Here is a 230686-nt window from a genome sequence, read left to right as displayed (position 1 = left end):
TTTTAGTTATTTAAACACTTTAGATTTAGAGAATTTTATCATACCCAAAGCAGCAAAACTAAAGTTTGAGTTGGCATATCAACCAGTAACACCAAGAGATTATCGATTTGAAATGATTTTTAGTGATAACATTGATTGGGAAGAAATTGTTGATGAAGAAAATAATACAGAATTAGGCGAACTGTATGATGATTTATGTAAGGATCAAGGACATAAAATTGGTGGTTATCCATTTTTCACACAGACAGATCCAAGGGAATGGGAAGAAAAATACCAGCAACATGACATATTATTGCTGCAAATCGATACAGACGATTCATTAAATATTATGTGGGGCGATTCTGGGGTTGCTAATTTCTTTATACGTAAGGAAGATTTGTTAAATCTAGATTTTTCCAATGTCATTTACAATTGGGATTGTTACTAGAAGATATAAATAAAATAATAGCAAACAAAAAATCTTCCTGAAGGTGAGGAGGATTTTTTTATGTTAAAAATAAGCGTTATGTTAACTAGAATAAAAAACAATGAGTGTAATGAAAGTCAAGTCTAAATAACAGAAATAACAACAAATAATGTAAAGTTGTAAAACATGTGCAAATAGCAATAAATTCATTAAGTAAAACATAAAATAAAATTACTAATTTATATTTTGTATAGAAATAATTTTTCTGTATGAAAATTTCTTGCCAATCAAAAATGTTTTTAATTCGTTAAATCTTAAGCGATTATTGATTAAGATTTGCTGTGATGAATTTATAACAAATAAAAACGATAAAAACTGAAGAAATTTGTTTAGATAAGATTTCATGTGAATCTCACTAAAAATCTCTGTTTCGTCTCATTAAGTATAGTTTACTTGGTTTTTGATACCTGATATTACTTTGTTTCTACAACTGCCTATAATATATATTATGTTAACTGGATAAAAGTAATAAACTTATTATATGTTAGTGTAGATTGTTACGCTTCCCTTTTCATCGGATTCATTCTGTGTAATCGATTGTGTGCTTATTTGTTATTGTTGTTTTATGAGTTGTTGATGATAATGTCTCCAGATATAAATTATATTTAAGACAATAAAAAATGCAATTCGTTTTAAATGAACGCATTAAACGAATTGCATGGATATGATTCATAATAAGTTTTTAAAATTAGTTTGCTACAGCAATTGCTTCAATTTCAATTAATAAGTTATCGTTAATTAACTTTCTAACTTCGACAGCTGAACTTGCTGGTGGATTTTTAGTATCGATGTATTGATCTCGAATCTCTCTAACAATGGCCATCTGAGAAATATCTGTTAAGAAAAATGTTAATTTGACTACATCATTAAATTTTAATTCCGAAGTTTCCAATGCACTATTAATATTTTCGAATACTTGTCGCGTTTGTGTAGCTAAATCGTCAATTCCAACTATTTGACCATCAGTGTTAATCGCTACTTGTCCAGATATGTAAATTGTTCGTTTAGCGTTACTAACTTCAACTACATGTGAATATCCAAAAGTTGGTGGCATTGTTTCTGGATTGATAAATTTCTTTTGCACAGCTCTTCTCCCCTTTAAATATTTCATTTTCTTCATATGTTAGATTTTAATTTCAGATTATCCTCTATTTACTAATAATTATTTATCCGTTTAGCTGCTACATTTGTAGCTGCTCACAAAGTATTCTTTTAAAGGTTTATCGTTTTCTTTAAACAATAAGACTAAATCTTTACTGATTGTGTTTGCAAATTCGTTAAGTATAGATAAGTCTGTTGATTTAAATACAGGGATAAAAGGTTTTGAATTTTGATATAAACCTAATTTTTCGTAAACTATATTTAAATGTAGATCTATTTGTCTATCTGTTGCTACGTAACCTTTTACTAATTGCTTTTTCTTATAATTAATATCAGTATTAGTGTTTTGAAAATATTCTTCAAATGTTTCGTTACCTGCTGTTATTAAATTTAATGTTGAATATCGAGCATTTCCATAAAGACCAATTTGAACTTCTCCTAAATCTAAATACGTATTACCATACATCACGAAAGCCTCTTTATCTGTTAGTTCTTGTTCTTGAATAGCATAATAATATCTTTTCTTATTTCTTAAAGGTCGTTTCTTTTTTTAATAGTTTTCTTCAATATAATTTATTTGTCCAAAATCTAATAACACACTACTATACAGTAACAGACTATACGATTCTTTAGATAAATGATTAAACGTGTCGTTTCTTTTTGAAATAGATTCAATTTGATTTGAATGATCTTCAATGATCTTAAGTGTTGGTTTAATTAGAGGTTCACAAAGGTTATAAAGCCTTTTTCCTTCATAAGCTGTATGTAATATATTCTCCGGACTATTATTAGTGAGCATTTCATATTCCCTCCCTTACTAATAAATTCATTGTAAAATCTATGTATTTATTAAGTTCTATAAACGAAAATGAGTGTCCTCTAATAATCGCAAATTTAATCCCGAATTAAAAACCTTAGCATAGATATACTAAGGTTTCTTGCATTTTTATAATGAATGAATTCTTTCATAGTCTTTTTTAAATTGATTATCATTTTTTAACCAACTTTTAAAAGTTGGTTCCTTTATTTCTAAAATGGAACAAGTTTTAGCGATACATTTATTTTTCATATATTCCTTAAGGAAATTTTGTTTTCTCTGCTTAACAGCAGCTTGAGTTCTTTTTAGCTTTCGATCTTTTAATTGATCTAGACTTAGACTTTCTTTCTGAAATTCTTCATATTTTCTATGCAGATAAATATCTTTGTCTTTATAAATCCACTTTGAAAATAGTTGTATTGGTTTTCTTCCGGTTAAAATGACGCGATAATGTTTATTTTGATTTAGTAAATCGGCTGGTAAATTATGATTTTGTAGTACCTGATTTAAAGAATTCATAAAGTTATATGATCCTCCTACAAAGCTTACTGTATAAGTTTCATACTTGACGTAACCATCCCCATCAAAATATCCACGAACAAAATGATGCAAATATTCTTCTGGTACAAAAGGAAATTCGATGTTAAATGATTTACATGGCATAATTCCGTGTATGTTCATAAGGTCGTCTTTTATTGTTTTGCTATTAATATTTAGCATGTATACGCCTGTTTTTTTGTTTTGATAAAGTGGCTGGTTTGTTTTTAGTTCTTTTTTTATATTTTCTAAAATATAACTTTCTTTTTGAGATATACTGACACATTGATTTTCTTTCTGTATAACACCATCTGCTGCTATAAACCCTAAAATATAAGCCATGTTATTTGACCACGTTTTAAAATAATTTTCAGTTATGTCATACTTTCTCTTCCAACTCCCTATAGCGCGCCTTGGAACGTTGCTGTCTGATAAAACCATACGAATATACCTTGCAGATACATTAGCAAGTGTAGCTATTTCTGAAGTACTCTTCCCTTCTGCATATTGCTGCGTTATTTCCGATTTTGATAGTTTACATTTTGAGTTCTTTTTTCTTTCTATTTGCACTTACATCCTCTCCTTCCTTTTAATAATTTGAGACTTATCTTCTTCTATAACATACAACGAAACATATGTTCTTTGTTACGTATAAGAAGGAATTTACTAAATAAAAACAATTTACATGTACTTAATATTTGTCTTAGCTGCTGTGCGATTTGTACTTTATAGATACAAATAATGAATTTGACGGATTTATGAAATACAAGGCATTTTAGATGAAAGGTAAAATAATATAGTTTAAACTACAAATAGCTACAATAACAACATACGTAAATTGTTAATCGTAAAAAGGAGAACGAATGAATAAGAAATATACAAATCAAATTCATACTGATATGAGTTTTAAACCGAAAGATATTATAAGTTTAATGACGGATTACTTTAAAATAAAATCAAAGCTGCGTCCTATAAAGGATTTGCCTATCGTTTTATCAAATAAAGATAATGAATCGTTAGAGAGTGTTACATGGTTTGGCCATTCTGCTTCTCTTTTGAAAATAGAAGGTAAAAAACTATTATTAGACCCTATGTTTGGAGATGCCTCTTCCCCATTTCCTTTGTTTAATAGTAAACGCTATAGTGGTACTTTTTCTTTAGAACGTGATGACCTTCAAGAAATTGATGCGATTATCATTTCTCATAATCACTATGATCATTTGAATTACAAAAGTATTATGCAGTTAAAAGATCGCGCAAAGCACTTTTATGTTCCAACTGGAGTTGCACAATATCTTATTAAATGGGGTGTTTCACCTAGTAAAATTAGTGAGCATAATTGGTGGGACGAAATTACGTTTGATAATATTAAGTTAGTATGTGCGCCTGCAAGGCATTTCTCGGGACGTGGTATGACAGATAGAGATCGTTCATTATGGTGTTCATGGCTTATTCTTGGTCAAGAGACTAAAATTTTCTTTAGTGGTGATAGCGGTTATGCCCCTCACTTTAAGGAAATTGGTGATAAATACGGTCCATTCGATCTTACATTAATGGAATGCGGGCAATATGATTCGAGGTGGTCTGCTATTCATATGTTGCCTGAAGAAACTGTACAAGCTCATATTGATGTTAAAGGAGGATTACTTCTTCCAATTCACTGGGGTGCTTTTACGTTAGCATTACACGAATGGAGTGACCCGATAGAACGTGTTACGAAAGAAGCCAACCGTTTAGGTGTTAAAATTACAACGCCTCAAATTGGCGAATCTATTACGTTGAAATCTACAAATTATCCTTCATTCGCTTGGTGGAAGGAAATTTAATTTTAAAATATAAAAAGAGCGAATTCTCTTATAAAGAATTCGCTCTTTTTTCTGTATTTAAACTTATTTCACAATATTGGATTTCCCACTATCTAAAACTCTATTTGCTGGTACACTGGACATTTCAACCACTGTATTCATACTCTTATCAGTTAGTTCAATGAGTTCGTTTTCATGTTTTATTTTATTTAAATCCCACACCATTCCATGAAATTCATTATGCTGACCACTTACCTGTATAATGCTTTTTGTTTTATTTGAAGGCTGTATTTGAAGATTTGTAAATTGATTCCCACTAATTTCATTTGGCGTAGTTACTTGACTATCCATATAAATCATTTTTACACAGTCTTCTAAAGAAAAGTTCATAAAACGATTGGCATTTATCCAAGCTTGTCCGGTGCTCGGTTTTTTTGCTACTAATTTTAGTCCGGTTTCCATTCCTACAATTTTAATGTTTTCGAAGTTAACAAACGAAATTTCATTTTCTTTTCCAGCAGAGTATAAAGAAATTCCGGTACCTTTATTCGTTTCCGTCCAATTAATAATATTTATATCTTTTATTTGCGTTTTGTTCCAAGTGTTATAATATTTATTTTTACCGTCTAAATAAATAACTTCAGAGTTAAATTTAGGATCGTCAATAGCTATATACGCTCCTTCAATGGATGCGTTTTTCTCTAGTTCTAGAACTCTAAAGTTTCCCTCAACCACAAATTGTGATCCATAACCAAATAATAATTTCACACCTTTTTTAACAGTGATTGGTGACGTGATTTTATACTTTTTATCATCAAGCAATACGGTTTTTATTTTACTAGACGCTGCTTTATTAATAGCAGATTGTATTTTTATTGAATCATTTGCCCCTTTAAAGTCTTCTACATACAAGTTAGTACTTTTAGCTGCATAGTCTTTTTTGTTGTATTGATAAAAAGCAAAAATAATTAAAACTATACCAATGAGTAAAACAATTACTTTCTTCATCGTACTCACCCCATATCGATTAATCTATGCTTTTATATTTAGGTTATTATTATTTTGCTTTGTATTTCAGATTACCATTGCTGCTTTGTCTATGATTGAATTATATTATGTAGGATTTAGTAAACTGTTTGCTATACTAATACATCATTCTTATAATGTATTAATTTATGATTTCATAAAACAAAAGTCTGCTTGTACATAATGTAATCCCTTCCTCTATCCCTAATAAGCTCTTACTGGTGATATAAGATGTACTGCTGCAGATTGCTCTCCTGCTTCAATCAATATCGGTCTCATAGAACCGCCAAAGCTTAAAGTAATCGTTTCTTCTTTTATTGCTCTTAAAGCATCAACCATAAAACGCCCATCGAAAGATATATTTAATTGTTTTTCACCTTGAATCGCATCTATTTGTTGCGTTTCGGATATTTGCCCAATTTGAGAAGCGTTTGAAGAAATTTTAATTGTAGATTCGTTTATGATTTCTAAGTTAACATTGTTATTGGCCCATTCACTTGCTAATAAACTTGATCGGTCTACACCTTGTAATATCTTTTTTCTATCTATGTTAATAATCGTTTTAAAGTCGTTCGGAATAAGATTAGAAATATTAGGATATTTACCTTCGATTAGTCTTGAATATAATGTAGTTGTTCCGAGCGTAAATATAATATGACTCTCTGAAAGATAGATATATACGAATTCTGAATTGCTGTTCATTAATTTTAGAAGTTCACTAATGGTTGCGCTTGGTACAATACAATTTGCTTTTACATCTGAGGAAAGCAATGTTTCACGTATCGCTAGTCTATGTGAGTCAGTTGCAGCACAAATTAACTTATTATTAGATAACTCTATATGCACCCCAGTAAGAACAGGTCTAGATTCATTTTTCGCTACCGCAAAGACTGTTTGTTTAAATACTTCAATCAATTGCTCTGTCTCTACTTTGATTTCTGCATGATTGTCTATAAGCGGTACATTCGGAAACTCATCTGCAGGAAATCCATTTAAACTTAATGTGATTTCTTCTGATTGTATCGTAATTAATTGCTCATTCTTACTTTTTATTGCTATATCACTTGGCATTTTCTTTATTATTTCAATGAAATACTTTGCAGGTACAACAATAGTTCCTGCCTTTAAAATAGTTGCAATCTTTTCGTCTTCAATTGAAACAGGAATGAATTTTTCGATAAAAATATTCGAGTTACTTGCGATTAAAGTAATTCCAGATTGATCTGCAGTTATTTTTATACCAGATAATATAGGAATTAAAGATTTTGTTGATATTGCTTTACTTACTTCTGAAAGTGCTTGAGTGAATTGTTTGTGATTAACGATAAACTCCATGTTTTCCCCGCCTTACATGAGATAATATTTTTATGAAGATTGATGAACGATTGTTCCGTTAAAAAAATAAGGTACTGTTTCTTTCTTTTGTAATAAATCTAGTAAATGTTCTGGTATGCGTAAATACGGTGCTGCTATATGTAATTCCATCCAAGTAATCTCTTCAATTTCTTTTGGCCTTGATATATATGTCTCTCCGCCAATTATTTCACCTAGAAAATTAAAGAAAATTGCATGATGATCTCTTTCCTCAAAAAAGGCTTCGCTGATAGAACAAATCCCGTTTACATTTATATGTAACCCTGTTTCTTCTTTTACTTCTCGAATTACTGCTTCTTCTAACGTTTCTCCTAATTTAACTGCGCCACCTGGTAATGTATAATAAGAACCATTTTCCCCTTTGTTTTTTACCATTAAGATCTTTTCGTTTGTTTTATCGTATAAAAGTGCATATGTAACATTTACTTTTTTCATATGTACCTCCTCTATTTTTAATAAAAGGAATTTTCTGTCTTCTATTCATTTTACCATTAACTCCTTTTAATATATATAAGTTAGTTAAGTCTTGCCTTTACCAGTATTGGTGGAATTAATAAGAATAGGCTACTGATATAAAAAAAGAACGTACCTTAGGAAGATTATCCAAAGTACGTTCTTGCAGTTTTAGAATAAAAATTGATTCAATTAATACTGAAATTAATAATAACCTCGCCCTTATTGCATGTTTATTCCAAATACTAATGTTAACAAATTCTATATACTTTTTAGCCGTTTTTCTAAATAATAATGATTATGTCCTTTCGGATGATCTTCACTTACTCCGATTACTTTATATCCATGCTTCTTATAAAAATCAGGTGCCTGAAAACTAAAAGTATCTAAATTGATTAACCTGCACTCTTTTTCAATTGCAAACTCTTCAATAAGCTTTATTAACTTGCTTCCGTAACCTTCATGCCTATATTCTTCAGAAACCCATAGAAAGTCAACGTGTATATGGTGCCAAAAAGTTATTGCTGTTACCCCACCTACTATTTCTTCTTTTTCATTTCTTACTATGAAACTAACCTTTTCTGAAGGTGTTTTTTCTTCACCTGCAAGATATTTTTGATTGTATTCAATTACTTTCTCTCTTATGTAATCACTATCTTCTTGTACCCACTGCTGTACTATTTTCATTTTAAGTGTCACGCTCCTTTTTACTTATCTATTCAATTTTAAAATGATATTGTCCTGTCTTTAATGAGTTAGTAAAGAAGCAAAGTTAATGGAATAAAAAAGAGCCCTAGTATGAGGACTCTTTTTAAAATTAAGCTACTTTCCGATGTAAATGTTTTAGTTCCTTTTTCTTTTCTACATTTGGTGGACGGATTAATATTGAAATAATGAAGGAAATAACACTTAAAACACCGATTATAATGAAAGTTGGTTGAAATCCCCCGAGTATCGCTCCAATAAATGATCCTGCAAGCGCACCAAATCCAAAACCTTGGTAGACAATCCCGTAATTTGTACTATGGTTTTTTAATCCAAAGAAATCTCCGACAATAGCTGGGAATATAGTTATATTACCACCGAAGCAAAAGGCGACACTTGCTACACAAGCAAAATAGATTTCGTAATTTAGCGGAATAAAACTTAAAGTAAAGACTGACAAACCTATAATAATAAAAGTTGCAGAGACAATTTTCATTCGGCCGATTTTATCTGATAACGTCCCAAGAATGATTCTACCTACTGTATTAAAGATCGCAATCATAGCAACGGCGTTTGCAGCGGTTGCTGCGCTAAGTCCAACAAGTTGTACGCCGATATCTTTTACCATACTGATTAAATACAAACCACCCATACACGAGGTGAATAACATAAAAAATAGCAGATATACTTGTTTCGTTCGCATCATTTCACGCGGAGTATAGTCATTGTGTAATGTTTCAGTTACAGCATTACTTACAATTGCCTCACGTAAGAAGAACGATCCGATTAACACTAAAAGTAACACGATAATACCCCAATATAAAAATGCTTGTGATACACCAAGCTTATCGATAAGATTTCCGTTTATATATCTAAAGATTAAGCTGCCCATTCCATACGCTGATACAGATATACCTGAAATAAGCCCTTTCCGATTTGGAAACCATTTAATTAAATTAGATAGTGATGTAATATAAGCTGTTCCATCCGCATAACCAACAACGACACCAGCTAATAAATATAATAGTGGTAAAGAAGAAACTTGTGAACTAAGTATTAAGCCGAGTCCTAAAACAATTCCTGCAGTAGCAATAAGTTTTCGAAGTCCTAATTTTTTCTGCAACTTGGCTGCAAATAAAGTTGAGAATGATAAAGAAAAACTAGTTATGGAGAAAGTTATCGCTACTGAATTAAGATTCCATCCAAACTTACTTACAAGGGGTTGATTAAATAAACTCCATGTATAAATTGTTCCAAGGCCAATTTGAACAATGATTGTACCTAGAACAATTAGTAACGGATTTATAGAAGTTTGTTTCATACTAACTGTCCCCTTCTTTTATCTTGACATGAATTTTCACAGTTAGTATATCCATCATAAATTGCAAGATACTGTACGGAAAATGGTAATTAAGTTCATATACACAAAAAGACACTTCATAAAGAAGTGCCTTTTGCAGGTTATATCAGATATTTCTAAAGAAAACTTTGTTAAGATAAGACATTTTCAAATGCTTATGTATATATGTTATCAAATAATTTCTTAAATGTTATGAGACTTAAGACGTATTTTTCATTCATCATATAGTCGGATGAAAAATTAATATTCGATTTCATCAAAATCTTTCGGCTGCGGTACAGTTTGCATATTAGCTGCATCTTTAGGATCGCTATAAATTGCATTTTGCTCTGTATTTACATCTTTTATATTTTGCTTTTTATTTTTGTTCACTTTATCTTTCATTTTCAATCACTCCTTTTTGTTATAGGAGTAATTATGCCCTATTACCGTTACTAAATGTATCAGCGACTAAATTACTAAATTCACGTAAATAATATAAGTAATTATCACCACCGTAGTTATATCTTTTATTATACATTTTTGCAACAACTACATTATATTCAGGTATTACTAAAATGGTCGGTCCAGTAATCCCTAATATTTGATACGACCCTTTTGGAACACGTTCACCAAGTTCGCTTAATTGCGCAGGCTCATTTTGGATGAACCAAAACAATCCATTTTGTGGTAGCTCTTTGTTTATATATGTTGGACTCTGCAAACTCGTAGCGATTTTTATAACTTCTTTTGGAACAATTTGTTTACCATCTATCCCACCTTGATTTAAATGAAGATTGCCCCACTGCGCAAATTCTCTAGCTGAGACAAACAAATTTTTTTCAGTACCGTCATCTACCGTACCAATTTCACTAATTGCGTCTTCATTTGGATTATTAACAACGTCAACTAAATTTTCATCTCGCTGAACTCTCCAACCTGTTTCTTGAAAATTAGCAGGTTTAAACACACGCTCCTTTAACAATTCAGGAAAACTTTTGTTATATAGCTGATAAATAAGACGTGTCATCATTCTTACATTAATATCTCTATACGCCCATGATTGTCCCGGTGCAAATTCACGAAAAATTGTCCTGTCATTCGTTTCTTCTAATCCGTGCGAATGTGTTACTAAATGTCTTATCGTCGTTTTACTAAGCAATGCAGGATCAAAGTCTTTAAAATATTTTATCGCTTCATCATCAATAGAGTTTATTTTCCCCTCATAAAGCGCATACGCTATCATTAATCCTAAATAACTTTTTCTAGCAGAAGCAACGTTAAATTGTGAAGATGCTGTTAATCTCTTGGTTGTAGATGGATTTGAGTGATAACCACTATAATGCTCTAGTACGATTTTATTATCTTTTATAATACAAAGTGCTGTAGCAGAACTATGATTTTTTTCTTTTATATCCTCTACCCAAGAAATCAACTTATCATATGTATACAAATAAATCCCCCTTAATACACATCAAAATTACAGCATGAAAGAAAAGTGCAAAATAGTTTTTACACCTTTCTTTCATATAAAATAACTTGGATTTTCTATACTTAAATAATCCACCAGTTCCAGCAATTAAAGCAACTGAAACATCCTGCGCATCCTATACATCCGCCGCAACGACCTGCACAACCACCACATCTACCGCCACATCCACCGCAACGTCCACCACAACCGCCACATCCGCCGCAACGACGTGCATCGTCTTGAATGTAATAGTATGGATATTGACTTTGTTGTTGATCCCAATACACAACATTGCCAGTTTGATAATCATTAAGGTTTAATGATTGTAGTTCTTGTTGAAACTGATTCATTATGAAACCCTCCATTTATAAATGTAAATTCCGTCCAAATATTAAAGTTAATAAATTCTTTTAAACAAAGTAGAAACAAGACTATAGACTAAATGCGTACATCAACAAAATATGAACTTACACTAGGTGATGTACCTTGTTTTTCAGCCTATTTTCTTTATATTCATTCGATGGACGTATTTACTATAAATAAAGTGATTTAAAAATTACTAATCCAACAATTTAGGAGTTCATCATTTAACTTACTTTCTAGTAATTCCTTTACTAAAGGCATTGGCATGATTTCATAATGATTTAAGGCTTCTTTATTATAAGCTATCCAGTGAAATGCTAAATGAGACTCGCTAGATTTCGGTGTTAAGTCCGTATGTAAATCTTGTGACTCTACTTCAAAAATGTGGTTAATTTCATGATGAAGAACTTCTTTATCTTGCCATTGATTTTCTATGACGCCTAAAAATTGTTGTATACTACAGTTTACTCCAAGTTCTTCTCTTAACTCTCTTTTTAATGCATTCTCTGCTGATTCTCCAATTTCAACATGGCCACCAGGTAAAAAATAATGATGGCCGATATATTCAGCAACTAATAATTTTTCATCTTTTATCATGACTGCTCGTACAATATGATGAAATTTACTTTTCAATTGATATTCCTCCTAGTTATTTAATGTATAGTTTCTCAAAATAGTCATTTAGTATTGGTATAATATAAATCATAGGTGTTTCATACGGATGAATATCATTAATAACTTCAAGAACATCTTTTACAAGTTCTCGTTTACACTTTATTTCAACTTTACATTCTTGTCCTTCGCATATTTGACCAATTTCTCCATTAAAAGGAGATGCCTCTTCTAAAGGTCTCCAATATCCTTTCACTGAACTATAGGAAAGACAATGGTCATATTCGCCCGTTTTACATGCTCCAATTTTATTTAATTCATCCCTTAATGTTTCAATATATTCTTCAGGAATGAACACTTCAATTTTCACTTCAGTAAATTGCATATTTCATTTCACACCTTTACTTCCTAATAGTTAAACAAATAAACGATATACTTGCTCACCATCATACTCCTGTCCTAATGATATGAAACCATATCGTTCATATAATTTCTTTGCAGAGATATTATCTTTATGTACGGTTAATCTAATTTCTTTACACGCCTTAAACGTATTTTTTATTATATTAATACTTTCTTGTAATGCTGCTTTTCCATAACCATTACCTTGTTGCGATTGATCAATAATAAATCCGTTAATCCAATACATATCCGATGTCTCTATTACAACAGCATGCATAACAAAACCAACCATAAGGTCACCATCGTATATAGCGAATGGTATGTACTCTACATTGTCACCATCTGGTTTTATATATACTTTAGCAAGTGAAACTGCTACAGCGGGGACAAATTTTCTTTGATCTTCTTTAACTTGTAACTTTAATGCATCTTCCCAATTGTCTCTCGTAACAACCTTTAACTGGACATTCAATATTGTAAGCTCCTTTATCTAGAGGATGTATTTTTATATTCAACGCATTGAAATAATTCCCTTTTTCGACAGCAACTTATAACATAATTTTTATAAAATCTTGAATGAATTTTTGTTCATCTATTTCTAGTGCTATACGGGCTCCTTCAGATATAGAGCTATGGCGAAAATCAGCAAATGTTTGTCCTTTCGTATCTCCGTATGTATCTACATTTACTGTACGATGCACAAATTCAAAAAAACTTGGATTTACTAATCCACTTATTGCAACCACATCATGTAGCAAAGGTCCTTCCATAGATGGATTAAGTTTTTGGTATGCGGATAGATAGTAGTCATACATTGGTTTCATTATCATATGAAATGGATTCTTTGCATTAGCTTGAATATAGTTAAATACATTTGGTGTTAACACAGCTTTGTTTGTTACATTTAAAGGGAATATGAATAAATTTTTTGCTTGATGGAAAACAATTTTACTTGCTATAGGATCTCCATACACGTTTGCCTCCGCTAATGGTGTTACATTTCCTACTTCTAAAAAGACGCCACCCATGAAATAGATTCCTTTTACATTTAGCATTAAGTCACTCCATAAATTAAAAGCAATTGCTAACGAGGTAGATCTTCCTACATCAACAATCGTTAAATCTTTTCCGTACTTTACAAGAATCGCAGCGATACTACCAAAATTGTATATTGGAATAGATAATACGCTTTCTGGAACATGGATGGGCCCTAATCCTTCTGCTCCGTGAATTTCAGGATAGTACGTAGTGATTTCTTCTGTAAGTGGTTTTGTTGCACCACTAATGACAGGAATGTTTTGTCTATTTGCTAACTGTAAAATATACGCTGCATTATGTGCAGCATGTATATGCTCAACATTTCCGTATCCGGTTACAATACCGACAATTTCAATTTCGGGATGCAGTAAACCATACATAATGGCAAATGAGTCATCAATACCTGGGTCTCCGAAAAATAATACTTTTTCCAAGAAATACTCTCCCTTCATAAAAACATAGAGTCATCAATAACTATGTATATGAAAAAAGCAAGTATATCTATGCGAATTTTAGAATGGATAATGTTTTACAAAACATTAAAAAGGAACTAGCGAATGCTAATTCCTTTCTTCAGTAACCATTCTCAAATTTAATTAATTATCGTATCCTTCATAAATTGCATCATTTATTAGATTTTGTGTTTTTTTATCATCAGGTGCAGGCTTCCACCAATTTCCTGTAATAAATAACATAGTTAATAAATTATAACTATCACTAAAATAACTTTCTCTCTTATTCTTCATCCAATCCCAACCACTATTTACCCACTTTTGATTATTGCTACTCGTTATACTTGCAGCAATAAACGGTGAAACAAATACAGCAGTTGGATAACTACCAATATTGGATCCATTTAATTGATAACCATCCACAATTTTAGAAGGATTTCCATTCGTTTTATTTTGAATCCATGAAGAGACTTTATCAGAAATGACTTTACTTCGCTTCTCGCCGTACATCGCATAGTCCATTACAATTCTTAAAGGTACTCGACTAGCATTATAATAATATGCATTTGTATATTCTGACTCATCTAAGAAGTCTTTAGGTGCGGGTTGTGGTGGGTTTTTTACAACGAAATCTGAAATAAGTCCTGTATTTGGAGAGTACTTATTACTAAATTGCGTATAAACATCGTACAAATTATTAATAACAGTAAGCCAAGTTTTATCACCTGTAAATTCATAAAATGCTCTAAGGTGTGACATCATCCAATCAGATGGTCTCGTATCAAGTGAACTTTTAGAATCCCAATCTCCTAAATTTAGTCGGTTATTATTTGTAACATTACTAGCTTTAATACCTTTTGTAATCATGTCTTGTGCTTCTTTCAAATAATTAACTGTTCCATTAGATCCCCACTGCTTATGAGCAAGAAGAAGAGAATACGCAATATCTAAATCCCCATCAGTAGCAGAATCAAAATGACCTTGTGCTTTTTTACTATCTGCGACAACCCATCCCATTAAATTAGGATTTTGAGAGCTTTTAAAAGTTCTTGCTGTTTTAAATAAACCGTCATAGATTTTTTGAGCATTCGAATCATAACCAGCCATTAATACTGTAATTATCATCCCATACCCTTGACCTTCTGAAGTTCCAAGTGGCTTAAACCCATCCGCATCACCTGTAATCTCTCCTTTTACGTAATAACCACCAGGTAAAGAAGATAAATCATTTTTCAAATATTTCTTTTTCCAATTATCGTAGTAACTTCTTACAGAAGCATTTAAACTTTCCTGTGTAACATGATTCGGTTTTATAACACCTGCATAATTAACTTGCTGGGGAAATGGTTTCATTTCCTTTGCAGCAGCTACTTGTTGATTAACTACGGGAATAGAATTTTGTATTGAATTGTCCGTTACACTTGCTGCGAAACTAGAATTAGAAAAACTAGCTAGTCCGATTCCTACAATAGAAATACATGTGAAAATTTTTCTTTTTCCATTCATTATGTTGTCAGCTCCTTTTAAATTGCTTACTACATAAAATGTAACATACAATATTTAACTGAAATACAAAATATTATATTTATCAACATAAGAAAGAAACTATATAAAAAAGTATCATAAAATCATTATTGAATTACATTATACGGATTGATTATTTGCTAAATTCCTATGTTTTTCTTTTCTTAATATTGGTATATGAGCAATCACAATTCCAAGTATAGTAATTCCTCCGCCAATTATCGAAACTAAAGTTGGCACTTCTCCTAACCATATCCAAGCAATGAAACACGCAGTTATTGGCGTTAAATATAGAGAACTTGTTGCTTCAGAAGCACCAGCACGAGATATAATATAGGCCAATGCAATATACGGGAGTACTGTTGGAAAGACACCTAAATATATAACGCTCAAGTTAACTTCAAGAGGAGCTGCTAGTATTTTTTGATAAACTCCGGGTAAGAAAATAAGCATACATACAGTACTAGACAAAATTGTATATATGGTAAATGGTAAGAAGCCGTATTTTTTTAAGTAAGATGTTTGGAAAACGAAAAATAGACTTTCTGAAATCGCCGCTAATAATATAAATAATCCCCCGCTATTCAATTGAATAGCGTCGCCTTGGCTAAATGAAATTAAGGCAATTCCTGCAAAACTCATTACACCACCGATCCAGCCATTTAATTTCATTTTTTCATTCAAAAAAACAGAAGCAAGAATTGCCGTTACTATTGGAGTGACTGAAATTATTAAACTTGCAGATCCAGCATTTACTGTTTTTTCGCCGTAGTTTAATGCGATGTGATAAATAGTAAATCCTAGAGCACCAAATATAAAAATTGCTGGGATATCCTTTAAATCCGGTAGTCGTAGTTTGTATATAAATGAAAATAACAAAAGTATAAATGAGGCGATTAATAAGCGTAGTAAAGTAAGGTGTTCAGGCGTATAAGATTCAAGCCCCATACGAATTGCTGGAAAAGCAGTTCCCCATATAAGAATTGTAAAAGCATGAGCACATATAATGCGTAAATCCCATTTTTTATTATGCATGTTTTCTCTCCCTCCTTAATAGACCAACCATTTTTAAATTACCAATTATTTCTTTTCATCATATTTAATAGTTGATACAATGTCTTCAACCAGTTATTTATCGGAAAAACCAACCACTTTGAATCTTTTAAATTAACGAAGGAGTTTTTTATATGACAACCGATAAAAAAGTGCCCAAATATCGGCAGATAATAGACTATATGAAAGAAAAAATTGAAAACGGAGAATGGCCAATTGGAAGTAAAATCCCTAGTCAGCGGCAGTTAGCACAATTATTTCATGTAAATCGAAGTACTGTAATAAATGCGCTAGATGAACTTATGGCAGATGGTTTAATTCAAGGACAAATCGGAGCAGGAACAATTGTAACAAATAATACATGGTCATTATTAGCAACTAATCCCCCGCCCGATTGGAGTGAATATGTAAAGGCCGGTATTCATAAACCAAGTAAGTTAATGGTGCGAGAAATAAATGAAGCAGAAGCAAATAAAACGCTTATCCATCTTAGTAAAGGTGAACTTGCACCTCACCTTTTCCCGCTCGAAACTATGCAATCTATAATTAAAAACGTCAGTGAGGAATTAGATTATTTCGGATACGAAGAACAAAAAGGTTTTTATCCGTTACGTGAAGCAATAAGCAAATACGTAAAATCATTTGGAATACATGCATCACCGGGTTCTATATTAATAGTCTCTGGTGCACTCCAAGCATTACAATTAATATCAATTGGTCTTTTACATAGAAAATCAACTGTTTTACTTGAACAACCTTCTTACTTATATTCACTTCATGTTTTTCAATCAGCAAATATAAATTTATCCGGTATATCAATGGATCATCACGGTATTTTACCTAACGACTTATTAAAACGAATTAAATATAGTCAAAAGAATAATATTTTATATTCAATCCCTTGTTTTCAAAATCCAACGGGGATATTGATGTCCAAAGAGCGAAGAAAAGAAATATTAAAAATATGTGAAAAAGAGCAATTGTCTATCATCGAGGATGATATTTACCGAGAGTTATGGCTTGATGAATCACCTCCAGCTCCTTTAAAATCGATGGATAAACATGGACATGTATTATATATTGGTAGTCTCTCTAAAACACTTAGCCCAGGACTTAGAATTGGATGGATAATCGGACCAGAACCTGTTATTGATAGATTGTCAGATATAAAAATGCAAACAGACTATGGATCCAGCTCTTTATCTCAAAGAGTAGCTGCTGAATGGATAAATGAAGGTTTTTATGAAGAACATGTAGCAAACGTAAGAAAGCACCTGAAAGAACGAAGACAAATAATGATACGAGCTTTAAATAAATATTGTGCAGATATTGCATCATGGGATATTCCTAGTGGTGGATTTTTTATATGGCTAAAGGTTGTACATAACATTCCGATGAAAAAACTATTTTCAGAGGCACTATCAAAAGGAATTCTTTTAAATCCGGGACGTATTTATGAAGAAGAATCAGATCAGTACATTCGTTTATCATATGGATATGCTACTCCAGAACAAATGACTAACGGAATTAAATTGCTCAGTGAATTAATTCGGAAGTTAACGGCATAAAAAAAATCCTCTTTTGTTTTTGGAGGATTTTTTTATGTATCTTATTTACCACAATTTCATTTCCTGCCCTAATAAAATAAGTTCTTCATAAGGATCTCCGTCAATATTTAATACTTGAGCAAAAGCAGGTTCTGTTTTTAAACCTTGTTCCTTTAAGCGAATAACTTCTTCCCTTATATGGGGATGCTGCATTAATAGCATGTGTTCCACTATCATGTGTCTATATGCATTTTGATTACGCACTGGCTTCGGTTGAGCAAATAATTCAAATTCAAAACCTTCGAATTCAAAATTCACCTTTATCGATTCAGTACCTTTAATTTTTTTCTTTTTTATGTTGAACCCTCCATAAGAACCATATAAAGATCTCATTTCCTGCTCAAAAACATCAAAGTTATATACTTCCATTACAATATCTAAGTCAGATTGAGGAGTATCAATTCTTATAGGGATTGTCCCGCAAAGAACGGGATTATATAAAGCTAAATCCTCCATTATGTTTAGGCTATTCAAAACATCATATATTTTTTGTTGTTTCTCATTGCCCGATTGTAAATATGTAATAGATGTAAACATAGAAGTCTCTCCTTCATTTAACATAATAATCATCTCACTAAATATTTAAATCATTGGGTTTTGTTCTAGGAGTACCTTTATTTCAATATATTAAGCCGAACTAACTATATTTTTCAACTTTTCTCCTATACTACAATACTATAAAAATAAAAAAGGAGGAATTATTATGAGCATTTTTAACATTCTTTTAACCATACACATCCTATTTGGAACAATATGCTTAATCACTGGTATTGTAGCGATGGTTGCCCAAAAGAAGAAAGGAAAACATACCGAATGGGGCGAAATATATCATGCATCCTATGTTGTCATTACCCTTACGGCAATAATATTATCCATTATCAACTGGGATAAAATCGCATATTTATTTTATGTAGCAATCTTCTCTTATTCATTTGCGATTTATGGATACCTTGCACGAAAAAAACGTTGGAAAAATTGGCTCCATCACCACATTAGAGGTATGCTAGGTTCTTATATTGGTGCAGTCACCGCACTTTTAGTAAATATCGGCATCCATATTCCCATTTTAAATTTACTTCCGCCAATATGGTTTTGGTTTTTACCCACCTTAATTGGTATCCCCCTCGTAGCCAGTGTATCAAAAAAATATAAAAAGCGTAGTTGAAATTAATTACATTTTGATTACTTTCTGATTATTAGAATGAAAAATTATACTCTATGTATTACAAATAATATTATGAATGCTCGTCCTATGAATATTTAAAATAAAATGCCGCCCAACAGGACGGCTCTTATTTTTACTTTACAAACGTAACATATTCACCAGAAACCCATTGATTTCCACCAACATTATACCAACCATCTTTATATCCAAACGATTGATATTTTTCACCTTGATACACGTTTTTCACAATGCCGTAATTTGTTCCAGGGCCGGTACGAACACGCAATACATCAGCGATTATAGTAACTACACCTACACCATCGTTTGATGATTGTGAAGTTGCTGGTACATTTCCTCCCGTATAACGGATGTATGATGGATCGTTATAAACCCACTGATCGCCACCTAGATTTAACCAACCATTTGTTTGTCCAAATACTTTGTAGGACTCTCCTTTCCCTAATTGACGAATAACGCCATATCCAGTACCAGGTCCTTTTCGTAAATTTACATTACTACCGTTAATATAAGCAACCCCTACACTATCATTCGACGTGGGAGGAGTCACTACGTTTTGAGCACCTTTTCCAAAAGTATCCGTTCCATATCCTTTGTAGTTATATTGCAAATGCGGGCTATCCACAAATCCTTTCCAGTCACCGCCCCATTCAAAGCCAATTTGTTTAGCATAACGAATTGCTGATGCCCACGGTTCTTTATTATAGCCATTCCAATCTTCTGTACCATTCGACTGAATTGGAACAAAATCTAATGCCTGTCCTACTAAGTGATATGAGCGCATCGTTTGTGATGCTCCTTTACGAACATATTCACGTTGTTGCTCGACCGTACGGATTGTTTCATAAATTAATACTTCAATTCCATTGTCGATACAGTACTGATACCACTTAAAAGCTGCAGCTTTCGTATTATCCGCTAATTTATTCAGATTACTTACATTTCTATTGTGGTATTTCAATATGCAACATCTCCTTTTCTATTATCCTATGCAAAACTCGTCTCACGGGTTGTACATATACCTAGAACGATACGAAGTACAAATACATAGGAAGCCAATTCAGCTAAAAAGGTTTTCACTTCTAGCTTCAAACTTTGTAAGTTGAAATCGAAGTAATAAAAAAACCACAACCTAAGTCTTCCAGTTGCGGTTTTTGGTATTTTCTTTTTATATGCTACATGCCTTCTTTACAGGTTGTGTAAATTTTTCCTTTATGAATAACACTTCTTATTCATGACTTTTCAAATCCAATAATATTGAATGTAAACAATCCGGATAATTAGTAAACATCCCATCGACTCCCCATGAAAGTAACTTTTTCATATCTTTTTCATTATCTACTGTAAATGGATGAACTTCTAATCCGTTTTTCTTTATTTTATTTACATAATCTGAATCAATATATTTGTAATTCATACCAAGACCTATGCAGTACATTTTATACTTTTCTATCTCTAATTTTGTTAATTGAACTGCTTTTTTATAAGGTAATAATTGTACTATGGATATATTACTATTTAAGCTATGAATCTTTTGTAGACTTTCTTCACTAAACGATTGAATAATAACTTTATCCTGTATTTCGTAGTGATTAATAATTTCTAATAATTTTTCTTCCATTCCTGGATATTCATCAGGTGTTTTTGTTTCGATATAATAGTTCGCGTTATGCCCAAACGTTTCAATAATTTCTGTTAATGCTGGGACTTTTGCATTTTCAAATTCTTTCTTTGCTAAGTTCGGATATTTTTCATTAAAAAAAGAACCTGCATTTAGTTGCTTTATTTCTTCTAATGTATGCTCTTTCACTAGCCCTGTACCATTTGTTGTACGGTTTAAGGTTTCATCATGCATAGCCACTATATGTCCATCTTTTGTCATTTGAAGATCGATTTCTATATAATCTCCATTCATTTGTTGGCCTAATTGATATGCTGCTATTGTATGTTCAGGCGCATATGCAGAAGCACCTCTATGTGCGATATTTTTTATATGATTTGATTGATTAATAGCTTTAGTATACTTATGTTCATTTATTTTCTGAAAAACAAAGATACTTATTACTATAAAGGTACAAATTATTGTAACGAGATATATCTTTTTCATAACGATTTATAAGCTCCTATATAAAGACGATTTAACTTGAATGATTTACTCAATTAAATGTCGATTTTCCAATACAGTCATTTTGCCGATAGCTTGAAATCCCGATTTTTTATAAATATTGATTCCATCGGGTGAAGCTTGTAATACACAATACGTATTTTTAAATTTATGTGCTTCTTGCAGCAGGAAATTGAACATAGCAGATCCGAACCCTCGTCCTCTCATTCCTTCTTTAGTTGCTATGTCATAAATACCAATACTATCTTTTGAACATATCAATGAACCAACAGTTACGACTTCACCTTCATATAACCCTAAAAATAATTTCAGATTCTCACTGTTACATATATCAAGATTAGAAATTTGATTATAGAATGCTTGTACATGTATACCTTCTTCTGATGTGCCGAATAGATCAGCTAACGTTTCTCCAAATTTATTTATTTGTCCAGGTGAAGATGCTTGTTGAATAGTAAAACTTACTGGCATGTTTATTGTTGGGGAAATTGTTTTTAAGTCTGCTACCATCGCAATATTCTGTTCCACTTCTTTTAAACCGATTTTAATTAACTCACTTTTTATATCCCGCTCTTGCTCCTCATCCCATAACCAAACACTCATTGGAAAATTTCTTTGATAATAGTATTCTACCTCTTTATATAATTTCTCAATCCCTTCCGTTAAATTATTGTTTAGTAGAGTGATGATATTAAATGTATCGGCAGGTAATCCACAATCAACAGCAATATAATCTTTCGTTTTTTTTATACTCATTCCGGGCACAAATTGTGCAATATATGAAGTTTTAAATGCAAAGTTATCTAGTAGTTGTTGTTTATAATTCATCAATAGTTCTCCTTTTCATAAAAAGTAACACTCGAATTTTTCTATATTAAATATAACATATTAGAAATTTACCATTTTCTATAAAAAGTACCTCTTTAAATTGTGCTCTATAGTTTAAAATAATTAAAAATGATATAACGTTGTCGGAATGAAAAAAGTGGTATATAATAAATATTAACATTACTAGTAATTATTTTAGGTATTCCTAGAATAAAGGAGCGATACATATGAAAATTACTATTTATTTCGGAAGTCATGAAGATCAAGATGTTCGTACTATGGACTGTCATTTAGATGTAGAAGATACAGAAGAGATTGTTTCTGTATCATAATATAAATAGTTAGGGTAAACCCTATTCCTTACAGCGTTTAAGGCACCTTTTATAAGGTGTCTTTTTTGTTATATTTTCATCAAAAACCCTTTACTTTATAGCGTTTTAATAGTAAAATATAAATATACGAACAAACGTTCTTTTTATTTTAAACGTACATGAAGGGATGATTTTAACAATGGCTCCATTAAAGCGCAGAGGAAGAAAAAAGCAAGCACCTATTATTTCAAATACAGGCTTTATCGGCTCTGTCTTTATTGATACATTGGAGTTACAAAAGAAATCCTATTATTTCGCTCGTAAAAAACTTCAAATTGTTCATCACGTACTAGATGGTCTCTCTGGAGCAACAAGTGCTTTATTTAAAGAACATAACATTTCAGCATACATGTCATGTGTGTATTTACATAAACAAAAGAAAATTGGTTTTGTTCTTTCAACGAAACCATTTGAACAAAGTGATGGCGTTGCTTATTTTGTAAATTATTTAATCGAAAAGAATTTTTATGGCGGCCATGATGAAGATGTAGAATATCAAGAAGTATTTAATACAGGTTTTATCGGTGTAGTATTCGCTGATTTATCTAGTATAGATCGCTTTAATTTCGAGTTTGAAATGGGTATGCTAACGAAATTAATGAAAGATATGATTATTCCAGTTAAAGAACTCTTTTTACGCCATAATGTACCGGCTTACATCTCCACTTCCCATTTAGAAGAACAAAACAAATTAGGTTTCGTTCTCTCTGTAAAGCCATATGACGAACGCGCTGAAGCAGATTTATATTTTGAAGCGTATTTAAAAGAACGCGGATTATTTATTGGTGATGAAGAAGATGATATTGATAAGATTGTCATTAGAAAAACCGCTGAATTACGATAAAAAAGCGCAGGATCAGCATCCTGCGCTTTTTAAGTTACGTTAAACACTATAATCTTTTGAATGAATTTCTAAATTTAACTTATTTGCTAAAATTTTATTCAAAGTAAAAAATACAATCCCCCCTGCAATGGGAAGCGTGTAGGCTGGAATGAAATTTAATAATAGTCCTGATATTGCAAGTGCTATTGGCTGCATTATTTTACCTAAGCTTAATCCAATACTAAGAACTCTTCCTCTATATTCTTCAGGAATCTCATTTTGCATGAAATACATTAAAGGAATATCAATTTGTGCTATCATAAATCCTAAAAAGAACATAATCATGCAATACGTAGTAACATATACCAAATTATTTACTACAATAGGTTTAAATAAAACAGGTATTCCTGAAACTATCATAAAAATCGCCAACATAAAACTTATTTTTTTCAATAGATAAGAATAAGAAAAACAATCAGTTATCTTTTTTACTAGTATTGCACCAACTATCATACCTATCGGGAAAGTCCCTTGAATCATACCAAATTGCTTAGAACTAAGATTAAGAACTGTGTTAATAATGTATGGCAACGGAACAGTTACAGCAAAGCCTAAAAAGAAATTCAGAGAAATTAAAGTACTAAAAGTATTTTTTAAGCGTTTCCGCTCCAATAAATAAGAGTATCCCTCCTTTATATCTTCAATAAAATTAATTTCTCTAATTGAACATTCCTCATTTATGTTTTGCTCAAACAATTTAAAGTTAATAAACAATATGGAAATAGCCGAAAGGATAAATGAAATACCATTTATAATTATAAAAATTTTAATATCAAAGACTGCAAAAACAATCCCCCCTAACATAGGGCCTAGAATTAAAGATATAGAATCGATAATTTTACTTATAGAATTAATACTCATTAACCGCTCTTTAGTGACCATATTCGGTTTTACGGCCTCTAAACCTATTCCAAAAAAAGTTGTAAATACTGTCATAAGAAAGGTAGTAGTATAAATGATAAATAAGTTTAATCCATAATAGCTGCTTAATATATAAACAGTTATTAATAAGCATCCGCTTAGTAAATCCATACAAATAACCAGTTTCTTTTTATCAACCTTATCAGCAATGACACCGGCAAATGGATTCATAACAATCATTGGAATCGTTCCTAATATGAGCGAAATTGCAAAATTTAACGCAGATCCGGTTATTTGTAAAACATACAATCCTAATGCAAAACTATAAATAGAGCTACCAAATAGTGATACTGTTTTTGCAATTGAATATAAACAAATATTTCTTAGTTCTTGGTTTCTTTTTTTATTTTCTATATGTAATCGTAAACTTCCCATCACTTTTCCCCCTGCCTAACTTTGTGTTACGTACATTGTAAGTTCTTGGGTCAACCCAATAGCAATATGTACTATTTGAAAAGTTTTAAGGGAAAATAAATAAAAGATGGAGTTAACCCCATCTTTTTCCGAAAAATGAATATGTATAAATTTCTTCTCCTTGAACAAAGAAATCCTCGTACTTTCCGCCTCGTTTTAAATAATTTGAAGTACTTTCATCAATCGATTGAAACTGTAAATTTTGGATTTCTTTCGTTACTTTTGCAGATGTAAAATTCTCTCGGAGTCTAGGTGCAATTTGGCTATTTATGCTGAATTTATTAAATAAAATAAATGAACTTAATAAATAACAATTAGGTTTAAAAAGGTAATTTAATTCGCGTAATAAAAACTCCTCATGTTCAAAACTATAATTACTTGTACCTGATTGATCAATTACAATATCAGCAGAATAATTCTGAATAGGAATGTTTAGAAAGTCAGCACAGATAAATACAATATTTCTTTTCAAATTTCTTCTCTCAATTACATCTTTTAAAAGTAAAAGTTTATTCAAATCACGATCAACAGCAATATATAAACACTCTTCCGGTAGTTCTTCATAAATATTTCGTAAAAAGAACCCAATACCAGACCCTAAATCAAGTAGTATTTTTTCATTTAAATCTAATTGCATTAGTTTCTTTTTCGCCCATTCTCCTCCTCTTTGAACATTTTCCAAAAAAGCAGTATCCGTTTCATGGATATAATCTGAAATAGAATCTTCAAGTGATTTCCTCTTATACACCTCAAATAATTTTCCAGCTGTTAAAACTCCGGAAGTAATCGCGTATTCTTCACCACAATTACAAATTAATTTCCCCTCAACAATTTGATTTTTATTAATAATGCCATCTTCAAGAATTAAATTTCCGTTACACTTAACACATTTAAATAAATGAAGTACTTTTAAATCTACCCCTAAAATTGAACTCGAAATTTCAGTTTCTATAGATAAATTATTTAACGTTTTCTTTAATTTATCTTTTCGTTCCTTTAAGGTTTTTATCTCTTGTTCAATCTTTTCATATTTTACTTTAAATATAGATTGATAAAAAATATCCTTTTCATAGTCTAAGGATTTCCCTAAATTTTTATAAAGAAACAGTTCTTTAATTTCATTCAAGCTAAACCCTATCCATTTGTACTCTAATATAAGTTCTATATCCTTTTGACAATACTCGTCAAAAAAATAGTGACTTCCTTTTTTCTCAGGAATAACGAGTCCGAGATCCATATAATGTCTAATCGTATCTACACTTACATTATTTACTTCTGCAAACTTACTGATTTTCATCCTAATCACTACCATTTATATATTTGTTTATACATACTTCTTTATTATTTTAAAAAATCCTTTCATCTCCCTATATAAAATTGTTTATATTATGAAAAAGATGTAATTAATTTTAGAGTTCCGCCACATATCCATCAAGCTAAGCTTATATAAGTTTAGCTACTCTTTTTAATCTTGAATTTAAAAAAAGGGTAGCAGGTAGTACGGTTATGTCTATATATCTAAAAAACTTAAAATTAAACTATGAGTTCATGGATAAATTAAAAACTGTGGCGTAAGTACTACAGTTTCTTCCTTCTTCATTGAGTTGAAATATGTAAAGTTACGTACTTTAACTGTAGCGGACTTGTACTACGCGTTCATATTAATTTTATAGACGTTTAAGGATTTTGTTTTATGGTAAGTATTTTTGCTGTGAAATCAGGATTGTAAATATAGATGAACGTGATTCAAATCAAAAAAAGGTACTCCTAGAAGTACCTTTTTTACTATTCTATATGTGCGAACGCTTTCAAAATTATTGGATATAAATTGATGTACGCATTGTATTAAATGGTGAATTTATAGATGTCTTTTGGTACTCAAACGTTCCTTGTTGGTGTCCAGAAGCATCCCATTTATAATACCAGCCAACGATTGGTCTTCCGCCAATTATAGTGGAATCAATACTTTTTACATTAGAACCATTCATTTTAGCAAATGGGTTTTGGCCATAGCCCATTTCTTTCGTTGTAATATATAAATATTTTCCCCCGTGGTTACGCGATGTGCTGAAGCTGTTCTGATTAATTGTTTCTACCCCGCCTAGCTCAGACTCTACTTGTACGACGTTTAGTGAAGTAAGTGGTGCTGCTGGTCCAGCTGAAGCTTCTGTTGCCATTCCTAATCCGACGAACGCTGTGATTGCTAACGATGAAATCCCTAGTGCTGCTTTTTTAAACATAAAAAACATCCCCTTCCATCTATTGTTTTCTCTTTCATTTTCAATATAATCCCAATAACCTTATATGTAAATAGATTGTAGCTGTATAAATATTAGTGCGAATATTCTATTATATATTTCTACAATTCTATTACTTAATATGAATGATTTACAGTGCAAAACGAAATACACACATGTCAAGTTTGTAGTGTTGACATAAAAATTGTAAACTGGCTTATGCCTCGTATTTATCATATTTTATATCCAATATTCCTAAGCTTCTGTATTCTAGAATGTTTTTACTACAACTATTCATTTTTTCTTTGCAGGAACAACTGTGATAACATCTCCTTTATCATTTAAAGTCAGAGAATGTAGAAATTATAGCTAGTTATTGATATGCTACCTACTACGTACTGGAGCGCAACCTATCTGATAGGTGAATGATTCATGTGAAAAAGGAAACGCTACCAGTTCTATAGCACCTCCTTTTTATTTAATAAGTTAGACAGAAAGAATAGAAATAATGTTTTTCCTGTTTCACTATCCTTTTGTTTGTAAATGAACTGAGTTTTGAAAAACTATCCTATATAGTATGAATCGGGTATAGACATTAAATAATAGAATAGGGCACCTATTACTCCACAAGTAAAAATAGTAAATCCCATATTTCTTATGCGTTTAATTTTTGACCACAATCCAATAAATCCTGCTATTAACCCACTTAAAGAGAATAGTGAAAAGTTGGAAACGGGTGTAAGAAGAAATTCCGCATTAATCCCTGTCCCCCAACAAACAATAGGTAACACGACAAGGGTAAGACAAAGTAATCCCATTACACTTACAAGTAATTTAAGATATTTGATACCTGCAATAATTAAATAGATTCCACCTATAAATCCACATAACCAGTAAATTGGCATAAAGTAAATCCAAAGAAAATGCAAGATGATCATATGTAATTTCCTCCTATTTATTTTCGCTCATTGTAGTTCTGGTTATTTGATGTTCTGAATTCGTTGCTAATTTATTAAGTTGATTTAGCGTTTCTTCTAAATCAAACGAATTAAACCAACGGTAATCCTGTCTGTCTAGAATACGATAATGCTGACTAATTAGATTTTGTTGTAAGCGAAAGTTCCCTTTTTCTTGAATCTGCTTCCACCAGACTTTTCCTCCCAATGTTTTTTCTTTGAAGTTGTTAGTGCTATTGTGGGCCATTGTTTCGATTACTACTAATGGATCATCCCCAAGAGTATTCTGTAAAACTTCACTATCTCTAAACAATGCACAAATAGCAACAGTGTTGGTCCAACCTGCATTCGTTCTCCCTTTCTCAATTTGAACAAGCGTTTTTTTTGATATGCCGAGAACTTCAGCCATTTTATCTTGTGTATATCTTTTTTCAGTGCGTATTAACTTTATTTTCATTGAAATAAGTTCAATTGCATGCTCCTTATTCACTTTACTTCCCCCTCAAAAGTAACTAATGTGTTATTTAGTGTAATTTTACACTTTAATCAATTCATTTTCAACTCAATCCTCCTTAAATCTTGTAAGAAATAATTGGATAAGTCATAAAAAAGGCATTCCACAGTTATCTATGAGAAGGTAGCTCGACCATCGATTTCTAACCTCGATGGAGATATGTCGAGATCACATTTCATTTTAATTAAATAAAAAACCCGTAAATAATTCACGGGTTTTACTTTAATAACTAATTGCTATTGTACCTTCACCTGCATGAACCGCAAATGAAATTGGTAATGGATATAATTTGAAATCCATTTCAGGGAATGCTTGTCTAATATCTGCAATCCATTCCTCGGCTCCATCTTTATCATTAGCATGGAACATGTGAAGTACTTTTGGTAATTCTTTTTCAAGTTCATTTTTAATATATTCTCGACATTTTTGGATTTTACGAACTTTCTTTTCAAGTAAAAGCTCTCCACCTTTTACTTCTAATATTAAGTTAACACTTAATAAACTTCCAAGTAAAAATTGAATGCCCTTTACACGACCACTTGCATAAAGGCCTTTTAAACTTTTCGGGAATACGTGGAAAGGTCTTCTTTTTTCATCTACTAATGTTTTGTGTATATCTTGTAAAGTCATACCATCATTGTATAACGATTTCGCTTTTCTAATTAGTTCATCCATTGGATAACTTGTTGTTTCACTGTCTAATACCGTTAATGGAAAACCTGCCATTTCTGCAGCTAGCTTCATATTTTGATAGGTTCCACTTACTTTTCCGCTAATAGCAACTGCAAATCCTTCTTCATATTCTTCTTTGCATTTCGTAAATAACTCTACCATTTCCCCAATATTAGGTTGTGAAGTAGTGACTGTTTTACCTTCGTTTAACGCATTATAAACACGTTCACGTACACCTTCTTCACAATCTTTGTACGACATTCCATCAATAATAACTTCGATTGGGATAACAAAGTTATCTCCTTCTGTTTTAAAATTCGCAGTTGTACTATCAGTAATCCAAGCAACACGCTTCATGTTGTTCCTCCCTTAATTCAATTCCTCTTTTCTAATTTTTCTATATATTTATGTTATAAAAAGAGAATATCCCTGTAATAGTAACAGGACTTTATTGTTTTGGCTATAGTAGATGTATATTAAATGTGACTATTTCTTGTCTATTTCACAAATAAAAAAGAAAATCAAGGAATTTGCTCGATTTTCTTCTTATCATATACTATTTAAAAGTTTCATTATCTAAAATTACAACATAATCATTCGTTAATCTTCCAGCTTCTTTTGTATAACTAACAAGTCTTTGTATATTATCACAGCAAATTTTTGCTCCCCATACGAGTAACGGTACGCCAATAAAATCGATATGGAACCTTCTAGAAAACAGCCCACCGAAAGTCATTGGTAAAGGCACTGTTGGTGATGTGTTAGAAAATATAATCTTTTCATGGCTTTGATAATGTTTTTGCAAGATTTCTCCTAAATGCTTCATCGCTGGTACAACAACTTTTGATGCGCCACATCCAATCGTATATACAGGATGACCATGTTCATCGATTCCATGAAAAATAATTTTTCCCATATCTTCTGTTTTCAATTTATTAAAGTAATCTACATTCAAAATTTCTTCTTTCGTTAACTTACGATCCGTTGGTAATTTATTTAAATGATACGCTGCAGCAAGTGAAGTTGTATGAGTACCGCCGAAGTCTGTGTAAATGTATATCATATTATCATCCCTTGTTGTAAAAGTTCAATGTTAATTAGTATTACCGTTCTTAGCAATGTTAAACAAGGGGTGAATGCATTTACGTTTTTTGTGTTAATTCATTATATTTTTTCCAAATATAATAACGTCTACTAATCACAGTGCCTAATGTAATACATAAAAAGGCATTTGTTACAACCATTAATGTCTGGTGCGTACTACCAGAAAACATACTTTGTTTAATCATAATTTTTGCTCCTAAAATAACAAGAAGGATTATTGTACTTACCCAATTTCCTTTTCGGAGTACATGACCTGTTTTACTATCAAATCGAAATGTTAAAGCTCTTCCCCGTATAATCCCTAGACCTAAGCCAATTCCAAGCATTACAACAAACAGTAGTCCTTGCAGCAAAGTTATTTGTCCCATATGAATAATGGACTGGATTGTTACAAAGCACAACAAAGCCGGAATGAGCCAAATACGGTTTATTTTCACTTTTCGTTCTTTACTTTGCATCAAAACAATAATAAGAACAACAAGTAAAATATCCATTTAGAATCCTCCTATAAACTTGTTTATCTTTAAAAAATATATTCTCCTCTTTTCATTCCATACTTGAAATACGATAGCTACTTTTAAGTGTAAGTTGGAAAATGTGATTTCTCATCAGTCTTAAGCATTATTTATAAAAATAAAAAGACGTACTTTTTACTCGTACGCCTTTAATAACTCGTTTAAACTCCTATTTATCAACTAATTCCACACCTTTAGAATTAGTTTTACCCAACACTCGAATGTTAAATTTATTAATGGCTTTTAAAAAGATAATATAAATACAATATCCAATAATAGAACCTATAACATTACAGATCACATCATCAATATCAGTAATTCGTCCTACTCCACTAAATAAAGACTCAATTAATTGTAGTAATTCGATACTAACTGATATAGTAAATCCTAATAAAATAGTATTTTTGAACTTTTTATATTTATCCCATAAAATTGGTGCTAAAAATCCTAAAGGCATTAATAATAAAATATTCCCGCCTACATTTCTTACAATAAGACCAATCATAAATAGGGCATCCCCATCATAAGCACTACCAATTTGATTGATGTCTTTAATAATTGATGCAAATGGTATTATATTGACCGAGCGATTCAGATTTTCAATATTAGAAGGAAAACCGATTGGTAAAGGGAATAAAGTTACTGTAACAACCATACAAATGTAGACCACGAATAAAAAACTTATTATTTCTTTCCACCAAATCATATGTTTTTTATTTTTGGTACCAATTAATATTCCGCGTACAATTAAATAACAAATAACCCCTAAAATAATAAACAAACTACCGTTGATCATATACAAATTGTTAACACATCCTTTCATATGAATTAATAATTTAAATTTACAATTATATAGTAATTTTTTTAATTTAAAAATCCGTATAAACATATGTAATTGTGCAGAATTACAAAAACCCCTTATTTAATAAATAAAGGGTTCCTAGTTAACTAAAATATTTTCCAGAACAGAAACAATCATAAACCCGTTTAAATTATTTTCGTATCTCTTCTTTTATATCCATATAATTAAAAAGCTCTTTCTATTTCTGTCATTAATTTTTCAGGTCCTGCCCCTTTATTCGATGGAATAACTAAAGTGATTCCTAATTCTGGATATATGGCCGAGCGAAAACTGACGCCTGGATCATATCCCATTACATGATATTTGAATACCTTGTTTTCTCGTGTTTCAATCCATATTCCATATCCGTAAGACTGTTTATCATTTACATGAATGTGGGGAGTTAAAAGTAACTTTGTATATTCCTTTCCTAAAATTTCATTATTAAATAGTGCCGCCCAAAATTTCAACATGTCTGGTGCAGTAACATATGCACCTCCATCAGCCCCTCCTTTTATTGGTATAGAGTAAGCGTTTGTTCTCCAATTTTGGTTGGTTTCGTCCTTTATATATCCTAGAGCTGTATGTCTTGGTAATTTATCTAACGAAAAATAGCCAGAATCATTCATGCCAATCGAATTAAAAATGTTTGTTTCTATATACTCCGTAAATGTAAGTCCCGTCTGTTCTTCTATTATTAATCCAAGTATGATAAAACCTGCGTTGTTGTAGTGAAACTTACTCCCAGGTGCAAACATCATATTACTGTTTTGGAATAATGGTAAAAAGTCTTTTAAGCTCTTTAATAGATACATAGGTGTTTGTTTCCAAAGATCCTCGAAGTTATCCATAATACTTTCATCAAAATAATCTGGTATACCAGAGCTATGCGTTAGTAGTTGATGTATTGTAATATCTTCATCGAAGTTTGGAAGTTTTATCTCTAGACAATCCTTTAATTTTGTATGAAAAGAAATAACACCTTTTTCAACAAGTTGACAAATTCCAATTGCAGTGAAAATTTTACATCCTGAGGCAATGCCGAATCTTGTTTGTATCGTATTGTTTATACATTCACTTTTGTTTGCGTAACCCATTGCTTTTTCATAGATTAAGTCTTTTTCTTTTTTTACTAAAACTACCCCAGAGAAATCTATTTTCTTTTGTATTTCTTTTACAATTTTATTAATTTCATCTTTTGTTTTTATCACGACAACCACCCTTGTCTTTCGGTATTGTTCTTTCCCCTTATTAATTTTTCCATATAAAGGGGAAAGAACCCTTTTATAAATACGATAAATTGTTAATGAGAACACAAAGTTCATTTCGAATGTATTCCGCTATTTGTGGGCAGTAGGACCCCCATCTCAAAATTCAGCGAAAGCAAAGAAGTTAAGTGGGGACCCTGCTGCCCGTAAAAGCCCGATTGGTGAGGGCTGATAATCAGTGGGGGATGCCCCCCTGATTAAAGTTTCACTTTATTGATTCAGTAGAATACAACTTAGATTGTGATGGGAATAAAGTAAACACACACAAGACGATAGTAATAAATAACATGATCAATGAACCTACAATAACTACAAGTTGTATAGAAATGAACTGAGTCGCAACACCAGATAATATTGTAATAAAGATTGTTACTAACGCAATAACAAGTCCATATATACTTCCCATCCGTCCCATTATATGAACGGGAACGTTATTTTGGTAAAACGTATAAAAGCCTGTATTTGCATATGCCATAGAGAAAGATAAAATAAAGAATCCAATAGCAGCTATTAAAAATATATTTGAAAAAGCATAAATTAAATAACCAATTGCGATGAATAATGATCCTATTCCAATTAGAAATGAAGGTGCTAATTTCTTTGACAAAATTGTATTTGTTATGGCACCTAAAATAAATCCTGCACCAGCTATACTAACTAGAAAACCATATTCACTATCTGTTAGTAGTAATACCTCTTTCGCAAACGATAGTTCAAGTGAATCAGTAGCGGTTGCTAATACGAACATACTTTGAAATAAGAAATACACACATACGACATACACATGTTTTCTACTAAAATTTATAACAGTGTTCCAATCTTTTTTTAATACTGTAAGAGATAATGTATTACTTGTTGTATCCGAAGCTTCTTTCTTATCAAGATTAGGTAAAAGTAATGTAATTAATCCTGATAAGAGAAATGCTATAGCATTCATATATATAGCAAACTCTGGTGTACCTGCAATTAATAATCCCCCCGCTACTGCTGGTCCAATTAGTGATGCACCAGATCCTATTAAACTGCGTAGTGAGTTGAAACGTTGTCTTCGCTCTACTGGAATTAATTTCGTCATATACGTCATAGCAGTTGGCTCATAAATTGCATTGGCCATACTTATAAAGAATACGAATACATAAACAATCCAAAGTGACGGAAGAAAAGGTAAAATAGCGATCAATAACGCACGATATATATCGAGGTGAATCATTAACTTCCGTTTATTTAAACGATCAATCATACTCCCAGACCAAGCGTTTGTAAATAAAGTGGCTAATGGTTTTATTACATATAAAGTAGCAACAGCTAAGGCTGAGCCACCCATATTATAAACTAGTACATTAAGCGCTATTAAGTAAATCCATGCACCTAAATTCGCAATACCAACTCCGGACAGTAGTAATAAAGGATATTTCCAATCTTTAAGTAAGTTCTTCATTTTTGGCCCCCGCTTTCCAAATTGTTTTAAAACAATAAAAAAATCCCACCCCAAAGACTTTTAGTCTTAGGGACGAGATTTATCATCGCGGTGCCACCCTAGTTTATTAATATGTCGCCATATTAACCTTATCAGGTACTGCATTATTTTCATGCTTATACCTTAGCTCTATAACGGGAGCTCCCGTCACACCATCCCCTAATAATAGGTTCCGATGTGCTGCTCAGAGGCTTGGTTCAATAAAGAATTTTTACTCCTTTTCAGCTAAATGGAGCTCTCTGTGAAAAATTCATTTTATTTACTCTTCTCTTCACTGCATTTATTTTTTCCATATTATCACATATACATTTAACTGTAAATAAACAATAATCAGATATTTAATAACGTGTCACTGTTAGTTCTCTTATTTATTATTTTTTCTAAAAATTACGGTGCGTGAAATTACTTACAACTCTAAAGAAAGAGCTATTTGCATATAGCTCCTTCCAAATGCCCGAATTAATTCGTATTTGCCTCAGCTAACGGTTGTAACGGTGGTTCTAATTCTAGTTCTAGTGTATCTCCTTCTCGTAAATCTTGTCCTTTTTCAATACTTTGGCTCGTTACATAACCCGTGCCAGAAGTTTTCAAATCTAATTTCAAAAGCTTGGAGAAATACATAATATCACGCATGGACCAACCTTTTACATTTGGCATTTGTGCGTTATTCCCTAATAAAAATATACGATCACCTTCACTCATTACCTCGCCAGACTGTGGATATTGTTTTATTATTTTTCCTTCTCCTAAAATTACTGGCTGTAGCTTCTCTTTTTCTATACTTTTCTCTACTGTACCCATCGATTGATTTACATAATTTTGTACTTTTAATTGAGATTGTTTCGTTGCATCAGCTATTTGTTTTTCTGTATACGGTTTCACCTTTAAATATTCAAGGCTGTTTTTTATAACAGGTTTAAATATTTCAGCAAGAGGCTGAGCTCCATACTCATTTCCTTTTAACTTTGGTTGCTTAATAGCTAAGTATACGATTAACTCCGGATCATCAATTGGAGCCATTCCTAAAAAGGAGAAAATATAATTATCTTTCCCTTCCATATATCGGCCGTTTTCAGGATTCGGGATTTGTGCTGTTCCTGTCTTCCCCCCAATTGGATAACCATCCACTTTATACATTGTACCAGTTCCTTTTGAAGATGTTATAACACGCTCCATTAAGCTTCTAACCTTGTCCGCTGTTTCTTTTTTTATCGGATTCCCAATTTCTTTCGGTTGATTTTCCATAATAACTTGTTTGTTTGTTGGATTTACAACTTTATCAACGATATATGGTTGCATCATTTTCCCGTCATTTGCTATAGCAGTAGCCGCTTGGATTAATTGAATCGGAGTTACTGTAGAACCTTGACCGAAAGAAGTTGTAACCTGTTGAATTTGTGTATTTAATAATAAAGTATTTTTCCTTTCTCCAGGTAAATCTATCCCTGTTTTTTGATTGAATCCAAATTTATTCATATATTGCTTAAATTTATTTGGTTTCAGTAACTGATCTTCTAAAATAGAAAAAGCTACGTTTGATGACCTTTCAAATCCTTCATCAAATGTAATTGATCCCCATCCAAATCCACCATTATGGTCTTTTATATCAGATGAACCAACGGAATATTTTCCAGATTGAAAATATTCTTTTCCGTTATATACCCCTTCATTAATGGCAGCTGCTAACGTAAAAACTTTCATTGTTGAACCTGGTTCATATGCATTTGCAATCGGGTCATTTAAAAAGTATTCGATATCACCTACATTAGGATTGTAACTAGGTTTACTAGACATTGCTAAAACTTTACCGGTTTTTGGATCAGCAATAATTCCAATTAACATAGAAGGATCATAATGCTCTTGTGCTTTGTTCATCGCTTCTTCTAAAAAGCTATTAATTTGTTTATCAAGCGTTAGATATACGTTATTCCCATTTTTAGCAGGCTCTACTTTACCTATATCATTCGTAAGCGGAATTCCCCTTCGTGTACCCACATATTCTATATTCCCGTTTGTAGAGCGCAAATATTTATCCAAACTCTTTTCCAGTCCAAACTTTCCTTCCGTATTCCCTTTATCATCTGGTCTAGCAAAACCAAGTATATAGGATGCGAAGTCTTCATTCGGATACACTCTTGCTTTTTCCGACATAAAAGATACACCTGGTATTTTTAAATTATTAATTTTTTCTTTCGTTTCCCTAGATAAATTCCGACCAATTTTTCCAATTTCAACTTGTGTACGCCCTTCATGAAAGTTTTTTAATACTTCTTCTTTATCAATTCCAAGCGCATCGGCTAATTGTTGTGCGGTTTCATCTTTATTTTTCACTTTATCTTTTCCTTTTAAATTCACCACAACTCGATACGTTGTAGAATCTTGTACTAACACCTTTCCGGTTTGATCATAGATAGTGCCACGATTCGCTTCTAAAACACCTTTTTTATTATGTTGTTCATTCGCGAGATCCTTTACATTCACATTATGCACCACTCCTACTGCCTGAATATAGAATATACGCAAAATCATAATAAGAAACAAAACAATAAAAGCAATCATCATATATCGAGCGCCTTTATTCGTTTGGAGTTTTTGCATACTTATCTCCTCTCTTTTGGAATGGATTCGTACGAAGATCCGTTTTAAAATTTGTAGTTTTTGTTTGCGATACTATATGTTTCGAAGTTTTTTTTTTAATTCCTTTAAAACAATGCAAAACTAACTTTTGTTATTTTGTGTCATTATTTTATATATTTAAAATACGGTGCGTGAAATTTCAGAATATTAATTAGTACAACTTGATTACAGAGCACTCTAAACTCTTTTCGTATTTCCTATAAAAAAAATTCCCCTCTGGATGTCCAAAGGGAAACTTTTTATAGTGAAATTATGCGATATGGTTATATTTCGCTAAGAAAGGAATTCGTCTCGCTATTAATGCATACATTTTGAATACAAGTTTCGCTATTGGTTCAAACATACGTGTACTTTGCATTACTAAAGCGCTCGTAATAAGTGTTAAGAATGCTGCACCAATTATATCTAAAGGATAATGAACACCTACGTACATACGTGATATACCGACTAGTACTGCCCATAATAGCGCGATATATTTCAGTTTTTCTCCTCTAAGAATAAATACGAAGGCGATTGAAAATACAAGTACAGAATGATCACTAACGAATGATGAATCTGCTGCATGTGGTACTAATTGATGTACATCATGTGATACGAACGGACGCGGATGGTAATATACCGCGTGTATAAGAACATTTACTAATAATGCAATAATAACCGAAAGCGTCGTATATAAAACTGTATATTGTTTTCTAATTGCCTTTTCTTTCTTTCCATTATTAAACCATAAGATAAACATAAATAGAACGGCTACGTATGCAGCGCTATTTGTAATAGTAATCATTAACGTATCTAATAGTTTGGATGAATCAGCAAAATTATTAAACCACTGAAATACTGTGTAATTCATTAAACTCTCTCCTTACATACAAGTGTTCTTGATTTACACAGTATACAATACCATTATGAAAATAGGCTTAAACTTTTTTCATCTAATTCTCATTTTACTATTACTCATGTGACAATTATAAAACAAATTTTATACGCTATTTATGTAAAAAGCCGGTAAGCCTTTATAATAAGGCGGTTCGTATTTTTTTCATGTTTGAAATACATAACATGTTCATTTAAATATACTAATTGCAAAATCATATTTTTTAATTCATTTGAAGTACAATATTTCCGAATTGTTCCCCATGTTCCATACGGCTTAGTGCACTAATTGCTTCTTCTAACGAGTAAACCTTATCAATAATTGGTTTAATTTGATATTTTTCAATAAACTTTATCATCTCATTAAATTCCTCACGGCTACCCATGGATGTTCCCATAATATCAATTTGATTATAAAATAATGCGCGTAATGGTAATTCAATTTTATCTCCTGAGCTTGCACCAAAATTCACGATTCTTCCATTTGGTTTTAATACATCAAAATATTTCAAGAAAGTTGCCGGGCCTATACTATCTATTATTAAATCTACTTTTTCACCTTGTAAGCTCTCTTCCCAATTTCCGGTACTATTAAAAGAAATATCTGCACCATATTTTTCAGCAAGTTCCCTTTTATTCTCTACCCTTGAAGTAACACTCACTTTTGCGCCGATTGCTTTCGCGAATAACATGGCAAATGTAGCTACACCACCGCCTATTCCCGGAATTAAAACATGTTCACCGCACTTCAATCTACCCTTTGTAAAAAGTGCTCTATATGCTGTTAATGCGGATAAAGATAAAACACCTGATTCTTCCCAAGTAAGATATGCCGGCTTTTCTACTACATTTTCAGCCGGTACAATTACATATTCAGCAAACGTCCCATCTTTCGGTCCGCCTAGCACTTCCGGTAACTCCGGTACTTCAGTAGCATGTTCCCATCCAATACTAGGATTAATAATAACTTCTGTATGTAGTGTAATACTTGAAACTCCTTCTCCTATTTCTGTAACAATTCCTGAGCCATCTGACCCTATTACTAATGGTAGATCCATTTCTTTTCTATTGTTTATAATAAATAAATCTCTATGATTTAATCCTGCAGCTTTTAACTTTACTTTTACTTCACCTGCATTAGGACTTATCTCAGGTGAAAATTTATATTCTAATCCCTCTAATCCTTTTTTATATTGATGTACAATAGCTTTCATTGCTTAATTCCCCCTTAATATTTCCAATGTACTAGAAATATCAAAATAAATAAAATAGTTTGCCTCCAATAATTAGAAATTATATATTTTTCCCAAAAAAATCCCCTCTCTATAAAAAGTATAGGAAGAGGTTTCAAAACTAATTAGATAAGAATCTATAAATTTATTGAGTTCTAGCCAATTCTAATATTTTTCGAATAAACGGCGCTTTCGCCTTTGTATATGAAACACGATCAAAAGCATATGTAATAGCAAGCATCTCTTTTAATTCTCTATATTCTTTACGTGCCCATTCATGGCTTATTAGAAAGTCCCGAAATAAAATATTGTTTCTCCATTCGTCACTATTATAAATATAAATATGCAAATGATGAGTACCCGCTCTCCATTTTCCCTTTCTAAAAAAACGCCAATTGGTTGCATCTTTTGGAACAAACTCATATCCAATTTCCGATAGAATTTCAATCCAGTTTTCAGTAATTTGTAAGTCTGTTACGCCAATCATCATATCAATAAGAGGTTTAGCTCCTAATCCTTCTACTGCTGTGCTTCCTATATGTTCAACAGCAATTATTTCTTGTCCTAACAAGGAACAGAATTTCTCTTTTTCTTTTATATACTCTTCAACCCAGTCTTTTTGATATGCTTTAATAACAATTTGTTGATCCATTGTATTCACCTCTTTATAAGTGTTTATCATTATATTTATAAAATTTTATATTATTAGCATAGGATTTCCATAAAATATGTCGAATAGTGGAATATACAACATAATTATATTAAATGTGAGGTAATCTATGAAAGATAATTCCGTGGAAATTCAGTTAAATAACGTAACATTCCAATTAAAAGAATATCATAATTTTGATTGGCTTATTAAATTAGGGACCGTATTTGCAGTTTTTGACCAGCAAGACTCAGGTAATATAAGTTTTGGTATAGAAAAAGATGGGCATAAGAAATTTATCAAATACGCAGGAGCACAAACAATTGCATTTGAAGGAACAACGGGTCACGCTATTAAAAGGCTAAAAAATTCAGTTACTATCTATGAAGATTTAAAGCATGAATCGCTCATAAGACTAATTGATCATTTTCCAGTCCAATCTGGATATGTATTAATTTTCGATTGGTTTGATGGTGAATGTCTTCATTCGCATTGGAGTTTCCCACCTCCTGAAAAATATAAAAATCCAAACTCACCATTTTATAAATTTAGACATTTATCTGCTATAGAACGAATTCATTCCTTACATTCCCTTTTTTCTTTCCATACTTATGTAGAAAAGAAAAACTATGTAGCAATAGATTTTTATGACGGTAGTATTCTATATAATTTTAATACAAACGAGACAAAAATTTGTGATATAGATTTATACAGTAAGAAACCTTACATAAATAAAATGGGCCGGCTATGGGGTTCCTCCCGTTTTATGTCACCAGAGGAATTTGAACTAAACGCAACAATTGATGAAAGAACAAATGTATTTAATATGGGAGCAATGGCTTTCTCACTTTTAGGCGGTGAAAAAGATCGTTCTTTTATAAAATGGGAAGCAAGTAAGGAATTATATGAGGTAGCGTATCGTGCTGTAAATAACAATCGAGCAGAACGGTATGCATCAGTTACAGAATTCTACGAAGCGTGGTTAAAAGCGGCTAATGCAGAAAATATATAACCTTAAATTATTAAAAGAAATATAGAGTTTATACTATTATCATGTATATTAAAAATGGTTTTATGAACGTTTCGTACTAATTACAACTCGAGTTAATGACTATAACATGAATAGAGTTAATAATGATGTGAGAACTCGAAATGTAAATACGACAAATGATTTAAATGATAATCAGAATAAAAATAATAATTGGGCTTGGTTTATTGGGACTACTAGGATTATTTGGTCTTAGAAAAAAAGACAAAGATCCAGAAACATGTTAATGTAGAACATTGTATTTAATTTTAAAAGATATTTATTTATCAAAAGAATGCAAAATGAATCGCCTTTAATAAGGCGATTTTTTATTTTTTAAAATCAATAACAATCACAAAAAACGGATGCAATTAATCGGAAACAATGAATTTCTTAACTTAATAGTAATAGAGCATTACATCTATTGGACAAACTACGCTCCTTTTTTATACCTTTTCTTCACTTACCCATATCTTATATTTTGTGTAACTAATTTAAATGCTACAGCCCTTGATATTCATAGCTTCATAACACTTCCTCTTTTGAGTTACACAACACATTAAAAATGAGTAACTGTATAGAATGGGGTAGAATAACATAGTCATCAAGTTAAAAGTTTAATGTACCAACAATTAGGAAGCTTTATATGTTAGAGAATTTCAACCTAAAAAAGTCGGATTCCTATACGTTAAGTAAAGTGAATAAAGTCTGTTACACTCTCTTCTTTAGGAACGTTTCCATAATATCCTTCTTGAACCATTCATAATCAAACTGAAAAGCTACATTATGCGTTTTATAGCCTGGATTAGTAACAAAACGAAAGTCTGCAATGCTTTGACCAAATCCTTCCCCTTGATCAGGAATTACTTTAATGGGTACCCTTGAAAGACTAACAGCCTCTTGATTCAGCAAATACCACACCGTTACAAAATCATGCATAGGACTTCCACTTATACCAGGATTAGACTTGGAGTAGAAATTATAATAATAATCTAACATAGGTTTGATGATGAGTCCTGCAAGATCCTGTGTATTCCGATGAAATGCATCAATTTGTTGGACCATTTCGGGTGTAACAATCGCATGTTGAGTCACATTTAAAGGAATAATCGTCAAGTTCTTTGCATGCTGTAAAATTAAGTTTGCTGCATAAGGATCTGCGTAAAAATTAGCTTCAGCCACAGCAGTTACGTTACCTGGATAGAAAAAAGCTCCCCCCATGCAAATGCATTCTCTTACATTTCGCATTGTTTCTAAATTTAATACAAAAGTCGTAGCTAGCGAAGAAAGTCTTCCTAAATTGATAATAGTAAGATCTTCTAAATTTGATTCTATAATTTGATAAATATCATTTAAAGGATAAACTGGATATGAAATTTCAGGTGGAATAATAGGTCCTAATCCAACTTTTCCATGTACCTCAGGGAAATACTGAATTAATATACCTGTCAACGGTACAGAAGCACCAAGGAATACAGGTATTTCTTTTCTTCCCGCAATGTACTTTAAATAGTTTATATTTCTTATTACATTTTCTCTTGATACATTTCCATAATCGGCCACAATTCCTACAAGTTGAATGTCTTTACGAAAAAAGATGTACAGTATAGCAAAGGCATCATCAATCCCTAAATCTGTAAACAGGAGAACCTTTTTTTGCATATCTCTTCCTCCAAAAAATTTATAGAATTCTACTTTCACCAATGATGTAGTGATTAGACTACGCTTGTATATATATTTTTTATGTATTCTTAAAGAAGGGATTCTATTCACTTGAAATAGCTTTGCTCATCTAAATTTGATTTTATGTTCTTAAGTCGTTTGGTCTATTGGGAAGTATTTTAAATCCAAAGTCTCAATACCATCTACAGTAAGTTCTCCACCAATTGGCTTACATTGAAAACAATGAGTGATAGTCTGAGCTTTATCTCCGTTCGGAAACTCACCAGAATATTTAGAATAGACACCTATAAGATGTTCAACTTCAACATTTAATCCTGTCTCCTCAAATATTTCTCGTTTAGCGGTTTCTTCAAGAGATTCTCCAAGTTCCATAGCACCACCTGGAAGACCCCATTCATTTCTATCTCGCCGTTTTTGTAAAAGAATTTCATTTCGTTCGTTATAAACAATACCTCCAGCAAAATTAAGAAATATTAAATCATGCCCTACTTTTCCCCGGATATAACGAATGTAGTCCTTATTTGTAGTCATAAATTCCCTCCTAATTTATATATAAAGATAGAAGAAAATAGTAACAAAAATGATAATATTCCTTATTCTCATAAGGGATTTGCCCTTTACTTTTTATCAATCTATGCGTTTATTAACCATTTCTATTCTAATACCTTCATTTCCTAAATCCCCTTTCAAAATAAAGAGACCACCATTTCTTAAAACAATTTTATCGCAGTTCTAAAAATTGGTGTCCTCTAGTTTTCTAGCCGGACTATATTCTATTTTCAAGCCCATTTCTATCTCCCCATGAATAAAACTCAATGTTCTGTTTATACTACAACTACATCTAGAGACACATCACTGTTTAGAGCGGCTAGGTTTTGTTAGCTGCTCTTTTGTGTTTTACACAAATAAAATCAATAACTCAGCATATAATATCTATGTAGCTAGACTATTACCTCTGTATCGAGCAGTTAGGCTGGGCTAAATGCTCTTTTATTTATGACAAAATAAAACTTTTAAACAGAATTACTTTCGTATAACATTTTCAATCTCGCTTACACTATAACTGTAAATTTAAGTTACACATCTATTACTTATAGGGCCTAATTTTCTTTTGTGTAACAATTGGTTAGCTCATAAAGTTAACCAATTTGTTGCCTTAAATATTTTTTATTTCTCAATACTTAATACCTAGAATTAATTCTAATTTATTGGCATTAAACTATTGACATTGATTTTCCTCATATGCAATTTTTGAAAAGGCCTTTTCTCTCACATTAGGCTCTTTTATTTATTAAAAAAAGATTATTTTATATAGATTACTATAAGCATCCATAAAGCCAAAGCACCAATGATAGCGAGTACTATACGTGTAGATAGTATCCTTACTTCAAAGTCTGTTTTCTTGGAGGGTTCAGGATATGCAATTATGTAAATTCCCTTTAATAATGCAAGCCATGCAATAACCGTTAGGAATCCCTGCCAGTTGAATCCCCATACATTATGTAGAATTACAGTACCTAATCCTAGGAAAATCGATAGAAAACCATACATAATACCAAACCCTCTGTCTTCAACCACTAATTTTTTTAAGTCACGTAACACCGATGGACGGACGAATAGTATTCCCGATACGATAACCGTCATCCATCCCCAGAACAGCCCTAAAAAAGTACTAGTTTCCATTATTATTTCACTCCCCTCAATTATATTTATATTTCAGATATTCCTTCCTTTAGAACAATTCCAGCACTTTTCACATTTACAATAACTAAATATTCCCATCTTACCAGTTTTAAAATCTTCATTGTCATGACTATTAATAAGTTTATATCTTTGTATACATTTAGGTTATTTTAATTTACCCAACCAATTTCCTAGCATAAATTAATTCCTTTCCTCTAGAAGATACTCTTTCTATTCCCACCCTCTTAAGGATATATCGGAAAATATCTCCAATCATTGTAACGTGGTAGCTTGTTTTTCTTTAAACAAAAGAATTATTTTGTTTAAAAATTCATTCCAATTTATAACCACTATATTTTTCTTATATTTTCCATTAAAATTTAATAGCAATATTTTGATAACAAAGGAGCAACCTATGAAGCATAATATAAATCTATGGTCTTTTTTTTTCATTCGTTTGCATTGCTTTTTTTCTTTTATATCTTGAAGTATGAACACCTGAAATGAATGCGTCGTTTATAAATATCGTTTATTTTCACCATTTATTTTTTGTACTCATTTTTTCAATAGGAACTTTTTTTGCTGGTATTAAAGGATTCTCTAAAGCAGGTAATTGGATAGCAATGCTTAGAAGCATAGTAACAGTTCTGCTAACATTGTTATTATCAGTGTTTTTAACACTAACTTTAATCGTTGGTTATGCATTAAGTTAAACGTAATTCTTCACGAATAAAACTAAATATTACGTCAATACTATATATGACATTAGATTTTCTCCTTGTTCCCCCTTGGAGAAGAGCAGTTGGCTTTTGCTAACTGCTCTTATTTTCTACAATTGGTTTCATTTACCTGATGTATTTAACGTAATATTAAGTTACAATATAAACGAATAAAATATATTTGGCTGTTATACCATTACCCTAGGAAACTAGGGTTTTTATTTCTATAAAATGAAATTTTTATTGTAATTACTCACCCATAGTTTTATATTTTTCAAATATTCCATTCTTCCGGAGAGTATTTACTAGCTGCCTTATCGTTAATTCCGTTCTTCCTAATGCTAAAGCAATTCCCTTCATCTTTCCGAATCCATAATACTTACATATGTAGGCTAATTCTTTCGTTGTATACGGCTTCTTATGATTCGGATGGTAATCGGTTGGTACTTCATTCGGCCCTGCGCATCATATTGAACTTCCACCCTGATCACTTTCCTTTCAAATGAATTTTTTATTAAGCTACTTGATAAGCTTTACAAACCCATGATTCATCTTCGTCTGCATCAATCCGCAAAGAATATTTCTACCTTCAATTTCAAACCATTCTCCATTACGGCCGTCGCCTCAAATACTCCGCTTATATGATCAAATTTCTTGATATCCTCGTCCTCTAACATTCCGAATTCTTCTGGAAGACTATCGTAGAATTTTTCTACTGCATTTTCTAAATCATACTGACTTTTATATGTTTGTTCGTGAATTAACTGGACCTCCATTTTCATTCTCCTTTTCTAATAAAATAGCGTTTTTGTTTAGTTTCACTCCAAAAGTAAAATTTTCATTTTTTCATTCAACCAAGTTCATAACATATTCTTTTCCCCCGATAAAATAATGATTAGGTGTCCCATGCGCATTTTATTCATTGGAAATCATACCTTTCACGTACTTACGTATTAGAAACTTCATTTCTGCTTCTTCTCCACTAGCAATTTTGTTCACTTTTTTGATACATTTATGAAACATTCACATGTTATCTTCAATATGTTCTATTCTTTTTGAAAAACCATGTGAGAATACCAAAATAAGAAGCCCTAGAACCCTAACTCTAGGGCTTCTTGTTTTCAAATAAGGATTTTGCTAAAAAACTACACATTTATTAAGAACATGCATAAAATATAATGTGGTATTCTTTTTCAATATTAATGTTTATCCGAGAGCGCCTTGAATGGCGCTCTTTAATTTCCAAATAACATTTTTAGATAATTACGAGAGCGGATTTTATTATGTTGTACAAGCACTACTTCACTTTATTAAATAGACTATATAGATATTTAAAAGAAGGGAGCTTTAAATTCACATGGCTGATTACTTTTATAAAGATGGTAAAAAATATTATAAAAACTAATCACATTCCAACAATCAAAAAAATAACTGTTTTATTGAAACTCATACGATAGCTGGTTCTGCAGAAAATGAAAATGGAAATATACCTGTGTCAGTTTTCCTTGAAACCACCGCTCCACAAACTGTATTTGAGGATTTTACAAACAATCATAACAAAACATTAATTCAGTTATTCGTTGTTGGTATGAGTGCACCCGTTCAAGTAACTATTCTAACAAGAAGATCTAGCGTACCAATTACTACTACATTACAACCTGTTCAAACAAAAATATTTCAAGTTGAAGATTTTCAAAGTCTTACTCTTACAAAGCAGGAAGGTTCTACTAGTGTAGTTAGTTTATTTGTTCAAAAAACATTTTGTATATGTTGTAACGATAATAACGATTCATGTGATGAATATTACCAAGAATGTAATTGATAGATTAAATCACCAGAAAAACCCTTTATATAAAGGGTTCTTTTCCTTTTACTCCCCTCATTTTCCCGTTTTTTATTAAAATAACTATTTTATTATGTTTCCTAACTTACAGTAATGTCCTTAAAAAAACATTCATATATATTTATCAGATGCACTTTGAAATCCCAGAGTATCGAATACTTTTATGAGTCGACTGACCAACAATATTCGATTTATCTTTAAAAATTTATTAAAAATAACTTAGATACAAAAAAGCTACGTTTTATATAGGATAAAAATTTTTTTACGCAAAGGAGCTTGATTATTTGTGAATTTCCAAAATGATAACAACTCTAACATTCACAAACCTTGCACTTGTCCATCCCCCACGGCTAACAGTTTAAATGTTGTTCAAACTACCCCATCAATAGTCTCGGTAAATTCTGCGATTCCACTAGATACCGTGGTAAATTCTAATGGTACGGCAATCTCATTCACACCACCAACAACTGTTTTACTTGAAGGTGGAAGAACCTATTTGGCAATCTATGAAGTGCAAGTTATCATTCAACCAGGAGGTAATTCGGCAGGTATCACTATGTATCTTAATAATAATCCAATCATTGGCTCTGGTACTTCTCTGGGATATACTGCAGGATTCACTTCTGTATCAGCACCCGCTATTTTCACTACACCTTTAGGTATAACAAGTACTCTTACTGTTAATGTAGGACCATATTCTAATACATTAAATACATTGGGCTTAACTCTTGCTGTTGTAGCATTAACATAATAAAATGTAAAACTCTCTAAAATGATTTTATTTGTCCCTTAACTGTCTATTGGGCTAGCCTCTAAGAACTCCCCATAACTACATATAGAAAAAGTACATTATTTGGTTCGATAGTACTAGGTGACTCGGCTAGCACAATTGTTGTGTCACCTATTTTTTTATAATAAAATAACGCTTTTAATTTTATTTCCATGAATACAGCAAAAAAAGAGGCCCTATGGCTCTTTTTTTATTCCTTAATAACAATCTAAATATGATAAAATATATCCATCACTCATATGTCCAAATATGTAATTTTCATAGCACCAAAATTACAACTAGACTTATATATAAATAAAAAAAGCACTCATTATGAGTGCTTTTTAAAGGTTATAACCTATCCATTTTTGTCCTAACGATGTATTAATTAAATACCATGCTTGTTTTACTTTGACAGATTGATAAGCAACATAACCTACTACATTTGGGTTACCAGGGCCATTATATAAAGGTTGTTTAGATCCTATTTCTAGTTGAGCAGCATTTGAATTTAATCTATCTTTAAGAAAAAGTGCATCTCCATTATAGCCAACCCATTTTTCTCCTAAAGATGTATCAATTAAATACCATGCTTGTTCTACTGTAACAGTTTGCCAGGCAACATAACCTACTACATTTGGATTACCAGGACCATTATATAAAGGTTGTTTAGATCCAACATAATTCAATAATTGAGATCCGCCGCTTGTATAAAGATCCGCTTTATGATTTCCGTAAGCCATAACTTTTGAAGAATTGATAGACATAAATGCGAATGCTAGTACAAAAAACACTACAAAAACCTTTTTCATTTTCTTTCCCCCTTGCATTATTTTATATTTCCATTTTTTATATCACTTAATTTTCAGTATATTGTAAATATAAAATTAGCAGTAACTTACATATCATATCCTATAACTGAATTTGTTCATATATGGTAAAATATATCCATCGCTCATATGTCCAACTATGCAATTTTCAAAATAGCAACATTACAACTAGACTTATACAACATAATTCAAAACAAAATGAAGGAGTGTTTTAAGTGAAAGGACATATTCGAAAAAGAGGAAATAAGTACTTAGTGTGTTTCTGGTTATAAGACAAAAAAGAAGCAGTAAAAAATGTGACGAAAAAGATTACGGATTTAAATGAAGGGACTTTTGTGGAGCCGTCTAAGCTTACTTTAAAAGACTATCTCGTTCAGTGGCTAGAAATTAAAAGGATGAGTTTAGAAAAGAATACCTACGTTTCTTATAGTAGCAACATAACCCACCATGTTTTACCGAACATGCAGAAAGAAGTAGTAAAAAGTTTTGGTAAAAGTATCTTTGAATAGCTAATGTTTGCATTTTATAAAAAAAGCTAAATAAATCTTGTATGAACAAGGTTTATACATCCTAACACATGTTATCATGTATAATACATATGTTAAGTAAATTCAGAATAACGAGGCAAATATTATGGACTTTGTTTATATTAATCAAAACGTATTAAATAATCTTCTATACATTTTATGTAGTATATTTGTTTTTTATTTCATATATGATAGCAAGCATTATTTGAAAAAATACAAAATATTACTGATTACCCTTTGTTCTAGTATCCCGCTTATTTTATGTATGCGATACCCTATCTATATGGATGAAAGTTGTATTCATGATTTAAGACAAATTCCGGTCATAATAGGTACGCTTTATGGTGGATTCCCTGTCGGTATCATATTGTTTACAATTTTATTAATTACAAGATTTTTATTTTATGGCTTTAACATGCTGACAGTCGTTGTTTACGGAATAATGTTCATCGTTACAGCACTCGCATCTTCAAAATTTAATACATATAATAGAAAGCTTAAAGTAGCTTTTTCCATGTTTTTAACCTTTTTCCTAGCAATATTTACAACTGTAATTGTATTAACTTTATCAGATTTTGAAGTGAATAATTTGTATATTATTTATTTCATGGTATTACCGACTACTTTAATGTTATTTATTGTTTATATAAATGAAGTTATAAAAGATGCTGTATTAATGCGCTCTAAATTAATTAAAATGGAAAAAATGGAGATTGTTAGCCAACTCGCTGCAAGTATATCGCACGAAGTAAGGAATCCCTTAACGGTTGTAAAAGGATTTACACAGCTTTTAAAAACACCAAATTTAACTGCTGAATCAAGAGACGAATATATTAAACATATACTTGAAGAGTTAAATCGTGCCCAAGAAATTATCGATGATTACTTAACGTTTGCCAAACCTTCTCCAGAAAAATTAGATCAAATTTCAGTAAAACAAGAGTTAAATCGAGTTATTAATATGATATTGCCATTGTGTAATATGAATACGATACATATTACACAGGATTTTTCTGAGGCAACCATTGTTGGTAATAAACAACACTTTCAACAATGTTTTTTAAACTTAATAAAAAACAGTATTGAAGCAATGCCTAATGGTGGTACCTTAAATATTTCCTCATCTATCAATAATAGTAAAGTTGAAATACGAATTGAAGATAGCGGAGTTGGAATGTCACAGGAGCAAATACATCGATTCGGTGAACCGTATTTTAGTACAAAAACAAAAGGCACCGGTTTAGGTACGATGGTTGCTGTTAAGATTATTGAGACGATGCATGGAAGTTTAAAAATCCGAAGTATCGTTAGTAAAGGAACGACTTTAACGATTACGTTCCCGAAATATAGTGAGAATACGCATTTAAACAAATAAAAAAGGAGCATAGTTGCTCCTTTTTTATTTGTTTCGATACATATCTTCAATGTTTTTTTAGTTTACATTTGTGAAGACTAATTAAAAATTAGTATCCTCCGCCCCAGCAGCTGCATCCTACAATTATTAATAGAATGAATAACACAACTAGTAAAGCGAAACCTCCACCAAAACCACAAGAACCACCGTAACTCATATTTTCTCCTCCTTTTGGTTTGAAAACTAATAGGTAGTTGATCATTTTAACTGGTTCGTATTATACATTATGTATATATCCCTTTTTTGAGCATGTCTACATAAAAATAAGTAAAAGCACTCGTTTAAAGAGTGCTTTAAAATGGATACCAAAAGTTTTGAAATACGTTTAATTTTAAATATACCGCAGCAATGAATATGAAAACACCGGCAAATAAAACGATGAAATCTTCACGTTTCGCCTTACTTGTATAAAACCATGTACGTTTATCCTTCTTTCCAAATCCTCTTAAATCCATTGCATTTGAAATCGTATCTATTCTTTCTAGAGAATGAATGATTAGCGGCCAGAAAATTAAAAAACGGTTCTTCATACGAACCCATATATTTGCTTCTCCTTTTTCAAAAGCCACGCCTCTCGCTTCTTGCGCGTGTTTAATAATTTTATACTCAGACTGGATGTCAGGAATATAACGTAGTGCAATATTTACTGCATATGTAATCTTATAATGAATACCAAGTTTACTTAAGCTACTTACAAATTCGCTTGGATCTGTCGTGTAAATAAAAAGAAGTGTAAATGGTAATAACGTAAAATACTTTAATGAAAGTGTAGCTGCATAAAATAATGTTTCATATGTAATCGTTGCATATCCAATATGTAAAAACGCGGTATATGATTCAGTTAATTCAGATCCATAAGTTGGTGTAATAAATAAAATCATGACAGAGTTTAATAAACTAAATGTAAATATGACACTAAAAACAATTAAAATTTTACGAAATGGAATTTTAGCAATGCTGAGTCCGATACATCCAATAATAAATAGTATTAGCAACACCCGAAAATCAAAAAACAAAAAAGTAAGCATCATACAAAAAATAAATAAAAACAATTTCACTACCCCATCCATACGATGAAAATATGTACTATGCACCTTCCTCCCTCCTATTACTATCTAAATAAAGTTCCATAAATTTTTCCGGACATGCAATCCCACTAAATTTAACAAGCTTGGTTAAAGAACTCTCTCTTAAGTTAGCTATTTGTAACGTTTCTTGATCACCAAATACATTAGACACTGTATTATCCGCAATAATTTTCCCTTCATGTAGAACTACTGCACGGTCTGCATATTCTAGTGCGAGATTCATATCGTGAGTGATAAAAACAAATGAAATTCCCTTTTTAGCTAGTTTTTTAATAAAAGACATAAATTGTTTATAGTGATAATAATCTTGTCCCGCTGTCGGTTCATCTAATATGATAAGCTTAGGATTTGTTGTTAATACAGATGCGATTGTTAATCTCTTTTTTTGCCCATAGCTTAGTGCTTGAATTGGCCAATTACGAAATGGATATAAACCACAAATTTTTAAAGTTCCTTCTACTCTATTCTTAATTTCTTCCTTAGAAAAATTATGTAATGTTAATGTAAATGAAACTTCTTCAAAAACAGTAGACTGTGTAATCATATGATTTGGATTTTGCATCACGTAAGATATGATTTTCCCACGTTTACGAATAGACCAAGAACTAATATTTTCACCTTCTAACAAGATTTTCCCATTTTTTATTTTGTTTATGCCTATAAGACTATGAGCTAATGTGGATTTCCCTGCTCCATTATGTCCCAACAGTGCTACAATTTCTCCTTCATATATTGAAAGGTTTACATTTTCTAATACTTTTTGTTTATTAGGGTATGAAAATGATAAATTCTCCACTTTAAGTAATTCCTTGTTTTTAGTATTACCTTTTAATATGACTTGTTTCTCCATCCACTCTTTTAGAACGTTGCCTACCTTTTCTTTTTGAAGGTTTTCCATTGGATATATTACGTCATTATTACGATCAAAATGTAATCTCTTTAATGCTTCGATGTAAATAGGCTCTCTTAAGCCAATACATGGTAATATATTTGACGCTAAGATTTCTTTTGGTGTTCCTATTGCAAAGACTTTACCTTCATCAATTAATATAACTTTGTCTAAATCCAGCTTTAAAATTTCTTCTATCCTATGTTCGATAATAACAATCGTTTTATTATATTGCTCATGTATATCTTTCATAAGTTCTATCGTATGTACGGCGCTTAGTGGATCTAAGTTCGCTAACGGTTCATCGAACAATAATATATCCGCATTTGTTGTTAATAAACCAGCAAGAGAAACTGTTTGCTTTTGACCTCCTGATAATTCATGTGGACTTTGTTTATGAAACGTATGCATCTTCACCTTTCTTAATGAGTCGGAAACAATCTTTTTCATGTCATCTTGATTTACACATTCATTTTCTAAATAAAAAGCTACATCTTCTTCTACTGTCAGACCAATAAATTGAGCATCTTGATCTTGCAAAATTGTTCCTACCTGCTTACTTTGTTCAAAAATACTTCCTTCCCTCGGATCTTTACCGGCAATTAAAACGTTACCTGTACTAGTCCCTTCGTAAGAAAATGGGATTAGCCCATTTATACAATGAGCTAATGTCGACTTTCCTGAACCACTTCGTCCAGCAATTAGTACTTTTTCCCCAGGGTATATATGAAAGGTAATATCACTTAAAGTAGGCTGCGCAGCATGCCCATATTGAAAGGTAAATTGTTCAAACGAAATAATTGGTTGCATGTTAACATCCCTACTTTTCAATTTTTAAATGTGTATGTTTCTTATTAGATTTTGCCAAGCCAATTGTAAGTGGCAATCCAAGTACTAAGAAAACGATAACATCGGAAATTGTTGCTCCTAATACTTGGATAACAATTTTGTCAAATGGTTCTCCCATCACAATAATATCGAATGCCCCAGCAAATATAATAGCAATGACAATACCAACTAGCCCAGTAATTGCTAAATAAGAAATATCCCCCTTGTTAAACGACCCGTTTTTCACACTAAAACCAACTCTTTTTTGAATAAGACCCATCGAAAAACCAATAATCCCTGAACTAATAACCCAGCCCCACCAAATCCCCCATCCAGCAATCGTATCTGTTACGGTATGACCGATAAGTCCGATTAACAGTCCTGCCACTGGACCAAATAATGCTCCAAAAACAGTTAATATAGCTAATGCTGGTTTAATAAATGTATTCGGTGCAATAGAAAATCCCCAAAGTCCTAATATCCCGTATAATGCTGCTCCAATACCGATTGCTACTACTAACTTTGTTGATAATTTGTTCATTACAATTCCCCTCTCATATTAGTCAACTTTTATTACTCTATATTTAATTTAAAAATGAATTATGCATCTACACTCCCTTTCTATACAACAAAAAATGACCTCTTATATAAGAGGTCATTTTCTTTCACGTTCAAGAATCCTCTTATCTTTCAAAAAACACAACGTGTCCTCTGCGGAATTAGCACCTTCCTATAAAATTGCATAGGGGTTGCTGAGGTTTCTTAGGGCCGTTCCCTCCACCTCTCTGGATAAGTATTAATTTGTAATTCGTATTATGGCACTAAAGAATATAAATTTCAACACTTTTCTTACTATTTTTATTTTTTGTTAAATGGATCATTTAAATCATTGTATTCTTATCGGAATTATGAAATAATAAATTCAAAATCGTTTCGGGAGGAATGCATTATGAAAGTTATTGGTTTGATTGGAGGATTAAGTTGGGAATCTACATCATTATACTATAAACATATTAATACACTTACACTCTCTCAATACGATCAAAATGCAAAGTTAGTTTTATATAGTATGGATTTTGGTGAAGTAACTACTTTATTACAAAACCATCAATATGAAGAAGTGAAAAATGAACTAGTTACAGTTGCAAAGAAAGTTGAAAAATCTGGGGCTGAATGTTTATTAATGTGTTCAAATACTGTACATCTATTTGCCGAGGAGGTAGAACAAGCAATATCTATCCCGCTTCTTCACATTGGTGATGTAAGTGCTAAAGAAATGGTAGAACAGAATATAAAACGTATCGGACTATTAGGAACAAAACAAACGATGGAGCAAGATTTCTATAAATCACGATTAGCGAAATATAACATTGAGACAATTATCCCAAATGAAGAGGAAAGAACCTTTATCCACCATGTCATATTAGATGAATTAAGTAGAGGGATCATTTCAGAAACATCTAAAGAAAAGTTATTACAAATTACAAAATCATTAATTCAAAACGGCGCTGAAGGTATATTATTAGGCTGTACTGAAATACCTTTACTCATCTCCCAAAATGATCTTACTGTTCCCGTTTTTGATACTGCTTTTTTACATGCAAATACTGCTGTGCAATTTGCTGGATAAGAATATACAAGCATAAAGGTGAGAACCTCTATGCTTGTATACAGTTACGACTATTTATCCCGCTATTTATGGGTAGTAAAATCCCTACCGATTAAAGTTTTACTTTATTTAAAAGAGATTCAATAACTGCAATTGCTTCTTTTGAACCACCACATTCTAAAAAGCTATCATTAAGTTTTCTTATACCATGTTTATACTTTTCATTTGAAAGAACATCTATTACAGCCTCTTTTAAAGTGTGCACATTAACATGTTCTTTCAATAGTCTATGTGCCGCTTCAAGCTCAGTTAATCTTTGCGCTATCATAGGCTGATCTTTATCATGCGGTATTATTACAAATGGGACATTATAATGAATGGCATCGTGTACGCTATTCATACCACCATGTGTAATAAAAACATCTGCTTCATTTAATATTTCTGATTGAGGTACGTATGGAGCAATTATAAAATTATCTGGCGCTTGCTTTATTTTTGAAATATCATTTCTATCACCAATTGCCATTACAACTATCCCATCAAAATCTGAAAAAGTATCAATACAAGTATTAAAGAATGATTCGAGTCCTTCAAGCAGTGTTCCCATTGAAATGTAAATAACTTTCTTCTCTTTAAGTGATTCCAGTGGAAACTTTATATTTGTTTTACGCTTTGAAATGCTCGGTCCAATAAAAATGTTATTTTCTCCGAACGATTCGCTATTAGGTTGGAAATAACGACTTGTGTATACAAAACAAACATCACCCTTATTATTCATAAATTGAAGATTATTCTTTGGTTTTACTCCAAATTTATGTTCCATCTGATTTAGTAATTTTTCAGAGATCTCCTCTGGTTGGAATGGTATATCTGCATTTGGATGAAAAGGTAATGTCTTCAAAAACTCTGAAGGAATTAAAAATATAGGTGAGGAAACTACACCTGGAACTTGTAAATACTCCTTTACTAACTCTCCCGCGCCAAATATATCATAAATTACGAAATCAAAATTTATACTTTCACATAATTGTTTCGTAATTTCTAATATATATAAAGCAGTTTGAACATGCACATGAAAGAAAGCATTTAACCCAGATGAGGTTTCAGCATCAATAGAAATCTCCTTTAATAGATCCGGGTGAGTATGTACAGTAGCTCCTAAATCTTCAATTCTATCCTTAAAGTTTGCCGTTGTAATATAATGTACGTGATCCCCTCGTTCAGTAAAGGCTTTTACTAAATTTAATGTAGGGTTTACATGTCCCTCTGCTGGAAAATTAACCACTAAAATATTTAGCACTTATTCCTCACTCCTTATATTTCACTGTTTTAATTAAGCATACTGTTATTTGTACAAGTAATCTTCCCCTAATAGTCCTAATATGCTTGCTACATTATATTGATAAATAATTTTCAGTCATCAACATAAAAAAAGCATCTACCTATGTAGATGCCTAACCGTGATAAGGAGTGTTCTGTGAGGTTAGAACAAGCTTTTCTGCTTGTCCTATGCTATTAATATATGATTGATTTTATAAAACGTGAATAGTTAATAGAATTATTTTATCCATTTTATATGATCAAATGGATAAAATACCATTTCTACTTTACCTATTATATTTGACTCATCAATAAGTCCAAGTGTATTCCTACTATCTTTACTATGATTACGATTATCACCTAACACAAATAATTTATGCGTAGGAACTTTTATTTCTCTAAAATTTGAAAAACGATTGGATACTTGTGACATATCTAAATTTATATACGACTCATCACGCTTTTTACCGTTAATAAATACCTCATCCTTTTTTAGTTGTATATTATCCCCCGATAATCCAATAATTCGTTTCACATAGTAAGTAGGCTCGTCTTCTTTTTTTATAATGACAACATCTCCATGATGAAAAGACGATAAACAGACGTTTACCTTATTAACAAGTATATAATCTTTTTCATTCAAAGTAGGTTGCATCGAAATTCCTTCTACCATACAAAATAAAAAGGACTTATTAATAAAAATAACCCCTATTATAATTAATATGTAGCTACATATGTTCCTCCAATATTTTAGAATAAACAGCTTCATATATACCTCATTTCTAATCTATCCCCAGATAAAAACGCCTCTAGTTCACATGAATGCTAGAGACGTTTCGTCCATTTTAATTCTCTTTAGAGGCATCTGTTTTTGGCGCTTCATCAGTTAATCGCTTATTTTTCAAATCAAAATAAGCATCTAAAACTTCTTTTCCAATATCGGAGTTAATGCCCGATTTATCATTTTCAACCCACGGTACTACAACAGAAAATGCTACTTCTGGATCATCATATGGCGCATATCCAGCCAATGTTAAGTTATAACATTCTCTACGATCGCCTTTCGCATTTCGCCCAATTTCATTTTCTCCACCATATACAGTTTGTGCGGTCCCTGTTTTACCAGCTGGTTTATATGGTGCTTTTTGGAACGCTCTTACTCCCGTTCCATCTCCTTCTTGAAATACTTTTCTAAATCCTTCTTTTACTTGATTAATATATTCTTGTTTCATATCGATTCTATTTAAAACAACGGGTTCTATTGATTGTACTACTTTACCAACCTCATCTTTTTGAACGGTTTGTTCTCTAATCTCTTGAACAATTTGTGGTTTCATTCGATACCCTCCATTTGCGATAGTCGAAATATATTGTGCAAGCTGAAGTGGTGTATACGTATCATATTGTCCAATAGAATAATCTAATAAGAAACCAGGCTGATTATCTTTTCTTCCAATTTGTCCTGCAGTTTCATTTGGTAAATCAATACCAGTTTGTACGCCTAGTCCAAATTGCCTGAAATAATACCTCATTTTATCAAAATATTCTTGTTTAATATCTAGCGAACTATTTTTTACATAATCCACGCCAGCAATTTTCAATGCTATATTAAACATATAAACGTTTGAAGAAACTTGTAACGCTCTTAGATCGTCTATATCACCAAAATTTTTCCAAGACTTCTTTTCCTTGGTTCCTTTAAACTTCATAGGTGCATCATAAAAATGTGTTCCAGGAGTTATTGCATTTGTTTCAAACCCTGTTAAAACTGTCGCACCTTTAACCGTTGATCCAAGCTCATATGAACTTGTCAGCGTGCCTAAAGCATAATCTTCTACTTCCATTTTCCCATCTTTTTCTACAAGCCTTTTCCCAGCCATTGATAATACTTGGCCATTTTTCGGATTCATCATCACTACGAAAGCACGGTCTAACATTGATTCTGATCCTTTATATTGTTTTAATATTTTTTCTATGCTCTCCTCTACTTTTTTTTGCAATTCCATATCTATTGTTAAAGTTAAATTTTTACCGCTTTTCCCTTCAGTAACAGTTTCCGTTCTAATAGTATTTCCTTGTTTATCAGCAATGCTTCTTACTTCTTTTTTTGTACCATGAAGTACATCTTCGTATTGCTGTTCGATATAACTTTTGCCGACCCTATCATTTCGGCTATAATCACGCACTAAATAATAATCTAATCGTTCACGTGGCAATCCTTCATCAGCATTTGAAACGTTACCAAGGACAGAACGGAATAATCCATCATTTACATAGATTCTCTCCCAATCAACTGATGCGTCTACTCCTGGAAGGTTCGCTAAATTTTCACTAATCACCGCATATTCCTGTTCACTAACGTCCTTTTTAATAATTTGAGGTGCCATTTGAAAACCTGAGGTCATTTTACTTTTAATAGCTAACACTTCTATATCTTTAGCCGTTAGTTCTTGAAGATTTTTATCTGTAACGCGTTTCCTTTTTAAATCTTCTATTTTTTTGTCTAGCTCTTTTCCGGTAATATCCTTATCTCGGAACTTATCTATTTCTTTTTTTGATACTAAGTCTTGAGCAAGTTCTGGATTTAATTGCATCCAAAAGTCTTTCTTATCAGTCTCAGTTAACTTATCTATATCTTCTTGTGGCATTTCAATAATATCTGCAAGTTGTCTTGCTGATTTTAATATTTCTTCTTGTTTTACACCTTTCACCTTTGTATATGTAATCGTACGTAAAGACTTATTATCAACTACTGGATTTCCTTCACGATCAAATATTTTCCCACGTGGTACAGAAAGGCCCACGGTTGCATTTTCTCTCTTCTCTACTTCATTTTTATATGTTTCTCCATCAAAAATTTGCACTTTCCCTAACTGAATAATAATGCCAGAAAATAATAAAAATACACAAAGGAATAAAATATTTAACCGGAGAGGTACTACTCTACCACTTTTCTTCTCTTGCTTTTTCACCTTGTCATAATCTCCTCCTTACAATATTTCAAATAATAATCACATTTCTATATTAAAAGTAATGTACAATTTCTATACATTGCTTTGTACAAATATTAATATAATGTTTAAAACTTAATAGAAATTAAAACAAAGGTAAAGAAAAGGTAAAGTTTACTAAATTAAATATAAAAAATACCCAATAACAAAAAGCTTAGTTTTCACTAATCGCTTTGTTATTGGGTATTAATTGATTTAAGAATTACTACTAGTGCGTATTGGTATACATTTGTCGTCACAATTAGAAAGAGATTGTTTACTTAGTACTTTCGGTAAGTAAATAGTTACTGTTGTCCCGACACCAACCTCACTCATGATACTAATTGTCCCTTGATGACTTTCAATAATTTTATAACTTAACATTAATCCAATACCAGTCCCTTTTTCTTTCGTACTATAAAAAGGTTCACCTAATCTCTTAATTCTTTCTTCAGGTATTCCTATTCCTTCATCTATTACATGAATGATGACACCATCATCATTTATTTCTTTTATGTGAATTGAAATTTCCCCACCATTTGGCATAGCTTCGATTGAATTTTGCAAAATATTAATAAATACTTGTTTCAATTGATTTTCTGAGCATTCAATAATTATATCTTTGTCATCCGTAAATAGTTCAACTTGAATATTTGTCATAATTGCTTTTGTATTCATTAACGATACGACATTTTTAAAAATTTGATAAATATTTTTCTTTTCTGTATTTATTTCATCTGTTTTAGCAATTGACAGAAATTCTTGCAGGATCGCTTCTATCCTTTCAATTTCAGAAAGCATAAGATCAAAATATCTTTCTTGATCTTCTTTATTAATTTGGAATAACTGTATAAAACCTTTAATTACAGTTAAAGGATTTCTTACTTCATGAGCTACGCCAGCTGCTAATTGACCAATTGCTGCAAGCGTATCTGATTTGTTTAACAATTCTTCTGTCTTTTTTCGCTCTGTAATGTCGCGTACAATAATCATAATTTTATCACGTAATAATGGTAAGCACCTAGCTTCAAAGAAATCAATACTTCCATTAAGTGTGAGTGGATATTCTACAATTACATTCGTTCCTTTTTCCTTCACTTGATTAATGGCTTCCTGAAACTGCTGTGCTACTGAAGATGGTAATACTTCGTAAAACTTTTTTCCCATAAAAGCTTCTGCGGGTACGTAAAACTTCGTAGGAGATCCTGCCTTGTAATCAATAATCGTGCCATCATCTTCTGTTAAGAAACATAAATCTGGTAAAGCTTTAAAAATTAATTCCAGTTCAGATGTTTGTTGTTTTAACTGCTCTTCTATCGCTTTTAAATGCGTAATATCTACACCAACAGCCCAATAACTATATCCTGTTACAGGAAACTGTTCTGAGATATTCGACCACATTATTGTTTTGATTTCACCATTTTTACATGTTAAGTGCATTTCCCAATCTCTGAAATTTTTTCCACAAGTTAAAAATTTCTTTTGTATTTGATGGCGATAATTATGATCAGGATACAATAATTGCAGTGCATTTGGATTTCCAATTATTTCTTCAGCGGTATAACCTGTTACGATTTCGCATTCTCGGTTCCACAAAACAAAATCTCCATTATAATCAAGCGCATCGACCATAACAGGCATGTTTTGTAAAATCGTATGTAGTTCCTCCTCTTTCCGAGAAAGCAACGTTGTATTTTTACTTTGAAATACTTTTATTGCACCATCTAAAATTAAACTTGAGAGCATTTCAAAGTATTTTTGACAACTGAAAATTTCACTTTTTTTGGACCATACAACAAAAGATCCTAAATGTTGATTGTATAAGAAAATGGGGATTTCAATCTTTGGAAGTTTACTCTTTTTTATTTCATTCATTCCGAATGAAAAAACACACTCTTTTTCAGCATCAAGAAGTTGATGTGATATGTTAGTTAATTTATAAAATTGTTCTGCCATGGTTTCTATTGTACTCACATCAATAAGTTCCATTAGCCGCGAATTCATTCTTTGTTCACCTCAATATGTAAAATTAATACAAATCTAAAATTCATACTTCTCCATTATACGAAGAAAGCTAGTGTAGGTATATAGCTGTAGAATAATTATTCGAACAAATTTTATTTTTCAATTAAAACAAGAAAAGAATATATTTCGTCCATTCCTCATTTATTGTCTAGCTAACTTGAATTCCTCCTTACATTCACTGAATTTTCACTTGAGAGTCATACGCGTCACTAATAGCGGTATAAACATGCAATAAGTATAAAGTTCATAAAATATTCACAATTTTTATGAAAAATATACACATTTATTCCAATATATTCTATATAATGAAATGTAATAAGGCTTCTATGAATCTCATAGAATACCTTACCCCTAATAAAAAAGAAAAAAGAATCCATTTGGATTCTTTTTTCTTTTTTTAATTACATTACATATTTATATAAAGCATGTGCCACACCATGTTCTTCATTTGATAACGTTTCGTATTTACACATTGCTTTTATTTCTTCAACTGCATTTCCCATTGCAATTGATATATTCGCTTTTTCCATCATAGAAACATCGTTTAATCCATCACCTATCGCTACAGTGTTTTCAACCGGAATATTAAGATGTTCTGCTAAAGTATATAATCCATTCCCTTTTTGAGCATCTCGATGATTAATCTCTAAATTGTGCCAATATGAAGATGTAATTGCTAAATCTGTATTATGAAGAAATGTTTCTTTTAGTTTTTTTAATTTCTCAATATCATAAGAAAATGGTAATAGTTTATGCACATGTATATCTGTTTCTACAATTGGTTTACAACTTTCCGCACTATGAAACGCTGTATGCTCAAGATATAATGCTGCGATTGTTTCTAACTCTTTCAAGTCGAAATTTTCTTTTGAATTCTTCACATACTCAATTTCATTACGTACACTCTCTACTCCATAATCCGGTACATACACACCTTTATCAGTATAAAGCTGATAATATAAACCATTCTCTTCAAGATATTCTACAATTTCAAGTGCCTGCATATTTTGAATTGGATATCTCTTCATCATTTTTTTATCTTTATATATAAGAGCCCCATTTTCCGCAATGATTGGACACTCTAAATTAACTTCTAACAATAATCGCTCAATGTCAACAATAGAACGTCCTGTACAAATTGCTACAACATGGCCAGCTTCTTGACATGTTCGAATTGCTTCTGCATTTTCTTTACTTATCATTTTATTCCCCGAAAGAAGAGTTCCATCTAAATCAATTGCGATTAATTTCATTATTTCTTCACCACTTTCTATAAATACACGAGTTCTAATTAATTATTAGGTATCGTTTCCATACAATCCTCGTGAGGTACTTCTTATTTATAATTTATGAAAAGCGTTTCAGGTCAAGAAATAATTAAAAATAAAATCCAAAGCTTTTCTTTTTAAAAAAGCTTTGGATTTTAAACTATGAATTATAACTAATGTATTTTGTCTCACACATGTACACGTTTTTTTCTTCAGTTGGGATATATACTTTAAACTTTTCTAATCGTTTTCCATAGACATGAATCGTAATAACGCTTTCATTTTCGCTAATTTCAAGAATATGACAATCTGCTGGTGGAATTACTTTATCAGTTTCTCCTTCTCCCAAATAAAGATTTCCTGTATGTGTTAAATAAACAAGTGAATTTCCAAGTTGTTTCGTTTGTATAAAGTTCTGTACCATTATCCTTCCTGAAAAAACGCCTTCTACTCCCCATGTGCCGTCATGATCATGTAAAGGTGTAGATTGTCCATCTTTCCATACGAGAGCTAGTACTTCAAAACGTTTGAGCGGATCTTCATACAATAAATGTCTTGCATATTGGGTCAAATTGGCCTTCTGTTTTTCTAACGGAAGCCATGTTTTCTTTTCTAAAAGTTCTTCTAGTAATTTTTCAATGCCACACACTATTTCTTCTTCAAATAAACCGTTTTCCATAAGATTTGTAACACCTTTAATAAACTTTTGAAATGATTTACTTCCATTACAAGTCAACATAAGAATCCTCCTCTACGTTTTATACAATTCCATATTAAGGTAATTGCCGAAAACTCACAATTGAGAAACAAAAAAACAAGATGCAAATGTATGCACCTTGTTAAGATTTTTATTTGGCTTTCAATCGAATAGGTAAGTATTTTAATGTTTGTTCATTTTCCAATATACATTTTTCTAAACAGAAAGATGGAGATAGCTCTATTTTTTCAAAAGCATTTATAAAGGTAGTTAATGCAATCTCAGCTTCTAAACGTGCAAGTGGTGCTCCTAAGCAAAAGTGAGGACCTTTCCCAAAGGTTAAATGCTTTTCATTTCCTGTTCGATGTACATTAAATTGAGAGGCTTGTGAAAATTTTTTCTCATCTAAATTCGCTGCACTAACCCACGCAACAATCATCTGATTCTTTTTCATGAAAGGACCAAATATATTTGTATCCTCTGTAATCCTCCGGGCCAATGTAACAGGAAAGCGATAGCGTAATACTTCCTCAATCGCTTTTAAAATTAAATTAGGTTCTTTTCTTAACTCCTCATAAATTCCAGGTGAATCTACTAAAAAGCAATAAAAGCTATTAATAATTAAATTTGTAGTGGTTTCATTCCCAGCCGCTAGTAAACCTAATGAAAAGGTTACAATTTCTTCATCGGTTAATCTTTCGCCTTCATATTCAGCTCGAATTAAATCAGAAATGATATCATCGGTTAAATGATATCTCTTTTCCTGAACAATCGGTAGAAGGTATGCTTTGAATTCATGTAATGCTATCCCTTTCTCGGCATCCAGATCATTAAACTTTTCTTTACTATACGGCATAAATAAAATATCAGACCATTCTTTAATTTTTTTACGATCTGTTGTTGGGACTCCTAATAAATCGGAAATAACGGTAACAGGTAAAGGTGCAGCAAACTGTTCAACGATATTAACTTCACTACATTTTTCGATATGTTGTACAAGTTCATCTGCGATAGCCTGTATTCGAGGTTTCCACTGTTCTAAACTTCTTGGAGTAAATGCCTTAGAAACAATGGAACGTACACTGCGATGTTCTGGTGGATCTGTAGAGTTTATATTTATTCTAGTTTCTAAAGGAGGGATTGAGAATTGTCTGCGCTCCCTTCTACTTGAAAATAAGCGATAATCTGATAAAACACGATTTACATCATCATACAAAAAAACATTCCATACATCCTGCTCTTCATCATAATGAACTGGGTGATTATCCCTCATCAAACGATACCATTCATATGGATTCCATAATTCTTCTTTTGTTTTCAGCTTTGAAATTTCATGAACTAAAATAACATTTTCAGGTGAAGCCATAGTTCTTTCCTCCCTTTTCTTTTACAATAAAAGTGATAGGTCGGCAGTCCAAAGTTGTATAAACTATCATATGTTATTTTAACATATACCAAAGGGGATTTTTCATTAGAGAACTTGAGAAATATATAAGGGGGATTTTTATGTACGTTGACATTTTACTACTAGCAGAATTAACGACAGGACCAAAACATGGATATGAAATTAAAAAAAATGTTCAAAATCGTTTAGGTGAAAATTTCGAATTAAATCACAACATGCTTTATCCAGCCCTTCGGCGCTTTGAAAATATGGGTGCTATAACGAAAAAAATACATAAACAAGTCGGAAAACCAAACCGAAATATGTACGATATAACAGAAACAGGAGAAGAAATTTTTTCTGAAATGTTACGAGAGTTTCCCGAAAAACTTGCGACAAACAATACAGAATTTCTTGTTCGTATTGCGCTATTTGAAAAACTTGACTATGAGGATAGAAAAGAGATTTTGACTGTACGTCAAAACGTACTACATAATCAGCTTACTGCTATTCAGTCTCTAGATGTTACCTCATCTTTTATTACTGAAGTCATTGAATTTAGTAAATCACGAATTGAACATGAATTGAGTTGGATTACATCACTTATGAAAAAAATATGAAAAAATAACAAGAAAAGTTAAAAACAATGAATGAAAATGATATTTATTATCAATACTATAATTAATAAAAGGGCAACCACGATTTGGCTACCCTTCAAACATTTACACTTCTGGATCGAAAGTTTTGCAATCTGTTTCTTCCGTTGTAGATGCATGTTTACCTTTATGACTTACTACGTAAATTGCCTCTGCACTACATTTATTACCGTTCGCCCAAAATTTACAGTTATTTACTTCACATAAAACGTCTTGTGCCATAGTATCACACCTCCTTGTTCTATTATCATTAACAAAATTCGGAGGTATGATACTATTTGTCATCCATTTTTCATTCCCTTTTTAGCTTTCTTAATGGTTCAATATCTCCGCGTACAATAGCATCAATATTTCCAGTTATTTTTTCAATATCAAAATGCCACCATTGAATTTGCAATAATTCTTCTATTATTTCATTTGAAAATCTCTCTTTTATTTTATTTGCAGGGTTTCCACCAACAATTGTATATGGTGCGACGTCTCTAGTCACAACAGATTTAGCTGCAATGATTGCACCATCCCCTATTTTTATTCCGGGCATAATTGTTGTATCCATACCAATCCAAACGTCATTTCCTATAACTGTATCACCTTTATAAGGTAAATCAGACAAACTAGGTGTATACTTTTCCCACCCATTTCCAAATATATTAAATGGATATGCCGAAAATCCATCCATCCGATGATTGGCTCCGTTCATAATAAAGTTAACTCCAGATGCAATACAACAAAACTTTCCAATATTAAGGCGATCTCCAAGAAATTCATAATGATGTAATACTCGATCTTCAAATGTTTCTCCATCTTTCGCATCATAATAAGAATAGTCACCAACAAGTATATTAGGTTTTGTTATTATATTTTTTATAAATTGAACGTTTTGATTTCCTTCAATAGGGTATTTAACATTTGGATTAGGATTCATTTTGTACGGCACTTCCTTTACCACTTATTTGACTTTCTACCGCTATTACTGGCTTTAAATTGTATATAGGTAAAATAAACAATAATCCAATTATAAAAAGTAAAGCCGTCCCTTCATACATCATACTTAATGAAAACATCTCTTTTAATGAGCCAGCTATACTCATCGTTACTACCATTGAACCGGTAAATAGCGGACTTAAAATACCATTTACACGACCTATAAAATCGGTATCGCTATTTTGAATAATAAGCGTATTAATACCAATTTGGATACAAGGAAGAGCTAAGCCACTAAAAAGCTGAGCTGTAAGTGTCACCCATAAATTTGTAGAATATCCTATAATGCCAATACCAATTGCTTGACCAAGCATACCGATAATTAACATCTTTTGCGGAGCAACGTTTTTCGCAAATACCATTGCTAATGCTCCGCCAACAATCATTCCCGCACCATTTACTGTTAGTAGCCACTGTAAACCCTCTTTTGATAATCCTAGCTGCTCAGTCACAATAAATATACCTAATGGTTGAATTAATCCTATACCTAGTCCTGCAGCCATAAAGCAAAGCCCTAGCAAAGTTAATGCTTTTTTCTTTTTGACATACTTAATACCATCCTTCATCTCCTGCAGCAGAGTGATATCTTTCTTTTCTACGTCGTTTTCAAGATCTTTCGGAAGAAATAACAATACAACTGCCGCAAGTAAAAACGAGATACCTGTTATGATGATTGAAATATAAATTCCAAAACTATGAAAGATAAATGTCCCTAGAATTGGTCCTAATACCATAAATATTGCAAATATCGTTTGATATATAGACATCGCTAATTGAATTTGTTCCGTTGATAAATGTTGTTTAAACAACTTCATTCCAGATGGTTGTGAAAACTGTGAAAGGATTGCAGAGATGAGTGTCACAAAAAACACAATTTTCCACGTTCCAAACATAAGCGTAATTAAGACAGCGAATACTGAAATGGAACTTAACGTTTCACACCATATCATTGTCTTCTTTGGCTTCCACCTATCAGCAAAGGTACCGCCAATAAATGAAAAAATAAAAATTGGAGCGAATTCAGCAACTGAAATCATGGAAATTGCAAAAGCATCACCTTTTGTCATTTCCATTACATATAGTAATACCGCAAAGTTTCGAACCCATATTCCTATTTGTAAAAATAATGCTGATGCTAAAATCCCTTGTACAAACCGATTTTTTAATACTTGTGATACCCCATTGTTTTGTTTCGTTACTACATTTGTCGACATAAAAAAGCCTCCTATTTCATGTTCTGAACAAGAGGCAGCACAAATCATATAAAAAGACTATATATTCGCAGAGCGAAATACATCCCTTTTCTATAAATGTACAGACTAACCCTATTCAGAAGAATATTTCGTTTTTTAACGAAGATCTCTTACAAATAGAATTAGTTGATCATTGGGATGTCTTCACCCTTCCGTTTCGAATTTAAATAACACATACATACTCTATGTAAATCATTTTCGATGTATGCATGTCTACTTTTAACTATTCTAGAAAGTTAAAGGCAATTCCTCTAAAGAACGCATTAAATAATTACCTTGCCATTTAATTTCTTCACGATTCCCTTTTATTTTTAGTTCAGGCATTCGATTAAACAAAGTAGTAATAGCAATCTTTGCTTCTAACCTCGCAAGTGGAGCTCCTAAGCAGAAATGACTACCATGACCAAAGGCAATGTGACGGTTGTTCTCCCGTGTAATATCAAATATTTCTGGATTTTCAAATACTGTTTCATCACGGTTCGCTGAAGCCAATGCAATAATAACCATATCTCCTTTCTGTATTGTTTGATGGTGAATTTGAAAAGGTTCCGCTGCCCATCTTGCAGTTGTAACCTCAACTGGAGAATAATAACGCAATCCTTCCTCAATAGCCGAATCAATTAGTTTTGGATTATCTTTTAATAACTGTAATTGATTTGGATTTTCAAGAAGTGCTAATACCGTATTTGTAATTAAATTCACTGTCGTCTCATGTCCTGCGACAATTAATAGCATTATCATTGAATATAGTTCCCGAGCGCTAAGTTTATGCCCTTCACTCTCTGCAAGTATTAAAGCACTCACCAAGTCTTCTTTTGGCTCTTTTCTTTTAATATCAACTAAATATTGAAGATATGTAATAAATTCAGATAGTTGTTTTTCGGTCTCTTTTATTTCTTCAGGTGTTTCTGGTGATGCAATAACAGCATGAGACCAAATCCTAAATTTCGCTTGATCTTCTTTTGGAATACCGAGCATCTCACTTATTACAATAATTGGTAATGGAAATGAATAATCATCCACAAGATTTAATGTACCTTTTCGCTCTATATCACTTATCAAATCATCTGCTATTCTCTGAATTCTTCCGTCTAATTGTGCAATCATCTTCGGTGTAAAAGCTTTTTGAACTAAAGATCGTAAACGACTGTGGTTAGGTGGATCTGAATTTAGCATATGTGTTGTTAAGTGGTCACTATTATCAACGGAAAGATACATGTTCTTTATATCTTGAGAAAACACATTTGTCCAATCTTTTTTTAAACGATTATCTTTTAAAAGTGGCAGAGCATCTTCATATCTAGTAATGAGCCATTCTTTACCGATTTCAACTTGGTTTACAAATAATATAGGTTGTTTTTTTCGCGATTCTTTATAAATTTCATACGCATCTTCTTTAAACTGAGCTGAAGCTAAATTAATGCCATCCTCTATGCTTAACCCAACTTTGTTTTTCATTGACATTGTATTCCCTCACTCTCATTTGTTTTTGAAAACCAACCAACATATGCATTATACTCTAATAAAAACGTGAAAATTGTAAATTTTTAATCAAAATCTTACTTCGTATATTGAAAAATAAAAAAGTGAGAGAGTACAATCGTTTTACTCTCCCACTTCTCTTTATGCGAAGCACATAAAATTACTAATTTGTTGATAGCGATAACTTACTTTACGACGACGACCACCTTGCCAAGTGTAACCTGATACTCCGTTTCTTCTCACTTCAGTCGGAAAGAACCATAAATCCCTTCCAAAAGGTCCAGGACGATGTAAACGTAAATAGCCCCATCTTCCTAAACAGTTACACATCCATGATTTCATATTGCCTGGTTGTGCTGGAGAAGCAAATGTAGACGGTAACGATGGCGCTTGTGACGGTGGTGGTGACGTTGGAGCATCTTCCGCATCATCTGGTCTGTAATCTTCTTGTTCCATATCTCTCACTTCATTTGTAGGTTCATACCCGTAGTTTTGTGGATTATAATACATCGCTTGATCATATGGATAATTTTGTTGGTTATACATATTAACAAATCACCTTCTTTTCATTCATTACCTTTATCATTCATATGTGATATGCCCTCTCTGGGAAGCTTATGTATAGCCCAAATTCAACTTAAAAAACTCGTATTATTAAAAATACGAGTTTTTCAAAAATAGAATATTTTTATCATCTCCTTAACTTCACACTATAAAAACGCATTTCATCTAACGAACCTTCAAATTCAAATACTTCTTGTATAATTAATTGTTTCAAGCGATATTCTAAGAAAGTATCTCCAACCAATTGTTCAACAAGACCAAGTGCTTCACCAATTACTCTAGGAGCTTTGAGGAACTCTCGATCAGCACCCACACTTTTCGCGCATTCAATTATAAATTGATCAAAATAATCTTCCTGTACAGAATGCACTTCATTTTCTTTCCACACTCTTAAACATTCTATGCTTTCCGATAATCTATTCCACTCATGTTCAAACTTCATGCGCTTCTCTTCAGTTAAATAAGGTAACTTTATAAAACTTTTTTGGAATAGAGCTAAACTTTCAGGTGGTAATTCTCCCGTTCCACGAATATCATACTCTTGTTTTAATATTTCTCTGCTTGCTTCAGACGTATTAATTATTCGAATGTTTTTCTTATCCTTTAATTGTGCTATTACAAAACTTAGACCTACATGTTCATGTGCATTATCAGCCCTCCAAATTGTAATAGGCGTTTCAACAGGAATAGTATGTAGTTCTTCTATAGTTGCTATAAATCTTAATAAATATTCTTCTTCAAAATAACTATCATATGCAGTTAAGTTATTTATTAACCACTTCTGTCTTGCTAGTTGCCCCTTATTCGTATGCAACTTATATATCGGTCCAATTGAAAAGAATTCCGAAAAAGCAACAACACTCTCTTCAAATAATTCTTCTTGACTTAACATATATTTCAAGCAACCAGCCGTTGAATCATCAAAAGCAATATGTACGTGCGTACTTTCTTTTACATTCCTTTTATAAGTAGGATTACTTGTTAATTGTTTCGGAATATCCATCAAATTTTTAATTGTATCTTCACTATAGTTTTCTTCTAATAAGTTTAACTGTATGAGAATATTTTGAAGTAAACCTTTAGCCTCATCTTCGTACATATCCTCTACAGCATTTTTAATTTTATCTATCACACAAATCCCTCTATTCATTTCAAAAATAACGTAGATTATAGTGTATCATTTTAGTATAGTTCTTTAAAGTCAAATCCAGATTACTACAGCAATCTGGATTTTTAACAAAAGCTCTTCTTATATTTTTGAATTGCTAAATATTTTTACTTTGAAAATCCTTGTATCTAAATGTATAATTATATAAAAACAAAAATATAGGAGCTATATTTATGGATAAAGTACTTACAAATTATAAACATTACTTAAAAAATTGGAGATTTATATTTATTTGCATACTACCTGCTATCGCCTTATTCGTTACTTTCGATGTCATCTTCGAACTACTGTTTCATCAAGATTTCTACTTATCTAACTTAATTTCTGCTATCATATTATTTTTAATATTTATTAACGTTAAAGATAAATTTAAAATTAAAGGCTAAAAAACACTATTTCAAAATAGCCCTTTATTATTGCATCCTACTATAAAATAAGGCTCGTAGTAGATTTTCATAAAAAATAAGAGCACCCTGCAATTGGATGCTCTTATGTGATTAGAGGTTTTTTCTGAGTATTAAGTAGGACACGAAGATCTTGTCCTACTACATAATATATGCTTGTACTTATTATTTCGTGCATGTATTAAGCACCATGTTCAGGTACTTAATATATGCATAGTCATTGCTAAAAAATCTACTCAAAAATTCACTGCACAATTTCATAATTATAAATTAAAAAACATCCTCAATGGATGTTTTTTATCTAACGATTTTAAGCTTCCATAAACTTAGCCGGTACACCAATTTTTTCAACTACAGAAGATATATTAGTAGGATTAATCATTACATTTTCAATACATACTAATTTATTTTCTAATATCCCATTCTCTGTAGTAATAAGTTCTTCAAACCGATCTAAAGTCATTGAGAATTTGTGTTCACTTCCACCATTCATACTAACTTTTACATACTTCATAGTGTCACCGCCTTTCATAATAATTTACATTTCGACAAGAAGGCGCTTACACCCTTTTTATTTACTCTTAGATTTCTAACGTTTACATATATTTTGAGAAAAGAAACTACTATTATTTACTCACAAAATTATTGTTAATAAGAAAGATAAAGATAACAATACACAAAGTGGAATATATAAACCGGTATCCATTCTAGCAAAGTGCGTATCTTTTTGTCGTTTAAAGATACCAAAATAATTAAACTCACCAATTACTCTAATAGAAAAGACGATCATACAAATCCAGGAACCGACTTGAATAATAACATTAGGAACTGCAAAATGAACAATTTTTGCTTGTTGCAACAAAATTATTGCTGCCATACTTAATAATAATGCAATGAACAATGTCATTCCGGCGCGAGGTGTAAACGCCTTTTCCCCTGATTTAGTTGGAATAACACTATTTGTCCCCCAATTACCTCCGAAAGCCCAATATACATGTAAAAAGCTAACTAAGAATAATATACAAGCAGATATATATGTAATAATAAGCATTTTATCCTCCCCTTATTTCATTTTGGTTCCCACCTATAAAATATGCTGTTTCCCCCCACATTAACAACCTCCATTTAATTACATAAAAAAACCGTACTGATTTATCAATATTAAGATAAGTCATTACGGGGTTATTAAACTTCATTATGCATTATACCTATTTCTTCGGCGTTCCATCCTTGTTTGACCTTGAACTGCATTTTCTTTGTATGGATCTATTTGCTCTGTCATTTCATATGTTGCAACTGGTTCTTCGTACTTATACTCATGGATCTTTTCTGGCATTTTACTTTTAGATTCTTTCCCACCAAACTTAAATAGTTTCATCTTTAATTTCGGCAACCTTGGAAGTCGAATCTTAATTGATAATCTTTTGCGTTTCTTTTTTGGTCCAAGTAGATTTTTATTTTCTTTATTATCTTTCTCTTTGCGGTGAATGAACATCGCAAGTAATCCTCCTAATACAAGTCCTCCAATTAATAGTAATATATATACATAATGGCTTGTCATTAAACTCGTTATGCGTTCAAGTATGACTAACGACTGTACTTCTTTTATATCCCATAGTAAAGCGGCCCATAATGAGAATAAGCCCAAAGTAAGTCCATATGTACGAAAACGGAATAAACATGGAATTAACGCGACACATGCAGCAATTTTCGCATTTGCTATGATTGAACTTGTTGAAATATCCTGATGCCAAATAACTAACAGTAATGTTATAAATGGCGCATACGCTATCCAGCTACATATACGTGAATACATCTTTTTAGCAAAATAACTACCGAAACTAGTAAAAAATAAAAGCCCTCCAATATATATAGATTGTTCTAGAGGGATTTGCTTTGTAAGTCCTGCAATTGGAAAGAGGCCGCTCAATAGCATTAAGAGCACATCTAATTTCTTCACAATTCCCCATTCCTTTCAAATTTTTTCAATTAATAAAAATCTTTTTCCATATGATATAGTTTTTGTATTTCTAAAAAACATATTAATCCTGTCTGCACATAAAGTAAATATGTAAACGAAAAGATACTTGACAAAGGATATCCTTATTTACATAAAAAAATGACAAATCCTGATCGATATAACGAGCAGGATTTGTTTACTAGTATTTAAAGTAGAGTAATTGAATCTTTCTTTTCTACCTTTACTACATCTACATCCAATTCATCATCAAATTCTTTAAACTCTCTTGCATCTATGTCAGTAATATAAGTCTTCATTACTTTTTCCATATGTACGGAATATGTCATGTGTACATTCTTTTTCGAAAGCATACTAGAATTACAGCACATGTAATGTATCATTTTAGCGATATAATCCCTTTCTACAGGTTTTACACCCAATGGTAAAATTTCAATTATATATCGCTGAAAAATCCCACTACAATTAAGTGAATATTCACCAGTGCTATAATACATCCCTTTTTGATCTGCATATAAGCCAATGCTATCTAGAGCATCATCAGATTCTATTACACCGTAACTTGGTACATCAAAACCTGTATTTATTCTAATAATATTTAAATTTGGAACCTTTAACACCTCTGGAACAATATCAGGTAAAATATCTATATTAATTTCTTTATTTTGTAACTCTTTTATCCAATATTTTCTTAAATTTGCATCTACAATGAAGTAAACTTGTTCATTTTGTTCTTTTGCATATTGTACAATTTCCATTAATGTTTCGAAAACATATTGTTTAAAAAGAGCCCCCATATCATTTCTCTTTGATGGTTGTGGTAAAAATGCATTATGTTTATTTATATTTAATAATACGTAATCAATCGTTTGCCACTCTGTACTCCCATATAATTTATATAAAATTTCTTTTCCTTTTATTTTTGAAAAAATAGGTAAGAAATCGAATTTCGATATTCGTTCAATTGATAAACTAACATATGTACAAGGTAAATTTATCTTATTCCAACTACGCCTCAAAAATCCTTTTTGTTCTAATAGACTAAAAATACTATTTACAATTGTTTTACGAGATACATTTTGTCCTATAAATAAATTAATAAATGTTGAAATACGGTTTGTTCGTGCAAATCCCTCTCTAATGATTTGTTTTGGATCAATTTTTTCGCGTCCATCACAATTCTTCATCGCGATTAATGCTAATGTCGCATCACTGCGCTTACCCGCGGTAGCATAGACAGCTTTCTTAACATCATCTACAAGATTTGTTTTATATTTTTGGCAATATTGCATTTTATATGGATTTTGTAACACCTTTTCAATATTGTATCTCACAATCTTTAATAACACTGGAAAATCTGTATTCAATACATAAGAATTTTCACCAACTTTAGTCAAAACAATTTCGCTATCAAGTAATGCTTGTTCTATTTCCAGCGCTATATTTTCAGACCAAACTTCTAATATTAATGTCTCTAATCCTTTTGGTGCAAATAAAGGAAATAATTCATTTTTGTTATTTGTAGCTACCTTTTTACATTCTGGAAGTATTGTGAAATAAGAGAATTTACGCTGAAATTCTTTAAATAAATACTCTCTTTCCTTTACTGTTATACCCGGTTCTATTTTAGTACCTTGAACTTTATAAATTCTCTCATTGTATGGAAATAACACCCTTTTATTTTCTCCTACAATATAATCTTTCGGATATTGGAGAATATGGTCTAAATCCACCTCTCCCCCTATTTGAAAATCATCTTTTAAATTTCTAAATATCTTAATCCATTTCATGCCCGTTGTAGCTTGTTGTATTTTTAGTTTTACAAACCGTATTTTTTTATTATTTGACGCAAACTCTGAGGTAGAAATCAATATCATGCCCCGTTTTCGTCTTAAAAGTAAAGGGATATCTGGATGATTATATTCTTGATATTAAGACTGTCTTTATGAGCATTTCGTATAAGTATGATGTAACTGATTAAAGCTATTTTCAAAGACGACATATCGGCGATAATTTATGTCTATTTCTTATAGGTGTTAGCAAGTTCGTTTGCAAACTTGTTAGCACTTTTTTATATTTCTTCTATAAATAAATCCCCCTTAATATAATCTAAATTTTATATATTTACTTTTCTTCTATTTATCTTATAATTTTAATTGGGAGAGGGAGGAAAAAAATGGTTCAAATCAAAGTGACACCTGAAATGCTAGAAGATGTTGCAAATCGTGCAAGTAATACCAGGATCGCATTAGAATCTATACATAATAATTTATGTAATGAAATAGATCATTTGTGTTTTCAATGGATTGGCGCCTCTAATCAACAGTTCATTCAAATGTTCAATGATGCAAGACCAAAAGCTTTTACAGCCATTAATTCAATTGTACAAGTAGAAGAAGACTTGAAACGGAGTGCCGAAAAATTCCGTACCGCAGATGCTTCATATGACGGAAATCTTGAAGAAGGAGCAATGTGTGGTAAGTTAGATAGTGAGAAAAATGATGGATCTTTACGTGACAAGGTTTGGCATGGTCTCAAGGAAACTTATGAGGATCTTAGTAAAGTAAAAAATTCCGATGAGTCTTTATATGATAAATTTAAACATGGTATCGATGTAGCTTATAAAGATGTGAATAAAATAAAAGAGACTATAGATGATGAAATCGAATCTGCTTTTGAAAAATCTGGATTAGGTGTCCCCTATCACTTAAAAAAGGGCGTGGGCGACGCTATAGGTGATGAATTATTAGGACTTGCAGATGCAGTTATCCATCCAATTGACACATTTAATAACACGATTGAAGCCGTTTCTCACCCAGTCGAGACGTTCAATGCTATAAAACAAACAATTTCTGATTCTTGGAATCGTGACGTTACCAATGGTGACTCGTATAGTGGTGCAGCATGGTATGGAAGCGCGGCTGGTCATACTATATTGGCTGTTGGACAACTATTCGTAGGAACAAAAGGCGTGGATAAAATTGCAATGTTGAACCCTGGCACAAAATTAGCTGAGATTTCACGAACTGCTAATCAAAGCTTGCAAGACGCTGCATCCTTATTCAATCGTAATCACAATGAGTTTGCTTTCGCTGGCGGAAATAATATACGCTCTGCATTTGATACACCTGATTTTAGAAAAGCTGAAGATACTATTTTATCTGCTGAAAACATAGATAGATCAACCCAATATAGTCCACGTGTATTTGATGGTGATTTAAAGCAACACGAAGACAAAGGTGGACATTTAATGGAAAAGCATGTTGAAATATCTAATGAAGCATTGGCTCAACGCTTAAAAGACGATCCCGATATCACAGGGTCTTCATCTTTTAATAATTTAGAAACAGCCCAAAAAATTGCTGATGAAGTGTTAACCAATCCTCGAAATATACGTAAAATAGAAAGGTGGTTAGATGATCCCTACAGCCCGCCAACTCTAGCGTTTAGGTATAGAGGTGATGAAGTTATTGGTCGATCTATTGTAAGAGGATCTGAAAATATTTTAGAGGTAACTAATGCTAAAATTATCTTAAAAAAAGACGGACAAGGAAGTTATATTCGAACAGGATATCCCGTAAGATAGAAATTTAGGAGGATACTTATGAATGATAAAGATTATATGTATGAAGAAGTAAGTGATTTTTTAGACGGAACATTTCATCAAGATATGGGAACAGTAGAAAAAGCCTTAAATGAATTTATAGAAGAAGCTCACAAAGTGTGTATAGAAAATACTGTAAAGTACATAACTGAATTTTTAAAAAGTGATTTATCCACGCAAGAAAAAGAAGCGTTCATTGAATATTATACTGAAATTTATTTTCCTTCTTTAAAACTTAATCCTATAGAATGGCTTGAACAAACAGTTGAAACGTTAAAACAAGCATTAAAAAATCATTAGTAAAAATCGACCGCCCGTAATAGGCGGTCTTTTCTTCGTATTACATAACAAAGCCGTCCAATTAAGGGCGACTTTGTTATACATCAAACTATTCTTTTGTGAGAAATAACATCATATATAATTCCATTTTCTTGTGAACTTCACAAATTATTCCTAAAAGAATATCATATTTTGGTAGTGCATTTATTATTCATTTTTCAAAGTATGTTTGTATGACATAATCATTATCAATGAAATTAAATAGATACTTCTGAAAGAAATCTATTATATCGTAGCAGGAGTTATATTTACAGCTGTAATTTTACAAGTTGAAATAGCAAACCTAACGGTTGTAGTTGGATTTATAGGTAATGTACCTAGCACTATACCAAGTCCTGTTTGTTCCACGTTAAAATCTGCTGCAATAGAACCATTAATTGCCAAAAGACTTACTGTAGATCCAATAAACACATCCAATAATTGTCTAATTGGTCGTTCACGACATTCACACTCACATCCTACATCGACAGGTGGAAGTAATGTGATAGGTGGTCCTGGTGGTAAAAAACCTACCCCTGTTACATCAGAAATATTAACCACGAAGGTTGTGGTGCCATCTGTAACTGTAACTAAAAAATCATTTACGGAAGTGATAGTAAATAGAAAGAAAAGTGGGGGCGTGTTTGGTGTGTCTGCAATAGTGCCGAGAATCACAGTTTCTCCAATAAGTTGTTGTAAGACGCTTTGCATAGGTAAAACACAGCAATCACACAGACAACCTTCAGTCCCTCCCGTTGGACCTGTTATCCCTGTCGGACCCGTTACTCCTGTTGGACCTGTTATCCCTGTTGGACCCGTTATCCCTGTTGGACCCGTTGGACCCGTTATCCCTGTTGGACCCGTTGGACCCGTTATCCCTGTTGGACCCGTTGGACCCGTTATCCCTGTTGGACCCGTTGGACCCGTTATCCCTGTTGGACCTGTTATCCCTGTTGGACCCGTTACTCCTGTTGGACCCGTTACTCCTGTTGGACCCGTTACTCCTGTTGGACCCGTTACTCCCGTTGGGCCTGTCCCTCCTGTTGGACCCGTGGGGCCGGTTGGTAAAGTAAATGGTGGGATTGGCGGGAGTGTGGGACCAATTAAATTTGGGGTTAATGCATTAGTTTGAAATATCCCATTTGTTTTTTGCATTTCATTTTTATCAAACACTTAACTACCTCCTATGAGTGTACTATACTGTGGTATGACAGTTATCTTACATATACATAAACTTCATTTATCGTAATATAATATGTTTTCCCTATACTATTGTGCACCTTAAATTGTAGTGAACCGTTCACATTTAACTTCCCATCAATTGTAAATCCCTCACCTGCATCTACGAAACCAGCAACATCTTTGTCCTGCCAAGATGGAGCATCATAGAAACGTAGATTGTTAACTTTTGAAATAACGCGCTTTCCAACAATAGAAGAATCTACTGTACTGTTCTTGTTAAACTTCACATAAGATGGATCGTTCTTAATCCACTGATCTCCACCAAGATTTAACCACCCTTCTTTTTCAGCCCACACAATATAAGACTCTGGTTTGTTTAACTGACGAATCTTAGAATAGCTTGTGCCAGGTCCTTTACGTAAATTAACGTTATAACCTTCAATATAAGCAATCCCATCTGTTACGGATGTCGGTACTTCCGCTGGTTCAGATGGCTTCTCAGGAACAGAAACATCTACACTAGAATTATTATATGCTCTTTGTACATCTGCTCTAAATTGAGATTCTGAAACACCATGAGACTTTAAGTAGTCAATTGGATCTTCATGATCCGTACCGCCAAGGTAATGAGTTACATCGCTGTGTGTCCATAATCCTTTTTCTACAGATAACCCACGGTCACGTAAGATTTTAGCTAGTAACTTAACGTATTTGTCATAGCTGCGTTTGAATTTTGTATAATCCGCTGTTTCGCATAACTCTACATGTACAAAGCGCTTATTCGCAGCAGGACCGCCGCCATAAGCAATGTATTTTGTATCAGCAATTTGGATTGTTTCGTCCCAATCGACTGCATAGTGAACAAATGCATTTCTCCATGTACGAGACTCATATTTTTGAATGTTAATAGCTGGAGCTTCTGGAGTTGCTGTAGAATGTGCCACAACTCCCTCATAAGCACCTACACCATAACGGTATGGTTGTTTTGGTAAATCAGGAATAATAAGCGTTCTATCAGCAAAAGCACTTGTAGCAAAAGAAACAGCAAGTACTAGAATCATAAGTAACGAGGTAATATGTTTCATTGTCTTTTTCATTTAGCATCAACATCCTTTTTCATAATTTTTGTGTGGTCAAATAATCCACTTGCTGACAGTCCAATGATGATTCCTTGAAATACATTTGTTTTGATATCTCCGTCCAAAAATAAAACGCCTAGCACAATGCCAAGCGTTAAATTTAATAACGGAACATACTTTGTTTGTAATCCAATTGTTTTTCCAATTTGTGAAAGACCAACTACAATTCCAATTATTACAGTAATTTCAAACATTACATACCACCTCCTTTCATTAAGAAAGTGAGAATGCCACCAACAATTCCGCCAACTATAAGTCGCAAAATCCAGGTAGTATTGGCGCTGATTTTATCTAGCTGTTTGTTGATATTGATAATGTCTTTCTCGTTACCTGTTGTCCTCATTTCTAAACTTTTAATCTCTAAGCGAATGTCCTTAATATCTTGCTTTATTTCTTGAACATCACTTCGTACATCTTGTAACGCTTCCACTTTGACCACCCCTTTTTAGGCAATAAAAAAAGACCAGCTTATGGCTGCTCCGGTTTCTTATCAATTAAATTTTGAAGTAACAGTTGTTCTAAAACTTCAATTCTACTGTTCATTTGTTTATTTTCTTCTTTTAACTCTTGAATTTCAGCATCTTTCGCTTGTTTTTCTTCTTGAAATGCCTTTATTTGAATTGCTACTGAAGAATATATTTCAGCTGCATTTCTTGTTTTTGTAACAAAACACTCAGGAGTGTTTTCATCATCTGCAATCCACCCATAGTGAGTTTCTATATCGTTTGTTGTAAGAATTGGGTCCACTTCAACACGATTCATTCGCTTCTCATATAAGTCTTCTATATCTGTTTTCAAGTTGTATTGCTGGATTTGAAGTGCCATAATTTTTTCTATTGCGCTAAACTGCACGTCACGAATATTTGTTTTGTATTCACGTTTCGATGCCGTTTGAAAAGCTGATGCTGTAACAGCGTTATATGCACTTCCTGACCCATTTTTAACCTGAAGTGTTGTATATCCCTCAACGTTACCATTTCGTAGCATTACTGTTTGGAATCGAAGGTCTGTTTCAGCGTTGGGCGTTGCAACTATATCAAGCATATTTTTTCCTTTTAAGTTGAATACAATGGAAGACTGACTGTCCATCCATACGGATTTAGATCCACCTTTTAACGTTATTCCACCAGCAGAGTCTACCCAAAATGCGTTCGATGGATTAGATACTGTGAAGGTAGCACCGTTGGCTACTTCAACCCAATATGATCCATTTTTTGCATACTGACTTATACCTTTTCCAGAAGTGATAATTGTATGCCCACCAGAATTGACCTCTGTATTCTGATTACTTTTCATAAACAAAGCCCCACCAGTAAGAATATCTACATGGCTTACAGAATCTAAACGAATTGTATTAGTATAAGCGCTAAATTGTTTATCAGACCTTAGGGTAACTCCGTTATTACCAGTAATATAAATATAGTTATCTCCATTAAGAGATACATCCCCTTTTGTATCCACATTTAATTTAGCACAATAATGTGGAGTTTGATCCGCATCATAACCTTTAACAATACCAAAGGTACCGGTATAGTAATTTTCTCCTTTCACTGGGAATTGAGATATTGTTAAAGTACCATCGCGGAAACGTGATGTATCCACATCATCATGCATAAGTATTGTTGGTTGTATTTGGCTATCAACAGCTCTTTTGTAATAACCAATAAACATTCGCGTTAAATTCGATTCCATCAAGCGTATGAATTGTTTTTGGATGTGTACATAGTTAGTACCGTTGTCTGTCCGTACTGTAGAACCAACTATCTCTCCACCACGTACTAAGTTACCGTTTAGCACACCCGTTGTAATGAAATCAGCGACAATCCTTCCATCCATTGTGATTGCCGTATTATAGGGTCCATTAATGCCTGTGGAGGAATAACCAAATCCATTGATATTCCATTGCCACACTTTTTTAGCGGTTCTTTCATCAGCTGTATCCATAATCAAAATTCTTTCTGGATATATACGAACATGGCCACCGAAACCGCTATTGATTAAATTCGTAGCATTTTCGCGTGCTTGTTCTAATATTGATTTTTCCATTCCTTTAACGTTGTTTTTAATACCATTGACGCTATCTCTAATATCATTGAAGTTATTCTCAACATTATCAACTCTGCCTGTTATATCAACGAATGACTCTTTAAAATTGCCTAATGTCAATTCGATATACTCTTCATTGATCGGGTCGTATTTGTAATGATTAACTTTAGCTTCAATTTCGAAACCGTCTTCTTCATGTATAACTGTTACTGTATCTCCCATATATACACGTTGTAATACCGCCAAATCTTTATACTCTTCAGTTTGAGATAGCTCTTGAAACTCTACTTTATATGTCGCTTTTGGATAATCAACATGTTGTTCATCGTACATTTTTTTTGCGGCATTGCGTAACATTTCATATGCTTGTGGTAACGGAACTGCGTCTTCGTCGTCAGCATAATCACCAATAGCTGCTTTAATGTGTTCAAATTCAACAACTCTAATTTTAGGTTTAATATATTTACTAGCGTTATAGCTTTCCACGTACTTTTCTGGTAACAGTAGTCCATCAAAACCTTTAGGCATCATTCGAGTTATAACACCTTGCCAATCAACATCGCCTTCATATCCTAATAAATCTTTTTTGTGTTGAATAACAACACCGCGATCTTTTCCACGTTCTCTTAGCATGTGGACGGTGAAATTATCCCTTTTTAATTCCCCGCCCCAACGACTAAGAAAAGAGTTGTCCTGGCTGTTATCAAGTATTGCTTCGACTGGGTTTTTTCTAACCAAACGAGAACTAGAAATTGTATTGATATCACTAATGAAATTAAAATTAGTGTTATATTGCATACGTTCTTTCATTTGTTGTAATGCTGCTTGTCCGCCCTTTTCTTGAATAAATGTATCTTCAATCAAGTTATCAACGAGATCATAGAATACGTGATAACAAAATACGTGTAATTCACCCATAGAAGGTGCAGGTCGTGCTACACGAAACAATTGATTGCCATCAGGTGTTGGCGCTTTGATTAAACATTGACCACCTATTTCTAATCCATGCGGAGCGAATAACGGATATTTAAAACTTAAGACGTATAAACCATTTAATTCTTCTTCAATAACTGCATCGTAAATATTATCGTCTAAAATACCTATACCATTGTGAGTAAAATCCGTTTCAGTTGGTTTATATAATGTAATCATAAGTAACGCCACCTCGGGTCAATTTGTAACTTTGTAACAGTTCCAGTCCATTTTATTGTGTTTGCACCTTCAGAGAATGTGGGAAAATTACCGATCATATTACTATTCATCGGCGTAGTGTTCGAATATGCTTCTTTTAACTCGGAATCAATTACTACTGAACTATTTACATTTTTAATTAAGAATGAAACATCATTTATCGTAACAGTAATTGATCCACTACCATAAATCGTTATTTTAGGTAATGAATACTTAGTGCCCGAGTTTACAAGAGTAGTTGTCTTAGTTATTTCCAAAGGTTGTAGAATAGCGTATTCGAATGGATCAGCTACAAAAGTAACTTCGAATTGTCCATATTCTTCTATTTCATTAGCGATACTACCTATTTCCACACTTTTTATTTTTCTATAAACGTTATCATCTGTAAAAGAAAGGGTTTTAGCGTTCAATAGCCACGCTTTTATACGTCGTAACAATGGTTTGATGTTATAATCTTCTAACAAGTTAAAGTCAATCTTGAAAGTAACGTCTTCATAACCATTTTTCTTTGTTAATGATCCGTTTTCTCTACCAGGAACTTCAATAAACTCTATTTTTTCTTTTGCTGTTGGTATGTCAGGGCGCTCTACCATACAAAGAAGATAGTCACGTCCTAATATTTCATTTATTCGAATATCAACCACGTCGCGCCCTCCCTATACCGATATTTAACATTTGTCCTTTCTTTGCAAACCAATCATCAGCTTTTTCAAACATTTTATTTAGATCACTTTCATTTTTAACAGTTGTATTAAAAGTCACTTCATTTTTAATTTCTTGTGGTTGTTGTTGCTGATTAGCGTTAACACCTTTACTCAATGACAATGAATTGTTAACAATGTTAGGTAAATTAGAAAGAATACCATTGCCACCTATTGTTTTAGTAATCCTTTGTACCGTATCTCCTAGTGCACCTCCAGAAGAGAATGGAGCTAATGGAACGCCTTGATTTAAATTAACAGCTAATGCCCTTGGCGCGGCGAATGATGCTGGGGCAATTCCTTGATTTCCTGTATTATCGTTAACACTTATAGAATAAGAACTGCTAAATGGATTTAATTTGTTTAAAATGCCACCAGCTTTATTCCACGCTCTTGTAACCGTATCGATAATACCGTTCATTACTCTTATAATAGAATTCCAAAGATCATAAAAGAAACCAACTACACTATTAATCGGTTTGTAAACACTTTGAAGGATATCTGAAACATAACTCCAATTGCTACGAACGATGTTAGAGATATAATTGAATGTTCCAGACACGCCAAAAGACAACCTATCCCAAGCGCCAGTTACATTAGATACGACATTGTTCCAAATACCAGAAGTTATGGCATAAACTACATTCCAAGCGCCTTCAATTCTGCTTTTCACTTCATTTACTGCATTACTAATATTCGAAGTTATCGTATTCCAAACTCTCGAAATAGTAGAAGTTATTTCATTCCATTTGTTGGATGTTGTATTTTTAGTTGAAGTCCAACCGCTTGTAACAGTATCTGTTGCTTTATTTATCTTGTTCCTAATATATCCAACAATCTCATTCCAAACATCAGAAATAAACGTCGAAACCGCGTTCCACGCCTTTGATGTTATATTTAATACGTAATTCCAACCTTCCTGTATTTTAAGTTTTATAGGGCCCAAAAATTCATTTACAGTATCAGTGATCCATTGCCATGCTTCACGGATTATATTAGTAATCCAATTCCACGCTGTACTGGTTGCACTTGTGATTGCATTCCACAATTCTGTGATAGTGTTAACTAACATATCTCTATATTCTATAAAAGTAGAGGAAATAGCATTCCAAGCTTCTTCGATGTAAGGTTTAATCCATTCCCAGAATTGTGTTACCGGTTCTTTTATTAATTCCCATCCTAAAATGAAAGCAGTTAATAACAACTGTAAAGGGAATGTTATGATTTGGAATAGAATATTCCAAGCTATTTGCGCGATCTCTTTCAAACCTTCCCAGAATGCTGAGAAACCTGATTTTACAGCTTCCCATGCGTCAGAACAAATTTGTTTGAACGAATCCCATGTACTTGAAAACCATTCAATCGTTGCTGTCCACATTTCATTTGCTATGTTGCCAACTTCAGCCCAAAAGTTATTCCAATTATTTTTAAACTCTTCCCATTGTTGACTAAACCAGTGCGATATCATATCCCATGCCATTTGAATCGATTGGGCTACATTATCCCAACCTTTAGAACAAGCATCGCTAATTGTTGTCCACAATTCTGACATCCATGTTGAAAATTGGCTCCATTTTTCTTTAAGCCAATCTGTAATACCTCCCCAGTTGTTAAATATAGCTATAACTACTACGACTGCTGCTATTATTGCAGCTATTGCGGCTACAACTAATGCGACAGGAGCGCCAACAAATGCAGCTATTACGGTGACTACTATCCCTATCGCTTCAGCTATAGCTGAAATCCAACCTATTAGAGTACCGATAAAACCAATTACCGAACCGACGGCGGTTATTATCGTCCCTATGGCTGTTATCGTAGCTCCTATGACTATTAATAACGGGCCAATTGCCGCCGCTAATGCCGCAATAATTACGATTGTTTGTTTAGTTTTAGGATCAAGATTAGAAATCCAGTCCATTAATTCTTTTAATTTTTCAACAACAGGCATTAACGCAGGTAATATTTCAGTCCCGAATTGTACGGCTAAAGTATGAAGTGTTTGTTGTAATTCTTTGAATTTATTTTCCGGTGTGTCCTCCATTTGTTCAGATAAATGTTTAACCTCTCCGGTAGCATTTCGGGCATCATCAGACATTTTTTTAAGCTTTTCGCCGCCACTATGAACAAGTATTTGCCACGATGCTAAATGTTCTTTACCGAATATTGTAGCGATTGTAGCGTTTTGTTGTTCTTGTGTCATTCCTTGTAAACCGTGTTCAAGTTCGTCCATGACTTGAGGTAATTGTTTCATTTGTCCGTTTGCATCAAATGCACTGAATCCCATTTTCGCCATAGCTTTAGACATAGCCTTTGTTGGCTTAGTTAAGTTAACGAAACCAGATTTCAAAGCCCTTGCCGCTACAGACGCTTCAATACCATTAGATTGTAATAAACCTACAGCAGAAGCGGTTGTTGATAAATCTTGTCCAGCTGAATTTGCAGTTGGCCCGATAATTGACATTGCTTCTGTTAGAGAATGAACGCTAGCTTTTGTATGGTTAGCTGTATAAGCGAATATGTCAGCCATCTTATTGATACCAGCTATATTCTGCTCAGCGTTATTTGTTTTTTGTCCTGTAGCTTCATAAGCAGATCCTAATCCGTCCACAGTTTTTGATAAATCTTCATTCGCGCCACGGGCAGTATGGAGAGAAACAGTCATGATTCGCATCGCTTCTTCTGCTGTGTAACCGTCTTTAACTAACACAAGTAAACCTTCATTTATTTTTTCGGTACTAACACCAAACTTTTGAGAGTTAGCAAGGGAACTATCCCACATTCTGCTCATAACGTCGTTAACTTGTTGAGAAGTTAACCCTGTTGCGTTTACCTCTTTTCGAATATCAGCCATTTCATGTTGGAATTTCGATGCTTCTTTTGCAGCGTAACACATGGCGCCAGCTATAGGAGTTGTCACTTTCATTGACATGTCTTTTCCTACACTAGAAACACTTTGACCGACTTCTTTTACTTTGTTACCGAATTCTTGAACGTGTGATTTAGCTGTTTTAAAGCTGTCTCCAACTCTTCTTTCTAGAGCTTGCGTTTCTCTGCCTAGTTCAAATTCAGCTTGTCTTGCCCTATTTAATTCGGTTTCTAACCTTTTAACTTCTTCAGATCCAGCGCCGAATGCAGTTTTAGCATTATTTAATTGTTGCGCTAAATTTCGAGACTGTTCACCAGCGTTTTGTTGCGCTTGCTTTAAATAGTCATATTGTAATTTCGCCTTGGAAGTTTCCGAAGCGTTCTTTCCTAGTGAAGCTGCTTGGAGATCGTACGCCGATTTTAATTTATCAGCTTCAGTTTTTAAACTGGAATGGGCTGTTTTCAAACCTTCTAACGCTTGCTTTGACTTACCTATTTCACTATTTCGTAATGCTTCAGCTTGTTTAGCTTCTTTTAATGATTCGGTAGTAGTTTTTATTTTGTTAGAAATTTCAGTTTCAGCAATTTGTGCACGTCGTAACGCTTCTTCAGCCTTCTTTGTTTCTGTTGCATTTTCTCCCCACACTTGTTTTGTTCTTTGAAGTTGTTCCGCTGTCTCTCTTGTTTTGTTTTTAGCGATATCATATTGCTTCTCAAGTGTGGATAACGAAGTCTTATATTTATCAACATCAGTTCCGGTTAACTTCATTTGTGTTTGAGCTAACTTTAACTCTTGTGTTAAGGCTCTATTCGCCTGATTCATTTCGTTTATCTTAGATTTATAATCAGCGGTGTCAGCCTTAAATTTAATTATGGTTTCTTTTGAAGGAGTAGCCATTTATTTTCCACTCTCCTTTTCTTGGATATAGGCTTTCCACCCTTCGTAAGCACTTTTGTTTTCTGCTATTCTTTGAACATCCCTTAAGGGTAAATTCCAAAAGTCACTTTCCGATATTTCAAAAATAAATACGTATAGACTGTATAAGTCCACAACGAATTCAATTTCGAATTTAGGAAGTTTTAAGCCTTTTTTCCGGCTTTTTGTTGAAAACCTTTTGCCATGTTGTTTTTAGCTTCTTTTTTCATAACTGCACCGAAATAATCGAACGCCTCTGACATATCAACTTCATATACTTCCATGAATGCTTCAAATTCCATATATCCAGTAGGATTTGCTTGACGATAAGCCGCATAAACAATACGGAACGTATCTAATAAATCAATGTTCTGAATTCCGCCAGCGTTTAATAAAGTACTTAAAAATCCTTTATCGATAATGCCTTCTTTTTCTAATTTGAATAATGTTAAAGCTGTTAAGTTAGGATTCGCCTTCACTACTTCACCATTTGATAACGTAATTTCTTTTGTCATGTAATTTCTCTCCCTATAATCAAAATTAAAAGGCACTCATAAAGAGCACCTTTGATAGAATTTATTTTGTTTGTGCTGTTTTTCGTAATTTAGCCGAATCAAATTTTGTCATCCATTCTTTTGCAACTGTTTCCGGTAGTTCGATACCTTCATAATAGAAACGACCGAATTCGTCAGATAACGCTGTTACTTCTAATTCTACTTCGGCTAGTTCTTCAGCACCGTTTTCTACACTCTTAACAAAACCTGTTGCACTTGTACAATTAGGGAATGCGATTAAACGTGTGTTTTCTTCGAATATGTCAAGCTCTTCCGCAACGAACGCAAAATCTTTTCCTAAGCTGTCGATACCATATGAGTAAACGCCATCGATCAACCCTTCGTTTGTAATACCAAAAATGTTACGAATAACCTTTAATTGCATGTGACCGCTAATTTTTACATTCATTTGTGTTGGTTTTGATTTTTTCTTTTGAGTAAAGCCGCCGCATTTCTTTTCAACTGATTTAATTTCTGTTTCTGCATCTAATTTACCTACACAACCGAATGGGTCAGTTACATGTTCACCTTTAAAAAGTACACTAGCATTTTTAATCTCGACCGCATCAAATACATCAACTGTAACTGGCATATTATTGCCCTCCTAAAGTTTTATTTATTTCTTCTATTAAAGATTTATTTAATTCCTCAATAGAGTAATCGACCTTTTTATCCACACCACGCTCCATGAACTTTTTGGCCGCCTTTTTCTTACTTGTACCTAATCCCAAATCAGGGAAAACTAAATATCTATATTTCGATTTTGGTTTTAATGTTAATGTTAAATTCTCTTTGTTATCGTCATTAATAGATTGATATAGTTTAGCGTGGGCTTTCTTTCTATTCGATATAGGCATTAAGCCAAGAACTGACTTTTTCATTACTGGTGCAATTCTAGACTTTAAATCTTCATTTATTATCTTTTCCGCAACGTTTGGTAATCGCTCAATGTTTCTTTGCAAAGATTCAAATTTAGAAGCATCAACACTAAAATTAGCAGGCATATTTTACATTCCTTGTAAGCTCGAATGTTAATACATCAACAAAAAACTCTGTATCTTTCTTCCTCATTTTTTCTTTGAGCGATTTATTACATGTGTGGCCAGTTTTACTTAGTGAACTCATAAACTCAACTTGCAATACATCTAAGTCCTCACGATTTTCCGAAAAATAATAAACTGTTACATCTTGTGTAAATGCGCTTGCCCCCGCTCTAACAAACCCACCTGTTTCAAATACAACATGGTTGATTGTGGATAGATTCGCTTCATCCTCCTGAACTGAGTCCTGGTATACTTCTACTGTGTGGAAGAAAGACTCTAAATGCTGGACTAGTTTACTATTAAACTTTTCAATTAAATCATTCAGTGTCATCTAGACCACCTACCTTTTGCAAGTATAAATACATGCTATTTTTAAAACGATCCGCTTTAATGATGCTATAAGAATGTCCTCGTAATTCAATTATTAGGCTGTCCACATCCTTATTCTTGAACATAGGAGCGTATAACGTTTCAATTTTCATATCTAACTTTTTATCAATACTTTCAGCGAATTGAATATCAACTTCACGGCACGAAAGTTCCGAAAACCTAAGTCTGATAATCTCGACATTTTCACGTCCGATTACTTTTTTAGCGCTATTCCGGATCGTTTTACTTTCCTTAACGCTAATAAATCCATCATTAAATGTTTTTCTATGTTGTTCAATTGCCATTATTCTTCTTCCTTTCATCGATTGCGACATGTAATATCAATCGTGAAAGTGGTTGTCTGAAGTTACTTTCAAAACTGTCTAACGCATTGTTATATTCATAACGAATACGGTTAATAACTAGCTCTCTTGCGGATAAATTGACGGCTAGATCAAGTTCAGCGCCTACTAAATCATTGATAAAATAAACGGAACGATCTATAAGCTTTATGATGTCCTTGTCTTCTTCATCCCAAGTGATTGCTAGTGCATGTTTTACATCTTCTAACAAATCAAAAGGCGACTGTAACGTCGCCTGTGATTGATTGTCACTCATAAAGGATCACTCCCTATTTAGTAGGTGCTGGAGTAGTCACCGCTGTACCTGGGTCTTTCATTTCAGAAATATCATAAACTAAGAATGATTCATTTTCTTCAGCACGACCATTAGCGTACATTTTAGCGATGTATAAATCTTCGTCTTCGATAGCGCGTGTTTGATCGTAAACATCTAAACGTTGTGCTCCACCTAATCCAAGGAAGTAATCTTTTGCCATACCAGCGATTAATTTACCTTTAGGAACAGCATTTGATTTAACGATTTTACCTGGAATCGGAAGAACGTTATAAGTGTAAGTTCCATCCATGTTAGGTCGTGTAGTATAACCATAAATTTTAGACCAGTAGTCTACAGGGTTAACGATTAGTAACACATTAGATGGATTACGTTTACCATCTTTAGTAAGTAGAGCCATGATATTACCTAAAGTGTAAGGATTAAGGTCTTTTAACTTACCAGTATCGGCTTTATCAGCATGTACGCCCCCTGTAACAGTTAATAAATCTTTCATCATGCCTACAGGTTGATCTTTACCAGTACCACGAACGATAGCTAATTCTAAAGCGATTTTTAAAGATTCAACTAATACAGTTCGAACGTAGCGATCTAACCAAGTCGGGCCAAGGTCTAACATTGCTTTACATACAGGCATAAATGCTGATAATTTGTATTCCTCAATTTTAATCGTTTCGAAACCTTCATCTAAAAGTTCTTTGTGAGCCGCGCACAATTTACCCCAGAAGGCAGTTTGGATATCACCCTTTTTCAGAATCCATTCAGTTAAAGCACCGACGTTAACAAATGTAATTTCAGATAATAATTCATGATTTTGAACTAAGTCTTCAAATACTCGTTCGATAACAGTTGGTGGTACTAATGCTTCAGTACCAGCAAAAGAGTTACCTGCAATTACTTCATTGTAGTATTTCGTTTCTTGACTAGTTAAAGCACGTCCACCACGAGCAGCTAAGATAGCTTGATCGCTAGATTGTACTGATGCTTGTGCTAAAATTTTTTCTTGAATACCTTGAGCGAATGCAACTAACGCATCATTCACCTCTTCATCTGAACCAGATGCTAAAACCTTACTTAAATTTTGTTGATTTTCAAATTTCGTTTCTAAGTCTTTAATCATTGTAAATTACCTCCTACAGTTTAATAGATTTTAATAGTGAAACCATAAAGTTAGCTGATTTTTCAGCGTTTTGAGTACGTTTGTCACCTTCGTTTTCGATAGATGCGATGATGGGTTGTTCTTCAACTTCATTTGTAATTACAGATTCACTGTCCACACTTGATTGTATTGAATCAGTGATTACGTCACAGAAACCGAATGACTTAGCTTTTTCAGCGGTCATATAAGTTTCGTTGTCTAGAAGTGTTTCTAGTTGGAAAAACTCACCGTTAAAACGGCTGTTATAAGATTGAATTAACGCTTCGTCAACGTCACGTAGCATTTTAGCTTGCTTCTCTAATGAGTCAGCATTACCGAATGCATATGTCGATGCACGATGTACCATCATAGTGGTATTAGAAGGCATTTCGATTTTATTAGCACCCATCGCAATTAATGAAGCGGCTGAAGCGGCTATACCATCAATAACGGCAGTTACATTAGAAGGGTGATTTTTTAAGTAGTTGCAAATTGCAATCCCTTCAAACGCATCGCCACCATTTGAATTGATGTGAATTTCAATGTCATTTGTAACACCATCTAACATTTCTCTTACACCTTGGGAAGAAATGTCACCGAAAGGAGCTTTACCAACATTCCCATACATATAAATGACTGATTTACTATTGTCCTGTTGATTGTTGTCCATCATTAGGAACTTCGGTTGAATCTTTTCCATTTCCAATATCTTCACCCCCGTTCATAGTTCCGCTTATCCTTGCTCTCTCATAGTTCTTAGTAACATAACGTTCATTAGCCCAATCTTCTTTTATTTGTTCTTTTCCTAAACGTTCTAATACATCGTTTATGCTCATGCCACCGACTGCAAATAGCTTGTCAACGGAATTAGCAAACTTAGTAAGGTCGAACAATTTGAAGTTGTCCATGTTGAATCTAATGTATGTTTTACTTAAATATTGCTCTCTAGAAAACATCTTCTTGTTATATTCGTTAGTAATCATTTCCCCTATTGGTCTTACTGCGAATATGATAAAGTTATCTAAATCGCCAGTAGGATTACCGGTAGTTGAAATGCCACCTTCACTTATTCCACTTAGTAATGAAGGAGGAATGTGGAAGGCAGTTGCCACGAAATCTAACATATCTTTTGCAAGGTTTTTGATGTCCCTCGTATCTAAATTACGTGGGTCCTTGCTTTGATCTTCCATTTGTACGTTGTCAGGTAAGAACATGATTGCTGCTAACTTTTCAGGATTCATATAATCTTTTGCTTTCTCTTCAAAAAGTTCTTGCGAAGCTTTTCCGTTTTCATCAGTTAACGAATTCATGAAACGGCCTCTGAACAAATAACGTATTCTTCCATTGCCTTTGTAATCTGACATCGCTTTAGCTAGTAATAGTCCATATGAACTATATAAACTATTAATCACGTTGTTTATTGACTCTACAGAAAGGCTCAAGTATAGAACGTCTTGTTCTCTAAATTCCTTCGTTAAAAGCTGATTGTTAATCGAAACACTTTTATAAACATACTCATTAAAACCATTCGTAGTTTCACGATGAAACGATTCAGCTATCCACAGTTCCTCACCTATAGGTAAAATTAACGCTTCCTTTTCGTAAATTAACTGATGGACAACCTTATACCAAAACTCATGGGCATTTTCATTCTTATTTGGTGCCACATTTAATTGGTAGTAGTTCAAACTTCTTTTTAACTTGCCACTTCTATATGTTTCAAAATCACAAGCTACTAAACTACGAGCAATTAAATCGATAGCAGCGTTAACATACAATTTCTTGTAAGCAATTTCAGCTTTAAGTGTCATCACACTACAATCAACATCCGGGACTGTTCCATTATCACTTTTTCCTAAAAAGGTTTTAAAAACATTACGAATTCCCATTTTTTCACCCCCTTTCTCAGAATGACCATACTTGCATATCGTTTAAATCGACTGCATAGTCTTCAAGATCACCGTCGAAATTGAGCGCATGTGTGAACGCAAAAAACCCGTCAGTTTTTCTTTTGACAGGGTCGATTTTTTTATATTCTTTTGAGCCATTTCCTAGTTCGTCCACATAAACATTCCCGCAATACCAACGCATAACAGGATCGTCGTGGAAAACAATATTATGATTTATGAATAGATGTTGGATTAATGGGTCTAACATAGCATGAATGTACTGCCCGCGCCTTACTATCTCAACTCTTTCGTTAAAACCAGCTTCTTCTAATAAAGGTTTCAAGATTACAGAACGGAATTTATCAATCGCGATATGCTTAATGTCGTATGTTTTCGATTTTTCTAAAAACCAATTGATAACACGTTTGGGCTCGATTTCTTTATCATAGACGATGGTGAAGAGTCCTTTTTCCACACCTATATCTATAATATCTTGATTAATATCCTGCATTTTCAATGCCTGATGCCATATAAAGGTATGGTGAATCCAATAACGCTTCCCTTGCCGTTTGAATAGCAAACCGACGCTGCAGAAATCGCGTAATTCTGCGTAATCTACACCACCAATACATTCATATTTGTGTAAATCATCAGGTATAGGTTGATCTGTTGCAAGAAGATCCTCATAAGTAGCGATTTTATGTTGAAATAGCTGCTTCGGAATGTTCATCCGTTTTGTCATGAATTCAACATGCATAGGAATGTTGGTTTGACAATCGGCCCATTCTTCTTTCATCGTTTCGAATAATTCCATATTATCTCGAATAGAAGGATTGGCTTTTTCCCAGTTTGCAATATCTTCGACTTCTTCTTCGGAGTCTAATTTGCAGATGAAGGGGAATAACTTACTCCTTTCAACTTCGCCACTTAGAATCATTCGAGCCTTCTCTTTCATATCATCCAAAACGCCACCACGGACATATCCATCCGTTGTTAAATAGAAAGTTCGTCCATCTTTAACTTTACCCAAGGCTGAACGGAATACTTTAATCGACTTATAATCTTCATATTCATGAATTTCATCGAACCAAACTGATCCAGGACGTCGTCCATCTTTCGTTCTAGCATTAGAAGTATTGAATTTCATGTGAGATTTGTTTGTTTTATGTTTAATTAGTACCTTTGTAGCACTAAATGATTTCTTTAAAACCTTATTTGCAGGATTTTCTATTACTTCCTTCACGTCATCGAATGTAGTTTTTGCTTGTTCTTCAGATGTCGCGATCCATTCAATGTGATATCTATCTATACCAAACTGTTTAGATAGCATATAGAAGTTTAAATATCCGGCATATCCGTTTTTACCACCGCCACGTCCCATCAGTATTAATATTTGATTCCAAACAAGGCGGTTGGTGTCCTTATAACGAACGCCGAACACACAAGCGTTAACAAAACGTTGCCATGCGAATAATTCGAATGGAAAATATTTAGCTGGGATATTAACACTATCCTCAATAGCTTGAACATCAACATAAACATTTGGATCATCTAAAGTTTTTCGAACTAAGGTCATTAATTGTTTTTGTTCATTACAAGAACGGATAGATCCGCTTTCCACAGCATGCATGTACTCACTAATGAAAGGATGATATTTATAAGGAAGATTAGACTTCTGCATCATCGTCATCATCCTCACTTACCGCCTTAAGTCCTAACTCGTTAAGAATCTTTAACATTTGCGTGTTAGTTTTATTCAACTCGTTAATGCTATCGTTTTTTTTCATAAATCCATTAGCGCCTAGTACAGATACACCGCGATCTTTTACATCAGCTATCAATCTGTTTTTTATATCCCAAAATGACATATAATCTTCTACTAAATCCATAAAATGAGCGTGTATGATACCGTTCGTGCCGAGTTGTTCATATAAATCATCTCTTATTTTATTTCTAAGCGTTTTTTCTCTGTTTTTTTGAAGTTTTGCAACCTTTTCCGAAACATTTGTTAGACCTTTTTCATTTATCATGTCTTCCCAATAACGGCTGCGCCATGATTTAACAGTGCTAACAGATACGCCATATTTATCCGCGATATCCTTGTATTTAACACCTTCTAAGAAATCTTTGAACGCTAATTTATATTTACTTTGTTTTCCGCTCACAATATCACCACCCCGCTTTTTCATTGGATTTTTTCGAAGATTAATTTTAAAAATGACACTTGTAAAGACGAGAATAATCATGTATAGTTTTACTTAGAAGGAAACAGTGGCGACGGTCCACTGATTACAAATACATATCGAAAATTTTAATCATCCCAGAGAAGGGATGGTATTTTTTTTGCCTTTTTTTCTATTCCCACGCGCGTAACGCGAAAATAAAAAGAGAAATCCCCCCTCGCGTTGCTCGGTCCCCCAGCAAAATTGTTTCTAAAATTTACCCGGGGGGTGTCTCAGGAAATTTATCTTAAATTATTTTATAGCTAAACCAAAGAATAGCTCAGCATATTCAATAACAATGTGAGCTTCTGTTAAAGACATATTTAGATAATGTTCTAACCAATGTTCACGTAGACTTTTCTTTACTGTTTCAAGTGTAGTCTTCTCACATGCTCTTGGATTACATATGTGTCTGATCTGTTTGTATGTTGTGTAGATATCATTTCCAAATCGTTTGTATAATCCTACATCAGCAAACGTTCTATCAGTTGGCTTCTTGCGTTCTATTTGTCTTATGATATTTAATTCATACGTGTTACCTTGTATCGTTAGGCTGTCCACACTTACCACCTCTCTTCATCTACTATCGTGCAGCGCTTCTTTACTATGTTCTTCTCTTTGCCATGTTCTTTGTTATGGCATTGAATGCATAGTGTTTCTAGGTTGCTTAATGTATAAGCTAAGTCTGGTCTGTCCCTCAGCTCCTTGATGTGATGGACGTTCCTACCTTTGCTATACTTACCTTTGCGCTTGCACTCCTGACATTCGCTATTGTCTCTCTCTAACGCCTTAATCCTAATGTTCCTTCTCCAATAAGGATGCTTATAGAACTTAATGATGTCATCTTGCTCATATAGTTTATTTATCTCTTGTATTGTTAGAGGTTGCATTGACTATCCTCACCTCCAAAATGCCCGATAGAATACGAAACCAATATAAGTAAAGAACAGTATAACTATTCCACTTGGTACTCCAATTAACCAGAACAACCATTCAGGAATTGTAAACTCAATATGCATTCCCTCACTCCTTACCATTCTCCTAATAACTCACGTAACTTTGGATGTTTGTATTCGTACCACTTGTATCCAGTGTCATAGTAAAGATGAATCATTTTAAGCGTTTCATCCTTCGTCATACCACTCAAGCCCTTCATTGCGTTATAAGCTTTCTGAATATCGTTCTTACGTATACTCTCATGCCAATTGACTAATGAGTTGATTAAGTAATGTCTAGTCATTGACTCCTTCATTCTTCTACTTCCACGGTTTCCTGTTGTCCTGGCGTTACGTCTGTTTCTTCTATTTCCCATGTGTTATAGATAAATTCAGTTTTAGAAAGTTTCATTATTCTTCGTTCTACTTTCTTCTTAATCACATACTCTTTGCCTAACATATCTAAAGACTTCATGACATCTAACAATACTTCTAACGATTCGATAGTATCTTTGTATGGCTTCATTTACGTTCATCCTCCTCCAAAATAAAAAAGCACCCAAATGGATGCTTACTATCATTTACTTATTTATTTTTCGATTACGGTATGTGAAGTTTTATTCTTCTTTCAGCTAACAACCGCGACAGACACCATCGGAAAACTTATCAGGTTCTCCTGATTCTGTCTACCTAGGATGTTGTTAGCTCAAAGAAGAGCAAAAGCTCTCCCTAATAACGGTAACATTCAATCATTACCATCTGCTGGTTTCGGATTTTATGTGCCATCATTATGAAATCGTTTAGACAACATATAGTTTATAAAGGAACATTGTGAGTTGTGTTTTCCGCCACTTCTCACAATACAAATATATCACGTGAATCCCAAAACAACCGGCACATTTACTGCCAAAAAGCGGTCACGACTCTGCCACTTATTTTCCCTACCAATATCCTAATTTACTCTTTGCAACTGTTTTACCTAATTTATTAGTTTTTGGCAACTATTCTCTTGCCACGCTCTTTCTCTAATGACTTACCCATATCTTGTATTTTGTGTAACTAAGCCAAATGCTACAGCCTTTGATATTCATAGCTTCATAACACTTCCTCTTTTGAGTTACACAACACAATAAAAATGAGTAACTGTATAGAATGGAATAGAATAACATGGACACCAACTTAAAGTTTTAATGTACTCCAAAAATAAAAATCCACTGCATTTAATTACTTTAAATAGTCAGTGGATTTTTATTTTTAGCGGGATTTTATTTTATTAGCTTGATAGTGATGAGATACAGCTAGAATTTCAACCTAAAAAGTTGGATTCCTATACGTTAAATAAAATGAATAAAGTCTTTTACACTCTCTTCTTTAAGAACGTTTCCATAATATCCTTCCTGAATCTTTCATAATCAAACTGAAAAGCTACATTATGCGTTTTATAACCTGGATTAGTAACAAAACGAAAGTCTGCAATGCTTTGACCAAACCCTTCCCCTTGATCAGGAATTACTTTAATGGGTACTCTCGAAAGGCTAACAGCCTCTCTATTTAGCAAATACCACACTGTTACAAAATCATGCATAGGACTTCCACTTATACCTGGATTAGACTTGGAGTAAAAATTATAATAATAATCTAACATAGGTTTAATGATGAGTCCTGCAAGATCCTGTGTATTCCGATGAAATGCATCGATTTGCTCGACCATTTCGGGTGTAACAATCGCATGTTGGGTCACATTTAAAGGGATAATTGTCAAGTTCTTTGCATGTTGCAGAATTAAGTTTGCTGCATAAGGGTCTGCGTGAAAATTAGCTTCAGCCACAGCAGTTACGTTACCTGGATAGAAAAAAGCTCCCCCCATGCAAATGCATTCTCTTACATTTCGCATTGTTTCTAAATTTAATACAAAAGTCGTAGCTAGCGAAGAAAGTCTTCCTAAATTGATAATGGTAAGATCTTCTAAATTTGATTCTATAATTTGATAAATATCATTTAAAGGATAAACTGGATATGAAATTTCAGGTGGAATAATAGGTCCTAATCCAACTTTTCCATGTACCTCAGGGAAATACTGAATTAATATACCTGTCAACGGTACAGAAGCACCAAGGAATACAGGTATTTCTTCTCTTCCCGCAATGTACTTTAAATAGTTAATATTTCTTATTACATTTTCTCTTGATACATTTCCATAATCGGCCACAATTCCTACAAGTTGAATGTCTTTACGAAAAAAGGTGTACAGTATAGCAAATGCATCATCAATCCCTAAATCTGTAAACAGGAGAACCTTTTTTTGCATATCTCTTCCTCCAAAATTTATAGAATTCTACTTTCGCCAATGATGTAGTGATTAGACTACGCTTGTATATATATTTTTTATGTATTCTTAAAGAGTGGATTCTATTCACTTGAAATAGCTTTGCTCATCTAAATTTGATTTTATGTTCAAGCGTAAGTTTCGGTTCTTAAGTCGATAAGCATGTGTTGTTATCCTTAAACAAAAAAAGCAATGATTAGATTTTAAACCTAGTCATTGCTTTATCCATTGCATCTTGGTTTACTCCTATATATCTTAACGTTACTCGTTCACTTGAATGATTGAATATCTCCATCAGCAAAGCTATGTTCTTTGTCTGCATGTACATATGATATCCAAATGTCTTACGTAATGTATGTGTCCCAATCTCTTCTAAACCAAACTTTGCTGCTGTGGTACTAAGTATTTTATATGCCATGCTTCTTCCGATTGGTCGATTCTTTCCTTGTCTGCTCTTAATTATATACTCATAGTCTTCCATATCTTCAATGTACCACTTTAACTCTCTTCTTAATGCTGCAGTAATGTGAATACGTTTCTGCTTACCTGTCTTCATTTCACGCATTGATATATGGCTGCCATTTAAATCTCCAACCTTCAGTTTTAAAATATCACTAATACGTAGCCCTGTATTAATTCCTATTACAAACAAAATATAATTGCGTTCATTCTTTTCTTTTAGATATTCTTTAATTTGTTGTATTTGCTCTGAATCACGTATCGGTTGAACAAAATTCATTATTTATTACCTCCAGTTTCTTCTGTCTCATAAACTTCTAATCCTAGTGCAAAAGCAAGTTTATAAAACGCTTTAGACTTCCAACGTCGATAAGTGCGCTCTGACATCCCTATCTCGTTATAAACCATGTAGTCACACACATCCTCTTCTTCTAAATAACGTTTATAAATAATATCTCTTTGAATACTTCCTGCACGTCCGTTTCCTAATCGATTTAGAAACTGATCAATACTTAATGACATTTTTTCAAGCCACTCTTCTCGTTTACTTTGTTGAATATTTGCTATAGCAACATCTTCCAATGGTTTTCCAACTGTATGTGTAGGACCATGCTCACGTATTTCATAAGAAGGAGTGACTTTCATTTCTTTACGCATCATCCCAAATTGTCTATGTATACGTACACTTTCCAACACACGTTCTAATTCCTCTTGTGTTGCTGTTCTATCGATTTTTGGTAAGAAAGATAATTGTTTAGTCATGTAAGACCACTCCTTTTTATTTTTAAATTACTTTTGTCTTATTGCTCCACGTCTTCGTTCATAGCAAGGTCTATGCATCCCCATTAAATCTTCAATATCACGAGTGCTTAATTTCTCTTTTTGTTTTTTCTTGTTTTTCTTCTTTCCTTGCTTGGATTTCTTTTTCCATTCAAGTAATTGATCCTTTAACACCTTCATTTCCCCATCTCCCTTTTCAAAATAAAAAGGACACCTATTCGTAAAACAGCCTTAATTGCTGCTTTAATGAATTGGTGTCCTCTAGTTTTCTAGCCGGACTATATTTGTTTGCTTTTAGCTTTTTTGCTTCCCTTATAAAATCCATATCTATGATCAACTTCCGCAATCAAGATTACAAGTACCATAATAATTCCAGCTTCTATGAAACTTTTCGCATTACTAAAGGTCACAAACATGGTGATTAAGTAAAGAGCCAAATACATTCCAAAAAACTGTTTACTATTCATTTTCTATCCCTCCAGTACTGTTATTTTATTATTCCGGCTTTCACAAAAATATTTCTCCAAGCGTTATCAACTTGATATTTCTCTACTGCCTTTGTGCGACGCGCGATAGCTTTACTAATTTTTCTTTAAATTAGTCATTCTCCTAACCTCTCTTTCTATTAAAAGGATTATTTTGTTGAAATTACTTCATTCAATGCCCCGTATTTTGCATTAGCTGTTTTAATCCACAAATCAACACGTTCCTTATTCTCATCAATTCTTCTTTTGGCTTTTTCGATAGCAAACCGTTTTTTAAAGCTGTTTGTGATTCCGAAGCCAGTAGTTAATTCAGATACTACATGCATACGCAAATATTCATCGAAATGAGTAATTAAATGTACCCCATTGTATTCACCTAAGTATTCACCTTCTGCTTTGTGCATTGATCGTGCAAATCCTAAATTAACTGGTATCCAAAAGTGGAATACACTTCCTACTTTCAGCTCATTAATCATTTCTTTCTCCCCCCCCCTGAATAAAACTCAATATTCCGTCAATACTGTAGACAACCCATTAAGTTACTTTCTCCTTGTTCCCCCTTGGAGAACCGAGCAGTTAGCTTTTGCTAGCTGCTCTTTTATGCTAGTGACGAATCAATTAGTAATGTCGTGTTATTACTTGAATGAAAGTCACAAGCCGCTTCAAAATAATGTTTCCCTCCGTATTTTATTGTCGCATTTATATACATTCCAAAAGCTACATCCTTTTTAAGCTCTTCCACTTTACCTTCTGTCATAACCTCAGCTATTGAGTTACCGCCAACTTCAGTTTGATAAATTTCATACGCTTTTTTCTCGCTTTCAGCTGCAACCATAGCCCAATATTCATGCTTATTAAACTCAAAGTATTTCATATCAATTCCTCCTCGAATAAATTTCTAAACCTTGTCCATACTATAAATATAAATGTACTTGAGTTCTGAACTTCCTTCTTAATGCTTTTCTGGAGAGCAGTTAGCTTTTGCTAGCTGCTTTTTCATATGCGCTCAAAGAATGATAAAAATTCACTGTAGCTGAAATGTTCAAAGGCCCCTTTATCATTTTTAACAGCTATACCGACTTCATCTGGTGTTCTAAACATCTTAAAATCTTCATAGTTAAACCAATATTCTTTACCAATACTAAACCCTCTTGCTTCCATTTTTGGAATAACATACATCCAATCTCTAAGGTTTATTAATAAATCAATTGAGTCCTGTAAAAGATCTAGAGTATCCTCCATATCCATTCCTCTTTTCTACAAAATGAAATTTTTGTTACATTACATCTGAACTATCGATTGCCCCTATTTCCGCCTCACAATCCTCTTCGGACCAATCTTTAATCATATCCCAGGGATAATGCATTTCTACTAATGTCCTTTTATAAGTCCCTTCTTCTGTTTTACTGATTGCAACTGGATCAGGACCATTCAGTTTTAATACAGTGTCATAAATTTCTTCATTACTAACATCCAGCTCTTCACCTAAATTATCTAAAGAGTTATCAAGTTCGCACATCCACCCGTAATTCTTTCCACTCTCAGAAGCATCAAAAATCACTTTAGCTATTAATTGAATTACCTTTGGTCTATTCATTTTTCATTCTCCTTTTCTAATAAAATAGCGTTTTTGTTCAAATACTTCACGCCCATGAAAAAATTACATATGATATCACGTACCCTTTTACATTAAGAGTTTTGGTCCGAAGAGCACTTATATATGGTGCTCTTTTTGGTATGGAATTTAAAATAGAGGCTTGCTCTTAAAACCTATTATGTAATTTTCATAGGTTTTTTCCTTACACCCGTGTGTCTGTTTACTCATAAGTTGTTAAAGTATAAATATAAATTGATAGTTAATTTATAAGGGAGGTGTAAAAATGAGTAAATTTAAAAAGCATTGTTGTCACATACCCTTTCCTTTACCTCAAATAGGGCCTACTGGAATAACTGGAGCGACAGGACCTTCTGGACCTACCGGAATAACCGGAGCGACAGGACCTTCTGGTGGACCTCCAGGACCTACGGGACCTACGGGACCTACCGGAATAACTGGAGCAACTGGGCCTTCTGGTGGACCTCCAGGACCTACGGGACCTACCGGAATTCAAGGTAACCTGGGACCTACTGGGCCTCAAGGTATTTCTGGACCTCAAGGGATTCCTGGGATTTCTGGATCTATTGGTCCAACTGGACCTTCTGGAATTCAAGGTATCCAAGGCATCCAAGGCATTCCTGGCATTCAAGGTCCTATTGGACCCACTGGAATAACGGGGGTCACTGGAATTCAAGGGATTCAAGGCATTCAAGGGATTCCTGGCATTCAAGGCATTCAAGGGATTCCTGGCCCGACCGGCCCTCAAGGGATTCCTGGTTCTGCAGGCCCAACTGGACCTTCTGGAGCTGTTGGCCCGACCGGCCCTTCCGGGGGACCGCCAGGACCAACGGGACCGACTGGACCTTCCGGGGGACCACCAGGACCTACCGGAGTGACTGGCCCCACTGGACCAACTGGGTCACCAGGACCAACCGGACTTCAAGGTATCCAAGGTATCCAAGGTATCCAAGGCATTCCTGGCCCCACTGGACCTCAAGGAAGTCAAGGGATTCAGGGGATTCAAGGTAATCCGGGGCCTATTGGTCCTATTGGACCCACTGGAATAACTGGGGCGACTGGAATTCAGGGTATCCAAGGTATTCAAGGTAATCCAGGACTTATTGGACCTATCGGCCCGACTGGCCCAACTGGGCTTCAAGGTATTCAAGGCATCCAAGGCATTCCTGGACCTACTGGATTACCAGGAACCGCTGGAGCTACCGGACCTACTGGGCCTATCGGTCTTACAGTATCTGGTTTATCCCAGTATGCTTATGTTTTCAATACAGCAGCTCAAGTTGTTGCCTTAGAAGCACCTATTCTTTTTAATTCACACGGTAGAATCACATCCGGTTTTACTCATACGCTCGGAACTTCTCAGATGACAGTTATTAATGCTGGAGATTATAAAATTTCTTTTTCTGTATCAGGAGTTGAACCTAATCAATTTGCCCTCTTTTTAAATGGGGCTCCCGTTACCAACTCCATTTATGGATCAGGTGCAGGTACTCAACAAAACAATGGGCAAACAATTCTCACTTTAGCAGCAGGTGATATTATTACCCTTAATAATCATACTTCCGCTGCTGCAGTTACTTTGCAAACTTTGGCGGGTGGAACACAAACAAATATAAATGCTTCGATTGTAATTGAAAAATTAAATTAATTTAATCATTTATTTCTTGAAACTCTGCCAGTAAATAATCTGGGGTGGATTCTTTTTTCAACAAGCAGTTAGCTTTTGCTAGCTGCTCTTTTAATTAAAATAAGGATTTTGTTTAAATTTCATTAACCTTATTGATTCCTTTGCATACAGTATTATCACAAGAGATTCCACAGGTGGCTCTGGTCCAGTTACCTTGAATTTCTTGCACACCTTGTGGGAAGAATCCGTTTATAACAAACGGATTCTTTTATTTTTGCTCATACAATAAGAATTTTGTTTTAAATTTGCACCTACCTGAATAGCACGCATACAATATTGTGCGTATTCATATTCAAGATCACTTTTGGTCAAGAGCTCTTTAAAAAGAGCTCTCTATTTTTTTAATTAACACAAAATAACTATTTTATTAAAAATCTTTAATGAGCTAATCCTTACAATTTTGTAATACTAATGTCACTGAAATCAATTTTTTCACTATAAACTCTTTACTATAATTTTCCTTATAAAGTTATAGACACACAGTAAGGAGCGAATTAAAAATGTCTTTTTCTCAATTAAATATTGATGCTTTTCGAGCAATCAATGATTTAGGGAAGCAATATTCATCCCTAAACTCAACTATGGTATTTTTGGCGGAATATATGGTGTATTTTTTAGGATTAATTATTATGGCTTATTGGTTTACTCAATCTAGAAAAAACAAAATGATGATTATTCAAGCGATGGTTGCTTTTGTAACTGCTGAAATAATTGGAAAATTAGCAGGGAATTTGCATTTGAATTATCAACCATTTGCAGTATTACCTAATGTTAATAAACTTGTCGATCATGCAGTAGATAATTCATTTCCTAGCGACCATACGATTCTATTTTTTTCAATTTGTTTTTCATTCTGGCTTGTTCGTAAAAAAGCTAGATGGTTATGGCTTGTACTTGCATTCTGCGTAGCTATTTCTCGTATTTGGGTAGGAGTTCATTATCCTTTCGATGTCATAACAGGAGCTTTAATAGGAATTATTTCAGCGATATTTTCATATTGGTTAACACCGAAAATTACATTCATCAAACAATTACTTAATCTTTACGAAAAAATAGAACAAAATGTAATACCATCCAAAAACAAGTCAAAAAACTTTTGATTAATCTCACAAAGCTAAAAAGATTACATAAATTACAGAGTATTTTTCAATATTGTCTTGATCGAAGAGCGCTCCCTTGGGCGTTCTTTAATTTTAAAATAACGCTTTGGTTAAAATCTTTGATTCTGCCATTCAGTAATACAAGCTGGTTCAATTTCTTCAAATTCTTGTGTTTCTACATCAAGATCAATGACAGAATAGCTAGGTACTACTAAAAATTCTTTTCCGCAAACGTTACAAGTAGGATCATCAAGTGCATAAACTCCTTTAATTGTGTCAGGATTTTGCAAATCAAAATCAGCATTTTCAAAAACTACAAGACCATTACATCCTTTAACGTTACATTTATGTGCTTCAATAGCCATTTCTCGTTCCCCATTTCTTAATAAAACTCAAATTTTATACCATTTAATTGACTAACATTGAATTTTTTGGGATTATATGATAATATTTATATATAAGATCATTACCCTTATAAAAAAGAGCTATGAGCCTTTCCACTCATGGCTCTTTTTTATTACAATTTTCATTTCATATCTACACGATTTTGACTAGCTTCTCGACTAAATCCGTCTGGGTATCTTATTGCTAATTTAGATACATTCATTTGAGCGATATCTTCTAGGGTATACCCCATTTCGTGAGACATGATTGAAATGTAGTACAAGATATCCCCTAGCTCTAAAGCGATTTTATGTGTATTCCCTTCTTCCTCTCCTGGACAATGAGCTGGATCAAATCCATGACCATGAAAAATTGCTTTTTTCACAACATCAGCAACCTCGCCAGCTTCTCCCGTAAGCCCTAATGCTGCATTTAAAACACGTCCAACAAAATCGTTATTTGTATTCCATGTACGTAATGCCGCTTCTTGATATTGATCTAATTCACTAATTTGATAGATATTCACTACAGCTTGTCCTTCCTTTGATTCACTAACTAATTTAGTTGTTTCATATACACCGTTTTCCATAGCATTCATTTTATTTTCCCCTTCCTGTTTAGCAAATCCCTAATCCTATCGGACGATTTTCAATTAAATACTTATCAGCCTGATCTATTACAAGGAGTGCAACTTCCGCTTGATGCCTTCTTAACGTTTTTGCCATCTTTGGCAAGCTCATGCCCTGACTCCACATTTCACGAAAACGAATTACATCTCTTTCATCCCAAATGAAGTTAGCTTCTTCTAAAACGATGTATACCTTCAACCGTGATTCCTTCATCGCTTCATGATTTCTTGCTACACTCATAAGCGAACCTACTTTCTAAAAATAATTATTTTATCTTTTCAGTAAACTTAGTATCCACACGATCAACTTTACCGTTTACCCAAACCGCAACTTGCTCACCAAATCCGCTCATTGGTGGATTTACCGCTGTGACATTTCCGTCCTTCACTATTAAAAGTTTGTTACTACTAACATCAATTTCTATTTTTTTCATATGTCCCTCTCCCTTTTACTACCGCATGTACTCGACAACATCAGGTTTAAAGCCACTTCCTAAATAAACCCGTACCGGAATTATTTCTTTTTTATCCCTTGCTGCCTTACACAATTCTTCAGCTGTATCCCAATTGAAAAACTTATCTACAGCTCTTTGAAATCTCCATATTGCCATTACATATTGTTCAAAGATGTCATAACGATCATCTTGTTTAGTTGTGTGTGGTAATTCATCCGTACACTTTGCATTCGTTGGAACCTGGACGCGTACATCAGCATATGTAGTGCGTCCAGTACCTCTTTTCACATTTGCCTTCATTACATCGAACTCACAAATTGCTGGCTCTACATCGAAAATGTTTAGTTGCTTAGGCATATGCCATCCCACTCTTCTGAATAAGATCCAGTAATTCAATTGCCCCTTCCTTGCTTAAAAACATTCGGCCACCTAGCAACTCTATGTTGGTTTCAGAAACTTCACCCGTTACAAAGCATGACTTTTCATATTTTCTTAGAACAATGTTTTCCCCATCGACATGAAAATCTAGTGCCGTACCTTCGACAATCCCTAAAGTTCTGCGTAACTCTACTGGAATTACTACACGACCTAGCTCGTCCACTTTTCTTGCAACACCTGTATTTTTCATATTTTTATCACCCTTATTATTTTTTTCAGACAACCTCATTGCTAAATTCATGTAAAATAAACATATAATTGGAAAGGAGGTAAAACTATGGCTTATGAATCTACCAAAGAACTAATTCTTCAAATCATTAATGAAAATAGGGATTTATTACATCCAGATTCTCAAAAACACTTGAATATGAAATTTTTATTGTCAGACGAAAGACTCCAACATCTTTCATCTGACACCATGCTTAAAGTTGTGGACCAATTGGTTGAATCCGGTGAAATCCGTTGTGTAGTAAAGAGAAACCCTGAAGATCCAACTGAAATTATTAACTTTGCAGTTAAAGAAATTTATTGATCATAACTCTCCGTAGTGGGCGCTACGGAGAGTTATTTTTTCCATCTCTCCACAAACTCACCTAAATGAAGCATCGCTTTTCCCATTGCATCAATATAATTATTAATCGTCATTTTTATTAGTTCGCAATCTCCTTTCACTAATTCTTCATATTCTTCAAACGTATTTGCACACTGATAATTAAAAACTCTCAATTCATTTAAACAATCTGTAATTGCTGGAAGCGCCCGGATATGAATGGTTTCCGTACTAAATTCTTCTTTGTTAAGATGTACCAAATTTACAACTCTTTTATTTTCTACTTTGACCTTCAACAAAGTATTGAATGCTGGTTCATTTATCTTCTTTAAACCTAGTTCTTCTCTTAAGTCATTTAATGATTTCTTACCTTCTAACAAATCATCATGGAACTGTTCAGCTTTTAAAATTGTTTTGTTTTTCATATATTACTCCCCCTTGTTAACTAGCTTTTTGTTGTTTGCTTCTTTCTAATTCTTGTTTCATTGATTCAAATTTTATTAACCATGCTTGCCAACGCTTATCGTTTTCCGCTTGCTGTCGCTTTGCCACTTCACAATTACAACCGTTCGTTTCAATTACACCCGGATAAGTTTCTTTACGAATAATTCCTGTATCATGACATAATGCGCACATATTTTTCCCTCCTTTTATGCTTCTATAAATCTTTGTAAACGTTGCTTCGCTATCTCTCTTCTATAACTAGCGGCTTCATTTTTTACAGTTAGACTTGTTTCAACCATTCGGTCATATGAACGTTTTCCAACTTGATTTTTCAACTCTTTTGGTTCCAAATTACTCGTATATAAAGTAGGAAGTTCTTTTCTATACCGACCATCAATAATATTGAACAATTTTTCTTCTACCCATTCCGTAGTTTTTTCCGCTCCAATATCATCTAATATAAGTAAGTCGCATTCTAAAAGAGCTCTCATAATTTGTGTTTCATTTTCTTTATTTTCGCTGTTAAACGTACTGCGAATGCGTTGCAATAATTCTGGAACACTTTGAAAGACGACAATGTATCCTTTTTTAGAAAGCTCATTTACAATTGCGGCTGCTAGGTGTGTTTTACCATTACCAGGTTCTCCCCAAAGCATTAACGATTCCCCGTTCCATTCTTTAAATGTCTTCACGTATTTCACTGCGACTTTATAAGCTGTCTCTGATCCATTTCTATCTAGAAATGATTCAAATGTGCTTTTCGAGAATCTTTCTCCTAAATTACTGATACTAAACAACTTTTCTATTTCTCGTTTTTTAGCAAAGTTTTGAGCTTCACGTATTTTTGTTTCTTCACGTTCTACAACACACTCACATGTAGGAAGTATTTTATTTTTAATACGTAACTGCGGAACTTCTACAGTGATTGCGGCTATATATTTATTACAGTGTTCACATGTATACCCTTCTGTTTCTTCACTACAAGCCGATGTATTCACTATCCGAGTCATCACTCTTCCAATTGATTCCGACACGTTTTTTCACTCCTTTAGTTCGTTGATATTTCGTTTCTAAAGCATCAACATCTTTTAAAGTCTTCACGTTATTGTTAATCCACTGTTTTAAAATGCCCTCAGCATAATTCCATTTTTTTTGTTGCTTCAATGCACGTTCCATAGCTGCTTGCACAAGTTCTTCGTTCATATCGTTTATCCATTGCGAAATACTTTCGGCTATGAATGAATTTAAAATACCGAAATTATTTTCATAGAAAGAGAAGATGCTACTACTTTGTATATTAGTATTTTGTTTATTAGTATTTAGTTCTTTAGTATTTAGTAGCTTGGGATTTTCCACCGGTGGTTTTTCCACTGGTGGCTTTCCCTCTGGTGGAATCTCCACTGGTGGCTTTTCCACCACTGGATCATTTTGAGGAACTTCGTATATGATTGTTTCCCACCTCACAATTTTGTTGTTATCATCTCTCACTGGAAATCTTTTAAGATACCCATATTCCTTTAGCTCTTTCATCCCAGCTCTTAAACTATCTAGCCCATCCTTAGCATGCCTAGATAATTCTTCTCTATAAAAAACCCAGTCATCAGGAAGCGTAAGAATATACGCTAAAATACCTTTTGCTTTCCAACTTAATCTTTTATCTTTAAGACCTGTATTATTTATCGTTGTGTAGTTCTTATCTTTATTAACTCGAAAAGTAGCCATTCATTTACCTCCTAGTACAAACCGCCACATATGCTTGTCCACTTTTGATAATTCGTTGAATTTCATAATGCGGATAACCAACTTTGAAATACTGTACAATCATTTGCTTTAATTCATCCTTGCTCTCTGCTAAGTTCCAGAATTTATTAGGTAATAGTACTTGATATTCAATTAAACGCATGTACTATTTCCCTACTTTCCGTGATATACTTATAACAACTTGTTTTTTCTAAAGGACCCATTGCCGTGGGTCTTTTTATTTTGTTTTATGTCACTCCAAGCCCATCTTTTTATCGGTTCGTAAGTAATGTAAAGTAGCAATACACTAAATGCCATAAACATTGCGAATGCTACTAATGACATTGTATCTTCCACTAAATCACCTCCTTTTGTGTTTCAAGCCAAGCTTCTAAATCCTTTTGTAGGAAAAGTAATTTGCGCCCCTCCCTAATCACTGGAAACTGTGGGTGACTTGCTAATTCATACATTCTACAGACAGCGATGTTAAGATAATCAGCTGCTTCTTTCACCCTCATTACCTTGTTTGGTTGTGATTGTTGCTGAAACTGCGCTAAAGCCGCTTGGATTTCTTCGCGAACTACTTCACGGATTGAATCTTTAATGATTTGATCTAATCCCATTTTGTTTTGCTCCCTTCGAAATTTATGTTAAATGTGTATTCTTTGTACTCTCCTATATAATGTTTGAGATTATTGGACTTCATTTCCTAAAAAAAGAATAAAAACATCTTCCTCTAATACTTGAGCCAACTGTAATGCATCACCTAATGTAGGGGTCGCATAACCTGTTTCCCAATTACTTATTACGGATTTCTTTTTGTTTATCTGCGCTCCTAATGCCTCCTGAGTTAATTTTTTACGTTTGCGAGCATTGATTAAATTATGACGTTTCTTTCCCACGATGACACCTCCTAAAACCCAACTTACTTGGACTTCTTATATTTATTATAAGTCCAATAATTTTGGATTGTCAATAATAATATTTGAGTTTTTTGTACTTTTATTCATAAATATAAAAACTAAAACAAAACCATTGAAAAAACTAATGCAAAAGTACTATAAACAAAGTACAATTTAATTGTACTTTTATTTAGTAAATTATTTTCGCCTACTTTGGTGAATATATATTAACGGGGTGATTTTGTGACTATTTTGGGACAGAGGATAAAAGAGACTAGAAAGAAACGTGGCTTAACTCAAGATGGATTAGCGTTAAAAATTAAAGAAAAAATGAATGCAGACGTTAAAATGAATAAAACTACTATTTCTAATTATGAGACTGGTTATAGTTCTCCTTCTAATGAACTTCTAGTTGTAATTTCAGATGTCTTGAATGTATCGGCTGATTTCTTATTAGGAAGATCTGACGATCCAGAGTTAAATGCTGTTCAGTATACTGAATTAAGAAAAGAATTCAATGAGCTTATTGATGTGTTAGAAAAAATGCCAAAAGAAAAGCAAAATATGTTATTGGATATGATGAAGGCTGCTGTGGCCCCTAATAAAAAATGATTGTCAGCATTTGGGCTAACAATCATTTTTTTCTTTTCTAACTATACTTTTAATAGTCTCCACTTCCTTTTTCTTTTCTTCATCATTCGTTAAAACTTCCAACTTTAACATTTCCCATAATGTGCTCTCTACCATACGCTCCACTCTTCTTCCCCCATCACCCTAAATTATTCAAAAATGCCAAAATGCAGAAAATGAATAACTCCTTAAACGTACGAAATGCCATCGCATTCTTAGATGCAATGGCATTTAAAATCATTTATTATCCTAAAGTTCCTGGGTCCATTTTCATTATTTGTACTTCTTTTACTTTTTCAGCGGCTTTATTATCTTTAGTTGATACCAAACCAACAGATAACACTGATAATGCAAGTGTACCTGCAATAACTAAACTAGCTACTATTTTTTTCATACTCATTGTCCCTCACTTTAAGATATCAAAGATTTTTATGTAAAATAAATTGCCGTCTTTTAAGAATCGATGATATGCTTTCCTACGCAATACCTCATCATTTGTCGCTATCGATAGATAAAAATCTTGAATTGCAGTACGGTTAGCAATCTGATGTAATATTGCTGCAGCTTCACTATTCTTATTCTGACGTATATACTTTAACGCCCTTTCAGCATCATGATGTATATATTCCGATTTTACAGGAATATTATGAATAATACAACAAAAAGAGCTAGTATTTTCCACTAATTTTCTTTTAAGTAATGATTTGTTATTTTTTATTTTCTTCAATTCTATAAGTGAAAGCTCAAAATAATACAATGCTTTATCAGGATCACAGAAAATGTAACTTTCAGCAAATATACTTAATGCTGTAGCTTTTAATAAACGCGGAACTCCTTCTTCGTCTAAAACTTTTTGCAATAAATCTCTAGCCATAATTACTTCATCTTGCATTAAATATGCATATGAACATATTATGTTTAGCTCTACCTCATTTAGCTTTTTTTCTAAACCTTTTGGCATATCATTAATTTTTTCTTGTATCATCCCTTGTAATACTGTTAAAACATTGTATGCTCCTAAATCAAAATAACCATAAATACTTAAGGTATTCACTAGTATGTTTACCCCTGGTTTATTTAAATTCACCTTTGTACGCAACACTTCTATTTCTTTAAGGAATTCTCCTGATCTTAAAGAATGAGTTTGTCTATCTAAACAAACACGAAAAATCTCTCTATAATTATTTGTTACTGATTGTTTATACTCTTTTCCAACAAGAATACTAAGTAGTTCTGTGTAACCTGCTAAATATAAATAATACATAGCAAGTCTTATATCCGATTCTTTATTGGTACTGTTCAAGAACTCCTGAACTACTTCCATTTTCTTTTCTTCAGAATCAAGTCCACCCAAGATTTTCATAAGTTTTGTAAAAGTCATGGGTACTTTTCCATTCAACGTTTTCCATAAATTCGACTGCGATAAATTTGTTATTTTTGACAATTTCGCTGAATTCAAGTCTTCACTTGAAACAATACCTCCAAAACCTATTACCTTATTCATACTAAAGCCTCCTTGAACGCGAGACACCTTCCCGAATTTTCTCAATAGAAAAACTGTACCATAGAGGATTTCATTTTAATTATTATGTTATACTTGGGCTGACTCATGGCAAGAGTTTTCCCTATCCACATTAGGGAACAGCATAAGAGTGGCTGCACACTACTTTTGCTGCGCTATGGGTCTTTTTCGTTCTTATTTTTCATTAAAATCAGTTTATCACAAGATTTAGAACATTCATTCCATTAACAGTAAATTCATGTTGAGAAAGTTTTTTTCGAAAAAACCATGTTCTTACTAAAAATATCTCACTATTATAAGAGCATTTATTCTAATTGTTTTTAAATAATAAAAGAGTTTTTATGAGTCGATTGTAGTAGAAATCTTTTCCAATCATAACGGTGAAAATTAACATGTTTTTACTAATAAAAAAGAGCCTTATGGCTCTTTTTTCATTTATTTACCTCTTTGTTCTATGATAAATAACATCTTCTTCGATTCTTTTAACAATTCCATCGAATCCTGTAAATAAACTATCTGCTCCGTAACCTAATTTTGTAATTAAATTATAAATTTCATATGCTTTAGACTGTGGAATATAAAATTTATATATAAGTGGCTGTTCTTCTACTTTTGGATCATCCCAGCGAATCCTATTATTATCTACATATTCTTGGATAATAACTTCTAATGAACGTCTATCAACTAAATCAACTCCAAATTGTTTTATTTTACTCGTTTTGTATGACCAACAACTCAACACCCCTTTTTGATAATTCAAATTAGGATTCCGATAATTATCCGGTCTTACTAAACGTAAGGGTATTTTATGATCGGTATGTTTTAAGAACTCTATTATTTTATAGTTCAACGCATACAAAACCATATTTCCATCTACACGACCTGATTTTATAACACCTATTGATGCGAAATATAAAGAAGTAAAAATATTAACTGTCCAATCAATTAAACGGGTTGGCACTCCATAATGTTGCGCTAATGCTGCGATTTCCAACATTTCATCAGGAATCCAGACATCGCCTAATTTCGCTATTGAACCAAAAGTAAAATCATTCAATATATCTCCTCTTAAAAATGGGGCATCTGGAAGATTAAGGCCTTTTAAATCTGCTAAATTATAAAATCTTTTTAGAGCAACTAATTCTGCAATTTGATAAAAATTTTCATGATTCTTTTGATCATGTGTATAAGTTATACCGCCTTCGCCTCCTAGACCAGCAAATTCGAAAAGCTTATTAAAACTCTGTTCATCTTCTCTTAAAGCACTTGGCAAAAGCTTATATTTGCTACTTTCCCCTCGAAAAATGTATCCATCAAATAAAAAACTAAACTTCCCAACTGGTGAAAGTTCATTATATATATCACTATCCTCCGAAATATATATTTCTTTTAACACCTTACTTGTAACCATAATTCCCTCTCCTTCAAACTCTATAACTTTTAAATATACATTACTAATTCTACTATTTTATTTCTACTATTGAATACTTAAATATTGTATCGTGTCTAACTACTTATTAACAAGTAATGGAAATCACTTTCTATAACTGAATTTGCTCATATATGGTAAAATGTATCCATCGCTGATATGTCCAACTATGTAATTTTTATAGCAGCAAAATTACAACTAGACTTATATATACAAAAAAACACTCATAATGAGCGCTTTTTTACAAATTATAACCTATCCATTTTTGTCCTAATGATGTATTAATTAAATACCATGCTTGTTTTACTGTAACGTTTTGATTAGCAACATAACCTACTGGTTGAGAGCCCGGATCATTGCGTATAGCCACTTTTCCTGATACATATAAACGTCCCGCGCCTGCATCAAAATCACGCCATAGTGAAGATTCCCATTGATTGAATCCCATCCATTTTTCCCCTAAAGATGTATTAACAATAAACCATGGTTGCTTTATTGTTACATATTGATTAGCTACATATCCTACTATTGTTGGATCACTTGGACTATTGAATAGTGGCTTTTTACCATAAATATAGTTTTGTAGTACTCCGACATAAGATATAATTCTTGCATCAGAATTCCCTGCTGCCATAGCTGGTGTAGAACCAATAGCCGTAAATGCTAATGCTATTGCGAAAAATACTGCTAATAACTTTTTCATCTTTCTTCCTCCCCTTGAATCGCTTTATAATTCCATTAATTACATTACAGAATTTTCCGTATATTGTAAAGATAAAATTAGTATTATCTTACAATCTTATCCTATAACTGAATTTGTTCATATATGGTAAAATATATCCATCGCTGATATGTCCAACTATGTAATTTTTATAGCAGCAAAATTACAACTAGACTTATATATACAAATAAAAAAGCACTCATAATGAGCGCCTTTTACATGTTATAACCAATCCATTTTTGTCCTAATGATGTATTAATTAAATACCATGCTTGTTTTACTGTGACATGTTGATTTGCTACATAACCTACTACACGAGGGTCACTTGGATCATTATGTAATCCCACTCTATGTTCACTAATAAAAAGCTTCGCATGAGCCGCATCGAATCTACTCCACAGCAAGACTCCATTATCTTCATTATATCCTACCCACTTAGGCCCTAAAGATGTATCAATTAAAAACCATGCTTGTTTTACTGTAACATATTGCCAAGCAACATAACCTACTGGGTTTGGATCACTTGGACTATTTAATAAAGGTTTTTTTGAAAACACATAATTAGTTATATTGAATTCATTATTATAATAAACTTGTGCATTCCCGTCTCCCGCTGCCATAGCTGGCGTAGTACCAATAACTGTAAATGCCAATACTAGTGCAAAAAATACTGTAAATAACTTTTTCATCTTTCTTCCCCCTTGAATTGATTTATAATTCCATCAAGTATATTACCGAATTTTCCGTATATTGTAAAGATAAAATTAGTATTATTTTACAATCATATCCTATAACTGAATTTACTTATATATGGTAAAATGTATCCATCGCTGATATGTCCAACTATGTAATTTTCATAGCAGCAAAATTACAACTAGACTTATACAACATGATTCAAAACAAATGAAGGAGTGTTTTAAGTGAAAGGACATATTCGAAAAAGAGGAAATAAGTATTGTATTGTTATTGATATCGGTCCTGATCCAGAGACAGGAAAAAGAAGACAGAAATGGTTTTCTGGATATAAGACAAAAAAAGAAGCACAGGCTGATGTGGCAAAGAAAATTACAGAGTTGAATGAAGGAACTTTTATAGAACCATCTAAAGTTACGTTAAAGGATTATCTAAATCATTGGCTAGAAATTAAAAGTATGAGCATAGAAAAGAGTACCTTTGCTGGCTATAAGGCGTTTATCAACCAACATGTTATACCTAGTATAGGAATGGTTGCACTCCATCAATTAAATGTTATACACATTCAAAAATGTTATAAGACTGCGATGGATAAAGGGATTGCAAGCAATTCTATTCTGCTTATGCATAGAATTTTAAAGAGCGCTTTAAACCTAGCCGTAAAACAAAATATTATGTCTCGAAATCCAGCAGATTTTGCTGAGATACCTAAAAAAGAAAAATCCCCTATCCAGACTTGGACAGAGGAAGAAGTAAAAAAATTTTTAGCTCATTCACAAGAATCACGATATCACATTGGGTATCTACTTGCAATAACTACAGGTATGCGTCTAGGAGAAGTTCTAGGGTTACGATGGCAGGACATTGATTTTGAAAAACATACCGTTACAATAAATCAAACATCTGGTCATGACAATAAAATCAAAAAAACTGCAAAAACAAATTCGTCAAAACGCACAATTCCTGTACCTAATGAAACAATAGCCGCCTTAAAAAAACATAAAATTTTAATTAATAAAGAGAAATTAAGGTTTGGTTCTGCTTATCTAGATCAAGATTTAATAAATTGTAATGAGTTTGGAAGAATCATAAAAAGAGCACCTTTCAGAAAAGGTTTCATTAGGGCGACACACAAAGTAGGTATAAAAGAAATTAAATTCCATGATTTAAGACATACACATGCAACTATACTATTTAAACAAGGAGTTAACCCTAAAATCATCAGTGAGAGATTAGGTCATACAGATATTTCAATGACATTAAGTATCTATTCTCATGTTTTACCGAATATGCAAGAAGAAGCCGTTAAAAACTTTGGTAAAAGCATCTTTGGATAACGTATGTTTGCAAAATGTTTGCAATTCATAAAAATAGGTCAAACAAACGTTGTTATATCAAGGTTTGTTTAACCTATCATCTTATATTCTTGATAAAATCTCCGAATCCCTATTGAAATATTTAATAATGGAGCGTTCTCACCACCGCGGGTTATGCATTCGAATCGATATACATAGGAGAAAAAATCTTGTGTTTTTTCATCTTTTATCGGCCCTGACATCGCCTCACAAATATTTTGTGATCTAAGAGGGGAAAAATAGATTTCTTCTTCATTTGTATTTTCTAAATATATAGGACGCTCACAAAAAATATGTGAGATTAAAGCGGGCACCCACTTAGAATACGTTTCATTATCATGTAGTACTGGCAAATTAGAAATCAAATCGGATTGCCATTCATATTTTGGTGGTTCTACTAATCTATTTGGTTTCCAATCATGAATAATCTCATACCAACTTTGAAAAATATAATCGAGTTGCTCTTGTCTAATAGGTTCTTTCGATACAATCCATGGTGTATTTTCATTTAATACGTACGGGTTATGCTGAATAAACAATATATCCGAAAACATATCATACAATCTTTCATTCAAACGTTTCAACTTACTCGTTAATAAAAATGTCTTATAATGTATCTCTACGATGTCCAGCCATTCAATAGGAAAGTATATAAATGATACCTTTTCATTTAAAAGGGGTTCTACTATATTTTCAAATGTTAGCAGCCTTAATTTTTTCATAAAATGATTCCTTCCTTTCTTCAGTTGTCTTGATTATCAAAAAGCTAGAACAATAGTTACTTAATCTAATCCATTTAAACCAAGTATTTAAAAGAAACGTAAAAACTGTTTATCTACATAAATTATTATCAAACCGACTCTTTTAAAAATTCAAAGTAATTATCATGTATAACACCTCTATTATATTTGAATTTCGATACATTCGAATTATACATTACACTTAATGCATTGTACTTATCATTTACAATATCTTTACAAAAAAACCAAAAAAGAACACCTTAATTCGGTGCCCTTTTTACAAATATCAACCTTTATGTAATTGAACATATAGATAACAGTAATCCCCCAAATGAAATTGCTCCTAGTAAACCTACTACAACTCCTGTTAAACAAATACAATCAGCAAGACAAATAGAAGACTGCGATAATGGAACAAATGACCTACTTGTACTCGAACCATATTGTTTTATTTTCTCATAATTCACATCTAACATTAGATGTAAACATGTTACACCATCCTCAATAGTATGTAGAGGTTCTTTTTCTAATCGCTCCAATAATTTACTATCAAAAGCAACTGATAGAGGATACTGCTTATCTAATTTCATATTTTGATAAATTAGTTGCAAACGAGATAATATATTGTTTTTCTTCTTTTCAGATGTTACTGTACATTTCATTTTATTAAATTCATTTAATAACAGTGTCAATTCATCTCTTTTTCCGTATAAATCTTTAGCTATTTTTCTCTTTAGTTTATACGAATGGATAATAGATTTTAGTTCAATCATATTCATACACTTCCTAATTACATATTATTTACCCGATTATTTTATAGATAAACAGTACTTTTTAATCTTATTTAAATTACACTCAAGCATCTTCATTTACTATCGATTAACATTACATTAACCTTACAAAGTTGTAATGAATTCATTAGCTAGAAGGAATCAATCCCTAAACCAGACAGATATTTGATGATAAAACCATAAGAAAAAAGCAATGATTAGATTTTAAATCTAGTCATTGCTTTATCCATCACCTCTTGATTACACCTATATATCTTATTGTTACTCTTTCACTTGAATGATTGAATATATCCATTATAATAATGGCTATATTCTTTGTCGGCACGTACATATATAAAACTAATGTTTTTTAATTGATAAGGTGAAACTTTAATTAGCCCTCACCAATTGGGCTTTTATGGGTAGTCCGCCACCTAACTTCTCTTTGCTCCCGCTGAATTTTTTTAGGGTCTTACTGCCCTGCAAATAGCAGGATAAATGCAATCAATATTCATACGTTATAATAGTACCAGTAGTATCAGTAGTACCACTAAAACCATCAAAACAGTTAGAGCAACCACCACAACCTCCACAACCTCCACAACCTCCACAACCTCCGCAACCAAAACAACCGAAGCAACCAATACAACGGAATCCGCCACAACGACCTCCACCACAACCACCACAACGACCACAACCGCCACAGCGACGAGCAGCATCTTCAATATAGTAATATGGATATTGGTTTTGCTGGTCCCAATAGACAATATTTCCAGACCGGTAATCATTAAGACTTAACGCTTGTAGTTCTTGTTGAAACTGATTCATTTTCATAACCTCCGTTTATAAAATACAACCTCATTAATGCTTCCCTATATTTCTGTTCGTTACATCTAAGTAAAAATAGTGCTATAAACTAAGTTCAATACGTACACCAACAAAGTATGACTTATCACTAAATGATGCACCTTGTTCATATACCTATTTTTGCTATGGGCTCATTTTTATAAAGTGAAACTTTAATCAGTGGGGGGAGTTCATCCCCCGCTGATTATTAGCCCTCACCAATCAGGCTTTTACGAACAGCCCGTTAATGCGGGATAAATAAAAATTAAAAAATATGAATTCTAGCGTCATATCTTCATACCTACTAAATTCAATTAATTTCTCAATAATTATGTTGTCATATCCTATATATTTCCGTCTGCCGCTTAGATTTTTCTGTACTGTAAATGCCTTTCGCTATAACACCTCCAAGTAACTGGTTTCTATGACGGATAAGAAATTCCTACAAAGAAAAAAGCCCTTATTAGGGCTTTTCATTCTATTTCTCCAGCAAAACTCTCTATGAAATTCCTAATAGAAAAAAGACACACTTAGATTGATGCGTCTTTTTGTGATGCCTCTTTTGTGAAATCATATAAAGCAATTGCGCCTAAAAGAACAAGTATACCTTGAGGAACATCTAGTAAAATAGTTTTCCAAATTTCTGGAATTACCCATTTAATATCTGCTGCTGTTTCAAGATATGTTTGGAAATAGCTGATTGTAAAATTAATTATCCCTAAAAATACAAACAACGATAAACCAAATCGAATTAATTTCTTATTTGTAAACATATAACACCTCTCAAAATTCATTGGATATTCCTGCTTTTGCTTCTTTATATTTCCATATCTTTATATCTAATTTTAACACATAAAGAACTCAAAAAAATACGATATGCATATTTGCATATCGTATTAACAACACTCCATGATAATTTAGAAATTCCTGCAAAGAAAAAACAACTCCGTTACAGCTAACAGCTCGGGTTTCTTTTCTTATTTAACTTCATACCACCAACATTTACGTTCTTTGATTGTAAAATAAATGTGACAGAAGTTTATCCAGTTAATGCGTAGACAAGTAAATGAGCTAAATTATCGATATTCCATTTCGCCATATCCGTAGCACTAATGACTTTACGCAAATTTGACAAGAAAAAATATATAGATAGATATTATCCATACCTATCTATAACATTACTTCTATTCCTTATCCAATTACGTCTTTTACGTCTTTATCCACTGGCCACTTTTCTAATGTATAAGCCATTTCCCAAAATGAATATTCATATTGACTGCTAATAATAAAATGCTGTTTCATACGTTTGCGGTCTGCCTCTGTTACATTTTCAGCGATAGTATCTAAACGTGTAATTTGTTCTTCAACTAACGTACGGAACCAATCAGATCCATAAGCAGAAATCCATTCGTTATAAATTGGCTCTTCCGGCTGGCACTCTTTTAAGTGTTCGCCAATTTCATAATACAACCAATAGCAAGGTAAAATTGCTGCAATGATATCTCCTAAATGCCCTTCATACGCAGCACGATACATATGTGAAGTATACGCATATGCAGTTGGCGCAGGAATAAAATTATCTTTTTCTTCTTTTGTTATCCCTAGCTTTTTAGCAAAATTCTCATGTAAAGATAACTCGGCCTCATATGTATTTTGAGCATGATGTGCCATACGAGCTGTCGTCTCTAATTCAAGAGCTTTTGCAGCTCCTAAAGTTTGTACTCTAGCAAAATGACTCAAATAATATGAATCTTGAAGCACATAATAGCGAAAACTAGCTAAATCTAATGTTCCTTCACCAAGTTTTTTTACAAAAGGATGGTTAAAACTCGCTTCCCAAATTGAATCTACTTCTTTACGTAATGATTGTGAAAAAGTCATTTAAATCCCTCCAATAATGTATAAAATATAAGTATTTATCCACAATTATTAAAGCTATAAAATAAAAAAACTTTCTTTACAGGCGTAAAGAAAGTGAAATTGACAGTATTTATTTACTCATTAAATAGCAACGTCTTTCCCACTTCCCTACGCTGGCATTAACCAGATCAGGTACTAAGAGTCTCAAAATCACATTTGATCTCAGCCTATAAAAGGCCCCCCTAGTGGATAAATATTTTGTTTTTATAATGTATCCATCATAGCATACTTCGTGAAACTGTCAAAAGAATTAGTTATATAATCTCCTTAAAACCCTTCTTCATTTCTAACTTTTAATGATGTTTCAATAATCATATCTAATAGTTTGCTATAACTAATTCCCGCTGCTTCTGCACTTTTGGGCAATAGGCTTGATTGTGTCATCCCTGGTAATGTATTAATTTCCATTACATATGGAATTCCGTCCTTCACCATCATATCAACTCTTGCATAAACACTACATTTTAATGCTTTATAACAAGCCAGTGAAGCTTTATTTACACGTTCATTAATTTCTGCTGGAAGTTCGATAACTTCCTCAACTGTACTAGTATCATCATATTTTGCATTGTAATCAAAGAACTCGGCTGCATGTCGAATTGAAACTATAGGTAACTGTTTTCCATCCAGAATAGAACATGTAATTTCATCACCTTTTATATACTTCTCAATTACTACTTCAGAATCCCATTCGAATACAGTTTCTAGCATTGAGATCAATTCATTTTTATTGTAAACGATTTTCACCCCGACACTCGATCCGCCGGAGTTTGGTTTTACCACTAATGGAAATCCTAACTTATCTAACTCATCAAAATTTAGATCCTCCATTTTTGTAAGTTCAATCCAATCTGGTGTTTCTACACCTTCATAACGTAAAATCTTTTTCGAAATATTTTTATCCATACATATACTACTAGATAACATATTACTTCCGCTATAAGGAATCCCTAAACTCTCCAGTGTTCCTTGAACTGTCCCATCTTCTCCGTATTTTCCGTGTAATGCGAGCAATGCAAAGTCAATGTCTTTCGCTTTTTCAATTAAATCCATTTTTTCATTTAATGTAATTGGGACTATTTCATACTTATTTTTATCTAAATGAGCAATCATTTCATTCCCGGTCATAATTGAAACTTGTTTTTCAGACGATACCCCGCCCATAATAACACCGATTTTCATTTTCTCAACTCCAATTTTCATTTTTTAATGTATCACCAATTATTTTAATTCCCCGAACTATTTCTTCTTCTTTCAAGCGCGAAAACCCTAATCGGAAAGTGTTCGCTCCTTCTCCATCAGAGTAAAAAACATCTCCAGGTGAAAACGTAACGCCTTTCTCATAACACTTTTGTAAAAGTGTGCGGGCGTTCATATGCTCTTCTAGCTCTATAAATAAATGCAGTCCACCATCTCCAGTCATTCTTTTGAAAGGAATGTACTGGTTACATGCCCCGACAGCTAACTCATATTTTTTCTTATAAACAGATCTTGCCTTTTTTAAATATTTTTCAAAATATCCCTCATGTAAATATTGAAACAGAACAGCTTGATCTAGCGTAGATGTGTGAATCGTTCTTGCTCTTTTTACGCTTTCCAAATAATGAATCAGCTCTTTATCTGCAATAATCCACCCTACACGTAAACCAGGGAAAAGTACCTTTGAAAAGCTACTAATATAAATCACATTATTGCCAGCACCAGCAAAAGTTAATAATGGAGCTAAATGTGAACCTGAATAACGTAATTCTTCATTAAATCCGTCCTCTATAATAGGAACGTTGTATTTTGAGAATAACCTCATCAATTCCGTTCTTTTCTCTGAACTCGTAACAATACCGGTTGGATTATGATAAGAAGGAATTAAATAAGCAAAATCAAAATCTTTTTCACGCAAACTTTTTTCAACTTCATTCGTATCAATACCATCCTCATGCATATCAATCCCATGAACTTCAAGCCCATGTAAACGGAAAAGCTTAAGTGCAGCGTGGTGAGTTGGATTCTCACAAATGACACGCCCGGATTTTTTTGATAAAGAAGAGAGTACAATATCCAACCCTTCTGTAAATCCATTTGTAATTAGAATATCTTTATTCGAAATGTCTACACCTTTCATTTCCATGTAATGAAGTAAATAATTCATTAACGGTCTATATCCCTTTGCATATCCGTAGTTCAATACGATGTCCCCTTCAATGGACATACGAGTAAGAAAAGCTCTTTTGAAATTTTCAACATCAAATAGCTTCTCATCCGGGGCTATACTATTAAAAACAATCATTCCCTTTTCCCAACGAACACCATGTTTCATTAAATCTAATTCGTCCGCTAATGCGGTCACTGTATTAAGTTTATTTTTCCAATCTATTTCAACAGACGAAGTGTTAGATATATCCACCTTCGCAACAAAGTTCCCTTTTCCTTTAACTGCATAAATGAGTCCTTCTTGCTCTAAATCTGCATAAGCAGCGAGTACAGTGTTTCTACTCACACTTAGTAATTCACTTAGTTCCCTTGTTGATGGGATTTTTTGATCCCCGAGCAAATGCCCTTTCATAATCATCTTTTTCAAATAGTCTTTTAATTGAATATAAACGGGACGATCTTTAACAACTTTAAAATCCTTAAACAATTCCTTACCCCCTGCAATCATTTTTGCATATTTATTTCATTCTCAAAAGGTCCACGACATATGTATTTTTTATAAAGGGCGGTACGGTCTTACAAATCTTTTCGATATAAGTTAATTACATCTTTTAAAGCTGCAGCTGCAGCGCCTCGTGGATTAGAAGCCCCACCAATTGTAGTAACTTGTCCCATCGTATCTGTAAAGAACGTAATTCCTTTTTCGCTCCCATTTACTTTTGCTAACGGATGATCTTTTTCTATTTCGCACGGTTCAACATTTAAATTCACATTGCCACCCTCATCCTTATATATTGATGCTATTAATTTAATAATTTTATGTTGTTTCTTAGCATTTTGTATTTGCTGTTTTGTAACATGCTCGATTCCTTTTATATGTATATCAGTAAGTGTTTTCTCTGTTTCCATTAAGCTGTTAGTCAAAAGTAACAATTTACACGCACTATCTGAACCACTTATATCTAATATAGGGTTTGTCTCAGCAATCCCTTTATTTTGTGCTTCTTTCAGCGCTTCTTCAAATGTCATATCTTCCTCATACATTTTCGTAAGAATATAATTAGTTGTTCCATTTAATATTCCTTCTATTTTATCAATACTGCAACCGGCTAAACTAAATTGTCCAATATCTAGTGTCGGTAGTGCAGCGGCTGTTGCACCGCTATATCGAATTCGTACATTTGCGCCTCTTGCTGCTTCATTTATTTCTCTCCAGTTTGTAACGAGCGCACCTTTAGAAATTGCTACTATATCCATCTGTTTCTCAATCGCTTGTTTCATATATTGTTTCCCTGGATTTCCATCTTTAAGATTTGTAACCGTTGATTCTACCAATACAGTACCACTTATGCTAGTTATTGCACGTTCCTTCGGATGATACTCTAAATATTTTTCAATTGCAGCGGTACCGCCACCATACATCAATAAATGATGAAGAGATAAGCCTTCTTCATTATGTATTGCAATATTTCTCCCTAATACGCCACTTACAACTAATTGAATCCCATATGTTTCATATATATATGAATATTTTTCATTTAATAATTTTATAAACTCTCTGCCTACTGTTCCGTATCCTGATAATACAACTTGAATTTTCATAATATCCCCCCATATTTTTCTACCAAATCCCTCTTTCAATATAATATAAAGCGCTCTCGAATTCCATCGAGAGCGCTTTATTATTACCTATTTTGGTAAACGTGATAGCTTTTCAGCAATTGTTCTATAAAACTCTTGAATGCTAGAAAAACCTAACGAGTCTGAAACACTTAACCCTACCATGTCGAGATGGTCCCAATTCGCTTTCGTTTCGATATGATTCCATTTTCCAACCTGTAATGACTCATTATTATTTACAGCAACATTAGAAGATGGTGCAATCATGGAATTTGTATTTACTACACCATCATTTTGCCACCAAGAAGTATCAACTAACGGACGGTTTTCTTCATATCTCGCATAAGAACCTAAGAAAAACGCATTCCCCATCAACACTTTATTCATCGTTATATGAGGTAAATGTAAACCTGTTATAGGTGCTGCTTGTGATGCATGTCCACTATAGGATAAGTAATACACATCCGGTTGTGTCTTTACCCAATTATTTAACTCCTTTGCACCATCTGTACTTAAATCCCATTGACTTATATCTTTTGTATTTTTCCAAAGTGAACTATTTAGAATACGATTACTATATTGGAAAAAGGACTCTCCAGCATTCTTCTTTATACCCCATTGATCCAATTTGAAATCATATAACGATAAATTATTGTTTCCTCCGAAGCTTGCAGTTGTAATGAGTAAATCTTTAACGAACGGTAGCAGAAGACTCCCATCCGCAAGTGTTGTACCGTTGTGAGGGGTTGCTAATGTTGTAACACTATGAACATATGATTTTCCGCCTTCAAATAGTGGTGATATTTTGGTGTTTGGGTGATTTTTCACATAATTCTTTTCTTCAAAACTACCTTCTTTTAATAGCTGTACTAATGTTCTAATCGTTTGTCCACCCATGCTATGTCCAACTAAATGAACTTTATTTGTTTCAGTCCAATTCGGTGCAAAACCACTATAAGTTCTGCCAAAACGATTATGTCCATGTTTCTCAGCATGTACGGCACCATAGTCTACTGTCCCACCGTTAATTTGTGCATACAATTCACATGCACGATCCCAGTTACTAGAAACAGGTCCAACAGCAGCGGTATGTACCGTATAACCATTTCGTTTCAAATCTTCCTGTATATCATGAACACCACCCCAATATTTTACGCCCAGCATTTCTTCCCTACCCCATCCAGCAAATCCATTCACCAATATGATAGGATAATTATTTTGTTGCCTTTCTTCAGCGTATGATATTTTCGCTGCGAATGAACATACCGTCACTAATGCGAAAAAACATATTTTTAAAAATAACTTCCCCATACTTTCTCCCCCTAATAAAACGTTTACATTTTTCTTTTCGAAAAATTAACAGAATAATTTAACAACTTAAACATAATGTAAAGTATTTTATATACGTTGTATATATAGAAAACATATACAAATGTTGATAAATATTAATTCAAGTAAATATTTACTTTTTACAATATAACTTGTAAATCTATTTATTTAGATTTATAATTAGATATAGTTTCCTCATGTTAAAAAGATTTAAAAACCATAAGAAAACTAATCTCATTGCTTGAAAAGGAGGAAAAATCATGCAAATCGGATCAAATATTCATACATTATCTCAACCTACTAAAATAACTCCATCTACTCTTGAGCATAATACTATCTCTTCTACTAAACTTGAAAGTAAGAAAGTAAATGATCCTATCAAGTTTGATATTCGTTCATCTGAAAAAGAAATGAAACAGCCTGAGCATAAATTTAATGAATTAGATTTATGGAAGATGTTAAAGGATAAAGGCGTTCCTTTATGGATCATCCTTGAAATGCTACAAAAGGCTCGTAAAGAAAAAGAAGCCCAAAATAATTCAGTTCAAAATTCAAATGGGATTGAGGAAACAAACGAGACTCGATTAAATGAAGTAATGTAAAGCATAATAATTGATTTGTCTATAAACTAAAAAGAGTTCGAAGCTGATGAAATTTTTATCAACTCCGAACTCTTTTTTAAGGTTTTTCGCCAATCGTTACAAATTGAAAAGATACTTCTCCTTCCAAACCTTTAATTAGCTTTTTTACTTTGACATTTTCATTAACCATTGTATTATCTGTCGACATTTTAGGTCTTTCATCACCTAGAGATTTCTTTAATTGAAGAAGGTGCATTTTCGTTTCATTTGCTTTTATTTCCTTATATACGCTATTTTTTGCTACAATCACATACGATTGCGTTGGATATTTACGAGTGTTTCCTATCCAAGTGTCACTATCGTATGTAACAGGAATCTCATTTCCTTCTATTTTAATACTTTTCATAGTCTTTTCGTCTTCATTTGTAAACAATAGTGATCCTTCTTTTGGGAATTTTGGTAACGTATCTAAAATATAATTGGAGCCATTACCTCGTTTATGAAAAATTTTTTCTTTAATCAGTGCTAGTGCTGTAGATTCATTTAAAATTAATACATGTCCATTTCCAACTTCACCTTTTTTCACAGAAAACACTTCATTTTCTTTCGTAATTTCCTGATAACGATTAATAATTGGTGAAATATTATTTTCATCTCCAATAATTAATACACCGTTTGCAGGAAATGAGTTATCCTTTTTAGAGCATGAACTAAAGCTTATTAAAAGTATTATAGTTAACATAAAAATAGTTAAAGTTCTTTTCATCACGGTTCCTTTCATAATTCATATCATTTTTTACATGCTTTTCTGTAATTTTATTAGTTGATATCCTTTATTGCTCCATAGTCTTATAAAGCTTTTGTAGGTAACGCCAACGAGTAATAAAGAAATATAAAACTTGTATACATATAAATGAAATTAAAATAAAAATCGAGCTATTTAAAATAGAAAAACTAACTAATTGTTGCAGTGCCGTATACGCTACTACAGTATGAATCACCGCAACAGCAATCGGTAAGAAGAACATTAATAATAACTGTCTCGTTACAACTTTTTTTAACTCTTGTTTACTTAATCCCATTTTCGAAATCATTTTATATTGTTGTTGATCACGGTCCAAATCAGTGTATAATCGGAAATAAATAAAACTAGCAGCAAATGTAAAGAAAACGATTCCGACTAAAACACTTGCCATAAGTAATAAACCATTCTTTTGCTTTGCCTCCAACAAGTTTAATGTTAAAGCTTCAAAGTAGAAATCACTGTCCCTAAGATCTTTATCGAATATACTTTTTAATTGATTTGAAATCTCTTTCGTTCTTATCCAATCATCTACAACAAATCCGTAAGTACGATGTTGAATATCTTCATCCTCTGGATTACTCGTCAGAGGAATTTCATCATACACATGATCTTGAACAGCAATATAAATACTACTAGAATCATGTGGTAAAACTAAATTCTCTACAGTTTTCTTCACACGAAATGTCTTTGTCCAATCTCCTTGAATGACTTCAATATTTTTTTTATAGTCACCATTTTTAAATTCTTGCTTTTGTGACACCCTCCCAGGGATTAGTAAAATTTCATCTTCTTTTTCAATCGTTTCATGTTGGTACCCGAGTGCTCTCGTAAGTTCATTATATTCACTTAATTTCAATACATTTACGTTACTTTCTGTAAATTTACTTGAAGATGAAGCCATTCGATACGGAATATTTGCATCCAAGAGATGTTTTTTTATAATAGAGAGATGTTTATCTACCAATTTGTTATTTTCAGAGCTTTCATACAGAAATGTATATGGGTTTGTCATCCACACTAAATTTCTATTACCAATAGCAGCTGTTGTACCAATAGCTGTAAATGCAACTGCTGAAATAATAGATACAATAAAAAACATCGTTGCATTATCTTTCATACGGTAAATTAATTCAGAAAACGTTAATATATTTGTTCTTTTTAAAAAGAAAGATTCTCTCCTTTTAGCAAGATGTAATATATAAACGCTACACTGTGTATATAAAAAGTACGTTCCTATAATTACTAGTAAGACACCCATTCCGAGTGTAGTAAAGCTGGAACTTGAAATAAAGCGAAATACTGAGAAATATCCATATCCTATACTAATTAAAGAAAGCAGTGATAATAAAATTGAAGATTTCGGTTCAGGTTTTGGCTTTTCCTCTGCTCGAATAAGTTCCACAAGTTCCGTTACTTTTATCATTTTAAATGTAAATAATGAAACAATTAAAAACAAGAAAAGAAATGTAATAACTGTTAATAATACAGCTCGGACTGGTATATAAAAAGGCAAACCATTATTAATCATTAATACACTTGCGCTTATCAATAAAACTAGTTTAGAAAATATGAGTCCAATGAAAATCCCTATACAAATTGAACCAAGTCCAATCAACATATTTTCAATTAATAATAATTTCTTAAACTGTCTCATTGACATACCTTGCATCATTAATATGCCAAATTCTTTCTTACGAGTTTTTAAAAATGAACTAACTGAATATAGAATAAAGAAAAATGAAAATACAAAAATCAAACCTTGCGAAATTGTAAATCCCATCGTACCATATGCACTCATTGTTGCACTTGTTGATTTTAATTCCCCTTGTAAATCAGGATGAAATAATAAAAGAGCATATGTAAAGAAAACCATAATAGAAAATGTACTACTTAAAAAATGGGCAGCATATGTACGCTTATTACGAAAAATATTATTAAATGCGAACTGACGAAAAGTCATGCCTTTTCCCTCCTAACAAAGAAAGAACATCCATAATCTTTTGATAAAAGGCTTGTCTGCTTTCACCACAATAAATTTCGTTATAAAGTTGACCATCTTTAATAAATACTACTCTACTGCAAAAGCTCGCTGCATACGGATCATGTGTAACTAACATCATCGTTGCTTTTTCTTCTTTATTTAGAGTATCAAGCATCTCCATTACATCATTTGAAGATTTAGAGTCCAAGTTCCCTGTTGGTTCATCTGCAAGTAATAATTGCGGCTTATGAACGATCGCACGAGCGATTGCTGTTCTTTGAGCTTGTCCCCCTGATATTTCAAACGTTCTTTTATTCAAGATATCTGTAATACTTAACTTTTCTGCAATCTCTTCCAATCGCTTGTTCATTTCTTGCACGGAAACACCATCTAAAGTCATCGGCAATACGATGTTTTCTTTTACAGTAAGTGTGCTAAGAAGATTAAATGATTGAAATACAAATCCTAATTGTTTCCTGCGGAATAACGCTAATTCTTCTGATGATAATTGAAAAGGATTTGTACCATTTATTAAAATTTCTCCCGATGATGGAGAATCAATAGTAGATACCATATTTAATAACGTTGTTTTTCCACTACCTGACGGGCCCATAATTCCTACAAATTCACCTTCTTGAATTGATAAATCAATATCTACTAATGCTTTATAAGGTACTTTCCCTTTATATACTTTACTAATACTATTTGCCTGCAAAATTTCCATTTATATTCTCCCTTCATTTCCACTGCTCACTATAGAGTGTAAATGAATTGTCTTACAGCTCATATTGATTCATCTTTCATTTATCTTACACGCTTGTAAGATTTCTAAAAAAACTGATAACAAATCTATTTTCAATCTATAAACAAAGCATATCTACCTTATAATATTTGCATATTGGTTTGAATTACAATGCTATTTTCTAATCTTTATTTTATTAATATAAAAAGACCGATTTTTTATCGGTCTTTTTACTTTCAAATATTATATTTTAACTGTTGTATGTAGTTGAAGCATATTTGAGTTACCCATTAAATACTATTTCACTTTATAATAACCTCTGCAAAAAAATGAGCGCTTCGGTTTCATTGCAATCAAAAACGAATTGTAAATATCTGAGGCGGAAATGAATGTGTTTATCCAACATATAAATAATAAAATTGATTTAATATTTCCTGATACAAAGAACGACATCATAGCAGGAACTACTGATAATACAATAATAGGCAAGCTCATAAAGACCCAAAATCTCTTTTTGGATAAGACTGCATTTGTATTTAGCCCAAAAAATCTTTTACTAAATGTTAAGCTAATATCCCCTTTTTTACTTATTACTAAAATGTGTATACATTCGTGAATGATGAAGACTAAGATACCTATTATGATAAGATAAAATATATTAATATGAGTGAAACCTGTTTCAAAGAAATAAGGTATTAGAAAAATAATTATCTGGAGTATATATACAAACTTCATATAATGTTTTCGGTACCAATTATTCTGTATAAAAGGAGTCCATTCTGAATAAACCATACTTATTTGTGGTAAGTGACGAAACCAAATTATAATATGTGTTCCCCTCCCTCATTTAAACTAATTCCTGACTTAAAGATTTAATCTACTAGTACCAACCGTAAGTTTTATATGTAACTCTTTAATAGACTTACCAGCAATTTTTGTTGACTAAGACTAAATGCTTCTTTATACCGCCCACTTTTCTTTTCCCTTCCATTTTTTAAGTAATTGATTTGTAGAATGATTTGAGTAAGAAATTTGTATTATCATTGATACATAAATTCGACAAAATATTCCAATCCCCTTTTCATAAATGATTTTCAACTCGATATCCCACGTACAGCTTGATCTTCCTATTTTGTTGAAAAGCAATTCCATCAAGAAATCGTACCTTTCATATGTTAGCAGGTATAAAGTGAAACATTAATCAGTGGGGGTTTTGTTCATCACCCACTGATTATCAGCCATCACTATTCGGGGGCTTACTGCCCGACAAATAGCGGGATAAAATGAATATAAAAAAGCTTAGAGTTTTAGCTCTAAGCTTTTAATGATCTCGTTTTAATTCCTTTTACAGAGAAATATTTTTTATCCATTCAGATTTACTCAATACATAATGATTATATAGTTGATTTTCTATCTTCTGTTCACTCAAATAAGTAAACCCGCATTTTTTAATAACTTTATTTGATGGTGCATTGTTAATTAAAGCAATTGCGTTGAGGACAATTAAATTTGTTTCTTTAAACAAATAGTCAATTAAACCTTTAGTCGCTTTTGTAGCATAGCCATGATTTTGATGTTCATTTGAGATAGCATACATTATCTCTCTGTTTGGTGAAGGGAGTTCTTCTTTCATGCCTGTGCAGCACCATCCAATGCATTCATTTGTAGCTTCCTTAAATATTCCTAGCTTTAACATATGATTATCTATGTTGTTCGTAGTTTTCACTGTCTCAAGAAATGCTTTGTTTGCTGGTATTTCGTAATTTGCAATCCAATCCATCCTTTGTTCTTTTGTTGATTTCCAGTCTGGTAAAAACTTTTCTATTTCCGGTTGATTTGCTATTTTATAAATACTCTCTGCATCTTTGACCATAAACTCTTGCAAGTATATATCTCCACAATCTATTCTAAATAACTTAGTTGAACTCTCTTCTCCCATGTTAATCCCCCTTACTTACGTTATAGCGCCTTTATCTGCTTCGTAAGTTCTATAAATCGTTCATCAAGTTCTTTATATTCTTTGTCGTTAGAAGTTAAAAAGCTTAATTTACCTAATACTTCTTGTCTCTCTGTTTCTAACGTTAAACGTAGCTCTTCAATCTCATCTCTTGTTTTAGTAGGTTCTTCTAGCTGCTTTTGTATCGTATTGTTTGAAAACACGAGTTTTATGTTAGTGGTTTTCTCCAGAAAATATCGATCGTGAGATACAATTACTAATGTTCCGTTATACTCAGCTAATGTATTTTCAAGTTGTTCACGTGAAGGTAGATCCAAGTGATTCGTCGGTTCGTCTAAAATGAGTACATCTTTTTCATCTAAAATATAAGCCATTAGCTTACATTTTACTCTTTCTCCCATACTCATATGCTCAATCGGCTCTTTCCATTGAGACGCTTGGAATCCTAAATGTTTCATTAAATTTTGGACTTTTCCCCTTTCTTCAAACGTCTCTTTAAAAAATAAATTTTCCGGTGTTTTATCAAGCGGTAAATCAAAAACTTCTTGTGTTAAATAGCCGATGTTTGCAGAAGGTGAAATCCATATTTCTCCTTCTGCAGTTTCGTTTCCCATAATCATCTTCAGTAATGTTGTTTTCCCACTACCGTTTGGTCCAACAATCGCAACTTTCTCACCGTGCTGAATTGTAAAATTAACGTTTTCAAATAATACTTTCCCATGAAAGTCTTTTTTTAATTGCTTCACTTCTAAAAAGCGTTTTCCTATTTTTTTGTTCGCTTGAATAGAAAACTCAACTGAATATTCTTCTTTCACACGTTCTACTTTCGTTTTCTCCAGCTCTTTTTCGAGTCGTTTTCGTTTTGACTTCACTTGTGCATCCATTCGCTTCGCTTTTACACGATAGAATTCTTTCACTCCTTCTTGTTTTGTAGACTGCGCGTGTGCCTTTTGTGACCATGAACTCAATTCTTTTATATGTGTTTCTACTTGTTCTATCTTTTTTTGCTGCTTTTCATATTCACGCTGCTGCGACTTCCTTCTTTGCTCACGTACTTTCATGTAGCTCGTATAATTACCACTATGCTCAATTAAATTTTTGTCCTCAATTGACCATATTTTAGTTGCGACAACATCTAAAAAATATCGGTCATGCGATACAACGATAACAGTACCTTTCATATTTTTTATTTGTTTAATGAGAAATCCCGTACTGATCTCATCTAAATGATTTGTCGGTTCGTCTAATATTAAGACATTAGGATTTTCGGCAAATCCTTTTGCTAATCGAATTTTCAGCTTTTCACCACCACTTAAAGTATGAAAATCGTTCGTTGGCACGCCCCATTTCGCAAGAAGTTCTGCTTCTTGCGAAATCACATCATTACTAATAAAAGATTCTATTTCTTGCTCAACATATGCGGTTGTCATATTTATTTGCTGCCATTCAACAATCCCTTTTGAAGGCTCAATCTTTCCATTTATTAATTGAAGTAACGTTGATTTACCAGCACCATTTTTACCAATTAATCCGATAACATCCCCTTGTTTCACTGCTACATTCATTTTTTCTAACAAAGTATTTTCCTTTATTTCAACATAAACATCATTTAATTTTAAAATTTCTTTCATATTACCGATCCCTTTCATTAAGGGAGAACAAAAAAATCCTCCCAAAGTAATTTTGGCAGGATTAGTCGTTACATTATTTATACCCAAATAAGCTATTACGCAAATCAAATAGCAATACCGTTGTTTGGAATTGGGCAGACTAATCCTATTTTTTAGAAATTGAAATTTATTGAATTTCAACATTTAAAAATAAGATTAGTTAATCATCGTCCACCCATCATTCCTTTCCGTCATTAATAACCATATTGTACCATACTAGTACTGTATGAGTAAATGCAATTATTTGTGCTGTTAAAAAGATTGCTTTCTTTTAGGCTTATTTATCATTTCTTAGCTCCATATTGAACAAGCACAATGTAATACGTCCTTTAGATTTCCCCAGTAGTAAACTTCTAAGCACTCTCTCTTATATAAAGTGAAACTTTAATCAGTGGGGGTTTTCTTCATCCCCCACTGATTATTAGTTGAACCAATCGGACTTTTATGGGCAGTTGATCCCCCACCTAATTTCTTTGCTTTCGCTGAATTTTGAGCTGGGGGGCTTACTGCCCATTAAAGCGGGATAAATTTTATATAAAAACAAAATGTTATTCATTACCCAATAACCACTTATTGTTTTTCGATAAATTTTTATTGATTATTACCTTGTAATAAGCTATTATATCTTTACAGAAAATAATAATGTAAGGATTGAATTTATGGACAGGACATTAAAAATCACAAAGTTAAATATGTTTTTAAGGATTTTTCTCATCCCGATTATAGTAGGGATAATTGTTGGTATACTAACTAAATTTGGACAAAGTATACTTCCTGGACATTGGAATTCATTAGCTAATCTAGGAAGCGTTTGGTTAGTTCCATCCTTTTTTGTGGCTAGCTTTAGTTATTCTAAGCGTTCAGCTATACTTTCTGGTATCCTTGCACTACTCGGTATGGTATTAGGCTACTATGGTTATGCAATAGTTATTAAAAATGTAGCTCACTCTATTTATTTTATATCTGTATGGATTGTATGTGCATGTATAGGAGGAACTATCTTTGGAATTGCAGGTTTTCTATGGAAAGATACTACAAATCCACTTCATAAATTCGGAAGCGCACTTTTAAGTGGAGTTTTTGTAACGGATGGACTTCACATTCTTTTAAATTTTGAACACTATAGTCACATGTTACCTGTTGGATATACCGAAGTCATAGTCGGGATTATCTTGATTCTTGTATTAGAACGCTCTAATGCTAATCGAATTTCTTCTTTCTTAATGATGGTTCCTATCACTATTTTAGGATTAATTGGATATAAATTATTAAGTTTGTTTACTTAATTAAAATTCATGAAGCTAGCTCTTTCAAAGGGCGAGCTTTTTTCTTACAAAAAACTATTTAAATATTAATAAATTATTAAAAACCTCTCATTTAACAGCCTTATTTATTATTGTGTCATTACACATACTTACACGACCTTTTATTAGAATCATACCAGTCTTTTATATCATTTTATTTAATCCATATAAAGTAAGGCTAAAAAACTTATTTCAAAAGTTCTTTAGCCTGAGTCATTTTTACACATTTAAAATTTAATACGTACAACGGTACCTTTACCAACTTCTGAATGGATTTCTACACTATGTCCTAATTGCTTCGTAATTTCATATACGAGATATAGCCCCATTCCAGTTGATTCTTTAAAATCTCTACCATTTTCTCCTGTAAAGAAAGGTTTAAACACTCTTGGTAAATCTTGCTTCGGTATTCCTACACCATTATCAGCAATTTCAAGTATAACATTATTACCTTCCTTACAAGCTTTCACTTTAATCTTCTCTCTACTACCAGATGAATATTTAATCGCATTCGATAGTATTTGTCCGATTAAAAATTGTAACCATTTCACATCACTTTCTACAGTAATATCCTTATCAATTTCAAGCTCTGGATATACAAAATTCCGGATAAAGAATCGTTTATGTTCATGTACCGAATCATTCACTATTTTATGTAGTTGTACTCTTTCTACATAAAAGTCTTGTGTAAACGCTTCTAAACGTGCGACATACAGAGCCATTTCTAATCCCTTTTTTAATCGATCAGTTTCCTCATTTATACTTTCAAAACGTGAATCTACTTCATCCTGTGTAATTAATTCTATTACAGATAAAGGTGTTTTCATTTGATGGATCCACTGATTCATAAAGGTTAAATGGTCATTATTTTTTCTCTCTTGCATTTGCAGCTGATTTTGATAATGTCTATATTGCACCTCAAGTAATTCTTGAAGAGCAGCCGATACAGCTGCAAAATCAGATTTTTGAACAGATTCATCCAAAGATTGCATGGGGTTTGCTAAGCGCTCATAAAAAGAACGATGTGTAAAATAACGAAACATTAAATAACTTCCCATAAAGAAAACACCTAGAAACATTGCATATAACGCCGTTGTAATATGATTATGCCCATCAAACCAATATACGAGAAATATAGCTAGTAGTTGAATTATGGTAAAGCAAATAAGTGGTATATGATCACGTATAAACAACCTTATCATTTTTCTATACCATTATCCCAAGTAATATGAAATCTATATCCAACACTACGAATTGTTTCAATCGCACCTTCTATATGCAACATTTGTAACTTTTTACGCACACGTGTTGTATTTACACTTAATGTATTATCATCAACATAAGATTCACTATCCCATAATTTATTAAGTAACACTTCTCTACTCACAACACGCGGATAATTTTTCATTAATGTCTCTAATAAAATAGCTTCGTTTCTCGTTATATCAATCTCGTCATTTCTAAGTTTCAATACAAGTCTTTCAGGATATAAACAAAGGCCATGTTGCTCAATCATTCGCTCTTCTAGTTTCGGTGCATAATCTCCATATGCACGTCTTAAATGACTACGAATTTTCGCCACTACAACTTCATAATGAAAAGGCTTCGGAATAAAATCATCGCCACCGTTTTCTAACGCCATAACTTGATCCATCGTGCCTTCACGGGCCGAAATGAATAGTATCGGACATGTTGAAACTCCGCGAATTTGACGACACCAAAAGTACCCATCAAAACTCGGTAAATTAATATCTAATAAAACTAACTCTGGTTGTTCTTCTAAAAAAATGTTTAATACATTTTGAAAGTCCGATACAATAACTCCTTGATAACCATATTTCGCAACATGTGTCGATAATAGTTCTGCAATTTTCATATCGTCTTCTACAATCATAATTTTGACCATTATTGAACTCCTTTTTAATCCGCAATCTCAAATATACTTATATAGAATAAATACTACCTCTTTTCACAAAATCCGTAAATTAAAAAAGGATGCTTTTATACAAAAGTATCCTTTTTCGTCCCTTATCTATTTAATATGAAATTTACTAAAAATAAATCCTAGTTTCTCCACATAATCCATTCCTAGTTCCATACGCGCTGTTTTCAGCGGATCCACAACTTGGCAAACTTTTAAATTACCTGCTGCCGATAATAAAAGCGTTGCATCAGCTTTAGACATTGCTAATTCTTCATGTAAAAATGTCACCATATTATGTACAGCACGATTTGCTGCATCATCTAACAATTTCTCTGAAGCAATCGTCATCATTTTTTCTTTTTGAATAGCCATTGGTAATGGCCATTGTTTTCCTTTTATAATTTGAACTGTTACCGTTACCTCACCAGCAACCTCTACACCACTAACACCAATTTCACCATCACCCATTGCTGCGTGTAAATCACCTAATGCTAATAGTGCTCCTGGGACATTAACTGGTAGTAGTAATGTTGTTCCTTCTTTAATTTCTTTACAGTCCATATTCCCGCCGTGATCATGCGGTGTGCCACATGAAATGCTCTCTTCTTTCGGTGCAGTACCAATTACCCCAATCATTGGATTAATCGGGATTTGTAGTTCACTTGAAAACAAAACATATTCATTATGTATTGGGACAATTTTCACTGTATTTTCATTTAACTCATCACCCATTACACCAAGGTTTGCACCTGTAGTTAAAACGCCCTGCTCTGCAATTTCAATTTTTTCAATCGTTACGACTAATATATCGCCAGGTTCTGCTCCTTTAACATATACAGGTCCAGTCGCTGGATTAATTCGGTTCCAATCTAATTCTTGAAACACAACATCTTCAGAATCGATTTGATTTTCAAAGCAATCATATGTTTCAAATACAAGACTGCTCCCAATTTCTACTTCCATACACGGCTTATTTTCTGGTGACATTGAGTAAATGATATGGTCTTTATGAATTCGATACATAATACCTCTCCCTTTTATATTTATCTACTATTACTAATTAGCTTTTTTTATACAAGCTCCTCTTAAAATTAAATGTTATTTTTAAGTAAAAAAGCACGCAGATTGTTTTATAACATACACTCTTTACTATAACAGAAAGGTGGTATCACTATGCCCCTTATTCCATACAACGAAAGTGATGTTGATTTACTAGCTCGATTAATTCGTGCTGAAGCTGAAGGCGAAGGTCGCCAAGGTGAGGAGTTAGTTGGATGCGTTGTAGTAAACCGTGTATTTTGTGATTGCTTAGATTTTAAACAACTCCGTACCGTACGAGACGCTGTATATCAAAGCCCCGGCGGATTTGAAGCAGTACAATATGGATATTTTTATCAACGCGCTCGTGAATCAGAAAAAGAAATCGCACGAAAAGTTTTACAAGGTCAATGGCGCTGGCCTGCACGATGGGCTCTTTGGTATTTCCGTCCAGTTGGAGCTTGTCCACCTGAATGGTATAATCAGCCATTTGTAGGACAGTTTAAAAGCCATTGTTTTTATGAACCAAGTGGTGATGAATGTCCGAAAATGTATTCACGATAGTAAAATTTGCAACGCAAGTACTTAGAAATTTTGGTACTTACGTTGCTTTTAACTGTGTTTTAGAAATCTAATAGTGTGATGAATTTTTCTATGCCTACTACATGTATTAATAATGGTATACGAGGACCATTTGATTGATTCATAATGAGCTTATATATAATAGTGAATAATTGTTTTTGATTTTCTTTCATTATTTTTTTATTTTCATGATAACAAATCGCATATAATTGCTCCATTAAGTTAGAGTAATCTTTAATAGAACGAAGTATTTTACAAACTTCTACTAGCCATTCTTTCTGCCTTTCATCTAATGTGTAGTAAAACTCAGCATTTTTCTCCTGATTTACCGCGATTAATTTTTCAGATTGAAAGTTTCTTATCCAATACTCTGCGCGATTACTTATCACTCTCATTTCATCTAATGCATAACTCCTATCTATTTTCTTTAATATCCCCTGTAAAATAGTTGAATCAAAATTTAATAATGGTAACGTTCCTGCTACTTGATTAAATCTCGGATATTCTTTAAACACGCTATCAACTATAGATAGTTTAATTGCATCAAATAAATCTTCATTTTTGAGCATTTTATTTTCATAACTATCTTTCAATCGTTCATATTCTGTATAATTGCGAATCACATCTTCATCCAACCCAATATGAAAAGCAGCGCCTGGTTTGTATTTTGCAAACATAAAGAGAATTACTTCTGGTATATACACTTTCAATAAATCGCTTGGTGTAATACTATTCCCTGAAGAACTAGACATTTTTTCATGATTCCCTTTAATACCAATGAAATCGTAAGCAACGTAATGAGGCGCTTCACAATTGAATATTTTCCTTGCAATTTCTTTTGATACATTATAACTACCCGTTTCTGATGAATGATCTCTACCGCCCGGTTCAAATACAACATCCTCTATCATCCATCTCATCGGCCAATCGATTTTCCAATTCAATTTCATTTTATTTGTATTTAATACGGATAACTCTTTTTCATTTCCGCATTCACATTCATACCGGACTATTTTTAATACTTCATTAAAATGTGTAATAGTTGTTGTATCTTTTCCGCACCTCTCACAATATAATGTAGCTGGATAAAAGCTCTCTCGCTCTTTTTCACTACACTCTCCAGTTTTAAAATCCATTAAAATATCATATATTTCTTTTCGTTTATACAAAGCCTCTAAAATATTTTCATTATACCTTCCACTTCTATATTCATCATGTTGATAAATAAATTCTACTTCAATTCCAAATGCTTGAAGCGATTTTTCAAACTCTTTTTCAAAATGCTCCGCATACGAGTTATGACATCCATACGGATCTGGAATATCACAGTATGGCATACCAATATACTTTGCAAAAGATGGATCAATATTTTTTGGAACTTTTCTAAACCTATCATAATCATCCCACGAAAATATAAAACGAGTCTTTTTCCCTAAATCTTGAAGTGCTCTTACTACGAAATAAGTCGTTACGATTTCACGAAAGTTCCCAATATGAACAGAACCTGACGGACTAATTCCAGATGCACAAACAAACGTTTCTTTATTTGGATGTTTCCTAATTAATTCATGTGCTACTTCATACGCCCAATGCATATATTACTCACCTCAATTATTTTTTGTTTCTCATTTCCAGTTTTATGCAACAAAAAAACTCCCACCCCCAAGATTATTCATCTTGAGGACGAGAGTTGTTAGCTTCGCGGTACCACCTCAGTTTGTTAATATGTCACCATATTAACCTCTTCAGGTACGGCAAAATATGCTTATACCCTATCTCTATAACGGGAGAACCCGTCGCACCATCCCTAAATAAATTAGTTCCTTGCGCAGCTCCAAGTCTTTTTTCATTAAGATGTATACCGCTCTTTCTCAGCTACCAGAGCTCTCTGTACGTATTCTTTCTTAACTACTCTTCTCTTCTATGCCTTAAATATTAGTTTTTTAATATGATAATTTATAACACTTTTATTGTCAAACTTTTCCGAATCGAAATCGTAAAATTATCTAAAAAAATTCTTTATCGCTTCTAATTGAATTTTGTGGCTACACTCATCACAACAATATGCTCCTTTTGGTTTCTCTTTAAATCGCTTATATTTTTCACTACCTTCGTAAACACGAAATATATTCTTACAAGAAAAGCAAACAATCTCATAAAACATCATATGCATTTTCCTCTCCGTGTTTATAAACCTTTTAATCACTTGAGAAGATTAGTTTTCTAGAGCACAAATCATAATATCCTCTGACTAAAAGGTTTACCTCTATTCTTATCGAATTATATTAATATCTTATAACGCGAGGTGAACATCTTGTTCAGTAATATAGACTTAGTTTTAAATGTTAAAGCAAGTTTAGCTGAAGGACCATGTTGGAATGAAAAAAAGCAACTTTTATATTGGGTTGATATTATGGAGAAAAAATTATGCATATATAATCCTACTACCAATACGAACCGAGTAATCGCTCTCAATCAACAAATTGGCTGTGTTGTTCCATATTTAGAGGATGTACTACTCTTAGCTATGGAAAACGGCTTTTATTCTATTAATGTAAATACAGAAAAACTGATACATATTTTTGACCCTGAACCACATTTAATAGAAAATCGTTTCAATGATGGAAAATGTGATCCAGCTGGTCGTTTCTGGGCAGGTACTACAGATACATACGGTATGAATGCTGCAGGTTCCTTATATTGTTTACATAATAATTTGAGTGTAGAGAAAAAAGTTTCACATGTAAATACTTCAAACGGAATCGCTTGGTCACCTGATCATACATACCTTTACTTTATAGATACACCTACTAAAAAAGTGGTTCGCTATCAATATAATATACGTACTGGAGAAATTCATAATCCAAGTGATGTAATCATTTTCTCTGAAAATGATGGTCTACCTGATGGTATGACAATTGACGAAGAAGGTTGTTTATGGATTGCACATTGGGGAGGTTCAAAAATAACTAGATGGAATCCCTCTACTGGAGAACAAATATTAAGTATTCCAATTCCTGCGTTATATGTAACATCATGTACATTTGGTGGGCCTAACTTAACTGATTTATATGTTACAACAGCCAGAACAAGAATGACGGATGACGAATTAAAAGAGTATCCACATGCTGGTGGTATTTTTCGAATTCAAACAAATGTTAAAGGCTGTCCCACCTATTCATTTTGTAATAAAAATATTGGAGCTGAAACAATGTGAACCGTATCGATTACATAAGATAAGAAGAAAAGAAATATCACGACCTTTGCTATGAACAATATAAACTGTTTGAAGCTGGCTCTTGGCTTTTCAAACCAGTTAAAACGGTTATGGACTTGATGAACCACTTTGACGGACAAAACAACTTGCAAGTACTTGACCTTGGCTCTGGCGTTGGGAGAAATAGCATTCCAATTGCAAAAAAAATAAAAAATACTAGCGGCACTGTTACATGTATTGATTTACTTAATTCCGCTTTAACAAAACTACAAATTTATAGCAAAGAACATGATGTATTCGAGGTTATAAAAACAGAAGAAGCAGCAATTGAAAACTATTATATTGACTCTAACGCTTATGATTATATCGTTGCAGTATCAAGTTTAGAACATGTCAGATCAGAAGAAGATTTTAAAAATGTACTCCACTCTATGAAAAGAGGTACAAAAAACGGCGGTATTAATTGTTTAATTATTAACTCTAACATACAAGAAATTGATCCAATAACGAATGAAGAATTAGAAGCTTTAATTGAAATTAATCTTTCAACCGAAGAAATGATAAGTACTTTAAAAAGCATTTATAAAGAATGGAAAGAACTAAAAGTTGAAATAAAAGAATTAGCTTATGATATTGTTCGAAATGAAAGACACATTCAATTAAAAACAAGTGCCATTACGTTTGTCGTTCAGAAATAACACTATAAAAGGTAAGGATATTTCCTCATATATTCATAGGAACACCCTTACCTTTTATTTTCATAAAATTATTTTGTTATTAGTTTTCGCATCATCTAAAACATGATTTTCATTCGAAATACTACTCAGCTATTAATTGAATACATTAACTGGAAGAAATATTCAGGTTCATGAGTCTCATTCAATTTATACCATGAATGAAGTGTATCCGGCGCAAATACATCTAATTTTTTCAGTACTTCCATTGCAAATTCTAGCGGGGCTACACCCGATGCAGTAATAAGATTTTCACTGGATGCTACAGGTCCCATTTCATAAAAATTTTCTCCATTATAATTAGGACAAACCATTTTCATATAATCTAAACTATTACTTGTATGCTTTCTAGAATTTAAGTAACCGTAATTTGCAAGACCTATAGTTGCACCGCAAATTGCCGCTACAATTGTACCAAGTTTTAAAGCTTCACCAACTGTTTTCAAAATAGGTTTATGTATTTCTTCACTCCAAGTATTCCCTCCAGGTAAAATTAATAAATCGTTATTCTCAAGGATACATTCATCTAGGGAAATATCCGGCTTTATATTCAAGCCCCCCATTGAAATAATCGTTTCTTTATTTATTCCAACTGTTACTACTTTAAAAGGCGCTACATCTTTTTTGAAATATCTCCCTGTATTAAGTTCAGCAATTAAATGTCCGTATTCCCAATCAGACATCGTGTCAAATACATATAGATAGGCTTTTCTTGTTTGCATTCAATAACACTCCATTCATATACTACAGTTTTAATTACAAAAATTTCTCTTTTCAGTTTAACATTTTATTCAATATTTATGGTTTAAAATCCCAAATAAAAGAGCACTTGTTTCCGCAAGTGCTCTTTTTGGGGATTTTGAGATATCCTATTAAAGAAAGTTAAGGTTACTTAAAGTTAATAGGTACTTCTATTATATGCTTGTCCTTTTTATTTGTGCATAATCAATATATAAACATCTTTAATAATTCTTAATAACTTTTAATTATAGTTCTCTCTTATATTTTATCGTTAAAAAATTGATTGAAGGTTTATTTGCCATGTTCTTATTTGGTTCATCAATTTCCGAAACTTGTACTAATCCATATTGATTAAAATCTCGTTTTATAGATTCAGAATCATAGAAGAACATTTTTACGCCTTCCATTATTTCATAATAATCTTTATCCAACTGTTTTCCTTTTCCGTACATGGGAGCTTTTTTAGAAACAGTTGTAAAAACCATATATCCGCCTGGTTTTAACTGATTATAACAATCTTCAATAAATTTCTCTCTTTCCTGTTCATTCAACAAATGAAGAAGTGCATGACTAAATATCCCATCATACAGTTTATTATCAAAAGGCATTTCGTTTACTGAACCGTGATACATACTAACATCTTCTAGTCCGTTTTCTCTTGCTAAATCGATCGCTGTTTTCGAAATTTCAATACCTGTTACATTTATACCATTATCGATAAAAACCTTTGCATTTCTTCCATATCCAATACCCGGAACTAATATATTCTTAACGTTCTTTTCAAGAAAAAAATCTTTTGTCAAAATTGCAGATTCTGTAGGTTCAAATCCCCACATCGTTTGTTTTTCGATAAAACTTGATTCCCAAAATTCCATTATGTATCTATCTCCTTATTTTCAATCCATTTTTAGTATCACATTAAAAACTTATAAATTTTAACGCTGCGTCTACCTATGCCAAATTAGTTTTTTACCACATTCACTATAAGTCCATTGAATATAGCACAATTATAAGCCTATATCTATTATAATGATTGGTTTAAAATCCACCCTATTTTATTAATCCTTACGTTTGTAGAAAAATAAAGAAGCCAATACTTCCGTTATAGTATTGGCTTTTTCTCACGAGAAATTATCTTTTTATATTGTACCGATCTAATACTTTTTCTAACATTTCTAAAGTTATTGGTTGTGCTTCTTTTATTAATTGATAACCAATACGACCATTCGGTTCCGCTGTAACTTGCTGTAAACTCTTTACGCCATGAATCCCTTTTTCTCTTAATTGCATATAAAGTTGTTGTTCCGACATTTTTGCCTGCATCAAATTCTCTTTTACAATCTCTCCGTTTTCAACAATTATAATGCTACTTCCATTTAAAAATTGTTCCACCTTCCTTGATTTCAATTCAAAGAAATGAATGATAAGTAATATGCTTGCAAATATGATAGCCGCAAATATAGATGGGACTACTTTTCTACTTAATACAGGTTCTACAATAATACGGCCAATTGATACAACTATAATGATTTCAGCTCTTGTCATTTGGCTCACAGATGTACTACCTGTCATTTTCAAAACAATTATTCCAGTAAAAGTTAATATAATACTTTCCAAAATTATATTCATAACTACCCAATCCTTTAATGGTGTATTTTACTATCATTCCCATCAAAGGTGTGTTTTACTTACCTATTAAGTTGTTAAATCCTTCAGACCATGATGGAAATAAAGGTGTCCATCCATACTCTTTACGTGCCTTATTATTGGAAGCTCCTCTTTCCCAACTATTTTTCCCATCTTGAACTTTAGGCTTATGTGCCCCTATCGCTGCTGCATATATTGGTAACCATTCTTTACTAGTTGCTGGATAATTATCTACAATATTTACGATTCCTGAAGGCCAATTAAGGGCTAGCATAGTAGCTCTTGCAGCATCTTCAACATGTATAAACGAGCTTATCCCGTCTGATGCGATAATTTCATTATTACGAACTTGATTTGCTATTAATCCGTTTTCCGCATACCACGTTCCTGGTCCGTATAATGTGCCGTAACGAAGTATAACCGATTCAGGTAACTCAGTAACAGCTTTTTCTAATTTCAATATGCCATTAACAGTGACTTGCCGAGGCATAGAAGCAGTAATATGTAGTGAGTTTTTTTCAGTCGCAAATGTATCCCCTGGTTCATACGCCCATGAAATACTTTGAGCGATTATTTTCTGTACCCCTACATTTTTAGCGGCATCGACAAGGTTACGAGTGCCTTTTGTTCTAATTTTTGCATTATCCTCAAAATCCCATAAAGATAATGACGTTAATTGATGAATAACTACATCGGGATTTGTTTCTTCTAATACAGAAAATACAGCCTTTCTATTAAATACATCAGCTATTACTGGTATAGCACCAACCTTTTTCATTGCTTCTACTTGCGAAGTATTACGGATCATCGCAAAAACTATATGCCCATTTTTTATTAACATTGGCAATAAAGAACGTCCTATTACACCAGTTGCACCTGCTACAAATATTTTCATATATGTTCCTCCTCATTTAGTAATCATAAATGTGACGAAACATTTGTGAGGTATGTGACAAATATTTGCTCATTTTTTTCGTTATTCATATGAAACATATACTTTTAATGGTTTAATTATCCCTAAACTCAATTCATCAAAGCATTGTATGAGTGAAGTATAATGTATTTCATGTTGAAAGATCTCTTCTATAAATGGTGTTTTTCCTATTTCTTTAAAAAACCAATCTGCATGTTTTTGATAATGGTATCCGTCACTTGATCCAATGATTTGCAATTCTTTCTGATAAAAGTTAGCAATTAATGTTAGTTCTTCAATATTACCATCAGACAGTATACATATTTCACCATTAGTTTTAAGAGTTTTTTGCAAAGTATGGAACCCACTATTTGTAGCAGAACATTCAAAACCATAATTATATGTTTCTATTATTTTCTCTTCTGAATCATATATGTTTTTCGCGCCAAAATTCTTTGCAAAATCTCTTCTATTTTTATTAGGCTCAACAACATCCACGTGCTCAACGCCTACATAGTATTTTAAGAAATAACAAGCAAGTAAACCAATAACTTCCATTCCAGTTATAAGTACTTTTTCATCCTGTCGCGGGTTTAGTTTCAATACTCCTTTAGCGGCATCACACGAAAGAATAGATAATAAAGCAACTTTAGGTTGTATAGAACTAGGCACTCGAATTACTTTATGCGCCTTAACTATCCCTATCGTTTCATGTCCATAAAAAGAAACTACTTTATCACCTACGTTTACATGTGTTACTTTATTACCAACTTCAATCACTTCACCATAACTTTCATATCCAGTTTTTCTTGGATAAAAAGGATGCGGATCTGTAACATCGGATCCATTATACTGTGGTAACTCGGCCCCAATGCTTATCGCTCCTGCGATTGTTTTAACGATAATTTCATCGTCCTGTATGTCCTTAATTTCATTTGTTTCCCACTCAAGTTGTTTAGGCCCTTTTACAATTAACTTATATTGTTCCATTTATATCCTCTCTTTTTATAAAGATGTTATAAGTAATATTGTTATCCATCTAGATTTCGACTAAATTTATTTACCTAATAGATGATAAATTACCCTTGCCCAAGTTTATACCTTTAATGCTCCTGTACATTTCTGTTCAGCGTCTAATACTTTAAAATTACTATTCTGATAACATTTTAAGAAAAGTTGTTGCCGCCCAAATGAAATACGCAAGTTGTGTCACGATATACATCGTAATTTCAAAACCTGTAAGCTTTCTTTCCCTTTTTATTTTCTTTAAATATCTATAAAAACAAAATGAACATAAAATCAGTAAAACAATAGACATTTGATATAGATTTTCCACTAAAAGAACTGCCATTTATTTCATCACCTTTCCAATAAAGTGAAACTTTAATCAGTGGGGGTTTTGTTCATCCTTCACTGATTATCAGCCCTCACCAGTCGGGATTTAACGGGATAAAAAATATATAGTTCAAGCATATCATTTTAACGGAACGAATTACCACAATTTTCAAATTGAATAAACTTCCTAAGTAAAAGAAGTAACTTTTTGGAAATGTTTCAATACAATATTATGTAATTCAATACTCACTATATAATATTAGATTAGGTTTTCTTTTACTGTACATGCTTAGGAGGAAGTTTTACATGCAATTGATTCATAACATACAAAAAACGTTTAATAACCTATGTAACTACGATACGTTCAATTTAATACACGCTATTCAATCATTAAATATTTCACTTCATAAAATATCTCCTTTTATTACTTCACCAGTTAATCTTGAATACGGAAGGAACGTTATCTATCAGTCTGAATTTGTAGAGATTTTAGTATTAAAATTCCCCAGCAAAGCAAAGACTTTTGTGCACGATCACGGAATATCTGTAGGATGTATACTAATAGTCAATGGTACGCTACAAAATATAACGTACGAAAATAATAGCGAGCGGATTGAAGAGTTTACAGAGGGAAATATTTTCACAGTAAAAAAAGATACTGTGCATAAAATGTATAACGCTACAGATTCAACAGCAATAACATTTCACGTATATTCCCCACCATTAAAAGATGTACAAATATATGAGTAGCCTTTAAAAGGAGGAAATATGCAAAATTTGAAGGATTACTATATAAAGAGCTTACAAGATGGTCGTAACGTTTGGCTCTATGGACAAAAAGTAGATGTAACTACAGACAAACATTTTGCAGGTACATTAAGTACCATTTCTAATTTATTTACATTGTTTGATGACCCCATACGAAGAGATTCTATTGGATATGTGAGCCCAAAAACGAAAGAATTTGTTCATACTGCATTTTTAGTTCCGAATTCCTATAATGAATTATTAATGAGAAGAACTGCATTTGAAACGTGGAGTTATGCTACAGACGGTGTAATGAGTAGATTATCTGATTATGCAAGATCGAGACTTACTGGCTGGTACGTATCAAGATATTTTTATAAAAAATTCGATGCACAGTTTCCAGATAAAATTACATCTTATTATGAAAAAGCGAGAGATAATCACTTGTTCTTAAGTGTAGTTCAACGTGACCCACAAATAAATCGTTCTACAGAATCAATATTGAATGCAAAAAATTTAGGGTTACTAAGAGTTACGAAGGAAACTTCTGATGGAATTTATTTAAATGGTGCAAAAATGGTAGGTACTGCTTCTCCTTATTCAAATGATTTATTAATCTATCCATTAGCAAAACTGACTGATACTCAAAAAGATTTAGCTCACTTTCTCATTGTGGCAGCCAATTCCCCTGGATTACATATGGTTTGTAGAGAACCATTTGCGAATGCAAACTCAAGTACAGTTAATTCCCCTCTTAGCTCACAGTACGATGAAATGGATGCACTATTAATCTTTGATAATGTATTTGTACCATGGGAACGTGTCTTACTGTATAACAACCCTGAAGCATTATGGAAATTAAAGTCAGATATAGCTTCTAGTAGTTTAGCTTATCATCAAGCAATTGTACGATTAGTAGTAAAACTAGAATTTATAACTGCAATTGCTTGTGAAATTGCTGAAGCGATCGGTGCTACTACTTATTTGCATGTTCAAGAGAAGCTTGGGGAATTAATTATGCAAATCGAAACAATTCGCGCACTTTTAATTGCTGCTGAAGTTGAAGGTACTACAAATGAAACGAAAACTTATTTGCCGAATTTTAAATATATCGAAACTGCAAGGAATCTTGGTTCCAAATATTATCCCCGTGCAATAGAAATTTTACAATTAATTGGAGCAGGTGGGTTCATTCAACTTCCTTCGAGCTCAAATGACTTCCAGAGTCCTATAGCTGATTTATTGAAAAAGTACTTTAAAGGAACTAATATAGATGCCGAACAACGCACAAAATTATTTAAGTTAGCCTGGGATATCATCGGAAGCCCCTTAGGATCTAGACACGAATTGTATGAAAGATTTTATGCTGGAGATCCAATACGAAATACAGCTATGCAATATGTAAATTATGATAAAAATCACTTTAAAAAGATGATAAGTAAATATTTACATTGATGAAAAAGAGCACTCTTTGCTAAGAGTGCTCTTAAAAAATATATAATTATCCAATTACATATATAATTGCTCCGGCCACAACTGCTATTTTTCTCCGTAATGGTTTCATCTTATTCACTTTTATTTTTATAATTCAGCTTTATTACTTCTGGTATATACTTCCTATCATATTTTCTCGTATAGATTTCTCCATCAGGAGTAACTAATTGTAAAACAATCTCACCACAAACCCCATCTAGTATTTCAAATTCACCTTGTGCATTTGAAATACTGTGTTCCTTACTTTCAATTGAATCTTCATATATTTTCACATTAAATATAGGTTCGTTATTTGGATCTACGATAATACCTCTTGAATACTTAGCAACTGCTATGCATTGATCCTCTTTTTTATAATATGTAATCACAACAATTGCACCTGCCACTATAGCGCTACATACAAACAAGAGAATGATTTTGCGCCTCACAACGAACCTCCTAATTCAAATTATTCTTTTCTAAACTGAAAATTAAACTGTCTTACTTGCTTGATTTCCTCAATTACTTTACGAATACCTTCTTCAATCTTATCTTCTTTTACATTCGAAACATTTAACTTTAACAGTTTTTCTTTAGGAAAATTCCTCATATAATTCTTATCAATAGTATCGACACTTATTTGCATGTCACCTAATTTTTGTATAAGTGTGTCTGTAACTGTGTTTTTCTGCATTTCTAAACAAGTGTGTATTCCAAATGTGTTTTGTCTATTATATGTAAATAATGATGGATTTTCATTTTGCACTTTTTCTAATGTTTTTGCTAGTTTTATTGATCTATTGTAGTAGGAAGAATTAATTTTACTTTTATGACGTTCAAACATACCGCTCTTTATATAAATTTCTAAAGCCGCTTGAGAAATCATCGGACTATCAATATCTAGTATCTTTTTGTATGTATAGAACGCATTTGCAATGGATGGTGGGATGACCGCAACTCCAACCCGTAAACCAGGAAAAATAATCTTCGAATAACTTTTCAAATATATGACATGACTACAATTATCCAAGCTATATAACGGATCTGCTTTTGAATCAGTTTCTAAATCTGCTAAATAATCATCTTCCACTATAAATACATTGTATTTCTTAGCCAATAGTGCGATTTTTTCTTTCTCATCTTTAGAATAAGAAGTTCCAAGCGGATGATGATATCTCGGTATCGTATAAAAGAATTTTATTTTTCCATTTTGAAATATTTGCTCCAATTCATTCAAATCGATACCTTCATTCGTACGTTTAATACCGATTACAGGAACTTTATTTATTTCTAGATAATCAATATATAGATGATATGTTGGCTGTTCAATTAATACAGTTTCATTTCCATTCGGAAATGGTATAGAAGTTAATATAGCAAGCGCCTGCTGAACACCTGATGTTATAAAAATATTTTCTTCTTTTGTAAAGACTTGATAATTTGCTAGTTGTTTTTGAATAACTGGTATTAAAGATGGTAACCCTTTCGGCGTTCCATATACAAATAAATCATTTTTATACGTATCAATAGCCTTATTAATACAATGTTGAAAATCTAAATATGGAAAAACATCTGGATCTGGTGCTGAGGAAGCAAAATCAATTATCTCATTATTTTCTATAGTATTCTCTGATTTTTTAACAACGTAGTATCCACTTTGAGGGACAGAATATATAATGTGACGCTTTTCTAATTCATGAAGAGCACGTATAACTGTTGCCTTATTACATTCATATTGCGTAACGAGTGACCGTATAGACGGTAATTTCTTTCCTTCTCTTATTTCTTCATTTTGAATCATATTTTCTATGTCGTTTAAAATATTTAAATACTTATACATCTTACACCTCCTTCAGTAATTCTACATTTAATTATATCGATTTTTCACTCATATAGCATTCATTCCTCAATTAGTTAATTTTCCGATCATCTATATCGTAAATCCCAATAGCATATGAATCATTTTCAATCCATTTCTTTACTGCTTCTGTTTTAAGTACCCCTTCAACTTCTTTTTCTATTTTCTGTCCAAGTTCTCTCGCCCCTACTTCATCATCGCTAATCTTAGTTTTTATATCAATGGTAACAGGTTGATTCTTTTTATAATTTATTTGCTGAATACCAAACCCTTCATATCCATTTTTTCTGAATACGCCATCAAATATCTGTCCAAAAACTAACTCCCATCTATGTTCTGCATTTACAATCTCCTTGTTTCTTTGAGATACATTTACTTTATAGGACATAACGCCTTGAATTTGCAATCTTTTATTAATTTCTTTTTTTATTTCGTTAGCATTTTCGCTATCAGCAATCTCTAAATCTAATATTCTTTCTTTTTCATCTCTTATAGCAGCAATAAAAAAAGATTCCTCCTTTACCGCGGCTGTAGCAATATCCATCACTATAGACTCTTCACTTTTAGCATCTTCAATGTCATTCTCACAGGCACATAATAAAGCAAGTGGAAATAAAAATACAAGTAACTTCTTTCCCTTTCTCATGCAGCACCCCTCCATATATTTTCATTTACGATAAACTTTTTACTTTGACATATAAATACCTTCTTTAATTATTAAATTTAACATTATTTCACATTTACCCCACTTAACAAGGGAATTACAATTAATAAATAGAATATCTCTATGAATAAATAAAAAGTGAGGGATATATAATGCAACGTGTAAATACGATTGATATTAGTAATGTACTACAATTGGAAAAAACTCTTTCGACTTTATTAAATAAAATGATTTCTTCAAAACTAGACCTTGAAAATTGGTTAAAAGAGCAGTCAAAAGTAATTTGGGACATCGAAGAACAATTAAGATCACATTACATCGCCTTTCAATGTAATACGGATGATGAAGAAATAAAGGATACTTTTGAACATGATCAACAATTTGTAAAGCCACTTTTAAAGCGGTACCAAAATTTATTGGATAATAAATATTTAGAGTCACCTTTTCGAATGGAATTAGATTCTAACGTATATGGTTTATTAGATACAAAAATAAAAAATGCTCAAAAGTTATTTTGTGAGGAAAATATCGAATTAGAAATAAAGGAAGACAAATTAATCACAGAGTACTTTGAAATCACTGGAGGATTAAGTGGAATTTGGGACGGAGAAGAAAAAACGATAACAGAATTACAATCCTATTTACAAGATTCGAATCGTGACACCCGTAAAAAGGCAAAAACCATTATTTCTGAACAATTTTTATCTGTTGAAAAAGAACTCCAAAACATATTAAATCAATTAATTGAAATTCGCCATCAAAAAGCAAAAAATATTCAACTAGAGAATTATCGCGATTATATGTTCAAAAAATACGAGCGTTTTGATTATTCAGCGAAAGATTGCTATGAACTAGCTGAATCCATACGTAAGTATGTTGTGCCTCTTAAAGATAAAATATTGCTAGAGAAAAAAGATAAACTGCAAATTGATACGCTTCGCCCGTGGGATGTATCAGCTGTAACTCCAGATCAAAAAGTACTTAAACCTATTGCAAATGAAAATGATTTAATTGAAAAGAGCACTCATATCTTTAATAAACTAGATGTTGAATTTTCAGCACTTTTAAACCGAATGTATAAACACAATTGTCTTGATTTAACAAGCCGCAAAGGAAAAGCAGCTGGTGGCTTTTGTGAGTACTTACCAGCTTCACAATTATCTTATATTTTTATGAACTTAAATTATACACAAGATGATATTGTCACTTTTATACATGAAATGGGTCATAGTATTCATAACGAACTCATAAAACCATTAAAATTACGACAGTATATAGAAATTCCAGCTGAAACAGCTGAGCTAGCCAGTATGACAATGGAGTTATTCTCGCTTAATTATTGGGATACCTTCTATACAGACAAAAAAGATTTAAAACAAGCAAAAATTAACTTCTTTAAAGATGTTATTTCATATTTACCTATTATGCTTATTGTCGATCAATTTCAACACTGGCTGTATGAAAATCCAAGTCATACTTCTGAAGAAAGAAATGAAAAATACTTACAACTTCAAAAACATTATCAGTCTAGCGTCATACATATTGATGGCTACGAAAACTGGATAGCAACGAGTTGGCTACCTGTACTCCATATTTTTGAAGTACCATTTTATTATATTGAATATGCGATTGCCCAACTTGGTGCATTACAAATGTATAAACAATATAAAGAGGATCCTAAGCAAGCGCTAGAAAATTATAAAAAGGCATTATCACTAGGAAGCTCGCAATCTATAAAAGAAGTGTATGATGCAGCCGGTATTCGTTTTGATTTTTCTGGTGAAACAATTAAAGAACTAATGCTATTTGTAGAAAAAGAATTAGAATTACTTGAGCAATTATAAGAAGAACGCTGCACCTATATTTTTGGTGTAGCTTTCTTCTTTATTTTATTAATCAGCTCTATGTACTGAGTATCTCCATATCCGATTGTTGGAAAAAGATAAAACAACTTTATTAATAATTCACGAGTTGATAAATCTTTATTTTTAGAGATGAATTTCATTACTGCATTATCTTCTGTTAACATTTCTAAAAATAAGTCTATAGCCTGATACATTACAGGTGGTACCTTATGAGAGGTCTTTTTATGGTTTACTAATACTTCATTGTATATAGAAGAATAATTCCCCAATTCAAGTTCAATTTGATTTACTTTAAATTCATCCTCTCTAAAGCTATTTAAGTATACCTTCCCTTCATAAGCAGACTGTTCAAGATGAGAAAGTATGGTAAGTAGGTTCATTTGGCAAAACATATCTTCACCAAACCATAGAACAATACATTTATACTTTTTCGTAAAAAGGTTTTCTAACGGATCTATAACCTTTTTTATATAACTTTCTACTGAACTGTTATGTCCTTTCGCTCTTGTTTTAATAAACTCTTCATTAAAAACTTGAGTAGTAGCCGAGTTCACACACATTGCCTCATTAAATGGGGCATAATCAGAATCACCCATTAGCTTTTCGTTTTTAAATTCTTCATACATAACTTGACCATTTAATATGTTAAGTACCTCTTTATCAAATAGCTCACTCTTCCTATCTCGTAACTGTTCAACCTCTATTTTTCTAGAAATATTCATTTTAAACGCCCCTTCTTTATTTAAATTTAGTTTAACAAATGATTGAATAGGCATTTTGTTAAGTTGGTATTCTCTTGGATTCATTCCAAAAACATTTTTAAAACTTCTACTATAAGCCTCTTGGGAAGAGTAATCGTAATCCAATGCGACCTCAATTATCTTCCTACCATTCTTTAAATCTTCCGTAGATAAATACAACCTTCTAAGAAGAATATAACGTCTAATACTGAAACCCGTTACTTGATGAAATTTAAAAGAGCAATAATAAGGAGAATACCCCATGTAACGAGATAATTCATCTAATGAAAATCTCTTTTTTAAATTGCTCTCAATCCAATTAATCATCTGCTGTATATGTTCATTCATTTCCTTCACTCCTTATTTAAAAGTATAGGAGAAGTGCGTTTCTTTCTTTTGATATTTCTTGTGTTTTATAACATGAGCCTTTCTCTAAAGTCTTTATAATCTATATATAAGTATTAATTTTATATTTTTTCATCTATCTTATTTTGTCATACCTTCTATTCATTTTTCAATTTAGCGTTAATGAGTATGTTGGCAACACCTTACTAATTATTAAAGGTCAATTTACATCATATTTCATTTTAAAGGATTTCAAAAATTAAAAAATTAAGGTTTGGAAAGGACGTTTCAATGAACAAGCTAGAAAAAGAAATACTTCAATTCATAAATGAACAGTATCCGTTGAATTTTATTAACATTAAGCCAATAACAAATGAGATGTATGAATGTCTTACAGAACAAGGTACATACTTCAGTAGAATTACAAACTACAAAACATATGAAGAACAGATAGAAGAAGTTATATATACGAATTTTTTATATCAAAATGGTTTAGGTGTTCCACCAATAATCCCTTCATTACAAGGGAATTTTGTAGAAAAATTCACATTAGACAAGGAGATTTTTGCTGTATTATATAAAGCTGCTCCTGGTATACATTTACCAAGGTCTGAATGGAATTCTAATATATTTAAAAAACTTGGTAAACAAATTGGAAAATTACATCGTATATCTAAAAGCTTTGAAAAGATTAAACCAGTAAAACATATAAACGATTGGTATGAAAATGAAGAATATAATTTCCTTAAATATATCCCTAAAGAAGAAAATACAATAAGAGAAATTGCATCTGACGTTTTAACTTCCATAAAAGAGCTACCAAAATCCCCTTCAAATTACGGCTTAATACACGGAGATTTATGGTTAGAAAACATTTTAGTCGAAAATAATTCAAACTTAACAATGATAGATTTTCAAGACTGCGAAAAACATTTTTACATATTCGATTTAGCCGTTCCTATTTATAGTGCGATAGAATATTCATTTGCTGGAAATGGGAATATCGTTGACTATGAGTATTCTATTACAAAAGCACTATTTGAAGGCTACCAAGAGGAAAATGAGCTACCAAAAGAGATGAAAGACAAGTTTCCGTTATTTATTAAATTAAAGGAGATTTTTGAATATAGCTTAATGCATATGTATTGGGATAAAGAAGAATTAACGGAGGAACAAGTACGGATTATGAACCTTTATAGGATGAAGATCGAAAATAATAATACCTATATCAATATTTAAGAATGCTGTTGTTTAACTGCAAGGAAACTTTGGTTAAACAACAGCATTTATTAATTAGCTGACAACCTTTTTTATGACTTATAAATACTGATTCAATAATCTTCTCAAATACACTTCATTTTGCGGTGATACTTTTTCAGAAAATCTAGCTGCAATAATAATAGGGCCCATTGAAAAACTTCATCTCTTGATATGCCGGTACGACTGCAATATATATGTAAATACATCTCAGCTAATTCTACCGAAGATTGTGAGTACAACAAGTATGTTCGAAATACATCTGCGCGAATATCACCTGAACTAGCATCTACCCAATCTATAACTTTCACTTTCTCTTCCTTATTCAAAATCAAATTAAATGGATGAAAATCTCCATGACATAGCCTAAAATCAAATGTAATAAAATCTAATTTTTGTAATATATCCTTCTTTTTGCGTTCATCCAATTTATGCACAGATTTAATTTGACGCTCTAACCTCTCCCTCATTAACTCCATTTCATCTGTATTCACATGTATAGCATGGATCTTTTTTTGCTCATTAACACAAAGGCTGATATAACGCTCTGCCTCATTTAAATTATTAAGCAGAAGATCACCAATGTTGTCCCCTTTTACATGTTCCAAAATAATTGCCTGTCTATTTTGTATCTTTTTCACTTCAAATACGTTTGGAACTGGCAACCCGCATGAATACGCATATTTTTGTTTTTTTGCTTCATTCATAGACTCTGTATCTGGGAGGTAATCTTTAAATAATTTTACAACCTTATCATCAGTTAAATAAATTTCTGCTGTATTCCCTTTTGCAATTGGATTACCTAAAACCACTTTATTTCCCCCCTTAACATAAATTAGAATAACTCCTTATACTTCTCTTTAAATTCACTATAATCCTAGCTAAAACCTTCTTCACGAATATACAAAAAACTTACCGCTTTCCATCCTTAAATAGAAAGCGGTAAGTTTAATTGTTTAGGAATATCCGAATGAAACTCTGATGTATGCACAATTGAAAATGTATATCCTTGCTCAATAAATGATACTTCATTACGTTTACATTCAAATGATACACTATTTTTCTTAAAATTATTTTGGATTCGCTGTAAAAATGCGACGTCTGGTGTTCCGAAAGAAACGTATACTTTCGGTGATAGAGCTTTCATCGCGATTGGAATCCAAGGTCGCTGCCACCAAGTCGCGACGATATATGCAGTGCCACCTATAACAAAGTTAAAAATATCCCCATCTTCCATCGTTTTCATATTTAGATTTGATTTTAACCATTCCGTAAAAACAGGTACACTTTTAACAGGAAGACCAATTTCCCTTACGTATAAAATGTTTAAAGGTGAGTGTGGTACTAATACATCCTCTTTAACATAACTATGTGCGATAATTTCGAGTAGATTTCCATCTCCGTCTTTAAAGTATAAATTGAATAGACCATTCTCTTCACCAATTACATTTCCATTTTGCCATTTTACAATGAGTAATCCAGAGTCCTTTAACCATTTTGCTGTTTCATGGAATTTTGAATATGGGATTTCAAAAGCAAAATGTGCAGGTGCGATTGGTTCATACACTTCTTGAAAACTAATTGTTGTATAAGGTGTTACTTCAAATTGAATGAAGGATGCTGTTTCTTTTTTTATTGGAAAAGATAATATGTCCTTATAAACTTGTTTTACCCCTTCTATGGAAACCGTTTGTAGTTTTATATCTGATATATGTGTAATCACTTTACATTCCCCCTCATTTCTTATTATCTATTCGTATTGTATTACACTTATAAATAGATAAAATCAAACGGAAGGATGGATTTTTCATATAGAAACTACAACTTTAGTATGAATATGTTAGCTCCAATTATTTTTTATTTCCGCTATAACAATTTCTGGTTTATCCCAGTGCAACATGTGTGTAGTATCAGGAATTACTTTTACTATACTGTCCGTTTTCTCTTTAAAAACATTTGCTGTCTTATCTCTATAATCCGCCCAAACTTGTGGGACTGTAGCTCGAAGTAATACAATATTAGCCGGTAGCTTCTCATATATATCTATTGTTTCATCTTTATGCATACCTCTTATTATATTACTAGCTGTATTTCCCCTGGCATGCCACCATACTTTATTATCCATTTCGATCCCTAGATCCTTTACAGCAACTTCTAACAATGAAGACCACCTAGTATAAGCTGCTTTTTCACTTTTGAAAAATTCGTCCCAATTATTAAAAACGTATTCATCAAAGTCCTTTTCATAATAAGCAATTTCTTCTTCCAACGTTTCTTCTTTAAGCCTTTTTGTTTGATATCCACCATCAATAAGAATACTTCCTTGTACTTTTTCTGGATGATTTAACAAATAAAATAACGCTACAAAACTTCCCCATGAATGTGATAGAAAATAGAAGTATTCGATTCTCAATTCATTTATTATTTCATTTAACCAATTTGCTAAATTGTGCATCTCATAATCTTCTGTTCTTTCAAATGGGGGTGTTTTACCATGTCCAGGTGCATCAACGGAGATAAATCTATACTCTTCTTTTAATTCCTCAGCAATTTCTATAAAACTTAAACTCGTACTACCTAATCCATGTAAACAAAAGATAACGGGCTTCTCATTATTCCCCCATTCAGTAATATGTACATTTATTTTTTCATTGCTAATATAGTAACGTTTCAAAACATTTATCCTCCATATTTTGATTTTTTAATTTAAACTTTATTTATTTCTATTATTTTCAAGTATTTCCTGTATTCTTTTCCACACAAAAAGCTGCTTTTCTTTAAATGAAAAGCAGCTTTTACACTAAAATACATTATAATTTAACAGCAATAATCATAAATCTTTTTGAATTAGTACGAATCCCTTTTTCAGAACTATACGTATCAATGAACTTTTGTAAAATAGTAAAATCCTCTTCCTGTTCTCCGAATCTAGGAATAATAGGGGTATGTTTTAATAAGAAAATGAGATCTTCAGACCTACTGTAATAATCGGTAACATCATATTCACGTACTTGCACGAGATCAAATCCTGCACTAATAAGTTCATTCATATACTTTTCTTTTAAAGTACCATCCCGTTCACCTAAGCATTGTCCTCTACCAAATGCTTCTTTCAGGTTTAATTTATCATTCTCACTTACTTGTTGTGTTAAGAAAAAGGCACCCTTTTTCATTACTTTCGCTAACTCAGATGCCAGAAACGGGGCATGACAACTTGAAGCAATATCAAAATGTGCATGTGGAAATGTTAAAGCTTCAGAACCCATTTGAAGAAACTCAACATTTTGTACACCTGATTTTTTCAAGTTAGAATGTGCCGTTGCAATCATGCCGTTAGAATTATCAATTCCAATCAACAATTTAGCTGATGATGCTATGTTAAGTACATTTTCTCCTCCGCCTGTACCAACATCAAGTAAAATATGTGATGGTTTACACCTTTCTTTTACCTCACTATAAAAGTCCCATGTATCTCCTACAGTTTCACATTTTATTTTGCTAAAATCCCATCCATTTAATCTTCCTACTTTATCATAGAAGCTTTTATACTCTAATTCGTTCATCTTATTACTTCCCCTTTGTAAAAATAAATTAAATATGTATAATAACCTACGACACTCCTTAATTATATATTATAAAATACAAATTATTAAAACAATATTTCCCTTCACACCACAATAAGTTTACATAACATTTTTATGGTTTATCTTTATCTATATATTCTAAATGCCCTCTTCCCCAACTACACATACTATCCAAAACAGTACTGACTGTTTTTCCATGTTCAGTTAAGCTATATTCTACTTTAGGTGGTATTTCTTGATAAATTTCGCGTTTTATTAGTTGATCTTGCTCTAATTCACGTAATTGCTTCGCTAACGTCCCTTGAGATATATCTGGTATCAATCGCTTTAATTCACCAAAACGTTTCATTCCATCTGTTAGCAAAATAAACAAAATGAGTGACTTCCATTTCCCACCGATTATTTGTAATGTTGCTATTACCCCTTTTAACTTCGGTTCTTGTAAATCCATTTTTCTCACCTCTCCTCAGATATCATAAAGGGAAACTTTAATCAGTGGGGGTTTTGTTCATCCCACACTGATTATTAGTTGAACCAATCGAGCTTTTACGGGCAATTGATCTCTTACCTAACTTCCTTGCATTTTCCTAACTTTGAGGTGAGAGTTTTACTGCCCGTTAATGCGGGATAAACCATATTTAGAAATTTTTCCTATTACTTATCCGCATGTATAGCGATTAGTACGAAATTTGCGACTATGTACATATAAAGTGCGTACTTTTCACTTGCTCCCTTTTAGCGAATAATAAAAGCATAGCACAGTTAGTTATATTCTAAATTTTTTATTAAAGGAGTGGCTAAAATATGTCTATTACTACATTAAAAAATAGCCGTATTGTTATCATTGGCGGGAGTTCTGGTATTGGATTAGCAACAGCAACACAAGCAATTAAACAAGGTGCACATGTTATTATTGCCGGACGCTCGGAAGAAAAATTAAAAGTTGCTCGAGAAGTAATAAATAACAATCATCTTCAAACTTATATATTGGATAATCAAAATAAAGAGCAATTACAAAATTTTTTCAAGACAGTTGGGAACTTTGATCATTTATTCACACCGGGAGCCTCTTATACACTTGGACCAATTACCTCTACAGAGGAAATTGCTGAAAGTAGCTTCATCGGAAAGTTTTGGCCTCAATATTATGCCGTAAAATATGCAATTCCTTTTCTTTCAAACTCTGGATCGATTGTGTTAATGTCTGGTGCATTTAGTCAAAGACCACTTAAAGGCGCACCTGCTTATGGAGCTTGCAATGGTGCTATTGAAAGTTTAGGGAAGGCTTTAGCTGTGGAATTAGCTCCTATTAGAGTTAATGTGGTTTCTCCTGGAACAATACAAAAAGAAAATGAACAAAACGAAAATAGACTAGCTGCTTATGAATCTTATAAATCTCTTTCTCTTGTAAAAAGGCCTGGCCATAATAATGAAATTGCACATACTGTTCTATATTTAATGCAAAATAGTTTTACTACGGGTAATGTATTATTTCCTGATGGAGGGTACACATATCATTAATTATTAAAAATTTAATGCCTCCTTGTATTAACTAGTATTAAGGAGGCTATTATTAACTAAAAAAGGGATATATTAATGTAGGATCTTCTTTCAAAAGTTCTGCTAACCACAATAATTGCGGAAAAGGTCATAAGATTAACTCTTTATCCAGCAACCCCTTTTGTTCTCGAATCATTCCGCCTCCTCGCATAAAAACCGCCCTAATTTCTATTCCCTACAATTTTATATAAAATCAATATTATAAAGTAGGATTCAACAACTTCTTACAGAATTCTATATTTAATACATATTGGACGGATTATTTTCAAATTCCTCTATAAAAAAGGGAGGTCATACAATTGTGAAATTTGTACAAGAACGAAGATTAACTGTCAAGACAACTTTTTCAAAAGAATACAAGATTTTTATTTTTGGTTTACTCATTTCACGAATCGGGGATTCACTATATACTTTTGCAATGCCTTGGATTGCCTATCAATTAACTGGTTCAGCTGTAATTATGAGTTCTTTATTTGCTGTTAACGTATTGCCAATCGTTTTATTTGGCCCTTTAGTTGGTGTACTAGTTGATCGATATGATCGAAAAAAGTTACTTTGGATGGCGGATATTATCAATATTATTTTAGTAAGTCTCGTACCAATTCTACATGCATTACATCTATTAGAAGTCTGGCATTTATACGTAATTACTTTTATCTTAGCAGTTATGTCCATGCTTTTTGATGTAACAACAGTTACAGTCATTCCACACATCGCAGGTGCATCATTAACGAAGGCTAATTCTTTATATCAAATGGTTAATCAATTGGCTAGTTTGTTTGGTCCAATCATAGCTGGGCTTTTCATATCTTTTATTGGCGGCTTTCAAGTACTTTGGATTAATGTTCTTTCATTTATTGCTACATTAATTGCTGTGATTATATTACCTTCTATGAAAAACTTAAATAAAAAGAATACTGATAAAAAAACATTGCAAAATGTACTAAATGATTTGTTTGATGGATTTAAATGGCTCAAAAATGATCGGTTAAATATAGCTTTGTCACTTCAAGCTATGGTAGGTAACTTTGGAGCAAGTGCTGTTTTAGGTGTACTTATGTATTATTTATTATCGACATTAAATCTTACCTCCGCACAAAGTGGTTATAATTATACTTTAATAGGAATAGGTGGGCTTTTAGGAAGCTTAATTGCCGTTCCTTTAGAAAAGAAATTTCGACGTGGTATACTTATTCCTTTACTCCTATTTTTTGGAGCGCTTGGATTAACATTTGCTTTATGGAGTACATATTGGCTTGCTCCCGGAATTGCTTTCGGTATCGCGATGACATGTAATATCACATGGAATACGATTGTTACATCAATTCGGCAGGAAACTGTTCCATCCAATTTGCAAGGACGTGTTTTAGGTTTTTCTCGTGTACTTACACGATTATCTATGCCATTGGGGGCATTAGTAGGTGGAATTATTTCAGCCTACAATCCTGTATTTATATTTGCTTTAGCTGCTTTTACTAAAATAATTGAAGTCTTTATTGCCTTATGTAGTCCGATACGAAAACTGTAAAGAGGAAAAATTATATATTTTGAGATATTAATAAAATAAAAAAAGGCATAAAACATGCCTTTTTTTATTACTTATTTGTTTATTGGATAACAAACTTCTGTAACCCACTTATTAGGATCCGCTTCCATCGCTGGGCTCACATGATAAATATTAAACATCGGGCCTGCTAATTTATAACCCTCTGTCTCAATCCATTTTGCCGCAGCCTCATTTACAGCTGTCATCTGTTCATAACTTCCATTAACTGTTATAGAAGCTACATTAGTCGATTCCATATTTTTAAATGTAACGTCTTTTGTATTTTCGTGCTTACCTAGAATACTTAGCTGTATTTCTATATCTACATCATTTTCTTTGTATTCACGATCATGGAAAACCGCAATACTATAACTCGGTTGGGCAATACTAATATTTTTCATTTGAATTTCTTGCATTAATACACTCCATAAATCACCTTCGCAATTATACGATGGAATAATCTTTCTAACACTAGCTACAGTTCTTTCTGGAATTTCTTTTATTGAAACATGATAATTCATCTCAACAACATCCTCTCTCATCGTTTTCATTGAGTCTTCGAGGAGACGTAATTGTTTTTGGAGGTTATTCATGTCTTCTTTAATTTGAGCACTACGATTTAAAAATTGCTCTTTTATGGTATCTATATTATCGCATTCTATTATTTCTTTGATGGTAGCAATATTAAACCCCATAGCTTTTAACGTTTGAATTTGATTTACTTTTTTTAATTGGTCTGCTGAATAAAATCGATATCCACTCTGCTCATCGACTTTTACTGGTTGTAGTAATTCCACTTTATCGTAGTGTCTCAACATTCGTATACTAATGGAAGAGAGTTTTGAAAAATCCCCTATTTTAAACATGATTTCCTCCTATAAGTTACATCTACTTTGAAGCTCAACTTTATCTTAAACAATGACATTGTGTGAGGGTCAACTATTTTTAACGATTTAAATAACAATTTAACATGTTATATTTATATAATTAAAAACCTATATTCCTGTTTTTATGACTACTGCAATTGACAATCATCACTAGTTATTTTTCTCAAGACATTCATAAACCGCCATCATATCTCGTTTATCCAACTCACGTATGCGATTAAAAATTGGTATTTGTCCAACAGCTTCTGTTAATAAGCTTTCATTCACAACATCACTTACTTTTCCAGTTAACCACGTTTGTACATCCACGCCCTCAACAACTTCTTTTAACCCTTCGTCATTAATACCACTTGCATTACAAGTTACACATGGAATTGTTAGTTTAAAGACACCATCATGTAGATTATCTTCGGTTATCACTTTCTTACCTTTACAAAATGGACATGGATTACTCTTTTTAATTTTATTAATTTGGGTAACTAATTTTTTGTATCCAAACGCTTCGTATACATACGTAAGTTTTTTATATTTACCATTTGTGAAATATTTATTTATAATGTTTTCTCTCGTTTCATAAACATTAGGGAAATCACAAACAGTTACTTGATTATTAACACTAATGGATTCGATATTTCCTTTTATTTCACCCCAGAATGGTAAAACATTTTGTAACACCATTTCATAGTTTGAAAAGCTTGCTTGTTCTAATTCAAACATTTTCAATGCAACTTGTGCTTTTCTTGGCAATAAAGAAACATCTTCTGTCAATACCATATCGCCACCAACAATAGACTTCAATTTAACAAGTGCCGGTAAATCACCAACTGTTTTCAATACTTCATTAATAGGCTGATTGATTATTTCACGAATATCTACGTTACCAAATTTAAGTGGTTTATGATGATTTAAAACCGTCCCCTCACAAATTGGACATTTCATCATTTTTTTTGAACTCTTAATTTCTTCTTTAATAGGTGCTTTTGAAATAACAATATATCCACCAATAATTGTATTAAACCCTACCCATGTTCTGCGTGTCTTTCCTTTTTTATCATAAAATGATTTTTCAAAATACCCGTACCAAAACGTATGCTTTTCTTCTTCTGACATATCATTATAGCTCTTTGACAAATCGTGACCAAGCTCATTTTTTATTTCGTCGAATAGAAATTCTATTTTTTCATGCTGATAAAATTTTAATACCTTCATGATTTCTGGATCGAATAGCCCATCCCAAAATGGAACACTTTTATCTTGAATGGCAATATCTTTATCAAAAACTTCAATTTGAAGACGTCCAGAACAAGATGGACAATGATTGTCCTGTGAATAGAAATCAAAACTTCTCGTATCTTTATTAATTGGATGAGCAGCTACAATATGATTAATTAATCCACCAATCTCATATAAGAAGCTAAATTGACTATATAAATGTCTTTCAAGATCAATAGCAATAACAGGTGCGATTGTATCAGATTCATATTCACCATAAATTAACCTAGCCATTGATGATAAACTTTTTAAAATACCGCCCTTATAAACGTTTTCGGCATTTTTAAAATAGTTAATATGATTCCCTTCTAAATAGTGAACTCCTTTTTTCTGCTTAAGCATTGAAGAGATGTTTATTTTCTCTGTGCTATTCACATTACTTTTTTGACGATAGTAATCCTCATGATTAACAACATCCAAATGCTCTACAGATTCATTCTGCCTTTTTCCAAAATCAACTATATAATCAGAGCTTTCTAACATGTAACGATTATGCTCAATCATAATGATTGAAACTGATTCATCTTGCAGAATACCTCTAATACTATCGATAAATTGATTTAAAATATTTTGTGATAAACCTTTTGAAGGCTCATCAAAAATGAATAATGTATGTGGATTTCTAGTGTTTGCAAATAATTCTGAAACTAAATGAACACATTGAAATTCACCTGTCGATAATGTTTGTGTTTTTCTCTCTAATGTTAAATAGCCAAGCCCTAATTTAATTAGTAGGCTCAAACGTTTATAAGCGATATCTTCATTTGGAAGTTCATCAATAATATCCTCAATCGAGCGCTCAAAAATATCATCAATGTCTTCACTATACTTTGTCAGTTTCTTTTTAATATCTAGGAAAGTTGCTACAGTTGATCGACTTGTAATCGATTGATTTCGGTCTTGTCCTACCATAACTAATTTATCTTTTGGATATCGTTTCAAAAAATCTGTAGCTAGGCATTCATTGACAAGTGTAGATTTCCCACATCCCGATTCTCCTGTAACTGTTACAAGCCTGTTTTTAGGAATTTGAAACTCAGCCATTTGGATATTACGGCAATATAAATCATAGAATGTATAATATTCTGTTGGCATTTCTTTATTTCGATCCCACAGTATTGACTTTGGTCTTGGTGATTCTTCCACAATTTTGCCACCATATTTTCCGCTACCAGGTCCAAAGAACAATTGCTCATCAGTTGTATCTAGTACTGTATCTGAATGATCAATAAGCCAAATTTGATTTTTACGCCCTAGTCGTTTAATTTCTTCTAAAATTTGTAATAAAGTTTCATGATCAAGTCCAACTGAAATCTCATCAATAATAATTACAGCATTTTCACTTACTGCCATGAATTCAGCCAAATAAAGTCGTGTTAACTCTCCACCTGACAACGTACCCATAATTTGATTTAATGTTAAATAACCAATGTTCATATTAATAATATTTTGCAGTATATGCTGTTTTTCTTCACTAATATTTAATTCTTTTGCTAGTGAAAGAATAGATTCAATACTTAAATCATTAATATTTGAGATTGAATGTGGCTTGTCCAACAAATCAATTTCATATTGTTCAATTTCTTCACTATAACGTTTTCCCTTACATTTTTTACACTCAACATTTTTTGTAGTACCACGGCCTTTACAACCAGTACACCAGCCTAATTGATTATTAAATGAAAAGACCTCTGGAGAAAGATTAAAAACTTCAGCAAGTTTTTCCCGAATCTCTGTAAAAACACCAGTATGAGTACCAATCGTTGAACGCGGATTAGACGAAATCGATGATTTTCCTAGAAAAAGTACTAAAGGCATTTCTTCCATCTTAATGGCACTAAAATTTGTTTCCATAATGTTAGGAAATAAATATTGATATTCAGCCTTTGGTAATAAAGAAACTAATCGTTTTTTTGACTCTTCACCAATTGTTTGGCAAAAAGTTGTTTTACCCGATCCAGATAACCCAGCAATTCCAAACGATTTATTAAACGGTATAGTTGCATCTAATTTATTTATGTTATTAGCAATTAATTGATTTACTTTCATATTAACCTCTATTCTTATTTATTCACAAAAGCATTTTTACAATATAATAATTACATAATGAATATTACCTATTATGCAATTATCCTCTCACTTCATGAATCTTATCCTTGTATATTTCAAACCACTGTTGCCATTCATCTTTAGAAAATTCTTTCTCTTCTCCTTCTAAAACGTAAGAAAAAAGATTTAAACAAATATGCCAACCAGCTATATCTCTCGGTGTATGATCTGTTAATTCATGAATGTACTCTTTTAGGAATAAAAGAGTACCATTTTCCTCTTTATGTATTTCAAATCGGACACGGTCTTTATCCCAAGTAAATTCAAGTACTGAGTTTAATTGACACTCTAAAATATCAATGTTTATGAATGAACCGTCCATCATGTCGAACTTTATTATTCCACCCGTATTAAGGCTCTCAATCTGTAAATTGGACATCCATTTTTTCAGCTTACTGTTTTCTGTTAATACAGACCAAACTTCTTCTGCCGTATATGGAAATTGGCGTTCAAATTTTACAATATATCCATCAGTTAGTTTCCTAATTTCAGCTATCATTTTGATTGCCTCCTTATATAGAATATATGTTCTCATTCCATTTTACACGAATATAAATATAAAATAAATATTTATGTCAACGAAGTGTTAATTTAAAGTGAATGGTGCTGAGAAAAACTTAAATATTTTCTAAATCGAGTTATATAATATTGAAAATTAAATATAGATTTACGTACAAATAAAAAAGCCGCATTTGCGACTTATGAAATCATAGGATTAACTCCTTTTTTTGTTGAATGATTAGCGCTTAATCGCATCGACAATTAGCGATGGAAAACCAAGTTTATCGCCTTTATTTCTAGAATCATACCTTTTCGAACGGAAAATAACACCGTCGTTTGCATCCCATTCGTTGTAATAAAACCGACCATTTTCATCACAATATTCAAGTAAAACTACCTCGAATCCAGCAGTTTCAAACATTTTCGTTAATGTTGTATAATTATGAACGATTTTATGACTTGCTGCTGGATGATCTTTCGGACCGGGGCCCCCTATTTGAACTATATTTTGATATGCCTCATCCTGAAAGAATGCATCAGGGACTCCGCACCGAATATGACCAGATGGTTTTAAAAATTCATAACAAATTTCAGCTGCTCTTACACCTTCTTCAAAAGTAAGGTGTTCCCATACATGCTCAGCTAAAATAGCTGAAATAGAGTTGTATTCAAATCTTTTTTCCCACGTAGCTTTATCTAGTAAGTTAAGTTCATCTTCTTGCGTTTGAATCCAACCTGGATTATTATTAAACACTCCAGCTCCGACAACTACTTTAATTTCGTCTTGTTTTATCGCCACCATGTTCACCTCTTAAATATTTTAATTCATTAATATATTCTATGTTTACTATTATCCTTCCTCCTTCAACAAATTTAGTAACATGAGTCCAGTACAATACCGAACTCATGTCCTAAAAACTCTCTAACGCAACGATCTGTCTAACTCTATAAAATTAGTTCATAATATACGATTTTTCTTACAGAAATATAGCACAGCAAACATTAGCATAATACCAATTACGTAAAAAATTGTTGTTCCGCTCCCACCAGTATTAGGAATTACCCAATTATTCTTCGTATTTTTCACTGTTATTTTTTGTGTCTTTACTGCTTCTGTAATTTCTATTTCTATTGGATCTCTAAGTAACGTGTATCCGTTCGGTGCTTTCATTTCTTTAATCGTATACTTTCCAATTGCTAATTGGTTGGAAATTACCTTTCCTTTTTCATCCGTTATTAATCTACTAACTTCTTTCCCTTCTTTATCTAACACTTGAAATACAGCGCCTTTTAGCTTTAATTCACTATCCTTATCATCAACTTTTTCAATTTCAAATTGCCCAGTCGGATCTGGCAATTTCTTATTTCCTATTTTAATTTCTACTACTGTATCTTTTTCTATTTTTACAGCTATTTTATCTTTTAATAATTCATAACCTTTAGGCGCTTCTATTTCCACTACGATATAGTTTCCTATTGGTAAGTCTTTTGATATTACTTCTCCTTCTTCATTTGTTACTAGTTCTCCAACTATTTTTCCTTTTGAATCTTCAATTTTAAACTTTGCTCCTGCTAGCTTTTTATTTTTATCACTTATGTCTACTTTCACAAGCTTCATTTTCCCCATTGGATCTGGCAATTTCTTATTTCCTATTTTAATTTCTACTACTGCATCTTTTTCTAATTTTACAGTTATTTTTTCTTTTAATAATTCGTAACCTTTAGGTGCTTCTACTTCCACTAAGGTATAGTTTCCTATTGGTAAGTCTTTTGATATCGCTTCTCCTTCTTCATTTGTTACTAGTTCTCCAACTATTTTTCCTTTTGGATCTTCTATATGAAACTTTGCCCCTGCTAGCTTTTTATTTTTATCACTTATGTCTACTTTCACTAACTTCATTTTTCCCATTGGATCTGGCAATTTCTTATTTCCTATTTTAATTTCTACTACTGCATCTTTTTCTATTTTTACAGTTATTTTTTCTTTTAATAATTCGTAACCTTTAGGTGCTTCTACTTCCACTAAGGTATAGTTTCCTATTGGTAAGTCCTTTGATATCATTTCTCCTTTTTCATCTGTTATTAACTCTCCAACTACTTTTCCTTTTGAATCTTCTATATGAAACTTTGCTCCCACCAATTTTTTATTATCATTATTACTATCAACTTTTTTTATTTTTACTTTTCCAGTACTAGGCTTGTTCCAATGTTGCCAGTTAAATTTAAAATTGTGAAATTCAAATCCACCAGTTTGTTGTACCGCGCCGACAAATGCTTGTCCATTAATCGAGCCGCCTTTTGTTTCTAATACAGCATTTGGGGCAAACACACTCCCAACGACACCATATCCCTCTGTTGTAATTTTTTTCGCATTTGGAAAAACCCAAATCACTTTCCCGTATAGCTCAGTAAACGGGGAATTAGGAGAATATGGTTGTGATGTAGGAACTATATCTGTAGCCCTTCCAATATTGTTCGTGTCATATAGAATAGACCCATTTTTAAATGTAACCTCTGTTACATCCGAATACATAACAATAAAATCTTTGTCCTTAGCATTTGGTAAAAATACATCTCTTATATCTAAATTAATTTCCCCTGTCAATTCTGATGAAACATAAATATTAGGATTGTTTATATCTTTTCCGATTCCATGACTCATATTTGGAATTGGGGTATTTGTTTTATATTGACCTGCATTTTTACTGACTTGGTTCACTATATTGCGAAATTCATTAAATTTCGCGTCAATTTCTAGTTTTTCTTTATAAACGATACGATCATAAGAGGATTGTATGATGCGATCTGGATCACTCTCTTTTGTCATTACTACTATTCCGTTTTGAATGATAAAAGATTCTTCTCTTGATTTCTTAAATTTTCCAGACAATAACAAGGACGGATATCCCTCATCAACCCATTTTTCACCTACTATATTAGATGTTCCCGCTGCAGCACCTACAATTGTATACCCCGATGCATCCATATCACCTTGAACTGCAATTGCTCCTTCAATGTCGCCACCTATTGCTTTATGGTTACCAAAGACAACAGCATTATAGCGCGATATATCACCTAGACCTTCTAAGTTTGTCGTGGATCCATATACTTCTTTTGGTACATATATGACAAAACTTACACTTAACATTAACAAAACAATAAAATGAATACTTACCAGCTTTAATCGTAGCCTCAATTCCTTTGTTCCCACCTTTACCGTATTTTTCCTATAGTCGCATAAAATGACATATTCACCAATGAGGATTTACTTCATCCTTTCTATACTTTCTATACTTTCTTTACTTATCTCTGAATTTCCGGTCCCACTTCCCATTAATGCAGGATAAATAAATATATTCTATCGAGTTAACCTTTTCTTATAAATTACGACTAGAAACACACATAACAATAGGATTGGAACTATTACAGTCCACTTATTAAATATAAATATCTCTGTACTCACTTTTTGTTTTTCTTTCTCGTTTAACTCCACACGCACACCTCGAACTAGCAACCTATTGGTGTTTACTCCATAAGGCGTACACGTAATTAAAGTTGTATAGTCTTTATTTTCTACAATTTGTAGATCGTCCGTTTCGTGTGGTAACACTACTTTAATTTGATCTACTTTATAAGCAAGAACTTTGTCTAAAGAATGAATATAAAAAAGATCTCCTTCACTCAACTTATCTAAATCTGTAAATAATTTTGCTGATGGTAAACCACGATGCCCTGTTAAAATAGTGTGCGTATTTTCTCCACCTATCGGGAGCGAAGAAAAATCTAAATGACCTATCCCGCGGCTCAATACTTCCTCAGATGTCCCTTGATAGATTGGCAGTTTTATATTGATTTTCGATATTTCAATATACCCCATTACATCTCCTAAATTTAACGCATCAGCATATGCTCGATGATTACTTTTTTTTTCAGAAAATGGATCAGTAAATGTTTTCGTGGAAGTGTGAACTTGTTTATTATATTCGGCTGCTTCTTTTTCCCTACGTTCGACTTCTTTCTTTTGTAATGCTTTGATATTCTTATCGTAAGAGCTAATCTCAGAATAATGTGCACGAGTCGCCAACCAATTACTAATAGTAGGATATAAAAAAACACCTAATCCAAATAAAAAAATACCTCCCAAAACAAGATTTCGTTTCATATTTCCACCTCTGTATATGCTTAAATATCGAAAAGAGGGAAGCATTTTGCTTCTCCCCTTTTCCCATAGTTACATGTTCCTAAAATCTTAATTATTAGCAGACTTTTTTCTAAAGAAAACAAATGCCGCTGTAACCATTAACGTAAGACCTATTACAGTAAAAAGAGTCGTTCCTATGCCACCCGTTACCGGAAGAACCCATCCACTTTTATTATTTTCAATCGTTAATTTAACCGTTTGATTATTTTCGCTAATCTTTACATCAATGGGATCTTTTAATAATTGATAAGAAGCTTTTGTACCATCTTCTTTTGTATATGTTGGAGCTTTCGTTTCGAAAATTTGATAGTCTCCATATGGAATGTTAGACCATTTAATAACACCATTTTCATCTGATACACCTGTTACTTCTTTTCCTGCTACAACAACTATTTTTCCATTTTTATCTTTAAGTACAAACTCTGCACCTTTTAATTTATTCTTATTAGCACCATCAATTTTTGTTAACTCAATTATTCCAGTTGTTGGAACAACAACTACAGGTTTAGATTCCTTTTCTCCAATTACATCATTTTTATTTGTAAAATCAATTTTTGCTGTATTTAAAATTTCCGAACCAGATGGTACTCCTTCTTTTACTTGAGATTTAATTTGCAAATGAAATTCTTTTTTACCATCTAATTTTGTGAAATCTTTTACTGTAGCTGTTACCTTTTGACCTTCTATAGCTACCTCTACAATGCTTGCATTTACTTCTGCTCCATCAATTTTCACGATTGGCTTTCCTTGAATCACTAAACGATTATCCAAAGTATCTGTTACCACATATTTTTTGTATTCCTTAATGTCTTCTGGAATTAATGTTTTAATATCATAATTATAATTAGTTAACGGATTGATTGGTAACGCTTCCGATTTTCCGTTAATCTTTTTATCAATTGTTGGTTCTTCATAGTTTTTCACTTCTAATTTAACTACTGTACCAGAAGTAATAGTTCCATCTTCATTAATTGTTCCGGCGTTCTTAACAAAAAACTCACGTTTAGTTGGATCTATTACATAGCCTTTCGGAGCTTTTGTTTCTTGGAAATAGTATTCTCCATACACCAATCCTTGCACGTGAATATGACCATTAGCATCTGTTACTAACTCTTTTTTCACTTCTGTACCGTCTTTTTTAAATAAAGAGAATACTGCACCTGCTAATGCTTTTTCATTTACACCAGTTTTTATTAAATCAACTGCACCACGTTTAACCTCATTTTTAGGATACATGTGAACATCATAGTTTAGCACCTTACCCTCTTTATTCGTTAATGGGATATCCACTGTATACGTATTGGGATTTAGATTAACATGTGGAGGTCCTGCCACTTCTTTCACCTCATAACGTCCTAGCGGAAGATCTTTTAATACAGCTTGTCCGTTATCATCTGTTACTACTTGATTTGGAGTGGCTCCCATTACAGGTTTCACGTCTTCTTTTACGATTTTCCCATCGTTTGAAATTTTTTCAAAAGAAGCAACCCTTTTTACTTCAAACGTTACACCTTTTAATGGTTTCGCATCTTTTGGCACCTCTTGATTTGCAGAACCGTCACCTTCTAGTCCCTGCGCTCCATCTTTTTCTTGTTCATACTTATGAATCGTTAAAGTACCTTTAGATGGTGAATCCGCCTTTACTAATACACTAGACCATGTAGAAAATGTTAAGAAAAACACTAAAAGCACACTAAATATTTTTTTCATTTCTCTTATCCCCTTTACTACTTCTATCATTTTAAAAATCTCTTTATTACTATTACCTTCTTAAAAGCAATAGTGTGCCAAGTATCAGATTTAAACGAATAACATAAAACATAGTCGTCCAACAATCCATTGTTTACAATCACTTATTCACTTTTCTTATCTTCTATTATTACGTTGTCTCTCCACATGATATATGTAATTTTCTCCCCTAAATTACACTTATATCCCTATTTCAAGAATCATTACATTTGTTACATAATAGCTTTCACTACTAATTTCGACTAGTCACTTACTGTCAATCTATTAATTTCTCACTTCCTATCCCTATTTAAAATCCAATCTTAATCATTATTAATACATATAAGTAATAACCAACAAATAAGTGTGACGATTCATATTTTACGCTACTGTCCAAAACTATTACCTGTATATTCGAATAATATGTGCTATTCATGTTAAATTATGGTATTATTCTTAGAAGTTTATAACTTTTATTTATATTTTTTATTAATAAAGGTTTTCCGTTTCTACTTATGAAAAAAGGAATATATGTTTATTTAACTATTACGCATAACTGTAAGGAGGAAGAATATGACTAAAAAGCTCAGTCTAGTTGAGATAGAGTACATTTGCAATATGTTTTTCCAATCTTTTGAAATTCCAGTTTGTTTTTTAGATTGTAACAAAAATATTCTTTTAGAATTCACATCAAAAAATGATTCACACTCGTTGTATACATCAAAAATAGAACAGTTACATGTGCTTTTTCAGAGAAATGATACATATAATTCCCCCATCTTCAGAACTCACGAACATCTAGGGCACTTTATTTTAATTCACATAAAGAGCGATTATATGGTGAACGGTACTGTTATTATTGGGCCCTTGGCACATGTAAATTTTTCTACAAGTAAAGCGGATAGTAAACTTAATTTTATTCCAAATTATAAAAGAACAAGAGACCATTATTTTTCATTGTCAGTCAAAGATCAAAATTTCTTTGTAAATATAGCAATATTGTTCTATAACATTCTCTATAAAAAAAATTCAGATGTAAGCACATTTTCAAATAACAGTGACTCACTTCATATAAGTCATAGCAGAATCTTAAACGAAGATGTATATATTTCAATGCAAAAAGACGAATCCATTTATCATAATTTATATATAGAGCAGCAACTACTTGGTTCTATAGAAAACGGGGATAAAGAAACCGTGCTCAAATATTATTACGAATTCCAACAAGAGACTCTTTCATCTTTATCTTCATTCCATCAATTAAGACGTCATAAAAACATTTGTATTTCATCCATCACGCTCGCTACTAGATATGCGATAAAAGGGGGACTTCCATCTGGGATTGCTTACAAAATTTATGATTTACATATTCAAAGAACAGAAGATTTAAAAGACAAAGAATCTGTTTGGGATTTATTAAAAAATGCTTTTTGTATCTTTGCAGACCGTGTAAAGGCACAAAAAACACAGCAACATTCACAGACTATCGCTATTTGCAAAAACTACATTTATAAAAACATTTACAATCCAATATCTGTTAAACAACTTGCTAAATTTGCAAATGTGAATTCAGATTATTTATCTATATTATTTAAAAAAGAAGTCGGTATTTCATTAATTGAGTACATTCAACGTGAACGAATCGAAGAAGCAAAGAAATTATTAACTTTCACCACCTATCCCTTATCAGACATATGCGCTTCGCTTAATTTTAGCGATCAAAGTTATTTCACTAAAATTTTTAAAAAATTCACCCATGAAACACCTGGTAAATACCGAAAATCTCATGTTGTCATTTAGAGTGACACTTCCATTAAAACAAAGTGTTTTCAGTAACTTATCAATGGCAAATTAGAAGTACTCCTATATTCATGAGCTATAGGATTTATGCTATTTTCAAATCAAAAAACACGTTACTATTCTCATTAAAATAAAAGAATAGTAACGTGTTTTATATGTAATATAGTTCTGTAGACAGAATAGTATCCAACTGCAAATTTTTATAAAAGCCAAATGTACCGCTTAACTATTAAAATCTTAATAAGTAAAAAATCCATATTTCGTTTTATTTACTTTCTACTTTATTTCTTTTGAATACTCAACTCTTTTCTTCAAACGAATAATCCCTACTATTATTTTTGTATCTTTCTAAATTTGCGAATCAAAGTGAGTACTGTACCTGCAATAATCATCAATATGCCGATTGCTGCACTGTTAGTTGTACTTACACCCGTCTTTGGCAGCTCCTTATATGTATATTCTTTTTTATCGGTATTACTGTTATTTGAGATATTATTGTTATTTGTCTTATTAGCAAGACCATTAGGTTTGCTAGTTTCTTTATCTTTCACTAATACTTTTTGTATTGTATTTACCTCATTACCCACGGAATCTCTTACACTATATATTATTTCATAAGTACCAGCTTTAGTTGTATCTATAGTTCCTTCATACGCTACTTTAGAAGTAAGGTCACCGTCTTCTTTGTCAGTAGCTGATACTCCTACCAACGGATCAAATTGATCACCCTCAGTAATTGAAGTTGTAGCAGGTACTTTTAGTATTGGTTTATCATTTTTAACTTCTTCTCTAACTTTGACCGTTACAGTTTGCTTCGCCGTTACTTCATGACCTTTAGAATCTGTAACCGTGTACGTTAATATGTAAGTACCGGCTTTAGATGTATCTACTTCACCATCAACTTTGATTTTAGAAGTGAGATCACCGTCTTCTTTATCGATAGCTAATACTTCTGCCATTGGAACAAATGAATCTCCTACATGAATTGTCGCTCCAACAGGCACTGTTAATTTAGGTTCTAAATCTGATGTTTCTCCATTTTTCTCTACAATTACAGTCTGTCTAGCCGTTGTATTTCTCCCTTGGGAATCAACGACCAAGTATTCCACAATGTATGTACCTGGTTTTGAAGTATCTACATCGCCTTTATGCTTTACTTTATTTGTTAAATCACCATCTTCTTTATCAACAGCTTTTACATTTCTCATTGGATCAAACGTATCACCTACACGTAGTGTAATGGTAATCGGTACAGTTAACTCTGGAGCTTGGTTTTCTACTGTTTTTTCGTTTTCTTTCACTGTTCCTGTAATTTTTGCCGCATCAAAAGCATTTTGGATTGCTTGAACTTCAATTGAGTTCGTTCCATATTTATTAGTTGCAACTGTAAGGCATGCCAATCTCAATTCAGAGAAATCAGAAGTCATGTTTAATTCATCAGTATTTGCATAATAGAAAATATCAAACATTTTATCTTCACCAATACCATTTACATTTACGCCGTTATGAGTACCACCTTGTGCAATTAAATACGCAACTTTATTAATAATACTTGAGTTAAAATGAACGCCTCCATAATCCTCTCCATTTAAATCATTATATTTACTATAATCATCAGGATACGGTAGTCCTTCTGAAAAATTAATTGCAGTTGGATTTTTCATATTACGAAAAATCGATCCCGTTTGTTCTCCTATTGTCCAGTTAAATTCTCCATTATTTATGTATTTCTCTATAGCCGTTCCCATAATATCAGATAATGCCTCGTTAATCGCCCCAGATTCTCCTGAAAATTCAAGGTTAGATTCGCTAGATGTAACCGCATGTGTAAATTCATGACCCGCTATGTCGAACGCTTTTACCATTGGATCTCCATATAAAAGCATACTAATGTTATTAATATTAGTACTAAATGCATTCTCCCAATTTTCAGGATCATTTGTTCCTCCGGAATCCCATGCATGTACCACTGAAACTACTTTTTTCCCTTTATTATCAAAACTATTACGTTTATATTTTTCTTTATAAAAATCATATACCTTTGTTGCTAAGAAATGAGCGCTTACCGCCTTTGGATCATTAAATGTCGTTGAAGCGCTAGTTGTTAGTATACCAGGATAATAACTTTCTTCATTTGTAATATCTCTATACTTTACATCATATGTCTCAATTCCTTGTCCTCTTGTGTAATCAGCAAGCGCATAATTCCCACTGGTCTGTTTAGAAATACCAAATGTACGAGTTACGCCTAAATCATCTTTTCCTGTTCCAGTTAATGATGTGAAATTGCTAGTTTTATTTTCCTTAACGGATTGAACATACTCTTCACTTATTTTCAAACTTGATTCTTGTACCATATCTTTTAACATTTCACCATTACTAGCATTCACTAAATAAGTTCCAGATACATAATTTGGTGTTGTAGCAGCAAATGTAACTTGATATGCATTGCTAGCCTGCCCATGATTTTCATCAACAAAAATAACCGTCTTAACTTCTGGTTCAGAAATAAATTTAGTGTCATTTCCGTACCTTTTATAAATATATTGTTTCGCTTCTTCTTTTGATAAATTAATAGGTTTCTTTAAATCTTCTTGTGTTAAATTTTGTGCGCTAGCTCCTGAAATGCTTTTAATAATACCTTTTTTATCTACGTGAGCAGTCAACTGGTGGCCATACACTTCTTTTCCTTCATATATTTGTTGCATGCGCACCAGTGTAGTTCCATCATAAGAACCACGTTTTTGAAGAACCTTGTAATCTACTCCTGTTTCTGCACTAACTTGTTTTGGAGACAAAGCATGCTCCGTATTTTCCTTAAGTGCATCCTTCACTACATTCTCTGGCGTTTTTTTTGATGGTTGTGTAAGATCACCTGTACGGAACGAATCCTCTTGAATTTCAACTTGCATTTGACCAGGTTCCTCTGCATGACCTACTCCATATGGTGTTACACTTGTTAAAACGAATCCTGTTGTTAATGCAACTATAGCTATTTCTTTTTTATTTCCCATGATATTTACCTCGTATAAATTTCTATTATTTATATGAAACTGCTAAAATGTATACAATCTATTCCTAACATAAAAAGATGACTTTTGTAATCTACAAAAGCCACCTCTTCAATATGTAATATCCCTAAAATGTTTTTAATACATAATTTCTATACAAAAAGAAAAAAGCATTCATTAACGAGCATTTTGCAATACTTTTATTAGGTCATTTATATTTTCAACTTTCTGCTGAAACTGATCAAGTCTGCTATGTAGCGATGAAGGATTTTTATCTTCAGTTGAAATAACTTGTTTTAATTCGTTTTCTAATTTATCATACATATCAAAGAAATTATCAAATTCTACACTTACAAGCTCTTCATTTTCGCGATAGAATCTTTTTGCTTCTATATAAGTCATATATGATTTATTTAAAAATCCTAATGAAATTAAATATTTAGAAGTGTTTTCTTGATAAATAGCAATATCACATGCCATTTTAATATCAGAATAAGTCTTTTGAACGAGACAATGCAATTCAAAAATCTTAAACTTTAATCCATTATTCATTTCATCCCCTCCCATCGTATCTATTCTACATAAAATTAGAATATTATACAAAGAAAATTATTAGTATGAAATTGACAATTAAAAAAATAACTTAAGGATAAACAAACTCCCTCGCATTATAAATTATAGTTACGGAGCATTTACCAACATAACAGCAAAATAAAAAGCAAAAAGAATAAATCTTTCCGCTCTTAGAGTAATAAATACATTTCATATTGTGCTAAAGAATTCTTTTCAAATCTACATTTCTTTAAAAAACCCTCCAGTAAATTATTGTTAGGAAACCCAATTGATAAACTTGATAAATGTAATTCTTCTCTTGCTACTTCTAATAATTTCATCCCAACACCAATATTTCTATAATCTTTGTCTACGAAAATAAAACTAATTTTACCTTGTTCATTTACACATAGAGAGCCTTTTAAGTCATTAGTGACATATGCAACATAAAATACATTATTTGTTTTTTCGATATAATCAACATCATTTTGCCAATTTATATGGAAGTTTAACCATTTCTGAATTTCATCTTTAAAAGTTGGAAATTCTAATTGTTTTACTTCAATATCCTTACAATCTTTATTCATTATTTTAGTCAAATCATTTAAATTATAATAAGAAAGATCGTACACTTTTTCATAGCCCAACTTATTATAAAAATGAATCGCTCGGTCGTTTCCTACAATGACTTCGAGAAAAAGTTGCTTACATCCATGTTGAATCGCCTCTTCTTTATGCAGTTCAAATAATTTTTGACTGACACCAATACCGCGGTAATTAGGATGAACCGCTAATGTTCCACAGCGCATAGTCTTTATACTTTCATAATCCTTTATACCACCTAATATTACGCCAACTGATTTGTCACCGTCTAAAGCAAGAAAAGAATGTTCTAGCAAATTACCTTCTGGTCCCAAAAAACGGTGTATAAAATCACCTTTTGAAACTTCCATCTTAATAATATAATCGGAAAATCCATCTTTAAAAGCTTCATATACTAAATCAATATTTACTTCACTACATCTTTTATATTGAATCATATAAAATTGCCCTCCAATTGCTTGTATTAACCGCAACATGTACCCATATAATATATTCCATCTATTATAAATTTCAGCTCTTAATTTGAAATGAACGGACATTTCCCTACATATAACCCACTATTAATTTGTTTTATAACAAACTATCTATTATTTACTACATTAATCTCATAAACACGCAAAAAAGCAATTAAATGCTCACATGCTCTTTCGCATGCTAGCATTTTAAAGATTTTTTGTTCTTCTTTCGTTTTATCATTTGCTTGATCTGAAGCAGCTTTTAAACATAGAAATGGTTTTTTATTTATTTGGCATACATAGGCGAAAGCTGCTACTTCTTGATCAACTGCCAATGCTCCATATACGGTATGGAGTAAATATCTCATTTCTGAACTACGAATACGTTGATCTCCGGATAAAAATGTACCGAAATGTATTGGATCATATGATCGTATTTTTTTTATTCTTCTTACAAGTGATTTTGTTGTTTCAATAGGTGCTGTTCTACCGTTATATAAATTAAAAACATCTTCCCCTGAGCCAGCTGCAGTAACATCGTGTTGTATTGCGTTTAGTGCCACTACAATATGACCGTTTTTCACCTTGTTTGATAAACTTCCGCATATTCCTGTCATAAACAACTCATCTGGCTGAAACTCACTAATTAACAATTGTACACAACTAGCGCAGCTTACTTTACCAACACCAGTAACAACTGATATAATTTCCAGCTCATTAATAGTATGAAAATGAAATTCCCAAGCTGCTCTTTTTTCAACACGTTCACTCGGATAATGTTGATGCAAATACGTCAGTTCTGGTTCCCATGCAGATACTATTGCAATACGTTTCATTACACGCTTCACTTCCCCTATTGTCATTTAAATAAGTTATCTATACTTTCTCGTTCATAATCTGGAATCCATTCTTTGTATTTCTTATATAAATCTCGTATTATTTCTTTATTCTTCGCAATTACTTCACATCCTCTATCATCACACATAAACATGACAATATCTTTCGTTGCATTTATGAGAAATACATCTGGATAAGAAATTTCTTTTTTTCGTCCAAATCGAGGATACAGAGCAGAGAAATCCTCGTGATTAGCAGCTTGTATAAGCAATTCATACTTAATATCTTCCGCAAGACATTTTAAAGAAAAATGATATGTACAATATAAATCTGCTTCTTCATCTTCAAATAGAAACGGTAACGTTTCTTGTCTTATATGAAATCTTAAATCTCTTTTCTTAATATATTTATTGTATACATTTATTTTCTGTGGAGTTTTTATGTTTTCCTTTTTAAATCTATAAACATTTGTCACTACAAACACTACATCTTCTTTTGAAAATATGTCTTCAAATAAGAATTTATTATATGTATATAGTTGAGAAAAGTATTCCATATTTAAATCGTTGGTTCCTTCTACAATTTGATATTTATCTTTTCCGAAATCAAAATGTAAATGATTTCCCCACTGAGAATATAAGTAGGGTCCTAATGTAACTCCTGGAAATGTTTGATTCATATATTCTTTTAATTGCATTTCCTTGTCCTTTCTACTGTAAAATTCCTTTTAAATCCCAGTATGCTTCTTCTAGCCACGGATGTATAACTTTCAATGTATCTTTCCTTTCCCACAAATATGAAATATATACAAAAGCTGCTTTTTCCAAAGATTTTTCCAATCCTTTTTTTATTTCTATTAAATATGGTGGTGTCCCGTTTTGATCCCATTCTATTTTATCTGCAACAAATAATACTAAATCCATCTTCGTTGCATGTTTACGCAACGTTGTATGGCAACAAATTGCATTTAAAATTTCTTCATCTTCTACTTTAAATATTTCTTTTGCGATTACTCTCGATAATTTTTGATGAATAATCATAGGAATTTTTCTTTCTGTTTCCACTATTTCTACCCCAAATTCTTCAGCAACTGCAATCCGCTCCTCGTTCGGAAAAATGCCACTAATATCATGTAAATATCCTGCAATTGCTGCTTTTTCTTTATCTACGTGAAACTTTTCTGCAATCTTTTTTGCCTCATTTGCCACACGAATTGAATGTTTATATGTAAACTCTTTATTATATTTTAGTAGAAAAGCTTTAATATCATTGTCTATTTTTCCAGTTGGAGTAAATAAATATATATCATTACATAACATAGAAAATCCCCCTTATAACTAACTTCCATTATAATGTAGAATCTAAATATCCTTGTTATTTTATATTCGTTATTAATCTTTTTACTCCTTTTTAATACGTTACATGAAATTTTATACAGAATCATCGCTACAAGTACATAAATGTTTGATATTATAGTAATGTTGATGATTTGTAAGGAAAGGAACTACACAATGAATAAAAATATATTAATTATTGATGATGATAAAGAAATTGTTGAATTACTTGCTGTTTATTTGCGAAATGAAGGCTATAACATTTATAAAGCTTATGATGGCGATGAAGCATTGCAAAAGGTTTCTACATATGAAGTTGATCTTATGATTTTGGATATTATGATGCCAAAACGAAACGGATTAGAAGTTTGTCAGGAAGTGCGTGAAAATAATACTGTACCAATTCTAATGCTTAGTGCAAAAGCAGAAGATATGGATAAAATATTAGGCCTTATGACAGGTGCCGATGATTATATGATCAAACCATTCAATCCATTAGAATTAGTAGCTAGAGTGAAAGCTTTATTACGAAGATCCTCTTTCCAAAATGCTACTTCGCAAAAGAATGAAGATGGTATTATTCGTATTCGCTCTGTTGAAATACACAAACATAATCATACAGTTAAAGTAAATGGAGAGTATATTAAACTAACCTCTATTGAATTCGATATTTTATATTTACTTGCGAGTAATACAGGAAGAGTATTTAGTTCAGAAGAAATTTTCGAACGCGTTTGGAATGAAGATGGTTATGGTTCAAATAAGACGGTAATGGTCCATATTAGCAACTTACGAGATAAACTTGAAACAGTAATGAATGGAGAAAAATTGATTCATACTGTTTGGGGAGTTGGCTATAAAATTGAGAAATGAAGCATTTGATATATTAAAAGATATTCCTAAATGGAAACTTATTTTTTGGCTTTTATTAGCTATCACACTCACTCCTATTACTGAACTAATTATTTATCGCCTCGTTACGAGTGTAATTGAGAGTTCACTTACTCTAACTGAACTCGGTAAAGAATTCATTCGAATTTTTGGTTATGAAAAGTATAAAGGGATTAAAGAGTCTTTATGGATGATGATTGTATCTTATTTGTTTTTATTTTCTATTTTTTCATCCTATCTTTACATTTTTTATCGTCACGAGAAAAAACTTTATTATGAAACTTGTATAAAAAAAATGATAGAAGAAATTCGTTATATTGCAAATGGAAACTTCAATCATAAAGTTTCTATTGTAAATCATAATTATCTAGAAGAATTAGCAATCGGGGTCAATGAAATTGTTGAACAATTAAAAGTCTCCATTGATGAAGAAAGACAAGCGGAACAAGCAAAAAGTGAACTTATTACAAATGTATCACATGACTTACGCACCCCCCTTACTTCTATAGTTGGATACGTAAATTTAATCCATCATGATAATTATAGAGATGAAGTGGAATTGCGATACTATATTCAAGTCATTTACGATAAAGTAACTCGTCTTAATGCATTAATGAATGACTTGTTCGAATATACACGTGTTCAAAATAAAGAATTAAGCTTGTATTCTGTTCCTATTGATATTGTAGAGTTACTTGGACAATTAACTGTTCAATTCCGCATACAGGTTCAAGAAGCTAATATAGAATGTCGGCCTTCTTTCCCGTCTCAAAAGCTTATGGTATTAGCTGATGGTGACAAATTAGTGCGTGTGTTTGAAAATCTTATTATAAACGCTATCGCTTATGGAAGCGAAGGTCGCTATATTGACCTTACTGCTTATGAAAGCAATAATATGATTACAATTGATATAACAAATTACGGACAACCTATTCCTAGTACGGATTTACCTCATATTTTTGAACGTTTTTACCGCGTTGAGAAATCTCGCTCTACAAACACTGGTGGATCTGGACTTGGATTAGCAATTGCAAAAAGTATAGTCGAGTTGCATAAAGGAACAATTGAAGTATATAGTGATGACGAAAAAACAACATTCACTGTAAAACTACTTCCATACAAATGTTAATATTACAAATAAAAAGTTCAATTTCTTATCATATAAGAAATTGAACTTTTTCTATTATTTCCCTAAATTTAATAATCCTTTATAATTCTTTAGAAATTCTTTACCTTTTCTTTCTTCCTAATTAAGCATTCCTTTTTACAATACTATTATTGCTGTCATAATAGGAGGATCACTTATGCAATTCTTAAAAAAATTCGCTATTTTATTATTATCTTTTTTCATTACTGCACTTATCGTTTTATATTTTTATCTTTATGTAAATGGTCCGATTATTCAAGCTAAATCAGCTATTTTAATAAATGCTAATTCAGGTGAAATTGTTTATAAAAAAAATGAAGAAACCCCAGTACAATCAGCTACTTTATCTAAATTAATGACGGAATATATCGTATTGGAACAACTAAATGATAGAAAAATACAGTTAGATGACTTCGTACAAATAAGTAACGAAGTTTTCCGAGTAGAAACAAGCCCTATACAAGTAACATCGAATGATAAAACAACGGTTCGTGATTTACTTCATGCATTGCTACTGGCAGGGAATAATCGTTCTGCACTCGCTCTAGCAGAACACATTGCTGGAACTGAAGATAACTTTACAATATTAATGAATAAAAAAGCAAAAGAACTACAGTTATTACAACCATCTCCATTTCTAAACTCTACTGGAATTAATCATGATACAAATAAACAATCAACTACAACAGCAATAGACGCAGCTAAACTAGCTGCACGCTTAGTAAAAGATTTTCCAGATGTATTGAATATTACGAAACTAACCTCTTACCAATTTACCTTCAAAGATTCCCAGGTTTTCAATACGAATAAAATGATATATTCCCTTAATGAAAACATTAAACTTCAAGGTGTTGATGGCTTACAAACTAGTTTTTCAACTAACGGTAATTATAGTTTTGTCAGTACAGCAAAACTAGGAGATACTAGACTAATTTCAGTAATATTAGATGCAGATGAAGAAAACATCTCATTTATTGAAACAAAAAAGTTGCTACAGTATGGTTTTGATCCTTCCTCGTACTCTGCACTCCAAGCTTTTAAAGACACCCTTACATCTTGGACAATATTGCTTCAGTTTAAAAACTTAATTATACAAACTATAATGATTTTCTTAATCATTACCACCTTAATGTTTTTACATATACGTCAGAAAAAATCCGAAGATTTCAATTAAGAAATCTTCTTATATATAAAAACCGACTTGCGCTTGAGATGCAAGTCGGTTTTTAATTCTATCATCCTCGTCCAATCAAATTTGCTGAAACTGGTTGCAAGTTTAACTCCCTCGCCCATATAGATAGCTGACCAATATGATGGATTTCATGTACGATTACATGTCTTAAAACCTATGTTTTTTGAGGCATACATCCATCTCTGTTTCCTTTCGTTGTATTCGTTTGTTTAGTTTAAATGGGTTAATCTATTAATTCTATTAAATCCAACAATTTAACTATTACACTTTAAAGTTCTATTCATATACTATAGTAGATTACTAGAAAGGAGGTTTAACTATGGATAGTTGCGTTGTATTTGTAAACGGACAACCTTTTTTAGTTCTTTCAGTAGCTGGTATTGAAATTGCTAGATTAGAGATTTCCCTTCAAGTAGCATTAGCTCTAAGAGTGCTTGGGATACCAATCTGTGATTAATTACCAAATTAATAAGAAAAGAGGGCATTAGCCCTCTTTTTTTATTTTCTTCTCACCTTTTCTTAACAACAAATAAAATTTAAATTTTATTTGTTATATTGTAATGAAAATCCGAAAAATCAACCCATTTTATTCAATAAAAAAGAGCACCACCCATACCTCATTATCCGTTTCTATAATATTCAAGTTTGATTAATAATAAAATTAAAGTATATGAACGTTACATGAAACACTTGTTAAGATAGCTCTCCTTCACACTATTTATTTCGCTGACGCTATATTATCAAAGCACACAATGATTAACTTTTTATACGGCTTATTTTAAGTATGCTTGCCAATACTTTTACTTGTATGTTCTATACACTCATTCTCTACGGTATACTGATACCAACTTATATTTTTTGATGAGGGCCCATTTCCCTATATCCCTCTTTATTCCCATGTACTTTTTTTCTCAAATCCAAGCTAAATAATCTATATTGTTATCTTTTAAAATCAGCTCACTATCTGATTATATTAATAACCTATCACCTGGTAAAATCCTATTACCTAATTTATCTTCAATTGAATGGTCCATCATTTATACTTACGGATTGGCTTTCCCGTATCTATTGTGCATGGATATTGGATTTTCTAGCATCTAGCTCATTTCTTTAAAAATGTCGGATTTTTCGTCTATTATTAAATGAATAATGTTTGGAAGGGGATATAATATGACAGAAATTAAAGTAGGGCTTACACAATTTTTAGACTTCACACTGAAAGGTAGTACAGCTAAAACAACCTTTATAAAAAATCTAAGATCCCAACCTGAATATCAACCAGCTTTTGATTACTGGAAACAATTACGAGAAACTGTTATTAAATTTCATCAAAACAGACTACCTTTTGAATATTTCGAAACATTAGTACAAACGGTTGATCAGAAAAAAAAACAAAACTACATTGATGTCATAAAGCAATACAAAAAATTCATTAAAAATAAAGACATCTCTTGGTTTGATCCAGGTAAATCACATTGGAAATCAGATGATTTAATCGTCCGTTCATCACCTGAACTTGGCTTATTCATTAATAATGAGCCACATCTTATCAAACTGTTTTTCAAAGGAAAAAAAGAGCGAATTGATAAGTACAACATTAACTCGACACTTACACTATTAAATGAATCAACATTTTCAAATGAACGAAACGATGTGAATTATACGGTACTTAACATCCAAAAGAACAGAATGTATACGAATAACTCTATTAATAATAATCATTTAGTAGCGCTTAAATCAGAAGCTAACCAGTTTTGCTATATATGGAATAATCTATAAAGGTTACTATTCATCCCTTTTAATACCTTGTTGATGCATACTTTAGTTACAATTTTTACAGATTCATTCAGTTTCGTTTAATTAGGGCTCACCCTCTTATTCCTCAGAAACAATGCAGGTGGGCCTTTTTCAAAAATGGTTTCTTTGTCAGTTTTAACATACTAGCTCTCCCCCGAAACAGCTGCAATTGAGATTATTTTTGTTTTATTATCCACTATACCCACCAAGCCCTTTTGTTAACATAATATAATTATAAATTACTATTGTTGCTACTTCTTCCATTCATATTCTAACATACTCATTTCCCATAAATTCCAATACGTTTCTCCTACTCTTTTTGACTCTCTTAATAAGCCTTCTTTTACAAACCCTATTTTTTCGTAACATGAAATGGCCGATATATTAAAATCATACACACCAAGAGTTACTCTATGTAGTTTTAATTCGTCAAAAGCAATATGAAGTACTGCTTTCATCATATGTTTTCCTATAGAACGTCCTCTCATCTTCGTATTACCAACTAATACTTTTCCAATTCTAGCGGACTTATTAATATTATCTATTTGCCCAAGCGAAATATGACCAATAACGTCTGAAGTCTCTTCATCTACCACTTTGAAAGCGAGTGTATTTGCACTTTCTATATACTTCTCTAATTGCTGTTCGTCTAAAGGGAATGTGAATGCATTTCCTGACCATTGTATTAGAAATTCTTCAGAATTAATCCAATTTATTAATTGTTTAAAATCAGATTTTTTAAAGGTTTTTAGTTTAATCACTTCCATGCTCCTTTCGTACATCATACTTTATAACCTCAAACTTATTTCTATATAAAGAATATATTCTCCTTTTATATGAAATTAAAATAAAGCCATTCATGTGAATGGCTTTACAAAAAAGCAGCATAATTATGCTTTGTTTGCTACATCAATACCATTAAAATCAAAGTCAGCAGTAACCGTTGTAACAGGTGGGAAAATTGCTTCAATTTTACAAATGGAAATAATTACTCCAACCGATCCAGGAATAGCCGCAAGCCTAACTACATCACAACTTACAGACGAAACAGTACCTACATAAATACGTCCCTCTGTATTAATTTGAACTGTTCGATTAATTAATTTCTTAAGTTCATCTCTAATTCCTTGTACACAAGAATTATCACATTTCTCATGCTGTTCTTTTTTACACTCTTCGAATACTTCCCAACAATCATCTTGTTTACATGTACACTTCTTTTTACAATTATTAAATCGAGAACCCAATACCTCACCCCCTAATCCTTTCTATTAGTAAAGTATGTCCACTAGCTTAAAAGGGTACGAGGCAAACACATAAAAAGAAAAAAACAAACAATTGTACCAAACCTTCTTTTCATTATTCATTATAAAAACAGACTTCTCCTAATTAAAATCTTGTTTAATGAGCGGCCGTGAATTTAGTCCTACTCCATTTAATGTTTAGACACCACTTTCTAAAACAAATCTTTTTCTTTTAATAAGATGCCCCTTAAAAACACACTAGATTTTCCCATTAACTCACATATACATAGACTTTATTTGTGGATTTCCCATTTTTCATTGTGAAATATACATTTAAAAAAGCGTACTCGAAAATAAGATATTATATGTAATCAGAACGCTTTCTTCAACAAATGTTTATTGGAAAACACCATAACTAGTAGTAGTTCTCTCCACTATCTCTTAAAAATTAGCATAGTTTGTATGAACTCTATATCGAGTAGAAAACACTCTATCATATAAAGATAAAATAGTAGGTTAATAAACAAGCCATTTTTTTTATTAAAACATAGAATAATATGAACACTATTGAAAGGAGGTAGAAATGAATGTCTTGGAAAAATGATTGCTGGAGTTCTCAGAAAAAGCATTGTTGTGATGATTGGTGGAAATCTAAAGAAAAGCATCATTGTGATGATGATTGGAGTTCTCAGAAAAAGCATTGTAATGATGATTGGTGGAAATCTGAAGAAAAGTGTCATCGTGATGATGATTGGAGTTTTAAACGAAATAAGTGTCGTTGTAAATGTTTCTTTATTTGTTGCCATTGTAAAAGAAAAAATTGGTAATATTTTTAATGTCAACGTAAAGAAAAAAATATGTCTTTTGGAATCAATCGGGCTTTTCCGGAAAGTTGATCCCTCACCTACTTCCTTGCTTTCGCTGAATTTTTAGGTGGGGGCATTACTGCCCGGCAAATAGCGAGATAAATACTAGGATGTAATATATAAAAAGCTGACTGAGTATAGTCAGCTTTTTATCAATGAATACGTAAAGGTTTAAACCGGCATATAAGTAGTCGCGCTTTGTCATCACCTTGTTGTTGTAAATTAGTATTTCTCCATTGAATAGACATTCCATAATATCGTATTTTGATTAAAACTAAAAAACATACTTAACACCAATAGTAGAATTTTTCTTCTTCATCAAATTCACTTTTTTTCTTTTTATTAACATAAAAAAGGAGCTCTGTTTATATAGAGCTCCTTTCTAATTTTATAATTTACTAGACTGTAACCCCTGAATAAACGGTACTACTTCAGGATTTACAAGTGACGACAAATCACCTAATTCTTTTCCTAAATAAGCTGCTTTAATAACACGGCGCATTACTTTAGAATTACGTGTTTTCGGTAAATCCTCTACAACGTGGATGTCTTTAGGACACAACGCTTTGCCAATATGTGAGTTTACTAAACTCATTAATTCTTTCTTTAAATCTTCTGTAAATATTACCCCTTCTCGTAATACAGCAAAGCAATGACAAACTTCACCTTTCACTTCGTCAGGTACACCAATTGCAGCAGCTTCGATTACATCGTTATGTTTCACAAGAATAGATTCATATTCAGCAGGTCCAATACGTTTACCTGCAATATTTAACGTATCGTCTGAACGCCCTGTGATGATATATTGTTCACCATCGTAAATGACCCAGTCACCGTGGACCCATTTATTTTCAAAACGTGACCAATATGTGTTCACGTAACGTTCATCATCTTCCCAGAAGCTTTTCGTCATACCTACCCAAGGTTTCTCTAAGCATAATTCTCCGACTTCATCTCGAATTGGTTTACCTTGATCATCCAGTACGACAGCTGCCATTCCTGGTAAAGATGCGTTAAAACTAATTGGTGCGATTGGTTTAATAAGAACATTACCGAAAATCCCACCAGAGATTTCAGTTCCACCTGAGTAGTTACAGATTGGAACATTTCCTTTACCAACTGTTTCAAACAGCCACATCCATGGATCAGGATTCCAAGGTTCTCCTGTTGATGCGAATACTTCCAAACTCTTTAAAGAATGTTTATTGACATACTCATCACCTTTTGCCATTAATGCTCGGATTAACGTTGGCGAAATACCTAGATGAGTAATTTCATATTTATCAACTGTCTCCCATAACCGGTCTGCTTCTGGGAAGTCTGGAACACCTTCGTACATAACCATCGTTGCTCCATTAATGAGTGAACCGAATAATAAAAATGGCCCCATCATCCAACCCATATCAGTTACCCATAATACACGATCACCTTGTTTAATATTCATTCCAAATCCTGCATCAAAAGCTGCTTTCAAAGGAAATCCTGCATGCGTGTGTACTGTTCCTTTCGGCTTACCAGTCGTTCCTGATGTATAAATGAGCATTAATGGATCATCACTTTGCATTTCCTCGGCATGTATGAATGGTTTTTCTTTTTCTAGCGTACTCCACGAAAAGTCATAGTTATGTGGTGTAAAATCATTTCCTGCATGACGAACGATAACAACTTTTTCAACAGTTGGGCAATGTTCACAAGCTTTATCTACTTCATCTTTTAAAGAAACAATTTTACCGCGGCGTGAAAATCCATCTGCAGTAATAATCATTTTTGAACCCGCCGCTTGCACACGTGTCATAACTGCATCAGACGCAAAGCCTGAGAATATTGGTGAAATAATTGCTCCAATTTTCATTACAGCTAGCATCGCAACAACTGTTTCTGGAATCATCGGCATATAAATTGTTACACGGTCACCTTTTTCAATACCCGCGTGTTTCAAACCATTGGCAACACGGCTTACCCAGTTATCAAGCTCTTCATATGTAAATGATTTTGAAGTTCCATTTTCTCCTTCGTACTGAAGTGCTGGCTGTATTCTTGTCTCTTCATCCGCAAGCCAGCGGGATAAAGCTGATTCTACAACGTTACATGTTCCGCCATTATACCACTGTGCAAACGGTGTACCATTTTCTAAATCTAACACCTCTGTATAAGGTTTCATCCATTGATAGCCAACTGCTTTTTCTGCCTCTCCCCAAAGCCAAGCTGTTTCTTCAATAGATTTATTATAAAAAGTTTCATAGTCTTCATATCCCAATGATTTCATCCAACTATATAAACGTGTTTTTTCCTTGTACTCTTCTGTTGGAAACCAAACTGCTTGTTTCAATGTTTTCCCCTCCTTAACTTTTTGAGCAAGAAAGCCCTAAATAGGGCTTTTAAACTGGATATACAGGATGTTTACGATCCGTGAATACTTGATATTTACTCATATACATTTCGAAACGTCCTTTTAACTCTTCACGTAAATTGTTTGGATGAACAATACCATCAATCACCATCTCTGATGCTAAGTGGTATATATCAATATCTTTCTTATACTCTTCACGTTTTTCAGCAATAAAGCTAGCACGCTCTTCTTCTGGTAAAGCTGCAATTTTATTTGCATATACAGCATTGACCGCAGCTTCTGGACCCATTACCGCAATAGAGGCTGTCGGTAATGCCAGGCAGCAATCTGGTTCAAATGCTGGACCTGCCATCGCATATAAACCAGCACCATATGCTTTACGAACAACGATAGAAATCTTCGGTACAGTTGCTTCACTCATTGCAGAAATCATTTTTGCACCGTGGCGAATAATACCAGCACGCTCTACTTTTGTACCGATCATAAATCCTGGTACATCCGCAAGGAATAATAATGGAATATGATATGCGTCGCATAAATTAATAAACTTAGCAGCTTTATCAGCTGAATCATGGAATAATACGCCGCCCTTCATACGCGGCTGATTTGCAATAATACCAACTGGCTTACCATCAATACGTGCTAAGCCTGTAATTAGCTCTTGAGCAAATAATTTTTTTACTTCATAGAATGAACCTTCATCAATAACTCTATTAATGAGATCTTTCATATTGAAAGGAGCATTTTGATTTTCTGGAATGATTTGTTCTAACGTTTTATCGAATTGTTTCGGTTCTTGAGGTGTAACCAATGGAGTCTTTTCTAAGTAGTTATTTGGAAAATATGAAATGTATTGTCTTGCTTGTGTAATCGCATCTTCTTCTGTCTTACATAAAACATCTCCGCATCCTGATACAGAGCAATGCATACGAGCTCCGCCCATTTCTTCTAAAGTTACCTTCTCACCGATAACCATCTCAGCCATACGAGGAGATCCTAAATACATAGATGCATTTCCTTCTACCATCATTACAACGTCGCAAAAGGCTGGAATATAGGCACCACCAGCTGCAGAAGGTCCAAATAATAAGCATACTTGAGGAACTTTACCTGATAATTTCACTTGATTATAGAAGATTCTCCCTGCACCACGGCGCCCTGGGAACATTTCTACTTGATCTGTAATACGTGCTCCAGCAGAGTCGACTAAATAAAATAACGGAACACGTAGTTTTTCAGCTGTTTCTTGAATACGTAAAATCTTTTCAACTGTGCGTGATCCCCACGATCCAGCTTTTACAGTAGAATCATTGGCCATTACACACGCAGTACGACCATGTATTTTACCCGTTGCCGTTACAACGCCGTCCGCAGGTAAGCCTGTTTGTTCACAGTTAGCAAATAATGCATCTTCTACATATTCGCCATTATCAAATAGAAGCGCTAAACGATCTCGAACAAATAATTTTCCTTTTGCTTTATTTTGTTCATGATATTTTGGTGCGCCGCCTTGTTTAATCGTTTCAACTCGTTCTTCAAATGTATTTGATTGTTGTTTTTGATCTAACATATTTACTCCCCCTTATACGTTGGTGTGCGTTTTTCCTTGAATGCTTGTAATCCTTCTAGTCTATCTTTCGTATGGATTACACCTTCATACGCTTGTTTTTCCATTTGTAATCCGGTATGTAAATCAACTTGAATACCGTTTGAAATCGCTTTTTTTGCTAATCGAACAGCAATAGGTCCATTACTAGCAATTTTCTCTGCTATTTCAATCGCTTTCTCTTCAAGTAAATTAGCTGGTACAACAAATTCTACTAAACCATATTCTTTTGCTTCTTGCGCTGAAATACGTCTACCTGTATAAATTAATTCTTTCGCTCTACCAACTCCAATTAATCTCGGTAAGCGCTGTGTACCACCTGCTCCTGGTATAATTGCAAGTGTCGTTTCAGTAAGACCAAGACTTGTACATTCAGCAGCAATTCTAAAATCACAAGCTAAACTTAATTCCGTACCACCACCAAGTGCGATTCCATTTATAGCAGCAATAACTGGCTGTGGTAATTGTTCAACCATCTCCATAGTAGTGCGAATCATACTAACAGCATGGCGAACTTGTTCTTCATTCATATTGGCACGCTCTTTTAAATCTGCACCAGCACAAAATGCTTTTTCACCAGCACCAGTCAAAATAACTACACGCACGTTTGAATCTTCACTTATTTGAGTTAATATAGTTTGTAATTCATCTAATAATGCTAAAGATAATGAGTTTGCTTGTCTTTCACGATATAACGAAATCTTTACAACGTGAGGTGTTACATAATCAACTGAAATGTTTTGTAATTGTAGCATCTTCTCACCTACTTATCGTTTTATGTTGAAGCGCTCTATACACATGACTCGGTAATTGGATATTTAATTTACTTTGAATAAATTGACTTGCTCTCAATAACTTCTCTTCATCAATATTCGTTTGGACTCCTAACTTATGGAGCATATGTACTAGGTCATCAGTAGCAACATTACCTGATGCTCCTGGTGCATAAGGGCAGCCCCCGAGTCCACCACAAGAACTATCAAACGTTTTAATACCGTATTCTAATGATTTAACTACATTCGCTAGAGCCATTCCATACGTATTATGAAAATGCATGGCAAACTGCGAAGCATCATACTTCTTTAATAGATGTTCTAATACTTGTTCTACTTGTAATGGATTCGCTACACCGATTGTATCCCCAAGAGAAACTTCATAAATGCCGTATGAAAATAGTTGATTACATAATTCGTCAACTGCTGTGACACTTATATCCCCTTCATAAGGACATCCAAATACAGTTGAAACATAGCCTCTTACTTTTTTACCTTCAAATGTTGCCTGCTTTGTTATATCTTCTATTACAGCTAATGCTTCTTTAATTGATTTATTAATATTACTTTTATTATGAGATTCACTTGCTGATAAAAAAACATTCACCTCATCTACATTTTGCAAAAAAGCTCGTTCCAAACCATTTTGATTTGGAACAAGCGCAGCATATGTAACATTAGGATCCCTTTTCAGCTCAGAAAACACATCATTTGCATCCGCTAATGCTGGGACCCATTTTGGGTGAACGAATGAGGAAACTTCAACATACGACAATCCTGCTTCTGTAAGTAGTTGAATCCATTTTACTTTATCTTTTGTGCCAACAATTTTTTTTTCGTTCTGTAAGCCATCACGTGGTCCTACTTCTTTAATGACAGCAAAATTAGGTAGTTTCAATTCGCTTCCCCCTATATCTCCCTATTCAATTTCTAGTAATACATCTCCTTCATTTACAAAATCGCCTTCTTGCACATTAATTTTCATAACCGTGCCAGCTTCTTCTGAAATGATTGGAATTTCCATTTTCATAGATTCTAAAATGACGACATCCTGCTCTTCCTCTACTGTATCTCCTACTCCTACAACAATCTTCCAAACGTTTCCTGCCATCGATGCGTATACTTTCGTCATCATTTTTTCCCCCTTAATATTGTTAAATCTTATTTCTTAACGAGTTGTTTCGTTACAAAACCCGTTGTATAAATACCACTTTTAAACACATCATCTTCTAAAACTTGCAGTAGCATTGGTGTGTTCGTTTTAATACCTTCTACTTTTAATTCTTCTAGAGCATCATGTAATTTCAAAATTGCTTCCTCACGAGTCTCGCCATGTGCAATAACTTTTGCAATCATTGGATCATAGAAAGGTGTAATCGTTACATGATTTTCTAAGAAGTGATCAATCCGTACATTTGACGGTAATGTTAAATCTGTAATTTTCCCAGGTGATGGGAAGAATGTTTTCGGATCCTCTGCATAAATACGAGCTTCAATGGCATGACCACTACGTTTTACATCATCCTGAGTAAATGATAGTTTCTCTCCACTTGCGATAAGGAGTTGCTGTTCTACAAGGTCTAATCCCGTAATTTCTTCTGTCACTGGATGCTCTACTTGTAATCTCGTATTCATCTCTAAGAAATAGAAGTTCTTCTGATCATCTACAAGAAACTCAACTGTACCTGCATTTGTATAGCCAAGTGCTTTGGCAGCTTGTACAGCAACTTCTCCCATCGCCTTTCGTGTACCTTCATCTAAAAATGGTGAAGGTGCTTCTTCGATTACTTTTTGATTTCGGCGCTGTACCGAACATTCACGCTCCCATAAATACACTGTGTTACCATGTGTATCTGCTAAAAGCTGAATTTCAATATGATGCGCATCTGCTATATATCGCTCTAAATACATTTCTCCGTTACCAAAGAAGTTTTGCGCTCTTGTTTTATTACTTTCAAACGCTTTGGTGAGCGTTTGCTCAGTTTCCATCAACTGCATACCAATGCCTCCGCCGCCTGCGGATGCCTTAAGCATTAAGGGATAACCAATTTGTTTTGCAATTTCAATTGCTTCTTCAGCAGTTTCAATATTTGTAGTAATACCTGGGACTACTGGGACATCTGCTGCTTGCATTGCGATACGTGATTCGATTTTACTTCCCATCTTCGTAATGATTTCTTCTGAAGGACCGATAAATACGATTCCTTCTTCTTTGCAACGAACCGGAAAAGACGGATTCTCTGATAATAAACCATAACCCGGATGAATCGCTTCTGCATTTGTCTTCTTAGCTATTTCAATAATTTTTTCAAGGTTTAAATAACTTTCTTGAACACGCGGTCCACCTACTAAGTAAGCTTCATTTGCCATCTTCACATGAAGGGCATTTTCATCTGCTTCAGAATAAATAGCAACAGTGCGTATGCCAAGTTTTTGACAAGTTTTCATAATACGAACAGCAATTTCCCCGCGATTCGCAATTAATATTTTTTGAAACATAGTGATTCCTCCCTTTTATCTACATCCTAAATGTCTAGCAATTACGAGACGTTGAATTTCAGAAGTTCCTTCACCAATTTCTAATAGTTTCGCATCACGAATATGTCGTTCAACTTCATATTCACGCATATAACCATATCCACCATGAATCTGTACTGCTTGATTCGCAATACGGCTTGCTGCTTCCGATGCAAATAGTTTTGCCATTGCCGCTTCTTTGCCGAAAGGCTTATCGTTATCTTTTAACCAAGCTGCTTTATGTACTAAATTGCGTGCTAGCTCTACTTCAGTCGCCATATCAGCTAATTTAAATTGAATCGCTTGGAAATTAGAGATTGACTTTCCAAATTGTTGACGTTCTTTCGCATATTGTAATGCACGTTCAAAGGCTGATTGCGCAATACCAACTGCCAATGCAGCGATTGAAATACGCCCTCCATCAAGTGTATATAAAAATTGTTTAAAGCCTTTATTTACATCACCAAGAATATTTTCTTTCGGTACACGAACACCATCAAGTACGATTTCACAAGTATTAGAAGCGCGAACACCCATCTTATCGTAAGGACTTGAAATCGTTAATCCTTCACTCGTAGTAGGCACGATAAATGCAGAAATACGTTTTCTACCATTCTCTTCAATACCGTTGACAGCGGTTACAATAATTGTATTTGCATACTCTGCGTTTGTAATCCAACACTTCTCACCACTGATTACATACTCATCACCATCTAATACCGCTTTCGTTTGAGTACCACCTGCATCTGATCCAGCATTCGGCTCCGTTAATCCGAAGGCACCTAATGTTTTACCTGACGCCATTGGAACTAAATACTTTTGTTTTTGTTCTTCTGTACCGAAATAATAAATTGGAGAAGCACCTAATGAAATTGTTGCAGCATAGCTTAAACCGGTGCCACCACAAGCGCGACCAATTTCTTCAACTGCTAACGCATACGATACCGTATCGCCACCTGAACCTCCATACTCTTCTGGGAATGGGATGCCTAATAATCCTAGTTCGCCCATTTTTTGAAATGTTTCATATGGAAACTCTGCAGTTTTGTCATAATATACAGCTTTCGGTGCGATTTCCTTTTCAGCAAAGTCACGTACCATTTCTTTAATCATTTGTTTTTCGCGAGTTAGAGTAAATTCCATTCCGCTACACATCCCTTATCGAATATTGAGTTTCGACAGCGTGCGAGTTTCTACTACAAACATAACAACTTAAAAGACAAGAATATTAGTTAGACAATTGCTACAATTCTGTCATAACTTAATTTTAAAACAGATTCTGTACTAATGCACAAAAAAAATCCTACATTGTTCTACAACAACATAGGAGGTTTTGTGTCGAATTATGTAATTTATTGTTTAATAATCTCTACCTTTTCCGGAATCAGAAATTTCTACTAATGCTTCAGGGTATGGTTCGAAATATGTTTGTCTTAATAAATACTTTTCATCAAATCGAATAGCCCATGATTTTAAAATTGTAAGTAAACTACTAAGTGGTATTTTCTTTTCTGCATACTTTTGTAACAGTTCTATAAAATGATCTTTTTCTTGTTTTTTTAACTTTGTTTTAAAATATCCAAAAATGTGCTCGCATACATTTACATTCGATGTATAACGGGGCGCACGCATAAATAATTCATATAAAGTCTTCTCATAGTTTTCAAATACCACTTCAATCTTTTCATTTTTTTGATTTGCAATTATACGCCCTAATTCCTTTTGTTTCACCTGATTATATGCCATAAATAAATATTTATTGTCCGACTGAAACGATACAAGGTCTTTTATATTTTTACTATGTTTAATCATTTTGTAATATGCGATTGTAAATAGCCTTGTAAAGAAATGCTCTCTAATAATAAAATTCGACAATCTGCCTTCCTCTTCAATAGGAAGATGCGAAAATTTTTTTACTACTGCTCCGCCAAATAAGCCCGATCCTTTTCCCTTTGCTGGCGCTTTTTCAAAACCAGAATAAATTTTCACATCACGCGTACCACAACTTGGTGAACGATTCTTTAAAATAAAACCATCCACATCCGGTATCGTTTGTAAAAAGTCATTTGAAAACTGCTCCATTTTTTCAGTTACATCTTCTCGTGTCGACGGTTGCACAAGTCTATTCTCACCATTTTCTTCTACAATTCGTATCGTTTCACGAGGAGTCCCCAATCCAATCTCGACTTCTGGACAAACAGGTATAAATGTAACAAATGGCTGCAAATTTCGTATTGTTACATCTGGAATCATCTCTCCATTATAACGACAAGCATCAAATTCTAAACATTTACTTACGACGATTGTTGGTTTTGCAAATTGTCGCATCTTATTACCTCCTTAGTGCTAGCCCGTATAATATAAATTGTACTAAGATTAACATTTTAAGCAAAGTTTGATTCATTTATTTTTATGAGAAATATATATCCAATGATATATTAACAATCATTCAACTCTATTTTCTATAAATGTGCGCCTTATTAATGAGGGTTTAGATATTGTGAAATGAATAATACACACTTGCTTCGGAGAAATTAATGATTAAGAAAGGAGGGATTGTTATGAAAAAGAAATTATCATCTATTTTAAGTGTTTTAGCACTATCTATTATGTTTTTAGGTACATCTACGCAAGCTGAATACGATGGAAATAATATGAATAGAGTTAATAACACTGATATTTCAACTCGAGTAAATGACAATAACTTAGACAGAGTTAATAATGATGTAAGAACTCGAAATGTAAATACAACAAATGATTTAAATGATAATCGTGATAAAAATAATAATTGGGCTTGGCTTGGTTTATTAGGACTAGCAGGATTATTAGGTCTTAGAAGAAGAGACAAAGAAACACGCTGATTTAGAATGTTTTTAGTAAACAAGTACTTATTTATCAAAAATATATAATGAAAATAAATCGCCTTTTTAAAGGCGATTTATTTTTACTTAAAAGTAATGTATGTCATTCACACTTCAACGATTAAAATCGTGGAGTTAATCCATACAATATAAATTGAATCGTATTTTCAATTTCCGCTTCATCATTCCATTTTTCTTCAGGCAATAATAAAAATCGTGTTAATAATAAACCTAATACAGCTGATAAAGTAAGACGTAGTACGGAAGATGGTGGTATCTCAATAATTTCCCCTTCTTCTTGAAATTTCACAATCAACTTTTTGAAATGTGAAAACAGTTCTGTTTCTACTAATTGCTGTATTTCATTTTTCAGTTCTGGTTGGAATGGCACCTCTTGAATTAATATTTTTATCATAGGAAAGTGTTTTTGAGCAAATTTAAACCTATTATGAATTACAACCCTTAAAAGTCTTTCATATGATTCATACTCCGATTTAAATATTTCTTTTGCAAAGGTTTGTACGAAAAATGGTGCAGCGAACTTAGTTAAAGTTGGCATTACGACCGCTAGTAATAAATCTTTTTTCGTCTTATAGTAGCGGAAGATTGTTCCTTCCGCTACACCAGCCCGTTTTGCAATTTCACTTGTTGAAGTTGAAGCGTATCCTTTTTCTCCAAACATATCAACAGCCGCCTCTAATATTCGCATTTGACGTACATTTCTTTTATCCGTATTAGTTGCAGCTATTAATTCCTCCAGCCAATCCTTCTGCATTTATAAAGCTCCTTTTTGTCATTATTATATTTTGCGATGTTTCTTTAAAGCAAATACATTTCCTACTGCAAATAATAGTGAAAAAAGTAATAATACAGTAAGATCTAATGCAATCTCTGTAAACCCTTGATTCCGAATCATCACTTGTCTCATTGCGTCAGCGCCGTATGTGAGTGGAAATACTTTCCCTAACATTTGTAGCCACTTATTCATAGATTCCATTGGAAACAATCCAGAAAAGAAGATTTGTGGCACAATAACAAGCGGTATAAATTGAATCATTTGAAATTCATTATTTGCGTATGCCGATAAAAACGTACCTAATGTTAGTGCAGTTAAAGAGAGCATACATGTAATAAGTAACGTTAGCCATATGGAGCCAGCTACGTATAAATCTAAAATATAAACGGAAAAACTTACGATAATAATGGATTGTATAAAGGCAAAGATTCCAAAACCAATAATATAACCTGCGACTATTTCCCATCTTCTTACTGGGGTGGATAATAACCTTTCTAGCGTACCACTTAAACGTTCTCTTACGAAAGATACACCTGATAATATAAATACAAAGAAAAATGTAAAGAAACCAATTAATACAGGACCAAGCCCATCAAACATCGTAAAGTCTTTAGAGCCATGTAAATAATTTACTTCAGGTTTCATAATCGATACATCATTCTTCTCTGTGCTTTTTTGCAATACTTGAAGTACAGCACGATTTTTTGACGAATCACTACCTTCCAACAGAAGTTTCATTTTTCCATTCTCTATTCGAAGTATTGCATCTACCTTTTGTTTTTCTAACTCAGAAATCGCGTTTTCTTTACTGTATTCATAAATTGACGCTTCTTGATTTTTCATCACTTTTACTATTTGAGCGGGCATATCAACAACAGCAATTTGCGGTATATAGTCTTTTTGTGTAAACACTAGCGATAATAGCCAAAGTAATAACATTGGTGCCCCAAACATCATCGCTAACGAACGCTTATCTCGAAAAAATTGGCGAATAATACGAATGATTACACCAGTAACTCTCATGATGACACCACCTCTTCCAACAAAAAGACATCTTCAATCCGTCCAGATGACACGCGTTTTTTCAATTCTTCAGTTGTTCCAACCGCAACTAGTTTCCCTTCTCTAATTAACCCTAGACGCTCACAAAATTCAGCTTCATCCATAATGTGCGTCGTTACAATAATCGTTGTGCCTTTCTTTTTAAGATCATAAAATTTTTCCCAAATCGTTTTTCTAAGAAGCGGATCTATCCCCACTGTAGGCTCATCTAAAATTAATATTTCTGGTTCATGGAGGAGTGCTATTGCTAATGATAAGCGTTTTTTCATTCCACCTGAAAATTGTTGTACTTGCTTTTTCATATACTGTGACAATTGTACAAGTTCAAAAACCTCTGCAATTCTTGTCTTTTTACTTTTTCCCTTTAATCCATACATCGTTGCTATAAAATCTGCATTTTCATATGCTGACAATTCTTCATATAATGCATCCGCCTGGGCCATATAACCAATTCGTTTCATTTCATTTAAATTAGGCATATTAGTATTATTAACAAGCACTTCACCTTTCGTTGCCTCATTAATACCTGCAATCATTTTAATGAGCGTTGTTTTCCCCGATCCAGAAGGTCCAACAAAACCAAAAATCTCTGCTTTTTCAACTTGCAATGAAAGATTGTGTAACACTTCTTTTTTTCCAAAACTTTTTGATACAGTCCGTAAAATAATTGAAGGTTGTTGCACGTTTCATCCTCCTTTTCCAATAAAAATGAGTGAGTACTCACTTTTATTTTACTCTTGCTTAATTATATGTCAAACTTCGTTGATTAGTATGTATGTTCAATCACCGATATTAAACAATGAAACAGAGTCGACATTAGCATTTCATTTCCTAAAGTCGACTCTGTTTCATTTAAACTATAAATTTCACTTTACGTTTTTAAATTCATATACTTCCGAATTCTAGCAACGTCTAAAGAATATTCGATAACTAATTGCTGTAACGGTAAAATAACTGTGTCAGGATATAAATGTGCATATTGTAATGTTTCTGCATATTTTTCTAACCTTTTTTCTAAATACTTTATTATTTGATCAGGATGACTTACTAATAAACATTTACAATAATAATGGATTTGTTCCTCAATCGCCGTGTATTCTTCAATTTCATATTCTTTATGCATGTGTACACCCCTTTAAGTTTTTTATATGAATTACTTATCACAATTTTCACTCGACAAATTTTAAGTTTTTTGATTATTTACACTATAACAAACACTGAGGGTCAAATTTTGTTACTTTATGTAACGTAGAAAATTTTTAACAAAATTGTAATGTTTACTCCTGCAAAATACAGAAAGCCCCTTTACTCATTTTTGTATAAAAAAAATCGTACAGCTTAATTTAGCTGCACGACTACAATTTCTGGCCTATTCAAAATCCTTTGCGGAATGATACTATTTCCTAATCCTCTACTCACTACCATTGATGTATTTTGTTCTACATATAAACCCGCTGTATATTTAGGTAAAACACCTTGATTTGGCGCAACTAATCCTCCGATAAATGGCAATCTAACTTGCCCTCCATGAGCATGTCCCGATAAAACCAAATCCAACCTCTCATTCGTATATTCCTTTATAAATTCAGGCCGATGGGATAATAATACATTATATTTATCTGGCTGCATTTCAATTTTCGCTTTTTTAATTTCATCTATTATAATATTTCCTTCATCACGGTTTCCAGTAACAAACTCTGGATCATCAATACCTAGCAAGTTTATTTCTTGCTCACCCTTTCGAATGCCTACATGTTCATTCCTTAAAACATTGACATCATATTTCTTCAACTCTTTTTCTAAATTGTTATACTTTCCAGACCATTGTTCATGGTTTCCTGTCACAAAATATACAGGATATTTCTTTACAATTTCTCGTATTAATTGCATACTAACTTCTGCATCGTATGATTTACTGTCAATTAAATCACCCGTAATCGCAATAATATCTGGGTCTATACTTTTTATTTTTTGAATTAACACATCTTGATTATCGCCAAATTTTTTATTGTGTAAGTCTGAAATTTGTAGAATTTTATACCCTTTAAAAGAGGATGGTATTTTACTAGAGGTTATTTTAACCTCAGTTATACTTATTAAATTGTTCTGTAAATATAAAAAGATTGTAAAACCTACTAATATACAAATAATCATTACAATTCTATTAATCTTCTTTTTCATATTTTCTCCTTTACATTCTCATCAAACACTTCTATATGCTAACTGAATTATATTATACTTTCTTAAAATTTATTTAAATTAATAAAATAATACAGTACATGAAATTTCATATGAGATATGTCATATATATTCGTTATATTTTTACTTTTACCTTTTTAATAATAAGAATACAAAAACGACTCTTATCACACGAAAAGAGTCGTTTTCTAACTTTATACTTTTAATACTTTCATGTTAAAAATGCGAAAACTAAAATACTATTACCTAAGAGCCTTAACTATAACTTTAGTTGCCTCTGCAATGAGTTGATTATCATAGGTTGCCTCTTTCTCATCTTTACTAGATAAAATTGCGATGATAATTGGTGCTCTATTCGGAGGCCAAACGATAGCAATATCATTTCTTGTCCCGTAACTGCCAGCACCTGATTTATCTCCAACTACCCAGTCAGTTGGTACGCCTGCACGAATAAGTTTGTCCCCTGTAGCATTTCCTTTCATCCACTCTGTAAGAATTTTACGTTTTTCAGCTGGAAGTGCATTTCCGACCGTAAAAGCTTTAAGATTCGTAGCAATTGCTTTCGCTGTACTAGTGTCACGAATGTCTCCTGGAATAGCTTCGTTTAATTCTGTTTCAAAGCGATCAGACATAGTAACCCGATCCCCCATCTTTCTAAGCGCTTTTTCATATCCTTTAGGTCCGCCTATTTTATTAAATAAAATGTTCCCTGCAGTATTATCACTTGAACGAACAGCAGCCTCAGCAATTTCTCCTAGTTTCATTCCAGTATCTACATGTTTCTCTGTAACAGGTGAATAATCCACTAAGTCTTCTTTCGTAAATGTGATTACTTCATTTAATGTATCAATTGAGTTTTGCTGTAGTAATACTCCTGCTGCTAAAGCCTTGTAGGTTGATGCGAAGGCAAATCTTTCGTTAGATCGATAAGAAATTGTTTGATTTGTACCAGTATCAATCGCATATACACCTACTCGAGCATCAAATTTTTTCTCAAGTTGAGAGAACTCTTTATGCGTCGCCTGATTTTTATGTTTCACTTGTCCAGTCTTTTCTTTCGCTTCAACTTGCAGTGCCCCTCCTGTAAAAGCTTCTAGGCTTGTAATACTTAAACCTAATATACCAACGCATATTCCTATTTTTAGCATCCTCTTATTTTTCAAAATCATCATTCCTTCCAAATTTTTAGCACCTTTTTATACGTACACATAATAGACAATCACCGAACCAAATTTGTTCCATAAACTAAAAAAATTATAGCTAGTATGAGAGTTATTAACAAAATAAGAGATAGTAGCTACGACGCCTCTATCTCCTATTTCATATTTCATTTTTTTACTTATAAATGGCTTTATATGAACAGGTTCTTTCCCTGAGAAAAGTACTCTAATTTTGCTTAGAACTACCTGTACTAGTAGCTTCACCATGTATACGTTGCTGTTTTAAATCAAAGTATACATCTAATACTTCCTTTCCGATTATAGAATTAATTCCATTTTTATCATCATGAAGCCATGGAACTACTACGGAAAATGCTACTTCTGGATTATCATATGGAGCATATCCAACTAACGTTAAGTTGTAACATTCCATACGTTCTCCTTTTGCATTTCTACCAATCGGGTCATCTCCACCATATACAGTTTGGGCTGTTCCTGTCTTTCCTGCTGGTTTATATGGCGCGTTTTTGAAATATTTCACGCCAGTTCCATCACCTTCTTGGAATACCCATCTAAACCCTTCTTTTATCCGATCAATATGTTCTTTCTTCATATCAATTCGATTTAATACGACAGGCTCTATGGAACGTATAACTTTGCCAACCTCTTCTTTTATTGATTGTTCTCGTATTTCTTGTACAATTTGAGGTTGCATTCTATAACCACCATTCGCAATCGTTGAAATATATTGTGCTAATTGCAACGGCGTATACGTATCATACTGACCGATAGAAAAATCTAGTAAAAACCCAGGTTGACTATCTACTTTTCTCGTTTGTCCAATTATTTCATTCGGTAAATCAATACCTGTTGGGACACCTAAACCAAATTGCTTGAAATAATAGCGCATCGTATCAAATGCTCCTTGTTTAATATCCAATGAGCCATTTGGTACGTAATTAACTCCCGCAATTTTTAAAGCTGTCTGGAACATGTATACATTCGAAGATACTTGTAAAGCCCGTAAATCATTAATATTACCAAATCCGGATACATTCCACGATTTCTTAGCTTGTGTACCTTTAAATTTCATCGGCGCGTCATAAAATTGATCTCCTGGATGTATTGCGCCTGTCTCATATCCAGTTAATAAAGTAGCACCTTTTACAGCTGACCCTAGCTCATACGAAGTTGTCATGTTTCCTAATGCCAAATCCTCAACCTCTATTTTCCCTTCTTTTTCTACAATCTTTTTGCCTGCCATTGATAAAATTTGTCCGTTATTTGGATTCGTCATGACAACAAAAGCTCGATCGAGCAGTGGCTCTGAACTCTTAAAAGCTCTCAAGTTTTTCTCTATACTTTCTTCCACTTTCTTTTGTAATTCCATATCAATCGTTAATGTTAAACTATTACCACTTTTTCCTTTAGAGATTATTTCTGTGCTAACAATGTTTCCTGATTTATCAGTAATATTTTTCACTTCTTCTTTTGTGCCGTGTAATACATCTTCATATCGTTGTTCAATATAACTTTTTCCAACACGATCATTACGGTTATATCCACGTACTAAATAAGAATCTAAATTTTCTTTCGGTAATCCTTCTTCACTACTCGTAATATTTCCTAATACAGAACGAAATAAATTACCGTTTACATAATTACGTTCCCAATCAACCGTTGCATCTACTCCTGGAAAATTCGCAAGATTTTCGCTTATCCGCGCATACTCTTCATCTGTTACATCTTTTTTAATGATTTGTGGTGTTAGTTGATAACCTGAACTCATTTTACTTTTAATAGCTAACACCTTTAAATCTTGTGCTGTTAATTCTGCTAATTCTATCTCTGTAACACGACCTCGTCTTAAGTCTTCTATTTTTTTATCTAACTCTTTTCCCTCTATACCCTTTTCTTTAAACTTTTCTATATCTTGCTTAGTAATCTTTGTCTCCGCACGTTTCGAATTCAACTGCATCCAAAAATCTTTTTTATCGATATCTGTTAATTTATTTATATCTTGTTCAGGCATTTCAAGTACTTTCGCCAAGTCTTTTGCTGTTTTTAAAATATCTTCACTCGTAATTCCCTTCACCCTTGTATACGTAATTGTGCGAAGAGATTTATTATTAACAACTGTTTTCCCTTCTCGATCTAAAATTTGTCCACGTGGAACTGGAATACTAGTTATTGCATTTTGACTACTTTCCACTTGGTTCTTATAAGCCTCTCCCTCAACGATTTGTACCTTTCCTAGCTGCATAATAATAGCTGAAAATAGTACAAATATGCAAAGGAACATTATATTTAATCGAATAGATATATATGTCTTCTGCTTCTTGCCTTTTTGTTCTTTCATAAATCCTCCATTTAATCCTTTCAGAAATTGCTACAAATACTAAAAGCATTCCTTATATATTAGATACCGATAATCGGTTATAAATATCGCCTCAATTTTTTGCTTAATCCTTGTAAGCAACCATTCCTTTTCGTTTAGCTACGGAATTAATAACTCTCCCTTCCTGTTTTCTCTCTATTTTTTTGCCACTTGCATGAGAAGTGCTAAACTGTATAATGACTCTTATTAAACTTACATATAAACTTGCTAGTAAATTTTCATGCTAATTATTCCTTTCTTCATGCTGTAATACTTAATAGACAACCTAAACAATAAAGTTGTTCCACATTTACAAAAAAAATAATTAAATATAAGATGAAATAGGCTACATAAGGGAGGGTTATATGTTACATATAAAAAGATGGAGATTTTTTGCGGTTTTTTCTATCGTAGGTTTGATTTTACTAATTTTATTAAAAATCAACTTCATTTCAATTACTATCGCAACTTCTTCAGCTGAAAGAGGAAAGATTTTTGATCAAAATGGTGTAATACTAGCTACAAATAAGAAAATTAAGTCTCTATATTGCACTTCTAATGACGAAAAGCTATCGAAACAAGATACATCAAACACATTAGCTTTTTTTAATCAATTTTCAAGCGAGTTTCAACATGATATTTCTACAGAGAACATAAAATCTCAATTACAACAATCTTGTAAAAAGCAGACTATGAATGATATACCGTTATACTCTGATATAACTGAGAATGAACTTGCATTCATAAACAAAAACAAACCCAATAATGTAATAATTAAAGATGAATGGATTCGATATTATCCTAAACACGAAATTGGTTCACAAGTAATTGGGTATGTAGAAAATGACCTTAATTCAAAGCATAAGGCTGTTGGAAAAAGCGGGATTGAGCTGCAATATGAAAATGATTTAAAAGGAAAACCAGGTAAAACTCTTATTTTTAAATTGAATAATAAAAAATTCTTATGGAATATTCAAAAAGTACAAAAAGGTAAAGATGTACGGCTAGCTTTAGACTCTGAGTTGCAGCAAAAGGCAGAAGAAGCATTAAGATCTCAAATTAAGAAAACACCTGATGCTAAAGCTGGTTATGCTGTAGTAAGCGATGCAAAAACTGGCGCGATTTTAACTATGGTCAACTCGGCAGTTTTTGATCCAAATATATTAAATACACATGTATCTTCTAGAAAAGAAAATATTAAATCTCTTTCGCAAAATAAAGCGATTCAAAAATTAAAGTATGGTGAATCTTATGTAAATATGGCTTCTACTATAAAACCACTTACTATTTTAATTGGATTAAACGAAAAACTTTTTCAACCCGAAGATACTTATTTAGATAAAGGTACTTTTCAGTATGATAATCAAAATAACATTACGAATGCACCTGGAACACCAACAGGTGAGATTACACCGAGGCAGGCTATCATTAATTCATCTAACACATTTATGACAGCAAAAGTAGCTCTGCCCCTATTCAACCAAAATAATGGGAATATAGAAAAAGTGGCACATATATGGACAGATTATTTAATGCAATTCGGCCTACGTTCTAAAACCGGGATTGATTTACCCTTTGAAGAAGACGGACAATATGAATTCCATCCATCTAATAAGTTTGAAAATGGGATTTCTGCTTTATTAAATGCCTCTTGGGGAGGAAATGAAGTGCATACCCCTCTTCAACTCGCTCAATATGCAGCAACTTTGGCAAGTAAAGGTGATAAATATAAACCTCAAACTGTAAGTGCAATTATTAGTCCGGACGGTAAGGAAACAAAAAAGTTTAAACCAATTTTAGAAAGTTCAAATCGTTACCCGATGAACTTTTGGAGTGTCGTGCAAGGTGGAATGAGTCAAAATATAGAGGAAATTAAAAAGTTGCCCTTTGACGTCGCAGGTAAAACAGGTATTACAGGTTTTCCGAATGAGCAAGAAAGAATGATAAATCATTCTCTTTTCATTGCTTATGCTCCTACTGAAGATCCACAAATTGCCATTTCTGTCGTTATTCCTGGTAGTAATTCAGAAAAAAACATTGCCGCTCTCGTTACATCAGAAGTTTTAAAGTCTTGGAATATACTTCAAAAGAAGGATAAAGATAAAGAGGAAGGTTCATTAAAGTGAACCTTCCTCTTTTACCATATAGATTCTATATTCGTTATTTCCCATATACCTTCATGATTCTTTTCGAACATGAAAGAATATTTAATATCAGTTAAAACATACTTTTTTTGTACATATCCAGTAGTATCACCGTTAATAGTCGATATTTTTATATATCCATCATTTTGCACTTTTTCCGGGATCCAAGCTTTTACCATTTCATTAGATACTTCATATAAAACTTTTGATTCTCGTTTTGGTTCAGCTAAAATTTTCGTTTTGTTTCCAGTAACAGTTGCATATATAAAGTGTTCTTGCTTTGATTGATTACTTTCTGTCATTCCACTTGGCACTTTGTAAACTTTCTTCTTATCATTTACAAATTCTCCCCCCATTGCAAGGGCGACTTGCAACTCATGAAAAATATCTTCATCAAACTTCAATTCATCCTTCTTATAACTCTTCCCTTTAAATAGAACTTCATCATTTAATGCTCTATACAAATCATTTTCACTTTTTGAATTTGTGCTTTGATATAAATCATTCATAAATTGTTTTAATGATGGATCTTGAGCAGATTCATCTTTTGTTTTAGGCTTAATTTGAGTACTACTTTCTACCGGTGATTTATTATCATCAGGCCAAGGTTGTTGAACAATAAAAAATAACATTGTACAAACCAAAACAACTACAATAGGTAATGCTTTTTTACGAAATGGTCTTTTATGTTTTACAAAATCCACTTCATTATTTTCATATATAGACTGCTTTATTTTAGAAATAAATTCTTCTTCATCTTTACGATTCTCCATTGGCCCTTTTTTTATTTTTCTATACCAGTCAGGATTTTGTTTATTGTTCATCACTACTACCCTCCCCTATTAATTTTGAAACCTTACTTCTCGCTCTACTTAATCTCGATTTTACAGTTCCAATGGATACTCCTAATGTTTCAGCCATTTCTTCATAAGATAATTCATATTTTGCGTCCAATATAATTATTTCACGGTGCTTTTTAGGTAGTTCTAATACAACCTTCCACACATCATTCATTTCTTCTTGCTTAAAAAATTCTTGTTCTGCTGACAGGGATTGCTTATCGTCACTAAAAAATCCTATTAAAGATATCTTTTTAAAATAGGAGGATTTCAAATAGTTTATTGCCGTATTTCTTGTGATTTTTAATATCCACGTTTTAATAGATGACTCCTTTCGAAATGAATTCCAATTTTTAAACACCTTTATAAATACATCTTGCGTGATATCATCTGATAAGTGTGGATCTTTCGTAATAATAAATGAATAATTCCATACATCTTGCCAATAGTCTTTTATAACATAGTCCAGCTCATCATGATTACACTTTTCAATAAACGTCTGTTCCATTTCCACACCTCAAACTTATTTGAATAAACATAAAAACTGCCCTCACTTTTATTATGGTTTCAATATATAGACAAGATACAAGTTTCATTTGTTCCATTGTTTATCTTTTTTCAAGCAGAATAATACTACTAAAAAACAAGTAAAGCATACAATGATAAAATTCCACTCATGAAAATCTGTTTTTTTGAATTTAACGTAACACTCCACTTGTCCATTTCAATTTGCTATACTCTTCTATTTACCATTAGCAATGCCAACTTTTCAGAAATAAAAATTAAGATAAGGTATTAACTTTCTAGAGTCGCAGCAAAAAAGCATTCTCGATTAGAAAGAATGCTTTTTTGAAATTTAATTGTTCTATATTTTCCCCAATTTATATCTTTGAGTTAAGCAAACATGTAATAAATTTAGTCAAAAAATTCACCTTATAATTAAGTATTATTTCTGAAATACATGTTTTACTTTTTCACCTGGAACATTACTTCCTCCTCTTCCTTTTACATCTTCAATCATCATTGTAACAATCATGTCTGGCGCATTTGCATCGAAAGCTGCGAACCATCCCAGTTCTTTTCCGTCTGCTTCTTTCGACTCTTTCAGTTCTGCTGTACCAGTTTTACCAGCAAGCGTTACACCATCAACCTTTGCAATTCTCCCTGCACCATCAGGGTCATTAATGACTTTGATTAATGCACTCTTTAATATCTCTTGATTCTTTTTAGAAACCACATTTTCTTTCCAATTCCCTGCTACTTTTGCTTCTTTTAAAAGATGTGGCGACGGAATATTCCCTTCATTCACAATCGGTGCATATGTTAATGCTAAATGAAGTGGCGTCATTAATACTTGTCCTTGTCCATAGCCCGTGTCTGCTAGTTGAATATCGTTTTTTATCCCATCTTTTGCAATGATTGAAATAGGAAATTCGTATTCGATTGGTAATTTTTCATGAAATCCGTACTTTTTAAATTCCTTTACATACTGATCTTTTCCCATTTTCAAAGCTTGTTGAGCAAAATAAATATTATCAGAGTACTTCATTGCCTTATCAAAATCAATTGGACTTGCATCCTTTACACGCGTTACATAGTAATTTCCCCAAGATGAATCTTTTGTCCACTTCAATCCTTGAATTTTAAATTCTTCCTTCGGATTTATTGTGTTTGTTTCCAAACCAATTGCACCTGTGATCGTTTTAAATACGGAACCTGGTACAAATGCTTGTGTAAAGCGATTCGTCATTGGTAGTTTCGAGTCGTTACTCCATGCTTCTCGTTGGGCTTTCGATGCTCCTCTAACTATTATATTTGGATTATAAGCAGGGCTACTTATAAGTGCGATTGTTTCACCTGTTTTAGGATTGACCGCTGCACTAGACCCTGCTTCAGTTTTCATCTCATTAAAGATTTTTTCTTGAATTGCAGCATCAATTGTTAACGTAACATTTTCTCCTTCTTTTGCTTCTTTTTTTGCTACGTTTTTAATCTCTTTCCCCTTCTCATCTTCTATAAATACGCGTCCACCCTTTTCACCACGCAATTTATTTTCTAACACTTTCTCTAAACCGGTCTTACCTACTAAATCATCTGCTTGATAACCTTGTTTTTGAAGTGATTTTAACTCCTCCGCATTCACCTTTCCTATATATCCAGTTAAGTGTGCCGCTGCTTCACCTAATGGATACGTACGAATATTTACTGGGCGAGATGAAACTCCTTCTAATTCAATATAATCATTCTGTCTGGTTCCCTCTTTTAAAATACCAATTGGTACAAAGGAGTCTGGTTTTATCCATTTTGCTGTGAGCTTTTGTTCGACCTCTTCTATAGACATATCAAGTAATTGTGCTACTATTTCTTTCGTTTGCACTGCTGTTTCGCCTAGTTTCTCTGGAATAATTCCAACCTCAGTCGCTTTACCATTCGTTACAAGCCCTTTTCCATTTCGATCATATATTTCTCCGCGTTTTCCTTGCTCTATTTGCATACGTACTTTGTAATCTTTTTTCATACCTGGGAAGATGAAGTCTGGTGTCCAATCTGTTTTCCAAGACTCTTTATCTTTCACAAGTTTTGCTTCATGGATGAATGAAACTGGTCCTACATCCGTATCCATCTTAACTTCAAAAAGAAAAAGCTCTTTATCTTTCGTATTCTCTCCTTTCATTTTAACTTTTAAATTTTTAGCTCCAATCCCCTCATAGATTTTTTGATATTTTTCTGTGAATTCTTTTTTAGAAATCGATTTTTTTGCATGATCTGATAAATGATCATACATATTTGCAAAATTTCTATCATTCCATAAATTGATATATTCTTCAAATGCTTGTTTTGGCGGTTCGTTTTTATTACATCCTACCAACAAAACTGCGAAACAAACGAAAAGCAGCATCCATAATTTTTTCAATTCAATCTTCTCCCTTATTTAAAAATGATGATTCCTTTCTTAATTTATTTAATAGAAAATGTTTTAACGCTTAATAGACAGTGTAAGTAATGACATTGTTCCATATTTTAAAAAAATAGACCTAATTGGAATTCATCAGAAATTAATAGATACAAAAAAACGCCATACTTTCTGTAAATTTCTACAAAAAGAATAGCGTTTTCTTATTTTATCTTTCTATATATGCTATACCGTGAGCTCCTTGATTTACAGAAGGATCTGCATTTCGATCTCCTGGATCAACTTCAATGGTATGAACATTCTTGTAATTAACTAAATCTAATACACTTATTGTCCCTGATCTAAGGTTAGAAACAAATCCAACCGTTCCGTCCGTAGAAGAACGCATTGTAATTGGGAGTAAATCTACTTCTATTGTACCTAACACATTTAACGATTCTCCATCAAGAACAGAAACATACCCTGGTGCTGGAGAAAACATATTTCTTGTTCTCTCTCCATTCTTATTCTGAAAACGCGTATGTCCTACCAATACTTTCCCATCATTCGTTACATGAACCGGAGTAATTAAATCTGAAAATGATTTTGTCTTTATAATTTTATCGGTTTCTGTATTAATGATGCTAAGTGTAGGTTGCTCCTCTTTGTAGTCTCCAAGTAAACATGGTGAAGGGATGTAAACTCGATTACCTTTAGGAGAAATAGCTAGTTCTTCACTACCATTGGGCATAGATACTTTTCCAATTAACTCCTTATCATGTGTATCTAAAACCGATATAAAGGGCGCCTCTTTATTAGAGGAATATCCTTTTGTACCATCTGGAGTCGTAACAAACCAATGTGGACCTGCTGCTTCTGTATAGATTCTATCTAGCACTTTTCTCGTGTTAGGATTAATAATTAAAATTCCTCCTTCACCAGATTCAACACTTACATACAATAAGTCTTTTTTTTCATTATAAACTAAACCATGTGGTGCAAATTCCGGCGAGATATCAATGATATCAATTACTTTAAATTGATCAATATCGATAACTAAAATTTCATGGCTTTTTTCCGGATTATTTCTATAAAAACCTGAGCGATAAGTAATACTTACATATAACAATTGACGCTTAGAATCGAAACATAATTCATGAGGTTCTGTAACTGGAGAATCTATAACCCCTATTCTTTCAAAATTTTTCGCATTGAAGAAATGGATTTGATTACCGCTGGAGCTAACGACCGCCAATATAGGATTATTTTCTTTAGAAATATTCATTAATTAAACCCTCCTTGTTATTTGTTCCAAATTTCTTAAGTTCCATAGAAATCAGCATATTTAAGTAATTTGTATTATTACTAAGACAAATTATAAACAATTTTCACCTCCTTTCATTTAAATTAGTTTAACTTATAATAAGCTAGACTAACTTTTATTCCGTAAAAATAAGTTGAATTTAATAATCCAACGTATTTATCTACCTTCTCCAACTTTAGCTTTTATACTTACATGTATTTTATTTAATAACCTTCCAATACTTTACTCCTCAATTAATGATGCACAAAAAGCACAGAAAGTAAGTAATTAGCGAAATACCATTTCTTTGTCTCGTGCATTATCAGATACTCATAACATAAGTAAATCAAGCTTAGCTGCCATTGAATCAGTTTCCTTTGCTGCCGTTTTTTTAAATTCATTCTGCGTACAGCTCTATTCTTTGGGGAATCGTTCTATAGATTGACAAATTTGCTTCAGATTCTTGTTTTTTATTGAACTATTCCTGTGTTGAAAAACTAATTATAATTAGTTAGCTTAACTAACTATAATTATAAATACATTCACATTTTATCGCAAGAGTTTTAAGAATCTTCGAATAAATGAATAGAGAGATAGAATTATTTTCATCCTAAGATACATAATCTTAAGTTGATAGTGATGCATAACGAGAATTTCGTACGTTAAGAAAAAAACTTGCTACATATGTATGTAGTAAAGTTTTTTTATTGTTTACTTCTCGCTCCACAATCAGCTTTTTTAACTAACACTTTAATTGTTTTAACAGCCTTTTGTTTAATTCCCACAAAGCCGTTTTGTTACTATTTCATTTCAAGAAATCTCTTAATCTAATTTAATAAACAACAATTTCAGTTGGTAGCGGGTTTGTAAATCAGGAAATTGAGACGTAGTCTACCATTACTTCTTTTGGAATCATACTCCCTCCTGTTCTTAATACAATATCCCTGTAAAAGCAGGCTCTACGTATTCTCCTAAATTATCAAAATCAACAATATCTAACACAACATCATGGAGCTTGCTCGCGACTTTGACATTGCCATTCACTACATAAATCGCAATTCGTTTTTCTTCCATCTGTTTCATCCTTTCTACACCCTAGTTTTACAAAATAAGAAGTCATCAAAACTTATATTTATTACTTTCTGTTATCTCCTCACTACTGTTCTATGCATTATGTATGTAAATTTTAATTGCCTACTAAAAAATAACGTATTTACAGGATGTATGAAAATTATACAAAAAGTAATAATTCATCGTTTACCCAACAATAGATAATATGGATAAAGAAAAAATACTAGAGAATATCACAGTGTAGTAGTCTCAAGTATCTTTTCATAGTATTTTAACGGCTATGCAATACGAAGGGATAAAAAAAGACCTCTTACGGAAAGATAAGAGGTCATCAAGAAGATAAAAATGTTGTATTTGAAACACGCGAGTTTCTAATTCATATCATAACACAATATATTTATATATTCAATATATACATAAAACAAGGGGTATATGTTCAAAAAACACACGGAATATTAATTTGGAACAGTATGTTTTATTCTTTTAACCTATTTCTTCTACAATGCCGTAATTGTAACAATGGATGGTCTCCTCTATATACTGATGAGCAATTGTAGCAAGTTTTTCTAAATTCTCTTCCGTTACCTCATGAGTAAACAGAACAAAATTACTGTCGGATTCGGAGTCTGTTGAAATGGAACCATCGATCCGTTATGAAATGTTGAGCTTGCATCTCCTAGATTCCATGTAAATATTCGCTAATTCCAATCCCCTTTCGTGTCTATTTTATGTTTAATATAGTCTCGTACCGTATAAACGGGAAATGTTGTTAATTTGAAAAGAGAGCGGAATAAAATTTCTTTATCGCCTCTGTTCTTTCTTCTGTATGATAGAAAAAACGGAGAAAGATGGAATTTTATCTATCCTCATCACTTGTTAGAAAATTCTAATTTGATTAAATTAAAAGAAAATGATATATTGATTTTAGAATAATAATCCAATTAATGGATGACAACCTGATACCTGTAAGTGGACTATGACAATGTCAGATAAACGGGAGGAATTTAATATGAAAAAATTATGTTCATTTGCTTTAATCGGTGCCTTAACCTTTTCGGGTTTTATCGTTTTAGACAGTACGCTACCTGATAAAGCGCGCGCTGAAGTAAATACGATTAAGCAAGCTTCAGCTGTTGTGGATGATTGGCCATGGCAGACGTATTTCTTATTGCATCACAACGTGGACTATCTACAAGAATTAGCCCCTGGTACGTTAAAACAAGGTGATACGTTTGATACGACGGTATATATAGGCGGAAAAGATGTAGGTGTTGTAAAGATTTATCGATTGAACGGAGAAGGTAAATTGCAACGCTACAAAACCATTTCTGCAGGTGAGGCTGGACACCACTACTATTCTAGGTTCAAAACACCAATTACAACGGTTTACACACCAAGTACATATGTGGCAGTACTAAAAGTAGATAATTCATATTATTATGGTGGCTCCTTCCAAATTACAAAGTAAAACATATAGGTATATTTGTCTGAAACGCACTGGGTTACGGTGCGTTTTTGTTATCTAACGAATAAATGATCATGCGGGAAGTCAAAGCATATTATCGAAACGGAGCTGAATGTGATGAAAATTGTAACAGTTAATGCGGATGCAACAGTCCATGTTGGTATTTTAAAAGGGATGACAGGATGTGTTACTAGTTATGATGCGGATACTGGGATGGCCGAAATCTAATTGGATCCATTTACAACGGTTATAATTAGGTCTGTATTTCTAACGCAATAAGGTTTGTATAGGACTCTTTAGAAAATTAATATTTGATTTTTATAGTGACTCAATACATTATATGATTAAAACTGAGTTACATATTTTAAAATCATCAACAGGAGAATCTGCAAATTTACGGGTTCTTATTTAAAACATAATGCCAGAAAAGCTGAGGTGAATAAAGTGCAAATTTTAAAATCTTTAAAACGTGACGTATACATTTTTCTTCCATTGTCTATTTATTTTTCCTCCATTTTTATTTCATTCTATATTATAGAGAATACATTCAACTTGCTAAGTTTTTTACCAGCACTTGGAACCCTGTATGTCTGGGTAACTAGTGTGATAGACATTAAAAATAAAAACTACAAAATAAAATAAAAAAGCATCTGAACTAGATGCTTTGCTCTTAATGTTATAGAATATTGACGCCCATGACCATACAGCTACCAAAAACAATACATACCAAACCTAAAAATATTAAAAAATCTGGCAGATCAAAATGTTCGAGTAACGCGCCTATTAATAATAAAAAGGGATATACTAGAATTTCAATCCAGGTTACGCCCCCTGCTTTCTTTATTTCTCGGTAAGATACAACGCTGACAAGTAAAACGCCTACTACAATCAACCCTATCCCTAACATCATCCATTCATCCTTTTGAAAATTTAGTATTTCACTTTCATATACTGCTCTTTTACGAGCACCAATAATTCCCTCAATTTCTTCTCTACAGGATGTTCTTGATTTTCAGATACTTCTCTCCCGTATGATGAAAAGCTTTGTGAGCAAGCACTAGTTGTAACTTCCAATTTCGCGTATGAGAATGTATGCTCATTTTCTTTACCAATGTTTTCAGTAGTGCTTCCATTTGAACCAACGCGTATACAGCTTTCATCAAGTTTGGTGCGCTTACCTTCCTTGTTAACCGTGTAATACGTGTCATTGACATCCCCATATTTCATATCGGCTGTAGATGTAACTGCGGTCCCGTCTGCAGAAAAAGTGACGACACGAAATCCATCTTCTTCTGGCAACAACTCAGCTCCTGGAACATTATATAGTACCAATAGGTCTCCTTCGTATGCTTCTGGAATGAGATAAATGGTATCTGTAGTGTCTTGTCCGAATCGGATACAACCGCTTAAAAGAATCATAATAAAGATCCCACAATACATTATAACTTTTCTCATAGAGTCTCTCCCGTTATGTGTAAGAATGGTATAGTATGTATTATATAATGCAATATATTTCCTTGGATAGAATAAGTTTCTAGTTTGAAGACGATTTTACTATTGTTATATAAAATATTTATGTCAGTGGATGATTAGCACGAAGAGAAATGGAGTGAATTGATGAGCAGACGTTTTGCATTAACATATGAAAATAAGATTTTGAGAAAGATAATGATTACCGTAAGCATTATCATACTCGTTTTCATTGCAACAGGGTGTGATTCTGTCCAAAATGATGCAAAGGATGTAACGGAGATTCCGCTAAACAGCAAATTAGAATCCCTTATTTCAGAAAGTATCATTGCCTGGAATCAAGACAAATTAAATTATACAGAAAAACAATTTGAGACGCATGTAATCTATGGAACTGAAATGAAGGATGAAAAAATGTATGTCTACCTTCATTCCCTCATGCAAGGATACAACCGCGAAACACAGACAGTTTCTCAAGCAGGACATTTACTTCCAGTCCGTGTGACGGTCACAAAAAATGGGGATGATTACATCATTGAAGATTACCGTGAACCAGGAGATGGTGCTGAAAATGAACCTACTTTGCGCAACATGTTCCCGAAAAAGTATGCGGATCAAGCACTCACTATCTCAAATGAAACGATTCAATCATTAGAATCTCGTATGCAAGAATATGTTTCTAAGTGGCTGGAAGATACAAGTAATAAAAGACAAGATAGATAACAAATAAAATATTCATAATCGAATATTTTACAAAAAAAGGAGAGATATAATCTCTCCTTTTTCTACTTTATACCTAGCATTATTTGTTATATCTACCAAGTTGCTGTTCTGCTATAGCAACGAGACGTTTTGTGATTTCTCCACCTACAGAGCCGTTCGCTCTTGCAGTTGAATCCGCGCCTAATTGTACGCCGAATTCTTGTGCAATTTCATATTTCATTTGATCCAGTGCACTTTCTGCACCTGCAACCACTAAAGAGTTGTTACGATTGTTTGCCATCATATATCACCTCCTGTACGTTTAATATCCTACGAAACAAAGAAAATATTATTGGTAAATAAAACCATTTATAGTTTGTTCTTTTATCCACTATTTTACTTTTCCGTAACGATTTCAGCAGAATAACAGTATGAGTTTCGTTTATTCGCATTAATATACAGAATGGAAAATATGTTTACGAAGAGTTATATTTTTTATAAACATTTATTGATGTAGATGTATTGCAAGTTCTTCTAAAATATTGACAGATAATATGCCACGTGTTAAATTCAAAACATTTAAATATTAAGGAGATGAGTGACTGATGTCAGTTAATAAGATAGAAGAATATTGGTATATGTACGCTAAAGAAAATGGGTTAAACATGAGTGTTCCAGATTCGTGGATGTTTGGAGATGGTTCCAAAGAAATGGGAGATAAATTAGGAAGTTTAGTAGTTAAAGGAATCAAAACAGGAACATGCGCTGCACATTGTGTTTATGAGCTTGAAGGGGAAGAAATTCAAAAAGTTGGTCAGTACGATATTGTATTGGATGGAGACAATAATCCATTAGCAATTATAAAATATACAAAGATCGATTTACTAAAAATGAATGAAGTAACAAGTAATTTTGCAAGATCTGAGGGTGAAGGCGATTTAAGCTATGATTATTGGTATAGTGAGCACGTTAAATTTTTCACTTGGGAATTAAGTCGGTATGGACTTAATTTTACTCCAGACTTAATGCTAGTTTGTCAAACGTTTAAGGTAATGGATGTTTATAAAGATTAAACATGAATAAAAATCAAACATGTTTATTTTATATTATGTTTTTAAGCATTTCGTCATGTAAAAAAACAAAATCCCCTTCAGGAAAGCTGCTAAGCTAGCGTAAGGTGCTAAATTCCCTCAAAGTATCTCAAAAGCTGGATAATCATTTAATATTTCTGTACTCTCCAACTTACAACAAAACACATCGCAAAATATTTTTACGATGTGTTTTAAAAGGGAAATCATCATCAAGTTTTTCACCCATATTTTTATAAGGAGTTTTACCATTGAGGATAAACGCCTTCATTTCAAAACAGTTCTTTTCATTTGTATACGATATGTCTCACACATATAGTATACAAATTATTACACTTACTTTTCTTCACCGCTTGCTTGCATGGAATTAAAAGTCCAATTTAATTTCAACGCATCTCCTTGAAATACATTTTGTTCTTCAACGTTATCTACGAATGTAAACATTACATAAAATGTATCATCATCACCTGGAGCAAGTCCATTTCCTTCTCGATCTACAATACCGTTCTTTACAAGATTAGGAATATTTCCATTTTGCGTAGCTACCTTTAATTCAGATAATGTAGTAGACCAAATTGGAACCTCATTTTTATCCAAGTTCCACAAGAAATCAACACGGATATGATCACCAAAATCAGCATTTCCATTATCCCCTTTCGCATCGATTACACTGTAATCTGTCAGGAGTTTCACATCTCCTATTGCTAAGGTTCCTTTGTTTACTAATTGAAAACCACGTTCCATTTCATCACCTGGTTTCAGATTGTCCACATTAATAACAACTTCTGGATTCACACTCAAATCTAAAGTACCCGCCGCAAACGTGTTTTGTGATACTTCCTTATCACTAAAATATGCATATGTTCCCCCGCCAATTAAGGATAAGCCAAGCACTGCAGTTACAACACCCATACCAAGTTTTTTCTTCATACCCATTTCACAAGTCCCCCTATTGTTAAAGTTTAAACTACAAACCTTATTTCCATCCCACAAACAACAATAATAATTAAGCAACTTCCTTGTCCCATAATGAAAGCAAACTTACTTTAAACTAGTTACTTCATGTACCCAAACGACTATGACTCTTAAAATGACCGGTATTGTTACCTTAAATCATTACCGGTCATTTGTTAACCAATCCATTTCATTTAATATCCATTGTCTGATGCCTTTATTTACTCTAGAAGTTTGCCCACTTATTTTTTTGGTTCTAAGCCAATAGAGCGTAAGATTTTATCTAATGTCACTGGACCTACATTTTCTTTCGGTTTCTGATTTTCTTTAGCATCTGGACTCTTTTTCAAGAAGTTTTTCTCAATAAAACGAATATCTGTTTCATCTACAACACCATCTTGATTTATATCTCCATCTTTTACAGATACTTTTCCTTTTCCATACGATAAAGCTGCTATTCTAGCATCTTGAATGTCTACCATTTTATCTCCATTTACATCACCTGCAAGGTTATCTTCCATGTCAACTCTAAAGTTTTGTCCCACTAATTCACCGTCTTGCACCTTCCCTATTTTTGTTGTTAATTTACTATTTAAATGACCTGGCATTTCTACGAAAATATCATATTCTTTATCGCTTACTGGGACACTATGAATTTCAAATTGCCCGTTATCACCAATCGTTCCTGTATATTTCTTTCCATCCTTGCCAACTGCGTACACTTTTGCTCCTAGTTTTGTATAGTCTTTCTTACCTAAATACCCCTCTTCATTCAAGAAAGCTTCCGGGCCAATATACCCTGTAATCGTTGAATGTTTCGAAACAATAGCAAAAGATTTATCTTTAAACGCAGGAATCTCAATACCTTCTGATGCAACAGCTTTTGTATAAGAGAACTTCTCTACTCCAAATGCAGTTAAATCATTAAAGTATTCATCGTTCGTCATCTCGAATGTAACATCTAAAAATGGTGTATCTCCATCTAATCCTTTAAATTCTTTTCCTTCTAATGATGCCCCAACTTTCACCTTGTTTTCCCAAGCTCCTTCTTCACTTATCTTCGGATCTTCTAATTTAAGGTTCAGTCCATGTTGTTTTACATATTCCGTAAGTGCTGGATTTGGTTTCACATCTGTAAATTTAAAGAGCTGCTTGTAATAAGGAATTTCAAATGTACCTGACATAAGCTGTTTTACATTATTAAGATTCAAAGTTAATGTAATTTTCTCTCCTAATTTGATTTTATCTTTGTCATAACTTGGAACAGCGTATTCTGTCCCTTCCTTTACAAAGACGTAATCTTTATATCCAGTTGCCATATTCCCTGCAGTTGCAAGATCATATCCAAATAATTTTAAATTTAACGGCTCGTTTATTTCCTCTGGAAGTACTCCAAATTTAAAATCACCATTTGCTTGAATTGTATTCAGCCAACCTGATGGAAAGGCTGAGTTTTGATAATATACAATTTGGTTCGCTTTTTGATCATACTGCAAGCCTTTTGCCTTCAATGCATCTACTGTAGAATCATAAATATTACCATGCACCCATAATGCACGTTGGCCGTCTTCTTCTTTAAACATAGAATCATTGACTTCATGTATACCAGGTTGTACATCCTTAAATTTCATTTCCGGTATAACATTATCAATGATAATGCTATCGCCTTTTGTATACGATTTTCCTTCTTTATCATATCCAACGAAGTTCAATTCGTAATCTCCATCAGGCAACATAACAGGTTTATCCCCAATTGGATGAGCTGGATCTCCTGTGAATGGAAGTACATACCCTCCCATACCAGAAAACATCATATATTCAATATTCGGTGTTAGACTACTTGCATTAAGTGTACCAACGACTCCTAATGCCTTTCCTGTCTTTCGGTCCTTCACAACTGCATCAATAGTTTCAAGAGGACTATTTAGTTTAAATGTCAAAGGCGAACTTGGTCTCTCCATAAACGGATGGAATTTAGATGCATCTGTTGCCATTGCATCTCTCAGTAAATCTACAGACGCAATCCCTTTTTCTGTGAATTTAACTGCAAATGGTACTTGATATACTTCTTTTTCATTGTTTTTATTTGAAATATGAATATAGCCCTCATATCTACCAAATTCAGCGTTTTCTGGAATGATAATTTCAGGGCTAATTTCCTCTGATGTACTAGGAGCTACTTTAATAGAATCTGGTACATTTAGCTTCACACCATACTTCGCTGCATCTTGCACACCTACACTTGTAGATGAAAACTCTACTTCTAATTTAAACTCTTTTCCATCAGTTTTACTGCTGTTCTTAATTAAGACTTTTCGACTATCTTTAATAGGCCCATTTTCAATTTGATTTTTATACCCAAACGCAATAGAACCTGTTTTTTCTTCAATTTCTACTTCTTCATCATCTACAACGTTTGATGTTTTATCGATAACCTCGATAGATGTATCTGCATGAACTGCACGATATGCATCAATTCGTCCAGAGCCCACCTCAAATACAGAACGCTCTTCTTTTAGGTCAACTGCGGTATTCATAAGTGCTTCTTTTACTTCAAATGGACTATAGTTTGGATGTTCTTGTAAAATAAGTGCCGCTACCCCTGCAGTATGAGGAGTTGCCATAGATGTACCTGACATACGTCCATACGCTACCGGATAATTTTCTCCATCTTTTGAATCATTAATATATTCAGGAACAGTTGAGAAAATAGACACACCTGGTGCTACAATATCTGGCTTAATATCATCTGTTTTAGTTGCAGGACCACGGGAGCTGAAATCAGCCAAGTGATCTCCCTCTGTTTTTATATTACTAAGTTCTCCAAATGCTAACGACACATCTCCTTGTACAGCTTTTGCTTGCAATTTCTCACCATCTACTTTTGTTAAGCGGAACGATGGAATAGATGAAGTACTTTCCCCAAGATAACTTGTAATTTCCCCATCTACATTGTTGTATACAATTACCGCCTTTGCGCCTGCTTCCTTAGCATTTTTAATTTTTTCATCAAATGTAATCTCACCACGTTGGATAAGAGCTAACTTCCCTTTTACATCTTTCCCTGTAAAATCACCTGATTTCCCAAGCCCTGCATATACAACCGATAAGGATTGTCCTTTCAAATCTTCAATCTTATCAGTAAAGCTTTTTCCAAGTAGCATCATCTTATCTACATGTACATCACCTGCATCGGCGGAAAACGTTGGAATATTCACTGCAGCGTCACTGGCTCCAACTGTAATTGGAAGTGCTGCTGCACTAGGTGATCCTATAGTACCTTCTTCCGGACCACTATTACCAGCTGCTACTACTGTAACAACACCTGCTAACATCGCATTGTTCACTGCAACAGAAGTAGGATATAAAGGATCATTAATAGACGCTCCTAGTGATAAATTGATAACATCCATATCGTCTTTCACTGCTTTATCAATCGCAGCAAGAATACCGCTTGTTTGTCCACTTCCATATGGACCTAATACGCGATATGAATATAAGTCTACATCTGGAGCAACGCCCTTCACTGCATAATCCACACTATTCTGTTTGTCTGCAGCAATTGTCCCAGCTACATGCGTACCGTGGGATGTATAATATGCACTTCCCTCATAAATCTCAGGATATCCTCCAGAATTTTGCCAATCCTTATACGTTGTCTCCATTGGATCAGCATCATTATTAACAAAGTCCCATCCTTTTATTGAGTTCGGATCTATTTTAGTTGGATCTTCACCTTGTTTTGCACGATACCCTTTATATGCATCTTTCAAATCCGGGTGGTTGTAATCAATACCTGTGTCTAGTACACCTACCTTAATTCCTTTTCCTGTTATTTTTTCATCATGTAGCTTGTCTACACCAATTTGTGGTACACTATCTGCCATTTTTGGTTCAACAGCAGTCTTAGCTGTTTCTTTCGGCAAATCAATTTTAACCTCATGATCTTCCCATACGCGCTTAACGATACCGGTACGAACTAAGTCTTCGATTATATTTGCTGGTAAAGAAATCGCTACACCATTAAAAGCATTCTTATATTCTCTTGTTATCTTTGCAGATTTTACATTTGTCCCTTTCTCTTTATTCTTTTGAAGCTGTTCAAGCTCTGCTTTAAATCCTTTATGTGATGCCTCTACCTTTTGTTCCGCATTTGAAAGAGCTACTTTTTTCCCTTTAGCCGCTTGTTTTAATACCTCTATTTTGCTAGGCGCTTGCTTAAATTCTATAATCACATTCACATTATTAGGACTTGTTGTATTGATACCTGGCGAAATAACAAAACCTGGTTTTGTATCTAACGTTTTTAAGGCATTACGTTGTTCCTTTGTAAGACCTTTTAAGATAGCATTTGCATCATCAATTCCAGTTAAAGTAGATGTATTTACCTCTTCCGCTAATACGTTATATGGAATTCCTTGAGACAATAACATTCCAACTGTTAACGTTCCAATAAGAATCTTTCCAAATTTCCCTCGTTTCATATTACATCTCCCCATTATTAATATTATTTTTTGAAACAAATTGATTCTTAAATTCCCATGTAGCATTGGAAACTCTATTAATCTTAATCTTTTGTATCATGAAAGATTTCCAACACTACTACCATCCCCATACCTCACATAGCTAACCACTCACTTTACTCTTTCTATAAGAGCCCTCCGTCATTTATTTCCAACAAAAGATTTTCACAAAATGAATTATTAACAAGATTAAAATGTAATTCTATTTTTATTATTCCACATTTTGATTATTCTGAAAATTGAACAAAAGGAGTATCTTTTCTCTAAGGATTCTATGCCTACATAGTACAAAAGAACTACCTTGTCCTTTATTCTTTGTAATACAGAATAAAGCGACACGATAGTTCTTTGATAGATTTCTTATTTAATCTAGCGGAACTAATTGATTTCGGACTGCATAAATCACTGCTTGCGATCGACTTTTCACATTTAGCTTTTTAAAAATTTTATTGATGTGAATTTTAACTGTTTTATCACTAATATATAAAACTTCAGCAATTTCTTTATTACTAAGTCCTTTTACTAGTTCAAAGAGAATTTCCTTTTCACGTTCCGTCAGTTCATTTTCATTTGATTCTACTTTCATTTTTTGCTGATGATATGTAATTAATTTTTTAGTCATACGCGGATGAATGACTGAATCGCCTCGATATAACATTCGAATTGCTGCTACTACCTGATCTGATGATGAATCCTTCAATAAATAACCATCAGCACCGGCCTGGAGTGCATCCATTAAATACTCATCATGTTCATACATTGTAAACACAAGTACACGGCAACTCGGATATTTTTTTTTCACTAACTCTGTAGCTTCAATCCCATTTTTCCCTGGAAGATTAATATCCATCAAAATACAATCTGGTCGGCATTCTTCTACTTTTCCCAATACTCCATCCCCAGAGCTAGCTTCTCCAACCACTTTCATATCAGATTCATCCTCTAGTATGCTCCGAATTGCATCCCGTAAAAAAGCATGATCATCTACTACTAATATTTTAATCATTTTACGCACCCCTTGTTTGTGAATCTGGAATTAACAGTGTAATTTCTGTCCCTTTTCCTACAGAACTATCAATCTGTAAAGTAGCCCCTAATTGGTCAGCTTGTTCATTCATATGTAATATACCATAATGTGGCTCATTCTTCGTTTTAACCATAGACTCAAATAGTGAAAAGCCAACTCCATTATCCTTAATCCTTAAAAGCACGTGTTCACTTTGATAGCTGAGTAAAACATCAGCCTTTTTTGCCTGTGCATGTTTTACAATGTTTTGCAAACTTTCTTGTAATGTATCAAATATAACTCTTTCTTTTGAAAAACTAAGCGCACGTGCATGACCTCTTTCATGATATGTAATGTCTAGTTCATATTCTTGTCTTAAAGATTTTATTTTACTTGCTATCGCCTGCTTAAGTCCCAATTGTTGTGTCGGATATGGTTTTAAAGCATAAATAGAATAGCGAACTTCTCCTAGGCTTCCTCTTAAATCTTTTATGCTTTTCTCTACTACTTGCTGCATATCTTTTGGTTTATCACGGTATTTTTTCTGCGCGGATTCTAGTTGGAATATCACCCCGGCTAATGTTTGCGCAATACCATCGTGAATTTCTCGAGCAATTCTATTTCTTTCTTCTAAAATCATTCTTTTTTCCTGTTCAGAAATTAATATCCTTGTTTTAACTACGTTAGCTAATTGGTTAGAAAATGTAGCTAACGACTGTACATCTTCTGGAAAGAAGCCTGCATTTCTACTTTTCCCTGCAACAAACATTCCGACTAGTTCATCATTAACAATAAGAGGAAAATATACAAGTGAGCGTATGACACTTTCAAATATTTCATCTCCAGGAGCCGTACCAATTTTCCAATCATTAAATACAAGGTTTTTAGAAAGTCCCTCAAACGCATCGTAATTTTCTAAATGATCAGAAATATCAAGACGAACTTTCCCATCTTTTAATAGAATATTCCAGTTTCCATCATCTTTTGTCCATATTACATATGCTTGTATGCCAAAAAAACCTTTAAGTGCTTGTTTAATATGCTTCAAGTTTCCTCCGGTTAATCCTCGACTAATTTCGGTCGTAATAAGAAATAACTCATATAATCGTTCTTTCTCCATCCTTATCCGTACAGAAAAAGAACTAATAACGGAAGTTGCTACAAGTGGAAAAAAGAAAAACAGTACTGTAACTTCGTTTACTTCCACACTATATGTACTAATTAGTACATGCATCAGTGCCGCATAAGAGAAACCAAAAGTTTCGCAAAGAAATACCGTAATAGTTTTTTTATACCATTGGTAAATTGAATATGGCTGCGGAAGAAGTATCATTAACAAATCGTAAAAACGATTGTTGAAAAAACAAAAAAACACGCAAAATAATAACAAAGATATTAAATTCTCATACAGAACTGACATACCTATCTTATTAATTATTAAGGACATACATTTGTCTGAAAACCATTTGGCAAAGATCAAACTAAGTGCATGTTGAGTACTATTAAATAACATTCTTTGTATCGGTGAACGACGATGCATGTGAATAATTAGCGTGACAAGTACAATAGCAACAATAGTTATATGGATTCCAAACTGCCAACTCATAGCGTAAATTATCGGAAAGGTAAGCGAACTAGTTCCTCTCCAAAATCTTACAGGAAAATACTCTGCAATCCCCATAAAAAGTAACAACAATATTAGTATTGTTAGATGAGAAGGGATTTTAATTTCAAGTAAAGATATAGTTATAGTAACCAAACCAAGAAAAGAAATAAAATAAAGATAAAAACTAGCAATCTTTTCTCTCATAAAGATAGAATTTACATCTTTCAAAACAACCCCTTCTTTCCTTATAAAAACTTCATTTTCTCTATTATCCAACAAAAAACCGGCACTGGCAAAATGGAAGGACATCCACTAGCCAATCACCGGCTGTGTACTACACCTAAAAAGGCAAGACACAATACTAGTATATATCAGTTTGTGAAGTTTACCCATTAGTCAAATGGTGTAATTGTACATACTTTTAGACTTAGGTCTACTAGTACAAAAGATGTATACGCAATTTAAATTTTGATTCACTAAAAAAATTCTAAGAAAAATAGGAAGGCAATCGTAGTAAATACTTATCTATATTAATTTCATCTAAATCTTTAGGTTATGTATGTGTCAAATACTCCCCATCTAATATTTGCAAATAACCCATGAGATAATCTCCTTATATACTATATATGAAGTTTATCACTTAATATTTATTGAAGAAAAAGCGATGCATACAATAATCAAATCTAATTAACATATTATTTGATTATCGGTAGCGAGATTAAAGAGACTCCCTACTCTCAGGAAGGAACCTCCAATTCATATTATTCCCCCTATTTCTATGTTTCTTATTTGATTCTAATTAACTAACTGATTAGGGTTATTGCAAATCAAAATAATAAAACCACATCTCCAATTATTAGATAACTATCTAATACATTGGAGGTGCGGTTCACTTAGATCATTGATGTTTCAGCTATTCTCTTTATTTGAAAATTACATCTACCATACTAATTTAATATTATATTCCTGAAGCCAACTATTAACTTGAAGTAAATAATCTATTATACCTCGTGCATCATTACCTGAAATTACTTCGTCTTTTCCTTCTGCAATAGCACGAACTCTTTCTACATTAATTAATGGCAAAATAGGTGATTCAGGATTGTTCAACACATGTAACATCCAATCACTAATACCTTGTACATAAGAGGCATCCTTTGTGCTTGGATATGCACTTTTTTTGCGATAACGCACATCTTCTGGAAGTACATTTTCAAAAGCTCGACGTAAAATACCTTTTTCAATATTGTCTATGCTTTTCATTTCGAATGGAACATTCCATAAGTATTCTACAAGCCGGTAATCGCAAAATGGAACTCGTACTTCAAAGCCATTCATCATACTTGTGCGATCTTTTCGTTCTAGCATAAATGGCAAGAAACGTGTAATAAACATGTAAGACATTTGACGTTGCTTCATTTGCAGATCACTTTCACCTTCTAAAAAAGGAACCTCAGCAACCGCATCTCCAAATTTTTGTTTTTGATATTTTTCAGGGCTAATCTTCGCTTTAAAATCCTCTGATAGAATTTCTGTGCTATACCATAAATTAACACTCCAAGGGAATATCTCTGCATCTAGAAACTTCTCTTGATGGAACCATGGATATCCTGAGAATACTTCATCTGCGGATTCGCCTGAAAGTGCAACTGTTGCATCTTTTTTCATTTCCTTAAATAACAAATAAAGAGACGTTTCTAGTTCTCCAACTCCAGGTAGATCACGCGCTCGCATTGGAGTTAATAAATACTCTATTAAACTATCTGATCCTACCTCTATAGAATGATGCTTTGTTCCTACATATTCAGCCACACGTTTCACCCAAGGCTCATCACGATCAAAACGAAGGAAGTCTTGCTCAAAATCTTTTTCATCATTGATGAAGTTCAGGGAATATGTATGAAGACGTTCCCCTTTATTCCCAAATTCGTTTCCTGCTAAACCTGTTAAACCACTGGAATCTAAACCTCCGGAAAGCATAGATACCACTGGTTTATCAGCAATTAACTGACGTTTAACCGTATCTTGTAAAATGGAGCGGATTGTCTCGACTGTTGTATTAATATCATCTACATGTTTTTTACTTTCAAGTTTCCAATACTGTGTCGTAGTCGAGCCATTAGAGGTAAACGTCATATAATGGCCAGCACGCACTTCATGTATATCCTTGAAAATAGCATGACCAGGAGTACGTGTTGGTCCAAGACAAAATATTTCAGAAAGTCCTTCTTTATTTACCTCAGCATCTACAAGTGGATGCGAAAGTAAAACTTTTAACTCTGAACCAAAGAGAATTGCGCTTCCCCTTTGAGCGAAAAATAACGGCTTCACGCCTAGATGGTCACGACCAAGCATCAATTTCCCAAATCTTTCATCCCAAATACCAAAAGCAAAAATCCCATTTAAGTGTTGAACACAATCTTCTTGCCATTCTAAGTAAGCGTGTAGTAATACCTCTGTATCCGATTTGGTCTGAAATTCATGACCTTTCTCCTCAAGTTCTTTACGTAATTCTTGATAGTTATAAATTTCTCCATTGAACGTAAGGCCAATCGTATCATTTCCATCTTTATACAGCATAGGTTGAAGGCCACCTTCAGGATCAATGACGATGAGACGTCGATGACCTAATGCCGCTCGTTTTGAAAACCAATGCCCCTCTGCATCTGGTCCTCGGTGAATGATAGCATCTGTCATTTTTTTTAACGTTTCTTGTTCATGAGACAGGTCTTTAGACCAGTCTATCCACCCTGCAATTCCACACATAGTGTCTACCTTCTCTCAAATAGTATAGAAACCGACTAAAATCAAATATCAGTCGGTTTTCCGTAAAAAAATCCGACTAAAAACATCTTTTAGTCATGTTTATATAATAAAATGAATTGAATAAAAAATCAAATAATTCAATCAAGAAAGAAATCACTTTCCCCTTCACTTGAATTCTCATCGTCCGATTAAAAAATTATTACCTCAAACTTTCAACTTTATCCCTAGGTTATAAAGTTGCATTCTATTATAGTTATATACTAGAAATAAGAATGGTGTATGTTATTCTATAAGAAGCAAATAGAGGACTTTCTATTAGGAGTTACAAAATTAAAAATGAACTGATACAGAATGTAAAAACTGAAAACTCGCTAAATATTTCAAGGATAGGGTGTAGACAATGATCAAATTAAAAAAAGAAAATAAAAAAATGAAAATCATTCAATCTGCCACAATACTGTTCTCTACGCGTGGTGTCCGTAACACAACGGTTGATGAAATTGCAAAGACAGCTAAAGTTGGTA

The 230686-nt window shown here is 32.8% G+C and carries 229 protein-coding genes, 12 pseudogenes, 2 riboswitches and 2 other annotated features (1 of these 245 cut by a window edge); of the genes and pseudogenes, 46 read left to right on the top strand and 195 right to left on the bottom strand.

Annotation, left to right across the window (positions count from 1 at the left end; genetic code table 11):
• Positions 1–427 carry the 3' portion of a YwqG family protein gene (locus ACS2FK_RS17950; RefSeq protein ID WP_000799810.1) on the top strand. 389 nt of this gene lie to the left of the window's left edge, so only the last 427 of its 816 coding nucleotides appear in the window; its start codon lies beyond the left edge, outside the window; it ends in the stop codon at positions 425–427.
• A gap of 727 nt (positions 428–1154) precedes the next feature.
• Here the strand turns inward: ACS2FK_RS17950 and ACS2FK_RS17945 are convergent.
• The 3 genes and pseudogenes from ACS2FK_RS17945 to ACS2FK_RS17935 all read right to left on the bottom strand — a co-directional run bounded on the left by ACS2FK_RS17945 (position 1155) and on the right by ACS2FK_RS17935 (position 3491).
• Positions 1155–1550, bottom strand: a complete 396-nt coding sequence (locus tag ACS2FK_RS17945) for a RidA family protein (protein ID WP_001169705.1) — start codon at positions 1548–1550, stop codon at positions 1155–1157.
• Between the two features lie 90 nt (positions 1551–1640).
• Positions 1641–2330, bottom strand: a pseudogene (locus ACS2FK_RS17940) (hypothetical protein); the annotation flags it as partial.
• A 183-nt stretch (positions 2331–2513) separates the two neighbouring features.
• Positions 2514–3491, bottom strand: a complete 978-nt coding sequence (locus tag ACS2FK_RS17935) for an LAGLIDADG family homing endonuclease (RefSeq protein ID WP_001165411.1) — start codon at positions 3489–3491, stop codon at positions 2514–2516.
• A 293-nt stretch (positions 3492–3784) separates the two neighbouring features.
• Here ACS2FK_RS17935 and ACS2FK_RS17930 point away from each other — a divergent pair, with 293 nt between their 5' ends.
• The gene (locus ACS2FK_RS17930) at positions 3785–4747 is read left to right on the top strand and encodes an MBL fold metallo-hydrolase (protein WP_063547446.1); all 963 of its coding nucleotides are present in this window, start codon (positions 3785–3787) and stop codon (positions 4745–4747) included.
• Between the two features lie 63 nt (positions 4748–4810).
• On the opposite strand, the gene ACS2FK_RS17925 is transcribed toward ACS2FK_RS17930, so the two are convergent.
• From ACS2FK_RS17925 to ACS2FK_RS17860, 14 genes are all read right to left on the bottom strand, one after another.
• Positions 4811–5734 carry a hypothetical protein gene (locus tag ACS2FK_RS17925; RefSeq protein ID WP_063547445.1) on the bottom strand — a complete coding sequence of 308 codons (924 nt, stop codon included), beginning with the start codon at positions 5732–5734 and terminating at the stop codon, positions 4811–4813.
• A 222-nt stretch (positions 5735–5956) separates the two neighbouring features.
• A complete protein-coding gene (gene dnaN, locus ACS2FK_RS17920; RefSeq protein ID WP_000394489.1) occupies positions 5957–7087 on the bottom strand; it encodes a DNA polymerase III subunit beta in 1131 nt (376 codons plus the stop codon).
• Positions 7088–7117: 30 nt separating this feature from the next.
• On the bottom strand, positions 7118–7561 hold the full coding sequence (locus tag ACS2FK_RS17915; protein ID WP_000757628.1) for an NUDIX hydrolase: 444 nt from the start codon (positions 7559–7561) through the stop codon (positions 7118–7120).
• A gap of 279 nt (positions 7562–7840) precedes the next feature.
• Positions 7841–8266 carry a GNAT family N-acetyltransferase gene (locus ACS2FK_RS17910; RefSeq protein ID WP_000706912.1) on the bottom strand — a complete coding sequence of 142 codons (426 nt, stop codon included), beginning with the start codon at positions 8264–8266 and terminating at the stop codon, positions 7841–7843.
• Between the two features lie 130 nt (positions 8267–8396).
• Complete coding sequence (locus ACS2FK_RS17905) at positions 8397–9605, bottom strand: L-lactate MFS transporter (RefSeq protein WP_063547444.1); 1209 nt, start codon at positions 9603–9605, stop codon at positions 8397–8399.
• Between the two features lie 279 nt (positions 9606–9884).
• Positions 9885–10028, bottom strand: a complete 144-nt coding sequence (locus tag ACS2FK_RS17900) for a hypothetical protein (protein WP_000653680.1) — start codon at positions 10026–10028, stop codon at positions 9885–9887.
• Between the two features lie 31 nt (positions 10029–10059).
• A complete protein-coding gene (locus ACS2FK_RS17895) occupies positions 10060–11076 on the bottom strand; it encodes a serine hydrolase domain-containing protein (RefSeq protein ID WP_063547443.1) in 1017 nt (338 codons plus the stop codon).
• A gap of 101 nt (positions 11077–11177) precedes the next feature.
• Complete coding sequence (locus tag ACS2FK_RS17890; RefSeq protein ID WP_001071389.1) at positions 11178–11444, bottom strand: heterocycloanthracin/sonorensin family bacteriocin; 267 nt, start codon at positions 11442–11444, stop codon at positions 11178–11180.
• Positions 11445–11643: 199 nt separating this feature from the next.
• Positions 11644–12090, bottom strand: a complete 447-nt coding sequence (locus tag ACS2FK_RS17885; RefSeq protein WP_000836831.1) for an NUDIX domain-containing protein — start codon at positions 12088–12090, stop codon at positions 11644–11646.
• A gap of 16 nt (positions 12091–12106) precedes the next feature.
• Positions 12107–12454, bottom strand: coding sequence for a divalent cation tolerance protein CutA (gene cutA, locus ACS2FK_RS17880; protein WP_001160792.1), 348 nt, complete (start codon positions 12452–12454; stop codon positions 12107–12109).
• A gap of 30 nt (positions 12455–12484) precedes the next feature.
• Entirely contained in the window at positions 12485–12943 is a 459-nt protein-coding gene (locus ACS2FK_RS17875) for a GNAT family N-acetyltransferase (RefSeq protein ID WP_001102673.1), read from the bottom strand.
• Positions 12944–13019: 76 nt separating this feature from the next.
• Positions 13020–13943: a nucleoside hydrolase gene (locus ACS2FK_RS17870; protein ID WP_063547442.1), complete on the bottom strand. Its 924-nt coding sequence runs from the start codon at positions 13941–13943 to the stop codon at positions 13020–13022.
• A 162-nt stretch (positions 13944–14105) separates the two neighbouring features.
• Positions 14106–15467 (bottom strand): glycosyl hydrolase family 8, encoded by a 1362-nt coding sequence (locus ACS2FK_RS17865; RefSeq protein WP_063547441.1) that lies wholly within the window; start codon positions 15465–15467, stop codon positions 14106–14108.
• Positions 15468–15605: 138 nt separating this feature from the next.
• A complete protein-coding gene (locus ACS2FK_RS17860; protein WP_063547440.1) occupies positions 15606–16520 on the bottom strand; it encodes a DMT family transporter in 915 nt (304 codons plus the stop codon).
• A gap of 152 nt (positions 16521–16672) precedes the next feature.
• On the opposite strand from ACS2FK_RS17860, the gene ACS2FK_RS17855 reads away from it, so the two are divergent.
• Positions 16673–18106 (top strand): PLP-dependent aminotransferase family protein, encoded by a 1434-nt coding sequence (locus ACS2FK_RS17855; protein WP_063547439.1) that lies wholly within the window; start codon positions 16673–16675, stop codon positions 18104–18106.
• A 45-nt stretch (positions 18107–18151) separates the two neighbouring features.
• Here the strand turns inward: ACS2FK_RS17855 and ACS2FK_RS17850 are convergent, their stop codons facing one another.
• Positions 18152–18682: a DUF4269 domain-containing protein gene (locus ACS2FK_RS17850; protein ID WP_000495197.1), complete on the bottom strand. Its 531-nt coding sequence runs from the start codon at positions 18680–18682 to the stop codon at positions 18152–18154.
• Positions 18683–18848: 166 nt separating this feature from the next.
• Here ACS2FK_RS17850 and ACS2FK_RS17845 point away from each other — a divergent pair, with 166 nt between their 5' ends.
• Positions 18849–19310 carry a DUF2306 domain-containing protein gene (locus ACS2FK_RS17845; RefSeq protein ID WP_053564312.1) on the top strand — a complete coding sequence of 154 codons (462 nt, stop codon included), beginning with the start codon at positions 18849–18851 and terminating at the stop codon, positions 19308–19310.
• 133 nt (positions 19311–19443) lie between these two features.
• Here the strand turns inward: ACS2FK_RS17845 and ACS2FK_RS17840 are convergent, their stop codons facing one another.
• The 3 genes from ACS2FK_RS17840 to ACS2FK_RS17830 all read right to left on the bottom strand — a co-directional run bounded on the left by ACS2FK_RS17840 (position 19444) and on the right by ACS2FK_RS17830 (position 22281).
• Positions 19444–20289 (bottom strand): SH3 domain-containing protein, encoded by an 846-nt coding sequence (locus ACS2FK_RS17840; RefSeq protein ID WP_000873741.1) that lies wholly within the window; start codon positions 20287–20289, stop codon positions 19444–19446.
• A 267-nt stretch (positions 20290–20556) separates the two neighbouring features.
• Positions 20557–21435: a glycerophosphodiester phosphodiesterase gene (locus ACS2FK_RS17835; RefSeq protein WP_000725665.1), complete on the bottom strand. Its 879-nt coding sequence runs from the start codon at positions 21433–21435 to the stop codon at positions 20557–20559.
• A gap of 45 nt (positions 21436–21480) precedes the next feature.
• Positions 21481–22281, bottom strand: coding sequence for a GNAT family N-acetyltransferase (locus ACS2FK_RS17830; RefSeq protein WP_001107101.1), 801 nt, complete (start codon positions 22279–22281; stop codon positions 21481–21483).
• A 510-nt stretch (positions 22282–22791) separates the two neighbouring features.
• Here ACS2FK_RS17830 and ACS2FK_RS17825 point away from each other — a divergent pair.
• A complete protein-coding gene (locus ACS2FK_RS17825; RefSeq protein ID WP_000035355.1) occupies positions 22792–23496 on the top strand; it encodes a hypothetical protein in 705 nt (234 codons plus the stop codon).
• 39 nt (positions 23497–23535) lie between these two features.
• Here the strand turns inward: ACS2FK_RS17825 and ACS2FK_RS17820 are convergent, their stop codons facing one another.
• From ACS2FK_RS17820 to ACS2FK_RS17750, 15 genes are all read right to left on the bottom strand, one after another.
• Positions 23536–24831 carry an MFS transporter gene (locus ACS2FK_RS17820; RefSeq protein WP_063547438.1) on the bottom strand — a complete coding sequence of 432 codons (1296 nt, stop codon included), beginning with the start codon at positions 24829–24831 and terminating at the stop codon, positions 23536–23538.
• 112 nt (positions 24832–24943) lie between these two features.
• Complete coding sequence (locus tag ACS2FK_RS17815; RefSeq protein WP_063547437.1) at positions 24944–26167, bottom strand: MerR family transcriptional regulator; 1224 nt, start codon at positions 26165–26167, stop codon at positions 24944–24946.
• Positions 26168–26684: 517 nt separating this feature from the next.
• On the bottom strand, positions 26685–27110 hold the full coding sequence (locus ACS2FK_RS17810) for a DUF4879 domain-containing protein (protein WP_000472917.1): 426 nt from the start codon (positions 27108–27110) through the stop codon (positions 26685–26687).
• 560 nt (positions 27111–27670) lie between these two features.
• Positions 27671–28045, bottom strand: a complete 375-nt coding sequence (locus ACS2FK_RS17805) for a hypothetical protein (RefSeq protein WP_063547436.1) — start codon at positions 28043–28045, stop codon at positions 27671–27673.
• Positions 28046–28058: 13 nt separating this feature from the next.
• Entirely contained in the window at positions 28059–28553 is a 495-nt protein-coding gene (locus tag ACS2FK_RS17800; RefSeq protein ID WP_001031006.1) for a helix-turn-helix transcriptional regulator, read from the bottom strand.
• A gap of 246 nt (positions 28554–28799) precedes the next feature.
• Positions 28800–29606 (bottom strand): DegV family protein, encoded by an 807-nt coding sequence (locus ACS2FK_RS17795; RefSeq protein WP_000831923.1) that lies wholly within the window; start codon positions 29604–29606, stop codon positions 28800–28802.
• Positions 29607–29805: 199 nt separating this feature from the next.
• Entirely contained in the window at positions 29806–30312 is a 507-nt protein-coding gene (locus ACS2FK_RS17790) for a DUF3189 family protein (RefSeq protein WP_000639421.1), read from the bottom strand.
• A gap of 79 nt (positions 30313–30391) precedes the next feature.
• Positions 30392–30847: a DUF1453 family protein gene (locus tag ACS2FK_RS17785; RefSeq protein ID WP_000353711.1), complete on the bottom strand. Its 456-nt coding sequence runs from the start codon at positions 30845–30847 to the stop codon at positions 30392–30394.
• Positions 30848–31037: 190 nt separating this feature from the next.
• Positions 31038–31670: a VanZ family protein gene (locus ACS2FK_RS17780; RefSeq protein WP_063547435.1), complete on the bottom strand. Its 633-nt coding sequence runs from the start codon at positions 31668–31670 to the stop codon at positions 31038–31040.
• Positions 31671–31894: 224 nt separating this feature from the next.
• Positions 31895–32920, bottom strand: coding sequence for a serine hydrolase domain-containing protein (locus ACS2FK_RS17775; RefSeq protein ID WP_063549322.1), 1026 nt, complete (start codon positions 32918–32920; stop codon positions 31895–31897).
• A gap of 262 nt (positions 32921–33182) precedes the next feature.
• Positions 33183–34415, bottom strand: coding sequence for an MFS transporter (locus tag ACS2FK_RS17770; protein WP_063547434.1), 1233 nt, complete (start codon positions 34413–34415; stop codon positions 33183–33185).
• Positions 34416–34480: 65 nt separating this feature from the next.
• Positions 34481–34738: a binding site (T-box leader), on the bottom strand.
• Between the two features lie 175 nt (positions 34739–34913).
• Positions 34914–37052: a penicillin-binding protein gene (locus ACS2FK_RS17765; RefSeq protein ID WP_063547433.1), complete on the bottom strand. Its 2139-nt coding sequence runs from the start codon at positions 37050–37052 to the stop codon at positions 34914–34916.
• Between the two features lie 289 nt (positions 37053–37341).
• Entirely contained in the window at positions 37342–37941 is a 600-nt protein-coding gene (locus ACS2FK_RS17760; RefSeq protein ID WP_063547432.1) for an undecaprenyl-diphosphatase, read from the bottom strand.
• Positions 37942–38188: 247 nt separating this feature from the next.
• Positions 38189–39178 (bottom strand): zinc-binding dehydrogenase, encoded by a 990-nt coding sequence (locus ACS2FK_RS17755; RefSeq protein ID WP_063547431.1) that lies wholly within the window; start codon positions 39176–39178, stop codon positions 38189–38191.
• Between the two features lie 163 nt (positions 39179–39341).
• Positions 39342–39848: a GrpB family protein gene (locus ACS2FK_RS17750; protein ID WP_063547430.1), complete on the bottom strand. Its 507-nt coding sequence runs from the start codon at positions 39846–39848 to the stop codon at positions 39342–39344.
• Positions 39849–39975: 127 nt separating this feature from the next.
• Between ACS2FK_RS17750 and ACS2FK_RS17745 the strand changes: the two genes are divergently transcribed.
• Together ACS2FK_RS17745 and ACS2FK_RS17740 are read left to right on the top strand one after the other, a co-directional pair.
• The gene (locus ACS2FK_RS17745; RefSeq protein WP_063547429.1) at positions 39976–40857 is read left to right on the top strand and encodes a protein kinase domain-containing protein; all 882 of its coding nucleotides are present in this window, start codon (positions 39976–39978) and stop codon (positions 40855–40857) included.
• Positions 40858–40936: 79 nt separating this feature from the next.
• Positions 40937–41120 (top strand): annotated as a pseudogene (locus ACS2FK_RS17740) (WGxxGxxG family protein); the annotation flags it as partial.
• Between the two features lie 463 nt (positions 41121–41583).
• Here ACS2FK_RS17740 and ACS2FK_RS17735 read toward each other — a convergent pair.
• The 3 genes and pseudogenes from ACS2FK_RS17735 to ACS2FK_RS17725 all read right to left on the bottom strand — a co-directional run bounded on the left by ACS2FK_RS17735 (position 41584) and on the right by ACS2FK_RS17725 (position 44238).
• Positions 41584–42534, bottom strand: a complete 951-nt coding sequence (locus ACS2FK_RS17735) for a nucleoside hydrolase (protein WP_063547428.1) — start codon at positions 42532–42534, stop codon at positions 41584–41586.
• Positions 42535–42693: 159 nt separating this feature from the next.
• Positions 42694–43086, bottom strand: a pseudogene (locus ACS2FK_RS17730) (NUDIX hydrolase); the annotation flags it as partial.
• Between the two features lie 771 nt (positions 43087–43857).
• Positions 43858–44238 (bottom strand): hypothetical protein, encoded by a 381-nt coding sequence (locus ACS2FK_RS17725; RefSeq protein ID WP_063547426.1) that lies wholly within the window; start codon positions 44236–44238, stop codon positions 43858–43860.
• 415 nt (positions 44239–44653) lie between these two features.
• On the opposite strand from ACS2FK_RS17725, the pseudogene ACS2FK_RS17720 reads away from it, so the two are divergent.
• Positions 44654–44951: pseudogene (locus ACS2FK_RS17720) on the top strand (hypothetical protein).
• 255 nt (positions 44952–45206) lie between these two features.
• Here the strand turns inward: ACS2FK_RS17720 and ACS2FK_RS17715 are convergent.
• Together ACS2FK_RS17715 and ACS2FK_RS17710 are read right to left on the bottom strand one after the other, a co-directional pair.
• Positions 45207–45439, bottom strand: a pseudogene (locus ACS2FK_RS17715) (DNA-entry nuclease).
• Positions 45440–45471: 32 nt separating this feature from the next.
• Positions 45472–45733 (bottom strand): annotated as a pseudogene (locus ACS2FK_RS17710) (hypothetical protein).
• A 581-nt stretch (positions 45734–46314) separates the two neighbouring features.
• Here ACS2FK_RS17710 and ACS2FK_RS17705 point away from each other — a divergent pair.
• Positions 46315–46779 (top strand): annotated as a pseudogene (locus ACS2FK_RS17705) (exosporium protein D).
• A 307-nt stretch (positions 46780–47086) separates the two neighbouring features.
• Positions 47087–47551: a hypothetical protein gene (locus ACS2FK_RS17700; RefSeq protein ID WP_063547424.1), complete on the top strand. Its 465-nt coding sequence runs from the start codon at positions 47087–47089 to the stop codon at positions 47549–47551.
• Positions 47552–47913: 362 nt separating this feature from the next.
• Here ACS2FK_RS17700 and ACS2FK_RS17695 read toward each other — a convergent pair whose 3' ends face one another.
• Positions 47914–48381, bottom strand: coding sequence for a hypothetical protein (locus ACS2FK_RS17695; RefSeq protein ID WP_063547423.1), 468 nt, complete (start codon positions 48379–48381; stop codon positions 47914–47916).
• A gap of 233 nt (positions 48382–48614) precedes the next feature.
• Here ACS2FK_RS17695 and ACS2FK_RS17690 point away from each other — a divergent pair.
• Together ACS2FK_RS17690 and ACS2FK_RS17685 are read left to right on the top strand one after the other, a co-directional pair.
• Positions 48615–48863: pseudogene (locus tag ACS2FK_RS17690) on the top strand (site-specific integrase); the annotation flags it as partial.
• A gap of 169 nt (positions 48864–49032) precedes the next feature.
• Positions 49033–50301: a sensor histidine kinase gene (locus ACS2FK_RS17685; protein WP_063547421.1), complete on the top strand. Its 1269-nt coding sequence runs from the start codon at positions 49033–49035 to the stop codon at positions 50299–50301.
• A gap of 88 nt (positions 50302–50389) precedes the next feature.
• On the opposite strand, the gene ACS2FK_RS17680 is transcribed toward ACS2FK_RS17685, so the two are convergent.
• The 4 genes from ACS2FK_RS17680 to ACS2FK_RS17665 form a co-directional block, all read right to left on the bottom strand.
• Positions 50390–50497, bottom strand: coding sequence for a YjcZ family sporulation protein (locus ACS2FK_RS17680; protein WP_000120182.1), 108 nt, complete (start codon positions 50495–50497; stop codon positions 50390–50392).
• 136 nt (positions 50498–50633) lie between these two features.
• Positions 50634–51434: an energy-coupling factor transporter transmembrane component T family protein gene (locus tag ACS2FK_RS17675; RefSeq protein ID WP_063547420.1), complete on the bottom strand. Its 801-nt coding sequence runs from the start codon at positions 51432–51434 to the stop codon at positions 50634–50636.
• The gene (locus ACS2FK_RS17670; protein ID WP_063547419.1) at positions 51427–53127 is read right to left on the bottom strand and encodes an ABC transporter ATP-binding protein; all 1701 of its coding nucleotides are present in this window, start codon (positions 53125–53127) and stop codon (positions 51427–51429) included. The genes ACS2FK_RS17675 and ACS2FK_RS17670 overlap by 8 nt, the downstream gene beginning before the upstream one ends.
• 10 nt (positions 53128–53137) lie before the next feature.
• On the bottom strand, positions 53138–53686 hold the full coding sequence (locus tag ACS2FK_RS17665; protein ID WP_001038210.1) for an ECF-type riboflavin transporter substrate-binding protein: 549 nt from the start codon (positions 53684–53686) through the stop codon (positions 53138–53140).
• A 139-nt stretch (positions 53687–53825) separates the two neighbouring features.
• A riboswitch (SAM riboswitch) is annotated at positions 53826–53941 on the bottom strand.
• Positions 53942–54094: 153 nt separating this feature from the next.
• On the opposite strand from ACS2FK_RS17665, the gene ACS2FK_RS17660 reads away from it, so the two are divergent.
• Positions 54095–54775, top strand: coding sequence for an aspartate/glutamate racemase family protein (locus ACS2FK_RS17660; protein WP_063547418.1), 681 nt, complete (start codon positions 54095–54097; stop codon positions 54773–54775).
• A 91-nt stretch (positions 54776–54866) separates the two neighbouring features.
• Here the strand turns inward: ACS2FK_RS17660 and ACS2FK_RS17655 are convergent, their stop codons facing one another.
• From ACS2FK_RS17655 to ACS2FK_RS17625, 7 genes are all read right to left on the bottom strand, one after another.
• Positions 54867–56054, bottom strand: a complete 1188-nt coding sequence (locus ACS2FK_RS17655) for a macrolide family glycosyltransferase (protein ID WP_063547417.1) — start codon at positions 56052–56054, stop codon at positions 54867–54869.
• A 258-nt stretch (positions 56055–56312) separates the two neighbouring features.
• On the bottom strand, positions 56313–56843 hold the full coding sequence (gene lepB, locus ACS2FK_RS17650; RefSeq protein WP_043924669.1) for a signal peptidase I: 531 nt from the start codon (positions 56841–56843) through the stop codon (positions 56313–56315).
• A gap of 76 nt (positions 56844–56919) precedes the next feature.
• Complete coding sequence (locus ACS2FK_RS17645) at positions 56920–59046, bottom strand: peptidoglycan D,D-transpeptidase FtsI family protein (protein ID WP_063547416.1); 2127 nt, start codon at positions 59044–59046, stop codon at positions 56920–56922.
• 234 nt (positions 59047–59280) lie between these two features.
• On the bottom strand, positions 59281–61068 hold the full coding sequence (locus ACS2FK_RS17640; protein WP_001088549.1) for a PAS domain-containing sensor histidine kinase: 1788 nt from the start codon (positions 61066–61068) through the stop codon (positions 59281–59283).
• Positions 61069–61490: 422 nt separating this feature from the next.
• Positions 61491–62342, bottom strand: a complete 852-nt coding sequence (locus tag ACS2FK_RS17635; RefSeq protein ID WP_000766393.1) for a Cof-type HAD-IIB family hydrolase — start codon at positions 62340–62342, stop codon at positions 61491–61493.
• Between the two features lie 175 nt (positions 62343–62517).
• A complete protein-coding gene (locus tag ACS2FK_RS17630) occupies positions 62518–63096 on the bottom strand; it encodes a cysteine dioxygenase family protein (RefSeq protein WP_000954443.1) in 579 nt (192 codons plus the stop codon).
• 109 nt (positions 63097–63205) lie between these two features.
• Complete coding sequence (locus ACS2FK_RS17625; protein ID WP_063547415.1) at positions 63206–64420, bottom strand: cytochrome P450; 1215 nt, start codon at positions 64418–64420, stop codon at positions 63206–63208.
• A gap of 140 nt (positions 64421–64560) precedes the next feature.
• Between ACS2FK_RS17625 and ACS2FK_RS17620 the strand changes: the two genes are divergently transcribed.
• A complete protein-coding gene (locus ACS2FK_RS17620) occupies positions 64561–65058 on the top strand; it encodes a PadR family transcriptional regulator (protein ID WP_000289124.1) in 498 nt (165 codons plus the stop codon).
• 102 nt (positions 65059–65160) lie between these two features.
• Here the strand turns inward: ACS2FK_RS17620 and ACS2FK_RS17615 are convergent, their stop codons facing one another.
• The 6 genes from ACS2FK_RS17615 to ACS2FK_RS17590 all read right to left on the bottom strand — a co-directional run bounded on the left by ACS2FK_RS17615 (position 65161) and on the right by ACS2FK_RS17590 (position 70509).
• On the bottom strand, positions 65161–65316 hold the full coding sequence (locus ACS2FK_RS17615; protein WP_000046095.1) for a DUF1540 domain-containing protein: 156 nt from the start codon (positions 65314–65316) through the stop codon (positions 65161–65163).
• Positions 65317–65386: 70 nt separating this feature from the next.
• Positions 65387–66019 carry a Vat family streptogramin A O-acetyltransferase gene (locus tag ACS2FK_RS17610; protein WP_063547414.1) on the bottom strand — a complete coding sequence of 211 codons (633 nt, stop codon included), beginning with the start codon at positions 66017–66019 and terminating at the stop codon, positions 65387–65389.
• On the bottom strand, positions 66009–67292 hold the full coding sequence (locus ACS2FK_RS17605; RefSeq protein WP_063547413.1) for an MFS transporter: 1284 nt from the start codon (positions 67290–67292) through the stop codon (positions 66009–66011). Before ACS2FK_RS17605 ends, ACS2FK_RS17610 begins: the two co-directional genes overlap by 11 nt.
• 267 nt (positions 67293–67559) lie before the next feature.
• Positions 67560–68795: a cytochrome P450 family protein gene (locus ACS2FK_RS17600; protein WP_063547412.1), complete on the bottom strand. Its 1236-nt coding sequence runs from the start codon at positions 68793–68795 to the stop codon at positions 67560–67562.
• A 159-nt stretch (positions 68796–68954) separates the two neighbouring features.
• On the bottom strand, positions 68955–69359 hold the full coding sequence (locus ACS2FK_RS17595) for a hypothetical protein (protein ID WP_063547411.1): 405 nt from the start codon (positions 69357–69359) through the stop codon (positions 68955–68957).
• 145 nt (positions 69360–69504) lie between these two features.
• On the bottom strand, positions 69505–70509 hold the full coding sequence (locus ACS2FK_RS17590) for a DUF1835 domain-containing protein (protein ID WP_063547410.1): 1005 nt from the start codon (positions 70507–70509) through the stop codon (positions 69505–69507).
• Between the two features lie 209 nt (positions 70510–70718).
• On the opposite strand from ACS2FK_RS17590, the gene ACS2FK_RS17585 reads away from it, so the two are divergent.
• Positions 70719–70931, top strand: a complete 213-nt coding sequence (locus tag ACS2FK_RS17585) for a hypothetical protein (RefSeq protein ID WP_063547409.1) — start codon at positions 70719–70721, stop codon at positions 70929–70931.
• 328 nt (positions 70932–71259) lie between these two features.
• Here the strand turns inward: ACS2FK_RS17585 and ACS2FK_RS17580 are convergent, their stop codons facing one another.
• The 4 genes from ACS2FK_RS17580 to ACS2FK_RS17565 form a co-directional block, all read right to left on the bottom strand.
• On the bottom strand, positions 71260–71463 hold the full coding sequence (locus ACS2FK_RS17580) for a hypothetical protein (protein WP_000878369.1): 204 nt from the start codon (positions 71461–71463) through the stop codon (positions 71260–71262).
• A gap of 120 nt (positions 71464–71583) precedes the next feature.
• Positions 71584–72000: a DUF3995 domain-containing protein gene (locus tag ACS2FK_RS17575; RefSeq protein WP_063547408.1), complete on the bottom strand. Its 417-nt coding sequence runs from the start codon at positions 71998–72000 to the stop codon at positions 71584–71586.
• A gap of 144 nt (positions 72001–72144) precedes the next feature.
• Positions 72145–72909, bottom strand: coding sequence for a DUF3959 family protein (locus ACS2FK_RS17570; RefSeq protein ID WP_063547407.1), 765 nt, complete (start codon positions 72907–72909; stop codon positions 72145–72147).
• 206 nt (positions 72910–73115) lie between these two features.
• A complete protein-coding gene (locus ACS2FK_RS17565; protein WP_063547406.1) occupies positions 73116–74798 on the bottom strand; it encodes an RNaseH domain-containing protein in 1683 nt (560 codons plus the stop codon).
• Positions 74799–75103: 305 nt separating this feature from the next.
• On the opposite strand from ACS2FK_RS17565, the gene ACS2FK_RS17560 reads away from it, so the two are divergent.
• Positions 75104–76513 carry a WXG100 family type VII secretion target gene (locus ACS2FK_RS17560; RefSeq protein WP_063547405.1) on the top strand — a complete coding sequence of 470 codons (1410 nt, stop codon included), beginning with the start codon at positions 75104–75106 and terminating at the stop codon, positions 76511–76513.
• A gap of 18 nt (positions 76514–76531) precedes the next feature.
• Positions 76532–76831, top strand: coding sequence for a contact-dependent growth inhibition system immunity protein (locus tag ACS2FK_RS17555; protein ID WP_000998176.1), 300 nt, complete (start codon positions 76532–76534; stop codon positions 76829–76831).
• Between the two features lie 264 nt (positions 76832–77095).
• Here ACS2FK_RS17555 and ACS2FK_RS17550 read toward each other — a convergent pair whose 3' ends face one another.
• The 32 genes from ACS2FK_RS17550 to ACS2FK_RS17395 all read right to left on the bottom strand — a co-directional run bounded on the left by ACS2FK_RS17550 (position 77096) and on the right by ACS2FK_RS17395 (position 101325).
• Positions 77096–78022 (bottom strand): exosporium leader peptide-containing protein, encoded by a 927-nt coding sequence (locus ACS2FK_RS17550; RefSeq protein WP_063547404.1) that lies wholly within the window; start codon positions 78020–78022, stop codon positions 77096–77098.
• A gap of 41 nt (positions 78023–78063) precedes the next feature.
• Positions 78064–79128 carry an N-acetylmuramoyl-L-alanine amidase gene (locus ACS2FK_RS17545; protein ID WP_063547403.1) on the bottom strand — a complete coding sequence of 355 codons (1065 nt, stop codon included), beginning with the start codon at positions 79126–79128 and terminating at the stop codon, positions 78064–78066.
• Positions 79125–79364 (bottom strand): hypothetical protein, encoded by a 240-nt coding sequence (locus tag ACS2FK_RS17540; RefSeq protein ID WP_000461715.1) that lies wholly within the window; start codon positions 79362–79364, stop codon positions 79125–79127. The genes ACS2FK_RS17545 and ACS2FK_RS17540 overlap by 4 nt, the downstream gene beginning before the upstream one ends.
• A complete protein-coding gene (locus ACS2FK_RS17535) occupies positions 79364–79600 on the bottom strand; it encodes a hemolysin XhlA family protein (protein WP_000387825.1) in 237 nt (78 codons plus the stop codon). Before ACS2FK_RS17535 ends, ACS2FK_RS17540 begins: the two co-directional genes overlap by 1 nt.
• 38 nt (positions 79601–79638) lie before the next feature.
• Positions 79639–82368: a phage tail spike protein gene (locus ACS2FK_RS17530; protein ID WP_063547402.1), complete on the bottom strand. Its 2730-nt coding sequence runs from the start codon at positions 82366–82368 to the stop codon at positions 79639–79641.
• The gene (locus ACS2FK_RS17525; RefSeq protein ID WP_000227695.1) at positions 82365–83051 is read right to left on the bottom strand and encodes a hypothetical protein; all 687 of its coding nucleotides are present in this window, start codon (positions 83049–83051) and stop codon (positions 82365–82367) included. Before ACS2FK_RS17525 ends, ACS2FK_RS17530 begins: the two co-directional genes overlap by 4 nt.
• Entirely contained in the window at positions 83044–86874 is a 3831-nt protein-coding gene (locus ACS2FK_RS17520; RefSeq protein ID WP_063547401.1) for a phage tail tape measure protein, read from the bottom strand. The genes ACS2FK_RS17525 and ACS2FK_RS17520 overlap by 8 nt, the downstream gene beginning before the upstream one ends.
• A gap of 182 nt (positions 86875–87056) precedes the next feature.
• Positions 87057–87407 (bottom strand): hypothetical protein, encoded by a 351-nt coding sequence (locus ACS2FK_RS17515; protein ID WP_000159510.1) that lies wholly within the window; start codon positions 87405–87407, stop codon positions 87057–87059.
• Between the two features lie 61 nt (positions 87408–87468).
• Positions 87469–88038, bottom strand: a complete 570-nt coding sequence (locus ACS2FK_RS17510) for a hypothetical protein (RefSeq protein ID WP_001145608.1) — start codon at positions 88036–88038, stop codon at positions 87469–87471.
• Position 88039: 1 nt separating this feature from the next.
• Entirely contained in the window at positions 88040–88450 is a 411-nt protein-coding gene (locus tag ACS2FK_RS17505) for a hypothetical protein (protein WP_001111193.1), read from the bottom strand.
• Positions 88440–88820, bottom strand: a complete 381-nt coding sequence (locus ACS2FK_RS17500; protein WP_016512759.1) for a hypothetical protein — start codon at positions 88818–88820, stop codon at positions 88440–88442. The genes ACS2FK_RS17505 and ACS2FK_RS17500 overlap by 11 nt, the downstream gene beginning before the upstream one ends.
• Complete coding sequence (locus ACS2FK_RS17495; protein ID WP_000963758.1) at positions 88807–89163, bottom strand: hypothetical protein; 357 nt, start codon at positions 89161–89163, stop codon at positions 88807–88809. The genes ACS2FK_RS17500 and ACS2FK_RS17495 overlap by 14 nt, the downstream gene beginning before the upstream one ends.
• Complete coding sequence (locus ACS2FK_RS17490; RefSeq protein ID WP_001282872.1) at positions 89153–89476, bottom strand: hypothetical protein; 324 nt, start codon at positions 89474–89476, stop codon at positions 89153–89155. The genes ACS2FK_RS17495 and ACS2FK_RS17490 overlap by 11 nt, the downstream gene beginning before the upstream one ends.
• Before the next feature lie 13 nt (positions 89477–89489).
• Positions 89490–90614: a phage major capsid protein gene (locus ACS2FK_RS17485; RefSeq protein WP_000588590.1), complete on the bottom strand. Its 1125-nt coding sequence runs from the start codon at positions 90612–90614 to the stop codon at positions 89490–89492.
• 13 nt (positions 90615–90627) lie between these two features.
• On the bottom strand, positions 90628–91260 hold the full coding sequence (locus ACS2FK_RS17480; RefSeq protein ID WP_003272656.1) for a head maturation protease, ClpP-related: 633 nt from the start codon (positions 91258–91260) through the stop codon (positions 90628–90630).
• Between the two features lie 16 nt (positions 91261–91276).
• A complete protein-coding gene (locus tag ACS2FK_RS17475; RefSeq protein ID WP_063547400.1) occupies positions 91277–92521 on the bottom strand; it encodes a phage portal protein in 1245 nt (414 codons plus the stop codon).
• 16 nt (positions 92522–92537) lie between these two features.
• Positions 92538–94214, bottom strand: coding sequence for a terminase TerL endonuclease subunit (locus ACS2FK_RS17470; RefSeq protein ID WP_063547399.1), 1677 nt, complete (start codon positions 94212–94214; stop codon positions 92538–92540).
• Positions 94189–94686: a P27 family phage terminase small subunit gene (locus ACS2FK_RS17465; protein ID WP_063547398.1), complete on the bottom strand. Its 498-nt coding sequence runs from the start codon at positions 94684–94686 to the stop codon at positions 94189–94191. Before ACS2FK_RS17465 ends, ACS2FK_RS17470 begins: the two co-directional genes overlap by 26 nt.
• A gap of 309 nt (positions 94687–94995) precedes the next feature.
• A complete protein-coding gene (locus ACS2FK_RS17460) occupies positions 94996–95250 on the bottom strand; it encodes a hypothetical protein (protein WP_404222201.1) in 255 nt (84 codons plus the stop codon).
• Positions 95251–95306: 56 nt separating this feature from the next.
• Entirely contained in the window at positions 95307–95633 is a 327-nt protein-coding gene (locus ACS2FK_RS17455) for an HNH endonuclease (protein ID WP_063547396.1), read from the bottom strand.
• Between the two features lie 140 nt (positions 95634–95773).
• Complete coding sequence (locus ACS2FK_RS17450; protein ID WP_230387345.1) at positions 95774–95995, bottom strand: hypothetical protein; 222 nt, start codon at positions 95993–95995, stop codon at positions 95774–95776.
• Positions 95992–96204 (bottom strand): hypothetical protein, encoded by a 213-nt coding sequence (locus ACS2FK_RS17445; RefSeq protein WP_063547395.1) that lies wholly within the window; start codon positions 96202–96204, stop codon positions 95992–95994. The genes ACS2FK_RS17450 and ACS2FK_RS17445 overlap by 4 nt, the downstream gene beginning before the upstream one ends.
• Before the next feature lie 831 nt (positions 96205–97035).
• The gene (locus tag ACS2FK_RS17440; RefSeq protein ID WP_061139243.1) at positions 97036–97986 is read right to left on the bottom strand and encodes a nucleoside hydrolase; all 951 of its coding nucleotides are present in this window, start codon (positions 97984–97986) and stop codon (positions 97036–97038) included.
• Between the two features lie 214 nt (positions 97987–98200).
• On the bottom strand, positions 98201–98743 hold the full coding sequence (locus tag ACS2FK_RS17435; RefSeq protein ID WP_053564381.1) for a site-specific integrase: 543 nt from the start codon (positions 98741–98743) through the stop codon (positions 98201–98203).
• Positions 98743–99225 carry an ArpU family phage packaging/lysis transcriptional regulator gene (locus ACS2FK_RS17430; RefSeq protein ID WP_063547394.1) on the bottom strand — a complete coding sequence of 161 codons (483 nt, stop codon included), beginning with the start codon at positions 99223–99225 and terminating at the stop codon, positions 98743–98745. The genes ACS2FK_RS17435 and ACS2FK_RS17430 overlap by 1 nt, the downstream gene beginning before the upstream one ends.
• 27 nt (positions 99226–99252) lie before the next feature.
• A complete protein-coding gene (locus ACS2FK_RS17425) occupies positions 99253–99423 on the bottom strand; it encodes a hypothetical protein (protein WP_033695145.1) in 171 nt (56 codons plus the stop codon).
• 98 nt (positions 99424–99521) lie between these two features.
• The gene (locus ACS2FK_RS17420) at positions 99522–99710 is read right to left on the bottom strand and encodes a hypothetical protein (RefSeq protein WP_063547393.1); all 189 of its coding nucleotides are present in this window, start codon (positions 99708–99710) and stop codon (positions 99522–99524) included.
• Positions 99711–99730: 20 nt separating this feature from the next.
• Complete coding sequence (locus ACS2FK_RS17415) at positions 99731–99829, bottom strand: DUF3983 domain-containing protein (RefSeq protein WP_080469932.1); 99 nt, start codon at positions 99827–99829, stop codon at positions 99731–99733.
• 48 nt (positions 99830–99877) lie between these two features.
• Positions 99878–100204, bottom strand: coding sequence for a hypothetical protein (locus ACS2FK_RS17410; RefSeq protein ID WP_063547392.1), 327 nt, complete (start codon positions 100202–100204; stop codon positions 99878–99880).
• 122 nt (positions 100205–100326) lie between these two features.
• Positions 100327–100602 (bottom strand): hypothetical protein, encoded by a 276-nt coding sequence (locus ACS2FK_RS17405; protein WP_063547391.1) that lies wholly within the window; start codon positions 100600–100602, stop codon positions 100327–100329.
• 122 nt (positions 100603–100724) lie between these two features.
• Positions 100725–100970 carry a hypothetical protein gene (locus ACS2FK_RS17400; RefSeq protein WP_063547390.1) on the bottom strand — a complete coding sequence of 82 codons (246 nt, stop codon included), beginning with the start codon at positions 100968–100970 and terminating at the stop codon, positions 100725–100727.
• 34 nt (positions 100971–101004) lie between these two features.
• Positions 101005–101325, bottom strand: a complete 321-nt coding sequence (locus tag ACS2FK_RS17395) for a hypothetical protein (protein ID WP_063547389.1) — start codon at positions 101323–101325, stop codon at positions 101005–101007.
• 283 nt (positions 101326–101608) lie between these two features.
• Between ACS2FK_RS17395 and ACS2FK_RS17390 the strand changes: the two genes are divergently transcribed.
• Positions 101609–102991, top strand: a complete 1383-nt coding sequence (locus ACS2FK_RS17390; RefSeq protein WP_063547388.1) for a BclA C-terminal domain-containing protein — start codon at positions 101609–101611, stop codon at positions 102989–102991.
• A 539-nt stretch (positions 102992–103530) separates the two neighbouring features.
• Positions 103531–104130: an undecaprenyl-diphosphatase gene (locus ACS2FK_RS17385; RefSeq protein WP_063547387.1), complete on the top strand. Its 600-nt coding sequence runs from the start codon at positions 103531–103533 to the stop codon at positions 104128–104130.
• 110 nt (positions 104131–104240) lie between these two features.
• Here the strand turns inward: ACS2FK_RS17385 and ACS2FK_RS17380 are convergent, their stop codons facing one another.
• The 6 genes from ACS2FK_RS17380 to ACS2FK_RS17355 all read right to left on the bottom strand — a co-directional run bounded on the left by ACS2FK_RS17380 (position 104241) and on the right by ACS2FK_RS17355 (position 106225).
• A complete protein-coding gene (locus ACS2FK_RS17380; protein WP_050822240.1) occupies positions 104241–104495 on the bottom strand; it encodes a hypothetical protein in 255 nt (84 codons plus the stop codon).
• A gap of 161 nt (positions 104496–104656) precedes the next feature.
• Complete coding sequence (locus tag ACS2FK_RS17375; protein ID WP_063547386.1) at positions 104657–105112, bottom strand: nucleoside triphosphate pyrophosphohydrolase family protein; 456 nt, start codon at positions 105110–105112, stop codon at positions 104657–104659.
• Positions 105113–105131: 19 nt separating this feature from the next.
• Positions 105132–105383, bottom strand: coding sequence for a hypothetical protein (locus ACS2FK_RS17370; RefSeq protein ID WP_063547385.1), 252 nt, complete (start codon positions 105381–105383; stop codon positions 105132–105134).
• A gap of 25 nt (positions 105384–105408) precedes the next feature.
• Entirely contained in the window at positions 105409–105576 is a 168-nt protein-coding gene (locus ACS2FK_RS17365) for a DUF3954 domain-containing protein (RefSeq protein WP_000717826.1), read from the bottom strand.
• Between the two features lie 18 nt (positions 105577–105594).
• On the bottom strand, positions 105595–105954 hold the full coding sequence (locus ACS2FK_RS17360; RefSeq protein WP_063547384.1) for a hypothetical protein: 360 nt from the start codon (positions 105952–105954) through the stop codon (positions 105595–105597).
• Complete coding sequence (locus ACS2FK_RS17355) at positions 105947–106225, bottom strand: AbrB/MazE/SpoVT family DNA-binding domain-containing protein (protein ID WP_063547383.1); 279 nt, start codon at positions 106223–106225, stop codon at positions 105947–105949. Before ACS2FK_RS17355 ends, ACS2FK_RS17360 begins: the two co-directional genes overlap by 8 nt.
• 87 nt (positions 106226–106312) lie before the next feature.
• On the opposite strand from ACS2FK_RS17355, the gene ACS2FK_RS17350 reads away from it, so the two are divergent.
• Positions 106313–106567 carry a hypothetical protein gene (locus ACS2FK_RS17350; protein WP_000312979.1) on the top strand — a complete coding sequence of 85 codons (255 nt, stop codon included), beginning with the start codon at positions 106313–106315 and terminating at the stop codon, positions 106565–106567.
• Positions 106568–106599: 32 nt separating this feature from the next.
• Here ACS2FK_RS17350 and ACS2FK_RS17345 read toward each other — a convergent pair whose 3' ends face one another.
• The 8 genes from ACS2FK_RS17345 to ACS2FK_RS17310 all read right to left on the bottom strand — a co-directional run bounded on the left by ACS2FK_RS17345 (position 106600) and on the right by ACS2FK_RS17310 (position 109671).
• Entirely contained in the window at positions 106600–107010 is a 411-nt protein-coding gene (locus tag ACS2FK_RS17345) for a hypothetical protein (protein WP_000792379.1), read from the bottom strand.
• A 16-nt stretch (positions 107011–107026) separates the two neighbouring features.
• Positions 107027–107221: a hypothetical protein gene (locus ACS2FK_RS17340; RefSeq protein ID WP_000332458.1), complete on the bottom strand. Its 195-nt coding sequence runs from the start codon at positions 107219–107221 to the stop codon at positions 107027–107029.
• A gap of 14 nt (positions 107222–107235) precedes the next feature.
• Positions 107236–108039, bottom strand: coding sequence for an ATP-binding protein (locus ACS2FK_RS17335; RefSeq protein ID WP_063547382.1), 804 nt, complete (start codon positions 108037–108039; stop codon positions 107236–107238).
• The gene (locus ACS2FK_RS17330) at positions 108008–108751 is read right to left on the bottom strand and encodes a DnaD domain protein (RefSeq protein ID WP_063547381.1); all 744 of its coding nucleotides are present in this window, start codon (positions 108749–108751) and stop codon (positions 108008–108010) included. The genes ACS2FK_RS17335 and ACS2FK_RS17330 overlap by 32 nt, the downstream gene beginning before the upstream one ends.
• Positions 108752–108755: 4 nt before the next feature.
• Entirely contained in the window at positions 108756–108932 is a 177-nt protein-coding gene (locus tag ACS2FK_RS17325) for a hypothetical protein (protein WP_080469808.1), read from the bottom strand.
• Between the two features lie 29 nt (positions 108933–108961).
• Positions 108962–109126: a hypothetical protein gene (locus ACS2FK_RS17320; protein WP_080469807.1), complete on the bottom strand. Its 165-nt coding sequence runs from the start codon at positions 109124–109126 to the stop codon at positions 108962–108964.
• Positions 109126–109392 (bottom strand): helix-turn-helix domain-containing protein, encoded by a 267-nt coding sequence (locus ACS2FK_RS17315; protein WP_000522020.1) that lies wholly within the window; start codon positions 109390–109392, stop codon positions 109126–109128. The genes ACS2FK_RS17320 and ACS2FK_RS17315 overlap by 1 nt, the downstream gene beginning before the upstream one ends.
• 69 nt (positions 109393–109461) lie before the next feature.
• Positions 109462–109671: a helix-turn-helix transcriptional regulator gene (locus ACS2FK_RS17310; protein WP_063547380.1), complete on the bottom strand. Its 210-nt coding sequence runs from the start codon at positions 109669–109671 to the stop codon at positions 109462–109464.
• Positions 109672–109914: 243 nt separating this feature from the next.
• Here ACS2FK_RS17310 and ACS2FK_RS17305 point away from each other — a divergent pair, with 243 nt between their 5' ends.
• The gene (locus ACS2FK_RS17305; protein ID WP_063547379.1) at positions 109915–110283 is read left to right on the top strand and encodes a helix-turn-helix domain-containing protein; all 369 of its coding nucleotides are present in this window, start codon (positions 109915–109917) and stop codon (positions 110281–110283) included.
• Positions 110284–110298: 15 nt separating this feature from the next.
• Here ACS2FK_RS17305 and ACS2FK_RS17300 read toward each other — a convergent pair whose 3' ends face one another.
• The 6 genes from ACS2FK_RS17300 to ACS2FK_RS17275 all read right to left on the bottom strand — a co-directional run bounded on the left by ACS2FK_RS17300 (position 110299) and on the right by ACS2FK_RS17275 (position 114662).
• Positions 110299–110427 (bottom strand): hypothetical protein, encoded by a 129-nt coding sequence (locus ACS2FK_RS17300; RefSeq protein WP_255288311.1) that lies wholly within the window; start codon positions 110425–110427, stop codon positions 110299–110301.
• A 118-nt stretch (positions 110428–110545) separates the two neighbouring features.
• Positions 110546–110695, bottom strand: coding sequence for a hypothetical protein (locus tag ACS2FK_RS17295; RefSeq protein WP_080469931.1), 150 nt, complete (start codon positions 110693–110695; stop codon positions 110546–110548).
• A 12-nt stretch (positions 110696–110707) separates the two neighbouring features.
• Positions 110708–111805 carry an AimR family lysis-lysogeny pheromone receptor gene (locus ACS2FK_RS17290; protein ID WP_063547378.1) on the bottom strand — a complete coding sequence of 366 codons (1098 nt, stop codon included), beginning with the start codon at positions 111803–111805 and terminating at the stop codon, positions 110708–110710.
• A 457-nt stretch (positions 111806–112262) separates the two neighbouring features.
• Positions 112263–113234 (bottom strand): FRG domain-containing protein, encoded by a 972-nt coding sequence (locus ACS2FK_RS17285; RefSeq protein WP_063547377.1) that lies wholly within the window; start codon positions 113232–113234, stop codon positions 112263–112265.
• Between the two features lie 259 nt (positions 113235–113493).
• Positions 113494–113955, bottom strand: coding sequence for a hypothetical protein (locus ACS2FK_RS17280; protein ID WP_000734558.1), 462 nt, complete (start codon positions 113953–113955; stop codon positions 113494–113496).
• Positions 113956–114188: 233 nt separating this feature from the next.
• Positions 114189–114662, bottom strand: a complete 474-nt coding sequence (locus ACS2FK_RS17275) for a hypothetical protein (RefSeq protein WP_063547376.1) — start codon at positions 114660–114662, stop codon at positions 114189–114191.
• Between the two features lie 231 nt (positions 114663–114893).
• Between ACS2FK_RS17275 and ACS2FK_RS17270 the strand changes: the two genes are divergently transcribed.
• Positions 114894–116003 carry a tyrosine-type recombinase/integrase gene (locus tag ACS2FK_RS17270; protein ID WP_063547375.1) on the top strand — a complete coding sequence of 370 codons (1110 nt, stop codon included), beginning with the start codon at positions 114894–114896 and terminating at the stop codon, positions 116001–116003.
• A 68-nt stretch (positions 116004–116071) separates the two neighbouring features.
• On the opposite strand, the gene ACS2FK_RS17265 is transcribed toward ACS2FK_RS17270, so the two are convergent.
• From ACS2FK_RS17265 to ACS2FK_RS17220, 10 genes and pseudogenes are all read right to left on the bottom strand, one after another.
• Positions 116072–116743, bottom strand: a complete 672-nt coding sequence (locus ACS2FK_RS17265; RefSeq protein WP_000736204.1) for a pPIWI_RE module domain-containing protein — start codon at positions 116741–116743, stop codon at positions 116072–116074.
• A 311-nt stretch (positions 116744–117054) separates the two neighbouring features.
• Positions 117055–117540, bottom strand: a complete 486-nt coding sequence (locus ACS2FK_RS17260; RefSeq protein WP_002041181.1) for a hypothetical protein — start codon at positions 117538–117540, stop codon at positions 117055–117057.
• A 209-nt stretch (positions 117541–117749) separates the two neighbouring features.
• Positions 117750–117901: pseudogene (locus ACS2FK_RS17255) on the bottom strand (site-specific integrase); the annotation flags it as partial.
• 134 nt (positions 117902–118035) lie between these two features.
• The gene (locus ACS2FK_RS17250) at positions 118036–118359 is read right to left on the bottom strand and encodes a heterocycloanthracin/sonorensin family bacteriocin (RefSeq protein ID WP_063547374.1); all 324 of its coding nucleotides are present in this window, start codon (positions 118357–118359) and stop codon (positions 118036–118038) included.
• A gap of 548 nt (positions 118360–118907) precedes the next feature.
• The gene (locus tag ACS2FK_RS17245) at positions 118908–119171 is read right to left on the bottom strand and encodes a DUF3937 domain-containing protein (protein ID WP_002082716.1); all 264 of its coding nucleotides are present in this window, start codon (positions 119169–119171) and stop codon (positions 118908–118910) included.
• A gap of 397 nt (positions 119172–119568) precedes the next feature.
• Positions 119569–120258, bottom strand: coding sequence for a thiaminase II (gene tenA, locus ACS2FK_RS17240; RefSeq protein ID WP_000144507.1), 690 nt, complete (start codon positions 120256–120258; stop codon positions 119569–119571).
• A gap of 127 nt (positions 120259–120385) precedes the next feature.
• A riboswitch (TPP riboswitch) is annotated at positions 120386–120491 on the bottom strand.
• Between the two features lie 73 nt (positions 120492–120564).
• Positions 120565–121479 carry a D-alanine--D-alanine ligase gene (locus ACS2FK_RS17235; RefSeq protein WP_063549318.1) on the bottom strand — a complete coding sequence of 305 codons (915 nt, stop codon included), beginning with the start codon at positions 121477–121479 and terminating at the stop codon, positions 120565–120567.
• Between the two features lie 4 nt (positions 121480–121483).
• Positions 121484–122932, bottom strand: coding sequence for a PLP-dependent aminotransferase family protein (locus ACS2FK_RS17230; RefSeq protein ID WP_000471611.1), 1449 nt, complete (start codon positions 122930–122932; stop codon positions 121484–121486).
• Between the two features lie 89 nt (positions 122933–123021).
• Positions 123022–124047 (bottom strand): homoserine dehydrogenase, encoded by a 1026-nt coding sequence (locus ACS2FK_RS17225; RefSeq protein ID WP_063547373.1) that lies wholly within the window; start codon positions 124045–124047, stop codon positions 123022–123024.
• 87 nt (positions 124048–124134) lie between these two features.
• On the bottom strand, positions 124135–125376 hold the full coding sequence (locus ACS2FK_RS17220) for an esterase/lipase family protein (protein WP_000517062.1): 1242 nt from the start codon (positions 125374–125376) through the stop codon (positions 124135–124137).
• Between the two features lie 278 nt (positions 125377–125654).
• On the opposite strand from ACS2FK_RS17220, the gene ACS2FK_RS17215 reads away from it, so the two are divergent.
• Positions 125655–125996, top strand: coding sequence for a DUF3914 domain-containing protein (locus ACS2FK_RS17215; RefSeq protein WP_048657145.1), 342 nt, complete (start codon positions 125655–125657; stop codon positions 125994–125996).
• A gap of 76 nt (positions 125997–126072) precedes the next feature.
• On the opposite strand, the gene ACS2FK_RS17210 is transcribed toward ACS2FK_RS17215, so the two are convergent.
• The 6 genes from ACS2FK_RS17210 to abc-f all read right to left on the bottom strand — a co-directional run bounded on the left by ACS2FK_RS17210 (position 126073) and on the right by abc-f (position 133091).
• Positions 126073–126741, bottom strand: a complete 669-nt coding sequence (locus ACS2FK_RS17210; RefSeq protein WP_063547372.1) for a lipoprotein BA_5634 family protein — start codon at positions 126739–126741, stop codon at positions 126073–126075.
• Positions 126742–126808: 67 nt separating this feature from the next.
• Complete coding sequence (locus ACS2FK_RS17205) at positions 126809–128740, bottom strand: ABC transporter permease (protein ID WP_000144179.1); 1932 nt, start codon at positions 128738–128740, stop codon at positions 126809–126811.
• On the bottom strand, positions 128715–129485 hold the full coding sequence (locus tag ACS2FK_RS17200; protein ID WP_063547371.1) for an ABC transporter ATP-binding protein: 771 nt from the start codon (positions 129483–129485) through the stop codon (positions 128715–128717). Before ACS2FK_RS17200 ends, ACS2FK_RS17205 begins: the two co-directional genes overlap by 26 nt.
• Before the next feature lie 315 nt (positions 129486–129800).
• The gene (locus ACS2FK_RS17195; protein WP_080469805.1) at positions 129801–130295 is read right to left on the bottom strand and encodes a DUF3267 domain-containing protein; all 495 of its coding nucleotides are present in this window, start codon (positions 130293–130295) and stop codon (positions 129801–129803) included.
• Positions 130296–130848: 553 nt separating this feature from the next.
• The gene (locus tag ACS2FK_RS17190; protein ID WP_063547369.1) at positions 130849–131442 is read right to left on the bottom strand and encodes a GNAT family N-acetyltransferase; all 594 of its coding nucleotides are present in this window, start codon (positions 131440–131442) and stop codon (positions 130849–130851) included.
• A gap of 20 nt (positions 131443–131462) precedes the next feature.
• Positions 131463–133091, bottom strand: coding sequence for a ribosomal protection-like ABC-F family protein (gene abc-f / locus ACS2FK_RS17185; protein ID WP_063549316.1), 1629 nt, complete (start codon positions 133089–133091; stop codon positions 131463–131465).
• A 698-nt stretch (positions 133092–133789) separates the two neighbouring features.
• Here abc-f and ACS2FK_RS17180 point away from each other — a divergent pair.
• Positions 133790–134416 carry a DUF6518 family protein gene (locus ACS2FK_RS17180; RefSeq protein ID WP_063547368.1) on the top strand — a complete coding sequence of 209 codons (627 nt, stop codon included), beginning with the start codon at positions 133790–133792 and terminating at the stop codon, positions 134414–134416.
• Positions 134417–134661: 245 nt separating this feature from the next.
• Here ACS2FK_RS17180 and ACS2FK_RS17175 read toward each other — a convergent pair whose 3' ends face one another.
• The 3 genes from ACS2FK_RS17175 to ACS2FK_RS17165 all read right to left on the bottom strand — a co-directional run bounded on the left by ACS2FK_RS17175 (position 134662) and on the right by ACS2FK_RS17165 (position 137381).
• Positions 134662–135636, bottom strand: coding sequence for a sensor histidine kinase (locus ACS2FK_RS17175; RefSeq protein ID WP_063547367.1), 975 nt, complete (start codon positions 135634–135636; stop codon positions 134662–134664).
• Complete coding sequence (locus ACS2FK_RS17170) at positions 135633–136340, bottom strand: response regulator transcription factor (RefSeq protein WP_000238993.1); 708 nt, start codon at positions 136338–136340, stop codon at positions 135633–135635. The genes ACS2FK_RS17175 and ACS2FK_RS17170 overlap by 4 nt, the downstream gene beginning before the upstream one ends.
• Before the next feature lie 126 nt (positions 136341–136466).
• Positions 136467–137381, bottom strand: a complete 915-nt coding sequence (locus ACS2FK_RS17165) for an acetamidase/formamidase family protein (RefSeq protein ID WP_063547366.1) — start codon at positions 137379–137381, stop codon at positions 136467–136469.
• A gap of 150 nt (positions 137382–137531) precedes the next feature.
• Here ACS2FK_RS17165 and ACS2FK_RS17160 point away from each other — a divergent pair, with 150 nt between their 5' ends.
• On the top strand, positions 137532–137960 hold the full coding sequence (locus tag ACS2FK_RS17160) for a cell wall hydrolase (RefSeq protein ID WP_001128402.1): 429 nt from the start codon (positions 137532–137534) through the stop codon (positions 137958–137960).
• A 59-nt stretch (positions 137961–138019) separates the two neighbouring features.
• On the opposite strand, the gene lysS is transcribed toward ACS2FK_RS17160, so the two are convergent.
• Together lysS and ACS2FK_RS17150 are read right to left on the bottom strand one after the other, a co-directional pair.
• Positions 138020–139573, bottom strand: coding sequence for a lysine--tRNA ligase (gene lysS / locus ACS2FK_RS17155; protein WP_063547365.1), 1554 nt, complete (start codon positions 139571–139573; stop codon positions 138020–138022).
• Positions 139574–139654: 81 nt separating this feature from the next.
• Positions 139655–139911 (bottom strand) — a binding site (T-box leader).
• Positions 139912–139980: 69 nt separating this feature from the next.
• Positions 139981–140151 carry a DUF2197 domain-containing protein gene (locus tag ACS2FK_RS17150; RefSeq protein ID WP_000551042.1) on the bottom strand — a complete coding sequence of 57 codons (171 nt, stop codon included), beginning with the start codon at positions 140149–140151 and terminating at the stop codon, positions 139981–139983.
• A gap of 141 nt (positions 140152–140292) precedes the next feature.
• Between ACS2FK_RS17150 and ACS2FK_RS17145 the strand changes: the two genes are divergently transcribed.
• Positions 140293–141195, top strand: a complete 903-nt coding sequence (locus tag ACS2FK_RS17145; RefSeq protein ID WP_023522037.1) for an SMP-30/gluconolactonase/LRE family protein — start codon at positions 140293–140295, stop codon at positions 141193–141195.
• Positions 141192–141893, top strand: a pseudogene (locus ACS2FK_RS17140) (class I SAM-dependent methyltransferase). The gene ACS2FK_RS17145 and the pseudogene ACS2FK_RS17140 overlap by 4 nt, the downstream one beginning before the upstream one ends.
• 125 nt (positions 141894–142018) lie before the next feature.
• On the opposite strand, the gene ACS2FK_RS17135 reads toward ACS2FK_RS17140, so the two are convergent.
• The 6 genes from ACS2FK_RS17135 to ACS2FK_RS17110 form a co-directional block, all read right to left on the bottom strand.
• Positions 142019–142651 carry a type 1 glutamine amidotransferase family protein gene (locus ACS2FK_RS17135; RefSeq protein WP_001194776.1) on the bottom strand — a complete coding sequence of 211 codons (633 nt, stop codon included), beginning with the start codon at positions 142649–142651 and terminating at the stop codon, positions 142019–142021.
• Positions 142652–142915: 264 nt separating this feature from the next.
• A complete protein-coding gene (locus tag ACS2FK_RS17130; RefSeq protein WP_063547363.1) occupies positions 142916–143545 on the bottom strand; it encodes a class I SAM-dependent methyltransferase in 630 nt (209 codons plus the stop codon).
• Between the two features lie 256 nt (positions 143546–143801).
• Positions 143802–144299, bottom strand: coding sequence for a DUF421 domain-containing protein (locus ACS2FK_RS17125; RefSeq protein ID WP_063547362.1), 498 nt, complete (start codon positions 144297–144299; stop codon positions 143802–143804).
• A gap of 55 nt (positions 144300–144354) precedes the next feature.
• Positions 144355–145212 carry an NAD-dependent epimerase/dehydratase family protein gene (locus ACS2FK_RS17120; protein WP_063547361.1) on the bottom strand — a complete coding sequence of 286 codons (858 nt, stop codon included), beginning with the start codon at positions 145210–145212 and terminating at the stop codon, positions 144355–144357.
• Positions 145213–145293: 81 nt separating this feature from the next.
• On the bottom strand, positions 145294–146220 hold the full coding sequence (locus ACS2FK_RS17115; protein ID WP_063547360.1) for a zinc-dependent alcohol dehydrogenase: 927 nt from the start codon (positions 146218–146220) through the stop codon (positions 145294–145296).
• 160 nt (positions 146221–146380) lie between these two features.
• A complete protein-coding gene (locus ACS2FK_RS17110) occupies positions 146381–146581 on the bottom strand; it encodes a hypothetical protein (RefSeq protein ID WP_000279697.1) in 201 nt (66 codons plus the stop codon).
• Between the two features lie 290 nt (positions 146582–146871).
• Here ACS2FK_RS17110 and ACS2FK_RS17105 point away from each other — a divergent pair, with 290 nt between their 5' ends.
• Both ACS2FK_RS17105 and ACS2FK_RS17100 read left to right on the top strand, forming a co-directional pair.
• On the top strand, positions 146872–147315 hold the full coding sequence (locus ACS2FK_RS17105) for a cysteine dioxygenase (protein WP_063547359.1): 444 nt from the start codon (positions 146872–146874) through the stop codon (positions 147313–147315).
• Between the two features lie 18 nt (positions 147316–147333).
• Positions 147334–148767 carry a 4-hydroxyphenylacetate 3-hydroxylase family protein gene (locus ACS2FK_RS17100; protein WP_063547358.1) on the top strand — a complete coding sequence of 478 codons (1434 nt, stop codon included), beginning with the start codon at positions 147334–147336 and terminating at the stop codon, positions 148765–148767.
• A gap of 110 nt (positions 148768–148877) precedes the next feature.
• Here ACS2FK_RS17100 and ACS2FK_RS17095 read toward each other — a convergent pair whose 3' ends face one another.
• The 3 genes from ACS2FK_RS17095 to ACS2FK_RS17085 form a co-directional block, all read right to left on the bottom strand.
• Entirely contained in the window at positions 148878–149234 is a 357-nt protein-coding gene (locus ACS2FK_RS17095) for a hypothetical protein (protein ID WP_023522029.1), read from the bottom strand.
• A 20-nt stretch (positions 149235–149254) separates the two neighbouring features.
• Complete coding sequence (locus tag ACS2FK_RS17090) at positions 149255–150625, bottom strand: PLP-dependent aminotransferase family protein (protein ID WP_063547357.1); 1371 nt, start codon at positions 150623–150625, stop codon at positions 149255–149257.
• A gap of 70 nt (positions 150626–150695) precedes the next feature.
• Positions 150696–151289, bottom strand: coding sequence for a DUF4030 domain-containing protein (locus ACS2FK_RS17085; RefSeq protein WP_063547356.1), 594 nt, complete (start codon positions 151287–151289; stop codon positions 150696–150698).
• A 170-nt stretch (positions 151290–151459) separates the two neighbouring features.
• Here ACS2FK_RS17085 and ACS2FK_RS17080 point away from each other — a divergent pair, with 170 nt between their 5' ends.
• Entirely contained in the window at positions 151460–153151 is a 1692-nt protein-coding gene (locus ACS2FK_RS17080; RefSeq protein WP_063547355.1) for a M3 family oligoendopeptidase, read from the top strand.
• A gap of 14 nt (positions 153152–153165) precedes the next feature.
• Here the strand turns inward: ACS2FK_RS17080 and ACS2FK_RS17075 are convergent, their stop codons facing one another.
• Positions 153166–154260, bottom strand: coding sequence for a helix-turn-helix domain-containing protein (locus tag ACS2FK_RS17075; RefSeq protein ID WP_001002108.1), 1095 nt, complete (start codon positions 154258–154260; stop codon positions 153166–153168).
• A gap of 288 nt (positions 154261–154548) precedes the next feature.
• On the opposite strand from ACS2FK_RS17075, the gene ACS2FK_RS17070 reads away from it, so the two are divergent.
• Positions 154549–155496 (top strand): phosphotransferase enzyme family protein, encoded by a 948-nt coding sequence (locus ACS2FK_RS17070; protein ID WP_063547354.1) that lies wholly within the window; start codon positions 154549–154551, stop codon positions 155494–155496.
• 78 nt (positions 155497–155574) lie between these two features.
• On the opposite strand, the pseudogene ACS2FK_RS17065 reads toward ACS2FK_RS17070, so the two are convergent.
• From ACS2FK_RS17065 to ACS2FK_RS17045, 5 genes and pseudogenes are all read right to left on the bottom strand, one after another.
• Positions 155575–156326: pseudogene (locus tag ACS2FK_RS17065) on the bottom strand (aminoglycoside phosphotransferase family protein).
• 116 nt (positions 156327–156442) lie between these two features.
• Positions 156443–157237, bottom strand: a complete 795-nt coding sequence (locus tag ACS2FK_RS17060; RefSeq protein ID WP_000627924.1) for a VOC family protein — start codon at positions 157235–157237, stop codon at positions 156443–156445.
• 117 nt (positions 157238–157354) lie between these two features.
• Positions 157355–158188, bottom strand: coding sequence for an alpha/beta fold hydrolase (locus ACS2FK_RS17055; protein WP_000833454.1), 834 nt, complete (start codon positions 158186–158188; stop codon positions 157355–157357).
• A 136-nt stretch (positions 158189–158324) separates the two neighbouring features.
• A complete protein-coding gene (locus tag ACS2FK_RS17050) occupies positions 158325–159077 on the bottom strand; it encodes a class I SAM-dependent methyltransferase (RefSeq protein ID WP_053564430.1) in 753 nt (250 codons plus the stop codon).
• Positions 159078–159210: 133 nt separating this feature from the next.
• Positions 159211–159549 carry a winged helix-turn-helix transcriptional regulator gene (locus ACS2FK_RS17045; RefSeq protein ID WP_000365537.1) on the bottom strand — a complete coding sequence of 113 codons (339 nt, stop codon included), beginning with the start codon at positions 159547–159549 and terminating at the stop codon, positions 159211–159213.
• A gap of 353 nt (positions 159550–159902) precedes the next feature.
• Here ACS2FK_RS17045 and ACS2FK_RS17040 point away from each other — a divergent pair, with 353 nt between their 5' ends.
• Together ACS2FK_RS17040 and ACS2FK_RS17035 are read left to right on the top strand one after the other, a co-directional pair.
• Positions 159903–160619, top strand: a complete 717-nt coding sequence (locus tag ACS2FK_RS17040) for an SDR family oxidoreductase (RefSeq protein ID WP_000029109.1) — start codon at positions 159903–159905, stop codon at positions 160617–160619.
• 340 nt (positions 160620–160959) lie between these two features.
• Positions 160960–162186, top strand: a complete 1227-nt coding sequence (locus tag ACS2FK_RS17035) for an MFS transporter (RefSeq protein WP_063547352.1) — start codon at positions 160960–160962, stop codon at positions 162184–162186.
• Positions 162187–162257: 71 nt separating this feature from the next.
• On the opposite strand, the gene ACS2FK_RS17030 is transcribed toward ACS2FK_RS17035, so the two are convergent.
• The 7 genes from ACS2FK_RS17030 to ACS2FK_RS17000 form a co-directional block, all read right to left on the bottom strand.
• Positions 162258–163070: a MerR family transcriptional regulator gene (locus ACS2FK_RS17030; protein ID WP_063536412.1), complete on the bottom strand. Its 813-nt coding sequence runs from the start codon at positions 163068–163070 to the stop codon at positions 162258–162260.
• A gap of 171 nt (positions 163071–163241) precedes the next feature.
• On the bottom strand, positions 163242–166412 hold the full coding sequence (locus ACS2FK_RS17025; RefSeq protein ID WP_063547351.1) for an ATP-binding cassette domain-containing protein: 3171 nt from the start codon (positions 166410–166412) through the stop codon (positions 163242–163244).
• Positions 166413–166491: 79 nt separating this feature from the next.
• Positions 166492–166971 (bottom strand): SRPBCC family protein, encoded by a 480-nt coding sequence (locus ACS2FK_RS17020; RefSeq protein WP_063547350.1) that lies wholly within the window; start codon positions 166969–166971, stop codon positions 166492–166494.
• Between the two features lie 240 nt (positions 166972–167211).
• Entirely contained in the window at positions 167212–167775 is a 564-nt protein-coding gene (locus ACS2FK_RS17015; protein WP_140157204.1) for a class I SAM-dependent methyltransferase, read from the bottom strand.
• A 156-nt stretch (positions 167776–167931) separates the two neighbouring features.
• Positions 167932–170169 (bottom strand): SpaA isopeptide-forming pilin-related protein, encoded by a 2238-nt coding sequence (locus ACS2FK_RS17010; protein ID WP_063547349.1) that lies wholly within the window; start codon positions 170167–170169, stop codon positions 167932–167934.
• 162 nt (positions 170170–170331) lie between these two features.
• The gene (locus tag ACS2FK_RS17005) at positions 170332–171135 is read right to left on the bottom strand and encodes a class C sortase (protein ID WP_080469929.1); all 804 of its coding nucleotides are present in this window, start codon (positions 171133–171135) and stop codon (positions 170332–170334) included.
• Positions 171136–171222: 87 nt separating this feature from the next.
• The gene (locus ACS2FK_RS17000; protein WP_080469930.1) at positions 171223–172884 is read right to left on the bottom strand and encodes an LPXTG cell wall anchor domain-containing protein; all 1662 of its coding nucleotides are present in this window, start codon (positions 172882–172884) and stop codon (positions 171223–171225) included.
• 591 nt (positions 172885–173475) lie between these two features.
• Between ACS2FK_RS17000 and ACS2FK_RS16995 the strand changes: the two genes are divergently transcribed.
• Positions 173476–174702, top strand: a complete 1227-nt coding sequence (locus ACS2FK_RS16995) for a helix-turn-helix domain-containing protein (RefSeq protein WP_063547346.1) — start codon at positions 173476–173478, stop codon at positions 174700–174702.
• 332 nt (positions 174703–175034) lie between these two features.
• On the opposite strand, the gene ACS2FK_RS16990 is transcribed toward ACS2FK_RS16995, so the two are convergent.
• From ACS2FK_RS16990 to yqeK, 6 genes are all read right to left on the bottom strand, one after another.
• Positions 175035–177716: a M4 family metallopeptidase gene (locus tag ACS2FK_RS16990; RefSeq protein ID WP_063547345.1), complete on the bottom strand. Its 2682-nt coding sequence runs from the start codon at positions 177714–177716 to the stop codon at positions 175035–175037.
• A 174-nt stretch (positions 177717–177890) separates the two neighbouring features.
• On the bottom strand, positions 177891–178265 hold the full coding sequence (locus ACS2FK_RS16985; protein ID WP_001059026.1) for a hypothetical protein: 375 nt from the start codon (positions 178263–178265) through the stop codon (positions 177891–177893).
• 191 nt (positions 178266–178456) lie between these two features.
• Positions 178457–179305 (bottom strand): GNAT family N-acetyltransferase, encoded by an 849-nt coding sequence (locus ACS2FK_RS16980; protein WP_063547344.1) that lies wholly within the window; start codon positions 179303–179305, stop codon positions 178457–178459.
• Positions 179306–179448: 143 nt separating this feature from the next.
• The gene (gene mtnN, locus ACS2FK_RS16975; RefSeq protein ID WP_000151939.1) at positions 179449–180186 is read right to left on the bottom strand and encodes a 5'-methylthioadenosine/S-adenosylhomocysteine nucleosidase; all 738 of its coding nucleotides are present in this window, start codon (positions 180184–180186) and stop codon (positions 179449–179451) included.
• Complete coding sequence (locus tag ACS2FK_RS16970) at positions 180183–180857, bottom strand: DUF3885 domain-containing protein (protein ID WP_043924663.1); 675 nt, start codon at positions 180855–180857, stop codon at positions 180183–180185. The genes mtnN and ACS2FK_RS16970 overlap by 4 nt, the downstream gene beginning before the upstream one ends.
• 13 nt (positions 180858–180870) lie before the next feature.
• Positions 180871–181479, bottom strand: coding sequence for a bis(5'-nucleosyl)-tetraphosphatase (symmetrical) YqeK (gene yqeK, locus ACS2FK_RS16965; protein WP_063547343.1), 609 nt, complete (start codon positions 181477–181479; stop codon positions 180871–180873).
• A gap of 192 nt (positions 181480–181671) precedes the next feature.
• Here yqeK and ACS2FK_RS16960 point away from each other — a divergent pair, with 192 nt between their 5' ends.
• The 3 genes from ACS2FK_RS16960 (at position 181672) to ACS2FK_RS16950 (ending at position 184706) form a co-directional block, all read left to right on the top strand.
• Entirely contained in the window at positions 181672–182367 is a 696-nt protein-coding gene (locus ACS2FK_RS16960) for a response regulator transcription factor (RefSeq protein WP_001038809.1), read from the top strand.
• Positions 182357–183514 (top strand): sensor histidine kinase, encoded by a 1158-nt coding sequence (locus ACS2FK_RS16955; protein ID WP_001243312.1) that lies wholly within the window; start codon positions 182357–182359, stop codon positions 183512–183514. Before ACS2FK_RS16960 ends, ACS2FK_RS16955 begins: the two co-directional genes overlap by 11 nt.
• Before the next feature lie 175 nt (positions 183515–183689).
• Positions 183690–184706: a D-alanyl-D-alanine carboxypeptidase family protein gene (locus tag ACS2FK_RS16950; RefSeq protein ID WP_063547342.1), complete on the top strand. Its 1017-nt coding sequence runs from the start codon at positions 183690–183692 to the stop codon at positions 184704–184706.
• Between the two features lie 61 nt (positions 184707–184767).
• Here ACS2FK_RS16950 and ACS2FK_RS16945 read toward each other — a convergent pair.
• Positions 184768–184878 (bottom strand): annotated as a pseudogene (locus ACS2FK_RS16945) (DinB family protein); the annotation flags it as partial.
• 165 nt (positions 184879–185043) lie between these two features.
• Here ACS2FK_RS16945 and ACS2FK_RS16940 point away from each other — a divergent pair.
• Both ACS2FK_RS16940 and ACS2FK_RS16935 read left to right on the top strand, forming a co-directional pair.
• Positions 185044–185181: a DUF3956 domain-containing protein gene (locus ACS2FK_RS16940; RefSeq protein ID WP_000376554.1), complete on the top strand. Its 138-nt coding sequence runs from the start codon at positions 185044–185046 to the stop codon at positions 185179–185181.
• Positions 185182–185894: 713 nt separating this feature from the next.
• On the top strand, positions 185895–186503 hold the full coding sequence (locus ACS2FK_RS16935) for a hypothetical protein (protein WP_063547341.1): 609 nt from the start codon (positions 185895–185897) through the stop codon (positions 186501–186503).
• A gap of 269 nt (positions 186504–186772) precedes the next feature.
• Here ACS2FK_RS16935 and ACS2FK_RS16930 read toward each other — a convergent pair whose 3' ends face one another.
• The gene (locus tag ACS2FK_RS16930; RefSeq protein ID WP_000990089.1) at positions 186773–187306 is read right to left on the bottom strand and encodes a GNAT family N-acetyltransferase; all 534 of its coding nucleotides are present in this window, start codon (positions 187304–187306) and stop codon (positions 186773–186775) included.
• Positions 187307–187411: 105 nt separating this feature from the next.
• Positions 187412–187768 carry a hypothetical protein gene (locus ACS2FK_RS16925; RefSeq protein WP_063245759.1) on the bottom strand — a complete coding sequence of 119 codons (357 nt, stop codon included), beginning with the start codon at positions 187766–187768 and terminating at the stop codon, positions 187412–187414.
• A 597-nt stretch (positions 187769–188365) separates the two neighbouring features.
• On the opposite strand from ACS2FK_RS16925, the gene ACS2FK_RS16920 reads away from it, so the two are divergent.
• Positions 188366–188698, top strand: coding sequence for a hypothetical protein (locus ACS2FK_RS16920; protein ID WP_063547340.1), 333 nt, complete (start codon positions 188366–188368; stop codon positions 188696–188698).
• A gap of 321 nt (positions 188699–189019) precedes the next feature.
• On the opposite strand, the gene ACS2FK_RS16915 is transcribed toward ACS2FK_RS16920, so the two are convergent.
• The 8 genes from ACS2FK_RS16915 to ACS2FK_RS16880 all read right to left on the bottom strand — a co-directional run bounded on the left by ACS2FK_RS16915 (position 189020) and on the right by ACS2FK_RS16880 (position 198205).
• Entirely contained in the window at positions 189020–190960 is a 1941-nt protein-coding gene (locus ACS2FK_RS16915; RefSeq protein WP_000806506.1) for an AMP-binding protein, read from the bottom strand.
• Positions 190961–191009: 49 nt separating this feature from the next.
• Entirely contained in the window at positions 191010–192551 is a 1542-nt protein-coding gene (locus tag ACS2FK_RS16910) for an acyl-CoA carboxylase subunit beta (protein ID WP_000886755.1), read from the bottom strand.
• 2 nt (positions 192552–192553) lie between these two features.
• Positions 192554–193342, bottom strand: coding sequence for an enoyl-CoA hydratase (locus ACS2FK_RS16905; protein WP_063547339.1), 789 nt, complete (start codon positions 193340–193342; stop codon positions 192554–192556).
• Positions 193343–193346: 4 nt separating this feature from the next.
• Positions 193347–194258 (bottom strand): hydroxymethylglutaryl-CoA lyase, encoded by a 912-nt coding sequence (mvaB, locus tag ACS2FK_RS16900; RefSeq protein WP_063547338.1) that lies wholly within the window; start codon positions 194256–194258, stop codon positions 193347–193349.
• A gap of 21 nt (positions 194259–194279) precedes the next feature.
• Positions 194280–194495 carry an acetyl-CoA carboxylase biotin carboxyl carrier protein subunit gene (locus ACS2FK_RS16895; protein ID WP_001987345.1) on the bottom strand — a complete coding sequence of 72 codons (216 nt, stop codon included), beginning with the start codon at positions 194493–194495 and terminating at the stop codon, positions 194280–194282.
• A gap of 26 nt (positions 194496–194521) precedes the next feature.
• Positions 194522–195859 (bottom strand): acetyl-CoA carboxylase biotin carboxylase subunit, encoded by a 1338-nt coding sequence (locus ACS2FK_RS16890; protein ID WP_063547337.1) that lies wholly within the window; start codon positions 195857–195859, stop codon positions 194522–194524.
• Between the two features lie 15 nt (positions 195860–195874).
• On the bottom strand, positions 195875–197020 hold the full coding sequence (locus ACS2FK_RS16885; RefSeq protein WP_000397279.1) for an acyl-CoA dehydrogenase: 1146 nt from the start codon (positions 197018–197020) through the stop codon (positions 195875–195877).
• Between the two features lie 216 nt (positions 197021–197236).
• Positions 197237–198205: a YbgA family protein gene (locus tag ACS2FK_RS16880; RefSeq protein ID WP_044306560.1), complete on the bottom strand. Its 969-nt coding sequence runs from the start codon at positions 198203–198205 to the stop codon at positions 197237–197239.
• A 233-nt stretch (positions 198206–198438) separates the two neighbouring features.
• On the opposite strand from ACS2FK_RS16880, the gene ACS2FK_RS16875 reads away from it, so the two are divergent.
• Positions 198439–198738 carry a WGxxGxxG family protein gene (locus ACS2FK_RS16875; RefSeq protein ID WP_000728157.1) on the top strand — a complete coding sequence of 100 codons (300 nt, stop codon included), beginning with the start codon at positions 198439–198441 and terminating at the stop codon, positions 198736–198738.
• 121 nt (positions 198739–198859) lie between these two features.
• Here the strand turns inward: ACS2FK_RS16875 and ACS2FK_RS16870 are convergent, their stop codons facing one another.
• From ACS2FK_RS16870 to ACS2FK_RS16840, 7 genes are all read right to left on the bottom strand, one after another.
• Positions 198860–199513 (bottom strand): TetR/AcrR family transcriptional regulator, encoded by a 654-nt coding sequence (locus tag ACS2FK_RS16870; RefSeq protein WP_063547336.1) that lies wholly within the window; start codon positions 199511–199513, stop codon positions 198860–198862.
• Positions 199514–199537: 24 nt separating this feature from the next.
• Positions 199538–200557 (bottom strand): ABC transporter permease, encoded by a 1020-nt coding sequence (locus tag ACS2FK_RS16865; RefSeq protein WP_006928521.1) that lies wholly within the window; start codon positions 200555–200557, stop codon positions 199538–199540.
• Positions 200554–201279, bottom strand: a complete 726-nt coding sequence (locus ACS2FK_RS16860; RefSeq protein ID WP_001187075.1) for an ABC transporter ATP-binding protein — start codon at positions 201277–201279, stop codon at positions 200554–200556. Before ACS2FK_RS16860 ends, ACS2FK_RS16865 begins: the two co-directional genes overlap by 4 nt.
• Positions 201280–201467: 188 nt before the next feature.
• Positions 201468–201719 (bottom strand): hypothetical protein, encoded by a 252-nt coding sequence (locus tag ACS2FK_RS16855; RefSeq protein ID WP_000548621.1) that lies wholly within the window; start codon positions 201717–201719, stop codon positions 201468–201470.
• A gap of 215 nt (positions 201720–201934) precedes the next feature.
• Positions 201935–202777 carry a metallophosphoesterase gene (locus tag ACS2FK_RS16850; RefSeq protein ID WP_000727189.1) on the bottom strand — a complete coding sequence of 281 codons (843 nt, stop codon included), beginning with the start codon at positions 202775–202777 and terminating at the stop codon, positions 201935–201937.
• A 260-nt stretch (positions 202778–203037) separates the two neighbouring features.
• The gene (bla, locus tag ACS2FK_RS16845; RefSeq protein WP_063549314.1) at positions 203038–203964 is read right to left on the bottom strand and encodes a class A beta-lactamase Bla1; all 927 of its coding nucleotides are present in this window, start codon (positions 203962–203964) and stop codon (positions 203038–203040) included.
• A 217-nt stretch (positions 203965–204181) separates the two neighbouring features.
• The gene (locus ACS2FK_RS16840; RefSeq protein ID WP_063547335.1) at positions 204182–206314 is read right to left on the bottom strand and encodes a peptidoglycan D,D-transpeptidase FtsI family protein; all 2133 of its coding nucleotides are present in this window, start codon (positions 206312–206314) and stop codon (positions 204182–204184) included.
• Between the two features lie 383 nt (positions 206315–206697).
• Between ACS2FK_RS16840 and ACS2FK_RS16835 the strand changes: the two genes are divergently transcribed.
• Positions 206698–208458, top strand: coding sequence for a peptidoglycan D,D-transpeptidase FtsI family protein (locus ACS2FK_RS16835; protein ID WP_063547334.1), 1761 nt, complete (start codon positions 206698–206700; stop codon positions 208456–208458).
• 11 nt (positions 208459–208469) lie between these two features.
• Here ACS2FK_RS16835 and ACS2FK_RS16830 read toward each other — a convergent pair whose 3' ends face one another.
• The 5 genes from ACS2FK_RS16830 to ACS2FK_RS16810 all read right to left on the bottom strand — a co-directional run bounded on the left by ACS2FK_RS16830 (position 208470) and on the right by ACS2FK_RS16810 (position 214594).
• On the bottom strand, positions 208470–209300 hold the full coding sequence (locus tag ACS2FK_RS16830; RefSeq protein ID WP_063547333.1) for a hypothetical protein: 831 nt from the start codon (positions 209298–209300) through the stop codon (positions 208470–208472).
• Complete coding sequence (locus ACS2FK_RS16825; protein ID WP_063547332.1) at positions 209290–209823, bottom strand: RNA polymerase sigma factor; 534 nt, start codon at positions 209821–209823, stop codon at positions 209290–209292. Before ACS2FK_RS16825 ends, ACS2FK_RS16830 begins: the two co-directional genes overlap by 11 nt.
• 438 nt (positions 209824–210261) lie before the next feature.
• Positions 210262–212229, bottom strand: coding sequence for a penicillin-binding transpeptidase domain-containing protein (locus ACS2FK_RS16820; RefSeq protein ID WP_063547331.1), 1968 nt, complete (start codon positions 212227–212229; stop codon positions 210262–210264).
• A 208-nt stretch (positions 212230–212437) separates the two neighbouring features.
• Positions 212438–213493, bottom strand: coding sequence for a hypothetical protein (locus ACS2FK_RS16815; RefSeq protein WP_063547330.1), 1056 nt, complete (start codon positions 213491–213493; stop codon positions 212438–212440).
• 948 nt (positions 213494–214441) lie between these two features.
• The gene (locus tag ACS2FK_RS16810; RefSeq protein WP_000812117.1) at positions 214442–214594 is read right to left on the bottom strand and encodes a hypothetical protein; all 153 of its coding nucleotides are present in this window, start codon (positions 214592–214594) and stop codon (positions 214442–214444) included.
• Between the two features lie 997 nt (positions 214595–215591).
• Here ACS2FK_RS16810 and ACS2FK_RS16805 point away from each other — a divergent pair.
• Positions 215592–216050: a DUF5065 family protein gene (locus ACS2FK_RS16805; RefSeq protein WP_063547329.1), complete on the top strand. Its 459-nt coding sequence runs from the start codon at positions 215592–215594 to the stop codon at positions 216048–216050.
• 673 nt (positions 216051–216723) lie between these two features.
• On the opposite strand, the gene ACS2FK_RS16800 is transcribed toward ACS2FK_RS16805, so the two are convergent.
• Together ACS2FK_RS16800 and ACS2FK_RS16795 are read right to left on the bottom strand one after the other, a co-directional pair.
• Complete coding sequence (locus tag ACS2FK_RS16800) at positions 216724–216957, bottom strand: hypothetical protein (protein ID WP_002094019.1); 234 nt, start codon at positions 216955–216957, stop codon at positions 216724–216726.
• A gap of 20 nt (positions 216958–216977) precedes the next feature.
• A complete protein-coding gene (locus tag ACS2FK_RS16795) occupies positions 216978–217502 on the bottom strand; it encodes a DUF6843 domain-containing protein (RefSeq protein WP_063547328.1) in 525 nt (174 codons plus the stop codon).
• Between the two features lie 162 nt (positions 217503–217664).
• Between ACS2FK_RS16795 and ACS2FK_RS16790 the strand changes: the two genes are divergently transcribed.
• A complete protein-coding gene (locus ACS2FK_RS16790) occupies positions 217665–218240 on the top strand; it encodes a hypothetical protein (protein WP_063547327.1) in 576 nt (191 codons plus the stop codon).
• A 79-nt stretch (positions 218241–218319) separates the two neighbouring features.
• On the opposite strand, the gene ACS2FK_RS16785 is transcribed toward ACS2FK_RS16790, so the two are convergent.
• On the bottom strand, positions 218320–218520 hold the full coding sequence (locus ACS2FK_RS16785; RefSeq protein ID WP_080469927.1) for an alpha/beta-type small acid-soluble spore protein: 201 nt from the start codon (positions 218518–218520) through the stop codon (positions 218320–218322).
• Between the two features lie 304 nt (positions 218521–218824).
• Between ACS2FK_RS16785 and ACS2FK_RS16780 the strand changes: the two genes are divergently transcribed.
• Complete coding sequence (locus ACS2FK_RS16780; protein ID WP_000115719.1) at positions 218825–219292, top strand: ASCH domain-containing protein; 468 nt, start codon at positions 218825–218827, stop codon at positions 219290–219292.
• Between the two features lie 351 nt (positions 219293–219643).
• Here the strand turns inward: ACS2FK_RS16780 and ACS2FK_RS16775 are convergent, their stop codons facing one another.
• The 5 genes from ACS2FK_RS16775 to asnB form a co-directional block, all read right to left on the bottom strand.
• A complete protein-coding gene (locus tag ACS2FK_RS16775; protein ID WP_063547325.1) occupies positions 219644–220243 on the bottom strand; it encodes a TasA family protein in 600 nt (199 codons plus the stop codon).
• A 260-nt stretch (positions 220244–220503) separates the two neighbouring features.
• Complete coding sequence (locus ACS2FK_RS16770) at positions 220504–224745, bottom strand: S8 family serine peptidase (protein WP_063547324.1); 4242 nt, start codon at positions 224743–224745, stop codon at positions 220504–220506.
• Positions 224746–225148: 403 nt separating this feature from the next.
• Complete coding sequence (locus tag ACS2FK_RS16765) at positions 225149–225790, bottom strand: response regulator (protein ID WP_016100091.1); 642 nt, start codon at positions 225788–225790, stop codon at positions 225149–225151.
• Position 225791: 1 nt separating this feature from the next.
• A complete protein-coding gene (locus tag ACS2FK_RS16760; RefSeq protein WP_063549312.1) occupies positions 225792–227624 on the bottom strand; it encodes a GAF domain-containing sensor histidine kinase in 1833 nt (610 codons plus the stop codon).
• Positions 227625–228335: 711 nt separating this feature from the next.
• Positions 228336–230162 (bottom strand): asparagine synthase (glutamine-hydrolyzing), encoded by a 1827-nt coding sequence (asnB, locus tag ACS2FK_RS16755; protein WP_063547323.1) that lies wholly within the window; start codon positions 230160–230162, stop codon positions 228336–228338.
• Between the two features lie 400 nt (positions 230163–230562).
• Between asnB and ACS2FK_RS16750 the strand changes: the two genes are divergently transcribed.
• The coding region (locus tag ACS2FK_RS16750) for a TetR family transcriptional regulator (protein WP_438899658.1) at positions 230563–230686 on the top strand (124 nt) is incomplete at its 3' end.

Origin of the sequence: Bacillus cereus group sp. BceL220, from assembly GCF_051776965.1 — a bacterium.
Taxonomy (GTDB): Bacteria; Bacillota; Bacilli; order Bacillales; family Bacillaceae_G; genus Bacillus_A; species Bacillus_A cereus.
The sequence above is the reverse complement of the archived record's forward strand: the minus strand, read 5'-3'. Positions and strand labels throughout refer to the sequence as shown.

Coding starts and splice junctions, on each gene's coding strand:
- ACS2FK_RS16835 (WP_063547334.1), top strand. CDS start 206,698: ATGTTACATATAAAAAGATGGAGATTTTTTGCGGTTTTTTCTATCGTA.
- ACS2FK_RS16930 (WP_000990089.1), bottom strand. CDS start 187,306: ATGATGTACGAAAGGAGCATGGAAGTGATTAAACTAAAAACCTTTAAA.
- ACS2FK_RS17485 (WP_000588590.1), bottom strand. CDS start 90,614: ATGATTAAAGACTTAGAAACGAAATTTGAAAATCAACAAAATTTAAGT.
- ACS2FK_RS17560 (WP_063547405.1), top strand. CDS start 75,104: ATGGTTCAAATCAAAGTGACACCTGAAATGCTAGAAGATGTTGCAAAT.
- ACS2FK_RS17160 (WP_001128402.1), top strand. CDS start 137,532: ATGCCCCTTATTCCATACAACGAAAGTGATGTTGATTTACTAGCTCGA.
- ACS2FK_RS17170 (WP_000238993.1), bottom strand. CDS start 136,340: ATGGTCAAAATTATGATTGTAGAAGACGATATGAAAATTGCAGAACTA.
- ACS2FK_RS17330 (WP_063547381.1), bottom strand. CDS start 108,751: ATGGCTACTTTTCGAGTTAATAAAGATAAGAACTACACAACGATAAAT.
- ACS2FK_RS17235 (WP_063549318.1), bottom strand. CDS start 121,479: ATGAAAATCGGTGTTATTATGGGCGGGGTATCGTCTGAAAAACAAGTT.
- ACS2FK_RS17845 (WP_053564312.1), top strand. CDS start 18,849: ATGAGCATTTTTAACATTCTTTTAACCATACACATCCTATTTGGAACA.
- ACS2FK_RS16800 (WP_002094019.1), bottom strand. CDS start 216,957: ATGATGTTAGGGATAGGGTTGATTGTAGTAGGCGTTTTACTTGTCAGC.
- ACS2FK_RS16790 (WP_063547327.1), top strand. CDS start 217,665: ATGAGCAGACGTTTTGCATTAACATATGAAAATAAGATTTTGAGAAAG.
- ACS2FK_RS17850 (WP_000495197.1), bottom strand. CDS start 18,682: ATGTTTACATCTATTACATATTTACAATCGGGCAATGAGAAACAACAA.
- ACS2FK_RS17640 (WP_001088549.1), bottom strand. CDS start 61,068: ATGAATTCGCGGCTAATGGAACTTATTGATGTGAGTACAATAGAAACC.
- ACS2FK_RS17120 (WP_063547361.1), bottom strand. CDS start 145,212: ATGAAAATATTTGTAGCAGGTGCAACTGGTGTAATAGGACGTTCTTTA.
- ACS2FK_RS17260 (WP_002041181.1), bottom strand. CDS start 117,540: ATGAATATGATTGAACTAAAATCTATTATCCATTCGTATAAACTAAAG.
- ACS2FK_RS17325 (WP_080469808.1), bottom strand. CDS start 108,932: ATGCGTTTAATTGAATATCAAGTACTATTACCTAATAAATTCTGGAAC.
- ACS2FK_RS16855 (WP_000548621.1), bottom strand. CDS start 201,719: ATGCATAAAGAATATGAAATTGAAGAATACACGGCGATTGAGGAACAA.
- ACS2FK_RS17005 (WP_080469929.1), bottom strand. CDS start 171,135: ATGAAACGAAATCTTGTTTTGGGAGGTATTTTTTTATTTGGATTAGGT.
- ACS2FK_RS17135 (WP_001194776.1), bottom strand. CDS start 142,651: ATGCAAACAAGAAAAGCCTATCTATATGTATTTGACACGATGTCTGAT.
- ACS2FK_RS17765 (WP_063547433.1), bottom strand. CDS start 37,052: ATGCAAAAACTCCAAACGAATAAAGGCGCTCGATATATGATGATTGCT.
- ACS2FK_RS17580 (WP_000878369.1), bottom strand. CDS start 71,463: ATGAAGTATGTAAAAGTTAGTATGAATGGTGGAAGTGAACACAAATTC.
- ACS2FK_RS17830 (WP_001107101.1), bottom strand. CDS start 22,281: ATGAATTATAAACAACAACTACTAGATAACTTTGCATTTAAAACTTCA.
- ACS2FK_RS16875 (WP_000728157.1), top strand. CDS start 198,439: ATGAAAAAGAAATTATCATCTATTTTAAGTGTTTTAGCACTATCTATT.
- ACS2FK_RS16895 (WP_001987345.1), bottom strand. CDS start 194,495: ATGATGACGAAAGTATACGCATCGATGGCAGGAAACGTTTGGAAGATT.
- ACS2FK_RS17115 (WP_063547360.1), bottom strand. CDS start 146,220: ATGGAACAATATAAGTTAATTGTAAAAGGGCCTAAACAACTTGAGTGG.
- ACS2FK_RS17410 (WP_063547392.1), bottom strand. CDS start 100,204: ATGATTAATGAGCTGAAAGTAGGAAGTGTATTCCACTTTTGGATACCA.
- ACS2FK_RS16935 (WP_063547341.1), top strand. CDS start 185,895: ATGACAGAAATTAAAGTAGGGCTTACACAATTTTTAGACTTCACACTG.
- ACS2FK_RS16785 (WP_080469927.1), bottom strand. CDS start 218,520: ATGGCAAACAATCGTAACAACTCTTTAGTGGTTGCAGGTGCAGAAAGT.
- ACS2FK_RS16805 (WP_063547329.1), top strand. CDS start 215,592: ATGAAAAAATTATGTTCATTTGCTTTAATCGGTGCCTTAACCTTTTCG.
- ACS2FK_RS17470 (WP_063547399.1), bottom strand. CDS start 94,214: ATGATGACGATGATGCAGAAGTCTAATCTTCCTTATAAATATCATCCT.
- ACS2FK_RS17815 (WP_063547437.1), bottom strand. CDS start 26,167: ATGAAAATCAGTAAGTTTGCAGAAGTAAATAATGTAAGTGTAGATACG.
- ACS2FK_RS17860 (WP_063547440.1), bottom strand. CDS start 16,520: ATGCATAATAAAAAATGGGATTTACGCATTATATGTGCTCATGCTTTT.
- ACS2FK_RS17025 (WP_063547351.1), bottom strand. CDS start 166,412: ATGAAAGTAAATCAATTAATTGCTAATAACATAAATAAATTAGATGCA.
- ACS2FK_RS17725 (WP_063547426.1), bottom strand. CDS start 44,238: ATGGAAACTAGTACTTTTTTAGGGCTGTTCTGGGGATGGATGACGGTT.
- ACS2FK_RS17510 (WP_001145608.1), bottom strand. CDS start 88,038: ATGCCAGTTACAGTTGATGTATTTGATGCGGTCGAGATTAAAAATGCT.
- ACS2FK_RS17660 (WP_063547418.1), top strand. CDS start 54,095: ATGAAAGTTATTGGTTTGATTGGAGGATTAAGTTGGGAATCTACATCA.
- ACS2FK_RS17755 (WP_063547431.1), bottom strand. CDS start 39,178: ATGAAAGCTATTGTACATCAATATAAAAAAGGATTAGAGGGATTAGAA.
- ACS2FK_RS17455 (WP_063547396.1), bottom strand. CDS start 95,633: ATGCAACCTCTAACAATACAAGAGATAAATAAACTATATGAGCAAGAT.
- ACS2FK_RS16995 (WP_063547346.1), top strand. CDS start 173,476: ATGACTAAAAAGCTCAGTCTAGTTGAGATAGAGTACATTTGCAATATG.
- ACS2FK_RS17865 (WP_063547441.1), bottom strand. CDS start 15,467: ATGAATGGAAAAAGAAAAATTTTCACATGTATTTCTATTGTAGGAATC.
- ACS2FK_RS17825 (WP_000035355.1), top strand. CDS start 22,792: ATGGCTCCATTAAAGCGCAGAGGAAGAAAAAAGCAAGCACCTATTATT.
- ACS2FK_RS17760 (WP_063547432.1), bottom strand. CDS start 37,941: ATGAATTACACAGTATTTCAGTGGTTTAATAATTTTGCTGATTCATCC.
- tenA (WP_000144507.1), bottom strand. CDS start 120,258: ATGACTTTTTCACAATCATTACGTAAAGAAGTAGATTCAATTTGGGAA.
- ACS2FK_RS17245 (WP_002082716.1), bottom strand. CDS start 119,171: ATGAATTTTGAGAGGTGTTATATGTTTACAAATAAGAAATTAATTCGA.
- ACS2FK_RS17585 (WP_063547409.1), top strand. CDS start 70,719: ATGGATAAAGTACTTACAAATTATAAACATTACTTAAAAAATTGGAGA.
- ACS2FK_RS17685 (WP_063547421.1), top strand. CDS start 49,033: ATGGACTTTGTTTATATTAATCAAAACGTATTAAATAATCTTCTATAC.
- ACS2FK_RS17345 (WP_000792379.1), bottom strand. CDS start 107,010: ATGAAAAACAAAACAATTTTAAAAGCTGAACAGTTCCATGATGATTTG.
- ACS2FK_RS17615 (WP_000046095.1), bottom strand. CDS start 65,316: ATGGCACAAGACGTTTTATGTGAAGTAAATAACTGTAAATTTTGGGCG.
- ACS2FK_RS17405 (WP_063547391.1), bottom strand. CDS start 100,602: ATGAAATACTTTGAGTTTAATAAGCATGAATATTGGGCTATGGTTGCA.
- ACS2FK_RS17080 (WP_063547355.1), top strand. CDS start 151,460: ATGCAACGTGTAAATACGATTGATATTAGTAATGTACTACAATTGGAA.
- ACS2FK_RS17495 (WP_000963758.1), bottom strand. CDS start 89,163: ATGGCAATTGAACAACATAGAAAAACATTTAATGATGGATTTATTAGC.
- ACS2FK_RS17430 (WP_063547394.1), bottom strand. CDS start 99,225: ATGACTAAACAATTATCTTTCTTACCAAAAATCGATAGAACAGCAACA.
- ACS2FK_RS17315 (WP_000522020.1), bottom strand. CDS start 109,392: ATGGGATTAGATCAAATCATTAAAGATTCAATCCGTGAAGTAGTTCGC.
- ACS2FK_RS17680 (WP_000120182.1), bottom strand. CDS start 50,497: ATGAGTTACGGTGGTTCTTGTGGTTTTGGTGGAGGTTTCGCTTTACTA.
- ACS2FK_RS16960 (WP_001038809.1), top strand. CDS start 181,672: ATGAATAAAAATATATTAATTATTGATGATGATAAAGAAATTGTTGAA.
- ACS2FK_RS17505 (WP_001111193.1), bottom strand. CDS start 88,450: ATGCCTGCTAATTTTAGTGTTGATGCTTCTAAATTTGAATCTTTGCAA.
- ACS2FK_RS17400 (WP_063547390.1), bottom strand. CDS start 100,970: ATGGAGGATACTCTAGATCTTTTACAGGACTCAATTGATTTATTAATA.
- ACS2FK_RS17340 (WP_000332458.1), bottom strand. CDS start 107,221: ATGTGCGCATTATGTCATGATACAGGAATTATTCGTAAAGAAACTTAT.
- ACS2FK_RS17770 (WP_063547434.1), bottom strand. CDS start 34,415: ATGAAGAACTTACTTAAAGATTGGAAATATCCTTTATTACTACTGTCC.
- ACS2FK_RS16980 (WP_063547344.1), bottom strand. CDS start 179,305: ATGATTCAATATAAAAGATGTAGTGAAGTAAATATTGATTTAGTATAT.
- ACS2FK_RS17200 (WP_063547371.1), bottom strand. CDS start 129,485: ATGGAAATTTTGCAGGCAAATAGTATTAGTAAAGTATATAAAGGGAAA.
- ACS2FK_RS17905 (WP_063547444.1), bottom strand. CDS start 9,605: ATGAAACAAACTTCTATAAATCCGTTACTAATTGTTCTAGGTACAATC.
- abc-f (WP_063549316.1), bottom strand. CDS start 133,091: ATGAAAGAAATTTTAAAATTAAATGATGTTTATGTTGAAATAAAGGAA.
- ACS2FK_RS16795 (WP_063547328.1), bottom strand. CDS start 217,502: ATGAGAAAAGTTATAATGTATTGTGGGATCTTTATTATGATTCTTTTA.
- ACS2FK_RS17150 (WP_000551042.1), bottom strand. CDS start 140,151: ATGCATATGATGTTTTATGAGATTGTTTGCTTTTCTTGTAAGAATATA.
- ACS2FK_RS17280 (WP_000734558.1), bottom strand. CDS start 113,955: ATGAAAAAGTTATTAGCAGTATTTTTCGCAATAGCATTAGCATTTACG.
- ACS2FK_RS17090 (WP_063547357.1), bottom strand. CDS start 150,625: ATGTATAAGTATTTAAATATTTTAAACGACATAGAAAATATGATTCAA.
- ACS2FK_RS17420 (WP_063547393.1), bottom strand. CDS start 99,710: ATGAATAGTAAACAGTTTTTTGGAATGTATTTGGCTCTTTACTTAATC.
- ACS2FK_RS17190 (WP_063547369.1), bottom strand. CDS start 131,442: ATGGGAGAAGAGAGTTCAACTAAGTTATTTAGAATAGATTGTGGAGAT.
- ACS2FK_RS17360 (WP_063547384.1), bottom strand. CDS start 105,954: ATGCCTAAGCAACTAAACATTTTCGATGTAGAGCCAGCAATTTGTGAG.
- ACS2FK_RS17835 (WP_000725665.1), bottom strand. CDS start 21,435: ATGAAAAAGATATATCTCGTTACAATAATTTGTACCTTTATAGTAATA.
- lepB (WP_043924669.1), bottom strand. CDS start 56,843: ATGAAGCTGTTTATTCTAAAATATTGGAGGAACATATGTAGCTACATA.
- ACS2FK_RS17930 (WP_063547446.1), top strand. CDS start 3,785: ATGAATAAGAAATATACAAATCAAATTCATACTGATATGAGTTTTAAA.
- ACS2FK_RS17445 (WP_063547395.1), bottom strand. CDS start 96,204: ATGAAGCCATACAAAGATACTATCGAATCGTTAGAAGTATTGTTAGAT.
- ACS2FK_RS17290 (WP_063547378.1), bottom strand. CDS start 111,805: ATGAATAAGGTAATAGGTTTTGGAGGTATTGTTTCAAGTGAAGACTTG.
- ACS2FK_RS17220 (WP_000517062.1), bottom strand. CDS start 125,376: ATGGGGAAGTTATTTTTAAAAATATGTTTTTTCGCATTAGTGACGGTA.
- ACS2FK_RS16920 (WP_063547340.1), top strand. CDS start 188,366: ATGATTGCTGGAGTTCTCAGAAAAAGCATTGTTGTGATGATTGGTGGA.
- ACS2FK_RS16830 (WP_063547333.1), bottom strand. CDS start 209,300: ATGAACAATAAACAAAATCCTGACTGGTATAGAAAAATAAAAAAAGGG.
- ACS2FK_RS17265 (WP_000736204.1), bottom strand. CDS start 116,743: ATGAAAAAATTAAGGCTGCTAACATTTGAAAATATAGTAGAACCCCTT.
- ACS2FK_RS16905 (WP_063547339.1), bottom strand. CDS start 193,342: ATGCTACAATTACAAAACATTTCAGTTGATTATGTAACACCTCACGTT.
- ACS2FK_RS16815 (WP_063547330.1), bottom strand. CDS start 213,493: ATGAATATTTCTAAAGAAAATAATCCTATATTGGCGGTCGTTAGCTCC.
- ACS2FK_RS17110 (WP_000279697.1), bottom strand. CDS start 146,581: ATGGCAGTTCTTTTAGTGGAAAATCTATATCAAATGTCTATTGTTTTA.
- ACS2FK_RS17575 (WP_063547408.1), bottom strand. CDS start 72,000: ATGCTTATTATTACATATATATCTGCTTGTATATTATTCTTAGTTAGC.
- ACS2FK_RS17820 (WP_063547438.1), bottom strand. CDS start 24,831: ATGGGAAGTTTACGATTACATATAGAAAATAAAAAAAGAAACCAAGAA.
- ACS2FK_RS17020 (WP_063547350.1), bottom strand. CDS start 166,971: ATGATAGCTGAAATTAGGAAACTAACTGATGGATATATTGTAAAATTT.
- ACS2FK_RS17075 (WP_001002108.1), bottom strand. CDS start 154,260: ATGAATGAACATATACAGCAGATGATTAATTGGATTGAGAGCAATTTA.
- ACS2FK_RS17050 (WP_053564430.1), bottom strand. CDS start 159,077: ATGAACGAATTAGAGTATAAAAGCTTCTATGATAAAGTAGGAAGATTA.
- ACS2FK_RS17425 (WP_033695145.1), bottom strand. CDS start 99,423: ATGAAGGTGTTAAAGGATCAATTACTTGAATGGAAAAAGAAATCCAAG.
- yqeK (WP_063547343.1), bottom strand. CDS start 181,479: ATGTTATGTAATGATATATATTTATTTACTCCAACTGGAAAAATAGAC.
- ACS2FK_RS17375 (WP_063547386.1), bottom strand. CDS start 105,112: ATGAATGCTATGGAAAACGGTGTATATGAAACAACTAAATTAGTTAGT.
- cutA (WP_001160792.1), bottom strand. CDS start 12,454: ATGCAATTTACTGAAGTGAAAATTGAAGTGTTCATTCCTGAAGAATAT.
- ACS2FK_RS17175 (WP_063547367.1), bottom strand. CDS start 135,636: ATGATAAGGTTGTTTATACGTGATCATATACCACTTATTTGCTTTACC.
- ACS2FK_RS17630 (WP_000954443.1), bottom strand. CDS start 63,096: ATGTTGACTTGTAATGGAAGTAAATCATTTCAAAAGTTTATTAAAGGT.
- ACS2FK_RS17735 (WP_063547428.1), bottom strand. CDS start 42,534: ATGCAAAAAAAGGTTCTCCTGTTTACAGATTTAGGGATTGATGATGCC.
- ACS2FK_RS16885 (WP_000397279.1), bottom strand. CDS start 197,020: ATGGAATTTACTCTAACTCGCGAAAAACAAATGATTAAAGAAATGGTA.
- ACS2FK_RS17215 (WP_048657145.1), top strand. CDS start 125,655: ATGCAAATCGGATCAAATATTCATACATTATCTCAACCTACTAAAATA.
- ACS2FK_RS16775 (WP_063547325.1), bottom strand. CDS start 220,243: ATGGGTATGAAGAAAAAACTTGGTATGGGTGTTGTAACTGCAGTGCTT.
- ACS2FK_RS16840 (WP_063547335.1), bottom strand. CDS start 206,314: ATGAAAGAACAAAAAGGCAAGAAGCAGAAGACATATATATCTATTCGA.
- ACS2FK_RS17030 (WP_063536412.1), bottom strand. CDS start 163,070: ATGTTTAAAATAGGGGATTTTTCAAAACTCTCTTCCATTAGTATACGA.
- ACS2FK_RS16765 (WP_016100091.1), bottom strand. CDS start 225,790: ATGATTAAAATATTAGTAGTAGATGATCATGCTTTTTTACGGGATGCA.
- ACS2FK_RS17745 (WP_063547429.1), top strand. CDS start 39,976: ATGAAAGATAATTCCGTGGAAATTCAGTTAAATAACGTAACATTCCAA.
- ACS2FK_RS17900 (WP_000653680.1), bottom strand. CDS start 10,028: ATGAAAGATAAAGTGAACAAAAATAAAAAGCAAAATATAAAAGATGTA.
- ACS2FK_RS17600 (WP_063547412.1), bottom strand. CDS start 68,795: ATGTCAATGAAAAACAAAGTTGGGTTAAGCATAGAGGATGGCATTAAT.
- ACS2FK_RS17385 (WP_063547387.1), top strand. CDS start 103,531: ATGTCTTTTTCTCAATTAAATATTGATGCTTTTCGAGCAATCAATGAT.
- ACS2FK_RS17790 (WP_000639421.1), bottom strand. CDS start 30,312: ATGATATACATTTACACAGACTTCGGCGGTACTCATACAACTTCACTT.
- ACS2FK_RS17105 (WP_063547359.1), top strand. CDS start 146,872: ATGCAATTGATTCATAACATACAAAAAACGTTTAATAACCTATGTAAC.
- ACS2FK_RS17490 (WP_001282872.1), bottom strand. CDS start 89,476: ATGAGTGACAATCAATCACAGGCGACGTTACAGTCGCCTTTTGATTTG.
- ACS2FK_RS17610 (WP_063547414.1), bottom strand. CDS start 66,019: ATGAATCCTAATCCAAATGTTAAATACCCTATTGAAGGAAATCAAAAC.
- ACS2FK_RS16770 (WP_063547324.1), bottom strand. CDS start 224,745: ATGAAACGAGGGAAATTTGGAAAGATTCTTATTGGAACGTTAACAGTT.
- lysS (WP_063547365.1), bottom strand. CDS start 139,573: ATGCATTGGGCGTATGAAGTAGCACATGAATTAATTAGGAAACATCCA.
- ACS2FK_RS17810 (WP_000472917.1), bottom strand. CDS start 27,110: ATGTTTAAAAAAGCAGCACTAGGGATTTCATCGTTAGCAATCACAGCG.
- ACS2FK_RS17440 (WP_061139243.1), bottom strand. CDS start 97,986: ATGCAAAAAAAGGTTCTCCTGTTTACAGATTTAGGGATTGATGATGCA.
- ACS2FK_RS16950 (WP_063547342.1), top strand. CDS start 183,690: ATGCAATTCTTAAAAAAATTCGCTATTTTATTATTATCTTTTTTCATT.
- ACS2FK_RS17915 (WP_000757628.1), bottom strand. CDS start 7,561: ATGAAAAAAGTAAATGTTACATATGCACTTTTATACGATAAAACAAAC.
- ACS2FK_RS17520 (WP_063547401.1), bottom strand. CDS start 86,874: ATGGCTACTCCTTCAAAAGAAACCATAATTAAATTTAAGGCTGACACC.
- ACS2FK_RS17670 (WP_063547419.1), bottom strand. CDS start 53,127: ATGCAACCAATTATTTCGTTTGAACAATTTACCTTTCAATATGGGCAT.
- ACS2FK_RS17370 (WP_063547385.1), bottom strand. CDS start 105,383: ATGAGTGTAGCAAGAAATCATGAAGCGATGAAGGAATCACGGTTGAAG.
- asnB (WP_063547323.1), bottom strand. CDS start 230,162: ATGTGTGGAATTGCAGGGTGGATAGACTGGTCTAAAGACCTGTCTCAT.
- ACS2FK_RS17000 (WP_080469930.1), bottom strand. CDS start 172,884: ATGAAAAAAATATTTAGTGTGCTTTTAGTGTTTTTCTTAACATTTTCT.
- ACS2FK_RS16940 (WP_000376554.1), top strand. CDS start 185,044: ATGGATAGTTGCGTTGTATTTGTAAACGGACAACCTTTTTTAGTTCTT.
- ACS2FK_RS17605 (WP_063547413.1), bottom strand. CDS start 67,292: ATGTCGACAAATGTAGTAACGAAACAAAACAATGGGGTATCACAAGTA.
- ACS2FK_RS17540 (WP_000461715.1), bottom strand. CDS start 79,364: ATGTTTGAAATTACTGTAATAATTGGAATTGTAGTTGGTCTTTCACAA.
- ACS2FK_RS17635 (WP_000766393.1), bottom strand. CDS start 62,342: ATGAAATTAATCGCAATTGATTTAGATGGAACTCTTCTTTCGGGGAAT.
- bla (WP_063549314.1), bottom strand. CDS start 203,964: ATGATTTTGAAAAATAAGAGGATGCTAAAAATAGGAATATGCGTTGGT.
- ACS2FK_RS17085 (WP_063547356.1), bottom strand. CDS start 151,289: ATGAGAAAGGGAAAGAAGTTACTTGTATTTTTATTTCCACTTGCTTTA.
- ACS2FK_RS17100 (WP_063547358.1), top strand. CDS start 147,334: ATGCAAAATTTGAAGGATTACTATATAAAGAGCTTACAAGATGGTCGT.
- ACS2FK_RS16780 (WP_000115719.1), top strand. CDS start 218,825: ATGTCAGTTAATAAGATAGAAGAATATTGGTATATGTACGCTAAAGAA.
- ACS2FK_RS16825 (WP_063547332.1), bottom strand. CDS start 209,823: ATGGAACAGACGTTTATTGAAAAGTGTAATCATGATGAGCTGGACTAT.
- ACS2FK_RS17365 (WP_000717826.1), bottom strand. CDS start 105,576: ATGAAAAAAATAGAAATTGATGTTAGTAGTAACAAACTTTTAATAGTG.
- ACS2FK_RS17130 (WP_063547363.1), bottom strand. CDS start 143,545: ATGGAATTTTGGGAATCAAGTTTTATCGAAAAACAAACGATGTGGGGA.
- ACS2FK_RS17380 (WP_050822240.1), bottom strand. CDS start 104,495: ATGGCTATTGAAGCACATAAATGTAACGTTAAAGGATGTAATGGTCTT.
- ACS2FK_RS17335 (WP_063547382.1), bottom strand. CDS start 108,039: ATGACTCGGATAGTGAATACATCGGCTTGTAGTGAAGAAACAGAAGGG.
- ACS2FK_RS17350 (WP_000312979.1), top strand. CDS start 106,313: ATGGCTTATGAATCTACCAAAGAACTAATTCTTCAAATCATTAATGAA.
- mtnN (WP_000151939.1), bottom strand. CDS start 180,186: ATGACAATAGGGGAAGTGAAGCGTGTAATGAAACGTATTGCAATAGTA.
- ACS2FK_RS17395 (WP_063547389.1), bottom strand. CDS start 101,325: ATGAATAGACCAAAGGTAATTCAATTAATAGCTAAAGTGATTTTTGAT.
- ACS2FK_RS17695 (WP_063547423.1), bottom strand. CDS start 48,381: ATGAAAAAGGTTTTTGTAGTGTTTTTTGTACTAGCATTCGCATTTATG.
- ACS2FK_RS16880 (WP_044306560.1), bottom strand. CDS start 198,205: ATGCGACAATTTGCAAAACCAACAATCGTCGTAAGTAAATGTTTAGAA.
- ACS2FK_RS16910 (WP_000886755.1), bottom strand. CDS start 192,551: ATGTTAGATCAAAAACAACAATCAAATACATTTGAAGAACGAGTTGAA.
- ACS2FK_RS17530 (WP_063547402.1), bottom strand. CDS start 82,368: ATGATTACATTATATAAACCAACTGAAACGGATTTTACTCACAATGGT.
- ACS2FK_RS16985 (WP_001059026.1), bottom strand. CDS start 178,265: ATGAATAATGGATTAAAGTTTAAGATTTTTGAATTGCATTGTCTCGTT.
- ACS2FK_RS17045 (WP_000365537.1), bottom strand. CDS start 159,549: ATGGATTTACAAGAACCGAAGTTAAAAGGGGTAATAGCAACATTACAA.
- ACS2FK_RS16890 (WP_063547337.1), bottom strand. CDS start 195,859: ATGTTTCAAAAAATATTAATTGCGAATCGCGGGGAAATTGCTGTTCGT.
- ACS2FK_RS17355 (WP_063547383.1), bottom strand. CDS start 106,225: ATGAAAAATACAGGTGTTGCAAGAAAAGTGGACGAGCTAGGTCGTGTA.
- ACS2FK_RS17225 (WP_063547373.1), bottom strand. CDS start 124,047: ATGAAAATTCAAGTTGTATTATCAGGATACGGAACAGTAGGCAGAGAG.
- ACS2FK_RS17250 (WP_063547374.1), bottom strand. CDS start 118,359: ATGAATCAGTTTCAACAAGAACTACAAGCGTTAAGTCTTAATGATTAC.
- ACS2FK_RS17545 (WP_063547403.1), bottom strand. CDS start 79,128: ATGAAAAAGACAATGAAACATATTACCTCGTTACTTATGATTCTAGTA.
- ACS2FK_RS17620 (WP_000289124.1), top strand. CDS start 64,561: ATGTACGTTGACATTTTACTACTAGCAGAATTAACGACAGGACCAAAA.
- ACS2FK_RS17210 (WP_063547372.1), bottom strand. CDS start 126,741: ATGAAAAGAACTTTAACTATTTTTATGTTAACTATAATACTTTTAATA.
- ACS2FK_RS16850 (WP_000727189.1), bottom strand. CDS start 202,777: ATGAAAAAGAAGATTAATAGAATTGTAATGATTATTTGTATATTAGTA.
- ACS2FK_RS17910 (WP_000706912.1), bottom strand. CDS start 8,266: ATGAAAATAGTACAGCAGTGGGTACAAGAAGATAGTGATTACATAAGA.
- ACS2FK_RS17665 (WP_001038210.1), bottom strand. CDS start 53,686: ATGAACAAATTATCAACAAAGTTAGTAGTAGCAATCGGTATTGGAGCA.
- ACS2FK_RS17180 (WP_063547368.1), top strand. CDS start 133,790: ATGGACAGGACATTAAAAATCACAAAGTTAAATATGTTTTTAAGGATT.
- ACS2FK_RS17275 (WP_063547376.1), bottom strand. CDS start 114,662: ATGAAAAAGTTATTTACAGTATTTTTTGCACTAGTATTGGCATTTACA.
- ACS2FK_RS17165 (WP_063547366.1), bottom strand. CDS start 137,381: ATGTATCGAATTCATAAAGACCATATCATTTACTCAATGTCACCAGAA.
- ACS2FK_RS17450 (WP_230387345.1), bottom strand. CDS start 95,995: ATGAAGGAGTCAATGACTAGACATTACTTAATCAACTCATTAGTCAAT.
- ACS2FK_RS17125 (WP_063547362.1), bottom strand. CDS start 144,299: ATGAATATAATTTTGGAAAGTATTATATTAACTTTTACTGGAATAATT.
- ACS2FK_RS16970 (WP_043924663.1), bottom strand. CDS start 180,857: ATGCAATTAAAAGAATATATGAATCAAACATTTCCAGGAGTTACATTA.
- ACS2FK_RS17295 (WP_080469931.1), bottom strand. CDS start 110,695: ATGAAAAAAATAGTAGCTAGTTTAGTTATTGCAGGTACACTTGCATTA.
- ACS2FK_RS17515 (WP_000159510.1), bottom strand. CDS start 87,407: ATGACAAAAGAAATTACGTTATCAAATGGTGAAGTAGTGAAGGCGAAT.
- ACS2FK_RS17435 (WP_053564381.1), bottom strand. CDS start 98,743: ATGAATTTTGTTCAACCGATACGTGATTCAGAGCAAATACAACAAATT.
- ACS2FK_RS17890 (WP_001071389.1), bottom strand. CDS start 11,444: ATGAATCAGTTTCAACAAGAACTACAATCATTAAACCTTAATGATTAT.
- ACS2FK_RS17195 (WP_080469805.1), bottom strand. CDS start 130,295: ATGGTTTATTCAGAATGGACTCCTTTTATACAGAATAATTGGTACCGA.
- ACS2FK_RS17070 (WP_063547354.1), top strand. CDS start 154,549: ATGAACAAGCTAGAAAAAGAAATACTTCAATTCATAAATGAACAGTAT.
- ACS2FK_RS16810 (WP_000812117.1), bottom strand. CDS start 214,594: ATGAAACAGATGGAAGAAAAACGAATTGCGATTTATGTAGTGAATGGC.
- ACS2FK_RS17500 (WP_016512759.1), bottom strand. CDS start 88,820: ATGACACTGAATGATTTAATTGAAAAGTTTAATAGTAAACTAGTCCAG.
- ACS2FK_RS17795 (WP_000831923.1), bottom strand. CDS start 29,606: ATGAAGCGTGTTGCTTGGATTACTGATAGTACAACTGCGAATTTTAAA.
- ACS2FK_RS17015 (WP_140157204.1), bottom strand. CDS start 167,775: ATGGTGGCGATAAAACAAGACGAAATTAAAGTAGTTGTCGGAGCTGGA.
- ACS2FK_RS17040 (WP_000029109.1), top strand. CDS start 159,903: ATGTCTATTACTACATTAAAAAATAGCCGTATTGTTATCATTGGCGGG.
- ACS2FK_RS17475 (WP_063547400.1), bottom strand. CDS start 92,521: ATGGGAATTCGTAATGTTTTTAAAACCTTTTTAGGAAAAAGTGATAAT.
- ACS2FK_RS17750 (WP_063547430.1), bottom strand. CDS start 39,848: ATGGATCAACAAATTGTTATTAAAGCATATCAAAAAGACTGGGTTGAA.
- ACS2FK_RS17595 (WP_063547411.1), bottom strand. CDS start 69,359: ATGTATAACCAACAAAATTATCCATATGATCAAGCGATGTATTATAAT.
- ACS2FK_RS17785 (WP_000353711.1), bottom strand. CDS start 30,847: ATGGATATTTTACTTGTTGTTCTTATTATTGTTTTGATGCAAAGTAAA.
- ACS2FK_RS17205 (WP_000144179.1), bottom strand. CDS start 128,740: ATGACTTTTCGTCAGTTCGCATTTAATAATATTTTTCGTAATAAGCGT.
- ACS2FK_RS16865 (WP_006928521.1), bottom strand. CDS start 200,557: ATGAGAGTTACTGGTGTAATCATTCGTATTATTCGCCAATTTTTTCGA.
- dnaN (WP_000394489.1), bottom strand. CDS start 7,087: ATGGAGTTTATCGTTAATCACAAACAATTCACTCAAGCACTTTCAGAA.
- ACS2FK_RS17285 (WP_063547377.1), bottom strand. CDS start 113,234: ATGGTTACAAGTAAGGTGTTAAAAGAAATATATATTTCGGAGGATAGT.
- ACS2FK_RS17925 (WP_063547445.1), bottom strand. CDS start 5,734: ATGAAGAAAGTAATTGTTTTACTCATTGGTATAGTTTTAATTATTTTT.
- ACS2FK_RS17480 (WP_003272656.1), bottom strand. CDS start 91,260: ATGTATGGGAATGTTGGTAAAGCTCCTTTCGGTGACATTTCTTCCCAA.
- ACS2FK_RS16990 (WP_063547345.1), bottom strand. CDS start 177,716: ATGGGAAATAAAAAAGAAATAGCTATAGTTGCATTAACAACAGGATTC.
- ACS2FK_RS17855 (WP_063547439.1), top strand. CDS start 16,673: ATGACAACCGATAAAAAAGTGCCCAAATATCGGCAGATAATAGACTAT.
- ACS2FK_RS17625 (WP_063547415.1), bottom strand. CDS start 64,420: ATGGCTTCACCTGAAAATGTTATTTTAGTTCATGAAATTTCAAAGCTG.
- ACS2FK_RS17805 (WP_063547436.1), bottom strand. CDS start 28,045: ATGATCATCTTGCATTTTCTTTGGATTTACTTTATGCCAATTTACTGG.
- ACS2FK_RS16870 (WP_063547336.1), bottom strand. CDS start 199,513: ATGCAGAAGGATTGGCTGGAGGAATTAATAGCTGCAACTAATACGGAT.
- ACS2FK_RS17555 (WP_000998176.1), top strand. CDS start 76,532: ATGAATGATAAAGATTATATGTATGAAGAAGTAAGTGATTTTTTAGAC.
- ACS2FK_RS17390 (WP_063547388.1), top strand. CDS start 101,609: ATGAGTAAATTTAAAAAGCATTGTTGTCACATACCCTTTCCTTTACCT.